Raw genomic sequence first — 229,522 nt, 5'->3', positions numbered from 1 at the left:
TTTTGGCTTTGATGTTACGGTCAGCGGAGCAAGACACGCCCATGCCCACCGGGCAGGATGCGCCGTGACGTGGCAGACGCACTACGCGGATATCGTGCGCGAAGTATTTACCGCCAAACTGCGCGCCCAAGCCCAGCTCCTGCGACGCTTTCAGCAACTCTTCTTCCAGCTGCACATCGCGGAAGGCCTGACCATGTTCGTTGCCTTCAGTCGGCAGTGAATCGTAGTAGTGGGTTGAAGCCAGCTTAACGGTTTTCAGTGTGCTTTCTGCGGAGGTGCCGCCGATGACAAAGGCGATGTGGTACGGCGGGCAGGCCGCGGTGCCCAGCGACATCATCTTATCTACCAGGTAGTTCTTCAGCTTAGCTGGCGTAATCAGCGCTTTGGTTTCCTGATACAGATAGGTTTTGTTAGCGGAACCGCCACCTTTAGCAATGCACAGGAATTTGTACTCGTCGCCATCCACGCTGTAGAGATCGATCTGCGCCGGCAGGTTGGTACCGGTATTCACCTCTTTATACATATCCAGCGCGGCGTTCTGTGAGTAGCGCAGGTTATCTTCAATAAAGGTGTTGTAGACGCCCTGTGACAGCGCGGCTTCATCGCCGCCGCCGGTCCAGACGCGCTGGCCTTTTTTACCCATGATGATGGCGGTGCCGGTGTCCTGACAGGTTGGCAGCACGCCTTTCGCGGCAATTTCGGAGTTACGCAGGAACTGCAGCGCGACATATTTATCGTTCTTGCTGGCTTCATCATCGGCAAGAATCGCGGCGACCTGCGCCTGGTGCGAAGCGCGCAGCATAAAGGACGCATCATGGAATGCCTGCTTCGCCAACAGCGTCAGCGCTTTAGGATCGACTTTCAGGACTTCTTCGCCATCGAAGTTGGCCACCGAGACGTAATCACGGCTCAGCAGATAGTATTCAGTATCATCTTTGGCGAGAGGAAACGGATTCTGGTAATAGAAGGGTTTGTTCGACATGTTGGCTCACTTAGCTTCGTGTTGCCCGCCAGCATGACGGGCGACAAATTAGGCAATCTGTTATTTGATTTTTCTCTCGCCAGCCCTCCGCAGGGGCTGACTGGCGAGCATCATAACATTTTCACGGTAATACGCGGCTCCGTTTTAACATCGAAGCAACATCATCAGAACATCATCACCATCCATGGATAGGCGACAACCATCAGCAGAACCAGGAACAACGCACCGAAGATGGTACCGAGACGCCAGTAATCTTTGGTTGGCAAATAGCCGCTGCCGTAGTAAATCGGGCTTGGGCCGGTGCCGTACGGGGTGATAATGCCCATCACGCCGAGAGAAACACACATCATCAAACAGAATACCGGCATGTTGATGCCCGGGATGGAGGCGGCAATGGTCAACATCGCTGGCAGCAGCGCCGTGGTGTGCGCCGTGGTACTGGCGAACAGGTAGTGCAGCAGATAGAAGGCGACTAACAGGACCACGGCAGAAACTTGCGGGTCATAGCCTTGTAGCAGCATCGCACCTTCTTTACCCAGCCAGGCGATGAAGCCAACGCGTGCTAAGCCATCGGCGAGGGCGACCAGCGTGGCGAACCAGGCAAAAGTGTTCCAGGCTGCTTTGTTGCTGGTGATGTCATTCCAATTCAGTACACCGGTCCACAGCATCAGCACGATAACCAACAGTGCGGCCATCGCCGGTTCAATCCACGCCGTGGCGAAGATCCACATCATCAGCGCAGCTACCACGAAGCCCAGCAGCAGGATTTCGTTGCGTTTCAGTTTGCCCAGTTTCGCCAGCTCAGCAGTCGCCCAGCGCGGCACTTCATCATTCACTTTCACTTCTGGCGGATAGAGCCAGTAGGCCAGCAGCGGCATGGTGAGAATCAGCAGCACACCCAGCGGCAGGAAGGCGAGGAACCACATGCCCCAGGAAATATCGAAGCCGACCACGCTTTTCACCAGCGCCAGCGCCAGCAGGTTAGGTGCCAGAGCCGAAAGGAACATTGAACTGGTGATACACGCGGCGGTGATCGCTACCCACATCAGGTAAGAACCAATCTTGCGTGCGCTCGGATCGTTAGGTTTTGAACCGTAGAGCGGCGGCAGGTTGGCGATAATCGGATAGATGGTACCGCCACTGCGTGCGGTGTTCGACGGCGTAAACGGCGCCAGCAGCAGGTCAGCGAAGGTAATCGCATAACCGAGCGTCAGGCTACGACGACCAAGATATTTCACCAGAATCAGCGCCAGGCGGCGACCAAACTGGGTTTTATCGTAGCCCGCAGCGAACATAAAGGCACCGAAGATCAGCCAGACCGTAGAGTTGCCGAAGCCGCTCACTGCCCATTTGAATGACTGCGCGGCGGTTTTGAACTTGGGATCGGCCAGTTCCGCTGGGCTAAACAGCACCCATTGGCTGAACAGCGCAATGATCACCACGCCGGTCAAGCCGATGACCGCGCCGGGTAGCGGCTCAAAAATCAATCCAACAATGACCCCGACAAAAATGGCAAAGAAGTGCCATGCGTAAGGCTCGAGTCCTGCCGGCGTCGGCACCAGCAGCAACAGCACAGCGACAACAATTGGCAGGCACAACATAATCAGGCGGTTCTTTTTCCCCGGTGCCGCAGGCGGCGCGGGTAGTGATTCACTCTGGGTGGTTTGTGTGTTCATAGTTTTGGTCTGCAAGTTATGGAGATGCGGTTATACGCCCCGAACTAAGTGGGTTTATTTAGTTACAAAACCCTTGTAGCAGATTAGTCGTGACATTTAAAACTGAGTTTTAATAAATCGCTATTTGCAAAATTCGATGCGCGAATTATCTATTGAATGTGAATATGATGCGATTAATTAAAATATCTATTTTGATCTAGATCAATAAAATTTATTCGTGTTTTTTTTGCATTAAGCGTGCGCCTGTTAATAAACGAACCATTAGGTGAAAATTAACTGTGTGAGGCAAACGAAACGCCACAAATCAAGCAAAAAACAGAGAGGGATGGTGATTTATCTTTATGATAAGGCTGGTTTTGTTTTAAATGTAAGGAAAAAGTTGATTTTTGTCAAGTCTTGGTTAAAACTTAGCGGAACGCAGCTTTCAGCAATGAGCATCAAATATTATTTTCATGCGTAAAACTTATATAACTAACGAATAAGGTTATGTAAGTAAATAAAATGGTATATTTATGGCATGAAGTCGGACCACTCAAATAAATATAAATTCCTCCGAACCGCCAAAGAATTGAATACAAAATTTCTTAATTCTGGAGTTGCTCATCATGAATACGCTCACCCCGATTCTTAATCCGCTTACGCTACCGAAAGGTGCGGTGCTCAAAAACCGTTTGGTTATGGCGCCGATGACCACCTGTACCGGTTACTTTGACGGCGGTGTTACCAGTGACCTTGTCGAATATTATCGCGTGCGTGCCGGCAGCATCGGCACCGTGATTGTTGAATGCTGTTTTGTTGATAACCGCGGCCCGGCGTTCCCTGGCGCACTCGGCATCGATAGCGATAACAAAATTCCCGGCCTGGCGAAAATTGCGCACGCCATCAAGTCTCAAGGCTCCAAAGCGATTCTGCAGATTTATCACGGCGGCCGTATGGTGGAACCTGCGCTGATCGGCGGTAAAACGCCGGTCGCGCCTAGCGCCATCGCCGCACCGCGTGAAGGCGCCACCACGCCACAAGCGCTGACGGCAGAAGAAGTCGACGTGATGATCACCAAGTTTGGTGATGCGGTGAACCGCGCCATCAAAGCCGGCTTTGACGGCGTGGAAATTCACGGCGCAAACACTTATCTGATCCAGCAGTTCTACTCGCCAAACTCGAATCAGCGCGATGATAAGTGGGGCGGCAGCCGCGATAATCGCGCCCGTTTCCCACTGGAAGTACTGGAGATCACCCACAAAATGGCCGACCGTTTTGCCGCGGCGGATTTCGTCATTGGTTATCGTTTCTCACCGGAAGAGCTGGAAGTCCCAGGTATCCGCTGGGATGACACGCTGTACCTGCTGGAAAAACTGGCCGAACGCGGCCTTGATTACGTGCATTTCTCCGTTGGCCAACTGCTGCGTCCGTCGATTGTCGATACCCAGGATCCAACGCCGCTGATCACCAAATACCTTGCCCAGCGCTCACCAAACCTGGCGAAAGTGCCGGTGATTGGCGTCGGCGGCATTGTGAATAAAGAAGATGCTGAGAATGCGCTGGAGCACGGTTTCGACTTGGTTGCGGTCGGTAAAGCCTGTATCGCCTATCCGGACTGGGCCGATCGCGCGATCAAAAATCAGCACATGGAGCTGTACATTGACAGCACCAAGCGCGAAGAGCTGACCATCCCGGAACCGCTGTGGCGCTTCTCGCTGGTGGATGCGATGATTCGCGACGTCAGCGATACCGGGCGTAAATACAAAGCCGGCGTTTATCAGGCCAAAGTCGAAGCCGAAGCGCTGAAGCTGAAAATCAACGTAACGCTGGATACCGACCGTATTACCGATATTTCACTGGTGCCGGATCCGAGCCTCGACGTCGACTTTACCAGCACCTTCGAGAGCCTGCGTGAACGCATTCTGGTGGCGAACAGCCCACACGTGGATGCCATCACCGGCGCCACCACGCAGAGTGAAGCGCTGAAAAAAGCGGTATCACGCGCCATGACCACCTCAAGCAAAGAGTATGTGATTGAGGAGGGCGGTAACCCTAACGCACCGGTTAATTACGATGTGGTGGTGGTGGGCACCGGCGGTGCCGGTCTGGCGGCAGCGATTCAGGCGCATGACGATGGCGCGCGTGTGGTAATCATCGAGAAGATGCCCACCATCGGCGGCAACACCATTAAAGCCTCAGTGGGTATGAACGCGGCTGAAACCCGTTATCAGAAGCTGAAAGGCATTGAAGACAGTAAAGAGCTGTTCTACGAAGAGACGCTGAAAGGCGGCAAATTCAAAAATAATCCGGTACTGCTGCGCGAATTTGTTGAGCAAGCACCTGAAGCGATTGAGTGGCTGGCGGCGAAAGAGATCGAGCTGTGCGACATCACTATCACCGGCGGTATGAGCATCGATCGTACGCATCGTCCGGAAGATCGTTCTGCGGTGGGTGGCTTCCTGATCAGCGGCCTGGTTAAAAATGTGAATCAGCGCAATATCGAAGTGCTGCTGGAAACCTCGGTGGCCGAAATCCTGGTGGAAAATGGCGCAGTCACCGGCGTTAAAGTGGTGGATGAGTACAACGATAGCCGTATCATCAACGCTAAAAGCGTGATTGTGGCCACCGGTGGCTTCAGTGCAAACCGCGAAATGGTGGTGAAATATCGCCCAGAGCTGGATGGTTTCGTGACCACCAACCACAAAGGCGCCACCGGCAGCGGCATTGCCATGTTGCAACACATCGGCGCGGATACGGTGGATATGGGCGAGATTCAGATTCACCCAACGGTTGAGCAAACCACCTCGTATCTGATTTCCGAAGCGATGCGCGGCGGCGGGGCAATCCTGGTCAGTCAGGCGGGCAAGCGTTTCTACAACGAAATGGAAACCCGCGACAAAGTTTCTGCCGAGATCATCGCCCTGCCTGAGAAGAGCGCGTGGATCATTTTTGATGAGCAGGTTCGTGCTAACAACAAAGCGGCTGACGAATACATCGCCAAAGGCTTCGTGATTAGTGCACCAACGCCACACGAGCTGGCAGTGAAACTCAATATGGATCAGGAAGCGCTGCAAACCACGCTGGGTCGTTACAATGAGTTCGTGGCGAAGCAGGACGACGAAGACTTTGGCCGTAAAACGGCGCTGCGTCATCCGCTGAACAAAGGTCCGTATTTTGCGATTCGTATCGCACCGGGCGTGCATCACACCATGGGCGGCGTGACCATCAACACCGATACCGCGGTGCTGGATGCGCAGAAAGCGGTGATTCCAGGTGCGTGGGCGGCAGGTGAAGTGGTCGGTGGCATCCACGGTGCTAACCGCATCGGCGGTAACGCGGTGGCCGATATCATCATCTTTGGTATCAAAGCCGGTCACAATGCCGCTAAACTGGCGCTAGGACACTAAGCTGTGAAGATGCCCGCCTTGTGCGGGCATCGTTTTCTTTAGAGGCATGCAATGACCGATGGCGTCTTCTCTTACTCTGCCGTACTCATGGGTTCGCCCATTCTGCTCAAACTCTTCGACGACAATCCCACGCTAGCTCGCCAGGTTTTCCAACTCATCAAGCAGCAAGAAAATCTGTTCACCGTTAATCGCGCTGAATCCGAAGTGATGTCGATCAATCAGGCCGCAGGCCGGAATCCGGTGGTGGTGAGTGAGCCGGTTTTCGCTTTGATTAGCGTGGCACACGCCGTGAGCTTGCTACCGGATAGCGCGTTTAATTTCACTATCGGGCCGGTGGTGAAGCGCTGGAAGATTGGATTTCAGGGGCGCGCGGTGCCGCCGGCAAACGAGATTGCTGCTCTGTTGAAGCTGACCGATCCGCATCAGGTGGTGCTTAATTCCGCCGATTGCTCGGTATTTCTGCTGCAGTCGGGCATGGAGATCGATCTCGGCGCCATCGCCAAAGGCTATATCGCCGATCGCGTACAGGCGTTTCTGCGTCAGCAGGGCGTGCAGCAGGCGCTGATTAATCTGGGCGGTAATGTGCAAACGCTGGGCTCGCCGCCGCATGAACCGCAAGGTTGGGGCATCGGTCTGAAAAAACCCTTTGGACGTGATGATGAGCTGTTAGGCGTGCTGCAAGTGCAGGGTAAATCGGTGGTGACGTCGGGCATTTACGAGCGCTATTTCGAACGGGATGGCCGCTGCTGGCACCATATTTTTGATCCGCAAAGCGGCTATCCGCTCGATAATGAACTGCTGAGCGTGACGGTGATTTCCGATCGCTCAATTGATGGCGATATCTACACCACGCTGCTATACGGTATGGGCGTAGAGCAAGGGCTGGCGTATCTCGCTGACCAGCCCGATATCGATGCGGTATTTGTCACGCGCGATCGGCAGATTATCTGCTCCTCGCCGCGCCACTTCCAATTCCAGCAGCGCGATTTCGCCTGGCAGCTCCGTTACTGACAATATTGCTGCAGCAGCGAATGGTATTCCGGCTGCAAGCGATAGCGATATACCGGGCGACCGGTGGCGCCATAGTGAATGCTGGTGAACAGGATATTAATCTGCGCCAGCCAAATCAGGTATTTACGGCAAGAGACGCGCGAAATATTCACCTCGGCCGCCAGCTCATCGGTCGAGAACTCATGACCCGGATGGGCGTCAATCCACTGACACAGCGTGCGTAGCGTCTGCGGCGTTAACCCTTTTGGCAGGCGCTTATTATCGTGTTGCGTTGCCGGGCTGCCGTGAATCAGCAAATCAACATCGGATTGCTGATAGTAATGCTGATTGTCCATCAGCGATTTCTTCTGCCGCCAGCCGGTCAGCGCCTCTTCAAAACGCGGGAACTGGAAGGGTTTGATCAGATAATCCACCACGCCGTAGTGCAGCGAAGTTTTGATATTCTCTGCATCCGCCGCTGACGAAATGATGATCACTTCCACCGCGCTTTGCGCCGTGCGCAATTCCGGTAACAGATCGAGACCATTCTCCTGCTGCATATAGATATCCAGCAGCACCAGATCGACTGCGGTATCGCTATTAAACAGGATCTCCTTCGCCTGCTTCAGCGTTGAGGCGGTGCCACAACAGTGAAAGCCCTGAATCTGGCCGATATAAGCGCGATTAAGCTCGGCGACCATGGCGTCATCATCGACCACTAACACATTGATCATGCGGATTGGTTTCCTCCATCCCAGGGAAGTTGGACTAAAAATTGGGTAAACACGCCGGGTTCTGACTCTACGCTTACGCTGCCACCGATATGCTCGGTTTGTTGCTGCAGCAAAAACAGCCCGACACCGCGGTTTTCACCTTTGGTGGAGAAGCCTTTTTCAAAAATCGTGGCGAGGCGATCGGCTTCAATGCCTGGGCCATCGTCACTCACTTCACAGGTTAACCAACCATTTTGGTAGTGCAGCATCACGTGAATCTCGCCTTCAACCTGCTCGCTCAGCGCATCCAGCGCGTTTTCAATTAGATTGCCGATCACCGTAATCAGCGCCGCCATCTGCTCTTCATTACCGCTGTCGGGCAGGAAGCTGGCATCGCTAATGGTCAGGCGATGGCCGCAATCCGAGGCGCGGTTGATTTTACTCAGCAAAAATCCGGCAATCACCGGCGATTTTATTTTGTCGAGCAGGAAACCAATCTCCGTCTGGTAATTATTGGCGGTCTTGAGAATATAGCTCTCTACCTGCGTGTAGTTTTTCATATGCAGCAGGCCAAGAATCACGTGCAGCTTATTCATAAACTCGTGCGAGCGTTCACGCAGCGCATCCACATAGTTTACCATGCCGGTCAGGCGCTGCATTAGCTGACTGATTTCCGTTTTATCCCTGAAGGTGCAAACCGCGCCGATAATCCGGCCCTGGTTGCGCACCGGCACGGTATTGCTCAGCAGCACGCGGCCATTAACATTCAGCTCCTGATCGCGCCGCGCCCGTCCGCTTTGCAGCACATCACGCAGATGATCGTTGATCACCGACGCATCATAGATGCGATCGCCGGTGATCGTGCCCATGGAATCATTGAGCAGCGCACGCGCCGCCTGATTGACCAGCGTAACCTGGGCCTGCTCGTCCATCGCCACCACGCCCTCTTTCAGCGAGTTTAAAATCGCCTGGCGCTGTTCAAACAGCGTGGAGATCTCGTAGGGTTCGAGTCCAAACAGAATGCGCTTCAGCACGCGTACCAGCACCAGGGTGCCAATCGCGCCCGCCAGCGTACCAATAAAGATGGTCCACAGAATGCTCCAGCGGCTTTCGTTGATCTGCACGCTGACCGCATCCAGTGAGATGCCTATCGCCACCACGCCAATTTGTTGGTGCTGTGCGTTGAAGACCGGTGTGAAGACGCGCAGCGCTTTCGCCAGCGAACCTTGGTTCACCGAGACATTTTCATGGCCGCGCAGCGCGGGTTCGAGATCGTCGCCGATGAAGTGTTTGCCAATCAGTTCGGGGTTGCGATGTGAATAGCGGATGCCGTCCATGTTGGTCACGGTAATGAACAGCAAATTATTGGTTTCCTCAACCGCTTTGGCGATTGGCTGGATGCGCGTGCCATCCGGCGGATAGGTCAGCGCACGCTGTATTTCAGGCGAGTCGGCCAGCGTGCGCGCCACGGCCATGGCTTTATCCTCCAGCTGCGCGCGGGTGGCCGCGCCAATCTGGAAAAAATAGAACATGTGCACACTGAGCAGCACCAGCACAATTACCGCGCTGAGCATCAGGGTGACCAGCGTATTGAGCTTCATCGGCTGCTTGCGCGCCGTTATTCCTTGCTGTGAAGAAGACATGATCGCTCTCGGCGGAGAAGAGGGCGGTTATTATGACGGATAAATGCGTGCAGGTCGCGCACCAGGTAAGGTTGCCATTCATGGCGTAATACCGATCAGTTAAGCGCTGAGCGACTTTCGTTCGCCATCGGCTGAGGCAGTTGCAGCTATGCCGTGCGGCGACCGAGCAGAGGACGCCTGGCCGCGCCCTCTGCACTCCCGGGCCCTGCGCCAGCCCATCCCGCCGCTTCGCGGTGCCTTCGCTCCCTCGCGATTCCTGACGGACCGGCGGCGATTCGCTCCTGCTCAGCGCCGCCTCTCGCCGCATCCCTGCGGCTCGCCCTGGAATCCCTCACTCGCTCAGCGGGCTGGGATGTCGCCTCAACACCCGCGCTGCAGCAGCAATGCCTATCCCTGAATTATCATCGCTGGAACGTCTGTCGGGTCGCCATTTATGGCGACCCGGTAACCCAAAATCTTCAGCCAGCAAAATTTCAAATCAGATGCGGTAATGGCAGGCGATGGTGTTGGGCGCTATCCGCAGCGCCGAGCGCAGAGTGACGGCCAGGATGAGCCGACAGGACGTCGGCGAAAGCGCGGCATGAGCCAGGGATGGCGAATCCGCGCGGTCCGTCAGGCCGGAGTGATAAGCGAGGGAACAGCGAGGACGGCGCAGGCGCGGATTGCTAAGGTCCGCGCCTTCGGACCTTAGCCCGGCCGCCGGCTTCACACATTCTGAAACTGCCATAGGCTTAGCGGGCGGAACCCCCACGGAGCCAGTGCGCTGCTTAACTGACGAGCATTACGCCATTCATGGCGACCTTAACGTTGACGGCGGCGAATTAACTCGATTTGACGCGGTTAGCAAAACTCTTACGCAGCTTCTGCAGTTTCGGTGGAATCACCGCCATGCAATAGCCGTTGCGCTGTCCGGCGCCTTCCCAATAATCCTGGTGATAACCTTCCGCCGCATACCACTCTTTCAGCGGCTCGATGGTGGTCACTACCGGATCGCTAAGGCCTTCCTGCGCGCGCGCAATGGCAGCAATCGCTTCAGCTTCCTGCTCAGGATTGGCCGGGAAAATCGCCGAACGATACTGGGTCCCAATATCGTTGCCCTGGCGGTTCAGCTGGGTAGGATCGTGGGTGGCAAAGCTGATGTCCAGAAGATCGCCGTAGCTCACCTGTGCCGGATCGAAACCGACGCGAATCGCTTCTGCATGCCCAGTGGCACCGCTGCACACCTGCTCGTAAGTCGGATTCGGACGAGCGCCGCCGGTATATCCGCTCTCGACTGACTCCACGCCAATCACATCTTTAAACACTGCTTCGGTACACCAGAAACAGCCACCGGCGATCACCGCATATTCGGTTGCCATTGTATTTACTCCTGTCAGGGCGAAAGCTTGAAAGTGGGGGTAAGCCTAGAGTAATTCAAGCAGTTAAATTAACATTTCTGGCTTAAAGTCACCGCGCTTGTCGAGCAGCAAATTGCTCATCACGCTAAAGCGTCCTTCGCCCGTGTAGTGCAGCGTAGGTGGAAACTCCGGCGTTGCGGCGACATGCGCTTTAACGATCTCGAAAATAAAGAAGTTGTAATTATCCACCATTGAATCGTCATACAACTGGCACTCAAAGCTGGCAAAGCATTCGTCAATTAACGGTGCATTCACCACGCTGGCGGGTTCGGGCGTCAGTGTAAAAGCATCGAACTTATCGAGACGATCGCCGTGGCTGTTGCCGATCGCCACGACGCTATCGACCAGATTGGCTGACGGTACGTTGATCACGCACTGGCCACTCTGGCGAATCAACTCATGGCTGTGGTTGCCGCCGGCGATCATGCAGCCTACCAGCGACGGCGAGAACTCCAGAATGGTGTGCCAGCCGAGCGTCATGATGTCGCGCTGATCCTCAAATTGCGAACTCAGCAATACCACCGGACCCGGCTCCAGATATTTCCGCGCTTTGCTCACCGGAAAGTCGATTTTATGCATCGCATTTCTCCTGCTGTAGGTAGAAGTCCTCTAAGTGTAGATCCTTTACGGGGCGGGCAAATCACGGCATGGTAGAGCGTCATCTTAGCGGGAGCCAAAACGTGAACACGATCCTTAGTCAGAGGTTAAATCTTACCTATCCGATCATTCAGGCACCGATGGCGGGTGTCTCCACGCCGCAGCTGGCGGCGGCGGTGAGTAATAGCGGGGGGCTGGGATCGATTGGCATTGGTGCCTCAACGCCAGAGCAGGCCGAGAAGATGATCCGGCAAACGCGTACGCTCACCGCTGGGCCAATCAACGTTAACGTCTTTTGTCATGCCGCCGCGCAGCGTAATCCGCAGCTGGAGCAGGCGTGGATTGCCCGTTTTCAACCACTATTTGATCGCTATGACGCGGCGATACCGACAGCGCTGGCTGAGATTTATCAAACTTTCCTTGAAAACCAGACAATGCTGGAGGTGTTGCTGGAAACCGCGCCGGCTGCGGTGAGTTTCCATTTTGGCCTGCCTTCAATAGCGTTTGTACAGCGCTTAAAGCGTCGCGGCATTATCACGCTGGCGACCGCCACCAGCCTGGCGGAGGCGCAGGCGATTGAGGCTGCGGGAGTCGACTTTATTGTCGCGCAGGGCATTGAGGCGGGTGGACATCGCGGGATATTCGATCCGGCAGGTGACGATCATCAGCTCAGCACCTTCACGCTGGTGCAGGCGATACAGCAGGTTTCCCGGGTGCCGGTGATCGCGGCGGGCGGCATTATGAATGGCGCAGGCATTGCGGCTATGCGCCAACTGGGGGTCGCAGGCGTGCAGCTGGGCACGGCGTTTATTCTATGCCCGGAGTCGGCGGCTAATCAGGCGTATCGCCAGGCGTTAAAAAGCCAACAGGCCATCAGCACGGTGATGACGTCGGCGATTTCCGGACGACCGGCAAGATGTATCACCAACGATTTTTGCCGCCTGGCGCGCGAGTTTAGCCACGACACCATTCCTCCCTATCCGCTGACCTATGCGCTTGGGAAAGCGCTGGCCGCCGCTGCCGCGGCTAAGGGTGCGCACGGCTTTGGCGCCCAGTGGGCTGGGCAGGGCGCAGCGCTGGCGCGAGAAATGCCGGCAGCTGAATTGATTACAACGCTGGTGGCGGAGTGGCAGGCGGCATAACGTGCGTCCTGTAATGATGGGACAGCTTGTAGGATTGAGGAGCATGTGATGGCAAAACCCCCTTATTTACATCCGGGAGAACAGGTGGTGCTGTATGACGGCCTATGCAAGCTCTGCAACGTGTGGGTGGTGTTTTTGCTTCGTCACGGTATTCCGCGCTCTATACGCTTTGCCGCGGTACAGAGTGAGCAAGGCAAAGCGCTATTACGTTTTGCCGGTTTACCGGATGACAATATCCGCACTATTGTTTTCATTCACGGTAACGATCGCTGGCTGCGCGCGCAGGCTATTTTTCGCATCATGCGCTTTTTGCCGTGGCCATGGCGCGCGCTCTCTCTCTTTAGGTTTATGCCTGACGTTATCAGCAATTATTGTTACGACCGCATTGCTTTAAATCGCTATCGACTATTTGGTCGCCACGACACGCATTACGTGATTAAGTCAGATTATAACGGACGGTTTTTAGATCAGTGAAGCAGGGCGTACTCGCGCCGTATTAATTTTCATAGCGGTACTCTGTCTCCATAATCGTTTTCGCCATCATGGATTTAACCCATTCGGTGGGTTCCCGTTTGCCACTGCGTTTGTGTGAATAGATTTTAACGGTGAACCTTGGCGCCGGAAAAGGCAGCCTGAAGGTGGTGACGTCCACGGCCTTATTGATTTTACCGGCCACGAAGGAGGGAATGGCCATGAGAAGTTCGCTTTCTGCGACAATAAATGGCGCACTCAGCATTGAAGGCGTTCTCATGGTAATGCGACGGTGCTGACCTATTTGAGCAAGATGAAAATCCAGCAGCCCCTGCTTTTCATTCCACGGCGTAACAACCAAATGTCCGGCTGCAAGATAAGACTCTAGATCAAGGCTGGTTCGTCGCGCATTGGCAATCACAATAAATTCATCACTGAACAGATCCATTTCGTCCAGGTCTGGATGGTTAACCTCTCCCGGCTCGCTAAAACTCAACGCTAAATCGATTTCACCGGCCAGTAGTTCAATCAGGGCCGGGTTATGCGGCAGATGGCACAGTTCAAAACTCAGGTTTGGTGCTTGTTCGGTGAGCGCATTCATCAGTCCAGGAAACACACAAAATGCGGTGTAATCGGTTACTGCGATTCTAAAACAGTCATTGCTGGTAAGAGGATCAAAGGGTTTAACCGGACAGAGATGCTTATTTAATCCTGTTAGCGTTTCGGCGATATAGGGCGCGAGCTGACAGGCATAGACGCTAGGACACATTTTGTGTCCTTCCCGATAAAAAAGGGGATCTTTGAAAAACTCGCGCAGTCGAGATAGCGCATGGCTCAGCGCCGAGGTACTGAGGCAAAGCTCGATGGCGGCCAATCTTACCGACCTATGCCTAAAGACTGCGTCGAAAACGGGGAGAAGATTTAAGTCGAGCCGACGCAGGACATGATGCATGAAATTCACCTGGCATTGATTTTATTGCACTTATTTCATCGAACAATACCCATTATGCTGGATGGCATCAATCTGATTCAGTAAGAAAATAATAAATGAACATGACTATTCGACAGGCTAATTCTGCAGACGCAGACGCTATCCACAGCATGATCGCCGAATTGTCGGTTTATGAGCAGGGATTGCAGGCGTCACTCACCACTGCAGAAGAGATCAGACAGGCGCTTTTTAGCCCCGACAGTAAGTTGGAAGCGTTTATCTGTGAGATTGACGGATCTGCTGCCGGTTATGCTGTGATTACCAGTAGCTACTCTGCCTGGCTGGGCCGCCGCGGAATTTATATGGAGGACATCTATTCCTCTCCGATTTACCGTGGTTTGGGTGTGGGCAAGGCACTGTTGCAATATGTCGCGCAGCACGCAGTGAAGCGTCAGTGTAACCGCATTGAATGGAGTGCTTTAGATTGGGACCAGTCAGCAAGAGATTTCTACCTGAGTATTGATGCGCTTCCCCTCAACGAGTGGATCCGTTATCGCCTTGACGGGGCAGCGTTAGAGAAGTTTGCTGCAGCCGATCCGCACTGAGGGTTCCGCCTCAACGTGTTCACCGCGCAATACAAAGACAAAAAAGGCCGCCTGACGGCAGCCCATTTTGGCAACTCCATTTGCGACCATGATTATTTGGTCAGGCGAGCAGTCATATGCACCTGGTTACCGGCATAGGCTTCAGTGATGCTGTAACCCATTCCTACCTGTTTTGCTTTTGCAGCGATCTGCGCTTCAGCACCATCCAGAGTTGAGGCCGTAGCCGTAATAGTCTGGGCAAAACTTGCTGATGACAGCAGTGAAAGGGCGATAATAGCAACGAAAGTTTTGATGGATTTCATGGTCATTTCCTCAGATTTTAAATTTGATATGAGGCGTTTTGCCTCGATGGAATGCATAGTAGACCTCTCCAGCTTGAGTAAGAATCCCTATTTCCTGTCTAAATTGATCAAAATAATTGAATGAAAGATATTTTTCTATTTGCCATTCGCCGCCGAAAAAAAAGCCAGCATTATTGTCAACTAATATGAGACTAACTTTGTCTTTATTCGTCATTGTTGATTGATTAGGTTTACGATAATTTTCTCCTATCGGAAGGGCATCAGCGCCTCTCCTCATTCAACCAGGAGAAAAAAATGATTGAACAACGTTTAGCTGACCAGCGCGGACTGGGCGATCACGGCTGGTTACGATCGCATCATACTTTTTCATTCGCTAACTATTGGGATCCCAAACAGACCGGATTCTCTGATCTGTTGGTCATCAATGATGATCAGGTGGCGCAAGGGCGCGGCTTCGGTGCCCATCCGCATAGCAATATGGAAATCATCTCTTATGTGCTGGATGGCGCGCTGGAGCATAAAGACTCGATGGGCACCGGTTCAGTGATTGTGCCGGGCGATGTACAGCTGATGAGCGCCGGAAGCGGCGTAACACACAGTGAGTTCAACCATTCAAAACAGGCAGGCGTGCATTTCCTGCAAATTTGGGTGGTGCCTGCGGAAAAAGGCGGCGAGCCGCGTTACCAGCAAACCCGCATAACGGAGCAGGAGAAACGGGGCAAATTCAAACTCATCATTTCACCGGATGGGGCAGAAGACTCACTGAAAATCAGACAGGATGTGCGCATTCACGCTGGGCTGTTTGCGGGAGATGAACAGCAGACGATGACGCTAGCAGAAGATCGCTATGCCTATATTCATGTAGCGCGAGGCAGTTTGATGGTTAATGGCGTTCTGTTCCGTGCCGGCGATGGTGCGCGAGTACGCAATGAACCGACGCTGGTGTTCAGCGGAGGAGAAGAGGCGGAGGTATTGTTGTTCGATCTGCGCCCCAATGAAGTTAATCATCCTGTGCGTTAAATAATGACCGGCCAAACTGGCCGGTCTAATGATTAACGTCAATTACAGCGATTGCAGGAAGGCCAGTAAATCGGCATTCAGCTGTTCGGTATGGGTAACCGCAAAGCCGTGCGGCGCGTTGTCATACACTTTCAATTGCGCCCCCCCGATCATTTCAGCAGCGACTTTCCCTGTGGTTTCGAAAGGCACGATTTGATCGTTGCTACCGTGGATGACCAGCGTAGGAACGTCGATTTTTGCCATATCTGGACGGAAATCCGTCTCGGAGAAGGCGGTAACACAATCAATGGTGCCTTTCAGGGAGGCCAGCAGCGCGATATTTAACGTCTGCGTCAACGCCCCTTGTGAAACCGTTTGACCGGCGTTGATACCATAAAATGGCGTTGCGAAATCACTGATGAACTGCGCACGATCTTTTCTCAAGCCCTGACGAATGCCTTCAAACACCGACAGATCCACTCCTGCAGGATAATCGGCGGCTTTGCCGAAAATCGGAGTCACCGCGCCCAGCAGTACTAAGCCATCCACGCGTGCAGTGCCATAATTATTAATATAGCGCGCCACATCGCCGCCACCCATCGAGAAACCGACCAGCGTGACATTTTGCAGATCGAGATGCGTGATCAGGTCATTTATATCAGCCGCAAAGGTATCGTAGTTATATCCTTCCCACGGCTGTTCGGAGCGACCAAAGCCACGGCGATCGAACGCGATAACGCGATAGCCATTCTCCGCCAGGAAGTTTAGCTGACTGTCCCACATATCACCGTCTAGCGGCCAGCCATGGCTGAACAGCACCGGCTTACCTGTACCCCAATCTTTAAAATAGATCTGCGTACCATCCTGAGTCTTTAATGTGCTCATGTTCCTGCCTTATACGATTTTGATGAAAGAGTGCGCCTTATTCAGGCGCCACGAGATAACGCACTGCCGGAAGTTCTGTGCCTTGATGGAATCCCAACACACGATCCTGAATCTTTTGATCGTTGATGGTGTAACGTTCGCGCTGGCGTAGATGTTCCATCCACGAACCGACGACGAAGTTCTCAACAAATATGCCGGGCTGCAGCATGTCTTCATAAAGGGACCAGTTCATCGCGCCGCCACGCCTTCGGACACGGCGCATATCCTGCATACAGACCGCAAAGCCATGTGCATCGCTGCGGTTGATCTGATAGTGATAGCTCACCATCACCGGGCCGCGGTCGTGTCTAATCTCCAGCTCAGGCAAGGGATCGCTAACCGTGCTGAGATCGAGATTCAGATCGGGATCCTGATCCAGCCGCCAGCGCATCACTGTCAGGCTCGCCAGTAACATGCCCAGGGTGGCCACGGTAAGAGAGAGTGAGATGCTGAAGTGGGAGGCCAGTTGCCCCCAGATGGCGCTGCCTAACGTCATTGAGCCAAAAAACACCGTGAGATAGACCGCCAGCGCCCGGGCTTTAAACCATTTTGCCGCGCTACGCTGTGCACCGAGGTTGAGCGTGGACAGAACTGCAATCCATGCAAAACCGGTGAAGAACTCGAAAGCGTTAAGCAGCCAGATGTGGCGGATGAACGCCAGCGCCAGCATAGTGATAGCAAACATGATGCTCGCCAGCACCATTAAGCGGTCAGGATTGAAGCGTTTACGCATACGCGGTAATAACAGCGCTCCGCAAATCGCCCCTACGCCGATACAACCCAGCATGATGCCGTAGCCGCCTGGTCCGAGGCCCAGCTCCCGCCGTGCCACCAGCGGCAATAACGCCCAACCGGCACTGCCAAAGACAAAGAAGGCGACGGTACGTACCAGCACATTACGCAGCACCGGTGCGGCATGAACATAACGTACGCCTGCTCGCACCGCCGGGAAGAAGTGTTCCGGTGGCAAACGTTGCACGCTGGGCTGCGCTTTCCATACGAACAGCACGATAAACACGCCGAGTACCGAGAGCGCATTGAGCAGAAATACCATCCACGGGCCGGCTAAAGACAGGATGAGGCCGCCTAGCGCCGGGCCAATCGCGCGACTGATATTGATACCAAGCGAGTTAAGCGCAATGGCGGGGCCGAGTTCTTCCTTGCTGACCAAATCCGGCACGATGGCCTGGAACGGCGGAGAGCTCATCGCCGCGCCGGTGCTCAACAGGAACGCGGCAATCAGCAGCACCATCGGTGTCACCAGCCCAGCCCAGGAGAGGAAGGTCAGGCCCGCCGCGGCGATAAACACCCAAATCTGCGAGAAAAGCAGGTATTTACGGCGATCAACAATATCTGCCATCACACCCGATGGCAGGGCAAACAGGAACATCGGCAGGCTACTGGCGGCCTGCACCAGCGCCACGGAAAGCGGGTCGGCACTTAGCGTCAGCATGGTCCAGTTGACGCCCACATCGTTCATCCACGAACCGATATTCGATACCACTGTCGCAATCCATAGCATGCGGAACACCCGCTGGCGCAGCGGCTGCCACGGCGAAACGGCCACCGCAACGGCAGGTACATCCGCATCAGGTGTATCGTGAACATCATTAATCTGCGCCACGTGACACCTCCGCTGATTCTGCGCTGAAGAGGCGCCAGCGTCCGGCGCCGGTCAGTGCAAGCGTGGTAAAGATGATCAGCAACAGCCAGCCAAACTGTCCTTCCGCCACGCTCCAGTCGGGATGGACGAACACCATCGCTACCAGTAATACGCCGATAATCGGCAGACAGGCGAGGCGGGTAAAGACGCCGAGCAGGATAAATAGCGGACAGACCACTTCGGCAAAAATCGCCGGAAGCAAACTCATGTAAGCACCGAGGCCAAAAGGATCCTCAATACGCGTCAGTTCTTCGCTGAAATGAAATATTTTCGGCAGGCCGTGTACGTGAAGCAACAGCAGGCAGGCCGTCAGACGCAGGAAGAACAGCCCCGCATCAATGCGGGGCGGCTGAGAGAGTGAATGTTTCATGGTTTAGAAGGCAAAGCAGCTGCAGCCAAGCGCGCCCCAGAAGGCGTTCTCTTCCGAAACAGGCAGGTTGGCGCCGCGCGCAATCTCATGCGAATGGGTATGTACGCCGCACGGGCCGCTGCAGTGATGGGCTTGCTGCATCATACCAACGCGAGTTGTTGTGGTGGGCGGTGCGCTGCGATAGTGGCCAGGCACCATGACGACGGGCGACCAATCGGGCAGGACCGGAATCGAAGGCGGTGCTTCCGCGCTAAAGGATCCTGCGGCATAGACGATATTCCCGTCCACCACGGTCAGCACCGATTCAATCCCTTTAATCTCCTCTTCCGGCACGCTGAAGTAGTCTTTGCTCAGTACCACCATGTCAGCCAGCTGACCGGATTTGATCTGCCCCTTTTTACCTTGCTCGCTGGAGAACCAGGCGCTTCCCTGCGTCCACAACATCAGCGCGGTGTCACGATCAAGGCGTGCGTTGATGTCGTACATCTGCATACCACCAACGGTTCGGCCAGACACCAGCCAGTAAAGTGCGGTCCATGGGTTATAGCTAGCGACACGGGTAGCATCGGTTCCCAAACCAACCGGCACGCCGGTTTCTAGCATACGCGCGACCGGCGGCGTGTGTCGGGTGGCTTCAATACCGTAACGCTCGGCGAAGTATTCGCCCTGGAAGGCCATGCGATGCTGCACGGCAATGCCTCCGCCTAACTCTTTAATACGATCAAGGTTACGTTGCGTTACGGTTTCGGCGTGGTCGAAGAACCAGTGCAGCCCGTTGAAGGGGATGTCGCGGTTTACTTTTTCAAACACATCCAGCATGCGACTGATGGATTCATCGTAAGTGGCATGCAGACGGAACGGCCAGCGGTGCTCCACCAGGTGACGCACTACGCGCTCCAGTTCATCTTCCATACCTGGCGCCAAATCCGGGCGTGGTTCGAGGAAGTCTTCGAAATCGGCCGCGGAAAATACCAGCATTTCACCGGCGCCGTTATGGCGGAAATAGTCGCTGCCCTGGCCCGGCGTCAGCATATCCGTCCACTTTTCGAAATCTTCCAGCTCATGGCCCGGACGTTGGGTAAACAGGTTGTAGGCGATACGCAGCGTCATCTGCTTTTTCTCATGCAGTTCAGCAATCACTTCGTAATCTTCCGGGTAATTCTGGAAGCCACCGCCGGCATCAATGGCGCTGGTCAGGCCCAGGCGGTTCAGTTCGCGCATAAACTGACGCGTTGAATTCACCTGCTGTTCCAGCGGCAGCTTGGGACCTTTCGCTAAGGTGGAGTAGAGGATCATCGCGTTCGGACGCGCAATCAGCATGCCGGTTGGGTTGCCATTGCTGTCGCGCTGGATCTCGCCACCCGGCGGATTCGGCGTGTCTTTGGTGTAACCGACCACTTTTAACGCTGCACGGTTGAGCAGGGCGCGGTCATAGAGATGCAGGATGAATACCGGTGTATCGGGCGCCGCTTCATTGATCTCATCCAGCGTCGGCATACGACGTTCGGCAAATTGGAACTCGGTCCAGCCGCCCACCACACGCACCCACTGGGGAGACGGTGTGCGCAGCGCCTGTTCCCGCAGCATGCGCAGTGCATCAGCAATGGAGGGCACGCCTTCCCAGCGTAATTCGAGGTTGTAATTGAGCCCACCGCGGATCAAATGAAGATGGGAGTCGTTCAGGCCGGGGATGGCGGTATGACCCTTAAGGTCAATCACTTTGGTGCCTTCGCAATGGTGTTGCATCACGTCGGCCAGACTGCCGACTTCAAGAAACTTACCGTCCCGAATGGCGACGGCGTCGGCAACGGGGTTGCCACGGTCGACGGTATGGAATCGACCATTCGTCAATATGATGTCTGCTTTACCTAAAGTAACCATAAAACCTCCTGAATGAGATGCCCGCAATAGCAAGAGTGGCCGCGGACAAAGAGATGTCCTGCCGATTTCGCAGGTTAAGGACGTGAGCGGATTATGTTCAGGAGGGCTGGAAAGCGTCTAGTTATACAAAAGGATAGGTATACCTTCGTATAGTTATACCTATAGATAATAGTTTGCCTGCTCAAAGCTTCTTAGACTGCGTCGAGACATTAACCTCAATGGGATAAAACAACATGACGACGAGCAAACTTGAAGTACTGACACCGCAAAACTGCCAGATCATCTTTATTGACCAGCAGCCACAAATGGCGTTTGGCGTGCAGTCAATTGACCGCCAGGTACTGAAAAACAACGTGGTTGCGCTGGCCAAAGCGGCCAAAGTTTTCAATATTCCTACCGTGCTGACTACCGTTGAGACCGAAAGCTTCTCAGGGAATACCTTCCCGGAGCTGCTGGATGTATTCCCTGGCCAGGATATTCTTGAGCGCACCTCAATGAACTCCTGGGATGATCAGAAAGTCCGTGACGCACTGGCGGCTAACGGTAAAAAGAAAGTTGTGGTTTCAGGTTTGTGGACTGAAGTCTGTAACAACTCTTTCGCGCTGTGCGCCATGCTGGAAGGTGATTATGAAATCTACATGGTGGCTGATGCGTCGGGCGGCACCACGAAAGAGGCCCACGACTATGCGATGCAGCGCATGATTCAGGCCGGTGTCATTCCGGTAACCTGGCAGCAGGTGATGCTGGAGTGGCAGCGCGACTGGGCGCACAAAGACACCTACAACGCGGTAATGGATATTGCCAAAGAGCATTCAGGGGCTTACGGCATTGGTGTGGATTACGCGTACACCATGGTTCATAAAGCGCCTTCACGTCAGAAGAGCGAGCATCGTACTCTGGCTCCGGTCCCTGCACCGATTCGCTAACTGCTCAGGCGGGCAGATCCGTTCTGGATTTGCCTGCCTCTTTTGACAGGAGGAACTGTGCATCCTTTACTCATTTCTCTGGCTGCTGGCGTGTTTATCGGCTTGCTTTATGCGCTGCTCAAGGTGCGCTCCCCGGCGCCGCCCGCCGTGGCGTTAGTTGGCTTGCTGGGTATGATCATCGGCAGTTCGCTAGGGGGAAAATTGACGCACCCCGTGGCCTCCGCCGCGCTAGACGATAAAAATCGGACTTTAACTGCAGCCGAAAGGCCGTCCCAACGCCTCGTTTTACACCCAAAACAGGAGGGATAATGATGTTGAAAACCTATGCGATTTCGTTATCCGTCGGCATTTTAGTTGGCATTATTTATGCCGTAATGGACGTCAACTCACCTGCGCCACCGGTGATTGCGCTGCTGGGGCTGTTTGGTATGCTGGTGGGCGAGCAGATTGTCCCGCTGTGTCAGCGGCTCATTAACCGTCAGCCGATCACTCTGGCCTGGTTTCGTCATGAATGTGTCCCTAAAATCAGTGGCACACCACCGCCTTCAGGCGACAAAACCTCTTAAAGAGGGATCTCAGGGAATGAATAATCATTAAGGAAAACAGCATGCAGCTGTCGCAGCGCATTGTCGTTGTTGATGATGAACGTTCTGTTCGCAGTGGCCTGACTAATCTGCTTCAGTCTGAAGGTTATGTAACCCAGGCGTTCGAGTCGGCAGAGGCGCTGTTAGCGGATGCGTCGGCGCTGAAGGACGCTGCGCTGTTCATTATTGATGTTGAACTCAAAGGGATGTCGGGCTTTGACTTGTTCAGGGAGCTGGTTCAGCGTCTTGAGAATCCACCCGGCATTATTATCTCCGGCAACGGTGATGAAAATATGCTCTGGTACGCTATCAATCTGGGCGCGATAACCTTTATGCGAAAACCTATAGATATCGACCTGCTGTTTGAACACATTCGATTGGCGTTTATGTCCCAGGCTATGCGCCCATGAGTACGCTGTTCCTGTCATTAAATATTGCAGACGACGCTGGCCTGGTGCTGTCCGACGACATCGTCTTCCGTCATCTCGCCCAGCAAGGGCTGGTGGAATGGCTTGAATGCCGGCACGAGATCTCCGGTGAAACCTTCGTTCTGGCGACGGCAGCAGGCGAAGAAGCGACTTTTCAGGTTACCCAGCTGTTGAAAAATGAGTATGCGCTGCGCGCGTCATTAGCAGAAAGTTGGGCGCTAAAACCGATCAGGCACACGTTATATCAAGGGCGCTACGCCCTGATTTACCCGCCTTTCAGCTACCAAACACTGGCCGATTACCTGCACATGCCCGCAGGAAAAATCCAGAAGTTCATTAGTCATGCGCTGCTTTTGTGCCACGCGGTTAGTAAGTTGCATCAGCAAGGTGTGGTTCATGGTGACATAAAACCCGCCAATTTTTTCTTTACGGACGACTGTGAGGTTGTCCTCGGCGGTTTTGGCCTGGCTTTTATGGAAAACGAAGCTCAGCAGCCGCTGGGCGCACCTATCGCCGGCGGAACGCTGGCCTACATGTCGCCTGAGCATACGTCACGCACGCCGCACCGCGTTAGTCGGGTCAGCGATCTCTACAGCCTGGGCATTGTGCTTTATGAGTTGCTCACCGGCAAACTTCCCTATGGCAGTGCCGATGGCGGCGAAGCGGAGTGGGTACACCATCACATTGCTTCCGAAGCGCTGCCGCCGCACATGCTGCGCAAAGATGTCCCACTGGTACTCTCCTCCATCATTTTACGCCTGCTGACCAAATCGCCAGAGCATCGCTATCAAACGGTTGAGGGAGTATTGGCCGATCTCAGGCGTTGCGAGTCAAATTTGATGCCTGGCGGCAGGGTAGAGTCTTTTGCCTTAGGCTTACAGGACATGCAGACCTCGATACTTTTATCCGACGAGCTGTACAGCGACCACGCCCAGGCCAGCGAGATGTTAGTAGCGTTTGATGAGGTATGCCGTAGCGGTAAACACTGCACGGTAGCCATTTCTGGATCTCCCGGCTCAGGCAAATCTTCCCTGATGGTCTCGGCGTTAAAAATCCTGCGTGAGAAAAATGCGCTACTGACGGTGACGAAAGCCGACCAGCATTCCCCTATTTTGCCCTATGCCGTATTTACCTCAGCGTTCCGCTCGCTGACGCTGCATTTACTGGGCCTTCCGGCTGAGGAGATGGCGCGCTGGAAAACCCATATTGGGCGGCTACTGGGTGACTATGCCGATTTGGCGGTCAACCTGGTGCCCGAATTGGGCATCCTGCTTAATCAAAAAGCCAGCGTACCAACCGATGCGCACTCGCTGGATGCGCGAAATCGTTTAAATCTGCTGGCCTGTAGCCTGGTCAAAGCGTTTACGGCACCCGGTCGACCGCTGATTTTATTAATTGATGATGTGCACTGGGCCGATCAGGCAACCTTGCAGCTGCTGGAAAATTTGTTACGTTCCAGTGAAGATATTCCCTTGTTACTGGTGATCTCTCACCGCGATTATGCCGCGTTGCCTTGTCCCGAGGTGTCCGCCAGCCTGCAGCGTCTCCGTGCGGCAGCTACCCGCATTGTGGATATCACGCCTGAGCCGCTGTCGCCCAAAAATATTGCCAACTGGCTGGCCGGACTTTTCCACGCGCGCAGCGCAGAGACGGCAGAACTTGCGCAGATTATCCATGAAAAAACCGCAGGTAATCCGCTCGCCACGCGTGAATTTTACCGTCAGGCGGTACGCGATCATCACATTACTCACTTCGCGTCTGATAAATGGACCTACCATCCGCAGGCACTCAAAAACTGCCATTACACCGCCAACGTCGCAGCCTGCGTATTACAACAGCTGCAATTACTCTCTTATCCCGTCCGCCAGCTTTTGGGCCAGCTAGCCTGTTTAGGCAGCGCGGATGATTTGCAGGTTTTGCGCCACATTCTGGGCATTGAGGTTAGCGCGATCCAGGCAACGCTGTTACCCGCAGTTGAAGCCCGGCTGATTGCGTTAACAGAGAGTCGCTATGCCTTTATGCATAACAGCATGCATGAAGCCGCCCTCAATTTGATTACGTCCGAAGTGAAAGACCATTTTCATCACGCTGCCGCTGAGTTCTACATGCGGGCAACCCGCGAGGATAGGTCGCATACGCTACTGTTCAGTGCCGCACATCACATCATAACCCTCAAAAATCATGAACTGCTCACGCCAGATGCTGCTGCCTTCTGCCAGCTGTTACTGCAAGCGGCGCGGCGAGCAAAAATGATGGGTGATTACGTTTCCGCGCTGCGTTTTTTACACTGTGCCCGCGCGCTTAGCGCTGTTTCAGGATTAGAAGAGCGTGGCGAATTTCTATTTGAGCAAGCCGAGTGCGAGTTTTTAAACGGTAATTTATCGGCCGCGCTGGCGTTGAGTTCCGAGATTCTGGCCACGCCAGGCGCTGTAACGGATAAAGCCGATGCGGCCACGCTGATTGCTGAGATTCATATGCGCCAGTCAGATAGCCAGTTAGCACTGGAGACAGCGCTTGCCTGGCTGGCGGTTTTTGGTATCCATCTTGACCGCTATCCCAATAAAGCGGAGTGCGATGCCGCAAGATTGTTATTGAAAGAGGATGTGGGGAAAAATCCCTATACGCGCTTCCGCTCTTTGCCGCTTCTTACCTGCCACAAGACCGAAGCCGTGATGAACCTGATGGCCAGTGCCAGCACGTTCGCGGCCTTTATCAGTCCGCGTCTGCAGTTCATCATCCTGTGTAAACTGCTTCACCTGACAATGGCCAAAGGCATCAGTGGTGCATCAACGTTGGCGCTCTCGTGGTACGGCGTGGTGTGTGGCGATCAGTATGATGAGTACAGCCGCGGATTTGCCAGCGCATTGCTGGCGCGTGAACTGGTGTATAAGCACGACTTTGTCAGCTACAAAGCTCGGACGCTGATGCCACTGGATCAGGTCAGTGTCTGGACCATGCCGCTGAATTACGCCATTGAGTGCGCTAAAGCGACATTTGATGTGGCGGTGGATATTGGCGATCGCACCTCAGCGTGTCTGGCGCTGCGTCATCTCACCATGAATTGCCTGGCGCGTGGTGACCATCTGGATGGGGTACATACCTCAATAACCCGCGGCATAGCGTATGTGCGCAAAGCACAGTATCGCGATGTGGAAGTGATTCTGGGTATGCAGCTGGATTACGTCATGTTCTTGCGTAAGCCTGGAGCAGAGACATTTTCAGGCGATCACTTTATCTCGCCCGTATTAGCGGTGGTGAAACCCGAGAACGCCATTGAACCACTCTTGCTGATGCAGTTCTGGGCTCGGCTGTATAAAGGTATGGCGCATTTTTTCGCCGGTGAATATGCTGCCGCTCATCGCCAGTTTACTGACGCGGCCCCTCTGACCGCGTTCATCCCCGGTCATGTGCATATGCTGGATTTTCATCTGTACAGCGCGCTCTCACTCTCTATACCGCTACAGCCGACTGAGTTTGATGTCACGATGCGGCAGCGACTGCAGCGCCATCTGGATAGAATCGTTACCTGGGCATCGGAAAACGCCGGAACTTTTGCCGACAAAGAAGCGCTGTTGCGCGCCGAACTGCTAAGGCTGGCGGGTGAAACCGGGGAGGCAATGGAGCATTATGAAAAGGCCATTGAGCTGTCGCGGAAAGGCCAGTTCCATCATATCAATGGGCTGGCGTGTGAGCTTGCCGGTCGTTTTGCTCATGCTCGCGGCATGACCTTTGCTGCAGATGGCTATATCAAAGGTGCCCACTTAGCATGGGATCGTTGGGGAGCGGGGGCCAAGGTACGTCAGCTTGAAGCACACTATCCTCATCTAACAGCCCTGCATCCACAGACGGCTTTAAACACCGTAACGTTCGAGCAAAGCGCGGCCATCAGCGACTTGCAAAGTATGGTGACCGCCATGCGCGCCTTAACCGAAGAGATAAACCTTGATCGGCTGATCCATATTTTGATGATGATGTTGGTGGAGCGGGCCGGGGCGCAGCACGCTATTTTGATCCGTTTAGTGGACGGCAGTGTGCCTGAAATTCAGGCAAGAGCATCGTCAACGGTGGACGGGGTCAGAGTTAAAATTGTCAATGAGCGACCGGTTGCCACCGATCTGCCGCTGTCGATCCTTTCAGCGGTGATCCGTACCGGACAAGAGATCCGCACCGGAAGACCGGAAGTGTTCAGCCCGTTCAGTCAGGATAATTATCTGGTTGCTTCCGGCGCGGCGGTAATGTGTGTGCCAATGTTCAGGCAGGCGCAAATGGTTGGGGTGCTGTATCTGGAGAATCGACTGATGCCGGATGTGTTCACTGCTGAACACTCGCGCATTGTCTCTATGCTCGGCGCCCAGGCCGCGGTTTCACTTGAAACCGCACGGCTGTATGCCGAACTGTTGGAAGAGAATATCCAGCGGCGGAAAATTGAAAAGCAGCTGCGCGCCAGCCAGACATCATTGATGCTCGGTGAAAAAATCAGTAACACCGGAACCTGGCACTGGCATCTGACACCGGATATCCAACTGATCTCGGATGAATATAAACGCATCATGGGACTGCCAGCCGAACAGCTAAGCACTTCAATGGTGGAGTTTCAGAGCCGGGTGCATCCTGATGATATTCATTGTCTGAAAGAGTTGATTGAAACCAGCGTCCTGAATGGCGTGAGTATGCAGGCAGAGTTCCGCATTATCCGTGATGACGGTGAATGTCGCTACATTAAAGGCATCGGTGAGCCAGTAGAAAATTGGCCGGAGGTCGCCGAATATTTCGGCACGCTTACGGATATCACCGCGCAACGCCATTCAGAAGATGCGGTGAGGATTGCGCAGGCTGAACTTGCGCGCGTCGCGCGCGCGACGACGGTGGGGCAGTTAACCTCATCTATCGCGCATGAAATCAATCAGCCGCTGATGTCGATTGTGGCGAATGCGGGTGCCAGCTTGCGCTGGTTGAAACGCGATCTGGTGCATCTGGCAAAGGCCACTGAAGGTATAGAAGAAATTATTAAAGAAGGTCGCCGGGCAGGTGAGATTATTCGCGGCTTACAATCCCTCACGCGGAATAATGTTTCTGAATATGGTCCGGCAAGAATGCATCTGCTGGCGCGCGATATTTTAACCTTGTCACGCCTGGAGCTTGAGCGTCGATCTGTTTCTCTGGAGTTAGAGATTAAAGCAGAGAGGGATGAGGTTTTTTGCGAGAGTGTACAAATTCAACAGGTGCTGCTTAACCTGGTCATCAATGCTATCGAAGCCATGGCCGATAATTCTGGCGCGCGAATCCTGCGGCTGGCCTCATCAAATCCTACGCCTGGTTTTATTCGTATTGAGGTCGCGGATAATGGTTCTGGCTTATCAGAAGATGTTATCGATAAAATCTTTGATTCTTTCTATACGACTAAAGCGGATGGTATGGGAATGGGGCTGACGATCAGTAACGAAATTATCAAGCGTCATGGTGGCGTGCTAAATGCAGAAAATCGCCAGAGTGGCGGGAGTTTATTCTGGTTTACCCTACCGGTGCATGGGGTAACCTAATTTTTAATGTCGTCCTCCCGCACTATTTTGCGGGAGGCGCGCTACGGCATAATAGTAATGAAATAGCGCGCTTATTCATCTTTTAATAAGTTTAGCTTTTCTGCTGCCCGTACTAGCTCTGAAATGGAACGCACCGACATTTTGTCCATTACTCTGCGCTTATGTACTTTTGCGGTAATTTCACTGATGCCCATCTCGGCGGCCATCTGCTTGTTCAATAAACCGCGAATGAGGAACTGCATCAGTTCCTTTTCACGCGGCGTCAAAGAGTGATAGCGACCGGTCAGCGCTCGTTTTTCCTCTGAGAGAGCCACGCTTTTTTCGGCTAACGCTAGCGCATCAGACACGACTTGTACCAGGTCATCAGGCATCACGGGTTTGGTCAGAAATTCAAACGCCCCCGCCTTCATTGCCCTGACCGTCAGCGGAATAGTGCCGAACCCAGTCAGAAAAATAGTCGGAATAGCGTATCCGCGTTCTGTGAGTTCATGCGAGACATCGAAGCCATCCATACCCGGCATGTTCAGGTCTACGATCAGACAGCTCGGCGTACTGAAGTGAGATTGCTGTAAAAATTGAGCAGGAGAAGTAAATGTTGAGATCAGGTAGCCTTCTGAGCTCAGAAGATTTTTCAGCGCGGTGATGACGGAGGGGTCATCGTCAACAATATAAATCGTTCTATCCATAAAAACTCATTGGGACTCTTACGAGTTCTATTCACTTTGTGCGAAGTAATATACCCGCAAAGTGGCGTGTTAGGAATGGCGAAAAACTTATATTTCAAATCGATTATTCATTGCGCAATTAAACTGGCTGGCCCGTAAAAAACACACGGGGAAATGCCTTTCAGCGCAAAGGAGACTGATCTGAACACCTTTATTACCTGACTCCTGATTGCGTACTGGAATAAAAAATTTGCTTGGGAAAAGAATTTGAACAATCCTTTAAGCCGTAGGCTAGATTGTAAGTAGAGTTGTGCTGCAGAAAATGATTCAGGTGAGAGGGATGAAAGTCCTCTCACCCGGCAAGTTTTACAGCGCTAATTCCAGGTAATCAAGGCTCATCAATACGCGATACCTTCAGCGTGGTTTGATCGCCACGTCCATAAACCTTTCCGCTGACGCGAACTTTATCGTCGGCCGAATAGGTTTTTTCTTTAAACGTAGACTTTTCTGCCTGAATGGTAATGGTTCCCGTATCATCGCGGAATCGATAATCATCGCCCTTCAACTTTTCAATGATATGACCTTCCAGCGTGACATAACCACCCTGACGGAAATCACGAATACGCGAAATAGGTGTCTGCCCGGTGTCTTCAGAGCCCTTGTAGCCGGCATCCTGATTATTTTGCGGGGGGGCCGTCTCTCCCGACTTGAATCCGCCTTCGGCGGCACCCGCGCCCAAACTCAATAACAGTAACGTTGAAGCTAAAAAAATACGTTTCATATACTCTCCATGAATTTATTCGCTTATCTGCTGCTAAGTCTGGCACAAATATTTATGCCTGCACGCCAGACAGTTATTTAATCCTTAATCGTTAAGCGTAGCGGTAATGAGCGATCACCTACCTCCGCCATTTTTTCCGGAATGATCTAAACTTAAACTCTAAACCAAGCCGGGAGTTTAAAATGACTGATTCAAAAAAACAGACAGATAAAAAAGACGTGAGTGAGGAAAACCATCCGGCGAAAGATAATCCGGCTGAGCATGGGGAAATACCGAGAACGCGCGATGATAGCGAGGATGATAAAAAGGATCCTTTTCGCGATGAATGAGGTGTTATTTCCGCAAAAGTTAAGCGTTACGTGGAATAAGGAACAGCATCAATAAAGGCAGGGCCGCGAACAGCAGTAACGCGGCCGGCGCGCCTGCAACGCTATACAGCTGGCCAAACATCAGTGAACCGATGACCTGACCGGCCGCTAACATGAAAAACAGCATGCCTACGCCAGTGGCGGGAGCTTGCTCTGTTGCCGCAGCGCCCCACACCAGCAGCACACCGGACAGCGTCACGTACGCCGCGCCCCCCAACGCCACGGCGGGAAATAGCCAACCTGACGCGTGATGACTGGCCGCCAGCACCAGTAACGGGATGGCCAGGCAGCACTGTGACAGCCGGTAAACCTGCGACATTCCCAGCCATTTTGCCATCGGGCCGGTCAGCGCCCCGACAATACCTGCCGCACCCGCGATGAGCCACAACAGGCTAACAATGTTGTCCTTGACGGCAATGCGCTGCAGCAGTTCTGGACCAAAGCTCCACCAGGCTGCGCTGGCAATCCCACTCACCAGGGCAATGACGATCAGCCACTGCAGGGATCGCTGGCGTAGGCTGTGATACCAGGATGGGTGACGAACGGTTTCTTTCTCTGCTGGCAGCTGGCGCCATAGCGGTACCATGCAGCACAGCGCCAGTAGCGCGAAGAGCGCACATGCTGCGCGCCAGCCGCCCGGTAACCAAAAGAGTATCGGTACGGAGAGCATAATGCCCATGCTGGTGCCGGCATTGATCAGCGTATTCATCTGCGGCTGTTGTTCAACGTCAACCCGTTGGCTCACCGCCGCCGCCAGCGCCGGAGAGGCGAGGCCAGCGCTCAGGCCAGCGATAAATAATCCTGCACCAAGCATCCAGGCCGAGCTGGCTAAAGCCAGTATCAGCATGCCGGCTGCCGCGCACAGCGCTGCTACGCTGGCGGGCATTCTTGCACCAGCACGGGCGGTCATCATCGGCGCGAGCATGACCGCCACGCAGTACGCGGCGAAGCTGCAGGCGGCAAGCACGCCGGAGATGCGCGGCGTAAACGGAATAGCGCGCATCACGTCCGGCATCATCAAACCCCAGGCAAAGCGCGCCATTCCGTAGGTGACGGCGATAAGCGCAAAGCCCGTCAGGCCCAATGCGCAGTTTTTCATGTTTTACCGCTTAACAGCTGCAGCGCTGCTGCTTTGCCGGTTGCACAGGCATCCGCCGCGCCCAACACTAACGCTGAGGTCAGCACCCCTTCAAACAGCAGCCAAACGGCATCCGCCAGCGCGCTGTTTTCCGGCGATGATTGCGGATTCACGCAGCGGGCAATGTAGGCGCGCATATGATGGCGATACGCCATCGCCTGTTGGGCCAACGCGATATCTTCGGCGGCGTACTCTCCCCATGCCTTGAGGAATAAGCAGCCATTGTTGCCGTACTCAAGCATCCATTCACGCATGACATCGAACATCTGGGCTACCGCATGCGGATGTTCTGGCTGGTGTAACGCGGCAAAAAAGCGTGCCTGACGCGCCTCCAGCACCGCCGCCGTTAACGCTTCGCGCGAGGGGAAATAGCGATAGAGGGTGCGCGTGGAGACCTGCGCCTCACTGCAGATGCGATCGGTGCTGGTGGCATGAAAGCCGTTGAGATAGAACAGCCGCTCTGCGGCCTGGATGATGTCCTGTTTCTTTTTCATCCTTAAAAAGTAAACCGATCGTTTTACTTTTGCAAGCCGGACATTTTCGCTCCGCCATGATGCCGAGGCGAAAAAAAGCCCGCGCTAAGCGGGCCTGGTAGATATCGCTACCGAATAATCTCGTATTGAACGCGTGCTGTGTATTGCAGCCACAGAGTGTGGTGGAGACATATTACATTAATATTTCGTTACTGGTCATAGGAGTTAACAATGGCAGCAATCTGGAGGCTTCTGTCGCATTTATCAGGACAGACTACTCTGATAGTTGACCCTAAACGGCTGACTTATCCGCCTTCGTCTCGCTATGCGGTTTTTACATGCTTAACTCTGTGGTGGGGTGAAAACAGAGGACAGAATGCAGTTAAACAGGAAAATGGATACCCGGGCCACTAACGATTCGGGTTTGCTTAAAAGCATTGTGCTGTCCGGTGTGTTGCTGATCGTCACGGTGGTGAGCATGAACATCTGGACCTTGCGCGAAGCCTGGCTGGGAACGGTGCGCCAGGCGCAAGAGTCTGCCATGAATCTGGCTTTGTCTCAGTCGCGTCAGGCTGAAGATACCTTCCTGCAAACGGAACTCTCGCTTCGCCAGATACAGCGCGATTTGCAATTGCAGCTGGCAACGAATATTCAGGGCGCTGACCTGAGTCATACCATGCGCGAGTTGCAACGCCGTCTGCCGCAGTTGCACGGGCTGTTTTATTACGATGCGGATGGCAAATGGATTGCCACCTCAGCCGCGCGCGTGCCTACCGATATCAATAATTCCGACCGCGAATATTTTAGCTATCAGCGCGTTAATCGCCGCAACAGCGTGCATATCGGCCCGGTGATCACCAGCCGCAGTACCGGCGATCGGGTGATTCCGGTTTCGCTGCGCGTGAGTGACGCCAGCGGCGGTTTTAAGGGGGTGTTGCTGGCGACCATTAAGGTGGATTATTTCCGCCGTTTCTACAGCTATTACGAACTGGGTAAACGTGACGTACTGGTTTTAATGCTGGCCGACAGCACCGTTCTCTATGCCCGGCCAATGCCGGACAGTTACATCGGTAAAAATCTCTCTGCCAGCCCGCTGTTTCAGGAGATGCTGGCCAGGATGGATCGCGGCAGCGGACAGTGGAAATCGGTGCTCGATGGCCAAGCCCGCATTTTTGGCTTTGCGCGTTCCGACCGCTATCCGATTATCGTCGCTGCCGGTTACAACAGTGACGATCTGTTCAGCACCTGGATTAATGGGCGAGGGCAGGACATTATTCTCAACCTGATTCTGCTGCTCACTATCATTTTGCTCGGCACAGTCCAGCTGCGTCATGCGCGGCGCGTGTTGCGCTATCAGCAGGAGCTGACCAGCCTGCGCGACGAATTGCATCACGCCAACCTCGCGCTGAATCAACTCGCCCATGTCGATGGTTTAACCGGTTTGGCGAATCGCCGTGAATTCGATCGTTTTCTGCAGGAGGCGCTGGCAAATGCCGCGGCCAGCGGTAAGCCACTTTCGCTGATCATGATGGATATTGATTTTTTCAAAGCTTACAACGACACCTACGGGCACATTGCGGGCGATAAGTGTTTAACAGTGATTGGCGGGGTTTTAGCGTCGGTGGCCCGGCGGCGTTCAGATATGGCGGCGCGCTATGGTGGTGAGGAGTTTGCGCTGATCCTGCCTGATACCTCATTCGATGAGGGCATGACCCTGGCGAAGCGGGTGGTCGAAGCGGTGCGGGTGTTGCATCAGCCCCACATCTCCTCGCCGAAGGGCCAGGTTACGCTCAGCGCCGGCTGTGCCACCACCGCTTCTCCGGCCTCAATCAGCGCAGTAAAACTGCTGGAGCACGCCGATCATGCCTTGTATCGGGCGAAGCGCGCAGGGCGTGATGGCGCACAGGGCGTGCAGGTGACGCCATCCGCTGAGGGTATGAGTGACGCACAGCGCTAAAGCGACGCGTTATTCCACAGCAGGCAGCTGATAGTTGATATATTGACGCAGCGCCTCGTGCATTTTGCTATTCATCTCGTCGTCTAAACCGCGCTCCTCATATTCTTTCGCCAGCTGAATAATCACCTCATCATATTTTCCTTTAAAGGTGATGTTATTTACCGCAACTTGCTTAATCATCAGCTCCCGCAAGGCGGCGACTTCTATTTCTAATCTATTGACGTTTTCTTCCAGCTCTTTCACGCGTTCTTCACTCGACATACGCTCTCCGGATGTTATTACGCTGTGGCGATGATAGGGCCTGAATATCGCATTGGCATGCGCGTAATTCAAGAGGGGGATAAACAACGTGAAACGAAATAAGTGATGTTATTAACACCTGGCATTGGCGGATAATAGCCATCATCAGTTATTACTGACCCTACGCGAATAAGCGCAGCGAGAGTCAGAATATGTCGACTATTTCGCCACAGGGAGATCCGCCAGTCGGGTGGTATACGCGGGTGATAGCATCTCGCGCTTCATCGACCAGGGCTTTTGAATCCCTTGCCCGGCAAACCATAACGCACCGCGCTGGTGGGCATTCATCTTGTCGATCAGCGCCATCAGTTGCTCACTATTATGACGCGGCTGATAATCGGCAAACAGGTCAAACTGCGCGACACCATCACTAAAGAAATCGCCCAGCATGACGCCGCCTTTCATATAACGTTTACCGGGGATCCAGATGCGATCTAAACAGTTGAGCGTTGCCTGAATAATGTCACGGCTGTCCGCGGTAGGTGTAATCAACGTCTGACTGGCCGCATTGGCGTAATAGGGATGATGCGGATCGTGCGGACTGGTGCGAATAAAGGTGCCAATATGCCGACAATATTGCCGCTCGCTGCGCAGTTTCTCTGCGGCTCGTGCAGCGTAATTAGCGATAGCTTCGCGCATGTCATGATATTCGGTGATGCGGTCACCAAAGGAGCGCGAGCACAGAATATTTTGGCGATTGGGAATCACCTCTTCAAACGCCAGGCAAGCTTCGCCACATAATTCACGCACCGTGCGCTCCAGCACCACACCGAAATGTTTGCGGATCAGCGGCGTGGGCGTTTCAGCGAGCTGCAGCGCGGTATTAATGCCCATCAGATTGAGCTTTTTTGATAAGCGTCGGCCAACGCCCCATACCTCTTCAACCTTGACCAGCTTCATCAACTCACGCTGGCGGTGCGGCAGGGAAAGATCCATCACATTCTCAGCTTTGGTCCAGCGCTTAGCGGCCCAGTTGGCCAGCTTGGCGAGCGTTTTCGTCGGTGCGATACCGACGCCCACGCGCAAGTGGGTGTCCTGATAGATGCGATCGCGAATGTCACGGCCTAACTGGTCAAACGTCATGCAAGCGTCGATGCCAGTGACATCGACAAAGGCCTCATCAATCGAGTACTCATCCACGCGCGTTGATATCAGCGCCAGCGTCTCCATCACGCGCCGCGACATATCGCCATACAGCGCATAATTCGATGAGAACACCACCACCTTGTGGCGCATTAACTCTTCGCGATGTTTAAAGTAGGGCGCACCCATTTTGATGCCGAGTGCTTTAGCTTCCCGGCTGAGGGATATAATGCAGCCGTCGTTGTTCGACAGCACCACAATCGGTTTACCACGCAGATCCGGGCGAAATACCGTTTCGCAGCTGGCGTAAAACGCGTTCACATCCACTAAGGCGAACATTAGCGGCCTATGGTTTTAATCACGTGTTTAACGATGCCGAAGACTTCGAACTCATCAGCGTCAGGAATAGCAATAATCGCATGGGCGGGATTCATCGGTTTGAGGTGCAGCTCAGGCTGCAACATCAGCTGTTTCACGGTGAATTCACCGGAAAGCGAGGCAACCACAATGTCACCGTGTTTGGGCTTAAGAGAGCTGTCCACAACCAGCATGTCACCTTCACTAATCCCTCCGTCGATCATCGAGTCACCGCTGACCCGAATGAAGTAGGTTGAGCTGGGATGCTCGACTAAGAAATTATTGAGATCGATGCGTTGTTCAACGTAGTCCTGCGCCGGCGACGGAAAGCCGCAGGGCACGCGGCTAATGAACAAGGGTAACGCTAAAATGGCGCGGATCTCCGCGGGCTGATAAAATTGCATGGCTGCGATCTCAAATTATTACTGTATGTGTATACAGTAATATCGATTAACGGGATTGATCAAGTCAGAAGCGGGCAGGATTTGTAAAGCGGTTGGCAGCAAAGGAAATTTATTTTGTAGGGAAGTCCACGACTTGCTCGTGCTGGCGCAAGTCGTGGGTGCAACATGCGGCTTAAATCATCATCCCCAGAATCTGCAGCGTGCTCTGCTGCGAGGCGGTGATAAACGGAATATCTTTGATGTGCTGCATGCCGAAGGCTTCATAGAATTTACGCGCGCGGACGTTATCGCCTAATACTTCCAGCCACAAATAGCCTTCACGCTTATCCCGCGCCTCATTGATGATACTCTCGAACATCCATCTGCCGTAGTTTTTGCCGGTCTCTTCGGGATTGAGATACAGCTTATTCAGCAGCGCGCCGCTCATGCCTGAATCGGGTACCGGCGTGTTCCAGGTGACTTTGGCAAAACCAATCGGCTTGTCCGTCTCGGCGATTAGCCAGCTCTCATTCGGGGCCGCGAGGCTGCTGTTGAGCTCCGCAAGGCCATACTCTTTATCGATAAAGGCATCCAGTTCTTCTGCGGAAACCCACATATGTTTAAAATGCGCGCTGTAGGTCATGCGGCCCAGCTGATGCAGCAGCTCTGCATCCTCTGCCTGCGCTTTGCGTATGGTGAACTCCATGCCCGATATCCTTGCTGAATTCTGGTTATTGACCACTGCATCGGCCGCCGCATAGGCAGCTGAAGGGCACTCACCATAGCGTGTTAGTAACAAAAACCCAAGATAACCAGCGATTTCTGTTAACAATTTCGCGCGGCGGCATGGCCGGTCTTTACCCTGGTTAGCAATCTATCGATAATGCACCGGGGTCGTTGCAGGCCGCGCGTGCCAAGGCGAACCGCCGATGATCTATAGTTAACACTGAGAACCAAGCGTAAGCCCATATTCTCAGGAGGTAGAGGATGTCAGATTCACAACCAAAAATTATCGGCGAAGCGGCCTATGCGCTGCTGGTGCGCCGTGAGGAAGTTAACGTCTCTTCACTGCTCACTGAAATCGCACGCATGGCTGAAAAAGCAAAAAACACGCAGCAACAGCAGCGTATCGCCAGCGCCCAACAGTGGTTGCTGACGCACCGCCAACCAGCAGGCAGCGATAATCGTGCCCATTCAGCGTTACGCGGACTGAGTCGTCAGGAAGGTAGCGTCAGAATGCCGTCAGCGGATGCAGACGATAGCTGATCAAACGTGGCTCATGCGTCGATGCCTTTCGGCGCTGAGCTCACGAATTTGGAAATAAAAGGTTTCCAATTATCCTAATTCGCGCCAGTTAGCACTTTTTGCAACAAATCCTACCGTATAAGTTCAGTAAGCTTTTTGTACAGCTTTAGATTTTCCTGTACAACTTTCCTTAGGTCGGGTGACCTAACATTTTACTTTATTGGGGTCAATTATGCGTCAGAACGGATACACGCCGAGTTCAGTCGAGGCCATTGCCAACTATTTCAGCAAAGCATCTCTGCCATCGCAGCAGGAAACACTGGGCCAGATCGTGGTTGAAATCTTACGCGAAGGACGTAATCTCAACCGTAAATCACTGTGCACCAAGCTGCTGCGCAGACTCGAATTGGCCGCCAATGCGGAAGAAGAGCATCACTATCATCAGCTGATCGGCTTGTTATTCGAACGCGAAAGCTGAGAGCAGGTTTAACGTCCAGGTTGTACAACTATAAGACTTTACTCTGATAACGCACTGCTTCATGCATGACCTGTGACGGGCTGTACTGCGCTACATTTCTCCGGTAGCGCATCCATTCTGCCGTTGTTCCCGGTCCGGGGCGAAGCGGCGTTCAGAGATTCGTTATGAATAATTCGTTATGAATAGAAGTGAACACCAGAAATTAATCGATGAGATTATTGGGGAAGCGGCATTGGTGCTGTTGCAGCAGGCGGGCCCCGTTAATACTCAGGCGTTGATCGACCAACTCATGCGCATGAAAGAGCAGAGTAGCGATAACGATCGGCGTGAGGCCATTATTGCCGCCATTACCGATGTGCGCGCCAGTATTTCGGCTGGCAAGAAACGGCGGGAAGAGCAGCCGGAAAGAGACAACGTTCTGCAGTTGTTTGGCAATAAAGAACAGTCTGGCAGCAATCGCAAACATTGACCGATTGTGGCTCGCGTTTAGTGAAGATAATTTGAATGTATCGCTATCAGTACGGGACTGGAATCATGCCGGAAAATCACGACCTCTATTCTGCGCTGCCTGACACCGAGTTGGCAGAGCATTTTCGCAATGCAGACAGCACGTTAAGAAACGAAGCTGCCGTATTGGACAAGGTTATCCGCCACGTGCTGGCAACGGAAGGACGCGTCAGTAATAAAGCCATTATTCTCTGCCTGATTATGGCGCTGGAAACCGCAGAGGGAAGTGCTGAGGCAGATATCCTACGCAGAACGTTGGAAATTGTGGTGGGCTATACGCCAGACGACGCCTGACAATTCATCGTGTCCCCCAGCTCATTTGGGGGGCACGTTAGTGCATCAAATCTGCCAGTAATCGCATCGCGGCATCGCAAAGATGTCGGAACTCCTCATCGTTAGTTCCCAACTTCATGACATGCAATGACAACGAAATATCGTGCGCCTTAAATACCCGCTCTTCCCTGATAAATTCCGCTACCGCGATACCAATTAGCGCATACAGATCCGATGTTGGACGGCTTTCATCTCTCACGTCACCTCCGATACTTGTATGTATATACAGTGTGACATGGCGAATAATCTGACGATATGTTTTTCGTGCGGTCGGCTTTATCCGCTGTAAATAAGCGAAGCGCAAAAGTGTCGATAGGTATTGATAAAGGTGAAGGTGAGTCGGCGATATTTAGCGCCAGCCGTTTACTCTTTTTCCGCACTCACCAGCATGCGTTTCGACCTGCCTAAATTAATTCTATGAAGCCACGTACGCAGCTGTTTAAGTTGCGCCTGCGGGGAAATATCATCGGCAACGCTGCAAATATAGAGCTGACTCTGGGTGTGATTATTTGTGCCAGTGGCGTAGATTTCGCTTTTATTATCACGCTGTTGTAGCGTTATTTCCGTGAAGTGCAGATCTTTCCACAGATGTAGAATGGCTTCGAACTTTTTAAAGTCCATAGAGGTGTCCTGATTATTTTATCGTGTTATGGCGTATTGCTGGCCTAATGCAACATACCGTCATCAAGGCATTAAGCCAGCATCTTTGGACGTGGTGATGGGTAAGTGTTTAATGCTCGTTGTCAGCGTATGACAGCGAATTCATTTAGGGATAGTCGCTTTTTGCCACGGACTTGCGAGTCCATTTGCGTTTATTCCCGCTTTGCTTACCCATCGCTAATGCGCTGGCGCTGGCGGGATCAAACAGCGACAAACTTTCAATCTGATGCACCATAATCACTTTACGAAACTCCAGGGCGCTTTTTGGCGTGGAGGAGAAATCAATATTGTGATTGTGGTACCACTGGCTGTAATTATGCTCAATCGCCAAATTCAGCGTGCGCGCATCGCGGTAGCCGCTCAACATCGGAATCAGCACGATATTGGCGGTGTTGGCATATTCAAATGTCGCTGCATGGATCATACCGATATAAATACGCTTAGATTTCAGCGTCACCCAGGCTAATTCGCCTTCCTCCATGCACTGCAGTAACAACTGCTCAATGCCATTCGAGCGCGAAAGACGCTGATAAAGTTCCTTACGGCCACCAGCGTTAAGCCGGGCGCTGACTGCCCAGTTGGAGCGATACATGCAGAATAGAATGGCAAAGGCCAGCATCATCACTACCGGCGCCTGGATACCTAAAAAACTCCAGGTCATGAAATCGACATTCCAGTGCACGTTCTCTGCGGAGGTCAGCGCAAACGCATTGTTCACACCTGATGCAATAAGCAAAATTAACCAGATGATGGCGGTGGTTAGCACGCCTTGCAGCACAAAAATACAGCCATATAAGGCAATAAGAAAATAGACATCCCAGCCAAAAGAGCGTTTGATTTTTAAACGACTCGACATGTCGCGGCTGGTATACCAATAGCCACACACCATCATCACCATAAATATCGCCGTGCCCATTTAAATATCCTTTAATGTGCTGACATGATGGGCAAAATCGCGCTGTACTTCAGGACTCAATGGATTAACCGAAGCGTTACCATCTTCGTCAATAATAATTCTGTCACCTTCCTGAATCGACTCCTGAATGTCCTGACGGGTCATCACTTGCAGTAATGCCTCCGGGCTGCCGAACAGAGAAGCTAAAAAACCAAACATATTGGGTGGGTCCTTTTTTATTTATACCAACGTAAACTATGGCACATCCCTGCAATATTCAGCCGCGTAACTGAAGCTGGCAGTCACTTTCCGGATTAATCTGCGAGGAATATGCGCACGAGGCAGAAATATTTTCCATGCGTTATTTTTAGAGGGTGCGGGGCGCCATTTATGGCGACCCACAGGTTTCAGCGTGGCGCATTACTGATTGGTCAACGGATGTTTACTGCCCGGTTCCGCGCCGGTAATCGGATTGACGTCGGGGTGTGAAGCGGTGCGCGCCGCCAGCGTGGCCAGATCGCTCTGCTGCTGCGCGGGCAAGGTAACGCTGGCGAGTCCATCGCCACCATCAACGGCCGGTTGCGGATCGGCAACGTAATCAAAGTTTTCATCCGAGTTCCAGCTGCCGCGAATATCGTCGCCCTCAGACATATTGTAATAAGTGTGCGCATACTTCTCGATCGGCGGCAGTTTGCCCGGCGGGAAATTATTGCGGATGGAGTAGAGCGCTTTTTCAAACGACAGCTGGTGCGCCACTTCACGCGTCATCAGGAATCCCAGCGCATCCTTAACGCCAACGTCATCGGTAAGGTTGATAAGACGCTCGTACAGAATCTTGGCGCGCGCTTCAGCGGCAACGTTTGAACGCAGATCCGCCGTCACTTCGCCGATGGTGTCGATATAGGCCGCGGTCCAGGGCACGCCAGCCGAGTTGGTCAGTGCCGGACCGCCGCCATACAGAATCGAGGTGAGATGGCTGTCATTACCCGCGCCGGTAATGGAACGATAGAGATCGCCTTGCTCTTCGCTGCCTTCTGCCAGCGCCCCTTTCGCACCTTTATTTAACATGCCAACCAGCGAGCCGATAATTTCCAGATGGCTCAACTCCTCGGTAGCGATATCCATCAACATCTCACGACGACCCGCGTCGTCATCACTTAACCCCTGGGTGAAATAACGCATTGCTGCGGCCAGTTCACCCTGTGGGCCGCCAAACTGTTCCAGTAATAAATTGGCCAGGCCGGGATTGGGTTGATTAACGCGGACGGTAAATTGCAACTGTTTTACGTGTCGAAACATAGCTCACCTCAAAAAAAGGAAAATACCAACAGAGAGAATAGATTTTGAATGTTTAAATTAATGACGATATGAAATGGAGGAGGGAAGGCGGGTAATGGACCTTTAACTCATCTACAGCGTGTCACATAATTAATACTACTCCGACCAGCCGTTCCTGCAAGCGCACCGGGTGGGCTTAATTTACTATCTGCCGTTAAAATGAATAATATTCCGCAAGACGAACTCCTGGCATAAATTAAATAAAAGGGGGGGCGTTGTTTTAATACAATATTTGACGGGTCACCATGGATGGCGACCCGATTTATGCCTGATTAATATAATTGGCGATAAAGTGACGTGATCGTCTCAATGCTGCACTCGCGCGGATTTCCGGCGGTACACACATCAGCATAAGCCGCGGCAGCTAATGCCGGCGCGTCCTGCGCCTGCATGCCGATGTCACGTAGCCGCAGCGGAATATCAATATCGCGGTTCAGCGTGTTGACCGCCTCGATGGCGAGTGCGCGCGCCTCGGTTAATGAACAGGCATAGGCGCCGCTAACGCCCAGCGCATGCGCAATATCGCGGTATTTTTCACCGGTGTGTTCAGCATTGAAAGCCATAATGTGTGGCAGCAAGACGGCATTGGCGATGCCGTGCGCGGTGCCATAAAAGGCACCCAGCGGATGCGCCATGCCGTGCACCAGGCCCAATCCGACATTCGAGAAGCCCATGCCGGCGATATATTGACCCAGCGCCATATCCGCCACACCAGCCGGCACACCTGTTACCGAATCTCGCAGCGACCGGCCAATAATCTCTATCGCTTTGAGGTGGAACATGTCGGTCATCTCCCATGCACCGCGCGTGATATAGCCTTCAATGGCGTGGGTGAGCGCATCAACGCCGGTTGCCGCTTTCAGGCTGGCGGGCATGCTGGCCATCATGTCAGGATCGATAATGGCGATAACGGGAATATCATGCGGATCGTAGCAGACGAACTTACGCTTCTTCTCCTCATCGGTGATGACGTAATTGATGGTCACTTCGGCAGCCGTACCCGCGGTGGTAGGCACCGCAATAATCGGTACAGAGGGGCGGCGCGTGGCGGCACCGCCCTCCAGCATGCGCACGTCGCTAAACTCGGGATTGGCAATCATCATGCCGATGGCTTTGCAAGTATCCTGCGGGGAACCCCCGCCGACGGCGATCAGGTAATCGGCGCCTGCACGACGAAAAGCCGCAACGCCGGCATGCACCACTTCTACCGTAGGATTGGGAATAACGTCGTCATAGAGGGCGAAACTGAGGTCGTGCTGCGTAAGCAGATCGGTGATGCGCGTGGCGACAGAAAACTTGATCAGGTCTTTGTCCGTCACCACTAATGCTTTGGTGAAACCGCGTTTGTTAATCTCATCGACCAGAGAATGGATGGCGCCGGAACCAAAGTAAGCGGTTTCGTTGAGGATCATTCTGTTAATCATGTTAATTACCTTCACGTAGATGCCAGATTTAAGTTTTTTCGATTAAATTCATCAAGATAAGATGTTTTAACCGTACCTAGATCTACGGGGTAACAGACATACAGATATTGCGTTTCCTCAAGTAAAGCGTGGTTTCCTGCTGGCTGGAATTGAGGAGGCAGATTTCCCCATCATGCGGGGAAGTCTGCCAATGCATTCATCAGAAGAGATAGCGTACGCCCAGCGTGAACTGGTTCTCGATCAGATGCGCTTTCATCTGCTCATCTTTCAAGCCACGGGCATTGACGAAGTTGTTATAGCCGCTCTCAATTTTACCCATATCCACATAGCGATAACCGACATCAACGCTAACGCGCTCAATCGGCGCATAGCTGACGCCCGCACCAATGCTGTAAGTCAGGTTATTTTGCGTGCTGGAAGCATACTCACGCGTAACCACGCCCTGCCAGCCGCCCGCCTGAATACGGCTGAAGCCAAGGCCAGCGGTACCGTACAGCGAGAAGTTGTAGCCGAGTTCATAATCGCGATACAGGTTGAACATCAGGCGCTGCACGTTGGTTTGCAGATGGTTATAGCTGGTGGCAAAGGTGGATGAACCGCTGGTGAACTCCGCGCCCTGACCAAAGGTGTATTCGCCCTCGGTGCGCCAGCCATTACCCCATTGATAACCGAGTGCCAAGGCAGCGTTAGCCTGGTGCGCGGTCTCATTACCCGCGACAAACTGACCTACGCCAGGACGGGCGCTGGTGTTCATCTCTTTGGCATTGATCTGGCTTTGCAGATATTTGGCTGAACCGTAATAGCCTTCGTCAGCATTTGCCGCAACCGCTGCACCTGCGATCATCATTAAAGGCAGTGCACCGCATAACATTTTCAGTTTCATTTGCATCCATTCTCTTCGTCAGTGGAAAGGGGGAACGTGGCTGTTCCGTGTGACGAATCATATGCAACACATTGAGGGGAAAAAATGCGGTTGAATACGCAGGAGAATAGGTAGAACTACGCAGCGAGCACGCCGGCGCACCGGCGCGCAACCCTCACGACCCTAAACGCATGCTCTCGGCGCGTTTAGCCGTGTCATAGACATATTGCAGCATCGGTTCGAGATCGGTATCGGGCCCGGAACTGATGATCTTGCCGCGCAGCCACTCGATCTCGCTGGTGATATCCGGCGGAAATATGGTGTTGTTCTGCGCGTTGCGCAGCCATTTGAGTAGAAAGTTGTTTTTACCGCGCACGCCGCCAGACTTCTTGTTCTTGGCGTTGATTTTCAGCGCGATCAGAATGCAGTAATAGAAGTGCACGCGTTGGCTGTAACTCTGCGGGATCATCTACGCTCACCCACCACAACAGTATGAAAATGTGAAGTCGATCGGTTTTCCATCTTGCGGATTCCTGCCTGAAGCGATCTCAAAGCGCTGATTTATGCTCTCAAGAGCCGTATCTCCACGCTGTAGCCGCGCGGTAAACGCACCATATGATAATCCGCGTGGCGGATGCAAGTCGGCTTAATCTGGGAAATTTCGCGCCGCATGGGCTGATTTTTGCCTGCCACTGGTGCAGGAAAAATAAGCGAAGCGTATGAAAAAGCGCGGAGGCAATCTTTTTGCTGCATAGCGGCTAAAACGGCCACTTATCCTATAGCGAAGCCGCGCGTATCTGGCAATATCGTGATCTACGTCTACACTTAAAGCTGACGATGTTCGCTGTCAGGTTGCCATGTGAGTCTAAATCATGTTTGTTTGTGGAGAGTTTGCTATCGAAATTCCGTGTTATCGTCAAAATCTCCTCGCACACAATTCTGCGGTTTTTTTCCGCTTCCATGATTCAGCCTGCCTCCGAACATCCTGTAATTTTAAAACCTACAACACAGGAGGAGAGTCGTGACCCCCGCGGTTAATCAGAACAGCACGTTGCCGTCGCTAAGCGGCGGACTTTATGCCTTCTTTTTTGATGTCGACGGCACGTTGGCAGCGATTCAGTCGCAGCCCGAGTCGGTTTCAATCCCCGCCTCGGTACGCCAGCTCCTGCAACAAATTTCTAATCTTAGCCACGGCGCACTGGCACTGGTGTCTGGCCGTCCAATCGTGCAACTCGATGCCTTAGTCGCGCCGCTTGAAGCGCCCGCGGCGGGCGTGCATGGCGCTGAACGTCGCGACGCCGCCGGTCGTGTGCATCGCCACAGCCTGCCGGGCGATATTGCGCAAACGCTGCAAATTGAACTGCAGCAGACGCTGGATCAGTGGCCCAACACGCTGCTGGAAGTGAAAGGCATGGCGTTTGCGCTGCACTATCGCAATGCGCCGCAGTATGAGAATGCCATCATGCAGCTGGCGGAAGACGCCGTCGCACGTTTCCCTGATTTGGCGCTGCAGCCCGGCAAGTGCGTGGTGGAGTTGAAGCCGCAGGGCATTGATAAAGGTGCCGCCGTGCGTGAATTTATGCAGGAAGCACCCTTTGCCGGACGCATTCCGGTATTTGTGGGAGACGACCTGACAGACGAAAAAGGATTTCTGGCGGTCAACGCCATGCAGGGGATTTCTGTCAAAGTCGGTGAAGGTGCCAGCCATGCACGCTATCGCCTGAACAGCGTTGAGGCCGTATGGCACTGGCTTGAACAACTATTATTACAACTAGAACATGACAATGTTGGTAAGGAGTTTAGGTTATGAGTCGTTTAGTCGTCGTATCTAACCGTATCGCGATTCCCGATGGTAGCAAGGCCAGCGCAGGCGGACTTGCTGTCGGTATTTTGGATGCACTGCGAGATACCGGAGGATTATGGTTTGGCTGGAACGGAGAGATCAGCGAATTCTCGGGTGAAGATGAGGATGAAGAGCTCACTCAGCTGGAAAAAGACGGAATTACCTACGCCTCGCTGCCGCTCAATCAAAACGATTACGATCAGTATTATCTGCAGTTTTCGAATACCGTGATTTGGCCCGCTTTCCACTATCGTCTCGATCTGGTGCAGTACCAGCGCGAAGCGTGGGATGGCTATTGCCGCGTGAATACGTTGTTGGCCCAGCGTCTTAAACCGCTGCTGAAGCCCGATGATGTATTGTGGATCCACGATTATCATCTGCTGCCGTTTGCTGCCGAGTTGCGCAAATTGGGCATCAACAACCGTATCGGCTTCTTCCTGCATATTCCGTTCCCGACGCCCGAAATCTTCAATGCGTTACCGCCTCATCAGGAGCTGCTGGAGATGCTGTGCGACTATGATCTGCTGGGCTTCCAGACAGAATCCGATCGCGTGGCCTTCCTCGATAGCTTAAGCCAGCTGACGCAGCTGCAGAATAAAGGTGAGAAAAAGCATCGCGCCTTTGGCAACACCTTTATGACCGAGGTGTATCCGATTGGTATTGAGCCTGACACCATCAAAGAGATGGCAGAAGGGCCGCTGCCGCCGAAAATGGCCGCGATGAAGCGCGACCTCGGCGATCTGCAGAACATCATCGCCTGCGAGCGCCTGGATTACTCGAAAGGTTTGCCGGAGCGTTTCCTCGCCTTTGAAGCCCTGCTGGAGAATTTCCCGCAGCATCGCGGCAAAATTCGCTACTCGCAGATTGCACCCACCTCGCGTGGCGATGTGCAGGCCTATCAGGACATTCGCCATCAGCTGGAAACGGAAGCGGGACGCATTAACGGCAAATACGGCACGCTGGGCTGGACGCCGCTCTACTATCTGAATCAGCACTTTGACCGCCGCCTGTTAATGAAGATCTTCCGCCTCACCAACGTTGGCCTGATTACGCCACTGCGCGATGGCATGAACCTGGTAGCGAAAGAGTATGTGGCGGCGCAGGACCCGGATAATCCTGGCGTACTGGTGCTGTCGCGCTTTGCCGGTGCCGCGAATGAACTGACCTCGGCGCTGATCGTCAATCCCTACGATCGGGATGAAGTGGCTGCTGCGCTGGATCGCGCCTTAACCATGCCGCGCACGGAACGTATTTCGCGTTATAACGACATGATGGCGGTGTTGCGCAAGCAGGATATTTCACATTGGCGTGAAAGTTTCCTGAAAGATTTAAATACGTTGCCGGTACGAAGCGATGATCACGGTACGGAAAATAAAGTCGCTACCTTTCCGAAATTAGCTTAAATAATAGGGTGCGCATTAATGCGCACCTTACAAACTTACCGTAGGGTCGCCATTTATGGCGACCACCTCGCACTTAACTTCCTGACTTAACGCCACCTTTCGCGACTTCACTCCCGCTGCGTTGCACAGCGTTTTCACGCACCACCCTAACTTCACGAAATCGATTTCATTTCGTTAAGCGCTAATCGGCTGACTCATCAGTAAAAATCGCACATTTTGGTTAAAAAGCGCGCACCCAACCCAGGAATCACGCTTTTTTTATCGCTGACCCTAAAGATTTACGGTGGCACGCCGATAGTTAGCGCGTAGCAAACCGTAAAATGGCCCATTCATTCATTTCTCTAATGTAACGCTCTGTTACATACCCTGCCGTGCGCTAAACACTCCCTACAATCTACTGACAGTTCCCAGGCGCTCTGCGTCCAGTCTTCACGCTTCGCTAGCGTCTCGCTTTAATCCTCCTCAGCAATATTCCCTGTAAGTGATTAATTTAGAAGCGAATAATTTCCGCTGTATTCAGAGTATTATGCTGCTTATATCTCATTATATAGCGCGTTATAGCCCGATAATCGCAACGGAACAGATAACTGATCGCGTGGTAATGGCAATCTGCCACAGAGGCTAAAATCCGCCGCAAATCAGCAAAATATTAACGAAATAATCCGATTTAGTACAAAAAACGCACAACAGAAAAGCGATGCTGAAGGTTTGCGAAAAAAATTTGCCTTAAAAGTGTGACGCAGATCACACTTTATCTAAAATTTCGCGCCACTCACGTTGTATGTCGAAATCAGACGATATAGATTTGCGTTGTTTTCGGATTAGTCTTAAAAACTGTAAGCAGACGTCACGGAAGATGGTTACAACTCAAGCAAAGAATGGCCTGGAGTTTTGATTACTACTGATCAGTGTCCTGACGGGAAGTGAAACAGTTAGGTACGCGTTGGCTCAAGCCTGATTATTTTTTGCCATCTTTAGATTTACCAACCAGCAGCCCGAACCATAGAACAATTTAATTCTGTGGCCGTATATGTGTCGCGTCTATCAGGATGGAAAAAAATGGGTACATCAGAATTACTAAAACATATATATGACATCAATCTGTCATATTTGCTTCTTGCTCAGCGTTTAATTAACCAGGAAAAAGCTTCAGCAATGTTTCGTTTAGGCATCGATGAATCGATGGCCGATGCATTGTCGCAATTAACCTTACCCGAGATGGTAAAATTAGCGGAAACCAATCAACTGGTTTGCCAGTTTCGTTTTACCGACCACAACCATATTAATCGCCTGACGCAAGAGTCACGTGTGGATGACTTGCAGCAAATCCATACCGGCATTTTATTATCCAGCCGCTTACTGCGGAATGCGTCGAAAGATGACATCTCTGCGAAGAAGAGGGCTGTTTAATGGCCGAAAAAAGTATTGTTCAGGAAGCGCGCGATATTCAGCTGGCAATGGAGCTGATTACGTTGGGCGCACGACTGCAAATGCTGGAAAGTGAAACCCAGCTGAGCCGTGGTCGCCTGATTAAACTGTATAAAGAGTTGCGCGGTGCACCACCACCGAAAGGCATGCTGCCATTCTCCACTGATTGGTTCATGACCTGGGAACAAAATATTCACTCCTCAATGTTCTGTAACGCCTGGCAGTTTCTGCTGAAAACCGGGTTGAGCAATGGCGTTGAAGCGGTGATCAAAGCTTACCGTTTGTATCTTGAGCAGTGTCCGCAATCGGACGAGGGCCCGCTGTTGGCGCTAACGCGTGCATGGACCCTGGTGCGATTCGTTGAAAGTGGCATGCTGGAATTGTCTGACTGCAAGTGCTGCGGTGGCAGCTTTATTAACCACGCGCATCAGCCAGTGGGCAGCTTTGTTTGCAGCCTGTGCCAGCCGCCATCACGTGCCGTAAAAAGACGTAAACTTTCTGCAGATTCTGCCGATACCTTTCCACAACTGCTGGATGAACAGGTTAAACGCGCCGTTTAAGTTTGTTCGCATCGTGGAAAACATCCAGCAGCGGTTAATACCGCTGCTTTTTTTTTGCCTGCGATAAACGAATAACACCTGCGGCTCTCTGGCTTAACTTCCATCAACACGTTACGGACGTAAGGATTTTTTGTGCTGATAATTCTGGGTTATATCGTGGTCGTCGGCTCCGTGTTGGGCGGCTACGCGATGGTCGGCGGACATTTAGGCGCGCTATATCAGCCGGCGGAGCTGATCATTATCGGCGGTGCCGGTATCGGTGCCTTTTTAGTCGGCAATAATGGCAAATCGATCAAGAAGACATTAAAAGCGTTGCCATTGTTAATGCGCGGCTCGAAATATAACAAAGCTGTATACATGGATTTAATGGCGCTGCTCTATCGCCTGATGGCGAAATCCCGTCAGCAAGGCATGCTGTCATTAGAACGTGATATTGAAGACCCAAGTCAGAGTGAAATTTTCGCTAACTATCCGCGTATTTTGTCCGATAAACAGTTGGTCGATTTTATTACCGACTATTTACGTTTAATGGTCAGCGGAAATATGAACGCCTTCGAAATTGAAGCCCTGATGGACGAAGAGATTGAAACCTACGAGCACGAGTGCGAAGTACCAGCGCAAAGTATATCGGCCGTGGGTGATGGCTTACCGGCTTTCGGCATCGTTGCCGCGGTAATGGGCGTGGTGCACGCACTGGCGTCGGCCGATCGTCCGGCCGCAGAGTTAGGTGCGCTGGTTGCCCATGCCATGGTCGGTACCTTCCTCGGGATTTTGCTGGCCTACGGCTTTATTTCGCCGCTGGCCTCGGTACTGCGACAGAAATGTGCCGAAACCACCAAGATGATGCAGTGCGTAAAGGTGACATTGCTCTCCAGCCTGAACGGCTACGCGCCGCAAATCGCGGTGGAGTTTGGACGTAAAACGCTCTATTCCGCTGAACGTCCGTCGTTCTCCGAGCTGGAAGAGCACGTGCGTAACGCCAAGAACCCGGCGAAACAAACTTCGGATGAGAATTCATGAAAGCTGGCAATCGCCCCATTGTGCTGGTTAAAAAGCGCAAACATAAAGGTCACCATGGCAGCCACGGTTCGTGGAAGATTGCCTATGCCGACTTTATGACGGCGATGATGGCGTTCTTTATGGTGATGTGGCTGCTCTCCATCTCCAGCCCGAAAGAGTTAGTACAAATTGCCGAATACTTCAAAACGCCGCTCAAAGTGGCGTTAACCGGCGGTCAGCGCAGCAGCGACAGTGAAAGTCCGATCCCGGGCGGCGGCGACGATCCGACGCAGCAGAAGGGCGAAGTGAAGAAAATTGTCGATATGGATGCGCAGAAGAAAAAGCTGGAGGAGATTCGCCTGAATCGCCTGCGTGAAAAGCTCGATCAGCTGATTGAAGCCGATCCGCGTCTGAAAGCGCTGCGTCCGCACCTGATTATCAACATGGTGGAAGAGGGGCTGCGCATTCAGATTATCGATAGCCAGAACCGCCCGATGTTTAAAACCGGTAGCGCAGACGTTGAGCCCTATATGCGCGACATTCTGCGCACCATTGCGCCGCTGCTGAATGATATTCCGAACAAAATTAGCCTGTCAGGCCACACCGACGATATCCAGTATGGCAATGGCGATCGCGGCTACAGCAACTGGGAGTTGTCGGCCGATCGTGCCAACGCCTCACGCCGTGAGCTGATGATCGGTGGGCTGGACGGCAGCAAAATGCTGCGTGTGGTCGGTATGGCCGACACCATGAAGCTGAAAAACCGTGGTGCTAATGATGCAGTCAACCGCCGCATTAGCCTGCTGGTGTTGAATCACGACACCGAAGCGGCGATTGAAAAAGAGAATGCCGAGAGCGATGCCGTACAGGTCAGCGACCCGGCGCAAATTATTCCCGACATTACCGCACCCGCCGTACCGGCTGCGCCGACTGCCCCAACAGGTTCCACTGCGACACCGGCTGCGCCGGCGGCTGCGACGGCACCTGCGGCAGCGGCGACGCCCGCGGTGAGCGTGGTGACACCAGACCAACCCTCACAGCCGAGGTGATCCCGTGAGCATGGACATCAGCGATTTTTACCAGACGTTTTTCGATGAAGCCGATGAGCTGTTAGCGGATATGGAGCAACACCTGTTGGGACTCGATCCCCAGGAGCCCGATTCCGAGCAGTTGAATGCCATCTTCCGCGCCGCCCACTCCATCAAGGGCGGAGCCGGTACGTTTGGCTTTACGGTTTTACAGGAAACCACCCACATCCTGGAAAACATTCTGGATGGTGCGCGCCGCGGCGAGATGCAGCTCAGCACCGATATCATCAACCTGTTTTTGGAAACCAAAGATATTATGCAAGAACAGCTCGATGCCTATAAAACGGCGCAGGAGCCCAACGCAGAAAGCTTTAAATACATCTGCGAAGCGCTGCGTCAGCTGGCACTGGAAGCGAAGGGCATCGCGCCTGAAGCGCCAAAAGTCGCCGAAGTGATTGACATCGCTGCACCGGTTGCCGCCGCAGGTCTGCGCCTGCAGCTGGTTGATCTGAAAGAGAAAGAGCCGGAGCTGATGCTGGAAGAGCTCGGCAATCTCGGCACGGTCAGCAACGTGGTAAAAGGCGCTAACTCGCTCGAAGTGACCATCGATGGCGTCGGCAAAGATGACATCGTCGCCGTGCTGTGCTTTGTGCTCGATGAAGCGCAGATCCACTTCCCGGCAGGCGCGGCGGCAGTGGCCGAAGCGCCGGTGGTGGACGTGGTCGCTGAAGCGGTGCAAACCGCCACCGTTACCGAGATTACGCCGGCAGCGAAACGTGAACCTAAGCGTGCAGCGGCACCGGCCAAGGGCAGTGAATCCAGCAGCATCCGCGTGGCAGTGGAGAAAGTGGACCAGCTGATTAACCTGGTGGGCGAGCTGGTGATCACCCAATCGATGCTGGCGCAGCGCTCCGGCGCGCTGGATCCGGTGGCGCACGGCGACCTGCTGAACAGCATGGGCCAGCTAGAGCGTAACGCCCGCGATCTGCAAGAGTCGGTGATGTCGATTCGTATGATGCCAATGGAGTATGTCTTCAGCCGCTTCCCGCGCCTGGTGCGCGATTTGGCCAGCAAGCTGGGCAAAGAGGTGGAACTGACGCTGCTTGGCAGCTCGACCGAACTGGATAAGAGCCTGATTGAACGCATCATCGATCCGTTAACGCACCTGGTGCGTAACAGCCTCGATCACGGTATCGAAACCCCGGAAAAACGTCTGGCTGCCAGCAAAACGGCAGTCGGTAACCTGACGCTGTCCGCGGAACATCAGGGCGGCAATATCTGCATCGAAGTGATCGATGACGGTGCCGGTCTGAACCGTGAACGTATCCTGGCTAAAGCGCTGTCGTCTGGCCTGCCGGTGAGCGACAGCATGAGCGATGAAGAAGTCGGCATGCTGATCTTCGCGCCGGGCTTCTCCACCGCCGAACAGGTCACTGACGTGTCGGGCCGTGGCGTGGGCATGGACGTGGTGAAACGTAACATTCAGGAGATGGGCGGCCACGTCGAAATCTCCTCGAAGCAGGGCAAAGGCACCACTATTCGCATCCTGCTGCCGCTGACGCTGGCGATCCTCGACGGCATGTCGGTGCGCGTGGCCAACGAAGTGTTCATTCTGCCGCTCAACGCGGTGATGGAATCGCTGCAGCCAACCGCTGAAGAGTTAAAACCGCTGGCCGGTGGCGAGCGCGTGCTGGAAGTGCGAGGCGAGTATCTGCCGCTGGTTGAGTTGTGGAATGTGTTTGAGGTGCAAAACGCCAAAACCGACGCCACGCAAGGCATTGTGGTGATTCTGCAAAGCGCAGGCCGTCGCTATGCGCTGCTGGTCGATCAGCTGATTGGTCAGCATCAGGTGGTAGTGAAAAACCTTGAAAGCAACTATCGCAAAGTGCCGGGGATTTCAGCCGCCACCATTCTGGGCGATGGTAGCGTAGCGCTGATTGTGGATGTCTCAGCACTGCAATCGTTGAACCGTGAAAAGCGTGTGGCCGGTGCCGCAGCGTAATAGATAACGAAAGGGTAAAAAAATGACTGACATGGCAACCGTGACCAAAATCGCTGGCGAAACCGTCGGCCAGGAGTTCTTAGTTTTCACACTGGGTGACGAAGAGTACGGCATCGACATTCTGAAAGTGCAGGAGATCCGCGGCTACGATCAGGTAACCCGCATCGCGAACACGCCAGAGTTCATCAAAGGCGTCACCAACCTGCGCGGCGTGATTGTGCCCATTATCGACCTGCGCGTGAAATTCTCGCAGCCGGACGTGGATTACAACGAGAACACCGTGGTGATCGTGCTGAATCTTGAGCAGCGCGTGGTGGGGATTGTGGTTGACGGCGTTTCTGACGTGCTGTCGCTGACTCAGGAGCAGATTCGTCCTTCTCCGGAATTTGCGGTCACCATGTCTACCGAGTACCTGACCGGTCTGGGTGCGCTGGGTGAACGTATGCTGATTCTGGTCGACATCGAAAAGCTGCTGAGCAGTGAAGAGATGGCGCTAGTGGATAACCTGCGTACCGCCTAATCACATCAACGGGCCGCGCCGCTGCGGCCCGTTATCATCACGCACGTTAATTAATTTGTTGTAAATCAACAACAAAACTGCAAAAACCCTGCTTTTCTCCTCAATATTCCCCGCCGTAAGTCGATAACTGCTCTGCACGATTTTTCTTCATTTTCCAGGGCAAACTATGTTTACAAGAATCCGCGTTGTCACCAGCTTATTGCTGGTGTTGTTGGTATTTGGTTTTCTGCAATTGGCATCCGGCTCGCTGTTTTTTAAAGCGCTAAGTGATGACAAAAACAGTTTCAACGTTTCACAACTGGCGAGCAAAAACACCGCCGCCATCAACGACGCCTACATGAGCCTCAATCAGAGCCGTGTGGTGTTAACCCGCATTCAGTTGCGCATGGCGACCAGCAAGCTCAGCGGCAGTGAAGCGGATGTGGCCGGTTTATATAACGACAGCAAAGCCTTCCAGAAAGAAGCCGCTGATAACTATCAGCTGTTTAAAGCCACGCCGGATACGCCGGGACAGGATGCAGCGCTTAACAAGCGTCTGGATGACACCTATTCTGCTTATGCCAGCGCGCTGGGCCAGATGCAGGATGCGCTGGTAGCACAAGATCTGGTGCAGGCCGCGAAAGTGCCGGTGGCGCCAAGCCAGAGTGCGTTCCTGAAAGAGTACCGCCAGTGGCGTGCCGATCAGGACCGTTTGACGGCGACCGGCGTCGCCGCCAACAGCTCTGCCTACGATCATATGATCTGGCTGCTGACTGCGGTGTTGGCGATCGTGGTGGCGGTAATTGTGCTGTGCTGGTTTGGCATGCGCAAAATTCTGATCACGCCGCTCAACCACAACATTCAGCATATTCAGCACATTGCGCAGGGCGATTTAACGCAGCACATTGCGGTTGTCGGGCGCAATGAAATGAGCCAGCTGGCGCAAAGCCTGCATGATATGCAGCAGTCGCTGGTACGCACGGTAAGTGATGTGCGTGACGGATCGGATGCCATCTTTACCGGAGCCAGTGAGATTTCGGCGGGCAATAACGATCTCTCGGCACGTACCGAAGAGCAGGCGGCCTCGCTGGAGCAGACCGCCGCCAGCATGGAACAGCTGACCGCCACCGTGAAGCAGAACGCGGAAAATGCGCGTCAGGCTTCGCAGCTGGCGCTGAGTGCCTCTGAAACCGCGCAGAAGGGCGGCGATGTGGTGCAAGGCGTGGTGCGTACCATGAGCGACATCGCCGGCAGCTCGAAGAAGATTGCTGACATCACCAGCGTCATCGACGGCATCGCCTTCCAGACCAACATTCTGGCGCTCAATGCGGCGGTAGAAGCGGCGCGTGCCGGTGAACAAGGCCGTGGATTTGCGGTGGTAGCAGGCGAAGTGCGAAATCTGGCGCAGCGCAGCGCACAGGCGGCCAAAGAGATCAAAGGGCTGATTGAAGACTCCGTCAGCCGCGTTAACAGCGGCTCAGCGCTGGTGGGTACCGCCGGTGAAACCATGAGCGATATCGTCAATGCGGTCACCCGCGTGACGGATATTATGGGCGAAATTGCCTCGGCATCGGATGAGCAGAGTCGTGGTATCGACCAGGTGGGTCAGGCGGTGACGGAGATGGATCGTGTGACGCAGCAGAACGCCTCGCTGGTAGAAGAGTCTGCCGCAGCGGCGGCCTCACTGGAAGAGCAGGCCAGCCGCTTGAGCCAGTCGGTGGCGGTGTTCCGCGTACCGCGCGCGGCACAAGCACAGCCGAAAGCCGGCGTGCGCCATCCACAGATTGCGCCGCCTACACTGGGCGCGCCGCGTAAAGCGGTGATCGCCGCTGTAGGCGACAGTAATTGGGAAACGTTTTAAGTTTCGGCGTCGTCGGTCCCTCACCCCGGCCCTCTCCCGCGAGCGGGAGAGGGAGACGCTGCCACATGCAAGCTCGATCGGTTCCCTCTCCCATTTGTGGGAGAGGGTTAGGGTGAGGGACAAACCGCACCTCACCCAATGCGCCTTTATCGCTCACCCGATAAAGGCGCATTTTTTTTACTGTTAATTTTTTTACTTATAAAACACTGCAATCATGCTAAAACGCAGAGTTTTAATTTGTAAAGTCGCTTAAGCGCCCTGAAAAATTCAGAATATTGGTCGATAACGGGGATAGCCGAAACGCATTTCTGGAGATCCCATGTTAAAACGAATCAATGTAGTGACCAGTTTAATCGCCGTATTGCTGGTATTTGGTGCTTTACAGTTACTTTCGGGTGGCCTGTTCTGGTCCGCCTTGCAAAAAGATAAAGAGGCGTTTGCCGTTGCGCAGATCTCAACCAACAACGTAGGGGCGATGTCCGACGCCTGGATTGAATTAAACCAAACCCGCACGGTACTCAATCGCGCGATGTTGCGCATGCAGGGCAGCATGGCCGCGCAGGCCAACGGCGGCCAGCTGGGGGCGTTAATTGCGCAAACGGAAAAACAGCTCGATGTCGCTGCCGGCCACTATCAACGCTACTACGACTTGCCCGCCACGCCGGGCTTGCCGGAAGCGCTGCGCGATAAGCTGGAAGCGAACTATGCCGCCTTCAACAACGGGCTGAAAGCGATGCTGGAGCGCCTGAAAGCCAACGATCTGCAAGGCATGTTTGCGCAGAATATCGAAGCGAAACAGGTGGCGATGAAAGCCACCTACGAAGAGTGGCGTACTGCGCAAAGCGAACTGGCAGCAGAAGGTGTGGCGCAGAATCAGCGTGCCTTCCATACCATGATGTGGCTGCTGGCATCAGTGATGCTCGTAGTGGTTGCGGTGATTATCGGCTGCTGGTTTGGTTTACGCAGCGTGCTGATTCAGCCACTGCATCAGTTGCTGGGCCATATTCGTCACATCGCCGCGGGCGATCTCACCCAAACCATCGTGGTTGAGGGGCGAAATGAGATGAGCCAGCTGGCGGGTAGCCTGCATGAAATGCAGCAGTCGCTGGTCAGCACGGTGGGCAATGTGCGCGATGGTTCCGATGCCATTTTCACCGGTGCCAGTGAAATTGCCGCCGGTAATAACGATCTTTCGGCGCGTACCGAAGAGCAAGCCTCGTCACTGGAACAGACCGCAGCCAGCATGGAGCAGTTAACCGCTACCGTGAAACAGAACGCCGAAAACGCCCGTCAGGCCTCGCAACTGGCGCTCAGTGCATCCGATACCGCGCGCAAAGGCGGTGAAGTGGTCGATGGCGTGGTGCGTACCATGCAGGATATTGCCGGTAGCTCGAAGAAGATCGCCGACATTATCAGCGTCATTGATGGAATTGCCTTCCAGACCAACATCCTGGCACTCAACGCTGCGGTGGAAGCGGCTCGTGCCGGTGAGCAGGGGCGTGGTTTTGCCGTAGTGGCAGGCGAGGTGCGCAATCTGGCACAGCGCAGTGCGCAGGCGGCGAAAGAGATCAAAGGCTTGATTGAAGACTCGGTGAATCGCGTCAACAACGGCTCGCAGCTGGTGGGGACCGCCGGTGAAACCATGAATGATATCGTCGGCGCCGTCACACGCGTCACCGATATCATGGGTGAGATCGCGTCGGCATCCGATGAACAGAGCCGCGGTATCGATCAGGTGGGACAAGCGGTGACCGAGATGGATCGCGTCACGCAGCAGAACGCCTCGCTGGTGGAGGAGTCCGCCGCCGCCGCCGCGTCACTGGAAGAGCAGGCCAGTCGCCTGAGCCAGTCGGTATCGGTATTCCGCATTCCGCGTGCCGCTCAGGTGCCACCCGCTAAAGCCACCCTCGCCCGTCAGATCGCCAGCGCACCGCGCAAAGCAGCGGCGGCGGCGAGTGAGGGTAACTGGGAGACGTTTTAAGTTTCGGCGTCGCTGCCCCTCACCGCGGCCCTCTCCCGCAAGCGGGAGAGGGAGACGCTGCCATATGTTAGCGCGATCGGTTCCCTCTCCCACTTGTGGGAGAGGGTTAGGGTTAGGGTGAGGGACAGCGAGCACATCCCCTATTTATCCTTACTCCTCCTTAATTCCCGCTGGTCCAACCCCTGCGAACACACATAAAGATCCCCTCGCGCACGCCGATAACAGGAGCGATCCGCCAACCAATGAGGTGTTTATGTTTAGTCGTATTCGTGTTGTTTCCGGCTTGCTGTGCGTGCTGGCGCTGTTTGCCTTACTGCAGCTGTTTTCCGGGGGAGTGTTCTATTCCACGGTGAAAGCCGATAAAGATAATTTTGCCTACAACCAGCGTCTCAGCACGCTGCAACGGGCGATGGGCACCTCATGGGTATCGCTGGTTCAGGCGCGTAACACGCTGAACCGTGCGGGGATCCGTTACCTGCTGGATAGTCAGCAGGCGGGCTCGGGTGCGACCGTGAAAGATCTGGTGGCACTGGCGAGTGAGGAGTTGAAGAACGCTGATGCAGGTTTCGCCGAATTTAACGCCAATTTGTCTGAAAAGGGCAAAACGGCGGAAAACGTGCTGACGCTGCAGGCCAACTACAACGCCTATCGGGGGGCATTGGGTGAGTTGATTGATTTCCTCGGTAGCGGAAATTTCAAAGGATTTGTCGATCAACCGACGCAGGGATTCCAGGATAAGTTTGCCAAAGATTACAACGCCTGGCTGGGCTACAACATCGAGCTGGCTAATAAGGGCGTCGAAGCCAATAACGCGGCCTATACCCAATCAATCATGCTGGTGGTCGGCACGCTGCTGGTGACCTTGCTGGTGATTGCATTGGTGTGGAGCGGCATGCGTTCCGTGCTGATCCGTCCGCTGAAGCAGAGCATTGAGCATATCCGCCACATCGCGCGGGGTGACTTAACCCAGCAGGTGGAGATCAACGTGCGCAATGAGATGGGCGAACTGCTCACGTCACTGCAGGAGATGCAGCAAGCGCTGGCGCGTACGGTGCGTACCGTGCGTGATGGTTCTGATGCCATCTACACCGGTGCCAGCGAAATCGCTATGGGCAACAACGATCTCTCTTCGCGTACCGAGCAGCAAGCGGCTTCGCTGGAAGAGACCGCCGCCAGCATGGAGCAGCTCACCGCCACCGTGAAGCAGAACGCCGAGAATGCCCGCCAGGCCTCACAGCTGGCGTTGACGGCGTCTGAAACCGCGCAACAGGGCGGCAAAGTGGTGGATGGCGTAGTCACCACCATGAAAGAGATTACCGGTAGCTCGAAGAAAATCGCTGACATCATCAGCGTGATCGACGGTATCGCCTTCCAGACCAACATCCTCGCACTGAACGCCGCAGTAGAAGCCGCGCGCGCCGGTGAGCAGGGCCGTGGTTTTGCCGTGGTAGCCGGTGAGGTGCGCAGTCTGGCACAGCGCAGTGCTCAGGCGGCGAAAGAGATTAAAGGATTGATCGAAGATTCGGTCAGCCGCGTCAACACCGGTTCCGTGCTGGTGGAGAGCGCCGGGGAAACCATGACCAACATCGTCAATGCGGTGACGCGCGTTACCGACATCATGGGCGAAATCGCCTCGGCGTCGGACGAGCAGAGCCGAGGTATCGATCAGGTCGGTCTGGCGGTCAACGAGATGGATCGCGTGACTCAGCAGAACGCCGCGCTGGTTGAAGAGTCGGCGACTGCGGCAGCGGCGCTGGAAGATCAGGCCAGCCGACTGAAACAGTCGGTTGCGGTGTTCAATATTGGTAAAGAATTTGTCGTTCAGGCCGTTAACGTATCTACAGCGGCAAAAAATTTGCGTTCGGGAGCGCCAAAAGCCTTGGCACAACCGGCAGGCGCACGTAGCACAGACGATAACTGGGAAACCTTTTAATCCTTGTGGCCGCCGCAAGGCGGCCCATAAGCATGGCGCGACTGGCAGCACAGTAGCAACCGCAGTATCACAATTTAAACAGTTTGTTGCCGGGTGACCTGAAATGAAGAAATCGACGTTATTAGATCAAAGTGAAGCGACCACGCTGCTCTCGCAAATGGTGCAGCGCTTGCCGCTCTCAGATACTCATTTTCGTCGTATCAGCCAGCTGATTTATCAGCGAGCGGGCATTGTGCTGGCCGACCATAAGCGCGAGATGGTTTACAACCGTTTAGTGCGTCGTCTGCGCATGCTGAATATTGATGACTTTGGCCGCTATCTGGCGCTGCTGGAGCAGGACCAGAACAGTGCCGAGTGGCAGGCGTTTATTAACGCGTTGACCACCAACCTGACCTCTTTCTTCCGCGAGGCGCATCACTTTCCGATCCTCGCGGATCATGCGCGTAAGCGCACGGGTAATTACAGCGTCTGGAGCACCGCCGCCTCAACCGGCGAAGAGCCGTACTCCATCGCCATGACGCTGGCAGAAACGCTGGGTACCGGTCCGGGTAAGTTCCAGGTGCACGCCAGCGATATTGATACGCAGGTGCTTGAGAAAGCCGTGGCAGGCGTCTATCGCCAGGAAGAGCTGCGCACCTTGTCGCAGTCACAGCTGCAGCGCTTTTTCCTGCGCGGCACTGGCCCGCACGAAGGCATGGTGCGGGTGCGTTCTGACCTCGCCAACATGGTGAACTATTCGCAACTGAATTTACTGGCCAACGACTGGGCGTTGCCGGGTCCGTTCGACGCAATTTTTTGTCGCAACGTGATGATCTATTTCGATAAAGAGACGCAGGAACAGATTCTGCGCCGTTTCGTGCCCCTGCTGAAGCCCGGCGGCCTGCTGTTTGCCGGACACTCAGAGAACTTTAGTCAGATCAGCAAAGAGTTCTGGCTGCGTGGACAGACAGTCTATGGACTGAGCAAGGAAAGACGATGAGCAAAATCACCGTGATGTGCGTGGATGACTCTGCGCTAATGCGACAGTTGATGACGGAAATCATCAACAGCCATCCCGATATGGAGATGGTCGCGAGTGCGCCAGATCCGCTGGTGGCGCGGGATTTAATCAAACAGTACAACCCGCAGGTGTTGACGCTGGATGTGGAAATGCCGCGCATGGATGGCCTCGATTTCCTCGAGAAACTGATGCGCCTGCGTCCAATGCCGGTGGTGATGGTGTCATCGCTGACCGGTAAAGGATCCGAAGTGACGCTGCGCGCGCTGGAGCTGGGCGCGGTGGATTTTGTCACCAAGCCGCAGCTCGGCATTCGTGAAGGCATGCTGGCCTATAGCCAGATGATTGCCGACAAGATTCGCGCCGCAGCGCGCGCCAAACTGCATGCGCGTGCGGCCATGCCGATGCCGGTAACCTTGAAAGCCGGTCCGCTGTTGAGTAGTGAAAAGCTGATAGCCATTGGCTCATCCACCGGCGGCACCGAGGCGATTCGCCATGTGCTGCAGCCGCTGCCGGCCACCAGTCCGGCGCTGCTGATTACGCAACATATGCCGCCAGGCTTTACCCGCTCGTTTGCTGAGCGACTGAACAAGCTGTGCCAGATCACCGTAAAAGAGGCGGAAGACGGCGAGCGTATTCTGCCGGGCCATGCCTATATCGCGCCGGGCGCGATGCACATGGAGCTGGCGCGTAGCGGGGCGAACTACGTAGTGAAACTGAATGACGGTCCGCCGGTGAATCGACACAAGCCATCGGTTGATGTGCTGTTCCGTTCGGTGGCGGTCCATGCAGGACGAAATGCGGTGGGTGTGATCCTGACCGGGATGGGGAACGACGGCGCCGCCGGGATGCTGGAAATGCATCGCGCGGGCGCCTGGACCATCGCGCAGGATGAAGCCAGCTGTGTGGTATTTGGCATGCCGCGCGAAGCGATTGCGATGGGCGGCACCAGTGAAGTGGTCGATTTGGGCCACATCAGTCAGCACATGCTGGCGAAAATTAGCGCCGGACAGGCATTGCGAATTTAACGAGCCCGTCCTGCTGGACGAGACAACACAGGAGTAGATATGGCTGATAAAAATATGCGCTTTTTGGTGGTGGATGACTTCAATACGATGCGTCGTATCGTCCGTAACTTGCTGAAAGAGCTGGGATTCAATAACGTCGAAGAGGCAGAAGACGGCGTTGATGCGCTGACTAAACTGCGTGCGGGCGGCTTTGATTTCGTGGTGTCGGACTGGAACATGCCCAACATGGACGGTCTGGAACTGCTGCAGACCATTCGTGCTGATGCGGCGCTGAGTAAACTGCCGGTGCTGATGGTCACGGCGGAAGCGAAGAAAGAGAACATCATCGCGGCCGCGCAGGCGGGTGCCAGCGGCTACGTAGTGAAACCGTTCACTGCTGCCACGCTGGAAGAGAAGTTAGGCAAAATATTCGAAAAACTGGGTATGTAAGGAGATGTGATGAGCGACCTTCCGAAATCAACCGAAGAAGCCTCGGCACACGACATTATTACCCGCATCGGCTCACTGACGCGCATGCTGCGTGACAGTTTGCGTGAGCTGGGGTTAGACCAGGCGATTGCTGAAGCAGCGGAAGCGATTCCTGACGCGCGTGATCGTTTGGATTATGTTGTGCAAATGACGGCGCAAGCGGCTGAACGTGCGTTGAACTGCGTTGAAGCAGCGCAGCCACACCAGGACCAAATGGAAGCCAACGCCAACCAGCTGAAAGGCCGCTGGGACGCATGGTTTGAAAATCCGATTGAACTGACAGATGCGCGCGAGTTGGTTTCGGATACGCGCCAGTTCCTGACTGACGTTCCGGGACACACGTCGTACACCAATAAGCAGTTGCTCGAAATCATGATGGCGCAGGATTTCCAGGACCTTACCGGTCAGGTGATCAAGCGCATGATGGATGTGATCCAGGAGATCGAGCGTCAGTTGCTGATGGTGCTGCTGGAGAATATGCCAGAAGCGAACGCGGCAGCCCGTAAGGAAGCGACCAGCCTGTTAAATGGTCCGCAGATCCATGCCAATGCACCGGGCGTGGTGGCGAACCAGGATCAGGTTGATGACCTGCTGGATAGTTTAGGGTTTTAAGTACGCTGGCCCTCACCCTAACCCTCTCCCACAGGTGGGAGAGGGAACCGATCGAGCCTGCATGTGGGAGAGTAATTCGACTGAGCCTGCATGTGGCAGCGTCTCCCTCTCCCGCTTGCGGGTGAGGGACAACGCGCACGGCACCCATCCGTGCCAAACCTCACACAGCACGCCTGTGCGCCACCAACACCTGCACCCCCAACGCTTCAAACGCCGCGACCTGCGCCGGTGAAATCCCGCTATCGGTAATCAGATAGTGAATATGGCTCCAGTCGCACGGCAGGGCGAACATCGACACCTTATCAATCTTGCTGGAATCCGCTACCACGTAAACGGTGCTGGCCGATTTGATCATCGCCATCTTCACTTTGATATCGGTCTCGCTGGGAAAGCTCAGCCCCAAACGCGGCGAAATACAGGCGGTGGCGAGAAACAGCTTCTCCGCCAATACGTTTTCGAAAAAAGATGCCGCTTTCTCACCCGAGGTCGATAGCGTCGGGAACTTGAAGGTGCCGCCGGTCAGCAAAATATTAATCCCCGGTTCGCCGCCCAGCTTTAGCGCAATATTAACGGCAGTGGTAATCACTGACAGACGCCGAATATGACTAATCGCCTCGGCGATTGCCGTGGTAGTGGTGCCGGAATCGAAAATCACCGTATCGCCATTCTCAACATGCTGCGCGGCAAGGCGTCCAATCGCCTGTTTTTCGTCGAGATGCGTCTGGCGCTCCAGCAGCATTGCACCGCTATTTTGCTTACCGGTCATCAGCGTGGCGCCGCCGTGATAACGCTGCACATGACCCTCTTGCTGCAACATGCGCAGGTCGGTGCGGATGGTGGCTTCGGTCAGGCCAAAGGTATCGGTTAACGCTTTTACCGTGACGGTGCCGTCTTCGCGGATCATCTCCAGAATCTTCTCACGGCGAAGCTGCATATCAGCCAGCTGCTCAGTTTTGCTTTTCAATCGAAACGCTCCCTCTTTCCAATCACGGTCTGGTTTCGCCAATAAGGAAACCCGAGCTGATTTTACTCTGCGTTTTTGGTATTTGCGAGGCAGCTCGCAAGCTCGTAGATTTTCGAATGAAAATGAATGTTTGCTATGCGATTGATTTTGCACTAAGCCACTAGCAGCTCTCTCCATGCCTGGAAATACGGGATGCGGACATTATCAATGAAATCATAGTGATGTATTTTATTGCTGCGATTTGTATGAAATTTGATCTGCCCCACAAACCATTATTAATCGATAGCTTATATTTTTGTTCGAAAACCAATATTACTAAAACGATAACCCGGCCAGCGATAATCATCGCCGCAGCGTAATGATGAAAGGAGTAAGTGGATGAGTGGGGAATATGACGTCAACCTGCGCTACGGCGTGAACATTGAGCAGGACTTAAGCGGCAAAGTGGCGGTGGTCACCGGCGGCCTGGGCGGTATTGCCATGGCCAGTAACGCCATGCTGCTGGAGAAAGGGGCGCGGCTGGCGCTGCTCTATCCTCCATTCGAACGTGACAAAGTGGCTGATGTGCAGACGCAGTTTGCCGCCGATCGCGTGCTGCTGGTGTGCTGCGATGTCACCGATCCCGGCTCGGTGGATGCTGCCTTCAACCAGGTCGAACAGCATTATGGCCAGATTGATATCCTGGTGAACTGCGCCGGCTACGTGATGTTACAAGCGGTACTGGAGACCGATTTCGCCGAGTGGCAGAAACAGATCGCCGTGAATCTTACCGGCCCCTTTCTCTGCTCGCAGGCTGCCGGTAAACGCATGGTGCGTGCCGGCAACGGCGGCAAAATTATCAATATCGCCTCGCAGGCCGCCTCTATCGCCATCGATAACCACGTGGCTTACACCTCGGCCAAAGCGGGTCTGCTGGGCATGACCAAGGTGATGGCCAAAGAGTTTGCGCCGCATCGCATCAACGTAAATACCCTGTCGCCCACCGTAGTGCTGACGCCGATGGGGGAAAAAGCCTGGCGCGGAGAGAAGGGTGAAGAGATGAAAAAACTGATCCCACTCGGGCGCTTTGCCTATACCGACGAAATCGCCGCCGCGGTGCTGTTCTTCGCCAGTAACGGCAGCGACATGATCACCGGCGCAGATTTGATGATCGACGGTGGCTTTACCATCTGGTAAGGCCACGCCAACACCAGAACGGCTGACCCTGCACCTACAACAAAGAGAAAATCACCATGAAAAAACCCATCCTGCTGTTGACCGCTATTGCCAGTTGTCTGATCGCGCACGCCAGTTTGGCTGCCGAAAAAGGCACCATCATGATTCTGGTGAACTCACTGGATAACCCGTATTACGCCTCCGAAGCCAAAGGCGCCAACCTCAAAGCGCAGGAACTCGGCTACAAAACCAGCGTGCTGTCGCATGGCGAAGATGTGAAAAAGCAAAGTGAACTGATTGATGCCGCGATTGGCAAGAAAGTACAGGGCATCGTGCTGGATAACGCGGACTCCACCGCCAGCGTCGCCGCAATCAAAAAAGCCAAAGATGCCGGCATCCCGGTGGTACTGATCAACCGCGAGATCCCGGTGGATGACGTGGCGCTGGCGCAAATCACCCACAACAACTTCCAGGCCGGTTCCGATGTGGCCAACGTGTTTGTCGAGAAGATGGGCGAAAAGGGCAGCTACGCCGAACTCACCTGTAATCTCGCCGATAACAACTGCGTCACGCGTTCCAAATCCTTCCACCAGGTGCTCGATCAATACTCCGACATGAAAAGCGTCGCGCGTCAGGATGCCAAAGGCACGCTGATTGATGGTAAACGCATCATGGACAGCATCCTGCAGGCGCATCCGGATGTGAAAGGGGTGATCTGCGGCAACGGCCCGGTTGCGCTGGGGGCGATTGCGGCGCTGAAAGCGGCGGGTCGTAACGATGTCATCGTGGTCGGTATTGACGGCAGTAATGATGAGCGCGATGCGGTCGAGAAAGGCGATCTGAAAGCCACGGTGATGTTGCAGGCGCAAGCTATTGCCGCCCAGGGCGTAACCGATCTCGACAACTTTATTCAGAAAGGCACTAAACCTGAGAAGCAGCGCGTGATGTTCCGCGGCATTCTCATCACCCCAGATAACGCGAAAGGCGTGCAGGACTTTAACTTCAAGTCGTAATCAACGCGGTGCGCCCGTTCATCGGGCGCTCAGGAGAATGTGATGCACAGACGACTCTGGTTACTGCTACCTGTCGTGATCCTTAGCGGTTGCCGCATTGTGTCGCAGCAGGAGCTGGCCGACCTGAAAAATCCCCCCAATGCCAACATGGCCAACATCGCGCAGATGTGGCAGCAGAAGCTGGTGCCGCAGGTCGCTCATGAAGCCAGGCCGCTGGCAGAACTGATGAAGTCGCTGCAGTCGGCCAAAGATTTCGACAGTGCCTGTAAAAGCTACGGCTATCGCAGCCAGGATGAGAATCCCTGTGTATTTAGCGTCAGCCTGAGCGGAGAAGTGACGGCGCTGAATACCACCTCGCGCAGCGGCAAAATGACGGTGAAAGAGGTCTCGGGTGCCAGCGTCACGGTGCAAACCGGGCCGATAATTCGCGGCACCGCGCTGCGTGACGTGTATAAAGGCGCCAGCTATCAGGATTTCAACGATCAGGTGCTGTTTGGCGATTTCAATCGCGCTATCAATCAGCAGGCATCCGACATGATGCAGACGTTTAAGCCGAAAGTGGGCGACAAAGTGGCGATCGTCGGGGTGTTCAGCAGCTGGGATATTCCACAGCAGGCGCCTGACATTACACCGGCGCAAATCACCCGGCAATAAGGAGGGGCTATGTCGCAAATTCCGCCCGACGGGCCGCTGGATGTGATTATCGAGACGCGTAATGTGTCGCGACTCTATCCCGGCGTCACAGCGCTGGACCAGGTCAATTACCGCGTCTATCGCAACAAAGTCAACGTGTTGATTGGCGAAAACGGTGCGGGTAAATCCACCATGATGAAAATGCTGGCGGGCGTAGAGATCCCGTCCTCCGGCGACATTCTGCTGGACGGCGAGGTGGTATCGCTCAACTCCACGCATCAGGCAGAGAAACAGGGCATCAGCATTATCTTTCAGGAGCTAAACCTGTTTCCCAATATGAATGTGATGGACAACATTTTCATGGCCAATGAGTTTTTCCAGCGTGGCGTCATCAATGAGAAGTACCAGTATGAGCTGGCCAAAGCGCTGCTGCAGCGGCTGGAGCTGGATGTCGATCCCTATGCGCCACTGGCTGAGCTGGGTATCGGCCATCAGCAACTGGTGGAGATCGCGCGGGCGCTGTCCAAAGACACGCGCGTCCTGATTATGGATGAACCGACCAGCGCACTCAGCCAGTCTGAGGTGAAAGTGCTGTTTAACGTGATTGAGCAGCTCAAGCGGCGCGGCGTCACCATCATCTATATCTCGCACCGGCTGGAAGAGCTGATGGAAATTGGCGATCACATCACCATCTTCCGCGACGGACGCTTTATCAGCGAGCGTGAGGTGCGTGATGCTTCAATTCCCTGGATCATCGAGCAGATGGTGGGCGATAAGAAAAAGCATTTCGACTACCAACCGGCGGCGCAGGGTGCCACCGTCCTCAAGGTAAATGGGCTGACCGCGCTGCATCAAAACGGTGGCTACAAGCTTAATGATGTCTCATTTTCCCTGCGCAAAGGTGAGGTGATTGGCATCTACGGTTTGCTGGGCGCCGGGCGCACCGAGTTGTTTAAAGGGCTGATTGGCATGATGCATTGTCAATCGGGCAGTGTCAGCCTCAACGGGGAAGCGCTGGAGAAGCGCAGCTTTCAGCAGCGATTGAAAAAAGGGATTGCGCTGGTGCCGGAAGATCGCCAAACCGAAGGCGTGGTGCAGCTGATGTCGATCACCGCCAACATGACGCTCAGCGATCTCAGCCTGCGCGGGTTCCGCCGCGCGTGGCAGAGGCTCAATCCGCATAAAGAGCAGCGTCGCGTGGACGAAATGATTGGTCATCTGGCGATCAAAGTCAGCGATCCGGAGCTGCCGATCACGTCACTCAGCGGCGGTAATCAGCAAAAGGTGGTGTTGGGAAAAGCGCTGATGACCGGTCCACAAGTGGTGCTGCTCGATGAGCCTACGCGCGGCATCGACGTTGGGGCAAAAACGGATGTCTATCACCTGATTGGTCATCTGGCACAGCAGGGGCTGGCCGTGATGTTCTCATCTTCGGAACTGGATGAAGTGATGGCGCTGGCGGACCGCATTCTGGTGATGGCCGATGGCCGCATTACCGCTGATTTACCGCGCGCGGCGGCCACGCGTGAAGCCTTGATTAGCGCCTCAACGCCACATGACTGAGCCCGCTGGAGAGTGAAACGATGAATCAAAAATACCTAATCTACATGTACCTGTTGAAGGCGCGCACCTTTATTGCGTTATTAATCGTGGTGAGCTTCTTCAGCTTGATGGTGCCTAACTTTCTCACGACCTCAAACCTGCTGATCATGACGCAGCATGTGGCGATCACCGGGTTGCTGGCGATTGGTATGACGCTGGTGATTCTTACCGGCGGCATTGATCTTTCGGTGGGCGCGGTAGCGGGTATTTGCGGCATGGTGGCGGGTGCACTGCTCACCAATGGCGTACCGCTGTGGGGCGGCAATGTGCTGTTTTTTAATGTGCCTGAAGTGATTCTGGTGGTGGCGCTGTTCGGCGTTGCGCTGGGACTGATTAATGGTGCGGTGGTGACACGACTTGGCGTGGCGCCCTTTATCTGTACGCTCGGCATGATGTACATCGCGCGCGGTGCGGCGCTGCTGTTCAACGACGGCAGCACTTACGCCAACCTCGTCGGCACACCGGCGTTGGGCAATACCGGCTTTGCCTTGCTTGGTTCGGGTTCGGTGCTGGGCGTGTATATCCCGATTTGGCTGATGCTGGGTTTTCTGCTGCTGGGCTTATACCTGACGCGTAAAACGCCGCTCGGTCGTTATATCTACGCCACCGGCGGCAACGAATCGGCGGCGCGGCTGGCTGGCGTGCCAATCATCAAGGTTAAAGTGTTTGTCTATGCCTTTTCCGGCTTGTGTGCCGCGCTGGTCGGCTTGATCGTGGCGTCGCAGCTGCAAACCGCCCACCCGATGACCGGCAACATGTTCGAGATGGACGCTATCGGTGCCACGGTATTAGGCGGCACGGCGCTGGCGGGCGGCCGTGGTCGGGTGTCCGGCTCGATTATCGGCGCTTTCGTCATCGTGTTCCTCGCCGATGGCATGGTGATGATGGGCGTCAGTGATTTCTGGCAGATGGTGATTAAAGGCCTGGTGATAGTTACTGCGGTGGTGATCGACCAGTTCCAGCAAAAATTACAAAGTAAGGTGGTGCTGCTGCGCAGACATGAAAAAAAGCAGCAATCGGCCGCCCTGCCTGAAGCGATACATGGATAACAGGAGGCAATATGACACGCGATTTTAGTGGTAAGACGGTGGTGATTACCGGAGCATGCCGCGGCATTGGGGCGGGCATTGCGGCTCGCTTCGCCCGCGACGGTGCGAGGTTGGTGATGGTGTCAAATGCTGAACGCGTCTTTACTACCGCGCAGGCCATCGAACAGCAGTTTGGCAGTGAGATTCTGGCGCTGCAGGTGGATGTCACCAATGAGACTGAGGTACAGCAGCTCTATCAGCAGGCTGCGGAGCGCTTTGGCAGCATTGATGTGTCGATTCAAAATGCCGGCGTGATCACCATCGATCGCTTTGATTCGATGCCGAAAAGCGATTTCGATAAGATCCTGGCGGTGAATACCACCGGCGTCTGGCTGTGCTGTCGCGAAGCGGCAAAATATATGGTGAAGCAGGGCAGCGGTAGCCTGATTAACACCTCTTCGGGTCAGGGACGTCAGGGCTTTATCTATACGCCTCACTACGCCGCCAGCAAGATGGGGGTAATTGGTATTACGCAGAGCCTGGCGCTGGAGTTGGCGCCGTGGCACATCACGGTGAATGCCTTCTGTCCCGGCATTATCGAGAGTGAAATGTGGGACTATAACGATCGCGTATGGGGTGAGATTCTCAGTAGCGATAAAAAGCAGTATGGCAAAGGCGAGTTGATGGCGGAGTGGGTGGAGAACATCCCGCTGAAGCGCGCGGGTCAGCCGGAAGATGTTGCCGGTTTAGTGGCGTTTCTCGCCTCGGATGATGCGCGATACATCACCGGGCAGACCATTAACGTGGACGGCGGGTTGATCTTTTCCTGATGTTTTCCCCAAGTGCGCATCAATGCGCACCCTACTAAACCGCGGTCGATTCGGTATTGTCTTAAACAAAACAAGACATTGCCTGCACACAGGTCAGAATGTGCTAGGGTAAACTTATGCAGTTTTGTGAGCTACCTCTAATTCTGAGTCGGGTTGATCCCTTTTTTGCTATGTTGCCTACTTTGTTTTCACCTAAATCCTTGCGGTATGTCTCCGGTATTTCCGCACTCGCCGTCGCTGCGCCAGCGCTGGCGTTGATCTCTGATACTAAACTCTCCGATGCGCCGTTTAGCGATCCCGCACGTTTCCAGAAAATGGCCGATCAGTTACCGGCATTGGGTTATCAGGACGAGACCGAGACGTTTAACAAAAAGCTGGCGACCATTGCGAAAAGCATCGGTGAAGCCAGTCAGAATAGCACCGACGAAAATTCGTTAGGTCAGCAGGCGGGTCTTTGGGCCTTCAATCATTTCCGCGATGAAGTGGGGAATCGACTGGTTAATGAAGGCCAGTCGCTGCTTTCACCGTACGGCAACGCACAGATCGACTTCAACGTGGATATCGACGGTAACTTTAACGGCAGCGGTGCCTCGCTGTTGACGCCGTGGGCGGATAACTACCGCTATCTGACCTTTAGTCAGATGGGGTTTCATCAAACCGATGATGGGCTGGTGGGCAATTTTGGCCTTGGTCAGCGCTGGGTGACAGGTAAATGGCTGCTGGGCTATAACGGCTTTGTTGATCGTATGTTCAGTAGCGGACAGCAACGCGCTTCGCTCGGTACCGAAGCCTGGGGCGATTACCTGCGTTTTTCCGCCAATTATTACACGCCGTTATCTGGCTGGCAGGATCGCGATCCGTTCCAGCAGCAACGCCTGGCGCGCGGCTACGATTTCACTACGCAAGGCTATCTGCCGCAGTATCGTCAACTGGGTGCTTCGGTAAGCTGGCAGCAATATCTCGGCGATTACGTTGATCTGTTTAGCTCCGGCAATCGCTACCACAATCCGTCGGCGCTGACCTTTGGCGTGACCTATACGCCAGTGCCGTTGGTGACGCTGTCGGCCAGTCATAAAACCAGCGATAGCGGAGAGAGCCAGGATCAGCTGGGTCTGCGCCTCAACTATCGCTTCGGCGTAGCGCTCAGCCAGCAGTTAAGTCCGGACAACGTGGCGGCGGCGCACTCGCTGCGCGGCAGTCGCTACGATAACGTGACGCGCACCAATACGCCGGTGCTGGAATTCCGCCAGCGTAAGACGCTGTCGGTATTCCTCGCTACGCCGCCGTGGCAGTTGAAGGGTGGGGAAAGCTTGCCGCTGAAACTGCAGATTCGCAGTACTAATCCGATCGCCAAAGTGATGTGGCAGGGTGATACCCAGGCGCTGAGCCTGACGCCGGGCGCCAACCCGAACGATCCACAAGGCTGGAGTGTTATCTTGCCGGCCTGGGACAGTTCACCCGGTGCTCGCAACAGTTATCGCTTGTCGGTGCAGTTAGAAGACAGTAAACAGAATCATGTGACTTCGAATGAGATTGTTCTGCAGCTGCAACCGCCGTTCTCGCTGGATCAGGGTGATGACGAGCGTTTCAATTTGATGGCGCCGTAAGCGCAATAAAAAGGGCAGCTTACGCTGCCCTTTGCTCATCTTCAGCCGACACTAGCCGAAGATGCAATGAGGGAACTGCAACTTAGAACTGGTACACCAGACCGACAGCCACAACATCATCTTTCGGAATGGCTAAAGCATTGTCATCTTTCAGCAGGTTGATTTTGTATTCGCTGTAGACCGACATGTTTTTGTTGAAGTAGTAGGTTCCGCCAACACCAATGTATTTAACGATATCAACATCGCCAATACCTTCCACGTCTTTGGCTTTAGAGGATACGTAGCCGATAGAAGGGCGCAGGCCGTTCAGGAACTGATACTGTGCAACCGCTTCAAAGTTGACGGCTTTGTTAGCAAAACCACCGGTGATTGGCGTGGCGTTCTGCGTTTCACCGTAGATGGTTGCCAGATAAATCTGGTTGGCGTCATATTTCACACCGGCAGTCCAGTGCTGCGCTTTCTCGCCGTCGCCGCGCGCGGCCAGGTTCTGCGCATTGGTACGATCCAGGCTGGCGTATGCACCCAGCAGGCTCAGACCGAAATCGAAATCATAGGAAGTAGAGAGCGCGTAACCATCGCCATTTGAACGACGTACTGCAACACTCGCATCGCTACGATCGTTTTTACCTTCATACTGCGCCGCAACGTTCCAGCCTTTCACCAGACCGAAGAAATCTTTGTTGCGCCATGTCAGCACGCCACCTGAGCGGCCAGACAGGAACGCATCGGTATAACCGGAATCACCGCCGAAGAATGGCAGCATATCGGTAACACCCAGCACGTCATAAATCAGGCCGTAGTTACGACCGTAATCAATCGAGCCAAATTGACCAAACTTCAAGCCTGCAAAGCCCAGACGGGTTTTGTTACCGGTGTTAGCATCGCTGCCTTCTGAGTTGCTCAGGCTGTACTGATACTGCCATTGACCATAGCCAGTCAGTTGGTCACTGATTTTGGTTTCGCCTTTAAAGCCCAGACGGGTGTAAGACGAGTTGTCGCCATTTGCCGCATCGTTATCAGAGAACAAATGCGAGACGTTAATTTTGCCGGTCAGATCCAGCTTGTTACCATCTTTATTGTAGATTTCGGCGGCCTGAGCCGAAGAAATTCCCAGCAGTAAAGGCATCACTGCTGCCAGTAAGGAGCGCTTCATCATTTAATTTTTACCCTGTGATATTTTTTAATTTTATCCCCAAGGTTGGGGTGAAAAGAAAATGACACAAAAGGTTCAAGATCTATAGTGCAATATATGTAACTAAATATTTCCAGTTGGCTTTTTGTGTGATTTTTAATCTTTAATTCCATTATGTGGAATCTTATATTGGTTAAACTTATCTATTAATGGTTGAGGTAATTGATGAACTTAATATGCAGGAGGTTGATTAATAAGCGTTTTATGAAATTAAAAGAAGCGTAAACATTGTGGCTATCATGTTCCTGAAATAGCACAAGCCTATGCATTATTGTTCAATAGCAAATATCTGAATCCAGCTAATCATTAGCAGGGTAATTACTTGGTACATGGCTTTGTGTCTGGTTATTTCCATTCTGATAATAACCTTGGTCACGAAATGTTATTTAGCCTTAATTTAAGATTTGTTCCTGGTTAAATAATATCCAGTGGCGTTATTGAGATGTTAAAACGAATGTAAGACGCCCCCGCACAAAGCTGCACACTTTGGGCACTTCACTGCACCAATCCGGTTCATAACGCCCCAAAAAAGGGCTTTCAAAGCGCTATTTTGGCGAATTATTTCCTGCGCGATCACAAAAGCAATATTTCATTTTGTAGATGCATAAATCCGCTAAATAAATTGCTGCGACAGCGTCGGCATCAGACATTTATTCACTTTTTATGCATTAAGTGTGAATAGTGATAGCGGTTAAGTTGTTGATATTCCGTTGTGGTAAGACGTTTATGCATTTTAACCGCTGGCTGGCACGCTAACTGCAATATACATTAGAGCGGTCACTTAACATTTTTAACAAATTTAAAACAAAGGCTTCGCGGGTTGTGAAGCAGGAGAAAGGGCTATGTCACTGCAGGTTTCACGTCAAAATTTTGATCAATGGATGATGCCAGTTTATGCACCCGCAGCGTTTGTTCCGGTGCGTGCCGAAGGTTCAACGCTCTGGGATCAGCAGGGGAAAGAGTATATCGACTTCGCCGGTGGCATTGCGGTTAACGCCTTAGGTCATGCCCATCCCGCTTTACAGCAGGCCCTGACTGAACAAGCGGGCAAATTGTGGCATACCGGTAATGGCTACACCAATGAGCCTATTCTACGCCTTGCCAAACAGCTGATTGATGCCACGTTTGCCGATCGCGTGTTCTTCTGTAACTCCGGCGCCGAAGCGAATGAAGCGGCGTTGAAGCTGGCGCGTAAAACCGCACACGATCGTTTCGGTGCGGAGAAAAATGGCATCGTGGCTTTTAAAAATGCGTTCCACGGCCGCACGCTGTTTACCGTGACAGCGGGCGGGCAGCCGGCCTATTCACGTGATTTTTCCCCACTGCCTCCGGCCATTGACCATGCGGTGTTCAACGATCTGGCCTCGGCAGCGGCGCTGATTAATGACCAAACCTGCGCGGTGATCGTTGAGCCGATTCAAGGTGAAGGCGGCGTGCTGCCTGCCGATCCCTCTTTCCTGCGCGGCCTGCGTGAACTTTGCGATAAACATCATGCCGTGCTGATTTTTGATGAAGTGCAGAGCGGCGTGGGTCGTACCGGTTCGCTGTATGCCTACATGCATTACGGCGTGACGCCCGATGTGCTGACTACGGCAAAAGCGCTGGGCGGCGGCTTCCCCATTGGCGCGATGCTAACGCGGGAAGATTTAGCCCAGATTATGGGCGTGGGCACCCACGGCACCACCTACGGCGGCAATCCGCTGGCGGGCGCCGTGGCGGGCAAAGTGATGGAGCTGATTAACCAGCCGGACTTCATGGCGGGCGTTGCCGAGCGTCATCAGTGGTTTGTTGCCGCGTTGCAAGAGCTGAACCAGCGTCTGCCGGTGTTTAAAGAAGTGCGCGGACTCGGGCTGCTGATTGGGGCGGTACTGAACGACGACTTCGCCGGTAAAGCCAAACAGTTCAACCTCACCGCCGCTGAAGAGGGCGTGATGGTGCTGATTGCCGGTGCGAACGTAGTGCGATTTGCGCCGGCGCTCAACATCAGCGAACGCGAAGTGAAAGAGGGTCTGGCGCGCTTCGAACGTGCCTGTGAACGCGTGCTCAAAGGAGCCACATCATGATGGTGATTCGCCCCGTCGAACGTGACGATCTTGCGCAGTTGTTGTCGCTGGCGGGCAAAACCGGGGGCGGCTTAACCTCGCTGCCCGCGGATAGCGATACGCTCAAAGCGCGTATTGAGCGTTCGCTGCTCACCTGGCAAGGTGCGCTGCCGCGCGCCGAACAAGGCTATGTATTTGTATTGGCTGATAGCGAGGACAATCGCGCCGTCGGTATCTGCGCCATTGAAGTCGCGGTTGGCTTACAGGATCCCTGGTATAACTTCCGCGTCGGCACCCAGGTACACGCGTCGAAAGAGCTTAACGTCTATGCCAGCTTGCCCACGCTGTCACTGTGCAACGACCATACCGGCAGTAGCGAGATGTGCACGCTGTTTCTCGATCCTGACTACCGCGATGGCAAAAATGGCTATCTGTTGTCGAAATCGCGCTTTCTGTTTATGGCCAACTTCCGCGATCGCTTTATGAAACGTGTGGTGGCGGAAATGCGTGGCGTCAGCGATGACAACGGACACTCGCCATTCTGGGACAGCGTGGGCAGCCGCTTCTTCTCTATGGAGTTCAGCAAGGCGGATTTCCTCAGCGGCACCGGCCAGAAAGCCTTTATCGCCGAGCTGATGCCGAAACATCCGCTCTACATTGACTATCTGTCCGAGGCGGCGCAGAAGGTGATTGGCGAAGTGCATCCGAAAACGGCGCCAGCGCGCGCGGTGCTTGAGGCAGAAGGCTTCCGCTATCTCAACTACATCGACATCTTCGACGGCGGCCCAACGCTGGAGTGCGAGATCGATCGCATTCGTGCGATTCGTAAAAGTCGACTGCTGACCGCGCAACCGGGTTCAGCGGATGAAAAGTGGCCGCTATGTCTGGTGGCGAATGCCGATTACCAACATTTTCGCGTGGCGCTGCTGCCGGTCGACATGGCTTCCGGCATTGTGTGCCTCAATGAGAGCCAGCGCGCGGCGCTGCAGTGTAAACATGGCGATGAACTGCGTGTGGTCACGCTGTGTCGCGAGGAGAAAAAAGCATGACGCATTTTATTCAGGGTCAATGGTTGACCGGCGGCGCGGACGCCTTTAGCAAACAAAATCCGGTAACCGGTGAAACGCTATGGCAGGGTAAGGCAGCCTCGGGATCGCAAGTGGCTGCGGCCTGTGAAGCGGCGCGCGCGGCATTTCCGCTGTGGGCGAGAAAGCCCTTTGCAGAACGTCAGGCGCTGGTAGAGGGTTTTGCGCGTCTGCTTGAAAGCCATAAAACGGCACTGGCAGAAACTATCGCTCAGGAAACCGGCAAGCCGCGCTGGGAAACGCTGACCGAAGTGCAGGCGATGATCAATAAAATCGCCATTTCAATTAAGGCTTATCACAGCCGCACCGGCGAACAGGCCGACGGCGAGAGCTCATTACGCCATCGGCCGCACGGCGTGCTGGCGGTGTTTGGCCCCTACAATTTCCCTGGGCATCTGCCGAATGGTCATATCGTCCCGGCGTTGCTGGCCGGTAACTGCGTGGTGTTTAAACCGAGCGAACTGACGCCGATGACGGCGCAGAAAACCGTTGAGCTGTGGGAACAGGCGGGCTTGCCGGCGGGTGTCATCGCGCTGGTGCAGGGCGGTCGCGAAACCGGCCAGGCGTTGGCGAATGAGCCGCAGATTGATGGCCTGCTGTTTACCGGTAGCGCGGCCACCGGCTATCACCTGCATCGCCAGTTTGCCGGTCAGCCAGATAAGATGCTGGCGCTGGAGATGGGCGGTAACAATGCGCTGATTGTGGAGGAGCCTTCTGACGTGGAGGGTGCGGTGCATATCGCCATTCAGTCGGCGTTTATTACCGCCGGACAGCGCTGCACCTGCGCGCGTCGTCTGCTGGTGAAACGCGGCGCGGCGGGGGATGCGTTCCTGCAGCGTTTGATTGAGGTGACGGCGCGCCTGCAGCCGGGCGCGTGGAACGCCGAGCCACAACCCTTTATGGGCAGCGTGATTTCGCCAACAGCCGCTGGACATATTTTTGCCGCCTGGCAGCAGCAGGTTGAACAGGGCGGAAAAGTGCTGCTGGGTATGCACTGGCCGGATCGTGACAGCGCCATTATTACCCCGGGCATCATTGACGTTACCGAGATCAATGACTTAGCGGATGAAGAAGTGTTTGGCCCGCTGCTGCAGGTGATTCGCTACGACCGCTTCGAGCAGGCGATCGCCATCGCCAATAACACCCGCTATGGCCTGTCGTGTGGTTTGATCTCACCGCAGCGCGCGCAGTTCGATCAGCTGCTGCTGGAAGCGCGCGCCGGTATCGTTAACTGGAATAAACCGCTCACCGGCGCTGCCAGTACCGCACCGTTTGGCGGCATTGGCGCTTCGGGTAACCATCGTGCCAGCGCCTGGTACGCCGCCGATTACTGCGCATGGCCCATGGCATCGCTTGAAAGTCCCGCTATGGCGCTGCCGGGCAGCTTATCGCCGGGCCTCGATTTCTCGCCGCAGGGAGCCAAATAATGAAAGCCTTTGAAGCCAATTTTGATGGGCTGGTCGGCCTGACGCACCATTACGCTGGGTTGTCGTTTGGCAATGAAGCTTCGACGCGCAATCAGCTGCAGCCTTCCAACCCGCGCCTGGCGGCGAAACAGGGCTTATTGAAGATGAAAGCGCTGGCGGATATGGGCTACGTGCAGGGCGTGATTCCACCGCATGAACGGCCCAATCTGCCGCTGCTGCGCCAGCTGGGCTTCAGCGGTAGCGATGAGCAGGTGTTGGCGCAAGCGGCGCAACACGCGCCGCAGCTGTTATCGGCGGCCAGTTCGGCCTCGGCCATGTGGGTAGCGAATGCGGCGACGGTTTCTCCGTCGGCCGACAGCGGCGATGGGCGCGTGCATTTTACCGTCGCTAACCTCAATAACAAATTCCACCGGGCGATTGAAGCGCCAGAAACCGCCGATCTGCTGCGCGCCATCTTCCGCAATCCTCAGCACTTTAGCGTGCACGACGCGCTGCCGCAGGTGGCGCAGTTTGGCGATGAGGGCGCGGCAAATCACAATCGCTTCGGCAGCGATTACGGCGATGCCGGGGTGCAGCTGTTTATCTACGGTCGCGACGGCCAGCAGCAGGGTGCGACACCGGCACGTTATCCGGCACGACAAACGCGCGAAGCCAGCGAAGCGGTGGCGCGTTTACATCAGCTTCAAGGCGATCGCACGCTGTTCGCTCAGCAGAATCCTGCGGTGATCGATCAGGGCGTGTTTCATAACGACGTGATTGCGGTGAGCAATCAGCAGGTGTTGTTCTGCCATCAGGATGCGTTTGTTAATCAACCGCAGCTGCTGAACGATCTCGCCGCGCGCGTCAGCGGTTTTCAGCCGATTGAGGTGCCACGAGATAAAGTGTCGGTCACCGATGCAGTGAACACTTATCTGTTTAACAGCCAGTTATTGCAACGTGCAGAGGGCGGCATGCTGCTGGTGTTACCGGAGGAGTCGCGTCAGCATCCTGGCGTGTGGCGCTACCTTACAGAGCTGGTAGAGAGCGGCGGACCGATTCGGGAACTTAAGGTATTTGACCTGCGTGAAAGCATGTTCAACGGCGGCGGACCGGCCTGCTTACGTTTGCGCGTGGTATTGACCGAAACCGAGCGTCAGGCGCTGAATCCGGCGGTGCTGATGAACGATCGCCTGTTTACTACCCTTAACCATTGGGTTGATCGGCACTATCGCGATCGCTTAACCCAGGCCGATTTAGCCGATCCGCAACTGCTGCGTGAAGGGCGCACCGCGCTGGATGAGCTGACGCAGCTGCTAGACTTAGGCAGTGTCTACGCGTTTCAGCGTTAACGCCGGGGCGAGAGGTTCGCCCCACGTCGTTAAAAAGGAGTGAACATGCAGGATTTTTTACAGCAGACCTTGTCTGGTGAACCGCCACAGCAGCGAGAAGGGAGCAATGACCATCTCAGTTGGCAATGGCACAACGAGGGGCTGATGTCCCTCACGCCGCATACTCCAACGCAGCAGGCGCTGGTGCTTTCTGCGGGGATTCACGGTAATGAAACTGCGCCAGTCGAAATTCTCAATCTGTTACTGACGCCGCTACTCAAGGGCGAAAAGCCGCTGGCAGTGCGCTTGCTGGTTATTTTGGGCAATCCCGCAGCGTTACGCAGCGGCAAGCGCTATCAGCAGCACGATATCAATCGTCTGTTTGGCGGCCGCTGGCAGCAGGTGGCCGATGTCCCCGAAGCGCAGCGCGTGCTGCAGCTGGAGCAAGAGCTGGAGAGTTTCTGGCGCGCCTGTCTCGACCATGAAGTGCGCTGGCATCTCGATCTGCATACCGCGATTCGTGGTTCGTATCATGCGCGATTTGGCGTGATGCCCCTGAATCCCAATCCGTGGCCTGAGGACTTTATGCACTGGCTGGCGGCGGCAGAAATGGAAGCGCTGGTGTTCCATCGTTCACCGGGCGGGACCTTTACCCATTACAGCTGCGAACATCACGATGCGGCGAGCTGCACGCTGGAACTTGGCAAAGCGCTGCCGTTTGGTGAAAACGATCTTAGCCAGTTTAGCGGGGTGCAGCAGGCGCTGGCAGCCTTGCTGTATGGCGATGTCTTGCCGGAGGTCCGCGAACAACCGCGCCATTATCGCGTGTCGCAGCAACTCACCCGGCACGGTGATAAGTTTGTCCTGCATATGGGACCGGAAACCTTGAACTTCACCGCTTTCCCGCAGGGAACGTTACTGGCGGAAGAGGGGGAGCGGCGTTACTTCGTGCAGCAAGCGCGGGAGTATGTATTGTTTCCCAATCCCAACGTGGCGCCGGGATTACGCGCCGGATTGATGCTGGTGGAAGAGAATGAACAGACGCAGGCGCTGGCGCTCTGATTTGCCCTCACCCCAGCCCTCTCCCGCAAGCGGGCGAGGGAGCCGAACGTGCGGTCTGAAGATCCATCCGTCGCTCCACCTAATCATTCCCTCTCCCGCTTGCGGGAGAGGGTTAGGGTGAGGGAAAGTAGTACTAACGATCCTGTGCATATTCCGCTATCTGAAAACCGACAATACCGTTACACTCCTCCTTAATTCCTGCGTTTTTCCTTTGATTGTCATAAACTTTTTCAATTCTTCACGCATTTCTTCTCTTTCCCTCCATGATTGCCTGAACTCTGTCTTTTATGCTTTCAGGGCTTTACTCAGCCTCTGAGTAGTTGACGTTCAGCGTCGTATGCTTGTTTCCGAAGACGCGACACAGGCTGTCGTCATTAAACTGATAAATAAGGACAATATTATGCGTAAATTAACTTCTGTGTTCCTGGCTACCGCAATGGCACTGGGTGCCGCCAATATCGTCCATGCAGCGGCAGACAACCTGACTCCGCCACCCGCGGGCAGTGAAAAACCGATGCATAAGCCGCCGATGCGCCATCACGGCATGGAGATGATGTTCAAAGGCCTTAACCTGACTGATGCGCAGAAAGCGCAGATCAAAACCATCCTGCGTGATGGCCATAAAGATATGAAGCGTCCGTCGCTGGAAGAGCGTCGCGCTGACCACAGCATCATCGCTTCAGATACCTTTGACCGGGCCAAAGCTGAGGCGCAGGCCGAGAAGATGACCGCGAATGCGAAAGATCGCGCTCTGCAGATGATGGAGACTCAGAACAAAATTTATAACGTGCTGACACCTGAACAGAAGAAACAGTACAACGCGAACTTTGAGAAGCGCTTAACCGAGAAAGGTCCGCACGATGGCAAAACGCCGCCACCGCCGGCTGATGCTGAATAAGTTCTTTCGCTAACTGAATAGAGACCGCCGACGTTGTCCACTGCTTTCGATTTTGCATCGATACTTTGGGCAACGTCGGCGGTTTTGTTTTACAGCTCAATCAGCGGGAACACGCCCGATAGCAGCGGGCGACAAAGGATTTTATAGCCGTCATGATCGAAGCCGTGCGAGGCGCGCTGCAGCTGGCGTGCTTCGGCTTCGCTGCTCACCGACCCCAGCCAAAACCAGTGATCGATCACATGGATCTGCGTGATATCTGCACCGCGTTCAACCATGCCAACCGGGCCTTGCCATGGCCAACACATGATGCGCATCTGCTCTAACGCGGCATGCAAACGCTGCTGATGCTCAGCGACCGACTCCCGGCCACAGCAGGCACCCGCGCAGCGCTTAAGGGCGGCACGAAAACAGCCGCGCCCTGGACGCAAAGACTCCAGCCCCAGCAAACCGTGACACAGGCGTTGCTCATCGGCGATGGTTTTCAGCTTCTCCAGCGCGGCAAACCGACTGCGAAACAGGCCGTACAGATTGGGTGAACGCGAGAAGTCGAGATCTTTGGCATACACCACCTGCGGTGTACCCTCGCCTAACTGCAGCGAGCAGAGCTGACGATTTTTGCGCAGACGCTTGTTGAACAGCGGCTGCTGGGTTTTGATCATCTGCGCTTCCAGCAACTGCGCGCCCACATCGCCGGCGGTGGGGATCCAGCTAACGCGCCGCGCCTGACGCAGCATGCTGGCTTCATCTGGCGTGCGAAAATGCGCCATTACCCGACTACGCAGGTTGACGCTTTTGCCGATATACAGCGGCAGATTTTCGCTTTCACCGTGAAAGGTATACACGCCCGGCTGATTGGGTAAGCCTTCCAGCCACTGACGTAGATGTTCAGGATATTGATAGATTGCTGCCGCATCGAAATCGAGGCGGTGGCTGGCTGCACGTCTGACCAAAGCACACTCCGATTACTGGTTGTCCATCCAGTGTATCAAACTGTGCTTTTTCTCGCCAGTCAGCGGTTAGGAGAAAGTTTCCCGCACCGACGGCGGGAAACGGGGCGCGCTTACTTCTTCCAGAAGTCGTCGAACACGGTGATCGGCGGGCGACGTTTATGCTCGGTTTTCAGATACCAGCCTTCAATGGTTTTGGCCGCTGCGGCATCAATGGTTTTGCCTTCCAGATAAGCATCAATTTGCTGATAGGTGACGCCAAGCGCCACTTCATCCTGCAAGCCTGGGCGATCGTCTTCCAGATCGGCGGTAGGATGCTTGAGATAAAGGTGCTCCGGGCAACCCAGCGTTTTTAGCAGCTGTTTGCCCTGGCCTTTGTGCAAGCGGAAAATGGGATTGATATCGCTGCCGCCGTCACCGTATTTGGTGAAGAAACCGGTGATGGCTTCCGCCGCATGGTCAGTGCCGACCACCACGCCTTTGGTCATGCCGGCGATGCTGTACTGGGCTTTCATACGTTCACGGGCTTTTTCATTACCACGTACGAAATCCGACACGCTAATACCGGCCTCTTTCAATGCGCGCTCGCTGGCCAGAATCGCTTCTTTGATATTTACCACCAGCGTGCGATCTGGCTGGATAAAGGCTAGCGCGTCCTGACAATCCTGCTCATCGGCCTGCACGCCATAGGGCAAGCGGACAGCGATAAAGGTGTAATCGTTATCGCCGCTCTCTTCGCGCAGCTCACGAATCGCGGTTTGCGACAGGATGCCGGTGAGAGTGGAATCCTGTCCGCCGCTGATACCGAGCACCAGCGTTTTCAAAAAGGGATGGGCTTTCAGGTAAGACTTCAGAAAATCAACGCTGACGCGGATCTCCTGCTGCGGGTCGATAACGGGCTTAACCCCAAGGGCTTCAATGATTTCCTGTTGCAAAGACATGAATCTCTCCTCAAGTCAGTAGCCTGACGGCACAATGCGAATCATCTGCTAAAGCTAACGCCTCTGTCGGCAAACAACAAGCCGCACGGTTTGTTGTGCGGATTATTTGCTGGTAAATCAGACGTTTTTTGACTTCTGTACTAACAAATTGAACGACACAATCGCCAGCATAAAGCAGCCAAAAATAGTGCCCGTCATGCTCACCACCGACGTGCCACCAAGGCCAGTGATCGGTACGCTGATGGCGCCAAAGGTGAACATGCCCACGCCAATTACGGCGGAAGCACTTCCCGCGCGTTGCCCCTGGCTCTGCATCGCCAACGATGAGGCGGTAGTGGCAATAACACCATTACTGGCAATGGTGAAGAACAGGGCGACCAACAGAATCGGCAGCGCCGCTCCCGTTAGTCCCGCCAGCAGTAAGCAGCTGGATGCGACGAAGGCCAGCGTCAGACCGCCTTTCAATACGCGATATTCGCCCCACAGCGGACACAGGCGCGCACTGGTTTGTGATGCAATAATCAGGCCGAGGCCGTTGGCAGCGAAACAGAAGCTGAAGGCCTGCGGTGTCAGACCATACAGTTGTTGCAGCACAAACGGCGAAGCGCCGATGTAAGCGAACATGCCGGACATCATAAAACCCTGCGTCAGGCAGAAGCCCATGAACTGACGGTGCGTCACCACCTGGCCAAGTGCTGCCCATGCGGAAAAAATCGAGCCTTGGCTGCGGCGTTCGGCGGGTAAGGTTTCATGCAATTTCCAGCGCGCGAGGAAAATCAACACCACGGCGATACAGCCCAGCACCACAAAGATGCCGCGCCAGTTTAGTACGGTCATTAACGCGCCGCCCAGTACCGGTGCACCAATCGGTGCCAATCCGTTGACCAACATCAGTAGCGCAAAGAAACGCGTTAATTCATGGCCGCTGTACATGTCACGTGCAATCGCGCGCGACAGTACCGCGCCGCCTGCGCCCGCCAATCCTTCAAACAGACGCGCTATCAGCAACGCATTGATGTCTTTGGCCAACGCACAGCCAATTGAGGCAATAAACAGCAGCACCAGCGATAACAGCAGCGGCCGGATGCGGCCAAATTTATCACTCATCGGCCCAAACAGCAGCTGGCCCGCGCCAAGACCGAGCAGGCCGGCGGTCAAACTCAGTTGCGCGGTGGCGGTTTCCGTTTGCAAATCACGCGCCAGTTCCGGCAGGGCAGGCAGGTAAAGATCGATACAAAGTGGCCCGAGCGCAGCGAGCAGGCCAAGCGTAATGGCATAAGCCAGGCGGTTAGAAGGTGCAGGTGTCATTTATCCTCTGTCTTAATTCATCACTATCGGTATTTTTTCGCGGGGGATTATACGAAGCGTAGCGCGCCAACACAGCATTTTTACGAAAACCTAACGCTTCGGATTTTGGTGAAATTTATCCCATAAAGTTGATAAATCTGGATTTATGTTCCAGGCTTATCTCACATGGACAAAAAAACGAGGAACAACAACATGAATAAAGTGATGGGATGTATCGCTGCCGCTATGACTCTGGCAGCCCTGTCGGGTTGTACGACTTATGACAAAGCTGAAAGCTACGTGACCAAGCCAGTAGTGAAAGATGTGAAGAAAGGGATGACGCGTGATCAGGTGCGCCAGATTGCCGGTCCAGCCTCCACGGAGATCACCATGGTTCACGCGCGTGGTACTTGCCAGACTTATGTCATTGGCGAGCGCGATGGCAAACCTCAGACCTACTTCGTGAGCTATAACGATACCGGTCGCGTGATGAATTATGGCTTCCAGAGCTGTAAAGATTACGATACCGATCCGCAAGCGGCTCAGTAAGCGCAGCAGTAGAATTATAAACGGCCCGTCATTGACGGGCCGTTTTTCGTTGTCGCGCTTATAAACCGTAAGGGCGTGGCACTTCGACATAATCGCCGCCAATCTCGCGCTGGTAGTAATGACCTTCCTGCACGTAGTAGCGCTTGCCGTTGAAATCCAGCACGCGCATCCCGCCGCCGGGCGGCGCTTCAGGCGGCTGGACCACCACGTAGGTGTCGCCCTGACGCTGATAGTAGTTGCCGTTTAGCACGTAATAGGTCAGTCCCCCCAGTAGCACGGCGGTTGCCGCTTCCGGTAAGAAGCGCAACGGGCCCGGGCCGCCCCAATGCGGGCCTCCACCCCAATGTGGACCTGGGCCGGGACCCCAACCGCCGGGATGAGCGAAACTGATAGCTGGCGTTAATAAGGTTAACGCCAGCAGCGAGGCGATAACTTTTTTCATCGGTGATTCTCCTGCTGTGATGAGCAGCAGAATTGGCCTTCCTGAGGGAAAACTCAAGCGAAAAGCCGTCGATTTTTCCTCTGTTTACCACGCTTAACGCTTTCCTGACGCTGGCACCATGATTGGGGCGAATTCGACAGAAAAAGGCAAAAAAAAACGGCAGACCTTGCGGCCTGCCGTTATCGGAATCATAAGACGTTAGCGATGCGCCAGTTCGGCGTGCTCGTCGCTCTCCAGCACTTGCTTGTCGGTCATACCGAGCCAGCGACTGGTCAGTGAACCGGCGGTCATTGAGCCGTTAACGTTGAGCGCGGTACGGCCCATATCGATCAGCGGCTCGATGGAGATCAGCAGTGCGACCAGCGTCACTGGCAGGCCCATCGCGGGCAGCACAATCAGCGCGGCGAAAGTTGCACCGCCACCGACGCCCGCAACACCCGCAGAGCTCAGCGTGACAATCCCCACCAGCGTGGCAATCCACATCGGATCAAACGGGTTGATACCCACCGTAGGCGCAACCATCACCGCCAGCATGGTGGGATAGAGACCCGCACAACCGTTCTGACCAATAGTGGCACCGAACGAGGCTGAGAAGCTGGCGATAGATTCCGGCACACCAAGACGACGCGTTTGCGTTTCCACGTTCAGTGGAATACTCGCGGCGCTGGAGCGGCTGGTGAAAGCGAAGGTAATCACTGGCCACACTTTACGGAAGAAGCGCATTGGGTTGATGCCGTTGACCGACAGCAGCAGCGCGTGCACAGCAAACATGATCGCCAGGCCGAGGTAAGACGCCACCACGAAACCACCTAACTTGATGATGTCCTGCAGGTTAGAACCCGCCACGACTTTGGTCATCAGCGCCAGCACACCGTACGGCGTCAACTTCATGATCAAGCGCACCAGCTTCATCACCCACGATTGCAGGGTATCGATCGCCACCAGTACGCGCTCGCCCTTAGCCTTGTCATCTTTCAGCAGTTGCAGCGCTGCCACACCGAGGAAGGCAGCAAAAATGACCACGCTAATGATCGAGGTTGGATTGGCACCGGCCATATCGGCAAACGGGTTTTTCGGGATGAATGACAGCAGCAGCTGTGGCGTGCTGAGGTCGGCCACTTTGCCCACATAGTTGCTTTGAATCGCACTCAGACGCGCGGTTTCCTGCACGCCTTGTACCAAACCTTCAGCACTCAGGCCAAACAAGCCGGTCACCATTACGCCGACCAGCGCAGAAATCGCTGTGGTGAACAACAGCACGCCAATGGTCAGTACGCTGATTTTGCCCAACGACGATGCATTATGCAGACGCGCTACCGCACTCAGGATAGAGGCGAACACCAGCGGCATCACAATCATTTGCAGCAGTTGAACGTAGCCGTTACCGACGATGTTGAACCAGCCAATCGATGCTTTTACCGTGGCGCTGTTTTCGCCGTAAATGGTTTGCAGCGCCAGACCGAAAGCCACGCCCAATACCAAACCGGTCAATACGCGCTTTGACAGGCTCCAGCTTTGATTACCAATGCGATTCAGTAGAATCAGCAGCGCGACAAACGCCACGATGTTAATAATTAGGGGAATATCCATGCTCAACTCCAGAAGGTGCTGCGCCATCAGATTATGATGGCGCAGAAAACAGTAAGTCCCCGTTAGGGAATATTGGGAATGTTATCAGTTCAGTGCGGAGCGGGCTTATACCCAAAAAGAATGTTTTATAACTTTATCGCTTGAATTGTCGGGTTATTGACCGTTTTGACCATTAACCAGCCGACCGACGCCATTTTGTAGCGTATTAAACAGCTGTTCCGGCCAACCATTAGCACCAAAAGAGGGCAGCCCGGGTGGGAACCACAGGGCATAACCGACTAATGCCAGGCAAAGCGCACGCTCAAATTGGTTACCTTTCTGGCTATTCAGTATCGGTAAACGGAAGCGCCAGCGGCAGGGCCATAACAAAGGTACGCCCGCTGGCGTTAGCATGTCGGCGACGATATGGCTGAGATAACCCAGCGTCATCCCCTGCAGCACATCGGCGGGGAGAAACCAGTCGGCGGGCACATTGATCTGAAATAGCCATAAGCTGAGCGCCACGGCCAGCAAACTGTGGGTAAAACCGCGATGGCCAAAAGCGCGGGCAATCGGATGCGATAGCCACCTCAGCCGCTGGCCTAATACGGATTTCGGGTGATCGATATCGGGCAGCAGGCAGGTGAGAAGCGCCGCAGGCACTAAATGCCACCAATCGGCGCTGGCCATCACTGGCGTCAGTTCCGCGCGCTTGGCAAAAATGGCGCTGGCAATGGCAAAGATGATATGGCCTTCGGCCGTCATGATAAAACCTGGCTGCATAAAACTGTCGATGCATCCAGTATAGGGATTTATCCAGTGAATGAGAATGGTGACGCTGTAACGAAGCGTTAATAATTTTGGCATTCCCGCGCCACAATGACGCGGGAAAAGAACGGGTTAGCTTAGCGTGCTAACCATCCGCCATCGACGGCTAAAGTGTAACCCTGGACATAATCCGAGGCGCTGGAGGCGAGAAACACGATGGGACCCATCATATCGTCCGGCATGCCCCAGCGACCTGATGGAATGCGGCCGAGAATCTCCTCGTTGCGCGATTCGTCACTGCGCAGCTGTTCGGTGTTGTTAGTTGCCATGTAGCCCGGCGCGATGGCATTGACGTTAATGCCGTGTTTCGCCCACTCGTTGGCCATCAGGCGGGTTAATCCCATGACCGCACTTTTCGAGGCGGTATAAGACGGCACGCGAATCCCGCCCTGGAACGAGAGCATGGAGGCGATATTGATGATCTTGCCGCCGTTGCCTTGCGCGATAAACTGCCGCGCCACCTGCTGCGACAAGAAGAACAGGCTTTTGCTGTTGATGTTCATCACATCGTCCCAATCCTGCTCACTGAAGTTAAGTGCGTCTTCGCGGCGAATAATGCCGGCATTATTGACCAGAATGTCGATACGCCCGGCCTGTGCGACAGCCTGTTGCACAATCTGTGGCACGACGGCGGGTTTAGTGAGATCGGCCTGAATTGACCAGAAGCGACGGCCTAACGCCTCGACTTTGGCCTGGGTATCATCTGGCCCCGCGCGATTGACGCCAATGATGTCACAGCCCGCTTGCGCCAGCCCGAGTGCCATGCCCTGGCCTAATCCGGTATTACAGCCAGTCACCAGCGCGATTTTGCCTTCAAGATTAAATGCGTTGAGTATCATGTTTCGCTCCTTGTTAGCGCAGCGCGCTGATGTTGACGTGATCCATGTCATCGAACACCTGGTTTTCACCCACCATGCCCCAGATAAAGGTATAGCGTTGCGTTCCAACGCCAGCATGAATTGACCAGCTGGGTGAAATCACCGCCTGTTCGTTGTGTACTAATAAATGACGCGTCTCCTGCGGCTGGCCCATCATATGAAACACGGCGCTGTCATCGGCCATATCAAAGTAGAAATAGACCTCCATGCGCCGCTCGTGGGTGTGGCACGGCATGGTATTCCACAGATTGCCGTCATCGAGACGCGTTAGTCCCATTGTCAGTTGGCAGGTCGGCAGCACGTCCGGCACGATGAATTTATTGATGGTGCGACGATTGGAGGTGGCGGCATCGCCTAAGGTGGCTTTTACGGCCTCGTCGAGGGTGATTTTCTTGTCTGGAAAGTGAGTATGTGCTGGCGCGCTGTTGTAGTAAAACTTCGCAGGCTGATGGGCATCGCTACTGCGGAAAATCACGCTCTGTGCTCCTTGTCCCACGTACAGCGCTTCCTGCTGGCCAATCTCCCAGGCTTTGCCGTCTACCTCAATTACACCTGGCCCACCAATATTGATGACACCCAGTTCGCGGCGCTCCAGGAAGTAGCTGACGCCCAACTGTTTACCCACTTCATGACCGATGGTCACCGCTTTATGCACCGGCATTACGCCGCCGATGATGATGCGATCGATATGGCTGTAAGTCAGGGTGTAGTTATCGGCGTCGAAAATTTTTTCGATCAGAAACTCGCGGCGTAAGCCGGTGGTATCCAGGGATTTGGCATGATCGCTGTGAATGCTTTGACGTACGTCCATCTCAGGCCTCTCAAGAGTCAAAGGAATGGTCCCGATGCGGGTCTTCGGGCATCTTAGGCAGGATGAGACATGAATTCAATAAAAATGAAACGATGTTTTATTTATTTGCGTGATCGATCAACTTGCATAAAAAAGCCCGCGTTGAGCGGGCTGCGATTAACCGTGCAGATGTTCAGGTCTGAGTTGAGTAAGATCCGTAAGAATGACGTTGGCCAGTGACCAGCGCGCATCGTCACGATGCTCGGGCGCGGGCACCACAATCGAACGCATCCGTGCGGCTTTGGTCGCAATCATGCCGTTGAAAGAGTCTTCCAGCGTGACGCAGTTGAGCGGATCAATACCTAATTTGGCTGCGGCGTCGAGATAGACCTGCGGATGCGGCTTGCTGTAGGGCAACGCTTCGGCGGAGGCCAGCACATCAAAGTATTTCCGCAAGTCGAACATCGCCAACACGCGTTCCAGCATGTGCAACGGTGAGGCGGAGGCAAGGCCAATTTTCAAACCTTGCTGCTGGCACAATTGCAGCGCCTGTTCCACGCCGGGCAGCAGTGGCCGCGTCTCTTCCACCAGCGCCAGCGCGCGGGCGATAATGCGATTGGTCACTTCCTGCTGATCCGGCCCCTGCCACGGCAACGCTTCGAACCACATACGCACAGTTTGATCGATGCGCAGGCCTAACGTATCCGGCAATTCGTGGCGGCGGGTGATATCCACACCGAGGCTGGCGAAAATATCCAACTCTGCCCGATCCCATAGCGGTTCGGAGTCGATCAGCAATCCGTCCATATCAAAAATGGCGGCCAATACAGGACGACGATATGACATACAACAGCTCCCTTTGAAATTTGGTTTACCTTAGCATGAGACCTGCAGAAAGCCGACTGACGGCAGGCCACGCATTTTTCAGGAAAAATGGCGTTAGTGCAGGTAGACTTAGGCAAACTATTTTTGGTTCAGGGAGACACCATGACTTACCAACAGGCTGGCCGCATCGCCATCCTTAAGCGTGTGGCTGGCTGGGTGATTTTCATACCGGCACTGCTATCCACCATCATTTCGCTACTGGGCTATATGTTTAAGCACAGTGAAAAGCAACCTGGCATTGATGCGGTGATGCTCGATTTTGTCCATGTCATGGTCGATATGGTGAAGTTCAATACACCGTTTCTCAATGTATTCTGGCAAAACTCACCGGTGCCGGAATTTAATGGCGGCGCGAATATCGGATTCTGGCTGATCTACATCCTGATTTTTGTCGGCATCGCCTTACAGGCATCAGGTGCTCGGATGTGGCGTCAGTCGCGCCATATTAAAGAGGGAATTGAGGATCAGCTGATCCTGGAACAGGCTAAAGGCAGTGAAGGGCGCACGCGTATGCAGCTGGAAGAGAAAATTCACATTCCACGCCACACCATTTTTTTGCAGATTTTCCCGCTTTATATCTTGCCTATCGTTATCGCTATCGCCGGGTATTTCGTGCTTAAGCTGCTCGGTATGCTGTAAAACGTCAGGCCGGTTTGGCCTGACGAGCTCCCAATACATCTTCATCTAACAACTGGCCGATGGCGAACTGGGCTTCGCCCGTCCAGTTGCCGCCGAACACGTTAGCGCGATTGAGCAAGTAATAGAGCTGATAAACCGGCTGACGCTGTGAGAAACCCTCTGCCAGCGGCCAAACAGCATGGTAGCCATCATATATCTGGCGTGGTAGGTCAGCGTAATAACTCAGCATGGCCAGATCGCATTCACGATCGCCCCAGTAACAGGCGGGATCGAACAGCCATGGGCCGTTGACGCTACCTGCACAGTTGGCTGGCCAAAGATCGCCGTGTAGTAAAGAGGGCTGCGGATGATGGTTGGCTAAAGCGCGCTGTACGCAATCGACAATCAGCTCGGTATTGCCATAATGCACGCCCTTCTCAGCGGCCAGCTGGAGCTGCCAGCCGATGCGTTGCTCAGCAAAGAACACCGACCAGCGACGTAACCAGCTATTCGGCTGCGGCGAGGTGGTGATGTTGTTGTCGTAATCGAGACCAAATTGCGGTTGCTCGCTCCATTGATGCAGGTACGCGAGTTGCTGACCGAGCTGGAAGGCGCTCTTGTCGTTTAAGGGTTCGGGCGCAATATACTCCAGGAGCAGGAAGCTGGTATCGCGATCGTTGCCGACGCCATACACTTTTGGCACGCGCACAGTTTGCGTGCGTGCCAGCAAATCAAGTTGATCCGCTTCCCAACTAAACAGCGTGAGCATGTCGCGAGTATTACATTTGACGAACACCTCCAATTCTCCGTAACGGATACGCCACGCAGGGTGAACGTCGCCGCCGGGAAGTTCCTGGCGTTCAGTAATTTCGGCATCGCCGGCGTATTCGCTTAACAGACGACTAATGGTTGACCACATCGGGTAATCCTCTTTATTCGCTGCGTAAGTTCGATTGTAACGCGCAAAACTTCAGCAAACCTGACGTCGATGCGGTTTTTTGCAATGCGTCAGGATTGATTTTTCAGAAATGCTTCCAGCGTAGTGACTTCAACCTCGGGTTTATGGTCCAGCGCAATTTGGGCATATCCCGCCGCTTGCTCAGCAACGTCATGTTCCTCTAAGGCGCTGACGATACCAAAGCTGTTGGTGCCAAGTTCATGCGGATGGCCGTCATTATCGTTTAATGAGGTGCTATATCCGCCATTAATCATGGCGCTGTTAACGGACTGCAAGTCACCCAGGCCATTTTCCTGGTATTTCAACGTGACAATGTAACGTTTTAGGTCAAGGTCACTCATTATTCACCTCATTGTTATCGAACAGATTTCAGCGTAGACCAGCAGGCTGAATAGAGCGAATTTCGAGCAATTTATTGCTTTGCGTGAGACGTAAATCTGCGTCAAGAGAGTTAAGAGAATTCTTGTTTTTTTTTGGCTGCTATTTGGTTATCTGCCCCCTATAATGCGCAACGAAAATGGGAGAAATCCCATTAAATGAGCGCTCCAGCGGCTTTCCTGGCTTTTTTTGTGAGTACATGCTTTTTTACAAAACTTACGCTAAATTGCATTGCTTGGCCGGAGAAACGCTTCAAACTCTTCGTTTTTTAAACTGTCGTACGGATTACTTTTAATGAAAGCCTTCAACAAGCTGTCCGCTATTTTATTGCTCTCTGCTGGAGCATTTTGTCACCAGGCATTGGCAGATAACGCCGTTTTCACCTCAATGGATGACCCTTCCACGGCGAAAAAACCGTTTGAAGGCTCTGCGTCAGCGGGTTATCTGGCTCAAACCGGTAACACCACCAGCTCTTCGCTGAGTGCTGCTACCAATATGACGTGGTACCAAACCAACACCGCATTGAGTCTCTGGGGCAATGCTTCAAACAACTCATCTAACGATGAGCGTTCATCTGAGACCTATAACATCGGTGGTCGTAGCCGTTACAACCTTAATAGCGCTGATTACCTGTTTGGTCAGGCGAGCTGGTTAAGCGATCGTTTCAACGGTTATGATTCACGCGACGTGCTGACAGCCGGTTACGGTCGTCAGATCCTCAACGGTCCGGTTCACTCACTGCGTGCTGAATTCGGTCCGGGTGTACGTTACGATGATTTCCGCGAAGGCGGTCATGAAACCAAAGCGCTGGGTTATGGCGCAGTGAGCTACCAGTGGCAGCTGACGGATACCACCAAGTTTATTCAGGGTGTATCTGTGCTGAGCAGCTTCGGTGAAGACACCACGCTGAACTCAGAAACCGCGTTACAGGTGGCTATCAATGATCACTTCGCACTGAAACTGGGTTATAACGTGACCTGGAATAACAACCCACCAGAATCTGCGCCCGATCGTACCGATACTAAAACCACGATCCAGCTCTCATACGCGATGTAAGCGAGCCGTGTGTGAATCACCGCTGCCAGGCCTGCGCCTCGCGGCGGTTTTTTTTATTTCTCTTTAGCTTAGCGAATCTCCGCACGGGTTTTGATCGGCGGCGAAAGCTGCTATTATCATCGCCGCTTTACATTCCTGGCGTCATTCCGACAACGTGGGTCTGACATCACGCCGGGTTACACACTACGAAACTCAGTTTTGCATGTAGGCTTTCGTGTGGCTTACCACTGCATTTAAGGATATGAAATGCCAGTAATTACTCTTCCTGATGGCAGCCAGCGCAGCTTTGACCGTCCCGTTAGCGTGATGGATATCGCTCTGGATATTGGTCCGGGTTTGGCGAAAGCCTGTATCGCCGGTCGCGTGAATGGCGAGTTGGTTGATGCGGTTGATCCCATCACCGAAGATGCTCAGGTAGCGATTATTACCGCTAAAGACGACGCCGGTTTAGAAATCATTCGTCACTCGTGTGCACACCTGTTAGGGCATGCGATTAAGCAGCTGTGGCCAAACACCAAGATGGCTATCGGCCCGGTGATTGATAACGGTTTCTATTATGACGTCGATCTGGAACATACGTTAACTCAGGAAGATCTTGAGCTGCTGGAAAAACGTATGCACCAGCTGGCTGAAAGCAATTATGATGTTGTTAAGAAGAAGGTGAGCTGGCAGGAAGCACGTGACGTGTTTGCCGAGCGTGGCGAAAGCTATAAAACCACTATTCTTGACGAGAACATCAGCCATGACGACCGTCCTGGCCTGTATCACCATGAAGAATACATCGACATGTGCCGCGGTCCGCACGTGCCGAATATGCGTTTCTGCCATCACTTCAAACTGCAGAAAATCTCCGGAGCTTACTGGCGCGGCAACAGCGATAACAAAATGCTGCAGCGCATCTACGGTACGGCCTGGGCGGATAAAAAACAGTTGGCTGCCTATTTGCAGCGCCTGGAAGAAGCGGCGAAACGCGATCACCGTAAAATCGGTAAGCAGCTTGATCTGTACCACATGCAGGAAGAAGCACCGGGCATGGTGTTCTGGCACAATGACGGCTGGACCATCTTCCGCGAGCTGGAAGTGTTTGTGCGTACCAAGCTGAAAGAGTACGACTATCAGGAAGTAAAGGGTCCGTTCATGATGGACCGTGTGCTGTGGGAAAAAACCGGTCACTGGGAAAACTACAAAGAAGCGATGTTCACCACCTCTTCAGAGAACCGTGAATATTGCATCAAACCCATGAACTGCCCAGGCCACGTGCAGATCTTTAACCAGGGTCTGAAATCCTACCGCGACCTGCCGCTGCGTATGGCGGAGTTTGGTAGCTGCCATCGTAACGAACCTTCAGGTGCGTTACATGGTCTGATGCGTGTACGCGGCTTTACTCAGGATGATGCTCACGTCTTCTGTACCGAAGATCAGGTACGTGATGAGGTGAACAGCTGTATCCGCATGGTATACGACATGTACAGCACCTTCGGTTTTGAAAAAATCGTGGTGAAACTGTCGACCCGTCCGGAAAAACGTATCGGTACCGACGAAATGTGGGATCGTGCGGAAGTGGATTTGGCAGAAGCGCTGAAAGAGAATGACATTCCATTCGAATATCAGCCAGGAGAAGGTGCCTTCTACGGCCCTAAAATTGAGTTTACCCTGTACGATTGTCTCGACCGCGCCTGGCAGTGTGGCACCGTTCAGCTAGACTTCTCCCTGCCAAAGCGTCTGGACGCTACTTTTGTCGGCGAAAACAACGATCGCCAGACACCGGTAATGATTCACCGCGCAATTCTCGGTTCGATGGAGCGCTTTATCGGCATCCTGACCGAAGAGTTCGCTGGATTCTTCCCGAGTTGGTTGGCGCCGGTGCAGGCTGTAGTGATGAATATCACCGACAGTCAGTCAGAATATGTCAGTGAACTGACAAAGAAATTGCAGAATGCGGGCATTCGTGTCAAAGCAGACTTGAGAAACGAGAAGATAGGCTTTAAAATCCGCGAGCACACATTACGTCGCGTCCCTTATATGCTGGTTTGCGGTGACAAAGAGGTGGAAGCAGGCAAAGTTGCCGTGCGCACCCGCCGTGGTAAAGACCTTGGGAGCATGGACATAGATGTGTTTGTTGAGAAGCTGCAACAAGAGATTCGCAGCCGACATCTTCACCAATTAGAGGAAACAGGTTATTAAAGGCGGAAAACGAGTACAACCGACACGTCCGAACCGTATCAACGGCGAAATCCGAGCCACCGAAGTGCGCTTAACTGGCGTAGACGGTGAGCAACTTGGCATTGTCACCTTGCGTGAAGCCATTGAGAAAGCTGAAGAAGCTGGCGTAGATTTAGTTGAAATCAGCCCGAACGCCGAACCGCCGGTTTGCCGTATTATGGATTACGGCAAGTTCCTTTATGAAAAGAGTAAGTCTTCTAAGGAACAGAAGAAGAAGCAGAAAGTTATCCAGGTTAAGGAAATCAAATTCCGTCCTGGTACCGATGATGGCGACTATCAGGTCAAACTACGCAACCTGATTCGCTTTCTGGAAGAGGGCGATAAAGCCAAAATCACGCTGCGTTTCCGCGGTCGTGAGATGGCGCACCAGCAGATCGGTATGGAAGTGCTTAACCGCGTCCGTAAAGATCTGTGTGAAGACATGGATCTGGCGATTGTCGAATCCTTCCCTTCGAAGATCGAAGGTCGTCAGATGATCATGGTGCTCGCTCCTAAGAAGAAACAGTAGGCCTTCAAGTAATAATGCCGCGCAGCGCTTGCGTTGCGCGGATTTTTATTCGCCTATCTGATTCATTTTATTAACAATGCGAAGTGGATATTTGTAAAAATGCCAAAGATTAAAACTGTACGTGGCGCCGCTAAGCGCTTCAAGAAGACCGCTTCTGGTGGCTTCAAGCGTAAGCACGCAAACCTGCGTCATATTCTGACTAAAAAGTCTACTAAGCGTAAACGTCACCTGCGTCCGAAAGGCATGGTGTCTAAAGGCGATCTGGGTCTGGTTATTGCCTGCCTGCCGTACGCATAAGTAAACTTTTTATAAATTTGCCTGAAAACGTTGCGTAACGGCCATTGGCTTGCAGGGTATAAGGCGTCACAGAATATGATAAAGGAGAGCTCACATGGCTCGCGTTAAACGTGGTGTAATTGCTCGCGCACGTCACAAGAAAATCTTAAAACAAGCTAAAGGCTACTACGGTGCACGTTCACGTGTATACCGCGTTGCCTTCCAGGCTGTTATCAAAGCTGGTCAGTATGCTTACCGTGACCGTCGTCAACGTAAGCGTCAGTTCCGTCAACTGTGGATCGCGCGTATCAACGCTGCGGCTCGTCAGAACGGTATCTCTTACAGCCGCTTCATCAATGGCCTGAAAAAAGCCTCTATTGAAATCGACCGTAAGATTCTGGCTGACATCGCTGTATTCGACAAAGTGACATTTACTGCACTTGTTGAAAAAGCAAAATCAGCTCTGGCGTAAGTCAGTTGAAAAAGGGAGCTTGCTCCCTTTTTTATTACCCGCAACTCACGCAAAAGATTGACATTTTGGCCGCTGCGCATTTCAATAGTGCGGTTTCTAACATGACAAGGTAACGCAAGCATGAATGCTGCTATTTTCCGTTTCTTTTTTTACTTTAGCGCCTGAACATCAGGGGCTTTTGCGCATAAGAAAAGAAACGAAAAATCGCGCTGAAAGCCTCCCTCGTGGAGGCTTTTTTATTTCTGGCGACACTTAATCGGATCACACGATCCCAACGAGAACTGACCAGCCCGGCTGGAAGAAGAGGAAATCATGTCCCAACTCGCAGACCTGGTGGCCCGTGCCACGGCCGCCATCGACGAGGCGGCGGATATCGCTGCTCTGGACGCCGTGCGCGTCGAATTTTTGGGTAAGAAAGGGCACCTGACGCTGCAAATGACCACTCTGCGCGAATTGCCAGCGGAAGAGCGTCCAGCAGCCGGTGCGGTTATCAACGATGCCAAGCAGCAAGTGCAGGATCGCCTTACCGCGCGCAAAGAGACGCTGGAAAGCGCTGAGCTGAACGCGCGTCTGGCGGCAGAAACCATCGATGTGTCGCTGCCAGGTCGTCGCGTTGAGAATGGCGGTTTGCATCCGGTCACTCGTACCATCGATCGTATCGAAAACTTCTTCGGCGAGCTCGGTTTTGCGGTAGTGACCGGTCCGGAAATTGAAGATGATTACCATAACTTTGATGCGCTGAATATTCCGGGGCATCACCCGGCGCGTGCCGACCACGACACCTTCTGGTTTGATGCCACGCGTTTGCTGCGTACCCAAACTTCAGGCGTGCAGATTCGCACTATGAAAAATCAGCAGCCGCCAATCCGCATCATCGCGCCAGGCCGCGTTTATCGTAACGACTACGATCAGACGCACACACCGATGTTCCATCAGATGGAAGGTTTGATTGTCGATAAAGACATTAGCTTCACCAATCTGAAAGGCACGCTGCACGATTTCCTGAACAACTTCTTCGAAGAGAACCTGCAAATCCGCTTCCGTCCTTCTTACTTCCCGTTTACCGAACCGTCTGCGGAAGTAGATGTGATGGGTAAAAACGGCAAATGGCTGGAAGTACTGGGTTGCGGCATGGTGCACCCGAACGTACTGCGCAACGTGGGCATCGATCCGGAAGTGTATTCAGGCTTTGCCTTTGGCATGGGAATGGAGCGTCTCACCATGCTGCGCTACGGTGTGACCGATCTGCGCGCCTTCTTCGAAAATGATTTACGTTTCCTCAAACAATTTAAATAAGGGCAGGTTATCCAATGAAATTCAGTGAACTCTGGTTACGCGAATGGGTAAATCCAGCCCTGGACAGCGCTGCGCTGTCTGAGCAAATCACCATGGCCGGCCTCGAAGTGGATGGCGTCGATCCGGTTGCCGGTGCTTTCACCGGTGTTGTCGTGGGTGAAGTGGTTGAGTGCGGCCAGCATCCGAATGCCGACAAACTGCGCGTTACCAAAATCAACCTTGGCGGCGATCGCCTGCTGGATATCGTTTGCGGCGCGCCAAACTGCCGTCAGGGCCTGAAAGTGGCGGTGGCCACCGTGGGTGCGGTATTGCCGGGCGATTTCAAAATCAAAGCGGCAAAACTGCGCGGCGAGCCGTCTGAAGGCATGCTGTGCTCATTCTCAGAACTGGGCATTTCCGACGATCACAGCGGCATCATTGAGCTGCCTGCTGATGCGCCGATTGGTACCGATATCCGCAGCTATCTGCAGCTGGACGATAACACCATTGAAATCAGCGTCACGCCAAACCGCGCCGATTGCCTCGGCATCATCGGTATTGCGCGTGATGTGGCGGTACTAAACGGTTTACCGCTGACCGCGCCTGCCATTCAGCCGGTCAACGCGACGATTAGCGATACGTTCCCGATTCGCGTTGATGCAAGCGCAGCGTGCCCGCGCTACCTTGGCCGCGTAGTAAAAGGGGTGAATGTGAAAGCAGCCACGCCGTTGTGGATGCGTGAAAAATTGCGTCGCTGCGGTATTCGCTCAATCGATCCGGTCGTCGATATCACCAACTTTGTGCTGCTGGAGCTTGGCCAGCCAATGCACGCCTTTGATCTCGACCGCATCGACGGTGGCATTGTAGTGCGCATGGCGAAAGAGGGCGAAGTGCTCACGCTGCTGGATGGTACCGAAGCCAAACTGAGCAGTGATACGCTGGTGATCGCCGATCACCACAAAGCGCTGGCGATGGGCGGCATCTTTGGTGGCGAGCATTCGGGCGTAAATGAAGAGACGCAAAACATCCTGTTTGAGTGTGCCTATTTTGATCCGCTGGCGATTACCGGTCGTGCACGTCGTCAGGGCCTGCATACCGACGCATCGCATCGCTACGAGCGTGGTGTCGATCCCGCGCTGCAGCACAAGGCGATTGAGCGTGCTACGCAGCTGCTGCTGGATATCTGTGGCGGCGAAGCCGGCCCGGTTATCGATCAAACTGACGCAAATGCGTTGCCGCCGCGCGCCACCATCACGCTGCGTCGTGAAAAGCTTGACCGTTTAATTGGCCACGTCATTGCCGACGATCAGGTGACCGATATCCTGACGCGTCTCGGTTGCGAAGTGACGGTGGGTAGCGGTGAATGGCAAGCCGTAGCGCCAAGCTGGCGCTTCGATATGGCTATCGAAGAAGACCTGGTGGAAGAAGTGGCTCGCGTGTACGGCTACAACAACATCCCCGATGTGCCGGTAAAAGCCAGCCTGATCATGACGCAGCATCGCGAAGCCGATCTGTCGCTGAAACGCGCGAAAAATCTGTTGGTTGATAAAGGCTATCAGGAAGCGATTACTTATAGCTTCGTTGATCCAAAACTGCAGCAGCTGCTGCATCCAGGTGAAGAAGCCCTGATTCTGCCAAGCCCGATCTCAAGCGATATGTCGGCGATGCGCCTATCGTTGTGGACCGGTTTGCTGGGGGCGGTGGTGTACAACCAAAACCGTCAGCAGGGCCGCGTGCGCCTGTTTGAGAGTGGTTTGCGCTTTGTACCTGATACACAGGCCGATCTGGGCATTCGCCAGGATCTTATGCTGGCCGGTGTTTTAAGCGGTAATCGCTACGAAGAGCATTGGGATCTGGCGCGTCAGACGGTTGACTTCTATGATTTGAAAGGCGATTTAGAATCGCTGCTGGATTTGACCGGTAAACTCGATGAGATTTCCTTCCGTGCGGAAGCCAATCCGGCGCTGCACCCAGGACAAAGCGCCGCAATTTATTTACACGGTGAACGAATCGGATTTATCGGTGTGGTTCATCCAGAGCTGGAACGTAAGCTGGATCTTAATGGTCGCACCTTAGTGTTTGAACTGCTTTGGAATAAGGTCGCAGACCGCGTCCTGCCTGATGCGCGCGAGATTTCACGCTTCCCGGCAAACCGTCGCGATATCGCTGTGGTGGTGGCTGAAAACGTGCCAGCAGCAGATATCATTGCGGAGTGTAAGAAAGTTGGCGTAAATCAGGTAGTTGGCGTAAACTTGTTTGACGTGTACCGTGGTAAGGGCGTAAACGAAGGTGAAAAGAGCCTTGCGATTAGCCTGATTTTGCAGGATACCAGCCGGACACTCGAAGAAGAGGAGATTGCCGCGACCGTTGCCAAATGCGTTGCGGCATTAAAAGAGCGATTCCAGGCAACCTTGAGGGATTGAACCTATGGCGCTTACAAAAGCTGAAATGTCAGAGTACCTGTTTGAAAAACTCGGGTTGAGCAAACGTGATGCCAAAGAGTTGGTTGAACTTTTTTTTGAAGAGGTTCGCCGCGCGTTGGAAAACGGAGAACAGGTAAAACTGTCCGGATTTGGTAATTTTGATCTGCGTGACAAAAACCAGCGTCCGGGCCGTAACCCGAAGACGGGGGAAGATATTCCTATCACCGCGCGCCGAGTGGTGACATTCCGTCCGGGACAGAAGTTGAAAAGTCGCGTTGAGAACGCGACACCCAAGGATGCTGACTAATTTCAGTACGACAAAAAGGCCGCTTAGCGGCCTTTTTTTTTGCCTGAAAACTGGCCGTTCTGCACGATGTATTCACGATGTAAGGATTGCGTAAGCATCCGGAAAATAGGGTGAAAATCGGTCCGCGCCGATAGTGACTGCGGCAACGCTTTTGTTATAACAGCGCCATCACACAGCAACTGGTTTGAATAATGAAAAAGACCGCACTTTTATTAAGCATCCTGTTAGGCATGCCGCTGTTGGCTAGCGCCAATGTTTCCGTCAACATCAACACGCCAGGTGTTTCTATTCATATTGGCGATCAAGATAAGCGTGGCTACTATTGGGATGGGTACGACTGGCGTGCGCCAACCTGGTGGAAGCAGCATCATAACCAGCGTATTGGCACCAAAGGCCCGCACGGTTACTGGAACGGGAACGGCTGGCAGGCTCAGCATCCAGGCAATGGTGCGCACCGGGATAACCCACGTCAGCCACATCAGCAGCCGCAGCATCACGATCAGCGTGATAAGCAGCAGAAGCATGATAATCACGGCCAGCCGATTCCTCCGCATCAGTAATACACGTCCAGCGGCGCCTTCACAGCGCCGCTTTCTTTTTGCTGTAATCCCTCTACAATCAAATCTCTGTTTTCTCAGCCAATCTTATCTATGACTCTGCTGGATCAGCTTGCCCGTCAGGCAAATCGCCGCAGCCAGCGCTGGCTTATCGCACTCAGCGTGCTGTTAGTGCTGTTGATTGGACTTAGCCTGTGTGCCGGTGACAGCTGGATTTCCCCCACCCAATGGTTTTCGGCCAATGGCGATCTGTTCGTCTGGCAACTGCGCATGCCGCGTACGCTGGCAGTGGTGCTGGTTGGCGCGGCGCTGGCGGTATGTGGTGTGGTGATGCAGGCACTGTTCAACAATCCGCTAGCGGAACCGGGCTTGCTTGGCGTGTCTAATGGCGCTGGCATTGGTTTGGTGATGGGCGTGATGCTCGGTAACGGCTCGTTATGGAGCTTAGCGCTGGCGGCGATGGCTGGCGCACTACTGATTACGCTTCTTCTGCTGCATTTCGCGCGCCAACAGTTATCGGTGAGCCGTTTACTGCTAACCGGCGTAGCGCTGGGCATTATCTGTAGCGCGATCATGACGTGGGCGGTGTACTTTAGCACCAGCCTCGATCTGCGCCAGCTCATGTACTGGATGATGGGCGGTTTTAGCGGCATTGACTGGCGCTATGGCTGGATGATGCTGGCGCTGTTGCCGGTCACGCTGCTGCTAATTGCTACCGCGCGTACGCTTAACTTACTGGCGCTGGGTGAAATCTCAGCGCGTCAGCTGGGTTTGCCGCTGCTGCTGTGGCGCAATTTGCTGGTACTGGCTATGGGTTGGTTAGTCGGCGTTAGCGTGGCGATGGCCGGCGCAATTGGCTTTGTTGGCCTGGTCATTCCGCATCTATTACGCCTCAGTGGTTTAAGCGATCACCGCTATTTGCTTCCGGCGGCAGCGTTGGCGGGTGCGGCGGTACTGCTCGGCGCAGATATTATTGCTCGCCTGGTTTTAACCTCGGCCGAACTGCCGATCGGTGTGGTAACCGCCACGCTCGGCGCACCGCTGTTTATCGTGTTATTAGTGAAGTCTTCGCGCTAGCTTTGGCTGGCAACGTGTTATCAACAACAGGAATCGACTATGAGCATTTATCAAACTGAACTGGTCACGCTGGATGGAGAGAAAACCACGCTGGCAGCATATGAAGGAAAAGTATTGCTGGTGGTGAATGTGGCCTCAAAATGTGGCCTGACGGCGCAGTATGAGCAGCTGGAATCGTTGCAAAAAGCCTGGCAGGATAAAAATTTCAGCGTGCTCGGTTTCCCGTGCAATCAATTCCTCGAGCAAGAGCCGGGCAGTAACGAAGAGATCAAAACCTTCTGCAGCACCACTTACGGCGTTACCTTCCCCATGTTTGATAAAACCGATGTCAACGGTGAACAGCGTCATCCGCTGTATGCGCAGCTGACGGCGGCACAACCGGTTGCGCAGCGTCCGGAAGGCAGCGGGTTCCTCGAACGTATGGAGAGTAAAGGCCGTGCACCTAAAGCGCCGGGCGATATTCTGTGGAACTTCGAGAAATTCCTCATCAATAAGCAGGGCCAGGTGATTGCACGCTTCTCACCGGATATGACGCCGGATGACCCGATCATTCTGAAACGTGTTGAGCAGGCGCTGGCAGAGTAAATGGTGCTGCAGTGCCACGGAGCCAGCGTCTCAGGGCGACTGGCTCCGGTCGAACTTTGCGTCAACGCCGGTGAACTGGTGCACCTGGTTGGGCCGAACGGTGCCGGCAAAAGTACGCTGCTGGCGATGCTGTCAGGCTTGTTGCCGAGCCAGGGCAGCATGCTGATCGGCGGTACAGCGCTGGCGGCGCTTAGCGGGGCGGCGTTGGCGCAGCTGCGTGGCTGGCTGCCTCAGCAGCAGATGGCGCCGGGACAGATGCCGGTGTGGCACTATCTGCGTATGCACATCGCGCTGCTCACGGCTGAAACCGACGTTGTTTTCCAAGACGTACTGGCTCAACTGGGGCTACAAGACAAGCTGACCCGCAGTGTGACGCAGCTTTCCGGCGGAGAGTGGCAACGGGTGCGTCTGGCTGCCGTGGTGCTACAGGTCCATCCGGCGCTTAATCCACGCGGCAAGCTGCTGCTATTAGATGAACCAATGAGTGCGCTGGATGTGGCGCAGCAGCGGGCAGTCGATAAGCTGCTGGCTGAGCTGTGCCGTAGCGGTCTGGCAATCGTCGCCAGCGGCCACGACCTTAATCACAGCCTGCGCCATGCCGACCGCGTGTGGTTGATGCATCGGGGCGAGGTGGTTAAACAGGGCAGGGCCAGCGCGGTGTTAACTGCGGCACAATTAGCGCCACTCTATCAAACTCCGTTTGAACAAATCGATACCGCACAAGGTCCGCTGCTGTTTATTCCCTGACAGAGGATTGCGTGCCGTAGCGCTTTGCCGCTAAAGTGTCAGCCGGACAAGGAATGAAGGAAAACGCTGATGCGGCTGACGATTTTTATTTTGGCACTGTTGCTGGCCGGTTGTAGCCATCATGCACCGCCGCCCAATGGTCGTCTGTCCGATTCCATCACCGTAATTGCCCAGCTCAACGAGCAGCTTAGCCGCTGGCGTGGCACGCCCTATCGCTACGGCGGTTTAAGTCGGGGTGGTGTCGATTGCTCGGGTTTTGTCTATCTCACTTTCCGCGATAAATTCGACATGCAGCTACCGCGTTCGACTATCGATCAAACCGACATTGGTACCCGTATCAATAAAGACGATCTGCTGCCTGGCGATCTGGTGTTCTTCAAAACCGGTAGTGGAGAAAATGGTTTGCATGTGGGTATTTATGATACCGACAACACCTTTATTCACGCCTCTACCAGTCAGGGTGTGATTCGCTCCTCGCTGGACAATGTTTACTGGCGCAAAGTATTTTGGCAGGCGCGTCGCATCTAAACGTGGATCTGTTTGAGCAATAAAAGCGCGAAAAAATAAGGGTTATTCACCCTGAATTAAATCCGAATTGTGCCGATATTTAACTATCATTTAAAATGGCACTTTACCCGCCATTGATTTAATACTAAAAATAAAGCGTAATTTTATTTAATTGGTATGGACATTAACCCCGGCTTATTTGGCTTAAGTATTATTTGCGGCTTAAACCGACGTAATAAGACTGAAAACGGCATCTCTTCAAACGTTTGGTCCTATTGCCTGGTTGTTTTCGTTGATATACGATGCGCCAATTGCCATTGCTTCTGGCTTGTAAAATGAAAGTCCATCTGTCTGCCGACTATCAGTCGGAAACCTGGTTTTATCCAGTTTATTCTCTGACGGGCCAGCTGACTGCGGTCGAGCTGGTTACGCAATTTGTCCACGACAGCGCACCTATTACGCTGCCGCAGGATTTGCTGTTGCCGCAGCTGGATGATGCGCAGCAATTACGTCTGTTACAGAGCCAACTTTCATTGCTGGAAAAGTACCGCGACTTTTTTGAGCTCAATCAAATTATCGCTTTGGTTCGTATTGATGATTCTATGGCAAATACACTTTTAGCCAGCGAGTTTCTGTTAAGAAAATTCAAACAAATTCCTTTTATTGTTTTGGATATCAGCGAAACGTTTCCGCAATTGGCATTGGGTAAATCCCATCCTCTGTTAGCGGCGTTGCAACACGAATTTCGTTTATCGCTTTCACAATTTGGCGCAGGAAAAGCACCGGCAAATGCGGTGTACGATAATCTGTTTAGCGTCCTGAAACTGGATAAAGCCTTTATTCAGGGGTTGGCTAAGCGCGCTTCCTTTACGCCATTTATTCAAACGGTTATCGATACTTTCTCTGATTTTGCAGAGCAGATCATTATTTGCGGTGTCGACGATAATCAAATGATGGAAAAGATGAACACGCTTAGCGGTGCGCAGCTGCAGGGCAGCCTGTTCCCGGTGGTTAAGGCCGAACGCTTGAACGATCTGATTTATTCCGACCTTGATTTACCCACGCCTTCGCAGCAGTAATCCTTTCGCCTGTCTTCCGCGCCGCGTCGGCGTTACACTCTGCTTTATCTTAAAACTCAATGCTGGTGCCTTGTTAAAGTGCACCTTCAGGAGTATCGATGCAATTTACCAATAGCTGGCAGCAAGAATTACCCGGATTCTACACCGCGCTGCCGCCGACGCCGCTGGCGGGTGGACGGCTGTTTTATCACAATGCACCGCTGGCGCAAGAGATGGGGGTAGACGATGCGCTCTTTGCCGGCAACGGCCACGGCGTATGGTCAGGACGTGAGCTGCTGCCCGGCATGTCGCCGCTGGCACAGGTTTACAGCGGCCACCAGTTTGGCGTTTGGGCCGGACAGCTGGGCGACGGACGCGGCATTTTGCTCGGTGAACAGCAGCTGTCCAGGGGTGGCAAGCTGGACTGGCACCTGAAAGGAGCAGGATTAACGCCCTATTCGCGAATGGGCGATGGCCGCGCGGTGATCCGTTCCAGCGTGCGTGAATTCCTCGCTTCCGAAGCGCTGCACCATCTGGGAATTCCCACTACGCGCGCGCTGGCGTTAGCGATTGGTGATGAGCCGGTACTGCGCGAAACGCAGGAGCGCGGCGCGATGTTGATGCGCATTGCGGAAAGCCATCTGCGATTCGGCCATTTTGAACACGTCTATTATGCGGGTGAGCAAGACAAAGTGCGTATGCTGGCGGATTACGCTATTTGCCATCACTGGCCGCAACTGCAGGATGAAGCGGATCGTTATCAGCTGTGGTTCACCGATATCGTGAAACGAACCGCCAGCCTGATCGCGCATTGGCAAAGCGTTGGCTTTGCGCACGGCGTGATGAACACCGATAACATGTCGATTCTGGGATTGACGCTGGATTACGGTCCGTACGGTTTCCTTGACGACTATCAGCCGAACTATATCTGCAATCACAGTGATTATCAGGGGCGCTACGCCTTTGAAAATCAGCCGATGATTGGCCTGTGGAACCTGAATCGACTGGCACATGCCTTATCCGGTTTGCTGAGTACCGAACAGCTTAAGCAGGCGCTCGGCCAGTATGAAAATGAGTTGATGCGCGTTTGGGGTGAGAAGATGCGCGCTAAGCTTGGTTTGCTGACAGCAGATGCCAATGACAACACTATTCTCACCGGCTTGCTGTCACTGATGACCGCAGAACACAGCGATTACACGCTGACCTTCCGCATGCTAAGCGACACCCAACAGCAGGAAACCCGTTCGCCACTGCGTGATGAGTTTATCGATCGCGCCGCCTTTGATCGCTGGTACAGCGACTATCGCCAGCGCCTGTTACAAGACCAGGCCAACGATGAGCAGCGTCAGGCGGTAATGAAAGCAGCCAATCCGGCACTGGTGTTGCGCAACTATCTGGCACAGCAGGTGATTGAAGAGGTTGAGAAAGGCGAGACGACGGCGTTAGCCAGGCTGCATAACGCGTTACAGCAGCCGTTTAGCGATGCGGCCGTTAGCGCTGAGTTGCGCCAACGGCCGCCAGAGTGGGGCAAAACGCTGGAAGTCAGCTGCTCCAGCTAAGCGTTAGTTGAAACGGCTGTCGACTGCGGCAGCCAGTTTCGCCAGCACCTCGGCGCTGTCTTCCCAGCCGAGGCACGGATCGGTGATCGATTGGCCATAGGTTAACGCTTCACCGCTCACCACTTTTTGATTCCCTTCCTGCAGGAAACTCTCAATCATCACGCCGGCAACCGCACGTGAACCCGCGCGGATTTGTGCGGCCACATCATCGGCAACGTCACGCTGACGACCATGCTGCTTCAGGCAATTGCCGTGGCTAAAGTCGATCACCAATTGCTCAGGCAGATTGAAATCGCGCAAATTCGCTGCCGCCGCTGCCACATCTCCAGCGTGATAGTTGGGCTGACGGCCGCCGCGCAGGATCACATGACCATGCGGGTTGCCGCTGGTTTGATAAATGGTCATCTGACCGTTTTTATCGGGTGACAGGAACATATGGCTGGCACGCGCGGCGCGAATCGCATCTACCGCGATCTGTACGTTGCCGTCGGTGCCATTTTTAAAGCCCACCGGACAGGAGAGCGCCGAGGCCATTTCACGGTGAATTTGGCTTTCGGTGGTACGTGCGCCAATCGCCCCCCAGCTGATCAGGTCGGCAATAAATTGGCCGATCACCATATCAAGAAATTCGGTGGCGGTCGGCATGCCCAGCGCATTGATATCCAGCAGCAATTTGCGGGCAATAGCAATGCCGCGATTCACATCGTAACTGCCATCCAGATCGGGATCGGAAATCAGGCCTTTCCAGCCCACGACGGTGCGGGGTTTTTCGAAGTAGGCACGCATCACAATTTCCAGGCGATCCTGATGGCGCTCGCGCAGCACATTCAGACGCTGGGCATATTCCATCGCCGCTTTGGGATCGTGCAGTGAGCATGGGCCGATAATCACCAGCAGACGTGGATCTTCACCGTTTAGAATACGTGCAATGCGTTGGCGTGCCGCGGTGACGTTGGCGGCAATGTCCGCCGAAATGGGGTGTTCATGCGCGAGTGCAGCCGGAGTCAGCAGGCTACCGATGCGCGCGGTGCGCAGTTCATCAGTCTTGTTCATTGAGATTCTCAAAAATGGTTCTTCGCAGCGGTGAAATACCGGGAAGTGATGGTGGTCACAATAAACTAATAGTCTGCGAATTCAACCTGCTAAAAACAAAGGGCATAAAACAAGACGGAAGCCAGGCTTTACGCCCTAAATACAGGTGGATTCTCAGCCCATGAGGTCGCCAAAGTTGGCGACACAACAGAAGGCTGTTAATACATGCTGCGGCTCAGGCCCATGATATCGAGGATTTTGGTGGCGATCTCTTCCACCGAATAGTTGGTACTGTTGAGGTAACGAATCTGGTTAGTGCGGAACAGCGCTTCCACTTCGCCCACTTCCAGGCGGCATTGGCGCAGCGACGCATAGCGGGTATTTTCCGCGCGCTCCTGTCGAATCGCCGCCAGACGCTCCGGATCGATGGTCAGGCCGAACAGCTTATGCTGATGCGCACGCAGCGCCGGCGGCAGCTTCAGGTTATCCATGTCATCCGCGATGAAGGGATAGTTGGCGGCACGCACGCCAAATTGCATTGCCAGGTAGAGGCTGGTGGGGGTTTTACCGCAGCGCGATACGCCGAGCAAAATCACCTGCGCATCCTCCAGGCCACGTAACGAAATACCGTCATCATGTGCGAGGGTGTAATCGATCGCCGCAATACGCGCGTCGTATTTACCCAGATTGCTGGCGGTTAATCCGTGCGTTCGGTGCGCTACCGGCATCGATGCGACGCCCAGTTCGCTCTGCAACGGTGCCACCAGCGCCTGCACGATGTCCTGACAAAAGCCTTCGCTCTCCAGAATAATTTCGCGCACGTCGGGGGTGACAATGGAAAAAAACACCACTGGACGTAGGCCGCTCTGCTGATACAACGCGTTGATCTGTGCTTTAACCGCCTGCGCGCGCTGCACATTCTCCACAAACGGCAGCGTCACGCTATGGGTCATCACCGGGAACTGTGACAGCACCGCATGCCCGAGCACTTCGGCGGTAATGGCGGTACCATCAGAAATGTAAAAGACGCTGCGTTCAGTATTCATAGTGCGAATAATCCTCTTGCGTACCCATGACCAAATTAACAATGACAATATTTCATTTTAAATAATAGTAAAATGAAATATCCATATTGTCCGCTAATGCGCTCACAAAGATGAATAAGCGAATAATCAATTTTAGATGAAATGCTGTTTTGAAAAGCGCTATTTTCGCGCATTTTCCTTTTCGCGCATGAAATAAAGTGTGCAGGCGTTGCGCAACAAAAATCAATCGCTAACCCTCTGAAAAGGGGAAAAATATCGCCACAGCAATCAATTAACCTGAAATAGCCCGGTTGCGCAACTCTGTTAATTCTAAGTACTAATCCTATTTTACCGCTCTTTTCCTGCTTTAACGATTCAACACTTAGTCTTTATTAATCGGTTGTGCCAGGCTGTTTTGGCGAACAGCAAAATGTTCCATGTGTATTCACATCATTTAAAAGGATAATCTCAATGTCCAATCAAGACCAACAGTCGCTAGTGCTCTGGTACAACCAGCTTGGCATGCATGATGTTGATCGGGTGGGAGGTAAAAATGCCTCCCTCGGAGAAATGATTACTAATTTGTCGTCGCTGGGCGTTTCCGTGCCAAATGGCTACGCGACCACATCTTACGCGTTTAATCTGTTTCTCGATCAAAGCGGACTGAACCAGCGTATTTATGATTTGCTGGATAAAACGGATGTTGATGATGTTGCTGAACTCGCGCAAGCGGGTAAACAAATTCGTCAATGGGTGGTCGATACGCCATTCCAACCTGAGCTGGAGGCGGCGATTCGCAGCGCCTACGAACAACTCTCTGCGGATGATGCTGAGGCCTCCTTCGCGGTGCGCTCATCAGCCACCGCCGAGGATATGCCCGACGCCTCGTTTGCTGGCCAGCAAGAAACGTTCCTAAACGTGCAGGGCTATGACGCGGTGATTATCGCAGTCAAACACGTTTACGCTTCCTTATTTAACGATCGTGCCATCTCTTATCGTGTGCACCAGGGCTACGATCATCGTGGCGTCGCGCTGTCAGCCGGTATTCAGCGCATGGTGCGATCGGACCTCGCTTCGTCTGGCGTAATGTTCACCATTGATACCGAATCGGGCTTTGATCAGGTGGTGTTTATCACCTCGGCGTACGGTTTGGGTGAAATGGTGGTGCAGGGCGCGGTTAACCCCGATGAGTTCTACGTGCACAAACCGACGCTGGCAGCCAATCGCCCGGCGATTGTGCGCCGCACCATGGGCTCGAAAAAGCTGCGCATGGTGTATGCCGATTCGCAGGAGCATGGCGAGCAGGTGCGCATTGAAGATGTTGAGCAGGAGCAGCGCGATCGCTTCAGTTTAACCGATGACGAAGTGCAGGCGCTGGCGCGTCAGGCGGTGCTGATTGAGCAGCACTATAAGCGTCCGATGGACATTGAGTGGGCGAAAGATGGCCACACCGGCAAACTGTTTATCGTGCAGGCACGTCCGGAAACGGTACGCTCTAATGGCCAGGTCATGGAGCGCTATACGCTGCAGGGTAAAGGCAAGGTGGTGGTTGAAGGCCGCGCCATTGGTCATCGCATTGGCGCTGGCGAAGTGAAGGTCATTCACGATATTAGCGAGATGCACCGCATTGAAAAAGGCGATGTGCTGGTAACCGATATGACCGATCCCGATTGGGAACCGATCATGAAGAAAGCGTCGGCCATTGTCACCAATCGCGGCGGTCGTACCTGCCACGCGGCGATCATCGCGCGTGAACTGGGTATTCCCGCGGTGGTGGGCTGTGGTGATGCTACCGATCACCTCAAAGATGGTCATAAAGTCACGGTTTCCTGCGCCGAAGGCGATACCGGTTATGTGTATGGCGAGCTACTGGATTTTGAAGTGACCAGCTCGCAGGTCGATACCATGCCGGATCTGCCGCTGAAAATTATGATGAACATCGGTAACCCGGATCGGGCCTTTGACTTCGCCTGCTTGCCAAACGAAGGGGTGGGCCTGGCGCGTCTCGAATTCATCATTAACCGTATGATTGGCGTGCATCCGAAAGCGCTGCTGGAGTTTGATCAGCAAACGCCGGAGCTGCAACAGCAGATTCGTCAGATGATGAAAGGTTTTGACGACCCCATTGAGTTCTACATCGGCCGTCTGACCGAAGGGATTGCTACGCTGGGCGCGGCGTTTGCACCGAAGCGCGTGATCGTCCGCCTCTCTGATTTCAAAACTAACGAATACGCCAACCTGGTAGGCGGCGAGCGTTATGAGCCGGAGGAAGAGAACCCGATGCTCGGCTTCCGCGGTGCCGGTCGTTACGTGGCCGACAATTTCCGCGACTGCTTCAAGCTGGAGTGTGAAGCAGTGAAACGCGTACGTAACGAGATGGGCCTGACCAACGTCGAGATCATGATCCCGTTTGTGCGCACCGTCGATCAAGCCGAAGCGGTGGTGGCGGAATTAGCAAAAAATGGCCTGAAGCGCGGCGAGAACGGTCTCAAGGTGATCATGATGTGTGAGATTCCGTCAAATGCCTTGCTGGCGGAACAGTTCCTTGAGCACTTTGATGGCTTCTCTATCGGTTCTAACGATATGACGCAGCTGGCGCTGGGGCTCGATCGCGATTCCGGCGTGGTGTCGGCTCTGTTTGATGAGCGCAATGATGCGGTGAAAGCGCTACTGTCGATGGCCATCAAGGCAGCGAAAAAACAGGGTAAATACGTTGGTATTTGTGGGCAAGGACCGTCCGATCATCAGGACTTTGCCGCATGGCTGATGGAGCAGGGCATTGATAGCCTGTCGCTCAATCCGGATACCGTAGTGGAAACCTGGTTAGGTTTAGCTGAGCTGAACGCCGCGAAACATTAACCAAACGGTAATTTTGACGTATCGGGCATGAATCTGATGCGTTGAGGTTAAAATCATTAAGGTCAGCACTGCTGGCCTTATTTTTTGCATTAATAACAGACAAAAAAAAGCCCATCACAGGGGATGGGCAAAGACTACACACAGCAATTCTTCACTTTACTCAGGGGAATAAGGTTGTTTAAAAATCAGTAGCTTGATTCCAAACATAGGAAACATGTTATTGATCAGGCTCGCTGGCGTCTTTAAGAATCCTCTTATTAGTTTAAAGCTGATAACCTTTCATGGAGATTTTCTGAGGTTTTCGCGCCTGATTCAGTTTGAAAAATAATCATTCGATTAACGAATCCCGCCTAAAGCAGCGAAAACTGCGTTTTATCTTAAAAATCGCTTATGGAAAAAAATTATTGTTTCACTGAAATGAACGGGGGCATTAGGCGGGTTAAAGTAAGGCCAGTGTAAAACGGAGTATTGGCAGCGGAAAGTTTGGTGCGCACGGGGGCGCACCTGACAAAATTCATCTCAGCAACTCTGTCACCTTAAGGATGCTCGTCTTCGTGCTCGGCGAGGGCTTCAATGGCGGTTTGCATATCATCATCCGGTTCGGGCGCTTCATGCATCCACACCGAAACCAGTCGATAAGAGACGGCCAGTACCACCGGACCGATAAACAGACCGATCATACCAAAGGCAATTAAACCGCCAATGACGCCGGAGAGAATCAGGATCATCGGCAAATCTGCACCCATGCGAATCAGTACCGGGCGCAACACGCTATCCAGCGTACCTACCACACAACTCCACACCAGCAGCACCGTGCCCCAGGTGGTATCGCCGCTCCAGTAAAGCCAGATAATGGCCGGAACCAGCACCACCAGCGGACCGAGCTGCACCAGGCAGGTCAGAATCATCAGCACGGTCAGCAATGTGGCATAAGGAATGCCGGAAATCGCCAGCCCAATGCCGCCTAGCACGCCTTGCACTAGCGCGGTGACCACCACACCCAGCGCCACGGCCCGAATGGCTTGACCCGCTAACAGCACTGCGGCATCGCCGCGGCGTCCGCTCATGCGATAAGCAAAATGACGAATGCCGTGCCCAACCTGTTCGCCGCGCCAGTAGAGCAGCACGCTGAACAGCAGCATCACGATGAGATGCATCATAAAACGACCAAAGTGCCCGGCCTGCGCGACGAAGAAGCCTGTCGTCCGACCAATATAAGGCTGCACCTGGCTCAGTATCGCCGAGCCACCGCCATCGACTAACTTGTGATAGCTGGAGTAGAGTTTTCTGCCCGCATAAGGAATCTCGCGTAGCCAGGCGAAATCAGGCATCACCAGATGGCGCTGCGTCGCCCAGGTAATTACCGGCGCACTGTTATCAATCAGGCTGCTGACCAGCAGAGCAATAGGAATAATAAACAGCAGTAATAGCAAAATAGTCATGGCGATCACCGCCAGCGAGCGTCGTCCCCACAGCAGATGTTGCAGATGAATCATTAAAGGCCAGGTAGCAATCACCACCATGCTGGCCCAGGCGAAGCCCAGAATAAACGGCTGCACCACCCACAGACAGGCGATGATCATGATCAGAATGAACATCAGCGAAAACAGCATTTGCGGTAAGTCCATACCGCGTTGCAGGCTTTTCATCACAACGGTTAACCTCGATTGAATCCTTCAGAGTGGGGCTGAACAGCCCTGATTAATGATGATCTATTTCCCGAAAATTAAACAGGAAAAGCAGCGGAAGCGGCACGCATTCCTGAAAAAACAGCAGCCAGCAAAAAAATATGATAAAACCAAGGGCTGAAAAAAATGACGACGCAAACGTTTACAACATCTCGGTCACTCAATAATGATCCCACAGATTTCTCAGGCACCGGGCCTCGTTCAACTGGTGCTGACATTCCTGCAGTCCCTAAAAGAGCAAGGTTTTACCGGCGATACCGCCACCAGCTATGCCGATCGCCTCTCGCTCTCCACCGATAACAGCATTTATCAACTGCTGCCTGATGCGGCGCTGTTTCCACGCTCCACGGCCGATGTGGCGCTGATTGCGCGTCTGGCCGGTGAAGACCGCTTCACTAGCCTGGTGTTTACTCCCCGCGGCGGCGGTACCGGCACCAACGGGCAGTCGCTGAATCAGGGCATCGTGGTGGACATGTCGCGCTACATGAACCGCATCCTGGAGATCAATACCGAACAAGGTTGGGTGCGTGTTGAAGCGGGCGTGGTGAAGGATCAACTCAATGCGTGGCTGAAGCCGTATGGCTTTTTCTTCTCACCGGAACTCTCTACCAGTAATCGCGCCACCTTAGGCGGCATGATCAATACCGATGCTTCCGGACAGGGATCGTTGGTGTATGGCAAAACCTCCGATCACGTCGAAGGTCTGCGCGCGGTGCTGCTGGGCGGCGATATCCTTGATACGCGCGCCATGCCTACCGAACTGGCGGAACAGCTGGCGAGCACGCCTACCGCTGAAGGCCGCATCTATCAGCAGGTGTTAACCCGCTGCCGCGAACAGCGCGATCTGATTCTGGAAAAATTCCCCAAGCTCAATCGTTTCCTGACCGGTTACGACCTGCGCCACGTGTTCAGCGACGATTTGCAAACCTTCGATCTAACGCGTCTGCTGTGCGGTGCGGAGGGCACGTTGGCGTTTATCACCGAGGCGCGCCTTGATATCACGCCCATTCCTAAAGTGCGTCGTCTGGTAAACATCAAGTACGATTCGTTCGACTCAGCGCTGCGTAATGCGCCTTTTATGGTGGAAGCAAAAGCGCTGTCGGTAGAAACCGTCGATTCCAAAGTACTCAACCTGGCACGTGAAGATATTGTCTGGCACTCGGTTAACGAATTGATTACCGATGTACCCGATAAAGAGATGCTGGGCCTGAATATCGTCGAATTTGCCGGAGACGATGGCGAGCTGATTGAACAGCAGATCGCTATGTTGTGTCAGCGGCTGGATGAGCTGATGCGGCAGCAATCCGGCGGCGTCATCGGCTACCAGCTGTGTGACGATTTGAGCGGCATTGAGCGCATCTATAATATGCGCAAAAAAGCGGTGGGCCTGTTGGGGAACGCCAAAGGACGTGCCAAACCGATTCCGTTTGTCGAGGATACCGCGGTGCCACCTGAACATCTCGCCGATTACATCGTCGAGTTTCGCGCACTGCTGGACAGCCACGGCCTGAGCTATGGCATGTTTGGCCACGTCGATGCTGGCGTGCTGCACGTACGTCCCGCGCTGGATATGTGCGATCCGCAGCAGGAGCTGCTGATGAAGCAGATCTCTGATGAAGTAGTGGCGCTGACTGCGCGTTATGGCGGTCTGCTGTGGGGTGAACACGGTAAAGGCTTCCGCGCGCAGTACAGTCCTGAATTCTTTGGCGAAACGCTGTTCAATGAACTGCGGCGTATCAAAGCCGCCTTCGATCCCGATAATCGCCTGAATCCAGGCAAGATCTGTACACCATTAGGCAGTAACGAAGCGATGATGCAGGTCGATGCCGTGAAGCGCGGCACTTACGATCGACAGATTCCCGTCACGGTGCGTAATGAGTGGCGCGGTGCGATGGAGTGTAACGGTAACGGTTTATGCTTTAATTTCGACGCGCGCAGCCTGATGTGCCCATCGATGAAAATCACCCGTAGTCGCATTCACTCGCCGAAAGGGCGCGCTACCTTAACGCGTGAATGGCTGCGCTTGCTCTCCGAACAGGGTGTGGATCCCAACCAGCTGGAAAAGGCGCTTCCTCATCAGGGCGCTAGCCTGCGCAGCTTAATTCAGCGCACGCGTAACACCTGGCACGCGAAGCAGGGCGAATATGATTTTTCGCACGAAGTGAAAGAGGCCATGTCGGGCTGTCTGGCGTGTAAAGCCTGTTCGACACAATGCCCGATTAAGATTGATGTGCCGAATTTCCGTTCGCGCTTCCTGCAGCTGTATCACACCCGTTATCTACGCCCGATGAGCGATCATCTGGTGGCCAGCGTTGAGAGTTATGCACCGTTAATGGCCAAGGCGCCCAACGTGTTTAACTTCTTCCTGAAGCAGCCGTGGATGCGTGAACTCAGTCAAACTCACATCGGCATGGTCGATCTGCCGCTATTGTCGTCACCGAGCCTGAAGCAGCAGCTGAGCGGTCATCCGGCGATGAACCTGACGTTAGAACAGCTGGAGGCGCTCGACAGTACGCAACGTGAAAACTGCGTGCTGGTGGTGCAGGATCCCTTCACCAGCTATTACGAAGCGCAACTGGTTACTGATTTCGTCAAACTGATTGAGAAGCTCGGATATCGCCCGGTGCTGCTGCCGTTTTCGCCGAATGGCAAAGCGCAGCATGTGAAAGGTTTCCTGCAACGCTTTGCGCGCACTGCCAGCAAAACCGCAGACTTCCTGAATCGTGTGGCGAAGCTCGGCATGCCGATGGTCGGCGTTGATCCGGCAACCGTGCTCTGTTATCGCGATGAGTACCAGCAGGTGCTTGGTGAGCAGCGCGGAGAGTTTAACGTTCAGCTGGTGCACGAGTGGCTGCACAGTGCGCTGGCGGAGCGCGCGGTACAAACCGCCAGCGGTGAAGCCTGGTATCTGTTTGCGCACTGCACCGAAGTGACGGCACTGCCGTCCACGCCAAATCAGTGGCAGGGTATCTTTGCGCGCTTTGGCGCGAAGCTGGAGAATGTCAACGTGGGCTGTTGCGGCATGGCGGGCACTTACGGACATGAAAGTAAAAATCTGGAGAATTCGCTGGGGATTTACGAGCTGTCATGGCATCCGCAGCTGCAAAAGCTGCCGCGTCAGCGCTGCCTGGCAACCGGTTTTTCCTGTCGCAGCCAGGTTAAACGCGCCGAAGGCAATGGCATGCGCCATCCGCTGCAAGCACTATTGGAAATGATGTAAACAAATTGTAGGAGACGTCACAAAGCTGGATTAGAATATCCAGCCTGCGTGGCGGACGAAATCACTCTGCAGGCGGGTGGCTTGATCCCACTCGCCGCTGAGCGCCAGTTGATGACACAGACGTGTCAACGATAGGCGCGCCAGTTGATAAGCCTGGATGCGAAACAAACGGTCACGATCGGCGTTGCCCATCTCCTGCACTAAGCGGTGATGCAGCTTGCCCATGGCATGCAGAAAACTGTGATCGTCGCCATTCAGTTCGCAGATTTCTGCCATATCGAGACAGGTGTCGTTAAAGCGACGCAGTTGTTCGAGGGTGCAATCGGTGCGGTTGAGCTTTGCCTGAGCCATGTAGAAGTCAACGGTGATATCGCGTACCGAGAACTTATATTCGTCGATTTTATGTTGTAACCAGGCTGAGACGGTAAGCGTCATATCGCCACCTTAATTGGTTAATGATAATCATTATCATATTCAACCGCGTCAGGAATGCAATTCCCGCTGTGAAATTTTATTGATTCCTTCTGCCTGTTAGTAAAATCGGCAATAACAATTTATTTACATAGTAGAAAGGCGTAACCTATCAATCAGGAATGAAACGTAAAATTGATTTTGGAAATTTTACGCCAATTTAACGGGTTACGTAGACAGGGTGCGCACGGGAAGGCCGCCGTCAATCTGCCCGGAAGCGACTATGCTTAATAAAGCAGCAGTAAAAAATAGCACGAGATGATTATCCCTGCAAAACAAGAGGTTGAAGTGATATCTGATATCACTACCATAGGGGGATAGCCTGAAAAGGCCCAGACATACGAGGTAGCACAATGTCATCAGTAAATGCCGACTCTTTTTCACCCGAAGATTTCGTCTGGAAAGGGCTCACGCTGACCGAATCGGCAGCAAAACAGATTCTTAACCTGGTAGAACAAGACCCTGAAGTCAAGGGATTGAAACTGGGTGTGAAAACGTCCGGCTGTGCCGGTTTTGGGTACGTTATGGACCTGGTGAAAGATCCTGCCGATGACGACCTGCAGTTTGAGCAATTCGGCGCAAAACTGTTTGTGCCACTTCAGGCGATGCCGTTTGTTGACGGTACCGAGCTGGATTACGTCCGCGAAGGTCTGAACCAGATTTTTAAATTCAACAACCCTAAAGCTCAACACGCCTGTGGGTGTGGTGAAAGCTTTGGCGTCGAGTAAGTGAAATATGTCACGACACAGCGAAGCATCTGACGATGTACAAATGTGGGAAGGTAAGCTCAATTATAAAGAGGGCTTCTTTACCCAGTTACAAACCGACGAATTTGCCCACGGCATCAATGAAGATGTGGTGCGCGCGATTTCGGCTAAGCGTAACGAACCTGAATGGATGCTTGAATTCCGTCTGAAGGCGTTCCGCGCCTGGGAACAGATGGAAGAGCCGCACTGGCTGAAAGCGCACTACGAAAAACTGGATTATCAGGATTACAGCTACTACTCCGCGCCGTCCTGCGGCAACTGCGATGACAGCTGTGCTTCTGAACCCGGCGCTACCCAAACCTCAGGCAGCGTCGCGTCAAGCGATTACCTGACGCAGGAAGTGGAAGAGGCGTTTAATCAGTTAGGTGTTCCGGTGCGTGAAGGTCGTGAAGTTGCGGTGGATGCGATTTTCGACTCCGTCTCCGTTTCGACCACCTATCGCGACAAGCTGGCCAAGCAGGGCATCATTTTCTGCTCCTTCGGCGAAGCGATTCACGATCATCCCGAGCTGGTGCAGAAGTATCTCGGCACTGTGGTGCCGCCAAACGATAACTTCTTTGCCGCGCTGAACTCGGCAGTGGCTTCCGACGGTACCTTCGTTTACATCCCGAAAGGCGTACGTTGCCCGATGGAGCTGTCGACCTATTTCCGTATCAATGCGGCTAAAACCGGTCAGTTCGAGCGCACCATTTTGATCGCCGACGAAGACAGTTACGTTAGCTATATCGAAGGGTGCTCCGCGCCCGTGCGTGACACCTATCAGCTGCACGCAGCCGTGGTAGAAGTGATCATCCACAAAAACGCGGAAGTAAAATATTCCACCGTGCAGAACTGGTTCCCGGGCGGTGAAGGCGAGGGCGGTATCCTCAACTTCGTCACCAAGCGTGCGCTGTGCGAAGGCGATCACAGCAAGATGTCCTGGACGCAGTCCGAGACCGGCTCTGCGATCACCTGGAAATACCCAAGCTGCATTCTGCGTGGCGATTACTCGATTGGTGAGTTCTACTCTGTGGCGTTGACCGCAGGCCGTCAGCAGGCCGATACCGGCACCAAGATGATTCACATTGGTAAAAACACCAAGTCGACCATCATCTCGAAAGGTATCTCTGCGGGTAAGAGCCAGAACACCTATCGCGGTCTGGTGAAAATCATGCCAACCGCCACCAACGCGCGTAACTTCACCCAGTGTGATTCGATGCTGATTGGTGCCGAGTGCGGTGCGCACACCTTCCCGTATGTGGAAACGCGTAACAACACGGCGCATCTGGAGCACGAAGCTACCACTTCGCGCATCGGTGAAGATCAGATGTTCTACTGCCTGCAGCGTGGCATCAGCGAAGAAGATGCGATTTCAATGATCGTTAACGGCTTCTGCAAAGACGTTTTCTCCGAGCTGCCACTGGAATTCGCTGTAGAAGCGCAAAAATTGTTAGCTATCAGCCTTGAGCACAGTGTGGGCTGATGCCCGTTGCCGGAAGCAATGTGAAGGAAAGAGTATGTTAAGCATTAAAGATTTGCAGGTTAGCGTTGAAGACAAAGAGATTTTGCGCGGTCTGAACCTTGAAGTGAAGCCGGGCGAAGTCCACGCCATCATGGGACCGAACGGTTCAGGTAAAAGTACCCTGTCTGCAACGCTGGCGGGTCGTGAAGATTACGAAGTCACTGGCGGTTCGGTCACGTTTAAAGGTAAAGACCTGCTGGAACTTGAGCCTGAAGAGCGTGCCGGTGAAGGCATCTTCATGGCGTTCCAGTATCCGGTAGAGATCCCGGGCGTCAGCAACCAGTTCTTCCTGCAGACTTCAGTCAACGCAGTACGTAAATACCGTGAGCAGGATCCTCTGGATCGTTTCGACTTCCAGGACTTTATCGAAGATAAAATCCAGCTGCTGAAGATGCCGGAAGATCTGCTGACCCGTTCAGTCAACGTCGGTTTCTCTGGCGGTGAGAAGAAGCGTAATGACATCCTGCAGATGGCGGCGCTGGAACCTGAGCTGTGTATCCTCGACGAAACTGACTCCGGTCTGGATATCGATGCGCTGAAAATCGTGGCAGAAGGCGTTAACAGCCTGCGCGACGGTAAGCGTTCATTCATTATTGTTACGCATTACCAGCGCATTCTGGATTACATCAAGCCAGACCACGTGCACGTGCTGTATCAGGGCAAGATCGTTAAGTCTGGCGATTTCTCACTGGTGAAACAGTTGGAGGAGCAAGGCTATGGCTGGCTTACCGACCAAGAGTGATAACGCCCTGCAGCAGTGGCACCACCTGTTTGAATCGCGTGGTGACGTGCGTTCGTTACAGGCGCAGCAGCACTGGCAGCAACTGATGCGTGTCGGCTTGCCGACGCGTAAGCACGAGAACTGGAAATACACGCCGCTTGATGGTCTGCTGGCGCAGCAGTTTGTTCTGCCGCAGCCGCAGGAAGTGAGCGCTGAGCAGGTTGATGCGCTGGCATTGCCGATTGATGCAGTGCGCTTGGTGTTCGTTGATGGTCGCTTCCAGGCCGAGTTAAGCAGCCGCGATACTGGCCTGTTTGACATTCAACATGCGCAAGCTTCTGAGCGTCGTCCGCTGCCGGCACCGATTCAGCCGGAAGTGTTCCTGCATCTGACCGAAAGTTTGGCGGAAGAAGCCACAACCATTCGTCTGGCGCGTGGTAAATCAGCCGCTAAGCCACTTTACCTGCTGCACATTACCAGCGGGCAGGATGCAGGCACCAATACCGTGCATCATCGTCACCATCTGCAGCTGGAAGCCAGCGCAGAAGCGGAAGTGATTGAGCACTACGTGACGTTGAATGATGTGGCGCACTTTACTGGCGCACGCTTCACGTTCGACGTCGCGGATAATGCCAAACTGCAGCACATCAAACTGTCATTTGAGAGCGAAAAGTCATATCACTTTGCGCACAATGATGTGGTGATGGGCCGTGACGCAAATGTGAGCACCACCAGCTTCCTGTTGGGTGCTGGCTTATCGCGTCACAATACCAGTGCACAGCTGAATGGCGAAAATACCAATCTGGCGATCAACAGCCTGTCTTTACCGGTGAATCAGGAAGTGTGCGATACCCGCAGCTATCTTGAGCACAATAAAGGCCACTGCATTAGCCGTCAGATGCACAAAGTCATCGCGCGCGACAAAGGCCGTGCGGTGTTTAACGGTATGATCAAAGTGGCACCTCACGCGCTGAAAACCGACGGCCAAATGACCAACAACAACCTGTTGCTGGGCCGTTTGGCGGAAGTGGACACCAAGCCGCAGCTGGAAATCTATGCTGATGACGTTAAGTGCAGCCACGGTGCGACCATTGGTCGTATTGATGAAGAGCAGATGTTCTATCTGCGCTCGCGCGGCATCGATGAGACCGCCGCACAGCGTATGATCATCCATGCATTTGCCGCTGAACTCACCGAAACGCTGGAGAATCCGGTACTGCGTCAGGTGGTGCTGCAGCGCATTGCCGCGCGTATCCCGGGAGTTGAGTCATGAGTTTCGATCTCGAACGCATCAGAGCGGAATTTCCGATTCTGAAACGTGAGGTCAACGGACATCCGCTGGCCTACCTTGATAGCGCGGCCAGCGCACAGCGCCCGCTCGCGGTCATCAATGCGGAAAGTTATTTCTATCAGCACGGCTATGCAGCCGTGCACCGCGGTATCCATTCGTTGAGCGCCCAGGCGACCACCGACATGGAGAACGTGCGTCATCAAGCGGCGCGTTTTCTTAATGCGGCAACGCCTGAAGAGATCATCTTCGTCAAAGGCACCACTGAAGCCATCAATCTGGTGGCGAACAGCTGGGGTGGCAGTCAGCTGCAGCCGGGCGATAACATCATCGTCACCGAGATGGAGCATCACGCTAACATCGTGCCGTGGCAGATGGTGGCACAGCGTACCGGCGCAGAGATTCGCGTACTGCCGCTTAACGCGCAGGGTGAACTGGCGCTGGAGCAGCTCAGCGGCTTAATCGACAGTCGTACCCGTTTGCTGGCGGTGACCCACGTTTCTAACGTGCTCGGCACGGTCAACCCGGTGAAAGCGATCGTTGCGCAGGCCAAAGCGGCCGGCGTGGTTACGCTGGTGGACGGCGCGCAGGCGGTGATGCATCACGCGGTGGATGTGCAGGATATCGACTGCGACTTCTACGCGTTCTCCGGCCATAAAATCTACGGTCCGACCGGTATTGGTGTGCTGTACGCGCGTAAAGCGCTGCAGGAGATCATGCCACCGTGGGAAGGCGGCGGTTCGATGATTTCTGAAGTTGTGTTGCCAACCGGCACAACCTGGAACACCACGCCGTGGCGCTTTGAAGCGGGTACGCCAAACACTGGCGGCATTATTGGTCTCGGCGCGGCGCTGACGTGGATTACTGAGTTAGGTTTGGATGCGATTCATCAGCGCGAGTCAATGCTGATGCGTTATGCGCTGGATAAACTGGCGTCAGTCCCGGATCTGGTGATTTATGGTCCGGAAAGTCGCAGTGGTGTGGTGGCCTTTAATCTCGGCAAGCATCATGCGTTTGATGTCGGCAGTTTCCTTGATCAATACGGTATTGCGATCCGCACCGGCCATCATTGCGCGATGCCGCTGATGCGTCATTACGCGGTGCCAGCCATGTGTCGTGCCTCCTTCGCGCTCTACAACACCGAAGAAGAAGCCGATCGCCTGGCCGCAGGTTTGACCCGTATTCATCGTCTGCTGGGCGGTTGAGCAGATTTCAGGAGTGATCCATGGCGAATTTGCCAGATAAAGAGAGACTGGTACGTAACTTTAACCGTTGCGCTAACTGGGAAGAGAAGTACCTCTACATCATTGAGCTCGGTGGGAAATTACCAGAATCCTCCGAAAGCTTACAGCAGCCCGAACACGTGATTTCAGGTTGTCAAAGCCAGGTGTGGATACGCATGACCCCGCAGGCTGATGGCACCATCGCCTTAGAAGGTGACAGCGATGCCGCCATCGTTAAGGGGTTGATTGCAGTGGTATTTAGCCTGTATCAAGGGCTTAAGGCGCCAGAGATTCTCGATCTCGATGTGCGTCACTGGTTCGGCGAATTAGCGCTGACCTCACACCTCACTCCCTCGCGTTCGCAGGGGCTTGAAGCAATGATCCGCGCGATCCGGCATAACGCTCAGACCCTCAGCTAAGTTACACTCTGCAGACCCCGGCTTGACCGGGGTCTGTTCTATCCGACAAAGAGAAAATTGCATGAAACCTGCCTTACGTTTAGCCGGTGCATTGCTGTTGTCCTGTTGCGGACTGTCTGCACCTGCATTTGCCACAGAATATCCCCTGCCAGCCGATAACAGCCGTTTAATTGGTGAAAATACCCTGACCCTTGTGCCGGATGACAAACGGCCGCTAGAAAGCATTGCAGCGCGTTATAAGATAGGCATGCTTGGCATGCTGGAAGCGAATCCCGGTGTTGACCCGTGGCTACCGAAAGCAGGTACGCAATTAACCGTACCGCTGCAGATGCTGCTACCCGATGCGCCGCGTGAAGGCATCGTGATTAACCTTGCTGAACTGCGTCTCTACTACTATCCCAAAGATGAAGATCGTGTCGTTGTCTATCCGATAGGAATTGGCCAGTTAGGTGCAATGACACCCACCATGGTGACCAGCATCAGCCAGAAAATCCCTAATCCCACCTGGACGCCAACCACCAATATCCGCAAGCGTTATGCCAAAGAGGGCATTACGTTGCCGGGCGTAGTACCGGCAGGGCCAGATAACCCAATGGGGCTGTTCGCCATGCGTCTGGCACGCGGAACGGGCCAGTATTTGATTCATGGCACCAACGCCGATTTTGGTATCGGCATGCGCGTGAGCTCCGGCTGCATTCGCCTGCGTCCTGATGACATTGAAGCCCTGTTCAACAGCGTGCCGAAAGGTACTCGCGTGCAGGTGATCAATCAGCCAGTCAAATACGCGATTGAGCCGGACGGAAAGCGTTACGTTGAAGTGCATCAGCCATTGTCACGTAATGACAAAGACGATCCGCAAACCATGCCCATAGCGCAGTCTGCGCAGCTTAAAGCTTTCACTCACAGCGCTAAGAGCGATACGGCGTTGATTAAGGAGGCGATAGTACGACGTTCAGGCATGCCGGTGTTAGTGAGCAGCGGAGAACCGGTAACGGATGAGAGTACATTGCCAGCGGAGCAGGGGAAGCGTGCTGAGCAAGCCAGCATTGATGAAGTGAAAGGTGCGGAAGCTCAACCCTGAATTCGGACCAGTGCAACGCAGAATCAGGACAAAAAAAATGGTGCCACAAAGGCACCATTTTTCAAACCAGAACTCTTACTTACGGTAAGAGTGAGCCTGGTTGTCCAGACGCTGGTTAGCACGAGCTGCGTCATCTTTAGCAGCCTGAACGTCAGAACGGATTGCGTTCACGTCGTTGCTCAGCTGATCAACTTTAGCGTTCAGAGTCTGAACGTCTGAAGACAGTTGGTCAATTTTAGCGTTGCTTGAGCAACCAGCCAGCATAGTTGAAGCCAGGATTACCGCGCCCAGTACCAGTTTAGTACGATTCATTCTTTATACCCTCTAGATTGAGTTAATCTCCATGTAGCGTTACAAGTATTACACAAAGCTTTTTGAGTTGAGAATAAATTTTTGATGAGAACATGCTTAAATTTGATCGTTCGCTCAAAGAAACAGCATTTCGCAGAAGATGATGAAAATAATTAGCTAAAACAGAGAGATTTAATCGGACTAACCTTAATCATACGAGATTTTGAATAGTTAATTTCGATTGGAAATTTCCGATATTTGTATTACCCGATCAATAAAAAAAGCGCCAGGAAAAGGCGCTTTTTAAATAAAAATTCAGTTGCTAATCAGATGACATGTACGGATGCGGTATTTGTCGTTCCGCTTGGTACTAATGCACCTGAAACCATTACCACAACATCGCCTTTCTGCGCATATCCGCTTTCCAGCGCCATTTCTTTACCAATGCGGTAGAAATCATCAGTTGAAGCAATTTCTTTCACCAGATGGGTTTCGATACCTTTGCTCAGAATCAGCTGGCGTGCAGTGGTTTCGTTGGTAGTCAGTGCCAAAATGGTGGCATCCGGGAAATATTTACGGATGGCTTTAGCTGATTTACCGCCTTCGGTAGCTACAACAATCAGTGGTGCTTCCAGTTTTTCTGCAGTCTCTACCGCACCGCGGCACACAGCTTCAGTGATGCGCAGTTTACGGGAATCCTGCAGTGAATCGATGCGAGATTTCATCACGCGATCGGTACGCTCACAGATGGTCGCCATGATGGTGACCGACTCCAGTGGATAACGGCCTTTTGCACTCTCACCAGACAACATCACCGCATCGGTGCCATCAAGGATGGCGTTGGCTACGTCGCCGGCTTCTGCGCGGGTAGGGCGTGGGTTCTTGATCATGGAATCCAGCATCTGCGTAGCGGTGATAACTACTTTGCGTGCTTTATTACACTTCTTAATCATCATCTTCTGCGCGAAGATCACTTCTTCTACCGGGATCTCAACGCCGAGGTCACCACGAGCAACCATGATGCCGTCAGATGCTTCGAGAATTTCGTCGAAGTTGTTCAGGCCTTCCTGATTCTCGATTTTTGAGATGATCTGGATGTGCTCGCCGCCGTTTGCCTTCAAATGCTCACGAATTTCCAGCACGTCAGAACGCTTACGGATAAAGGAGGCCGCGACGAAATCAACATTTTGCTCGCAACCAAAGATCAGGTCACGCTTGTCTTTTTCTGCCAGAGCAGGCAGCTGAATGGAGACGCCTGGCAGGTTGACGCCTTTGTTCTCGCCCAGGTCGCCGTTGTTCAGCACGTTACATACTACGGTGTTTTCAGTCACTTCAGTGACCTGCATACCAATCAAACCATCGTCGACCAGTACGGTATTACCAATTTTCAAATCTTCAGTAAAACCGGCGTAGGTCACGGCAACGCGTTCGCTGTTACCAATCACGGATTGGTCGGTGGTGAACGTGAAGGTTTGTCCGGCTTTCAACGAAACATCGTTGCCGCCTTCCAGTTTCATGGTGCGAATTTCCGGACCTTTAGTGTCCAGCAGAATAGCGGCCTGACGACCGGTTTTTTCCATAACGGCACGCATATTCGTGATGCGTTGACCATGTTCAGCATAATCCCCGTGCGAGAAGTTCAGGCGCATTACGTTCATGCCTGCTTCCAACAGTTGGGTCAGCATCTCTTCAGATTCGGTTTTTGGACCGATAGTACAAACGATTTTGGTCTTTTTCATGTCAGGTTTTCTATAAGTTGTGATGGATGATAAAGGTCGGGATTCGATGCACAGGGCACCGAAGTGAGAATATTTATGGTGTTGGAACGGATTTCACAGAAATAAGAATAGGAGACGAAAGCAAAGCGTGCAGAGAAGTTATGCAGTACGCGAGGGAACTGACCGAGCAGTGTTGCGCAAATCATTGGAGTTGTTTGCATAGGCACGTTAGCGCTGAAACCTTTCAGGTGGAACAACGCGGCATAGTATAGTCGCTAAGTATGCGAAAACCAATATAAAAGCGGCGTAAGAAAGACGATGCAGATCAAGAAAAGGATGTTGCGCAAGGAGATAAAACAGAGTGGTGCGCTCTAATGGACTCGAACCATCGACCCCCACCATGTCAAGGTGGTGCTCTAACCAACTGAGCTAAGAGCGCATTCAGGAAATTCAATAATTGGTGCGTCCGAGTGGACTCGAACCACCGACCCCCACCATGTCAAGGTGGTGCTCTAACCAACTGAGCTACGGACGCACTTGGTGCGCTCTAATGGACTCGAACCATCGACCCCCACCATGTCAAGGTGGTGCTCTAACCAACTGAGCTAAGAGCGCAACATGCTGTCAGGGCGACAGCGGGGACGAATATTAACGGCAGGCCGTGAAGCTGGCAAGGGGAAAAAGTGTTTTTCCCCTACGACTGACCAGCAACTGTGCTATGCGTCGTTTTTTTAGCCGTTGCCTGCCAATTAATGTGCGTTCAGTCACTTAGCGCGCGGCGCGCGCCAGGATCACCTGAGCGGGTAAGCGCTGCAAGCGTCGGATACGCCAAATCATCATTACGGCCGCCGAGGTCAGGCCGATAATAAAGCCGCACCAGAAACCAGCGGGACCGAGCTTTGGCAGCACCCAATCGGTCATCGCCAGCACATAGCCCACCGGCAAACCCAATACCCAGTAGGCAATAAAGGTAATAAAGAAGATCGATCGCGTATCTTTATAGCCACGTAAAATACCGCTGCCAATCACCTGAATCGAATCCGAGAACTGATAGATCGCGGCCAGCAGCATCAGTTGCGCAGCCAGAGTTATCACTTCCGGATTAGCGGTATAGAGTCCGGCGATATCATGACGGAAAATCACGGTAAACAGCGCGGTGATCGCCGCCATACTGATGCCAACCCCTTGTCCAGTCCACGCGGCGACGCGCGCCTGTTCGGCCGAACCCTGGCCGAGTCGATAGCCAACGCGAATGGTGGTCGCCACACCAAGCGACAGCGGCAACACAAACATCAGAGAGCTAAAGTTGAGCGCAATCTGGTGTCCAGCCACCTTCACAATGCCGAGCGGTGATACCAGCAGTGCTACCACAGCAAACAGCGTAACCTCGAAGAACAGCGCTAAAGCCACCGGCAATCCCAGCGTGAACAGCCGGGATAAAATGGCGCGAGAGGGTGGGGACCAGCGAGTTTTCATGCGAATATCGCGCATGCTTGCCATGCGTTTCACCCAGAAGCGCATCACAAGGAACATCACCCAATAGACTGAAGCCGTTGCCACACCGCAGCCCACGCCGCCTAAAGCCGGCATACCAAAATGGCCGTAAATGAACACATAGTTGAGCGGAATGTTCACCATCAGGCCGAGGAAACCCAACAGCATCGCCGGTTTAGTTTTCGATAGCCCTTCACACTGGTTGCGCATCACCTGGAACAGCAGGTAACCCGGCGCGCCCCACAGCAACGCATGCAGATATCCTTCAGCTTTGGCGGCCAATTCAGGATCGATATCATGCATGGTGTTAATCAGATAACCGGCGTTCCACAGCACCACCATGATTAATAGCGCGACACCCATTGCCATCCAGTATCCCTGGCGCACTTGTTCCGCGATACGCTCGCGTCGTCCCGATCCGTTGAGTTGCGCAACGGTAGGCGTCAAAGCCAGTAGAAGACCATGACCAAACAGAATGGCGGGAAGCCAGATAGAGGTGCCGACAGCAACGGCGGCCATATCCGTGGCGCTTACCGCACCGGCCATAACAGTATCTACGAAACCCATCGCGGTCTGTGCCACCTGAGCAAGGATGACCGGGATCGCGAGGGCCAGCAATTGACGCGCTTCTGTAAAATACTTCTGCACGTAACACCTGCTTAATTAAAGAAGAGAGTGGGAGAAATCCCCATAGAATGCGCGGCATAGTGTAGCGGCAGCGTTGGCATCCGCCAAACGTTGATCGCATTTTGTTTAGCAATTTGTGTAAAGTTTGAACTCCGCCAAATTAAGCTGTGGCCGGTAAGCTGTGATAAACTGACGCAAACTTTGCAGAGGCTGAGATTATGTTTACTGGAATTGTGCAAGGCACGGCTGAAATTGTCGGCATTGAAGAAAAAGATCTGTTTCGTACGCATATTGTACGTTTGCCGGAAGAACTGTTACCCGGCCTGGCGTTGGGCGCATCGGTGGCGCACAACGGCTGCTGCCTGACGGTGACAGCGATTGATGGCGATCGTGTGAGTTTCGATCTGATCAAAGAAACGTTGCGCATTACCAACCTGGGCGAATTAAAGGTTGGTGACGTAGTCAATATTGAACGTGCGGCAAAGTTTAGTGATGAAATTGGCGGTCATTTAATGTCTGGTCATATTATGACCACGGCGGAAATCTGCAAAATTATTCAGTCAGAAAATAATCGCGAAATTTGGTTTAAATTACAGGACGCCACGCAGATCAAATATATTCTGCATAAAGGCTTTGTCGGCATCGATGGAATAAGTCTGACGGTGGGCGACGTCACTAAAAGCAAATTCTGTGTCCATCTGATTCCGGAAACGCTGGAGCGTACCACTCTGGGTGCGAAGAAGTTCGGTCAGAAGGTCAATATTGAAATTGATCCTCATACTCAGGCAATTGTGGAAACGGTTGAGCGTGTGCTGGCACAGCGTGAAGTGGCGGCTCTGGCGCAGGCTGATAACGCAGAATAGCGGTGATAAAAAAGGCGCCGAGCGGCGCCTTGATTGACTTAATAATCTTTATTAACGCGCAACGCGTAATCCGCCATCCTTGCCACGACTAAAGACTACCTGCCACAGCTGTATATCCCGCGCGCGAAACGCACCCGCGCAGGCATTGAGATAATAGTCGAACATCCGTTTGAAACGTTCGCCATAGTTCTCGGCTAACTGCGGCCATGCTGTCTGAAAACGTTCATACCAGGCCATTAACGTTGTATCGTAATCCGCGCCAAAATTATGCCAATCTTCCATAACAAAATGTGGCTCACTGGCATCGGCAATTTGCCGCACCGACGGCAGGCAACCATTCGGGAATATATATTTATCAATCCATGGATCGACGTTCATATCCGTGGTGAGGGCACCAATGGTGTGCAGTAAAAATATGCCGTCTGGCTTGAGATTGCGATCGGCAACATCAAAATAAGTGGCATAGTTTTTCGGCCCGACGTGTTCAAACATCCCGACGGAAACAATACGATCATATTGATTATTGAGGTCGCGATAATCCTGCAACAAGATAGTGACATCTAACCCTTCGCAGCGTTGTTGTGCCAGTTTTTGCTGCTCGGCGGATATAGTGACACCCTGCACGGTTACGCCGTAATGGCGTGCCGCATATTCTGCCAGACCACCCCAACCACAGCCGATATCCAACAACGTCATGCCTGGTTCAAGTTGCAACTTGCGACAAATCATATCCAGTTTTGCCTGCTGCGCGTTTTCCAGGGTGTCAGCCTCTTTCCAGTAGCCACATGAATATTGCATGTAGGGATCAAGCATCAATGTGAAGAGATCATTACCGAGATCGTAATGTTCTTTACCGACAATCCAGGCTCGTTTCTTTGACTGCAAATTAGTGAGACGCGCTGCTGCAATACGCAACGTATCTTTAAAATGCCGTGGTAATTGTTTATCCAGATGGTGTTTTAATACGCGGTGGAAGAACATATCGAGTTGTTCGCACTCCCACCAACCATCCATGTAACTTTCACCTAAACCGAGCGATCCTTCCTCAAGTACGCGTTTAAAAAAATCTGGATGCTTTACCTGAATATCCCAGGGACGAGTGCCATTAACTGCAATATCAGCGCGCTCTAGCAGTTCATTGACGATCCGAAACCAGTGGTTTTCTTCAAGGCTCACTTCTTCTATAACAGATGAACTCATAGCTTCTCCATCACCTTCCGATCTGAACCTGAGAAAAAGAATAGCCAATTTCCCAAGACCTGTGAGAGAACTCACGGAAAATCCGTGCGCCAGAAATCCGACGTTTTACAGAGGTATGAATTTGATGAGAAAACGTTGACGCAACACTGGAGTATCGTGCAGACGCCATCCCGCGACAGAGTCGCTAAAGGTATTACATTTATATTATTGATTTATAGCAGAAATACGGACCCACAGAGTATATGCTCACGTGGGTCAATATTCAACGGGTTATCGTTAGTTTGCTAACGATAATCGTTGCCTTACTGATTATCTTCGCAGGGACGGGAAGTGTGGGCAATATCACTTTGTGCGCTTATTGCGCGTTGGCAGATGAAGCCGACCCATGCCAAAACGACCGTTGCCACCATTACTAACGTGGTGTTGAACAGCGCCTTCTCCAGCCCGGCTGATACCAACAGGCTGGCGGCGAAGCATAAACCTAACTGGAAAAGATTCTGCAAACCCGCGGCTTTGCCGGTGGCGTGCGGGAAGGGCGCTAATGCGCTGGCGACAACAATCGGGTAGATGGCGCCATTGGCCAATGCCATACCGCAGAAGGGCATTAACAACACAAACAGCGGGGCTGATGGCATCAGGGCAATCACAAATAGGCTCAGGATGCTCAGGCTATACACCACCAGCAACCACGGCAGTAGTTGTGCCCCCTGATAACGATTTAACATCGCCCGGCAGCCAAAGCCACCGATAAGGAAAGCAATGGTTTGAGGGATGTAACTCAGGCCAATATCGCCCGGCGTTAAACCCGCAGCGGCGAGAATAAAGGGCGAACCTGTCAACCAGGCAAAGAAACTCGCTGAACAAGCGGAATAAATTAATACATTGCCGCTGTAAACGCGGGTGCCCAGCAAGGTTAACCAGCCAGGTTGTTGGCCACTGGTGACTTTTTCGCGTTTCACTGTCGTTAACTGCAGCGTACCAACCAGTAATAGCAGCGCGATCAGCGTAAGCGCGATGAAAATACTGCGCCAGTGGAAGTGGCTGATTAGCCACGCACCTAACAGCGGTGCCAGCGCTGGGGAGAGCGCAACCAGCGGCATAATGGTGGCAAAGACTTTGTTCGCTTTAGCTTTAGGATAGTGGTCCACCACCAGCGCTTGCCAGCTCACGGCTGCGGCGCAAACGCCAATCGCCTGTACAAAGCGCAGCGCCAGCATCAGGCGCACGTCAGTAACCCACAGCATCCCCAAACAACCGAGCGCGAAAATGGCCAGGCCGGCAAGAAGAATGGGCTTGCGGCCGTAACGATCCGACAACGGACCCCAAAAAACCTGCGCGCAAGCAAAGCCGCCGAGAAACAGGCTCAGGCTGGCGCTGATGGTGCCCGGTGCGGTAGCAAAATCACGCTGCATATCGCCAAAAGCAGGTAAATACATATCCGTGGCAAGAAAGCCGAGCATACTGAGCACGGCAAGGTAAGGCATAAATGCTTTAGACGACAACATGTTGATTCTCTTTTGGGCAGGGTGAACGGCGGGGAGTGTAAAAGGATGCAGCGCGCTTTGTGAAACGCTAATATTTGCACAGTGCTGTTAAAATTTTTGAAGGCAAAATTATGTGGTCAGAATATGCACTTGAAGTGGTCGATGCCGTGGCGCGCACCGGTAGTTTTAGCGCAGCGGCGCAGGAGCTCCATCGCGTGCCCTCTGCCGTCAGCTATACGGTACGTCAGCTTGAAACCTGGCTGGCGGTGCCGCTGTTCGAACGTCAACATCGCGAGGTGGTAATGACGCCGGCCGGCGAACATTTTGTGCGGGAGGGGCGGTCTGTTATCAAAAAAATGCTGGCAACGCGCAGGCAGTGCCAGCAGCTGGCCAATGGCTGGCGCGGTGAGTTAAGCATAGCCGTTGACTGCATTGTAAAACCGCAGCGCACGCGACAACTGGTAAAGGATTTCTATCGTCATTTTCCAGATATGGAGTTGATCATCAGCTTTGAGGTGTTCAATGGCGTGTGGGATGCCCTGGCTGACGGACGTGTTGATGTGGCGATTGGTGCCACTCAGGCGATCCCGGTCGGCGGGCGCTTTGCTTTTCAGGATATGGGCGCGCTTAACTGGCGCTGCGTGGTGAGCCCCGATCATCCTTTGGTCAACAGTGAACTGCTGGATGATGAAACGCTGCGTGTGTGGCCATCCCTGGTGCTGGAAGACACCTCGCGTGCGCTGCCGCGTCGTATGACATGGACGCTGGATAATCAGCGGCGGCTGGTGGTGCCGGATTGGGAAACCGGGCTGGAGTGCCTGCAGGCGGGATTGTGCATCGGAATGGTGCCGGGTCATCTGGCGCGGCCGCTGCTGAATAATCACCGGTTGGTAGAATTGCCGTTGCCGCAAGCCTTTCCGGATAGTCCGTGTTGCGTCAGCTGGGCTGAACAACGTGCGTCACCGGCACTGGAATGGTTACTGGTATATCTCGGGGATGCTGAAACGCTGAACCACGAATGGCTCAGCGAAGTCTCGGTTTAGCGGCGATAGTCGCGGAACGGGCCATCCGCCACTGAGCGACGCTCAATCAGCGTTGGCTGCACCTCGATGGTTTGCGGATCTTCGCGTTTGCTGGTGATGCGATCCAATAGCATTTCCAGCGCTTTTTCACCCAGTTCGGCTTTCGGCTGGTGCACGGTCGTCAGGGCTGGAGTGAAATAGCGCGCGTTGCGCACGTTGTCGTAACCAATTACCGAGATATCCTGTGGCACACGTAAACCCATCTCATCGGCGGCACAAATCGCGCCCATGGCCATGATGTCGCCCCCGCAGAATACGGCGGTTGGCCGCTGTTTCTGGTTTAAAATCTGCTGCATCGCCTGGTAACCTGATTCAGGTTCAAAATCGCCCTGAACCACCCATTCTGAACGTACCGCAATGCCCGCCTCGTTCATCGCCTGCAGGAAACCCGCGTGACGTCCGCCGCCGGTGTTGCGCTCCATCTGGCCGGGAATCGCGCCAATGTCGCGATGACCGCGTTCAATCAGATAACGCCCCGCGAGATAGCCACCCTGAAACGCGTTGTCCTGCACGGTATCGGTAAAATCACCGCGTGATGCGCCCCAATCCATCACCACCATCGGGATATTGCGGTTCTCTTCCAGCATTTGCAGCAGATCGTCCGGATACTCAGAACACATCACCAGCAAACCATCGACGCGTTTTTGCGCCATCATTGACAGATAAGCGCGCTGTTTCTGCAAATCGTTGTGCGCGTTGCCGAGAATCAGCGTATAGCCGCGATCGAAGCAGTGATTTTCTACCGCTTCAATAATTTCGGCAAAGTAGGGCGCTTCGCTCGACGTTGCCAATAGGCCCAGAGTTTTGGTGTGATTCACTTTCAGACTACGCGCCACGGCACTTGGCGAGTAGTGCAATTCTTTGATCGCTTCCCATACGGCGTTACGCGTCTCTTCCGCAACGAAACGCGTTTTGTTGATGACATGCGAAACCGTGGTGGTTGAAACACCGGCGCGCTTCGCGACATCTTTAATTGTTGCCATGAAAATGGTACTCCTGGGATTATCGCAACTTACTGATAAGTATATTGTTAAACGTTTGCGTCTGCTAATGCTTTTACAGCCCAAAAAGCGGGCGAAATGGGGGTGTTTAGCAGGCGAAATCACTTCATCATGCTGTAAATACAGCAGGCGCGAAATCTGTTGCGCAACGAAAGGCGGCGATTCTAGCAAGCTAGCGCGGATAACACGAGATTTTTGCCCACTGCTGTGCGAAAATCGCTTTAACCCTAAAGATTGTGTGACTAAGGAGGCGTGATGAATACTGATTTGAAGCTGGCGCTAATGACGACGGTTGGCGCACTGTTAATGATTATCGCATTCAGCTTTACCGCGATCATGCATTAACAAAAAAGCCGGAGCTGTTAACAGCATCCGGCTTTTTTATTGGCGTTGCGCAACCGCTAGCGAATGGTTTTTGGCGTCATCATACGACGCGCGCCTACATAGTGTTTCTGCCAGTAATCCTCACCTAATGCGCTAATCTGAATATCTTTACCCGTGCGCGGTGACTGAATGAATTTGCCATTGCCGAGATAAACACCGACATGATCGGCGGTGCCGCGATTGTTGATGCGGAAGAACACCAGATCCCCTTTCTCCAGCATTTCGCGCTTTATCGGTGCCGCATCGCGCAGGTGATACATTTCATTGGCGGTGCGTGGGAATTTGAACTTTACCAGGTCTTTATAGGCGTACCACACCAGGCCGCTGCAATCGAAGCCGGTATGAGGTGAGGTACCGCCCCACTGATAGGGTTTGCCAAGCTGGCCCATTAATTTGGTCATCGCCGTCTCACGCGCTTTTTGATAGCGCTGACGATGTGCTTTGCTCATTTTGATGCCGGTAAGCGCTAAGGCTTCATCATCAACTTCAATTGCAGATGACTTTTTCGCCAGGCGTTGATGACCGTATTTCTTACCGGAGAGTTTCAGCGAGGATTTTTTGCTGGTGGTTTTGTGCAGCGCGGTTTCTGTCGGTGTCTGTTTTTTGAGTTTGAATTTTTGGACGGCAGTCAGGCGCGATTTTTTAGTTGTGGTTTTCACCGGACGTCGTTTGCGGCGCTCGTCTTCACGTGCGCTCTTTTTCTCTGCTTTTAACGTACTGGCGTTAACGGGCGCATGCGGAGATGCAGCGGCCACATTAAAGAACAGTTGGGCTAAAGCCAGTATGAAAAGCGTAATCAGTAGACGCATAATCCGGTTACAGGTTAAGCAGGCTGAATGAAAACAGACTGCGGCAAAGTGAGAGAAATCTGATCAAGTGACCAGCGCCGAGGCAATTCTAATCCACTTTTTTTGCAAAAGGTAAGGCCTTTTTCCATTAATATGTTACCAGATTGATTCTGTAGCAAAAATGAGCTATTTCAGCTGCTTAACGCAGCGAAACTATTGCTAATTATTAATTTATTAATGCCAATTAATGATATGAAAATGTTATTTGTTATGCATGAACTTAACAAACATGGCGATTAACCCGCGCAAACACAAAATCCCGTTTTCAGTACGGGAGCGAAATCGCTACAATAAACAAACACGAAGTGAAGGATTAAGGAAGGCAATAATGAGTACTGTTGAAAAAATTCAGCGTCAGATCGCAGAAAACCCGATCTTGCTGTACATGAAAGGTTCTCCAAAGCTGCCAAGCTGCGGCTTCTCGGCGCAAGCGGTGCAGGCGCTGTCAGCCTGTGGCGAGCGTTTCGCGTACGTGGACATCCTGCAAAACCCCGATATCCGCGCTGAAATGCCAAAGTACGCTAACTGGCCGACCTTCCCGCAGTTGTGGGTTGACGGTGAACTGGTTGGCGGCTGCGACATCATCGTTGAGATGTTCCAGCGCGGCGAACTTCAGCCGCTGCTGAAAGAGACCGCAGAGAAGTATAAAGAAGCGGAATAATGCAGAAGGCCGACAACGTTGTCGGCCTTTTCTTTGACTATTCAGCAGACGCGTCGTCTGCAGATTCCTCACTGAAGGCCAGCGGCCAGCCGCCGAGACGCTTCCAGCGGTTTACCAGCTCACAGAACAGCGTGGCCGTCTGTTCGGTGTCATACAGCGCCGAATGCGCTTGCGTACTGTCAAAATCCATCCCCGCCGCTTTACACGCCTTCGCCAACACCGTTTGTCCCAGCACTAAGCCGCTTAATGCCGCGGTATCAAAAGTGGCAAAAGGGTGGAACGGATTGCGCTTCAGGCTGGCACGTTCAGCAGCCGCCATGACGAAGTTGAGATCGAAGGTGGCATTGTGCGCCACGATAATCGCGCGATTGCAGCCGCTGTCTTTAGTGCCTTTGCGCACCATTTTAAAAATTGCATGCAGGGCTTCATATTCGCTGACCGCGCCGCGCAGCGGATTGGTCGGATCGATCCCAGTAAACGCCAGTGCCGCAGGATTAAGAATGGCACCTTCAAACGGTTCTACGTGGAAATGCAGCGTTTCATCACGATGTAACCAGCCGTCTTCGTCCATTTTTAGCGTTGTGGCGGCAATCTCTAGCAAGGCATCGGTTTGCGCGTTAAAACCGGCTGTTTCGACGTCGATCACGACAGGATAAAAACCACGGAAGCGTTGGTGGAGAGCGTTTAAAGCGTTCGATTCAGACATCAGGATCTCATGGCAATAAATAGGGCAGCGCGCATTATGGCAAAAATTGCAGGAGGGTGCAGCAGGAGAGGGAAGTCAGCCCGCAAATAAGCAGGCTGACAATCGGCATTAGTTGCCGAGGCCGTGACCGGCATGTTTGTTTTCGATCAGTTCAATTTTGTAGCCGTCTGGATCTTCAACAAAAGCAATAATAGTGGAACCCCCTTTCACCGGGCCCGCTTCACGCGTGACGTTGCCGCCCGCGCTGCGGATGCGCTCGCAGGTGTCCGCTACATTGTCCACGCCCAGCGCGATATGACCGTAAGCATTGCCAAGATCGTATTTGTCCACGCCCCAGTTGTAGGTCAGCTCAATCACCGCGCCTTCACTCTCTTCGGTGTAGCCCACGAAAGCCAGGGTGTATTTGTATTCGGTGTTTTCGCTCTGACGCAGCACGCGCATGCCCAGCACACGGGTGTAAAAATCGATGGAACGTTGCAAATCGCCAACGCGTAACATGGTGTGAAGTAAACGCATAACATCCTCTTTTTCAAAACGTCATCAGGGAATGACAAGACCACTAAGTATATACCCTGATGAAAAAACACTGCCGGACATTCTGCCCGGCAGTCTCGGTCTTACAGGGTTGGATAATCGGTATAACCTTCCGCGCCGCCACCATAGAAGCTTTCCGGACGCTGCGGATTAAGTGGCGCATCTTGTTGCAGACGTGCCACCAGATCCGGGTTAGCGATAAAGTCGCGACCAAACGCCACGGCATCAATCAGGCCGCGCGCAATCAGATCGTCGGCCTTTTCGACGGTATAAGCGCCGGCGCCAACGATCACGCCAGGGAACAGCGCGCGCACTTTCTCACGGAAGGTATCGCTATAAGGCTGTCCACCCGCCCAGTCAGGCTCCGACAAGTGCAGATACGCCAGGCCACGTTTGCCCAATTCGGCGATATACCACAGCGCGGCTTTCTCTTCTTCCGGGCCATTTTCCAGATTCTGGAAGGCCCCGATTGGCGAAATGCGGATACCAATACGATCGGCAGACCAGTTGGCAATCGCCGCATCCACCACTTCGAGCGCGAAACGGCCACGCTTCTCAATCGAACCGCCGTACTCATCGCTACGCTGGTTTGATCCTGGCGCGAGGAACTGATGCATCAGATAACCGTGCGCGGAGTGCAGCTCAAGCAGGTCAAAGTCCGCTTCACGCGCATTGAAAGCCGCCTGACCGAAATCTTTCACAATCTGCTGGATTTCGGCCACTGACAGCTCGCGAGGCAGCGAGGTGTCTTCACGATAGACGCTACCGTCTGCCGCACGCAGAGACGTACGCGAGCCGGCGGCCAGCGCAGTTGGCGCCACCGGGGCTTTGCCTTCGGGCTGTACGCTGTTATGTGAAATACGGCCGGTATGCCACAGCTGCACGGCGCTATGACCGTTTGCGGCATGAATGCCTTCGTTAATCACTTTCCAGGCGGCAATTTGCTGCTGAGTGTGCAGACCCGGCGCACCGGCATAACCTTTCGCCTGGAAAGAGATTTGGGTGGCTTCGGTGATGATCAAACCGGCGCTGGCACGCTGCTGATAATACTCCGCCATCAGCGGAGTAGGGATATCACCCGGCTCAATGCTGCGCAGGCGAGTCAACGGGGCCATGAAAATGCGGTTAGGTACGGTAATCGCGCCCACTTTAAGGGGAGAGAATAACTTTTTGCTCGCCATGTAATTTGCTCCAGGAAGACCGGTCGTCTAGCGACTGCGGTTTAAAAAAATCAGTGATTTACAAGCCACTGTTCGATGGTTTCAAGCGCCAGACTGATTGGGCCAGGCTCTCGGGAAATCTTGCTCTGCAAACTGGCGCCTAACCACAGCAAATAACAGCGCTGCGCCAGCTGATGCGGCGTTTGATTGAACGGCAACGGCTGTTCAGCCGCGGCCTCGCTCAAGCAGCGTGTATAGGCTGCGATGATGGCATTGGCGCTGTGCTGCAAAGCTTCGCGCATGGGCTCAGAGAGATCGCACACTTCAGCCGACAGCTTGACGCCAAGGCAGCCAACAATATGACCTTGCTCGATAAACAGCGTTTCGCCATGGCGAAAATGCTGTAACAGACGTTCTCTCGGTGTTAGCCCGGGCTGGTTGAGCTGCTGCTCGATCTGCTGCAAGAAGTTGGCAAAGTAGCGCTCGATTAGCGCAACGCCAAATGCCTCTTTCGAACCGAAGTAGTGATAGAAAGAGCCTTTGGTGACTTCCGCCAGCGTCAGCATCTCATTCAGGCCCATGCCGGTAAAACCACGCTGCAAACAAACCTGCTCACCAATGGCGAGCAGATGTTCACGAGTATCATTGCGTTGCAGCGTCTTAGTCATGGGTCGCAGGTTATTAGACCAGTCAGTCTAACGCAACCCTTCAGCGGAGTTTTGGCACGATCTGATCATGTCCAACTGCGGCTGGTACGCTTGCGTCTGGATATTGAACATGCCCAAAACGGTATGGAAAAGATTGTCTTGCGAGACCTTATTATCGGCAGCTTGCTGGCGTAAACAGTTTTCATTGATGTGATTAGCTGCGGCGTAACCCGGCGACATCCACATCAGCAGTGGAATATGCGTTTGTTGCGAGGGGGCAAACAGATAGGGCGCCCCGTGCAGATACATACCGCGCTCGCCAAGCGATTCGCCATGGTCGGAGAGATAAACCAGCGCCACGTTAAAGCGATCGCTCAGACCTTTCAGCTTATCAATGGCACGGCTCAGCATATCGTCGGTATACAACAGCGAATTATCATAAGTATTTACCAGCGCCTGATGATCACAATCCTGGATCTGATTGCTATCACACGTTGGCGTAAAGCGGCGGAATTCAGCCGGATAGCGCTGATAGTAAGCGGGACCGTGGCTGCCCATCTGATGCAGCACGATAATGCCGTCGTTATGCAGACTCGCAACGTAGTTATCCAAACGATGCAGCAGCACATCATCCTGACAGAAACCATCGTGGCAATATTGCGGCAAATTCCACTGTGTCATATCGCTGTGCGGCACCCGGTCACAGGCACCTTTGCAGCCACCATCGTTCTCGCGCCACAGTACGCTCACGCCAGCATGGGCAAGGATGTCGAGCACGCCTTCCTGATGATGCGCCAGATTGGCGTCATAGTGTACGCGCGGCATATTCGAGAACATGCAGGGCACTGAAATAGCGGTTTCTGTGCCGCACGAGGTGGCATTGGGATAATAGATGACCTGCTGTTTTTTCAGCTCCGGGTTAGTTTCGCGCGTGTAACCGCCAAGGGAGAAATTCTCTGCGCGCGCGGTTTCACCCACCACCAGCACCACCAGCGTTTTCTTTTGGGCGGCGCTAATGAGCGGGCCTTTACGCGCATCCTGACCTATTTTGATTAACGTCTGATTACCCAGTAGATAGCGCTGATCGACATAGTGACCGCCGCCACTGAGGATATTGGCGGGCGTGACCATTTTTATCAGGCCTTTATTGTTGCGAATCAAGGAGGCGTAATCTTTATAAAACAGCACCGCCATCAGCAGGATCAACAAGATTGCGCCCAATGCACCGACCAGGCGCTGCACCAGATTCCACCACCAACGTTGTCCCTTACTAATCCGCACGATACACAGCAATGCTGCCGGAACCAGGCCCATGACCAACATCCATACTAAATAGTGAACGCTGATTAACGCCCCAGCCTCCTGCCGATCGGACTCAAACACGTTTTGCATCATATTGGTGTCAATCACCGTACCAAAACTGTGCATAAAGTAGTTGGCGGCAGCGCTGATGATCACCAGCACAATCAATAACGGCTTGCGGATATAAGGCCAGGCAACAAGGGAGAGGATCATATAGAAAGCCGCAGTCAGCACCAGCGGGATACTGGCGGCGAACAGATACGCATGCGGGCGATCGTAGACGATCATCTCCCAGGCGTGGAGCAGAAACAGGGCGTTCAAAACTAAGGCGAAGAACAGCGCAGCAATAAGATTAAATCCGCTGGTGCTGCACTGGAATATGTTCCTGAATTTCATGAAAACTCAACGGTAAGTTGTAATGTGACAATCGTATGAAGACATTATGAGGAAAACCTTAACCACAGCTAAACAGACTTATTTTAGACCTTTTGTAGGTTGGCTATTTGGTAAACAGCGGTTACCGGCTGCGGCTGGCGTATTGATTATGCGCAATTAGCGTTTACTCTTTGTACTATGTCATTAAGCTGTTATCACTGTGCTGCAAGTTGTTAATCCCGGAGTTGATGTGGCTGAGCAATTAGAGTTCTTCCCCGTTCCCAGCCCGTGTCGTGGCGTTTGCCAAAGTGACGCGCGTGGCTATTGTCGTGGCTGTTTGCGCAGCCGGGAAGAGCGCTTTAACTGGATGAAGTTCAGCGACGCACAAAAACGCGATGTGCTGCGGCTATGCCGACAACGCTGGTTACGATTGCAGCGTCAGCAGAAAGTGGATGAAGATCATGATCCGCAACAACCAGAGCTGTTTTAAGAAACCGATATTTTTCCTTTCCGTTATACTCCCGCCTTCGTCATCTGGATTCGTATTTGAGGGAGTTTAACCATGTTGAAACCGCAAGCTATTGCACCGCAGGGACCGTCCTTTTCACCGCTGATTGCGGGATACTGGCGCTTGATGGAGTGGGGCATGACGTCACAGCAGCTGGTGCAGTTTATTGAGCACCACCTTGCACTGGGCATCACCACCGTTGATCACGCCGACATTTACGGTGATTACCAATGCGAAGCCGCCTTCGGGGCCGCGCTGCGTCTTGCACCGGGATTACGCGAGAAGCTGCAAATTGTCACCAAATGCGGCATCGCGACGCGCGCTAAGCCAGAACATCACATCGGTCATTACAATACGGATGCCAGCCATATTTTGCACAGTGCGGAAAATTCGCTGCGCCATTTCAATACGGATTATCTCGATTTATTACTGATTCACCGCCCGGATCCGCTGATGGATGCCGATGAAGTTGCAGAAGCCTTTATCGCCCTGCATCAGAGTGGCAAAGTGCGCCATTTCGGCGTGTCCAACTTCACTGCCTCGCAGTTCACGCTGCTGCAATCGCGTTTACCGTTCAGTCTGGTCACCAACCAGCTGGAGATTTCACCGCTGGAACAAACGCCGCTGCTGGACGGTTCGCTCGATCAGTGTCAGCAGAATCGCATCCGACCGATGGCATGGTCTTGCCTCGGCGGCGGTCGACTGTTTAACGATCCCCATTATCAGCCGCTGCGCGATGAGCTGGAGCAGGTTAAGCAGGAAATTGGCGCCAGTAATATCGAGCAGGTGGTGTACGCGTGGGTGATGAAATTGCCAAGCCGTCCGTTACCGATTATTGGCTCAGGCAAAAGTGAACGCGTCAGCGAAGCGGTTGCGGCGTGGCAGCTGACGCTTGATCGTCAGCAGTGGTTCCGCATTCGTAAAGCCGCGATCGGTTATGATGTGCCCTAAAGCGTAAAGCTGCGTCAAATTACGGCAGCCTGGCTGAAAGCAGTCCAGGCTTACAGAGCATCTAACCGTAAGGAGACGTTATGAAGAAAACCCTCATTGTTATGCTGACCCTGGCCTGCGCCGCTGGCGCGCAGGCTGCTTCAGAAGACGTCACGCTGCATGAAACCACGGCGCAAGGTATTGGCGCAGCGATTGGCAAAGTCACCATTAGCGAAACACCGTATGGCCTGCAATTTACTCCGGCGTTAACCGGCCTCAAACCGGGTATTCATGGCTTTCATGTCCATGCTAAAGGCAGCTGTGAGCCGGGCGAATCCGATGGCAAAACGGTGGCGGCCGGTGCGGCTGGTGGTCATCTCGATCCGCAAAACACCGGCAAGCACCTCGGGCCCTATGCCGATGGTCATCTGGGCGACTTACCCGCGCTATTCGTAACGGAGGATGGCAAAGCGGATTATCCTGTCGTTGCTCCGCGTATTAAATCCCTCAGCGAAATCAAAGGTAAAGCCTTAATGGTGCACGTGGGCGGTGATAATCATGCCGACCATCCACAGCCGCTTGGTGGCGGTGGCGCACGTTTTGCCTGCGGCGTCATCTAACCTCACGGGCGGCAATGGATATGTTGTCGCCCTGATTGTTCCGTTTGTAAAAAGTTGACCCATTTTCCCGCTACACTCCGCGTTTTTTCCGTCCTATGATATTGATTCAGGAATAAAACGCTCAGGGGCAGGAATGAAAACGCGTGGGATGATGCTGTTATGTTTATTGTTGGTGGGATGTGATCAACCAAATGACACACAGCTGCGTCTGGAGGCCGGTCGGCAATTACAGTGGACGGTAGACACCAATCCACTTCGGGCCAGCTGTGAAGATATTGCCCGTGGTCGTGAATGGTTAACGCATCGCACACTTCAACGTCTGGAAGCCAAAGGGTGTCAGAATGTATTGCGCAGTGCCAGCGAGACCAATTTCATCAATACCGCCATTTATCGTCACGGCATAACAGTGGTATGCGGTGGTATCAGCGGCAAGAGTTTTACTGGCACGCTGTTAAATCGTCGTTTTATCTACTCTTCAGAAGAGAAGGCGTTGGTGCTGGAACCGAAGTTCGATCAGGATAAAACCCGGTTTGAAGGGCAAAAATCACTGCAACAACTGCAGGAAGATTTTGAGCGCCAAACCACGCAATATTGCCAGTAATTAATCAGGTACAGCCTGCGCCAGCTGGCCCAGCGAACAGCGTAATCGCCACAAAATGCCGGCTAAGGTATTTGCTTCGTTTTCCGGCTGCTGCTGCAGTTGATCAATCATGTTGTCCAGTTCATCTAACGTGGCCTGTAGCGCGGTGTGATGGACACCACGCAGGCTCATAATACGTTGTAAATCTTGCAGGCTGCTGTCGCGCATGTGCGCCAGGGTGTGCGATGTCGGCTGCCATTCGCGCAGTTGCCAGACAATATGCGAACAGTTGAGCAGCACCACGCCCCAGCGCAGCAGCCAAACGCGCGCCTTTTCATCACGGCTATTACTCAGCTGGCTAATGTGATGATAAATTTGCGATTCAAAATGGCTCTCACTTAGGCGCGGATGGCGACGTAGCTGATCGAGAAAGGCATGTCGCAAGGCACGAATATGGCGACGGCTGCGGCGGGCATCAGAACTGGGGCGCAATACCTGAAACGCCACCCAGGCCAGCAGCACGCCACATACCTTCGCTATATTGTCATTGAGAAAGCTTTGATAATCCCAGTCCGGGGGATTGGTGACGGCAATAAACGATCCCATAAAGACAATGAATTGACCCCACATACCCGCGCGCTTTTTCTGCTGCAATTTAAATAGCTGCAGGGTGATAAGCAGCGGGAACAGCACCAGTAAAAACTGCCAGAGCGCGCTGATTTGCACCATCAAGCCAAATTGCAGCACAAAACTAAACACCGACAGCCACAGTAAGGTTTTTAGCAGCAGCGATACGCTGCCGCTAGGTGAAGGTGCGGAAGAGTAAAGTACGCAGGCGATGGCGGTTAGCGTCAGGGCGGCGGCGCCGGAATCCCATTGCGTGGTGATCCAAAATGCGCAGCCCAACATGATAACGCTAAAGGTGCGCAGCGCGCTCCAGCCCGCTTCGGCGCTGTCGCTTTCACGCGCCAGTGAAGGCGCGTAGGGCGGCTGAAAACGCGTGTCTGCGTCGGCGCGCTCAATCAGACGAATCCAGCGATTAACATTGAGGTACACCCAGCAGAAATAGCGCAGGCGCTGAACAAACGCACGTTGGCGAAAATCACCACTCGCGGAAGGCGTGATTCCGCGCAGAATCAGGGCTAGCCGATATTTGTCACATTGTGGGTGTGCCAGCTCGTGCAGCAGTTGCGTTATGGCGTTGTAGAGTTCAGGCGGTGCATCCGGCCAGTTAAGCAGCATGCGGCGCAGGCTGGAGAGCACGCTGGTAAGGCGCAGCTGCTGATGCAGCACATAGTTCAACACGTTGTTCTGGCGGCGGAAGCGATAGTGGCTCCAGAATGCCTGAATGCGCAGCAGGTTCATGGTGAGAATCTGGCTGATGACGTTCTCATGTGCGGTGCGCACGTTATCGGTACTGCCCTGCTGTAGTAGTAGCACCGCATGATCCAGCAAGCGTGCGTGCATCTGACGAAGCGAGCTCATCAATGCATTGCCATCGGAGGTGCTGGGAAGAATCATCATCATTAATCCGGCGCACAGAATGCCGGAGATCACCTCGCAGACGCGCGCCTGGGCGATATCCCATAACTTAGTGACGTCGGTGATGTTCACGCTGCTAAACGCAATAATGGCGGCGGTGTAACCCGCCAGCGAGAATGCGTAAGCCACGTTGTTTTGATAGTGATTGGCGATTCCAGTGCAGAACGCCAGCCAACCGGCCATAAAAAAGGCGAACAGCCAGGGCTCATTCAGCGTATGTCCGGCAATTAGCAGCGCAGCGCTGGCACCGAGTAAACTACCCACAATACGGCCCAAACTTTTACTGATTGCGCCACCCACGGTGGGAAAACTGATCACCGCCGCCGACGTCATCGCCCAATAAGGTTCATCGAGTTGCAGCGCATAAGCGAGGGTTAATGCCAGACACATCGCGATGCCATTGCGCAGCGCATAGCGCCATTCGCCACCGGTTGCTTTTATCCACGGCAAATTTTGCCATGCCAGCCACTGAAAATTCATGGAGGCCTCAGTGGACGATAGAGATGGTGCAGGTGGTGCCCGCTACCAGCGGCACGCCATCCGGCAGTGCATCTAAGCGAATGCGCACCGGCACGCGCTGCGCCAGGCGTACCCAGGGAACGTTGGGTTTGATATCTGGCACCAGTCCGCCATCGCTGGTCACGCTTTGGTCGTAAATGGCACGCCCGATGCTCTCCACTTTGCCCTGCAATCTGGCGCCGTTGCTGTACAACACAATGTGCGCGACCGCGCCGGGCTGAATATGGCGCAGCTTGGTCTCTTCGAAATACCCCATCACGTAATAAGAGTGGCTATCCACCAGTGCAAACAGCGGCGTGCCGGCGGTAGCATAGTTGCCGGTGCGCAGCGTCAGGTTGCTGATCCATCCATCGGTCGGGGCGGTCACGCTGGTTTGATCAAGATTCCAGCGCGCCTGATCGAGGCTGGCCTGGGCCGCTTTTGCGGTCGCCGTGGCGGCATTAGCGGTTAAACGTGCAGCATCCATATCTTCGGCAGAAATGACATTACGCGGCAGGCTGGCACGGCGATTGGCTTCATGCTGGGCTTTGGCGAGATCGGCCTGCGCTTTGGCTAATTGCGCTTCAGCGTTGGCGACAGCAATTTGCCAGGGCACCGGATCAAGCTCGAGCAAGGTGTCACCTTTATGCACAAACTGATTGTCGCTGACGTTCAGCGCAATGATGCGTCCTGACACTTCCGGCGTAATATCGACCAGTTCGGCGCGTACTTTGCCGTCACGCGTCCAGGGCGATTGCATATAGTAATTCCACATCCACCATCCCGCGAGTAGGGCCAGAGCAAAGATCACTACGGTTGAAAAATACTTAAAAGGGTTGAATTTCATAGTGATTTATCCGAGGCTCAGTAACCACAATGCGCCAGCGACGCAAAGTACAAACAGGGAAAGATCCATTAACGTGGGATGCCAGACATCGCCGGAGTAGATCCAGCCGCGCAGCAGCGGGTGGATGAGTAGCCAAAAGAAGAAACCGAGCAGCACCGCTTTAAACAACGGTGGAAAAAACAGCGAGGCGCCGAATACCAGATCGGTAAGCGGTGCGCTGGGGGAAAAAGCGGTTAGGGACACGTGTCATCATCCTTTTTGACCGGGATTCATCTAAATAGAGTCTAGACAGCAAGCGAATGCGCTGGCCTGATATTTGTAATTTGCCAGGTAAACTCGCAGAATAGTGTAAAATCTGGCTTAATAGCTAGCAAGCTAATTATAAGGAGATGCAATGGATACGCCCTTGGGAACCGATCTGTCTCGCCTGGTGCGCATTTGGCGCGCTTTAATTGATCAACGTTTGAAACCGCTTGAGCTGACACAAACACACTGGGTGACGCTACACAACATTCATCAACTCCCGCCAGAGCAGTCACAGATTCAGCTGGCAAAGGCGATTGGCATTGAGCAGCCTTCATTGGTGCGCACGCTGGATCAGCTGGAAGAGAAGGGCTTAATCACCCGCGCTACCTGCGCTAACGATCGTCGTGCTAAGCGCATTAAGCTGACCAAGCAGGCTGAGCCGATTATTGAGCAGGTTGAAAATGTGATTGATGCTACGCGCGATGACATTCTATCCGGCATCAGCCTGGAAGAGATCAATCAGATGGTGACGCTGATTGCGCGACTGGAAAAAAACATTCTGGAGTTTCACAACCGCGAGAAATAAAAAAACCGACGCCCGGCGTCGGTTTTTTTTATCAGCATGCTTATCGCGGTGAAACGGTCACCTGGCTGCCGTTTGACGCCATGACGACGCGCTGGCCAACCGAGTAACGTGTGGCAGCTTGTTTCTGCACCACCATAATCGTGTTGCCATCATCCTTACGGATTTCCAGCTCTACACCATCAGACTTATTAACCGCACCCTGCACGCCCTGACCGGCTACGCCACCGAGCACGGCACCGCCAGCAGTGGCCAGGCTACGTCCGCTGCCGCCGCCAATGGTGTTACCGAGGAAACCACCCAGTACTGCACCACCAATCGCGCCAATCACGTTGTTTTCATCACCGCCCTGGATTTTAACCGGACGAACCGATACCAGCGTACCGTAAGAAACACTTTGTACTTGTTTAGCTTCGTTGGCGCTATAAACGTCACCGGAAAGGGTGCTGTCGTTGGCACAACCTGCCAGAGTTAAGCCGGTCAACGCCACGGCTACAAAACGCTTAATCATCAGAACGCTCCTTAATGCATAAAAACGCCATATATCTCATCCTGTACTGCAAACAGTATAAGACAGAAAACTGGCAATTGACTCAAAGTCCGTATAAAACGCGGCTGGGGCGAAGCATAGACCATTCCGCCTCAACAAAAATTCAATTACGTGACGAAAATATTTCTCAGCTGGAATGCACTGCGCAGCAGCGCTGAAAAGCGGAATTTTATCATAGAATTAGCCCCGGTAATTTGCCAGGCTTAAGCCAGATGATATTAAGGGAGTGAATCGCGATGAAATCAGGGCGCTATATAGGCGTGATGTCCGGCACCAGCCTTGACGGTGTAGATGTAGTGCTGGCGGCGATTGATGGACAGATGGTGGCGCAGCAGGCCAGCTATTGCCACCCGATCCCGCAGGAACTACGTCAGCAGGTGCTGGCGATCTGTCAGGGACAAACGCTAACTTTATCGCAGCTCGGTCAGCTGGATACGCGGCTGGGCAAGCTGTTTGCTGAAGCGGTATTAACCTTAATGCACCAGCAATCGCTGGAGGCCAGCGATATCATGGCGATTGGCTGTCACGGGCAAACGGTGTGGCACGAGCCACAAAGTGATGCGCCCAATACGCTACAAATTGGTGATAACAATCAGATTGCCGCCGCAACGGGCGTCACCGTTATCGGTGATTTTCGCCGCCGCGATATGGCGCTGGGCGGTCAGGGTGCGCCGCTGGTCCCCGCCTTCCATCAGGCGTTGCTAATGGACAGCGTCGAACGTCGCATGGTGCTCAACATCGGTGGCATCGCCAATTTGTCACTGCTGATACCGGGCCAGCCCGTGCGCGGCTTTGACACCGGCCCCGGCAATATGCTGATTGATGCCTGGATTTGGCGTAATAAAGCGTTGCCTTACGATAAAGATGCCGCCTGGGCACGCAGTGGCAACGTGGTGCCGGCGCTGCTGGAGTTGATGCTCAACGATCCCTGGTTTGCGCTGCCGCCACCGAAAAGTACCGGGCGTGAATACTTCAATCTCAGTTGGGTAGAACAACAGCTGCAGCGTTTCCCTGCGCTGGCACCGCAAGACGTTCAGGCCACGCTCAGCGAGCTGACGGCCTTGACGATAGCGCAGCAGGTACAGCTCAACGACGGTTGCGATCGACTGCTAGTGTGCGGCGGGGGCAGCCGCAATCCGCTACTGATGGCGCGCCTGGCGACCCATCTGCCGGGTACCGAAGTCGGCACCACCGACGCAGCCGGCATCAGTGGTGATGATATGGAAGCACTGGCCTTTGCCTGGCTGGCATTTCGCACCTTGAACGGTTTAGCGGGCAACTTGCCTGCAGTAACCGGTGCGCGAGAAATGAGTGTCCTGGGCGCCATTTATCCCGCCAATCCCCGCCCCCTTCGTTAAGAGGTAAACATGAAGAAAATCGTCATTCTGTTGAGTAGCGTCGCGCTATTAAGCGGTTGCGGCATGCTGCATAAACAGGAACAAACACCGCAGCAGCTGCATTATCAGTGCGGCACCTTACCGTTAACGGTTACGCAGGATAATGCGAAGCAGCAGGTGAGTTTTATTCTGGATGGCAAACCGCTGACGCTGACGCAAACCGTTTCGGCATCTGGCGCGCGCTATAGCGATGGTAATTACGTCTTCTGGTCAAAAGGCAATGGCGCTTTTGTTGAACGTAATAACAAAATCGTGATTAATGATTGTGAACTGCAGAGCGCGGATATCTCCGTCAAGTAAACGTTAGGGAACAAGAAACAGCATGAGCGACAGTGACAGCTTGCAAAACATTGCCCATTTGCGTCGTGAATACACCCGCGGCGGGCTACGGCGTAAAGATCTGCCAGATAATCCTCTGGCGCTGTTTGAACAGTGGTTGCAGCAGGCCTGCACCGCACAGTTGCCCGATCCCACGGCAATGACGGTAGCCACCGTTGATAGTAGCGGACAGCCGTATCAGCGCATCGTCTTGCTCAAGCATTACGACGAGCAAGGCATGGTGTTTTACACCAATCTTGGCAGCCGTAAAGCCCTGCAACTGGCCGAGAATCCGCGCATTTCACTGCACTTCCCGTGGCATTTTCTCGAGCGTCAGGTGATGGTGCTGGGTGAAGTTGAGAAGCTATCCCCGCTCGAAGTGCTGAAGTACTTTAGCAGCCGCCCGCGCGACAGCCAGATTGGAGCCTGGGTTTCAAAGCAGTCGAGTCGTATTTCTGCACGCGGTGTGCTGGAAGGTAAGTTCCTCGAGCTAAAGCAGAAGTTCCAGCAGGGTGAGGTGCCGCTGCCCAGTTTCTGGGGCGGTTACCGTGTTAAATTCCACAGCGTGGAGTTCTGGCAGGGTGGTGAACATCGCCTGCATGATCGCTTCCTCTACCAGCGCGCGGACAATGGCTGGACGATTGACCGTTTAGCCCCGTAAAACTGCGTTTTATCCCCTTTCAACGCTGGCGCAGTTGGCGCCAGCGCTTTATGCTATAGCCCTCTTTTTTTTCGTCTCCGCACGTCAGCGGAAAGCTGTGTACCAGCCTAGGTGCAGTCTGATCAATTTGGAGTCAGTGATGACCAGCAGTAACCTGATACAACAATTGCAAGAAAGGGGCTTAGTCGCCCAGGTAACGGATGAAGAAGCGTTAGCAGAGCGACTGGCGCAAGGGCCAATTGCACTCTATTGCGGCTTCGATCCTACCGCTGATAGCTTGCATTTGGGCCATCTGGTGCCGCTGCTCTGCCTGAAACGTTTTCAGGATGCCGGACACAAGCCGGTCGCGCTGGTGGGTGGTGCCACTGGTCTGATTGGCGATCCCAGCTTTAAAGCAGCAGAACGTAAACTTAACACCGCTGAAACCGTGGGCGAATGGGTCGACAAGATCCGCAACCAGGTCGCGCCATTCCTCAGCTTTGACTGTGGCGATAACAGCGCCATTGCTGCCAATAACTATGACTGGTTTGGCGGCATGAATGTGCTGACTTTCCTGCGCGACATCGGTAAGCACTTCTCGGTAAATCAGATGATCAACCGCGAAGCGGTGAAACAGCGTCTGAACCGTGAAGATCAGGGCATCTCATACACTGAGTTCTCCTACAACCTGCTGCAGGGTTATGACTTTGCCGAACTGAATAAGCGTCACGATGTGGTGCTGCAGATTGGCGGTTCCGATCAGTGGGGCAACATCACCTCAGGTATCGATCTGACGCGTCGTCTGCATCAGCAGCAGGCGTGGGGATTAACCGTACCGTTGATTACCAAATCAGACGGCACCAAATTCGGCAAAACCGAAGGTGGCGCGGTATGGCTCGATGCGAAGAAAACCAGTCCGTATAAGTTCTACCAGTTTTGGATCAATACGGCGGATGCGGACGTGTATCGCTTCCTGAAATTCTTTACCTTCATGAGCATTGAAGAGATCAATGCGCTGGAAGAAGAGGACAAAAACAGCGGCAAAGCGCCACGCGCGCAGTACGTGCTAGCTGAGCAGGTGACGCGTCTGGTGCACGGCGAGAGCGGCTTGACAGCAGCAAAACGCATCACCGAAAGTCTGTTCTCCGGCAGCCTGAGTGCCATGACCGAAGCTGACTTCGAGCAGCTGGCGCAGGATGGTATGCCAACCATTACGCTGACGGCAGCAGACGATCTGCAGCAGGCGCTGGTCGCTGCTGAACTGGTGCCATCGCGCGGCCAGGCACGCACCATGATCGGCTCTAACGCGGTAGCACTGAATGGTGAAAAGCAGTCAGACGCCGAGTACCGTTTTAGCGAAAGCGATAAACTGTTTGGACGCTTCACGTTGTTGCGTCGCGGTAAAAAACATTACTGCCTGATAAACTGGCAGTAAGCGTTCAGGGCCGGCATCCGGCCCTTTTTTATGGCAAGGCAGTACAGGGCAAAATGAAAAATATTCTCGCAATTCAATCTCACGTTGTTTACGGACACGCGGGTAACAGCGCCGCCGAATTCCCGATGCGCCGCATGGGCGCAAACGTTTGGCCGCTGAATACCGTGCAATTTTCAAATCATACACAGTACGGTCACTGGACCGGCACCGTGATGCCCGCCACGCATTTAACTGACATTGTTAAAGGTATTGCGGCGGTTGACCGCCTGAAGACCTGTGATGCGGTGCTGAGCGGCTATTTAGGTTCAGCGGAGCAGGGCGAACAGATTCTGGAGATCGTGCGTCTGGTTAAAGAAGCCAACCCGAATGCGTGGTTCTTCTGCGATCCGGTGATGGGCCACCCGGAAAAAGGCTGCATCGTGGCGCCGGGCGTGGCGGAGTTCCACTGCAAAATGGCGCTTCCCGCCAGTGACATCATCGCGCCGAATCTGCTGGAGCTGGAAATGCTCAGCGGGCATGAAGTTGCTAACGTCGAGCAGGCGGTAGTCGCGGCCCGTGAACTGATCGGCAAAGGGCCTAAAGTAGTGCTGGTGAAGCATCTGGCACGTGCCGGGCGCCGCAGCGATCGTTTCGAGATGCTGCTGGTGACCGCCGAAGAGTGCTGGCACATCAGTCGTCCGCTGGTGGACTTTGGCGTCCGTCAGCCGGTGGGCGTTGGCGATCTCACCAGCGGCCTGCTGCTGGTCGATCTGCTGCACGGTAAATCGCTGCAGGATGCGCTCGAGCACATCACCGCAGCGGTATATGAAGTGATGCTGAAGACCCACGAAATGGGCGAGTACGAATTACAGCTGGTAGCAGCGCAGGATGCGATTGCTAAACCTACGCAGCACTTCGCGGCTGAAAAGCTGTAACCCTCTTCAGGCCGGTTTTACACCGGCCTTACTCGGTTAAACCAAACCTTCCGCCTGCAACGCTGCCTGCACTGCCGGGCGCTCTGCGACGCGACTGAACCAGGCTTCCAGTGCATCCAGTCCAGCCAAATCCAGCTTGATGGCTTTAGCCCAGCGGGTCACCACAAACAGGTAAACGTCGGCGACGGTAAAGCGTAATCCCAGCAGCCACTGCTTATCCTGCAATGCCTCATTCACCGCCTGATACTTCTTCTCCAGCTGCGCGCGCACGATGGCTTTGTACTCTTCTGGTGTATCCGCACGGAACAGCGGGCTAAAGCTTTTATGCAATTCACTGCTCACGAAGCTAAGCCATTCCAGCGTGTGATAACGCGTCAGGCTGCCGGTGGGCGCCAGCAGATTACGATCCGGCTTGAGGTCGGCCAGATATTGCACAATTGCGACACCTTCGGTCAGGATGCTGCCGTCATCAAACTGCAACGCCGGAACTTGTCCTTTCGGGTTAATTTGCCAGTAATCCTCTCCCTGCTCGGTAACCTTCTTCTGCAGATCGACGTTCACCTGAGTGAAATCCAGTCCACATTCAAGCGCGACAATATGCGGCGACAGTGAACAGGCGCCGGGCTTGCAATAGAGTTTCATCATGGCTTCTCCTTGAGTGTTGTAGTGATCGAAGCAGCATAAATCTGCCAGTCATTTTTACCAGTGACAGCGATCAGGATTTGCGGTCACCCTTGAGGTTTTGTTCAGCAAAGCATGGCAGTAAAGGCAGTTTTTCGAGCGCAAAATTCCAAAATTGCCTCACCTTGGGTGTCATATTCTTTACGCGTTGCGTCACCAACTGTACGGGAAGCGGGGCCGGTTCCCATTCAGGGAGTAAACGCTGAAGTGTGCCACGGTGGATATCATCGATAACCTGATACGACAACAGGCGTCCAATTCCGTGAGCATTACGCAGCGCTTCCCGCTGGCTCTCCACGTCGTTGACGCGCAGGCGCGGGTTAATGCGGACACGCAGATCCTGCGCAAAACGCCATTCGCGCGTATGCAGCAAACTCGCCACTAACGCATGCTGAGCGAGTTCAGCGGGATGGGTGGGGATGCCGGCTAGCGTTAGATAATCGGGGCTGGCAACCAGCGTTGAGCGTACGCTACCAACCTGACGCGCCACCATGGAGGAGTCCTGCAATTCGCCAATGCGCAAGGCGATATCCAGGCCGTTTTCAATCAGGTCTTGATAGCTATCACTCAGCACCACTTCAATCTGCATCTCGGCATGCTGCTGTAAGAAGCTGCTCACCAGCGGCATAACATGATGGCGACCAAACTGCACCGGCGCAGTGATGCGCAATAGCCCATGCAGGCCACTATGGTGAGCGCTATCCAGCGCGCGCTGATAGTCGCTCAGCAGGCGTTGCGCCTGTTCAAACAGCTGCCAGCCTGCTTCAGTAGGCGCCAGCTGACGCGTAGTGCGTTCAATCAACGTGGTGGCCAGACGGGCTTCCAGCGTGTTAAGGGTGCGGGTGATCACCGGCGGCGAGCGCTGGAGCAGACGTGCGGCACCGGCCAGGCTACCTTGCTGAATCACCGCGACAAACACCTGTAGCTCATCGAACCTGTCCATGATTATTCCACTCTGATTAACAGTGACGGGTCATGATGAAGTTAAGTGAGCAAAAAGCGAAGTGTGTTAGACGGAAAAGCGTAAAGAAAAGAGCAAAGAGAGTGGAATAGCGAGGGCAAGAAAAAGCCGGGACTCGCCCGGCTATTCATTTACTGATTCGCGTTCGCGCGTTTCAGTTCAGTCTGCGTATCATCCTGCGTCATGCGGTTCAGCAGTGGGGCGGTGAACAACATCACCAGCGCAATCACGCCTGTTGCGATACCAATCTGCTGGAACACCTGGCTGTACACTGCCAGTGAAGCATGCGGATCGGTAACATCGCTGGGTACGGCCATTAGATTCGCCACTTTACCGGCAATCATTGCCGCACCGGCGGTGGTCAGGAACCATGATCCCATGATGAAGCCCATCAAGCGCTGCGGAACCAGCTGGGCAACCATCGCCAGACCCAAGCCAGAGATCATCAGCTCGCCGATACTCTGCAGCGCATAGCTAAGGATCAGCCAGTTAACCGAAACGATGCCGGCTTCGTTGGCAAATTTGGCACCAAACGGCAGCACCAGGAAGGCTGCAGAACACAGCACCATACCGAAGGCAAATTTGTGCGGCATCGGCATTTTGTCGCCGAGTTTGTTATACACCGCGGCCAGAATCGGGCTCGCCAGCATAATCCAGAACGGGTTCAACGCCTGGAACTGCTCCGGCTCAAAGGTGATGCCCAGAATCGCGTGCTCAACGTTACGAATAGCGAAGAAGTTAAGTGAAGTCGGCATCTGCATGTAGAGCACGAAGAACACAATCGCTTCGACCATCAGCAGGAAGGCAACAATCATCTTACGGCGCGCTGCGCCCTTCAATGCGAAGGCTTCTTTAGCAAAGATCAACACAATACCTGCCGCGATCACACCCAACGTCATACGCGCGATGCTTTGGTGATGCAGCAACCACGCCGCCAGCGCCACCAGCGCCACCACGCCAACCAGCGTCATCAGCAGTTTGCCGACCTGCAGCGGGGCGAAATCCGGCTTGGAGCCGTAGTTTTTCACCAGACGCTGGCAGAACATGAAGTTCAGTAGCGTAATGACCAGGCCCACCACCGACAGCGAGAACGCCGCGCCCCAGCCATATTTCGCAGCCAGCCACGGTGTCAGCATCATTGAGAACAGCGAACCAATATTGATCGACATGTAGAACATGGTGAAGGCACCGTCGAGGCGCGCGTCATCTTTCTCATAACAGGTCGAAAGCAGGGAAGAGGGGTTGGCTTTAAATAAGCCGCTACCGACGGCGATGGTCGCCATGCCGATATAGACCATTGAAGTATCGTGGCCAGAGAAGGCAATTAGCGCGTAACCCAGCGCCAGCACAATCACCCCAAGCACAATCACGCGTTTGGTACCCAGTACTTTATCGCCAAGCCAGCCGCCGATAGCGACTAAACCATAAACCAGGGCGCTAAACGAGGTGAACAGCGTAATGGAATCCGCTTCGGACATTCCCAGCTGTTTAACCAGGTAAACCGCCATGATGGCTTGCAGACCGTAGTAACCAAAACGTTCCCATAGCTCGATGGAGAAGATCAGATAGAACGCTTTCGGTTGCTTAAAAGCGTTGAGGCTTGGCGCCCCGTCAGTGTGTTTGTTTGCAGTTGACACTTGTACCTCAGTTTTAACATAGCCTGTTTTGTGACAGGAATTAAGTCTGCGTCGGGCTGGGTAATCCCGCGCAACATTGTTATTAGAAAGGAAAAACGGCGACTAATTTGGCTGAATCACGCCATCAGGGCAAGCATTTTTTGCACGCTGAAATACTTGTCATAGGTAGGGTTAATGCCGTTATATAAAGTTGTAAATCAGTGTTAAATCTTGCTGTGTGGCATTATATCAGGATAAAGATGCTAAATGCAGATCTGGAAGATCATTTTCCTGATATAAACTGCTCAGGCAGGCTTTATTAGAATATATCGCTGAAGGTTATGATTTATACAGATAATATTATTATCTCTGTTCATAATGTAAGCATAATAGCTTGATTGGTGAGCGTAATAAGCAGTCAAAAGATTCCAGAACGCTAATTTGTTGATCCTGCGCACAAAACCGCGAATTAATTAAAAGGGTAAAAGAAGTAAACGTTTGCCTGGCTGACAAGTGACGAATAATCGCGCGATTGATGCTGCGTTTTGCCAGATAAATAAGCAGTAATAAGTGCAATCGTCAGCAACGTTGTCAGCATAAATCGCCATTTTTGGCCCTTAGACAGCCCGGCCGCTTTGCTGTAACCTCGTTTTTTCCCTGAAAGGACGTAGTCATGACGAAGTCGATTCGTGTCGCCCTGATTGGCGATTATCGTGCCAGTGCCGTAGCGCATCAGGCGATTCCTCCTGCCGTACAACTCGCTGCAAACACCCTCTCCCTTGATGTCAGCGCCGACTGGATTGCCACGCCTGAGCTCGATCAGCACCATCTCGCCGATTACAAGGCGATCTGGCTGGTGCCGGGCAGCCCTTATTTGAATGATGAAGGCGTGTTTGCTGCGTTGCGCTGGGCGCGTGAAAGCGCTAAGCCGTTTTTGGGCTCGTGCGGCGGATTTCAGTACGCCATCGTTGAATACGCGCGCAATGTCTTGGGTTGGGAAGATGCCACCCATGCCGAAACCGATCCTGGCGGTCGTTGGGTGATTGCGCCGCTGGCCTGTTCGCTGGTGGAACAGCGCGGAACCGTCACCTTTGCGCCGGGATCGCGTATCGCCCAGGCTTACGGTGCCTTGCAGAGTGATGAAGGTTACCACTGTAACTTTGGCGTCAATGCCGAATTCAGTGAGGCGCTGGCAACGCAAAATCTGCGCATCACTTCGTGGGATTTGGCGGGCGACGTGCGCGGCATTGAACTGATCGATCATCCGTTCTTTGTCGCGACGCTGTTCCAGTCTGAGCGCGCAGCGCTGCAAAATCGGTTATCGCCGCTGGTGGTTGCCTGGCTGCAGGCGGCCGCAGGCTAAACCTGCACCTGACGACAATCGCGTAAAATACCCGTAGGGTCGCCATTCATGGCGACCGCTATTACAAGAGCTGCAACAACGGCTTACGATCCCGCCCTGATTGGTGATAGCAGTGGAGCGCCTCGCGCCACTGCTCCAGCGGGAAAATCGCTACCTCACCGCAATGACTGGTGCGTAACAGTGGCCAAAGCGTGCAAAACAGCTGTTGCCAATCCTGCTGCGCTAATCCTTCAAGCGTATGCCGCACGTGGAACCAGTGCAGCGCCGGGCGGGGCGCATTCACCCGCACCGGCTTGCCGCTCAGCACGCCGTAGGCAACAAATTGTGCCTCGGCGGGCAGGGCGTGCCAAATCAACTGACCGATCTCGCCACCTGCTGCATCAAACACCACATCGCACTGCTGTGCGACGGCGGCGATCGCTTCACGCTGGGTTTCGCGCAGTGATGTGATACCTAACGCCTGCAAACGCGAAGCATGTTGCGGCGCACGGTGCACCACGGTGATAGCGGCCGCGCCCCATTGGCGGGCCCACTGCGCAAGTAATAAAGCACAGGCGGAACCGCCCGCGGTGATCAGCACGCGTTTAGCCGTAGGCGGCCATTGCTGCAGCATCAACAGCGCCGCCAGCGGATTGATATAGGCACGCGCAGCCAACGCACTGTCGATGTCACAAGGTACCGGCACGGCCATGTGTGGGTCACAATCAATATAACATTGCCAGGTGCCGGTGCTACGCAGCGGCAGCACGCGCTGGCCGAGTAAAGAGGTGAAAGCTGCGGGCGCCTCAATGACTGTGCCCACGCCTTCATACCCGGCGACCTGCGGCGGTATAACGCGATGGCGATAAGCACCGGTAACCGGAATCAGGTCGGACGCATTGATGGGAGCAAATTGCATCGCGACGCGCAGCAGACCCGCAGCGCGAGGCGGTAAAGGGGCGGATTCAAGGGTGAGGACGCGGGCGGGATCGCCAAACTGCCGATAAACCAGCGCAAGATTGCCCGTGGTTATCGGCAGTGAGTCAGAGTTCGGTTTTGGCGTCGAACTCACACAAATCTTCAATCAGGCAGGAGCCGCAGCGCGGCTTGCGCGCCACGCAGGTGTAACGGCCATGCAGAATCAGCCAGTGATGGCAATCGACCTTGAACGCCGAGGGCACCACTTTCAGTAGCTTATCTTCCACTTCTTCCACATTTTTACCTGGCGCAAAACGGGTGCGATTACTGACGCGGAAAATATGGGTGTCGACGGCGATAGTCGGCCAGCCGAAAGCGGTGTTCAGCACCACGTTAGCGGTTTTGCGGCCCACGCCAGGCAGCGCTTCCAGTGCCGCACGATCTTCCGGCACTTCGCCACCGTGCTGTTCCAGCAGGATGCGGCAGGTCTTGATGACGTTTTCGGCTTTGCTATTAAACAGGCCGATGGTTTTGATGTACTCCTTTACGCCATCAACGCCCAGCGCCAGTATCGTTGCCGGCGTGTTTGCCACCGGATAGAGCTTCGCGGTGGCTTTATTAACGCTAACGTCTGTCGCCTGAGCCGATAGCAACACCGCAATCAGCAACTCAAACGGCGAGCTGAAGTGTAATTCCGTAGTGGGATGCGGATTTTCATCACGCAGGCGCGTGAGGATCTGCGCGCGTTTCTCTTTATTCACACCGCTTTCCCGGTTGCGCCTTGCGGCTCGGCTTCAGGAGCGGCGGCGCGAGTAGCGGCGCGCTGTTTCATCTTCTGGTCAATCAGGTATTTGGCCGCCAGCAGCATGCCGAGACCAATAAAGGCGCCCGGTGGCAACATCGCCAGCAGCATTGGCGAATCAAAGTGCACCACTTCAATGCGCAGCGCTTTGGCCCAAGGGCCAAGCAGCTGATCCGCGCCGTTGAACAGCGTGCCGCTGCCAATCAGTTCGCGAATCGAACCCAGCGTTACCATCGCGCAGGTCGCGCCCATGCCGATGGCAAAACCATCCAGCGCAGAGAGCGGAATGCTGCTCTTTGAGGCGACTGCCTCAGCGCGACCCACCACGATGCAGTTGGTGACGATCAGCGGAATAAAGATGCCGAGTGACTGGTACAACCCATAGGCATAGGCGTTGATCAGCATTTGCACACAGCTCACCACTGAGGCGATGATCATCACGTAAATCGGGATACGGATTTCCGCGGGCACCCAACGGCGCGAGGCGGAAATCGAGCTGTTGGTGATGGTGAGCACCAGCGTGGTCGCCAGGCCTAAACCGAGGGCGTTAGTGGCGGTAGAGGTGACCGCCAGCAGCGGACACAGGCCAAGCAGCTGGACCAGCGCGGAGTTATTTTTCCACAGGCCGCCGACCAGTAAATTCTTCGCTTCACTCATTTGCATCTCCACATTCAGGCAGCGAAGCGAGCTTCGCGGGCAGTGTTTCAATTAGCAGCGCGGTACGCTTAGTGGCATTTACCACGGCGCGCGGCGTAATGGTTGCGCCGGTAAATTGGTCGAATTCACCGCCGTCTTTTTTCACCGCAAAATTTTTGTCATCAGCGCCATGGATCACTTTGCCATTAAAGCTGTTGATCCAGTCTGAAATACGCAGTTCGATTTTATCGCCGAGGCCTGGCGTTTCATGATGCTCAACCACACGCACGCCCAACACTTTACCGTGGAAATCGGCCCCGACTAACATCTGAATCGCACCAGAATAGCCGTCTGGCGCGGTGGTCTCAAGCGCTGCAGCGACGGGCTGATCGCCTTTGCGCGCTAAATAGAGATGATGTGGCCGGTCATTCCCCAGCGCAGCGGCATCCGTTACCAGAAAACACTCCTGCTGAATGTGATTGTCGTACAGATCGGTTGGCACCACCTGATCTAACAGATTTTTCTGTTGCAGCGCAGTTTGATGCTCCACCGTGGGCTTGGTGACATAGTTGACCACCGCCGTTACCCCGGTGGTGATCACCGCGAAGGCTGCCAGCGTTACCGCATTTTTACGAATAGCGTCGATCATCTTCAATCCTTGCGATGGCCGTAAACGCGCGGCTGGGTGTAGTAATCAATCAGCGGCACACAAATGTTCGCCAGCAGCACCGCGAAGGCGACGCCATCCGGATAGCCGCCAAAGCTACGAATCAGCCACACCAGTAAACCAATCAGCGCGCCGTAAATCAGACGTCCACGATTGGTGGTAGAGGCGGTTACCGGATCGGTGGCAATAAAGAACGCACCGAGCATGGTGGCACCGGAGAACAGGTGAATCAGTGGTGAATTCAGCGACTCCGGCGAGAACAGCCAGCCTAGCGTGGCGCAGAATGCCAGCGAGACGAGGAAACTGACCGGAATGTGCCAGCGAATGGCATTTTTCGCCAGCAGCACTACGCCGCCCAGCAGATAACCGAGGTTAACCCATTGCCAACCCAACCCGGCTAACACGCCGCTGTAAATCGGCTCAGCCAGCAACTGATCTGCGCTGTGTCCGGCGCGCAGACCGGTTTTAAAGGTATCCAGCGGCGTCGCCTGGCTGACGCCATCCACGCCAAGCTGCAGCTGCTGCATGGTTTCCCCCGCCAGGGTGTGGTGGGTAAAGATCATGCTGAGCGAATCCATCAGGCCGGGTTTAATCGCCTGCAAGCTATCAGGCGGCAGCCAGCTGGTCATCTGCACCGGGAAGGAGATCAGCAGTACCACGTAACCCACCATCGCCGGGTTAAACGGGTTTTGCCCCAAACCGCCGTACAGCTGCTTGGCAATCACGATGGCGAAAATCGTCCCCAACACCACCAACCACCAGGGCGCGAGCGGCGGCAGACTAATGCCGAGCAGCAGCGCGGTGAGCAGGGCGGAATTATCAGACAGCGTTGGCACCACCGGCGTTTTGCGCAGGCGCAGTATGGCGCCTTCGGTTGCCCATGCGGTCGCCGTTGCCAGCAACACCTGAATCAGAAAGCCGACGCCAAAGAAATACCACTGTGCGGCCATGCCCGGCAACGCCGCCAGCACCACCAACAGCATGATATTGCCGGTACTGCGGCGGTTGTGGGTATAGGGAGAACTTGCAATACGAAAAGCCATTTATTCCTCAGTCGTCGAAGGCTGCTGCTGCGCTTTACGCGCTTTGGCACGGGCGACCGCAGCGGCAATTGCCGCTTTGCGTGGGTCGGCGGAGTCAGGAGAGGCAGCAGCCTCCACTTCAGGAGAAGATGTTTCAGTCTGCTGCGCGGCGGCAGCGGCGGCTTTTTTCGCTTTTGCACGCGCAATCGCTGCTTCAACGGCGGCTTTACGCGGATCAACCTCAGCGGCAGGCGCAGCGGCTTCTGGCTCAGCAGGCGCAGTGTCAGCAGCTGGCGCGGCAGCGGCGGCTTTTTTGGCTTTTGCACGCGCAATTGCTGCTTCCACGGCGGCTTTACGCGGATCGACCTCAGCGGCAGGCACAGCGGCTTCGGGCTCAGCCGGCGCAGTGTCAGCAGCAGGCGCGGCAGCGGCGGCTTTTTTGGCTTTCGCACGTGCAATTGCTGCTTCAACGGCGGCTTTGCGCGGATCGACCTCAGCGGCAGGCGCAGCGCTTTCCGGTGCAGCCGGCGTGGTTTCAGCCGCGGGTGCGGCAGCTTTCTTCGCCTTAGCGCGAGCAATCGCCGCTTCCACCGCCGCTTTACGCGGATCGCCTGACTGGCGGCTCAGCGCCTGGGTTTCAGCTTGTTTCTCGGCCTGCTGCGCCAGAGCTTGTGCGTGACGCGCTGCGCGCTCTGCCGTTGCTTGCTCGGGTGTTTTTTCCTGACGCGCTTTCACACGCGCCACGGCGGCATCACGTTCACCCTGATCGCTACGCGCCACGCGCTGCTTGGCCTGTTCATGACGCGCTTCACGCGCCTGTTTTTCACGCTCTAAACGTGCCAGACGGGCTTCAAAGCGGGCTTTAGCTTCGGCGGTACGTTGCGCTTCAAGGTCGATGGCGCGCAGTTCGGCCTTCTCCTGGCGATAATATTGCACCAGCGGAATATTGCTGGGGCAGACATAGGCGCAGGCGCCGCACTCAATACAGTCATCGATATTATGCGCGCGTGCTTTGTCGTGATCGCCGCCCTGGCTGTACCAGAACAGCTGCTGCGGCAGCAGCTTCGCCGGGCAGGCATCCGCACAGGCGCTGCAGCGAATGCAGGATTGTTCTTCCTGATCGTTGCCCATCTCGCTGGCGGAAGGCGCCAGAATGCAGTTGGATATTTTCACCAGCGGAACATTCAGCGATGGCAGGGTAAAGCCCATCAGCGGACCGCCCATGATCACCATTTGGCGTGAACCCGGAGTGAAACCGGCATGTTGTAGCAGATGGCTCACCGGCGTGCCGAGACGTCCCCAGACGTTGCGCGGGCGGGCCAGCGCTTCACCGGTCAGCGTCACTACGCGTTCGGTAATCGGTTCACCGTCAACGATGGCGCGTTTCACCGCCCACGCGGTGCCGACGTTTTGCATCAGCACGCCAATATCGGTGGATCGTCCACCGTGTGGCACTTCAAGGCCGGTGAGAATCTGAGTGAGCTGTTTGGCCCCGCCAGAAGGATACTTGGTAGGGATAACGCGAATCTGCAACTCACGATCGCCGCCCAGCGCCTGCTTAAGTGCGGCAATCGCTTCAGGCTTGTTATCTTCAATGCCAATCAACACGCGTTCGGCCTGTAGCACCCACGCCAGAATGCGGCAGCCTTCCAGCACTTCGGCGGCGCAATCCTGCATTAAGCGGTCATCGGCGGTGATATAAGGCTCGCACTCGGCAGCATTAATGATCAGCGTTTTAACGCCGCGCAGGCCGCCGCGCAATTTGGTGGCGGTCGGAAATCCTGCGCCGCCTAAACCGGCGATGCCGGCATTGTGGATGCGTTTAACGGCATCTTCACGGGAGAGCGCGCGGTAATCGGGCTGTGGATCAAGCGTGGTCCAGCGATCTTCACCGTCGGCACGCAGAAAAATGCACAGCTCAGATAAACCAGAAGGGTGCGCCGTCATGTGCGGCGCAATCTCTTCAATGGTACCGGAGGTGGGCGCGTGCACCGGCAGCATGCGTCCGCCGCCAAACGTCAGCGGCTGACCGCGCAGCACCTTGTCACCGGGTGCAACACAAATCTCGCCTTCATGACCGATGTGCTGTTTTAACGGAATGATGAAGCGATCGGGCAGCGGTAGCTGACTGAGCGGCGTACCGTTTGACTGGGTTTTCATTTCCGGCGGATGAATGCCGCCCTGAAAATCCCACAGCTTCTCTTTGCGGAACAGGTTTAACAAATTAAGCATGGGTTTCTACCGGGATCACCCGTACAGGAATGGTGTCGAGATTCCACTTCCAGTTCGCCGTAGTGGTGGCCACTGGGCGCATCTCAATACAGTCGGTTGGGCAAGGCGCAACACAGAGATCGCAGCCGGTGCAAACGTCGCTCAGCACGGTATGCATGGCGCGCGTGGCACCCACAATCGCATCAACCGGACAGGCCTGAATACATTTGGTGCAGCCGATGCAGTTGGCTTCATCGATCCAGGCAACAGTACGAATCGGTTCCAATACGTCTGCGCCGCCGTCCAGCGGTTGCGGTTCAACGTTGAGCAGCGATGCCAGCTTGAGCATGGTTTGCTCGCCGCCCGGCGCGCATTTATTGATCGCTTCACCGTTGTTACCCACCGCATCCGCGTAAGGACGGCAGCCGGGATAGCCGCATTGTCCACATTGGCTCTGCGGTAAAATGGCATCGATTTGCTCAACAATCGGGTCTTCTTCCACCTCGAAGCGACGCGAGGCGTAACCGAGCAGGGCGCCAAACACCAGGCTCAGCGCAGCGAGTACCGCAATAGCAATCCAAATCGCAGTCATTAGAATTTCACCAGCCCGGTGAAGCCCATGAATGCCAGCGCCATCAGACCTGCGGTAATCAGTGCGATCGAGTTGCCTTTAAAGGGCGCGGGCACATTAGCCAGCACCAGACGTTCGCGCATGCCGGCGAACAGCACCATCACCAGCGAGAAGCCGAGTGAAGCACTGAAGCCATACAGCGCAGCTTGCAGGAACGTGTGATTCAGGTTGACGCTCAGCAACGGCACGCCCAGCACCGCACAGTTGGTGGTGATCAGCGGCAGGAAGATGCCGAGCAGGCGATACAGTGACGGACTGGTTTTGCGCACCACCATTTCGGTGAACTGAACCACGACTGCGATCACCAGGATGTAGGCCATGGTGCGCAGATAAACCAGATCGAGCGGCACCAGAATCAGGTGATTGACCAGCCAGGCGCAGATCGCCGCCAGCGTAATCACGAAAGTGGTGGCAAGTCCCATGCCAATGGCCGTTTCCAATTTTTTTGACACGCCCATAAAGGGGCAGAGGCCGAGGAATTTGACCAACACGAAGTTGTTCACCAGCACGGTGCCAATAAAGAGAAGTAAGTAATCGGTCATTTTTTAACCTGGGAAGCCGAAAGGCGTCTATTATCCGGAATTGAGAGCTGCATCTCAACCTTCACGCGGTTTGTGTGGGGGTTGAGAGCACTCAGAATTAAATTGCTGACGAAACTCCCGCCATTACGACTGGATAAACGTCTGTTTAACCCGCTGTGAGCGTTTGAAATAGGGGACAAACACCGCAGCGGCCAGCAGTGACAGCAGTAACGTCTGAATCGCTTTACCATCCGCAACCGGGGTGAAAGCGAAGGTTTTTAGCGCCAGCAAAACCGTCATCAACAGCCACAGGATGTAGTGGCGCGGTAAACGGCGTGAGCGTTTACAGAAAATCCAGCAAACCCAAATACTGTAGGCCCAAACGACGGCGGCGGTGAGCAGCGACACTGACCATTGCGTCAGCAGCGTGCCGTGTGAAAACAGCGTGGGGCGCAATTCGGGGTTGAACAACGGGCTCAGATACATTGCTACCACAAGGGCACTGGTTAACATCGTCATAATCAGCCACGCCAGCGGCAGCAACAGCCAGCCAGCGATACGTGGCGGGAAAACCTGTTCGGTCATCGAGAAGATCCTGTTTACAGAAAAGAGGGCGATGCAGAGCGTATCATGTCCAAACGGGGCACGCCCGACCTGGACAACGCAAAAGCGCAGATAAAGCGGGGATAAATCAATTAGATCACGTAACGCCAGACAGTTTTTGGCACCCGGCCAAGATCGTACAGACGTCCGCCGGAGACCAATTCAGCACGTCGATGGTCGGCAGCGCGATACATATTGATGATCTCGTTATCATCAGTCAGGGAATAATTAAGATGGTCGTAGAGTTTTTCCAGACTATCGAGATTATTCACTTTACGAAATTTCATCAGGTAATCTAACGCAGTCATGATTGCCATTTAAAAATAAAGTACTCGGAAGTGCCCAAGTATAGGGAGCACGCAGCCAGAGTCCATACGCTGGACTTAAAAAAATACAAAATTCAGACAACATGCGCTAATTCGCTCATGAAACGACACTTTTTTGGCTTTTTAGTCATTTAAACGCGCATTTAAAGGGCAATTTAAGCCACTTTTAGGCCCGTCAGCGGTGGGGTTGTTAGAAAATCTCACAGCGTTTATGCGTTATTAATATGGCCGCTGTTTATCCGTCTCTATAATAGTATTTCACGACCGTAATGCGGCTGAATCCATTATTTATTCCTGACTGGTCAGCAAATTTATGTACACGCCATGAAACACCAAATCACAATGTGTGCGAATAATCACAAAACTAATAATTGTTGTTGTGCTCAGGCAGTAACCATTCTTTACGCATCTGCTGTAATCGTTTCCAATGGTGTGATGCATAAGCGATTCTGTTTATTACATTTATTTAACCACCTCCGCTTTGATCTGCAGGCATTTTGTCCATAAGCCTGCTGCCACCTATGCATTGCTCGTTGCCGTAACTCCTTTAATTCACTCTGATTTGTGAAGTATGTCGCGCTTGTTTACGCGCTTTTCAGCCAGGCTTAATTCGCGTTTTGTACCCCTACAACACACTCCCTTCAGAGGAATGAAATCATGTGGAAACGTTTACTCTTGACTGCCATGGTGAGCTCGGCACTCAGTACATCGGTGCTGGCTGCGGATATGACCGTGGGCTTCTCACAGGTTGGCTCGGAATCTGGCTGGCGTTCAGCGGAAACCAACGTGGCGAAAAGTGAAGCGCAGAAGCGCGGTATTACCCTGAAAATCGCCGATGGTCAGCAGAAACAGGAGAACCAAATCAAAGCGGTACGCTCCTTCATTGCGCAGGGCGTTGACGCAATCTTCATTGCGCCAGTGGTGCAAACGGGTTGGGAACCGGTGCTGGAAGAAGCCAAAGACGCCAAAATCCCGGTGTTCCTGTTAGACCGTGCCATCGTGGTAAAAGATAAATCCCTGTACATGGCGGTGGTCACCGCGGACAACGTGCTGGAAGGCAAGTTGATTGGTGACTGGCTGGTGAAAACCGTCGCGGACAAAAAATGTAACGTGGTAGAGCTGCAAGGCACGGTTGGCGCCAGCGTGGCGATTGATCGTAAGAAAGGCTTCGCCGAGGCCATCGCCGGCCACGACAACATCAAAGTGATTCGCTCGCAGTCCGGTGACTTTACCCGCAGTAAAGGTAAAGAGGTGATGGAGAGCTTTATCAAGGCGGAAAACAATGGCAAGAACATCTGCATGGTTTACGCGCACAACGATGATATGGCGATCGGTGCCATCCAGGCGATTAAGGAAGCTGGCCTCAAGCCAGGCAAAGATATCCTCACCGGTTCGATTGACGGTGTACCGGATATCTACAAAGCGATGCTGGCCGGTGAAGCCAATGCCAACGTGGAGCTAACGCCAAACATGGCCGGTCCAGCCTTCGACGCGTTGGAGAAATTCAAAAAAGACGGCACGCTGCCGCCAAAAATCATCAAAACAGAATCGAAACTGTATCTGCCAGATTCCGCGCAGGCGCAGCTCGATACCAAAAAAGGCATGGGTTACTGATCCCCGCGACCGCCCTTCGGGGCGGTTTTTGATGACGTAAGGCGAGGTAGAACCTGATGAGCACCTCCGATGAAGCCGCACTGCTGACTATTAGCGGCGTCAGCAAAGGTTTTCCTGGCGTAAAGGCGCTGGATAATGTCTCGTTCAGCATCCGCAAGGGCGAGATTATGGCGCTGCTGGGCGAAAACGGCGCGGGTAAATCCACGCTGATCAAAGTGCTGACCGGCGTTTACACCCGGGATGCCGGCACAGTTACGCTGAATGGCAAGGCGATTACGCCACACAATACCGCTGATGCGCAGGAGATGGGCATTGGCACGGTTTATCAGGAAGTGAATCTGCTGCCGAACATGTCGGTGGCGGATAATTTGTACATTGGCCGCGAACCGCGGCGCTTCGGCATGATTGATCGTAAACGCATGGTGCGCGATGCCGACCTCTTGATGCGTAATTACGGCTTTGTGCTGGATGTGACGCGCCCGCTTGGTCACTTCTCGGTGGCCATGCAGCAGATTATTGCGATTTGCCGCGCGGTGGATCTCTCGGCGCAGGTGCTGATTCTGGATGAACCGACTGCCAGCCTCGATGCCAACGAAGTCGAGATGCTGTTTACCCTGATGGCGCAGTTAAAAGCCAAAGGGATGAGCCTGATTTTTGTCACCCATTTTCTCGACCAGGTTTATCGCATTACCGATCGTATAACCGTGCTGCGCAACGGCCAATTTATTGCCACGCGCGATACCGCCACGCTGCCGCAGATTGAATTGATCAAACTGATGCTGGGGCGTGAGCTGCTGGAAACCGCCTTACAGCGGCAGGGCAGCACGCTACGCAGCAATCAGCCGGTGGTGTCGTTTGAGGATTACGGTAAAAAGGGCACCATTGAGCCGTTCAACCTACAGGTGCGACCGGGCGAAGTGGTGGGTCTGGCGGGCTTGCTGGGATCTGGCCGGACGGAAACCGCTGAAGTGCTGTTTGGCATTCGCCGCGCCGATCGCGGCACCGCGACCATTAAAGGCAAGGTGCAAAACATTCGCACACCGGCGAAAGCATCGCGCCTCGGCATGGGCTTCTGTCCGGAAGATCGTAAAACTGACGGCATTATCGGCGCTGCTTCGGTACGCGAAAACATCATTCTGGCGTTGCAGGCGCAGCGCGGCTGGCTGCGACCGATTAAGCGCCGTGAGCAGCAGGAGATTGCTGAACGCTTTATCAAAAGTCTCGGTATTCGCACGCCGCATGCCGATCAACCGGTCGAGCTGTTGTCCGGCGGTAATCAGCAGAAGGTGCTGCTATCGCGCTGGCTGGTGACCAAACCCCAATTCCTGATCCTCGACGAGCCGACGCGCGGCATTGATGTGGGCGCGCACGCTGAGATCATTCGCTTAATTGAGACCTTATGCGCCGACGGACTGGCGCTGCTGGTTATCTCCTCTGAACTCGAAGAGCTGGTGGGCTACGCCGATCGCGTATTGATCATGCGCGATTTGAAGCAGGTGGCGGAAATCCCGCTGGAGCAGCTGTCGGTGGCTTCAATCGTCAACGCCATCGCCGATGGAGGAGCACAACATGCTTGAATCGCCTATGACACATGATAAACCCGAACGGCGTAAGCCGAAGCTGCCGCCCGGTATGCCGCAAATTGTGGCGCTGATTCTGGTGCTGCTGGTAGATAGCCTGGTGGCGAATAACTTTTTCGCCATTCACATTCAGGATGGGCGCCTGTTCGGCAGCCCGATTGATATCCTAAATCGTGCTGCGCCGGTCGCTCTCCTGGCCATCGGCATGACGCTGGTGATTGCCACCGGCGGCATCGACCTGTCAGTGGGCGCGGTAATGGCGATTGCCGGCGCCACGGCCGCCACCTTAACCGTAGCCGGACATAGCTTGCCGTTCATTATTCTGGTGACGCTCGGCACCGGCCTGGCCTGCGGTTTGTGGAATGGCGTGCTGGTGGCGCTGTTAAAAATTCAGCCATTTGTCGCCACCTTAATCCTGATGGTCGCCGGGCGCGGTGTGGCGCAGCTCATTACCCAGGGACAGATCGTCACCTTCAATAGCGACAGCCTGGCGTGGTTTGGCAGTGGTTCACTGTGGCTGCTGCCGGTGCCGGTGTGGATTACGCTGCTGGTGGCGTTAGTGGTGTGGCTATTGACGCGCAAAACCGCCCTCGGGCTGTTTATCGAAGCGGTGGGCATTAATCTGCGCGCGGCGCGTAATGCCGGCGTTAACGGTTGGCTGGTGGTGATGTCGACCTATGTGATCAGCGGCATGTGTGCGGCGGTGGCGGGCATGATCGTCGCGGCGGACATTCGCGGTGCCGATGCCAATAACGCCGGTTTGTGGTTAGAGCTGGATGCGATTCTGGCTGTGGTGATTGGCGGCGCCTCGCTGATGGGCGGACGTTTCAATCTGGTGCTGTCACTGATTGGCGCGCTGATTATTCAGTCGATGAATACCGGTATTTTGCTGTCCGGCTTCCAGCCTGAACTCAATCAGGTGGTGAAAGCGGTGGTGGTGATGTGCGTACTGCTGCTGCAGTCGCCTCGCTTTATTGCCATGTTGAAACGGAGACGCCCGAAATGATTAAACGTCATCTGCCCTTGATGATTACGCTGCTGGTGTTTGTGGCGGGTTATCTATTTTGCCTGAGTCAGTTTCCCGGCTTCGCTTCAACGCGCGTGATCTGCAATATTCTGACCGATAATGCCTTCCTTGGGATTATCGCCGTGGGGATGACCTTCGTGATTTTGTCCGGCGGCATTGATCTGTCGGTGGGTGCGGTGATTGCCTTTAGCGGGGTGTTCCTGGCGCGGGTGATTGGTGATTATCACCTCGATCCGCTGCTGGCATTTGCACTGGTATTAGCGATGGGCGCGCTGTTTGGCGCGATGATGGGCTGGCTGATCGATGCGCTGAAAATCCCAGCCTTTATCATTACGCTGGCGGGGATGTTTTTCCTGCGCGGCTGTAGCTATCTGGTGTCAGAGAATTCGATTCCCATCGACCATCCGCTCTATAGCACGCTGTCGAGCCTGGCGTGGAAGATACCGGGCGGTGGTCGCCTCAGTTTACTGGCGGTTATTATGCTGGTGGTGGTGATCGGCGGCATTATTCTGGCGCATCGCACGCGCTTTGGTAATCAGGTGTACGCAATTGGCGGCAGCCTGGCCTCGGCGCAGCTGATGGGCATTTCAACCCGCGCGACCACCATCAAGATTTATATGTTATCGACCACGCTGGCGACGCTGGCAGGCATTGTGTTTTCGATTTACACCTCGGCGGGCTATGCGTTAGCGGGATTGGGCGTAGAGCTGGATGCCATTGCCTCAGTGGTGATCGGCGGCACCTTGCTGTCTGGCGGCGTGGGCACGGTCCTGGGCACGCTGTTCGGTGTGTTAATTCAGGGATTGATTCAAACCTGGATTAATTTCGACGGCACCCTGAGTTCGTGGTGGACCAAGATCGCCATCGGGATTCTGCTGTTTGCCTTTATCGCGCTGCAACGCCTGCTGACCGTGATGTGGGATCGCCAGCAGAACGCGCCGGTTAAGCGTTTAACCTCGTAATTTCTTCTCCCTGAGATTGAAAGTGCATCGGGTGGCCATTTATGGCCACCTGGTTTGCCTTGTGGCTGCGGGATTGGGTGCTCCGGCCAGGAAAGGCCAGCCCGATCGCAAAGAAACCCTGCATCCATGCAGATCGGCCTCGCCCTCCTGGCTCGGACGCTTTGCTCTTCGGGCTGGCCTTTCCTGACCTCGTGGATAATTTCATCGCTGCTTAATAAAGCGGCTACCTACTTCCATTAAGGAGGAAATGGTGGGAGTGGAGTAAAGCGTCCGCCGCAAGGATGCGGCGGCCGAGGCTACAGGGATGTATTTACGCCGTCTTTACGCAACTCCCACCTTTTCCGACTGATCAGCACTAATTCCTTCAGCCAACAAAAAGGCCGCGAATCATCGCGGCCTTGGTTAACCCCTGCAACTTCAACGCGCTAAGCGGTAATAGGCTTCATTCCAGCGCAGCGCATCTTTAAATGCCGGTAAGCGCGTCTCCTCATCAATCACCAGCACTTCAATGCCATTTAGCTCGCCGTAAAGATACATATCATCTAAATCCAGCGCCTGGCTGAACACCGTATGGTGCGCACCGCCGGCCAGAATCCAGGCTTCAGAGGCGGTGGCCAGCGACGGCTGCGCACGCCACAGCGCACGCGCCACCGGCAGTTTTGGCAACGGTTTTGGCTGCTCGATGGCATCCACCACATTCACCAGCAGACGGAAACGATCGCCAAGGTCAATCACGCTGGCATTCACCGCGCGTCCAGCAGGCGTGGAGAAGATCATGCGCGCCGGATCGGCTTTATCACCAATGCCGAGGAACTGCACATCAATCAGCGGCTTCTCCTCTTTGGCGATGGACGGGCACACTTCCAGCATGTGCGAGCCCAACACCAAATCGTTGCCGGGTGAGAAGTGATAGGTGTAATCCTCCATAAATGAGGTCCCGCCCGCCCGTGCGCCCGCTTGTACCTTGAGGATGTGCAGCAGCGCGGCAGTTTTCCAGTCACCTTCACCGGCGAAGCCGTAACCCTGGCCCATCAAGCGCTGCACCGCCAAACCAGGCAGCTGCGTCATGCCGTGTAAGGTCTGGAAGTTGGTCGTGAAAGCTTTGCATCCTTCGGCTTCAAGGAAGCGCTTCAGCCCCAGTTCGATACGCGCCGCATCCAGCACGTTTTGCCGCTTGTCACCGTTTACCGCGGCAGCATCGGTAAAGCGATATTGGCTCTCATATTCGTCGATTAGCGCGTTGACGTCGCCGTCGCTGACGCTATTAACCACCTCGACCAAATCACCGACGCCCCAGCCGTTCACCGAATAGCCGAACTGAATCTGCGCCGCCACTTTATCGCCTTCGGTCACCGCCACTTCACGCATATTGTCGCCGAAGCGGGCCACTTTCAGCTGCTGGCTAGCCTGTTTGGCCAATGCCGCATTGATCCAGCGACCAATGCGCTGCTGGCTGGTTTTATCCTGCCAGTGGCCGGTCACCACACTGTGTTGCAGTCCCATGCGCGCGCCAATAAAGCCGAATTCGCGGCCGCCGTGCGCGGTTTGGTTAAGGTTCATAAAGTCCATATCCATACTGTCCCACGGAATCTCCGCGTTGAACTGGGTATGGAATTGCAGCAGCGGTTTATTCAGGATGCTCAACCCGCCGATCCACATCTTGGCCGGAGAAAAGGTGTGTAGCCAGGTAATGATGCCGACGCACTGATTGTCGTGGTTGGCGTCACGGCACAAGGCCAGCGCTTCGTCCGGTGACTTAACGAGCGGTTTTAGCACCAGTTGCGTCGGCAAGGTCCCGGCCTGGTTCAATCCGTCCATCACCTGGCGAGCGTGCTGCTCCACCTGACGCAAGGTTTCCGCGCCGTAAAGGTGCTGCGTGCCAATAACAAACCACACCTGTTGTGCGTTGTGCTGTCCCATAAAATCTCTCCTTTACTGAGCGGATGCGGTGCGTGCGGCATACTGCGGTTCAGCGGCCTGGCACCAGTGTTGATAACGTTGATAAAGCTGCTGATAAACCACAACGCGCTCGGCGTTGGGTTGCAGCGTCACATCAATCGGACTTGCCATCACCTGCTGAGCGTCAGGCACGTCGGCATACACGCCCGCCGCTACGGCGGCAAAAATGGCGGCACCCAGCGCGCAACATTCGTCAGAGGCGACGATATCCAGCGGACGGTTCATTACATCGCAGCAAGCTTGCATGATGGCGGGGGATTTGCGTGCAATGCCGCCGAGCGTCAGGATGCTCTGCACCGGAATCTGCTGCTGCTCGAAACACTCCATAATGGCGCGCGCGCCAAAGGCGGTGGCGGCGATGAGGCCACCAAACAGCGCAGGCGCATCGGTACCGAGATTGAGGTCGGTAATCACCCCTTTTAAGCGCTGATTAGCATCCGGCGTGCGGCGGCCGTTGAACCAGTCCAGCACCACCGGTAGATGATCAAGCTGTGGATTGGCGGCCCAGGCTTCAGTGAGATTGCGGATCAGATCTTTTTGCAGCGCGGCCAGCTGCGGCTTGAGTTCAGGATGCTGCTGCGCGGCCTGTTGCAACGGCCAGCCCAGCAGGCGGCTGAACCAGGCATAAATATCACCAAACGCCGATTGTCCAGCTTCACAGCCGATCGCGCCCGGCACCACGCTGCCATCAACCTGGCCGCAAATGCCTTTAATGGCGCGGTCGCCGACGGTGTCGCTGTCGGCAATCAAGATGTCGCAGGTTGAGGTACCAATCACCTTCACCAGCGTATAAGGCTGTGCGCCAGCACCAACGGCACCCATATGGCAGTCAAAGGCGCCGCCCGACAAGACCACCTGTTCGGATAAGCCGAGGCGCTGCGCCCACTCGCTGCTCAGCGTGCCGACCGGGATATCGGCGGTCCAGGTTTCAGTAAAGAGTGGGGAGTCGAGCTTTTCGCTCAGGATCGGATCGAGCGCGTTGAAGAAGTCAGCCGGCGGCAGGCCTTGCCATTCCGGATGCCACAATGATTTATGTCCGGCAGCGCAGCGCCCACGGCGCAGTTGCGCGGGGGCGGTGGTGCCGCTGAGTAACGCCGGCACCCAATCGCACAGTTCCACCCAAGACACTGCCGCGTCACGTACCGCAGCATCTGCGCGTGACACGTGCAGTATCTTGGCCCAGAACCACTCCGACGAATACACGCCGCCAATATAGCGGGTGTAATCGTTGAAACGACCGCTACGACACAGCTGATTGATCTCTTCGGCTTCCTCAATCGCGGTGTGATCTTTCCACAGCACAAACATCGCATTCGGATTGCTGGCGAACTCAGGACGTAGCGCCAGCACGTTGCCATCGCGATCGATAGGCGCCGGTGTGGATCCGGTGGAATCGACGCCGATGCCGACAACGGCAGCGCGCTGCTCCGGTGTTAACGCATTCACCACCGCCACAATCGCCTGTTCCAGCGCATCAATGTAGTCCTGCGGATGATGGCGAAAGCGGTTGCTATGGGGATCGCAGAATTCCCCATTGGCCCAGCGCGCGTAGTTCACCACCGCTTTTTCCAGCTCTTTACCACTGTGGCAGTCCACGGCCAGCGCGCGCACCGAGTCACTGCCAAAATCCAGCCCAATTGTTATGGTGCCAGCACCCATTGGGATTCTCCTGTGTGAGTTATCTGGCTCTATCCTGGAAGGGTGGCGCATAAGCGGTTAGTCATCAGCGGCTGAGAATATGCACTTTTCTGCCATCGGCGACGTTGTGTGATCCATAGCAAAAGTTAATGGCCGGTTAAATTCGCTGTATATATGGAGAAATTTGTCATCGTTTTAGGATGTGATACCGCTCTACATTTTTCCCCGTCATTCCCGCTACAACTAGCCCAGCGTTTGCACAGCCTTTGCACAACCGCTGCGCTAACGCACTGATTTTCAGCCTTACCCTATGAATAAATTTGATTGGTAGCGTTTACACCGATTGGTTAATAACAGCCAAAAACATCATTGTGCCGGAGAGCATCATGCATAAATTCACTAAAGCGCTGGCGGCGGTTAGTCTCGCCGCGGTTATGTCACAATCCGCTATCGCCGAGACCATGAAACTCGGTTTCCTCGTTAAACAACCGGAGGAGCCCTGGTTCCAGACAGAATGGAAATTCGCGGATAAAGCGGGCAAGGATCTCGGTTTTGAAGTGATCAAAATTGCGGTACCTGACGGCGAGAAAACCCTTAATGCCATCGATAGCCTGGCCGCCAGCGGCGCCAAAGGTTTCGTCATCTGTACACCGGATCCCAAGCTCGGTTCGGCGATTGTCGCCAAAGCGCGCGGCTACGGTCTGAAAGTAATCGCGGTAGATGACCAATTCGTTACTGCCAAAGGCAAGCCGATGGATACCGTGCCCCTGGTGATGATGGCGGCGACCAAAATTGGTGAGCGTCAGGGACAAGAGCTCTATAAAGAGATGCAGAAACGCGGCTGGGATGCGAAAGAGACCGGCGTAATGGCGATCACGGCTAACGAGCTCGACACCGCACGTCGTCGTACCAGCGGTTCAATGGACGCCCTGAAAGCGGCCGGATTCCCGGAGAAACAGATCTACCAGGTGCCGACCAAATCCAACGATATCCCTGGCGCATTTGACGCCGGTAACTCGCTGCTGGTGCAGCATCCGGAAGTGAAACACTGGCTGATTCTTGGCATGAACGATAACACCGTGCTGGGCGGCGTGCGCGCCACCGAAGGCCAGGGCTTTAAAGCACCGGACGTCATCGGTATCGGCATCAACGGCGTGGATGCGGTGAGTGAGCTGTCGAAAGGTTCCGCTACCGGTTTCTACGGCTCGCTGCTGCCAAGTCCGGATGTGCACGGTTATAAGAGCAGCGAGATGCTCTACAACTGGGTCACTAAAGATCAGGAACCGCCGAAGTTCACCGAAGTCACCGATGTGGTGCTAATCACCCGCGATAACTTCAAAGCCGAACTGGATAAGAAAGGGCTGAAGTAATCCCATCTCTCCCAAAACAAGACTAACAGGTAGCCAAAATAATTCGCGTTGCAGCAAGGCGGCAAGCGCGCTCAGCCCCAGGAGCTTACCGAGGTAAGTGACTGGGGTGAGTGGGCGCAGCCAACGCTGCTGCGGCGCGAAGTATGAAGGCTTAGAGGAGTTACCATGAACACTGATCAAGCCTTTCTGTCGTTTCATGGCATTAGCAAGACCTTCCCTGGCGTGAAAGCGCTGCAGGACATCTCATTCAGCTGCCGTGCCGGTGAAGTTCATGCGCTGATGGGGGAAAACGGTGCCGGTAAATCGACACTGTTGAAGATCCTCAGCGGCAGCTATCAGCCGAGCGGCGGTGAGATTCGCATCAAAGGCCAGCCGAAGAGCTTCAACAATACGGTGGACGCGCTGGATGCCGGCGTGGCCATCATTTATCAGGAGCTGCATCTGGTGCCGGAAATGAGCGTGGCTGAGAACATCTATCTCGGCCAGCTGCCGCACAAGCGTGGGCTGGTGAATCGCAAACTGCTGCGCTACGAGGCAGGTTTACAGCTGCAAAATCTGGGGATGAATATCGATCCGGATATGCCGCTGAAATATCTGTCGCTGGGCCAGTGGCAGATGGTGGAGATCGCCAAAGCGCTGGCGCGTAATGCGCGCATTATCGCCTTTGATGAACCCACCAGTTCGCTCTCGGCGCGCGAGATCGACCATCTGTTCCGCGTTATTCGCCAGCTGCGCGAGCAGGGCCGCACCGTGCTGTACGTGTCGCATCGCATGGAGGAAATTTTTGCGCTCAGTGATGCCATTACCGTGTTCAAAGATGGCCGCTATGTGCGCACCTTCACCGACATGAAAAACACCCATCATGACGATTTAGTGCAGGCGATGGTGGGGCGCAATCTGGGGGATATTTACGGTTACGCGCCACGTGAATTGGGCCCGGTGCGTCTGCAGCTGGACGCGGTGGAAGCGAAAGGCGTGCGAATGCCGATTTCACTGACGGTGCGTGCCGGTGAGATCGTCGGCCTGTTTGGGCTGGTCGGCGCGGGGCGCAGCGAACTGATGAAAGGGCTGTTCGGTGCCACCAAACTGCGTGGCGGCACCGTGACGCTGGATGGCAAAAAGCTCAACATTCGCCAGCCGATTGATGCGATTCGCGCTGGCATCATGCTGTGTCCGGAAGATCGTAAATCCGAGGGCATCATTCCGGTGCATTCGGTGCGCGATAACATCAACATCAGCGCGCGCCGTCACAATCTCACCGCGGGTTGCCTGATTAAACCGAGCTGGGAGGCGAAAAACGCGGATATCCATATTCGTTCGCTCAACATCAAAACGCCCGGTCCGCAGCAGCTGATCATGAACCTGTCGGGTGGCAACCAGCAGAAAGCGATTCTCGGTCGCTGGCTGTCGGAAGAGATGAACGTGATTCTGCTGGATGAGCCAACGCGTGGCATTGACGTCGGCGCCAAACATGAAATCTACAACCTGATTTACCAGCTGGCGAAGAAGGGAATTGCGGTGCTGTTTGCCTCCAGCGATCTACCGGAAGTGATGGGTTTAGCCGACCGCATTCTGGTGATGCGCGAAGGTGAGATCGCCGGTGAACTGCCCCACGATACGGCCACAGAGCAGCTGACGCTCAGCCTGGCGATGCCAAAAACCACTCAAGCGGCCGCCGTGGCCTGATGTAAAGGAGATCCATAATGGCTTCATCTACCACTTCCAACACGCCACCGGCGCAGCGCAATGGGCTGCAGCTGGGGCGGATTTGGGACAACTTCGGCATGCTGGTGGTGTTCGCGCTGCTGTTTATCGTCTGTGCCATTTTCGTGCCGAACTTTGGTTCGATCATCAACATGAAAGGTCTCGGCCTGGCGATGTCGATGTCCGGCATGGTGGCGTGCGGCATGCTGTTCTGCCTGGCTTCCGGTGATTTTGACCTCTCGGTAGCCTCGGTGATTGCCTGCGCCGGCGTCGTGACCGCGGTGGTGATCAACATGACCGAAAGCCTGTGGATTGGCGTGGCAGCAGGTTTGCTGCTCGGCATGGCCACCGGCTTTATAAACGGTTTTGTTATCGCCCGACTGAAAATCAACGCCTTGATCACCACGCTGGCGACCATGCAGATTGTGCGCGGCCTGGCTTACATCTTCTCCGACGGTAAAGCGGTGGGCATTGAAGACGAGCGCTTCTTTACCCTCGGTTACGCCAACTGGCTGGGCGTGCCTGCGCCTATCTGGCTGACCATTGCGACCATGGTGCTGTTCGGTTTCCTGCTGAACAAAACCACCTTTGGCCGCAACACGCTGGCGATTGGTGGCAATGAAGAAGCCGCGCGCCTCGCCGGCGTGCCGGTGGTGCGCACCCGTATCATCATCTTTATCTTGTCCGGTTTAGTCTCAGCGGCGGCAGGCATTATTCTGGCTTCGCGCATGACCAGCGGCCAGCCGATGACCTCACTCGGTTACGAGCTGATTGTGATTTCGGCTTGCGTGCTGGGTGGCGTCTCACTCAAAGGCGGCATCGGCAAAATCTCCTACGTGGTGGCGGGGGTGTTGATTCTCGGTACGGTTGAGAATGCGATGAATTTATTGAATATCTCGCCGTTCTCACAGTATGTGGTGCGCGGTTTGATACTGTTAGCGGCGGTGATTTTTGACCGCTACAAACAGAAAAATAAAGCCGCCTGATAACCCCGGCTGAGCGCGCCTGATCAAGGGCGCGCTCAGCGCATTTCACGCGAAAAGTGAGGGCACTATGTACCACCGTGAACCCCCGAGTGAGCAGCAGAACCCCTTATTGCCGGGTTATCCCTTTAACGCCTGGCTGGTGGCGGGGTTGACGCCGATTAACGCCAACGACGCGCTGGATTTCTTTATTGACCGCCCGCACGGCATGAAAGGCTACATCCTCAATTTGACCATTAAAGGTCAGGGGCGCGTGTTTGATGGCGAATCTGCCTTCGACTGCGAGCCGGGCGATTTGCTGCTGTTTCAACCGAAAACTCCGCACTATTATGGCCGCGCGCCCGATAGCCCGTGCTGGTTCCACCGCTGGGTCTATTTCCGTCCGCGTGCCTACTGGACCGACTGGTTGCAGTGGCAGGATGAAAGCCAGGGCGTTGGCCGTTTGCGCCTCACCGAAGCGCAGCGTGCCGAGTTTGATCGCCTGTTCGCCAGCATTGAGCAAACGCATAATTCCGGACGCCGTTTCGCCGAAGAGCTGGCGATGAACCTGTTGGAACGTCTGCTGTTGCGCGCAGTGGAAGAAGATCCGCGTAGCCATCAGCAGATTCGCGATCCGCGCGTAATTGAAGCCTGCCAGTACGTCACCAATCATCTGGCGGGTGAAGTGAAGATTGAAGAGGTGGCGCGCCATGTTTGTTTGTCGCCGTCTCGCCTGGCGCATCTGTTCCGCGAGCAGATGGGCATAAATCTGCTGCGCTGGCGGGAAGACCAGCGGGTGATCCGTGCCAAACTGCTGCTGCAAACCACTCAGGAACCGATCGCGTCGGTTGGCCGCGAAGTGGGTTACGATGACCAGCTCTATTTCTCGCGCGTGTTCCGCAAGCGGGTGGGCGTAAGCCCCAGCGACTTCCGCCGCCGCAGCCAGGATGCGCAGGATGCCTTGGTGGCGCATGAGAGCTGGCAATCCGCACGGAGTGCTATTTCCTGAGTTTTCAGGTGATTCCGCCTTGTTCTTACAGACCGATTCGTCTTAAATCAGTCAGGTAACGAACAAGAGGAATGAGAATGAGCGATAAACTACGTGTCGGCCTAATCGGCTACGGTTTTGCCAGCAAAACCTTCCATGCACCCTTGATCGCCGGTACGCCGGATGTTGAGCTGGCGGCGATCTCAAGCAGCGATGCCAGCAAAGTCCATGCTGACTGGCCGTCAGTGCAGGTGGTTTCCGATCCACAAGCGCTGCTGGACGACCCGACACTGCAACTGATTGTTATTCCGACCCCGAATGACACCCATTTCCCCTTAGCCAAAGCGGCACTGAACGCCGGTAAACACGTGGTGGTTGATAAACCGTTTACCGTGACGTTGTCACAAGCGCGTGAGCTGGATGCATTGGCAAAAGCCAAAGGTTTGCTGCTGTCGGTGTTCCATAACCGTCGCTGGGACAGTGATTTCCTGACGCTGAAAAATCTGCTCAACGAAGGAACGCTGGGCGAAGTACGCTACTTTGAATCGCACTTTGATCGCTTCCGTCCGGAAGTGCGCCAGCGCTGGCGTGAGATGAAAGGCGCGGGCAGCGGTATCTGGTTCGATCTTGGACCGCACGTGCTGGACCAGGCGCTGCAGCTGTTTGGCACGCCAGTCGCCATCAACGTGGATATGGCCGAACTGCGTCCGGGCGCGCAAACCACCGATTACTTCCATGCGGTGCTGACCTATCCAACGCGTCGCGTGGTGCTGCATGCCAGCATGCTGGTGGCGGCGGAATCAGCACGCTTTGTGGTGCACGGCACCCGCGGCAGCTACGTCAAATACGGTCTGGATCCGCAGGAAGATCGGCTGAAAGCGGGTGAGCGTCCACCACAGGAAGATTGGGGCTATGACATGCGCAACGGCACGCTGACGCTGGCGGAAGGCGATGTGATGGTGGAGAAAGAGTTGCTGACATTGCCGGGTAATTATCCGGCGTACTATGCCGGCATTCGCGATGCCATTGCCGGTACGGGTGCGAATCCGGTACACGCGGAAGAGGCGATTCAGGTGATGGAGTTGATCGAGCTGGGCTTGCAGTCCGCCGAAAAACGCCAGACGATGTCGTTGCGGTAATCGCTTACTACCTTTCCGTTGGGAGCGCTGATACTCGCTTTACTCCCTCTCCCGCATGCGGGAGAGGGAATGTTTTAGCCCGCTACGCGTGCGCGCAGCGCTGCTTTCTCTGCATCATTCAGAAACGCGATGGTCACGCCATTATCCTGTGCCTGACGCATCTCTTCAGCGCTCAATCCCGCCTGTGGCGCCGCCACTTCGTATTCATGAGCCAGTTCAACGCCCTGAACCGCCGGATCGTCAGTGTTGATGGTCGCCAGAATGCCGTGTTGCAGGAAGGTTTTCAGTGGATGATTGCTCAGCGACGACACGGTGCTGGTCTGAATATTCGAGGTCAGGCAAGATTCAATCCCTATACGCTGCTCGGCGAGGAAATCCATGAGCGCGCGATCTTCAATCGCCTTGACGCCGTGACCGATACGCTCAGCGCCCAGTTCACGAATCGCTTGCCAGATACTTTCCGGACCCGCCGCTTCACCGGCGTGGACGGTAATGCGGAAGCCCGCATCGCGTGCACGATTAAAGTGGCTCAGGAATTCGCTGCCCGGGAAGCCTAACTCATCGCCGGCCAGATCGACCGCAGTGATGCCATCGCGATGCGCCAGTAAGCCTTCCAGCTCACGCAGGCAGGCTTCCTCGCCAAAAGTACGGCTCATGATGCCCGTCAGGCGAACATCGACGCCGTATTGCGCAATACCGGCACGCACGCCGTCAATCACCGCTTCAACCACGCCAGCAATCGGCAGGTTGTGGGTCATCGCCATATAACCTGGTGAGAAGCGCAACTCCGCATAATGGATACCGGCACGCGCCGCATCCTCGACGTTTTCCAGCGCAATGCGACGGCAGGCATCAAGATCGCCCAGCACTTTCACGCCCCAATCCAGTTTCTGCAGGAAGCTCACCAGATCCGGCTCGTTGGCGGTGACCTGCACATGCGGACGCAATGCATCGAGCGAATCGGCGGGCAGCGCGAGATTATATTGGCGACCTAAATCGAGAATGGTTTGTGCGCGAATATTGCCATCAAGGTGGCGGTGGATATCGGTGAGGGGGAGTTTAAGATCAATCATGGCGCACTCGCTTCAGTTTCATAAAGTGCAGAGGATTATAAAAACATCTTGCGCAACAGCGCCAGCGATTTGCGCAAACAGTAAAACGGATGCTGAATTAATCAGCATCCGTCGCATTTTAGAACGATTTTAACCCGGCGATCAGACGATCCAGCCCGTCATCCAGTTTGCTACGCGGGCAACCGGCGTTGAGACGCAGATAACCCCGACTCGCCGCACCGTAGGTTGAACCGGGCATGATCGCCACTTTGTATTGATGTATCAGACGCTGTTGTAGCGCCTGTTCGTCCATGCCAAGTGGATTGAGATCGATCCACGCCAGATAGGTGGCGGCCGGTGGCTGCCAGTTGAGCGGCGGACACGCGGCATTCAGGCGCTGCGCGATGTGCTGCATATTGCCGCGCAGATAATGACGCAATGCATCCAGCCACGGCGCGCCATCGCGATAAGCGGCAATGGTCGCGGCAACCGCCATAACCGCCGGTGAGGACAAGCCATCCTGCTGCTTCAAGGCGCGGAACCACGCCTGACGATCGCGCTCGTCAGGAATGATGCCCCAGGCACCGGTTAGCGCCGGAATGTTGAAGCTCTTGGAGGCCGAGGTAAATAGCACCCAATCAGATGCGGCAACCTTGCTCCACGGCGTATGACGCACATCATCCAGCACCATATCCATATGAATTTCATCGCTGATAACCTTGACGCCGTGCCGCTCGCACAGCATCGCCATCTGCTGCAACTCCTGCAATTGCCACACTTTTCCTGTTGGGTTATGTGGACTGCAAAGCAGCATCACTTTGCAGCGCGGCCGTGCCAGTAACGTCTCCAGCTTTGCCATATCACAAACCCATTCGTTACCGTGACGCTGCAGCGGCAGCTCCAGTACGCTACGTTGATTGCCATTGATGGTGTGGTAGAACGCATCGTAGGCGGGCGTGTGGATCAGCACTTCATCGTCAGGCTGCGTCCAGTGGCGCAACAGCTGCGCCACCATATAAATCACTGACGGGCCATAAACCAATGATTCTGCCGGGACTTCAGTATTAAATCGGCTGCGCATCCAGTGCTGCAGTGCGGCGAGAAAATCATCATGCTGCCAGCGGCTGTAACCGAAAACACCGTGGTCGAGTCGCTGCTGTAGCGCCTCGATGATGCAAGGCGCGGTGGCGAAATCCATATCGGAGATGGTGAAGGGCAGTAAGTCCGCCACGCCGAAGCGGTCGGCGACAAAATCCCACTGCGTGCACCAGCTGCCGTGGCGATCGACCACGCGATTGAAAGCGAAATCCTGCATCATTACACCGTTGCGCTCATCAGGTGCGCCATCTCATCTTTCACCGACTGTACCTGCGGCCCCATCACCACTTGCAGATTGGTGGCATTGACATGGACTACGCCAATCGCGCCGTTGGCTTTCAGTGTAGCATCATCCACCTTGCTCATATCGACCACGGTAATACGCAGACGCGTCAGGCAGTTATCCAGCGAAGCGATGTTTTCAACGCCGCCCAGTGCCGACAGAATTGCTGGCGTATTAAAGCCTGATTTCCCCACGCTGGCACGGCTGACCTGCTGAGCCACGCTGTTGGTCTCGATTTCGCGGCCCGGCGTTTTGATATTGAAGTGACTGATAGCAAAGCGGAAGATGGCGTAATAGCCCACGAACCACACTGCAGCAATCACCGGCACCCAGTACCATTTGGTCGAGAGGCCGTGCAGTACGCCGAACACGAAGAAGTCGATGACGTTGCCGTCGGTGTTACCGATGGTCACGCCAAGCATCGCCATCACGGTAAAGCCTAAACCGGTCAACAGCGCGTGGATGAGATACAGCACCGGCGCGACGAACAGGAACAGGAACTCCAGCGGTTCAGTGGTGCCGCCTACTACGCAGGCCACCACGCCAGAAATCAGCAGCCCTTTAATTTTATGACGATTTTCCGGACGGGCGCAGTGATACATGGCTAAAGCCGCACCGGGCAAACCACCGAGGAAGGCCGGCATTTTACCCTGCGACAGGAAACGCGTGGCGCTCTCGGCAAAGCCGTGCGTATCCGCACAGGCCAGCTGCGCCTGGAAAATGGTTAACGCGCCGCTGACGCTTTTCCCGCACACATCCAGCGTGCCGCCAGCATCGGTAAAGCGAATGATCGCCACCAGAATGTGCTGTAAACCAAACGGCAGCAGCAAACGTTCACCGGTACCGAAGATCATCGGGCCAAATTCACCGGCGCTGTTGATTACCCAGCCAAGACCGGTAATCGCGCGGGCGAAGAAAGGCCAAATCAGCGGAACCACTAAGCCCAGCACGCCCATTGCCATTGCCGTGACGATCGGCACAAAACGCGTACCGCCGAAGAAGGCCAGCGCATCCGGTAGGCGAATGTTGTGGAAACGCTCGTGCAGCCAGAACACCACGACGCCGACGATCACCGCGCCGAGAATCCCGGTGTCAATCGATTGAATGCCGAGGATATTTTGCACGTTGTTGGCTTTCAGCATCGCCGCATCGGTGGTCGGCAGAATGCCATTGATATTGAGCCAGAAGTTAATACTCAGGTTCAGCACCGCATAACCGACAAAACCGGCAAACGCCGCTACGCCTTTATTCTCGCGCGCCATACCGAGTGGAATGGCAATCGCAAACATTACCGGTAGATAGCTGAAAGCAAATGACCCGATTTTCGCCAGCCAGATAAACAGGTATTGCAGGAAAGGCTGATCGAGCAGAGGAATCAGCGTCAGAACGTCGTGGCTGCTGAGCGAACTGCCGATCCCCAGCAAAATGCCGCAAAACGACAGCAGCGCAACGGGCAACATAAAGGTTTTACCCAGACTTTGGAAAAACTCCCAAAGTGACATTTTCGGGCGGGTGGCGGACATAGGATCTCCTGGCAAAAAAGTGAAAGGCTTCAATGGGGTCAAGGATGATAAAACGTTTTACCACTTATTTTTGTGGCTATAATCACAAAGAGTGACTAATCGCAGACTTTATTTTTGATGAAATCAGTGTAACGTTTTATCTCTTTGTTTTTGCTCGTCGGTAACGGAACACTATGTCCCAGCAGAAAACCACTATTCATGATGTGGCATTGGTCGCCGGGGTTTCGGTCTCTACCGTGTCGTTGGTGTTATCAGGAAAAGGGCGCATCTCGCCCGCCACCGCCACACGCGTCAATCAAGCGATTGAGCAGCTTGGCTATGTACGAAATCGCTCTGCATCCATCTTGCGCGGCGGAGAAAGTGGCGTCATCGGCTTGATTGTGCGCGATCTTAGCCAGCCCTTTTATGCCGCAATGACCGCCGGACTTAGCGAAATACTGGAGCAGCAGGGCAAAGTGCTGGTGCTGACACAAAGCGGTCAGCATGGACAGCATCTTAAACGCTGTTTTGACACGCTGGTGGCGCAGGGCGCGGAGGGCATTGTGCTGGGCGGCGCGGTGGCGCAGGCGGAAACGCTGGTACCGCTAGCACAAGAGCAGAACATTGCCTTGGTCTGCGCCGCGCGCGCCAGCAGTTTGGACAATGTCGATTCGTTACGTCCCGACAACAGCCAGGCGGCACGCATCGCCACCGAATATCTGATTCGCCAGGGTCATCAGCGTATCGCCTGGATGGGCGGATTAGGATCGTCACTGACGCGAGCGGAGCGGATTGGCGGCTATTGCGCTACCTTGCTGCAATATGGCTTGCCGTTTCGATCCGACTGGATCATTGAGTGCGACGATCGCCAGCAAAGCGTGTCGGCGTTGACGCTGGCATTGCTGCGCCAGCATCCCGGCATCACCGCAATTCTGGCGCATAACGGCAGCACCGCGCTCGGCTGTTACTTCGGGGCGTTACGCTGTGGGCGAACCTTTGGCGAAGGCGCGGTAGACAGTTATTACACCCAGCAGCTGGCGCTGGTGGGCTTCAACGACGATCCGCAGCGCGAATTACACGATCCCACCATGACTTTTGTCAGTAGCGAAGCGCGGGATGTGGGGCGTCGTGCAGCGGAGAGAATGTTGCAAAGGCTGCTGCAGCCAGAGGCGGAAATTCAGAGTTTGATCGTACCGCCGCAATTGATGCGCGGGGAAGCGTAAGGGCGGCCAGGCGGCCGCCCACAAGAGATTACTCCGGCATACCTTCGCTGGTTGGCGCACCCAGCATATAGCGTGACAAGAACTGCTCCAGCGTCATCTTGTCGCCATTCATTGTGACCTGACCGTTGCCGTACTGCAGACTGGTGACGATGTTGTCATCCTGCTGCTGTGTCAGACGGAACATCTGACCCATCGCGGCTAAGCCTTTCACCTGCTGATCCGCCAGCTTCTGCGCATCATCGCCCTGATATCCCTCCGCCAGACCGACATGACGCATGGTTTCCGTGGCCATCGGCATATTGATGGTCAGTTTACCGTCGAGGTTTTTCAACACGCGATCTACCGCGGCACCCAAACTCTGCGCTTCACCGGTCACGGTGGCCGGATCGTTAAAGCCCAGGTTCAGATTGAAGCTGCTCTCGCCCTTGTCATTTTTCCAGCTCAGCGGCGCAATGCTTAAGGTTGGCGAGCCTTTTAACAGCGTTGGCAGGTTGTTACGCAGGATGGTTTGCACGCTGGCCTGATAGCGAATCGGATCTTCCGCTACACCCGGCTGGCTTAGCAGATCTTGCATCTGGGCGTTGTAGGTATCGGAGAAGGCTTTCACTGCCTGCGCATCGAATTGCGCGAAGGTCATCGCCAGTTTGGCTTCACCAAATGGCTGCTTCTGCAGGGTGATTTTGTCAACGTTCACGTCCAGCTTGCCGCCAATCTTGCCCTCTTTATTATCAAAGGAAGAGGTGGTTTTCAGCTTCTCCAGCGAGAGACCTTCCTGGCCGTTGATGCTGGCATTCAGCTTATCCAGAGAGATGGATTGATCGCCAACGCGCACGCCTTCCGGGCTGAGATGCGTATCGCCGCTGAGTTTCAGGCCATTCAAGGTGAACAGCACCGGCATGTCGACTTGATTTTTACTGGTCACCGCGATGCTGGAGAAGTCGCCGTCCAGACTAACCTTATCGCCTTTGCTATCGGCGCTGATATTCAGCGAACCGCCGTTGGTCGCCAGACGATCGCCCGTTTGCGCATTGTTGTAATCCACCGCCAGCAGCGTGAGATCGGTATCGGTCGCGCCACTGTAGCCCACGCGCGTATCGGCATTAACCAGCGATTTACCGTTGGTCAATTCAAACAGTTTCTTCACCGCATCGGTGTTTTCCAGTTCGGTATGCACTGATGCCATACTTGGGATCAGGCTGCCACGTTTGAGCTGGGCGAACGGGAAAGGACCGTGATCGATGGTCTCGTTCAGCACGATGCTTTGACCAGGCTTCAACAGCGGATTGTCATTGGTTTGTGAGCTGGCCTGCACCACCAGTTTGGTCTTGCTGCTGAACACGCCACGCTGATAATCCTGATAGCTCAGCGTCAAACGGCTATTGGGCGCGTAAGCATTCAGCTGCGCATTGGCATTCTGCAACATCTCATCCATGTGGCTTTCCAGTTGTTTACCGGTAAACCATGAAGCACCAGTCCAAATCACGCCGAGCGCCACAATCACACCTACGGCAACCTTGGTCTTTTTCATCGCTGTGTCGTCCTTATCCTTGCGTCCGCACGCCGCTGGTCGGTGCGCGACGGGTGAAGAAAAACGCCCGCAGGCGTTTTAAATTAATAGTTTGAAAGAATAGCAGTTAATGCTGCAAGCGTCAGCCGGATCAGTCCAGCGTATTAAACACGCGCGCCAGTCGTCCGGTACCTGCTGCGCTCACCGGTGACTCGTCGGCGGCGACAAAACAGGATTCACCCGGCTTCAGCACCAGCTGTTGACCAGACTTCTCAATCACCGCCTGGCCTTCGATACAGAACAGCAGGGCAGCACTGTTTTGCGCCAGGGCCTGCGGCGCAGCTGACAGCGCATGGATAGCGAAGGCAAAATCCTCCACTGGAATCGGGAAGTTCAGCGTTTCGCCGTCGCGCTGCGGTTGCGTCAGCAGCGTCGCCGCCGGTTTTGCGTGGAATTTCAGGTTAGCCAGCAGTTCCGGGATATCAATAAACTTCGGCGTCAGACCGGCGCGTAGCACGTTATCGGAGTTCGCCATCACTTCCAGCGCCACGCCTTTTAAATAGGCGTGTGGCGTTTCGGCGAACAGGAACATCGCTTCGCCCGGCTGCAGCGTGATCACATTCAGCAGCAGCGGGGAAAACAGGCCGCTATCATCGGGATAATCGGCGGCAATGGATTTGATGGTTTGCCACGGTTCGCCTTCACGGGAATTGAGCGCCGATTTCAACACGCCAATGGCGCGTGATTTAGCCTCATCTTTCAACGACAGCAGGGTGGCGAACAGTTTTGCCAGATTGGCTTCGTTGGCATTCTCCAGGAAGTGGGCGATTTGCGGATGCGCGCCAGCGACCGGTTCCAGCAGCGAGACAGTCTCATGCAGCTCGCGGAAACCGTTCATCGCCTGGAAGGGCGTCAATGCATACACCAGCTCCGGCTTATGATTGGCATCTTTATAGTTACGTTCGGCGGCGCTCAGTGGAATGCCGGCGGCATTTTCTCGCGCAAAGCCCTGCTCGGCGGCGGCTTTACTTGGATGCACCTGAATCGACAGCGGCTGATCGGCGCACAGCACTTTAAACAGGAACGGCAGCTCGCCAAAACGTTCAGCGACGGCTTTGCCCAGCGTGGCCACTTTATCCGCATCGATCACATCGCGCAGCGAACGCGCTTCACCGTTTACGTCAACGGTGGAAGGACTTTTTGGGTGCGCGCCCATCCACAGCTCGGCCATTGGCAACCCCTGCGGATTTTCGATGCCGTAAAGTTCGGTCAGCGCAGTTTTGCTGCCCCAGGCGTAATTTTGCAGCGAATTGTTCAATTTTTGCATCGTTTACCCTTAATAACCGTAAGTAAATAAGCGTATTAAAGCAGAAAGTGCCATAGAAAATACACGAACAAGTGCAATAAACGCGATAGGCTCGCATAATGTTAAATTCTTGTATGTGACAATCTTGCTCGCTCAACGGCGTCGCGGGAAGGCGTTTAGAGCGGAAACCTCAAAATCTGAGCTAAGGAGACGTAGTCATGGCAGCCAATCGCATTGAAAAAGACTCAATGGGACCGATCGAAGTACCGGCAGATAAGTTGTGGGGCGCACAAACCCAGCGTTCGCTGGAACATTTCAAAATCTCAACCGAGAAAATGCCGGTGGCATTGGTGCACGCGCTGGCGCTGACCAAGCGCGCCGCCGCGCAGGTTAACCAGGATCTCGGCTTGCTACCGGCCGATCGTGCTCAGGCGATTCTCAAAGCCGCCGACGAAGTGCTGGCTGATAAGCACAGCGACGAATTCCCGCTGGCGATTTGGCAGACCGGCTCCGGCACGCAAACCAACATGAACATGAACGAAGTGCTGGCCAACCGTGCCAGTGAAATTCTCGGCGGCGAGCGTGGCATGTCGCGTCTGGTGCATCCGAATGATGACGTGAATAAAAGCCAAAGCTCCAATGATGTGTTCCCCACCGCCATGCACGTGGCCGCGGTCATTGCCGTGCGGGAGCAGCTGATTCCGCAGATTCACGTGTTGAAAAAGACGCTGAGTGAGAAATCCGACGCGTTCAAAGATATTGTCAAGATTGGTCGTACCCATCTGCAGGATGCGACACCGTTAACGCTCGGTCAGGAGATCTCCGGCTGGGTAGCGATGCTGGAGCACAATCTTAAGCACATCGAAAACAGCATTCCGCACGTGGCGGAGCTGGCGCTGGGCGGTACCGCGGTCGGCACCGGCCTGAACACCCATCCGGAGTACGCGGTGCGCGTGGCAAAAGCGCTGGCCGATCTGACCAAACAGCCGTTTGTAACCGCACCAAACAAGTTTGAAGCGCTGGCAACCTGCGATGCACTGGTGCATGCGCACGGCGCGCTAAAAGGCCTGGCGGCTTCGCTGATGAAAATTGCCAATGACGTGCGCTGGCTGGCCTCTGGTCCACGTTGCGGCATTGGTGAACTGGCGATCCCGGAAAACGAGCCAGGCAGCTCGATCATGCCCGGCAAAGTGAACCCGACGCAGTGCGAAGCGCTCACCATGCTGTGTTGCCAGGTGATGGGTAACGATGTGGCGGTGAACATTGGCGGTGCGTCCGGCAACTTTGAGCTCAACGTGTTCCGTCCGATGGTGATCCACAACTTCCTGCAATCGGTGCGCCTGCTGGCCGACGGTATGGACAGCTTCAATCACCACTGCGCGATTGGTATTGAGCCGGTGCGCGAGCGTATCGATCAGTTGCTGAACGAGTCGCTGATGCTGGTTACCGCGCTCAACACCCATATCGGTTACGACAAAGCGGCGGAAATCGCCAAGAAAGCCCATAAAGAGGGCCTGACGCTGAAAGGCTCGGCGCTGAAATTGGGTTATCTCACTGAAGAGCAGTTCGACGAGTGGGTACGTCCGGAGGAGATGGTTGGCAGCATGAAGCAGTAATCTGCCGCTAACTGTTATGAAGGCCGTTCATCTGAACGGCCTTTTTTATGCTATAGCTGCCCGCTGTACAACACCGGACCGGTTGGCTGGCCAGTTGGCGAGCCACCGCGCGGCTCAAGGCTGATGGCAATCATGTCGGAACGCACGAGATTGCGATTTTTCAGCGCGATCTCCGTGGCATTTTGGCTATCCAGCAAACCTAGCGAAATCGGCGCTTTACCGGCCGGAATCAACCACAGTTCGAGGCTGTTACTGGCGGTTAGAGTGGCCGGATGTAACGGCGTCAGGCTCAGCTGTGCCAGCTTACTGTCGGCGCTGACTACCCACTGTTCACGGTGCTGCGCGTCGCTTAACACGGTTAACGGCTTTAATGTCGGTGGCTGCAGCAAGAGGGTAGCAATCAGGGCGATAGCCGCGATGCTGGCGACCAACATCCAGCCCACATAGCGGCGTTGAGGTGGCTGCTCCCTTTTCTCTGGCAAGCTGAGCGCAATCTTTATCCACACTTTTTCCGGCGGTGTGATGGGCCCAAGCTGGCTATCCAACCCCGCCAGCATGGCTTGCCAGCGCGCGACGTTAGCCGCGAGTGTTGGCTCAGCGCGCAGCCGGGTTGCAAAGCGTAAACGTGCAAGGCCGCTTAAGGTACCCAGCGCATATTCCGCCGATAACGCGTCATCGCGTTGTTGTTGATTGTTCATAGGCCCACACACTCCCGCAGATGCTCCAGCGCGCGGCGAATCCAGCTTTTTACCGAGCCCACCGGCTGTTGTAGCCAGGCGGCAATATCACTGTGGGACATCCCCTGATAGTAAGCCAGCGAGATACTTTGCCGCTGTTCGCTGCTCAGGTGGTCAATGCAGTGTCGCAGGCGATCGGCTTGTGCCGCATCGTGCCAGTTATTGTCATCGTGTTCAGCGTTTGCCAGCAGCCGATCGTCAAACGTTTCAGCATCCTGCATCATGCGTGCTTGTCCGCTGCGTAATCCGTCAATGCAGCGATTACGTACAATGTGCGTCATCCATGTCATCGGCGCGCTAAGAGTTGCGTCGTAGGCGTTTGCCCGGTTCCAGATGGTGAGATAACAATCGTGCAGCACCTCTTCCGCCCAGCCTTGCTGATGTAACATGCGCAGGGCCAAGGCGAAAAGGTGCGGCGAAGTGAGTCGATACAGTTGCTCAAAAGCACGGCGATCGCCATTGGCGACCGCCTGCAACAATCTAACTTGCTGTTCTGTCAGCCTGTTATCCATGGAGTTCTCGCCAAACTGTAATCCTAAAGCGAGTATAGACAATTACTTAGGCATCAAGACGGTATCAACTACATCAATCACCCCATTTTTCTGATTGACGTCATAGGTGCTGATATTCGCCACATTGCCTTGACCATCTTTCAGCTGAATGTTGTGCGGACCATTGTTCATGATCCACAGCGGCTGGCCGTTTACGGTTTTCAGTTCGGCATGTCCACCACCTTGCTTAATTTTCTTCTCCAGCGCTTTCATGTCGAATTTGCCCGCCACCACATGGTAGGTGAGGATACTGGTCAGCTTGGCTTTGTTTTCCGGTTTCAACAGATTATCAACGGTGCCCGCCGGCAGTTTGGCGAAGGCGGCATTGGTGGGCGCGAATACGGTAAACGGGCCTTTGCCCTCAAGGGTTTCTACCAGGCCAGCGGCTTTTACCGCAGCGACCAGGGTGGTGTGATCTTTTGAGTTCAGCGCATTTTCCACGATGTTTTTTTGTGGATACATCGCTGCGCCGCCAACCATCACAGCGTCATTGTCCATGGCGGCGTAGGCGCCTGCGGTAAACAGTAACGTGCCGGATACGACTGCAATGCTCATAAGCTTTTTCATCATAAATCCTCGTAGTAGGGAGCGAAGGAGTTGCTCACACTCGGATATACGAGGGTTGATGGCGAATTGGATGCAGCGATTTGAAAATAAATTTACGCCAGTCGATCGCTCCACAAATGCAGGCGTGGAATGATCAAATGCAGCGGTTCGGCCAGCGGTTTGTGGCGATACGCGACGTTATCTGCATCATAATTCAGCAGCTCGCCCAAAATGGGTACCTGCGTCTTATCGCGGCACAGCACCAGCAGCGGGGAAGGGCAGGCAAGTTGTACCTGCTTCTTCTCGCTGGCGCGCCACACGCGGGCAATCGGTTGTACCTTCACCGGACGTTTGATTTTCAGCTTCGCTCCCGCAGGCAGCGCGAGAATCGCTTCCAGCTCCTGCTGCACTTTTTCCGCCCACTGCTCACGCGTCCACGGCGCCTGAGCGCGATTGGCTTTCAGACTGCGCTCCAGCTGCTCAACCACCGCATCACGCGTCACGTTTTTGATGATGTTTTTATTTGCCCAGCCAAAACGCAAACTGTCTGGCGAATTAAGCAGCGTCACGCTGCGGTAGGCGTTTAGGGTGATTAAGCCGCGCAGATGCTGGTGGACAAACTCAAAGCGCGCCTCGCTCGGCAAGCCCGACTCCACGGTAATGAGCTGTTCCAGCCGCTGCTTCAACGTGTTGATCTCGGCCACCTGCTGCGTGATTTGCGCATGCATTTCCCCCTCAGCCTGGATGCAGATCGCGCCCGGCAATCGCACCGCAGCTTTAGTGCTGAGCTTTTCCGATTGATGCTGCATAAACAGGCGGCAGTAGTGCGCCAATGCCATTTCGCGCGCGGTTTTACCGAGATGCTGCGTTACGGCGATGCGTTCAATTTCATCGTGCTCACGCCCTTTTTCAATTTCCGGCAGGCTGAAAACCCGTGCAATCAGCAGTGGTTGCTGTTCAATCTGCTGACGTAAGGCACTCAACGCCGCTTCCAGCGCGTTCACGCATTCATGTAGATCGGCAACCAAATCATAACGGGCCATAAAATGCCTCCATAGTTACAACATACTTTTAGTGTACTGACTCGGGTGCTAATCTGCCAGCGCAGCGCAAGGATTTCGCTAAGCAGGGGAAGAGAGGATTTTTCCTGCTGGATTAACGTGTTATAACAATGCTTTGCCTGCTAATGGATAATTGTCGTGCAGCCTCTGCCAAAGCCACCTGTTCCCGCCATTATTACGCTTGGATTAGTGCAAATCCTCTCATGGGGCGGATCGTTCTATTTAATGGCGGTGATGGCCAATCCGATCGTGGCGGAAACCGGCTGGTCGCAGCAGTGGGTGTATGGCGCGCTGTCGCTCGGTATGTTGATTTCGGGTTTGCTGGCCCCGCTAAGCGGCCGACTGATTTCTCGCTCTTATGGTCGCGTATTGCTGGCAGCGAGCGGGGCGGTGATGGCGATCGGTCTGGTGATCATGGGCCTCAGCCATCATCTGCTGCTGTTTCTGTTTGCCTGGCTGATTATCGGCATTGGCATGGCGATGGGCTTATACGATGCGCTGTTCGCCACGCTCGGCACGCTGTACGGCGGGCAGGCGCGCGGCGCGATTACCGGCATCACGCTGATCTCCGGTTTTTGTACCACCCTGGTTTGGCCGGGCACCGCGCTGCTGATCCACTGGCTGGAGTGGCGCGGCGCCTGTTTTGCCATCGCCGGAGTATTGTGTCTTTCCGTGTTGCCCGCCTACCTTTACGCACTGCCTGCGCCCGCAGCGAAAATCGCTACCAGCAAGCCGACATCAGCCGCGCACGGCGATAAACTTGCCCCGGCGCTGTTCTGGTTGCTGTGCAGTATTTTCACCCTCGCATCGGTGATCATGACGGCGATTTCGGTGCAACTGATTACCTTGCTGCAAGCCAGCGGGCATACGCTGGCGTCGGCTTTAGCGATCAGCGCCATTCTTGGTCCCTGTCAGGTGGGCTCGCGCATTGTCGACATCGCCTTCAAGCGCGGACATCCCATCTGGACCACTTTCTTCTCGGTGGGATTGGTGGCGCTGGGCCTGCTGCTGCTGGCGTGTTATCCGCAGTTTGCCGTGCTGAGCATGGTGCTGTACGGCGCCGGAAATGGGCTGCGGGCGATAGTGCGGGGAACTTTACCGCTGGTAATGGTCAAACCAGAGGCTTACGCGATTGTGGTTGGGCGCATGGCGCGTCCCGCGTTGATTGGCCAGGCATTAACGCCGCTGGTTGGCGGCTATGTCTTTGAGCACCTTGGCGCCAATGCCACGCTGTGGCTATTGTGTCTGTTGGCGTTTATCAACGTGCTGCTGGTGATGGTGTTGAAGCAGAAATTGCCACACGCCAGCCCACAGTCGGAAAGGGGAGCGATAAATTAAGCAGCCTGTGCGCTTCTACCCGCTTAAATGGGGAATACGTGCCTGGATCACGGGCGCTGGCTTCTAAAAAGCAACAGTGTTTGTTATATTTATTGCTCATTGATTACTCACTGTCGCGGCATAAAAACAACAAGATAACCGCAACTCAGGATATTGAAATGCTTGATTACCGCTTCCCGACAGCTTTGCAGATGGTTTTGAGCGTAGCGATGGCGGAGCAACTGGGCAAACGCTCGACCAGTGCCATATTGGCGTATGGTCTTGAAGCGAACCCCAGTTTCATTCGAAAACTCATGGTTCCGCTCACGCGCGACGGCATCATCGTCTCGACGCTTGGCCGCACCGGCTCAATTCACCTGGGTCGTCCGGCTGCTGAGATCACGCTGCGCGACATCTACACTTCGGTGATTGAAGATAAAAAGCTCTGGGCTTCGCGTCCGGATGTCGCTCCGCGTTGTCTGGTCAGTGCTAACCTGTGTTGGTACTTTAAATCGATTGCGGAAGAGGCTGAAGAAGCGTCGCTGAAAGTGCTGGAAACCCGCACCGTGGCAGATGCGCTGGCCGAGCTGAAGCATAACGACACCAGCAACTGTGAAGAGCTGCCTGATGTCGAACTCGCCGACCTGTGTAAGAAAGGCCGCTAAAACCGCACCCATCCCGTAGGGTCGCCATTCATGGTGACCTTTTTTTATTGCTCCGAGCGCCACACATAAAAAAATCCGGGCACATCGGCCCGGATTGTTCATCACACATTTAACTGTTACGCGGTCTGCACTTCCGCTTGCGGCTGCTTGCGTGTCACCAGCTTACGCAGCGTCACATAAAACACTGGCGTCAGGAACAGCCCAAACAGCGTCACGCCCAGCATCCCCGAGAACACGGTAATCCCGGTCACGCCGCGCACTTCCGCACCTGCACCTTCACCCAGAATCAGCGGAATGGTACCGGCGATAAAGGCAATCGAGGTCATGACGATGGGACGCAGACGCAGACGACAGGCTTCCAGCGCCGCATCGACAATGCTCTTGCCCTGCATCTCCAGCTCGCGCGCAAACTCAACGATCAGAATCGCGTTCTTACACGCCAGCCCCATCAATACCACCAACCCAACCTGCACAAACACGTTGTTATCGCCGCCGGTTAGCCACACGCCAACCAGGGCAGACAGCATGGTCACCGGTACAATCAGGATCACCGCCAGCGGCAGCGTCCAGCTTTCATACAAGGCCGCCAGCACCAGGAACGCCAGCAGAACGGCCACCGGGAACACAATCAGCGCAGTGTTGCCTTGCGTGGATTGCTGATAGCTCAGATCGGTCCATTCAATGTTCATGCCGTTCGGCAGCACCTGAGTGGACATCGCTTCCAGCTTCTGCATTGCCTGCGCCGACGAGAGCACGCGCGGATCGGCATCACCAATCAGGTCCGCCGCCGGATAGCCGTTGTAGCGAATCACCGGATCGGGGCCGTACGTAGTGGTGATATTGACCATGCTGCCAATCGGCACCATTTCGCCGCGATCGTTGCGGGTGCGCAAATTGCCGATATCCTGCACGCTATCGCGGAAATCACCGTCTGCCTGCGCCATCACGCGCCAGGTGCGACCAAACTTATTGAAATCGTTAACGTACGACGATCCCAGATAGGTTTGCAGCGTGCTAAACAGCTCGGTCAACGACACGCCTTGCGCTTTGGCCTTGTCGCGGTCGACCTGCACATCCAGCTGTGGCACGTTGGCCTGGTAGGATGAAATCGGGAACATCATGCCCGGCGTCTGCAGCACTGCACCGGTCAGGGTATTGATGGCGTTCTGCAGCGCACCGTAACCCAAACCTGCACGATCCTGCACATACAGCGAATAACCAGAGCCTTGTCCCAGACCCAAAATCGGCGGTGGCATAATCGAGAAGCCAAAGCCTTGCTGGATTTTGGATATCTTGGCGTTGATCTCAGCATTAATTTCCGCCGCGCTGCGCGTCCGTTCGCTGAACGGCTTCAGGCCAAAGAACACCGTGCCGGTATTTGGCGTGTTGGTGAACTGCAACGCATTAAGCCCGGGGAACGCGACCGAATAGGCCACGCCTTCGGTGTTCATCCCGATTTCGCTCATCTTGCGAATCACTTCATCGGTGCGCGCCAGCGATGAACCTTCTGGCATTTTTACGCCGCCGATCAGATACAACTTATCCTGGGTCGGAATAAAGCCGCCTGGCACGGTATGGAACATAAAGCCCGCGCCCGCCAGCAGCAGCACATAGACGCCGAACACCGCGCCACGTCGACGCAGCGTTTTCCCTACCAGCGATTCGTAGCCATCCGAGCTGCGCTGGAAGAAGCGGTTGAACGGGCGGAACAGCCAGCCGAGCAGGCGATCGATAATGCGCGTCGGCATATCTTTCGCCGCGTTGTGCGGTTTCAGCAGCAGCGCCGCCAGCGCCGGAGAGAGCGTCAGCGAGTTGATAGCCGAGATCACCGTGGAGATGGCAATCGTCACGGCAAACTGCTTATAGAACTGACCGGTCACGCCCGATAGGAAGGCCATCGGTACGAACACCGCACACAGCACCAGCGCGATAGCGATAATCGGTCCTGATACTTCGCGCATCGCCTGATGCGCCGCCGCGGTGGGTGACAAACCCTGTTCGATATTACGCTCAACGTTCTCCACCACCACGATGGCGTCATCCACCACGATACCGATCGCCAATACCAGGCCAAACAAACTCAAGGTATTGAGCGAGAAGCCCAGCAGGTAGAGGATGCTGAAGGTACCGACCACCGAAACCGGCACCGCCAGCAGCGGAATGATTGAGGCGCGCCAGGTTTGCAGGAACAGAATCACCACCAGCACCACCAGTACAATCGCTTCAAACAGCGTTTGCACCACGGCACGAATCGAATCACGCACAAACACGGTCGGATCGTAAGGCGCGGCCCACTGCACATCGTCCGGGAAGCGGGTGGCCAGCTCGGCCATTTTATCGCGCACCGCATTGGAGAGATCGATGGCGTTGGCGCCCGGTGCCTGGAAGATACCAATCCCGACCGCATCTTTGTTGTTCAGCTGCGAACGTAACGCATAGCTGCCGGAACCCATCTCGATACGCGCCACGTCACGCAGGCGCACCAGCGTGCCGTCGTCGGCGGTTTTCAGGATGATATTGCCAAACTGCTCTTCGCTTTCCAGCCGGCCCTGCGTGTTAATCGACAGCAGGAAGTCACTCTGTTTCTTCAGCGGTTCCGCACCAAGCTGCCCGGCAGAAACCTGCACGTTCTGCTCCTGCATGGCGCTAACCACATCGGAAGCGGTCAAGCCACGCGCCGCCACCTTATTGGGGTCGAGCCAGACGCGCATCGCGTACTCACCGGCACCGAAGATCTGAATCTGTCCGACGCCCGGCAGGCGTGCCAGCTCATCTTTCACCTTCAGCGTGGCGTAGTTACGCAAATAGAGTGAATCGTACTTGCCGTGCGGCGAGAACATATGCACCACCAGCGTCAGCGTCGGCGACATCTTCTGCGTGGTGAGGCCCAGTTGTCGCACCTCTTCCGGTAGACGCGCTTCGGCCTGCGCCACGCGGTTCTGCACCTGCACCTGCGCCTGATCCGGATCGGTGCCTGGACGGAAGGTCACGGTGGTCACCAGCACGCCATCGGAACCGGCCACCGACTTCATGTACATCATGTTTTCCACCCCGTTGATGGCTTCTTCCAGCGGCGTCGCCACGGAATCAGCAATCACTTTGGGGTTGGCGCCTGGGTACTCGGCGCGCACCTGCACGCTGGGTGGCACCACGTTGGGATATTCACTGATCGGCAGCAGCGGAATGGCGATCAGTCCGGTGGTAAAGATCAAAATCGACAGCACCGCGGCGAATATCGGGCGGTCGATAAAAAAGCGGGAGAAATCCATAAAAGGCAGTCTCGAAGGTTATTGAGCGGAGCGCATCGCCACCGGTTGGGCGGTCACCGGCATGCCAGGCATAAAGACTTTCTGTAAGCCATTGACGATCACTTTGTCGCCGGGCTTCAGACCCTGCTGCACAATGCGCAGGCCATCGGCTAACTCACCGGCCTGAATATCGCGGCGCTGAGCTTTGCCCTGGGCATCGACCACGTAAACGTACTTGCGATCCTGATCGGTCAGCACCGCTTTATCGTCAATTAACAACGCGGTGAAATCAGCACTACCTGGCAGGCGCACGCGCGCAAACAAGCCCGGCGTGAACTGGCGCTGCTGGTTATCCAGTGAGGCGCGCATGCGGATGGTACCGGTGCTGGCGGTCAGCTGGTTATCGAGAAAATCGACGGTGCCGCGATGCGGGAAACCCTCTTCGCCGGTCAGCGCCACTTCCACCGGCAGCGATCCGCGATTTTCGCCTTTACGCGCCATTGCCTGATAGTGCAGATAGGTGGCTTCATCCACGTCGAAGTAGACGTACATGCGATCCTGCGACACTAAGGTTGTCAGCACGCTGGCGCTGTCGCCGGCGGTCACCAGGTTGCCGGTGGTGATCATCGCGCGGCTGGCGCGACCTTCAATCGGCGCGGTCACGCGGGTGAAATCAAGATTCAACTGCGCCATATCCACCGCTGCCTGCGCTGACAGCACGCTGGCCTGCGCCTGATTGGCCGCCGAGCGACGCTGTTCCCACTCTTCACGTGACACGACATTGGTGCCGATCAGCTTATCGGTACGCGCCGATTCACTGCGCGCTAGCGTGGCCTGGCTACGTGCGTTGGCGAGTTCCGCCTGCGCCTGCTCTAGCGTGGCGCGATAGGTGCGGTCATCGATGGTGAACAGCACCTGACCTTTTTTCACTTCATCGCCTTCGCGATAATTCACCTGATCGATATAGCCAGAGACGCGTGGGCGCAGCTGCACGCTCTGCACCGCTTCGAAGCGGCCGTTGAAGCTATCCCATTGGCTGACTTTCTGCTCAACCACCTGCGCGACACTCACTTCGGGCGGCGGCGGCGGGGCGTTTTGCGCCACACCGCGATCGCAACCGGCCAGCAGGCTTCCCAGCAACATCACTCCTGACAGGCTTACTGCCCGACGAACCCCATATGTTTGCAGATGCATTGTTGTTATTCCGCTTAGGTGAAAAAGAAAGGAGACGTACGAAAAATCTGCAACTTTGAAGATTGCATTAAAACGCGATGAGTGTAGGCTTGTGCAAACTGCAACTGCAAGAATATCTGATACACTTTATGTGCGGTTTTGATCATTGCGTTGCAAAGTGATCAAAGCCCCTACGCGCTGTGCGGCATTTAATGCAATAATAAAACTTGCATTAAATGGCATCATCAGTCACCCTTAAAGTGTAATTGCAACTGATACTGATACTGTTCGCAGAGGCGACGGGAGAGAATGGGATGATGAGCGACGCATTTATTCACGATCTGATCGACTGGATTGATAACAACATTGAAGCACGTCTGGATCTGGACACCGTAGCGGGGCGCGCCGGTTATTCGAAGTGGCACCTGCAGCGTATGTTCAAAGAGCACACCGGCTATCCGCTGGGTGAATACATTCGTAACAAAAAATTGAAAAAATCGGCTGATCGACTGACCACCAGCAATGAGCCGATTCTCAATGTGGCGATCTCACTCGGTTTCGACTCGCAGCAGTCGTTTAACCGCAGCTTCAAACGTCAATATGGCGTAGCGCCGGGAGCATGGCGTCGTCACGCCGCGCCAACCGCCAGCGCGATGCAGTAACACCCCGCCAGGGCCAGCCTTGCTGGCCCGCGTTACTCTCCGTTATAAATTCTGCGTTTTAAATCTGCTACTATTGTCGTCCTGTCTTTCAGGATGTCACCATGTCAAAAAAACTCTGGATTGCCTTAATTCTGATCCTCGCCGCGCTGTGGCTTGGGTTAAAACCGCATTTGTCCGACAAATGGGCCAACAGCCACCCCGATATTTCGCAGCTCACCGATGCCAACACCGTGGCGCGCTGGGTGCAGCAGCACCAGCGATTGCCCGATCTCTATCTCACTAAAAACGAGGCGCGTCGTCAGGGCTGGAACCCGAGCAAAGGCAATTTATGTGAGGTGTTACCGGGTCGCGCGATTGGCGGCGATCGCTTCAGCAACCGTGAAAGAAGGCTGCCGATGCAGGCGGGCAGGCAGTGGTATGAAGCCGATGTGAATTACGATTGCGGTCACCGCGATGCCGATCGTCTGCTTTACTCATCCGATGGCCTGATTTTCCTCACCACCGATCACTATCGCAGCTTTAAACAGGTGCCTTAACCATGTTGACGCTCCATTTTGACTTTCAAAGCTTGCCGGATCGCCAGGCGTTTTACCGCGCGCTGGTGCAGCAAAGCGCCTGCCCGATGGATTTCGGCAACAACCTTGATGCGCTGTGGGATTGGCTGACCGGCGGCATGGCGCTGCCGGCGACCCTCTATTTAACGCATGCCGATCACGCCAGCCACAGCGCCGAATTCGCGCCGTTGCTGGCGCTACTGGAAGAGGCGCAGCAGCAGTTAGCGGGCGAGCTGCACCTGATACGTGAGGCGTAGATTACGCATGCAGCGGCAGCAGCAAAATTGCCAGCATCTGTCGCGCATTCGCCGGCAGATCGCCGCCGCCGGTATAACCGTTGTTCTCGACAATCACCGAATTTAACCCCACCAGCCAGTCATAGATGTAGTAAGCCGTATGATTAGCAGGGGCGGCTGACAGCCGCGTTAAACGCTGTCCCGGCGAGAAGCTGACGCTCGGTGCCGGCGGACGGGCGAAAATTGTCTGACCGCGATTGACGCGACTCTCCGGACGCTCACTCTCTGGACGCTGCAAAAAGCCCAGCCAGGCGACAAAATCACCCAGCACCGTCATGGCGCGTGAAACCTGACGATCGGTACGCGCTTCGTGCGCGCTGGCCTGCGCATCGGGTTCATTGAGCGCCGTTTGCAGCTTGCTGAGCATTTTCAGACGGAAGCTGGCGGTGATCAGCTCCTCTATCAGCATCTCCAGCGTGGGTTTATCGACGTTGAGCAGCGCCAGCAGGCTGCGGCTCTCCGGCAGCTGACGCAAATGCTCCAGCCACAAAGCAAATACCTGCTGTGGGAACTGCTGATCGCGCTGGCCACCCGCACTGCGCGGCTCAGCGGCGGCGACCGGTTCATCTTTGAACAGATCAAACTCGAAGCCGATACCAAAATAGCTCTGCTCGGCGGCAGCAGTTTTGCTGCTGTGCTGGCTAACGTTGCTGCTGCTCTGGCTCAGCCACAGCTGACGCACCGCTTCGCGTGACGGCTGCAAACGCTCCAGCAGTTCGCCGTGTAAACCGGTGCGATGTTGCAAACATTTCAGCAGCGTATCGGAGATCGCCTGCTTGCGTGCCGCCTGTTCCGGCGTAGCGCTGGATTCGGTCCACGGCTGTAAACGCTCCACCAGCTTCTGCTGCAGGGCGCTAAGCTGCTGAGCCAGGCGATCGCGGCGCGCCTCCGGCTGCATCTCATCCTGCAGCCAGCTGCCCATGCGATCGACACCGGCACGATCCAGCGCCAGCATTGAGCCCCAGCTCTGTCCCGGCTGACCAATCTGCCGTTGTACCGCTTCATCCACGTTAATCTGCTGCTGCTGATAACGCGCGTCATGCGGCGTGATCGCCCAAATCAGACGCGGTTTCTCGCCGCTGGCCGCGACGGTTTGATGCATGTGCCACTCGCGCAGCGCGCTGGCGGCGAGATCGGTGTCCTGACGCTGGCTGGCTGCGGTACAAATCAGCATAAGATCGATGCCCTGACGCGCGGCGTACAGGCCTGGCAGCAGCGCGCGTTTCTGTTCCAGCAGGGCGGCGCGCAGCGGATCGCGCTGGCGCAGCTGCGCCAGCTCTTCCTGCTGGGCACGGTCGGCTGGCGTGCCCGGCGCGGGCAGCTCCAGCATATCGGCGTCATCGTACAGCGCCTGGCGCGGCGTGGAGCTGAGCGGCAGAGTGATTTCCAATGTCAACAGCGCGAGTAAACCTAACGGCACCTGCTGCGCTTTACCCACGCGATTGGCGACCATCGGGCACACTTCGATCATCTCTTGCCCATCGGCATCATGACTGATCAGTTTCTCTGCCGGTAGCGCGGCGTCATCGACCAGCAGGCTGAGCGGCGCTAACACGCGCGGCGCGTGACGCAGTTGATGACGCAAATGCATCAGGCTGCGCAGGCTTTCATTCAGGGCGTTTTGGCCTGGCCACAGCAACGCAAACAGCTGCACGCGGTCGTCAACGTTGAGCCACGGCGCCAGCGCCACGGCCTGCGGCCAGAAGTGACGATCGAGTATTTCAGCATGACGATGGTGGCGACGGCTCCACGCCCACAGCGTAATCAGCGCATCACTGTCCAGACCGGGCTGCGCCTCATCCTGACGATGGCGCTGCAAACGCTGCAGCGCGGCGTCGATGTGCGCGCTATCAGGTTGATCTTCCGTTTTGGCGCTGGCCAGCATCAAACGAATCAGCTCCACTTCGCTCAGCAGCGTCATCTCCAGCGGCCAGGCGTTGGATTGCGTTTCACGCTGGTGGCTGAAGCGGGTGGCAATGGCGAAATCGAGATTGCCCGGATTAATGTGCTGGAAATAGTTCAGGACTTTATCGCCGAGGCGCGCAATCAACTGACCCTGCGCATCGCCAACCATTTCACTCAGCAGCCAGGCTTTGCCCGCCTGCGATTGGCCAAACAGCGCCAGCGTGACCGGGCGCGCCAGTTGACGCGCCAGCGCATGGCTTTCCACACGTGCGCGGCGCAGTTGCAGCGTCAGCGTCTCGGCTTCCATCGCCAGTCGTGGCGCATGCGCCTGATGGGTTTCCACCCAATTCAGCGCACCGTCCAGCGTTTCCTGCATCAGGCTGAGACGTTTGGCGGGCGTAACCGGCGTAGCTTTTTTGGCAGTTCTCATCGTTTACAGACGCTCCCGCTGTCGATCCAATATTGCGCATTTGCGTTACCGGTGGCCGAAAGCGTATTCAGTTTCAGACTCAGCTGTTCCAGCGGCACGCGCGTGCCGTCATCCATCCGCGCATCGCTTAGCACTAAGCGTTCCGGCCCCAGATTATCTGGGCCAGGCTGCACCGCCAGCTTAATGCGCAGCACGCTTTCCCCGGCCACCTGACGCGCCAGCGTCGGGTCGACAATGCTCAGGCTGTAGAGCGGCGAGGCCGGCCAGCGATCGTTCTCCAGCTGGCGAAAGCCGAGGCAGACGTTGCCGCGGATGCGGAAGCTGCTCTTGCGATCCAGCGCAAAACTGCTGCTGTCGAGATCGATTTCGCTGTAGCACAGGTTGTCGTCGCTCAGCGCAGTGGTTTCATCCAGCACGCCGAGATAGCGGATGGTGGAGTAAGGTTCGAAATCACCGGCGCGGAACCAGAAGCTGCTCAGGCGCAGATCGAGCGCCAGCAGGCATAACATTGCACCGACGGCGGCGGTCGATTTCGGGTTATCAATGCGGCCCTGTTTATTAAACGGATACCAATCGCTGGTGTGATAGCCCTCCAGCGACAAAATACGGCTGCCCGGCAGCGGTTGCAGATGGCGCACCAGCGCCTGAATGCCCGGGAAGCGTGACGGACGACCAGTCAGCAGCAGCACATCGCACTGGTACAGCGACACCACTTCGCACATTGCGCGCAGCGCCGGAATGATCGCCATACGGTGCTGCAGGAACTCGCCGTGCAGCTGCGTCATGCTTACCACCAGCGGCACCTCCAGCAGATCGAAACGGCTGTCGCCGCCGAGGGTGCGCTGAATTTCTCCATTCACAAACGCCAGCACGCTGCTGGCCGGTTTTTGCGGCACCAGCTCGCCGAACAACGCATTGATTTCGCTGTGGCTGTCGAGCGGATCCCAGTTCTCGTACTGCTCCAGCACCGCCTGCGCCAGCGGGATAAACAGCTGCAGCGTCACCTGCTGACGCAGCGTGGCCTGACCGTCCATGCGGCTGTCGTGGCCGAACAGCTTGTTCATCAGCGGCTCAGCCAGGGTCAAACCGGCTTTCTGCAAACTGTGCTGCAGTGCAGGCAGAATCCACAGCTGAATCACATCCAGCAGGATGTCGTCGCCCGCCACTTTAAAACCTTCACGGAATAGTAAGCGCGGAGTGATTTTGACGTTGTTGCCCTGGCCGTCATCAAGACGATATTGGGTAATGGCGAGATCGGTGGTGCCGCCGCCGATATCAATCGACGCGATACGCAGGCTCTTGCCCGGGACTTCATCGGCTTCACGCGGGCGATCCGGACGCGCCATGCTGCTGAAGAAATCCTCCGCGCGACCGGCAAAGTTGACCTGGGTTTCGTTGAACAGCCAAACCATTTGACCGCAGGTGGCTTCGTCCCACTCCATCTGTACATCCGGCACCGGGCGCAGGCTTTTTGCCTGGCTGGCGGCCGAGAAATCCTCCTCTGCCGGATGCCAGCCTTCGGCCTTCCATACCAGCGCGATGGCTTCCTGCATGCGGCGGCGGAAAATTTCCCGCTCCGGCTTCGGCATGGCGGATGGCAGCGTCAAAATCACGTGACGCAGCTGGCGCGGCGCCTGGCTTTGCGGCATGCGCTGACGCTGCGCCACGCTGTTCATCTGCATCATCGCCTGCGCCAACAACTCGCACAGCATAAAGGTCATCAATGAACTGCGGCTGTAGCTGGCCGAGAATACCGGCAGACGTTCGTCTTCCGCCAGCGCGTGCAGCGGCTGGCCTTCATCATTGATCAACAGGGTAAACGGCAGCGCGGTGGCCTGCGGCTCATCGCTGCTGCCGTTAGCGTTGAAGCGCCAACCGGGCTGATAGCGCGCTTCATCCCATAGATAGCGGCGCGGGCTGGATAAGCCGGTGCTGCCTTCGGTACCGGCACGCAGCAGCGCCAGTCGGCTGGCTTCACGTCCGACGCGCGTCAGTGACGGCCACATAAAAGCGTTTTCACGGCCGCTCTCCAGTGAGAAGTTGGCCTTGCCGAAACGGGTTTCAGCAAACTCCAGGCGGCTGTCGAACAGTTCGTTGTAAACCTGATGCGGTTCGGAGAGATCGCGCAGCTGCAGCTCATAGGTCTGGCGCAGGCCGCTGCTCTCTTCGGCATGATCTTCCACCAGAATGCCGCAGGTGTGCGAGTTGCCCACATCAAGAATGATGTCGACGTTAACCGCCGGAGTTTGGTGGGACGCCGCCTGAATGGTGATTTCGGCCAGATCGAGCTGTTCGCCCAGCAGCTCCAGCAGATTGAGGTAGTGCGCCTGATATTCGAATTCGCGCAGCGCCTGATTCAGCTCCTGCTCGCGGCGTGACTCCAGCGCATGCACCTGCTGACTAAAGGTCTCACGCAGCCAGCCATCAACCCAGGTATGATCGAGAAATTCACCCAGTTCATAATTGTGCCAGGCGAGGGCGAAACTGACGCCGTTCTGCGCATCGGCCTTGCTTAAACCGTGCTGCTCGCCGCCATCCTGTTCGGAAACAATGCGGGTATCGAAGGCGAGGGTGATGCGATGGGTGTTGCCGGCCGCATCGGGTTGGCTCAGCGCGGCCAGATGCAGACGCGCCCAGTTGTCTGGGCCGCCAATAAAACGGCGTCCGCTGGTGCAGCGCAGCACCGGCAGCGGCAGCCACTGCTGGGCCAGCAGTTTCAGTGAGTCGGCCAGCGCAATATCCGACTCCGGACGCACCACTTCTGCCGCGCCGCCATCTTCCGGATAAAGCAGGAACTTACCGCTGTTGCCATCGACATTCAGGCGCAGCAGCGGGCCATTAGCCGTCTGACGCACGAACTGACGGCGCGCCTGTAACGCAGGCAAACGCAAACCGAAATCAAGAAACTGTACACCGCTATCTTCAATCAGCGTGATTTTCTGTTTGTCATCGATGAGGGGAGCCAACATGTTTACTTACTCTCACGCTTAATCGTCAACGGGAACACCTGATCTGCGCCATATTGCGCAGTACAGCTGGCAATGCCATCACCGGCTTTACACACCAATTCCGGCATGCGGTAACGCGATTTATCGCTGCAGCTGGCAGTATAGCGGCTGCGTACTTCCATGATGCCGGAGGTGGTCATCGCGGCGGTGACATCGGCTTTGCAGCGGATGTTATCGCCCTGGGTAATGGTGGCGGTGCCTTTGCCATTGCGGATCTGATAGCGCAGGCTCGGCGGCTTGCCGGTTGGCAGATTGGTCTGACGCAAGGTGACGCGCCAGGTGCCATTGATAAACTTCACGGAGCCGACGCGCGCATCTTCGGTGGTCATCACCAGATCGTCGGCTTTTGCCGGTTCGGTATGTTCTGCTACCACTTCAGGCGCTGCGGCAGGGGCCACGACCGGCGCAGCGGCGATCACGCTGGCCGCAGTTTGCGGCAGCGTGGCGGCGAGTTTTTCGGCTTTCACTATCACCGCAGGCGTCTTCATGACCGGCACTGGAGCATCAGCAACGCTGGCCGCTGCCGGTTTGGCTGGCTCAGGCGCGCTGTGCAGCCAGAAGGCGACACCCGCGGCGACCACCGCCGCAACGGGTAACAGCAGCATTAGCGGACGCACGGCAAAGGCGCGACGTGGTGGCGCGACAGGTTCGGGTGCGGGTTCAGGTGCTGGCTCAGGAATGACTTCAGCCGGCGGTGGTTCGATTTCAGGTTCAGGCGCGAGCACCGGTTCGGCAGCAGCAGGCGGTACGTCGATCAGCGGCGCAATCACCGGTGCCACCACCAGCGGTGCGGCAGGCGGTTCCGGCAACAGCGGCGGCAACGCTTCTTCCAGCGTCTCGCGCAGGCAGGCCAGCGCGTCATCACGCGAACGCGCCTGCGGATCGACAAAGCCCCAGAAGGTGATCACCGGTTTGCCATCCACCAGATAAACGTACTGCTGGTCCGGGAACTGCAGGGTTTTGCTCAGCAACGCACCAAACAGCCGCATGGCAGGATTATCCGCATCGCGCGCGCGCAGGCTCAGTGCCTGGAGATCCTGCTGGTTCAAGGTCAGCAGCTCCAGCGCCTGACGGCGTTCGTGGTCGCTGGCGCCAAGCCAGGATTTCACTTTGCCATTAAACGGGGCGTACCAGTCGAGGCGATCACCGCGCTCATTGGCCTGCGGAATCGCCAGGCAGTTGGCCAGCGTAGTTTGGCGGCGCAGACGCAAGGTTTCGCGGATTTGCAAGGCGGAACTCCAGACCGGCTGGCCGTTTTCACCCAGTGCCAGTACCGTGTCCAGATTGCCGCTGCGCAGAAAAGTTTTTGCCACTCGTTGGGCCCTTATCGGTGGTTGTCTGAGGCAGAACAGTGTGTGTTGATGGCGATGGTAGTGATCTTAAGCCAAATACCGGCAAATCAAACGGCTGATAAAGGGGGAAAAACAGGGCGTTTTTCCCGGCTGCGGGGTCAGGTTGGTGAAATTTTAAGCGCGGCTGCGTGGGGACAGAATCAAAAACGTCAGCATGCCGCCGAGCAAGCCCCAAAACGCGGAGCCAATGCCCAGCAGCGAAATGCCGCTGGCGGTGATCAGAAACGCCACGATGGCGCTATCGCGCTGCGCCGGTTCTGCCAGCGCGCGTTGCAAACTGCCCGCAAGCGTGCCAAGCAGCGCCAGGCCGGCCAGCGTAGCGATAAATACCGGCGGCAGCGCGCTCAGCAGCACGGCAATCAATCCGCCGGTAAAGCCGGTCAGGAGATAGAATACGCCCGCCAGCGCAGAGGCCATCCAGCGTCGCGCCGGATTGGCATCAACCTCCTCACCCATACAGATGGCGGCGGTAATCGCGGCAATGCACACCGAAAATCCGCCAAACGGCGACAGTATCAGGGCGATAAATCCGGTCCAGCCGGTCAGCGCGGAAATCGGTGGTTGATAGCCATGCGCCTGTAGAGTCGCGATACCGGGCGCGTTTTGTGAAGCCATCGTCACCAGAAAATAGGGTAAACCGACGCCAATCATCGCGGCCAGATTGAATTGCGGCATGATAAATTCTGGCCGACTGATGGCCAGCGCATGTGGCGGTAAATGAAGGGTTTGCTGGTAGAACGCTACCAGCACGCCTGCGATGAGCGCCAGAATGATGGCGTAGCGCGGCAGCCAGCGGCGGCTAATCAGCCATACCAGACACATGCTGCCGCACAGGGCGAAATGGCTTTGCAAACCGCTAAAGGTGCCGATACCAAACCGCAGCAGAATGCCGGCCAGCATCGCCGCCGCCAGCGACTGGGGAATGTGATTCATCAGTCTGGCAAACAGACCGGTGACGCCGCAAAGCACAATCAACAGGTTGGTGGCGACAAACACGCCGACCACTTCATTGAGCGTTAATCCCTGCACGCTGGTGGCGAGCAACGCGGCGCCGGGCGTGGACCATGCTGCAAGGATGGGCATACGTGTCCACAGCGACAGACCCAATGATGCCAGCCCCATACCGATGCCCAGCATGGAAAGCCAGCCGCCAATCTGCTCCGGCGATGCGCCCGCCGCTTGTGCCGCCTGAAAGATCAGTGCCGCTGAGCTGCTGTAGCCGATCAGCACGGCGACAAAGCCCGATATCAGCATGGGAAAAGAGAAAGCGCTGCGCGTGGTGGCGGTCATCATCTGGTCACATCCCGTTGTGCGTTATAGCGCACATTGTTGCATGGGACGCTATAGCGCACAAGTGCTACACTGCGCGCGAGCTTTCGGGAGAACACATGGAAAATCTGCATCAACATTTGAGCCTGGCGCTGAAGCAATTGCGGCAGGCCAACGGCTGGAGTTTGACGCTGGCGGCGGAACGCACCGGCGTGAGCAAAGCGATGCTTGGCCAGATCGAGCGCGGCGAATCGAGCCCAACAGTGGCGACGCTGTGGAAAATCGCTACCGGCTTTAACGTGCCATTTTCCTTCTTTGTGCAGGGCAGCGATCACCCGCCGGGCAGCGTGGCGACTTTCAGCCAGCCGAACGCGCAGATGCAGGTCAAACCGCTGCTGCCATACGATGCCAGGCTGCGGTTTGATCTGCTGGAGGTGACGTTGGCGGGCGGCGCGCAGAGCGACTCATCCGCACATGAAAGCGGGGTGATTGAGCAAGTGGTGGTGCTGGACGGTGAATTACTGTTGGGCGTGGAAGGGACCTGGCGGCGCTTGCTGCAGGGCGAGGCCAGCCAGTTCGCCGCCGATACACCGCACAGTTACCGCAATCCCCTCAGCAAGCCGCTGCGCTTTCATAGCTTGATTCATTATTTGCAGCGGGATTAGCTGACAATTACAAAATGATACGAAGGTAAACTACACAGTTTGCCTTCGTATTTATATACTCGCGGCTCATCAGTAAGGGAGACGGTGCCATGAGCGATCTCAACAGCGCGGCGGCGATACTGCGCAGTATCAATGGCAAACTGGCGCGTCGCTTGCGCGAATCAGCGCCACCGGGCGATCTCACCTGGTCGCAGGTCTCGGTGCTGGGTTATCTGGTGCGGAATGGCGCGATGACGGTCACCGAACTCGCTGCGCGGGAAGCGGTGCGCACCCAATCGATGGGCGCCACGATTGCCAGCTTACAGGCGCTGGGCATGGTAAAGGGCGAGGCCGATCCGCTGGATGGCCGTAAAACCCGCTATCATCCCACTGATGCCTGCCTGCACCTGATTGCCGCTAACCGCGCGCAGCGTGATGACTGGCTCGTCAACAGCATCGCCACGCAATTGAGTTTGCAGGAACAGCAAACGCTGCTGGCGGCTATTCCCTTACTGCAACGACTTGCCGACCAATAATCCTGAGAGGACACAACATGGCTTTAACTACCCTTGACGACAACACCGCGCTGATTGTGATTGACCTGCAGAACGGCATTGTCGCGCTGCCTGTGGCACCGTTAGAGGCTAACGAGGTAATTGAGCGCTCAGCGCGTTTGGCCGATGCCTTCCGTGGCCAAAAGCGCCCGGTGGTGCTGGTTAATGTGGCTGGTGGCGCACCGGGCCGCAATGAGCAGCCTAAGCACGGCGGCGATCTGCCTGCCGATTGGGCGACGTTAGTGCCGGATCTGGCGCAGCAGCGTGGCGACATCGCCATCACTAAGAAAACCTGGGGCGCATTCCACAATACTGACCTGCATGAACAACTGCAGCAGCGCGGCATCACTCAGGTGGTCATCTGTGGCATCGCCACCAGCATTGGCGTGGAATCGACGGCGCGTCAGGCGTATGAGTTAGGTTACAACGTGACGCTGGCCACCGATGCCATGACCTGTCTGAATGCCGAAACGCACAAAAACAGCGTTGAACGCATCTTCCCGCGCCTGGGTGAAACCGGCACAACGGAAGACGTGCTGGCGTTGTTGAAGTAAGTATTATTGTCAGGTGCCTGTTTGTGTGCACCTGGCACCTTACAATGCCCGCCACGGATTCAGCAGCATTACGCCGGTAGTCTCAAAATCCCGTACATTTCGCGTAACCAGAATGAGATCGTGATAAAGCGCTGTCGCAGCGATTAACGCATCGGTATGTGGGCGTTCATCAGGAATGTGCAGTTGGGCACAAAGACGGGCCACACCACTATCAACAGAGAGTGTACGCCAGGCAAATTCAGTCAGAACCTGCTCTTGATACCAGCGCTGTAAATGGTGGGCTTGCTGAGGATCTTTACGGGCGAATTTGAGGATGCCTTTTTCAATTTCCATCAACGTCAATGCTGAAATAAACATCTCTTCCGCATCAATGGATTTCGCCCAGGCTATCACCTGAGGATGAGCTTTAGGCGTCCCTGCCTTGCGTAATTCTGAAATAACATTGGTATCCAGCAAATAGCGCATTAGAACTCCACATCCCTGTTGATAATGGTTGCACGTTCAGGCTCAAAATCGATGTCAACGCCTTCCGGCATGGCCAGAGAGTCTACGATGCTTCGGTTTGACCCCGTTAATTTCTTATACGCCTCAAACGTCAGTAAAACATGTGCAGGATTGCCACGGTCAGTAATATATACCGGGCCTTCTTCTGCGGCTTTCTTAGCCCGTGATACTTCCTGATTAAAGGCTCGACTGCTTATTCTGGTCACTGTCATCACGACCTCCATAATATGTAGAGATGTTGCTACATCACTATAAGGCATGATGCCGTAATGGACAATATTTATCCAATAAAAAGCCCTGCAATTGTCTTGCAGGGCTTTTACATCATCTTCTACAACGCGTTTATTTACTGAAACGCATAACTCACCGTCAGACCCACGCTGTAGTTGCGGCCCGGCGCCGGTTCGTAATAACGACCGTTGCTTTCGTTGACGATCACCGAGCCGATGTAGTTACGGTCAAACAGGTTATCGACGCGGCCAAACAGATCCAGCGTCCAGTTCTGCACCAGCCACTTATAACCGCTGTTGACGCCAACCACGGTGTAAGAGGGCGCTTTCACATCGTTCTCATCATCCGCGGCGATATCGCTCAGGTAACGCACATCGGTTCCGGCATACCAGCCCTGATCGGGCGCGTAGGCCAGACCGGCATAAGCCATATTGCGGGCAATGCCGGGAATACGGTTGCCGTCGCAGCTTTCGGTGCCGCAGGCGTTAGAGCGATAGCGCGCATCCAGCAGGGTCCATGCGGCTTTGAAACGCCAGCTTTCACCAAACTGCTGATCGAGACCCAGCTCTAAACCGCGACGACGCGTTTCACCGGCGTTTTTGTAACTGGAGCGGCCTTCAAAGCTGCTGTCGGAAACGATCTCGTTTTTGGTATCTGTCTGGAACACGGCAGCAGTCAGGAGTCCATTGCCGATACGTTTTTTGCTGCCCAGTTCCACCGTCTCGCTGGTGGCGGGTTGCAGATTCAGGTTAAGACCGGCCTGATCGGCTGAGCGATATGACAACTCATTCAGCGTTGGCGTTTCGAAACCGCGACCGGCAGAAACGTAGGCGTTCCAGCTGTTATCAATCGCGTAGTTCAGTGCCGCCGCCGGCAGCCAGCGATGGTAGCGACGGTTGCCGCTATCATCTGGATCGCTGGCGGTCACGTAGTAGTCGTTGGAGTCGAAATTCACCGTGCTAAAACGCACGCCGGCATCCAGCGACAGTTTGTCGGTTAGCTGCCACGCGGTTTGCAGATAGGGATCGAGATTCCACATCAGATTGCGTTCGTTACGACGCATATCGCCCTGCACGCCCAACTCGTTGGCGGTAAAGTTTTGATAACCCTTACGCTTCTCGGTCATGGTTTCATAGTCGAGGCCACCGGTGAAAGTTACCGGAATGGTGAACAGTGCGTCGCGGTGCGTCCAGCGCGTATCAATGCCCTGATAATGACGCGACAGCGAAATCACGCCGCCGGGATAACCGGGATTTAATTGGGTGGCTCTCGGAATCGATTGATACTGGGTGGTTTCACGTTCACCGGCGTACATCATCACGCTCAGGTCGTCGTTTTCACTCATCTGGCGCTGATAGTGCAGGCCGGCCTGCGTCTGGTCGACGGTTTTACGCGCATCGTACAGCGTGACGTTGTTGGCCACCTGGCGCGGATTATCTTTCCACTGTGTGGCGGTCAACCCGCCCGGATCCTGCGCTTCAACGTGCACGCTGTTAAACAGCAGCGTCAGGGTGCTGACATCATCAATACGCACGCCGAGTTTGGCATTACCCAGATTCTTCTGCGCCGAGCTGTGATCGCGATAGCCGTGTGTGGTAAAGCGTGAAGCGGAAACCGTGTAGTTGACGTCACCGGCCTGAGTGCCGTCGCCGGTTGCGCCGCTGGCTTTCACGCTGTTGCGCCAGCTGCCGTAACTGCCGTACCAGCTGCTGGCTTCCAGCGTGGTTGGCTGCTGGCCGGTTTCGGTTTCAACGTTAATCACGCCGCCGGATGAGTTGCCATACAGCGCCGAGAACGGGCCGCGCAGCACGTCGATATGGTCAATCGATCCGATATCAATATTAGAGGTTTGTCCCTGACCATCAGGCATGGTCGCTGGGATCCCGTCGACATACAGGCGGATGCCGCGCAGGCCGAACGTGGAGCGCGAACCAAAGCCGCGCACCGAAATCTGCAAATCCTGCGCATAGTTCTGCCTATTTTGAATCTGCAAACCGGGCACGCTGGCGAGATTTTCTGACAAATTCACGCGCGGTGCCGCGTGACGCATATCGTCGCCGGAGACCACGCTGACCGCCGCTGGCGTATCCAGTTCGGAAAGGCCGGACGCGGACGGCGCGGCACTCACCACCATGGTATTGCTGGCAGCGCCTGCCGCCAGCGCCGAGACCGGTAACATCGCAGGCAGCATCAACAGCGAAGCCTGGCGCAGTAAAGCTATTTTCATTATGAAAGACCGTAAAAAGGGCGTGGAATGAACCGATTGGAACATTAATGGCGCGTATGTTAATCGTTTTTTCATTTGTTTGAAAAGCGTTAATAGTATGACGGATTATTACTGTTTGCGGTGTTGAAAATGTTTTTTCATCGCATCTCTCGCCTGGCTGCGTGGGGAAAATTCTGTCAGTCTGGCGGTTTTGTCTGAAGGCACAAAAGAGAGGGAATATGAGTCAACAACCTGTGGTAGCGGTACTGGGATTGGGTGCAATGGGCCATGCGTTTGCCGCCAACCTGCTGAAAAAAGGCTTCAGGGTACGCGGCTGGAACCGCACGCGTGCCAAAGGCGAAGATCTGCTGAGCGCAGGCATCCACCTGAGCGACAGCGCGGCGCAAGCCGTTGAGGGCGCGGACGTAGTGATCGCTATGTTGGCGGATGGCGCCACCACGCGTCAGGCGCTGAACGACGCCAGCAGCGCGCTCAAGCAGGGCGCAACCCTTTGCCAGATGGGCACCATCGGTGTGGAAGCCACCGATCAACTGATCGCCGAATTCAAACGCGCGCGTCCGGATGTGGTGTTTATCGACGCGCCGGTTTCCGGTACTAAAGCGCCGGCAGAAAATGCACAAATCCTGGTGATGGCGAGCGGCGACCAAAGTAAAGCCCAGGCCGCCGAGCAGGTGTTTGCCGCGATTGGTAAAGGCACGCAGTGGCTGGGTGCAGCGGGTGCCAGTTCGCGCATGAAGCTGGTGGTGAATAGCTGGTTGATTGGTTTGATGCAGAGCCTGGCGGAAAGTACCCGTTTGGCGGAAGCGTTCGGTTTTAGCACCGACGATCTGTGGAAAGTGCTGGATGGCGGTCCACTGGCTGCACCCTATGCCAAAATGAAGCTGGGCATGATTGCCAGCGGCGATTTCACCCCGCAGATGCATCTGGTGTGGGCGTTGAAAGACGCCAAACTGGCGCTGGACGCGGCGGGCGACAGCAAACTGCCCGCGCTGGAAAACATTGTGGATGTCTGGCAGCAAGCGGTGGACGCCGGTTACGGTGAGCAGGATCTGGCGGCGGTTTATCAGTATCTGAAACGCTAATATGAGCGCGCGGCTCAACTTCGATTTTGCCCATCGTCCGCTGGTGCCGTATGCGCACGATTACGCGCATGGTGACGCCGAGCCGTGGCATTACCACGATTGCGCACAGCTGATCCACACGCTGAGTGGCGTGGTGAAAGTCGAAACCCAGCAGGGCAGCTGGATTGTGCCGCCCAGCCGCGGCGTCTGGCTGCCTGCCGGAACGCGCCACGCATTACATATCGTTGGTGCGGTGGCGGCGCGTACGCTGTTTGTTGATCCGCTGGCGCGCGCCGATCTGCCTGCCAGTTGTCAGGTGGTGCAGATTTCGCCGCTGCTGCGCGAGTTGATCGTCAGCGCGCTGGCGTTGCCAGAGCAGTACGGCTCCGGCAGCCGCGCAGAGCGCATTTATGAGCTGATATTGGATGAAATCCGCGTGATGGATGTGCTGCCGTTTGGCCTGCCGCTGCCGGAAAGCGAGCGGCTGCTGAGTTTATGTCAGCACATTCAGCACGCGCCGGGTGAAAACTGGACGCTGGCCCGTGCCGCCGCTGAGCTTTGCGTGGCCGAGCGCACGCTGGCGCGCCATTTCAGTCGCGAAACCGGTTTGCAGTTTAGCGACTGGGTACGACGCGCGCGGCTCAGCGTGGCGCTCACTCGTTTAGCGCAGGGCGAAAGCGTGTTAACGGTGGCACTCGATCTCGGTTACGACAGCCCGAGCGCTTTCAGCGCCATGTTCCGCCGCGTGCTCGGCGTTACGCCAGCGAACTACTTTCCTGCGGCAGAAAAGCGTGCGCTGCGTTAAGCAGAGCCTGCAGTGAGGCGCGCGCCACATCGTTATCAATTCCCACTCCCCACGCACGTTCACCGCGGGCATTAACGCAGCTGATGTAGGTCACGGAGCGGCTGTCGCTACGTTTTCCCAGCGTATGTTCATGATAATCCTCGATGGTGATGGCTAAATCGTAGCGCTGACGCAGCGCTGCAACCGCGGCAGACAGTAATCCGTTGCCTCTGGCCTCCAGCGTCACCTGCTGCACACCTTGTTGTAATCGCGCTTTGAAACGCGTTTCGCCTTTGTCATCGCTGTGGCTTTCCGCTTCCAGCAAACGCCGCGCCGGCTGAGTTAAGCCGTAATGCTGACAGAACAACTGCCACAGCGCGTGGTGCGTCATCTCCTGACCATGTTGATCCGTTTGCTGCTGCACGAGGCGGCTGAAATCCTGCTGCAAACCGCGCGGCAGCTGCAGGCCGTGATTTTGCTCGAGCAGCCACGCTGCACCGCCTTTACCGGATTGGCTATTGACGCGGATCACCGCTTCATAGCTGCAGCCAATATCCAGCGGGTCGAGCGACAGATACGGCATTTGCCAAATCGCTTCTTCACGTTCGGCACGCTCGGCAAAGCCTTTGCGAATCGCATCCTGATGTGAACCGGAGAACGCGGTAAACACCAGCTCGCCGGCGTAAGGATGGCGGGGATGCACCGGCAGCTGATTGCAGCGCGTCACGACTTCCAGCACCTGCTGGATATCGCTGAAATCGAGCTGTGGCGCCACGCCCTGGGTGTAGAGATTGAGCGCCAGCGTGATGAGATCCACGTTGCCGGTGCGTTCACCGTTACCAAACAAACAGCCTTCCACGCGATCGGCGCCCGCCAGCATCGCCAGCTCGGCACAGGCAATGCCGGTACCGCGATCGTTATGCGGATGCACGCTGATCGCCACGTGCGATCGCTGACTGAAGTGGCGACAGAAATACTCAATCTGATCGGCATACACGTTTGGCGTGTTCACCTCAACGGTAGCCGGCAGGTTGATGATCATCGGGCGCGTGGGGCCCGGTTGCCAAATCGCCGCCACCGCTTCGCAAATTTCCAGCGCAAACTCGGGCTCGGTAAAGCAGAAGGTTTCCGGGGAATATTCGAAGGTCCACGCGGTATCGGTTTGTTCCGCACAGCGGGTGCGAATCTGGCGCGCACCCGCGCAGGCCAGCTCAATAATTTCAGCTTTGCTCTGACGGAACACGCGCTCGCGGAACAGCGGCGCGGTGGCGTTGTACATGTGGATGATCGCCTTCGGTGCGCCACGCAGCGCCTCAAAGGTACGATCGATCAGATCGCTGCGCGCCTGGGTGAGCACCTGGATCGCCACGTCATCAGGAATGTGGTGCTGCTCGATTAACAGGCGCACAAAATCAAAGTCGGTTTGCGAGGCCGCCGGAAAGGCCACCTCAATCTCTTTAAAGCCGCAGCGCAGCAGCAGTTGCCAGAACTCCAGCTTGCGCGCGCTGTCCATCGGCGTGGCCAAGGCCTGATTACCGTCGCGCAGGTCGGTGGAGAGCCAGCGCGGCGCCTGTGTCAGCTGACGCGATGGCCACTGGCGGTCGGGTAAATCAATCACCGGAAACGCACGGTATTTTGTCGCGGGTTGAGTGAGCATAACCATCTCCTTGTTGTGTTGGGTGTAGTCTCGCCTGGCAGCGCGTGCCTCGGCTCGCCCATTGCTGACAACCACACGCGCATAACTGACAACCTATATGCGCCAGGCGGCATTTCACATGCGAAATCGGCATCGGTCATTTGACGCGCGCGGGTTAGGCTGGGGTTTTGCACGACGAGATAAAACACAATGAAAAGAGCAGCTTTGGCACTATTGATCGTGGCAGCCAGCGGGGCGGCAACGGCTGAAACCGTAACGCTGCGTATTGCCGATCAAAAGGGAAATATGCACGCCGAAATGGAAGCGGCACAGCAGTTAAACCACCTCAATTATAAAATCGAGTGGGCCGAGTTCCCGGCGGCGGCGCCGCTGGCGGAAGCGCTGAATGCCGGTGCGGTAGATGCCGGTATTATCGGCGATGCGCCGCTGCTGTTCTCGCTGGCGGCCGGTTCGCAGGTGAAAGCGGTGGCGGTGAGTAAGTCGGTGCCTGAAGGATTGGCGGTGCTGGTCAGCCCGGATTCAGCGATCAAAACGGTTGCCGAACTCAAGGGCAAAAACATCGCCACCGGACGCGGATCGATTGGTCATTTTGAAGCGCTGAAAGCGCTGGAGCAGGCGGGTATCAGCGATAAAGATGTCAAATGGCGCTTCTTAACTCCGGCGGATGCACGCATCGCGCTGGCCAACGGCTCGGTGGATGCCTGGGCAACCTGGGATCCTTACACCGCGCTGGCGGAAGTGACCGACACCGGTCGCGTGCTGGTCAATGGCGTAGGGCTGTCCAGCGGCAACAGTTTCCTCGCCGCCACCGATGCGGCGCTGCAAGACGATGGCAAACGTGCTGCGCTGCAGGATTACGTCAATCGTTTAGCCGCGGCCGATCGTTGGGCCAACAGCCATGTTAATGAGTATTCCGCCACGCTGGCGAAGATCATCGGCTTCCCGCAAGAGGCCGCAGCGAAATCGTTCTCCCGCCGGAAATCACATTGGCAGAGCATTGATGACGCCACCATCGCCCAGCAGCAGGAGACCGCCGATTTCTACCAAAAATACGGTTTAATCCAGCAGCATCTTGATGTGAAACCGACGTTTTATCATGGCTTAAAGGTTGCGCAGAACTAACCCTTTGTGCGCCCGCATTTGGCGAAACAGTAGCGCGCGCGTAGCATGGCGGCATGTTGTTTCGTCAAAGATCTCCCCATGCTAAAAACCTTCGACGGTCATAATGACCTACTGCTTAATCTGTGGCTGCATCATCGCGATGATCCCGCCCAAGCCTTTTTCCATGGCATTGAAAAGGGCCATCTCGATTTTCCTCGTATGCAGCAGGGCGGTTTTGCCGGTGGTCTGTTCGCCCTGTTTGTGCCGCCGCCGCGCTATGTACAAGAGGTCGCCCCGCAGCGCGCGCAGGAAAATCTGCAGCCGCTGGAGATTCTCTGGCAGCAGCTCGATATTCTGAAAGCGCTGGCGGCGCAATCCGCCGGGCGCGCGCGTTTGTGCCTCAGCGCCGCGGATATTGCCGCTTGCCGCGCCGAGGATGTGCTGGCGCTGGTGGCGCATATCGAAGGGGCGGACGGATTTGATGCCGACGGCGCAGCGCTCGACGCTTTTTATCAGGCCGGCGTGCGCAGCATCGGCCCGTTCTGGAATCTGCCTAATCGCTTTGGCGAGGGCGTCAGCGGTGCGTTTCCCCATTCGCCGGACACCGGGCCAGGCTTAACCGCCGCCGGCGAGCAGCTGATTGCCGCAGCCAATCACCATCGTATGCTGATTGACCTGTCGCACATGAACGAGAAAGCTTTTTGGGACACCGCGCGTCTGTCAACCGCGCCGCTGGTGGCGACGCACTCCAACGCCCACGCGCTGTGCGCACAGCCGCGCAATCTCACCGACGATCAATTGCGCGCCATTCGCGACAGCGGCGGCGTGGTGGGTGTGAATTTTGGTAACGCGTTTTTACGCAGCGATGGCAAACGCGATAACGACACGCCATTGATCGAAATTGTTAAACATGTTGAGCACTTGATCGCGATAATGGGCAGCGATCATGTGGCGCTGGGGTCCGATTTTGATGGCATCAGCGTGCCCGAAGCGTTGAAAGATGTCTCAGGATTGCCGCGCCTGTATGCGTTGTTGCGCTCACTGGGCTACGATCAAACGGCACTCGAGCAGCTCGCCTGGGGCAACTGGCAGCGCGTGTTGCACCAGATTTGGCGGGATTAGCACAATTCCCTTACCTAATCAGGGTTGATCTGCTCGCTACATTGGCGCAACATCTGCGCGCGTCATGATTGCAATGTGATCTACGTCACAGCTGCAATTATCTCCAGCAGAGAGTTCTCTGCATTTTGACTGAAGAAGAGGAAGAAAATTATGTGGAAAAAACCTGCGTTTATTGACCTGCGTCTGGGCCTGGAAGTGACTCTGTACATCTCCAACCGCTAAGACTTCTGCCCGCCGTTCGTGCGGGCATTTTGTTTTCTCTCTCTGGTCAACATTCATGTTTATTAAAGTCCTCGGTTCAGCGGCTGGCGGCGGCTTCCCGCAGTGGAACTGTAACTGCGCCAACTGCAGCGGCCTGCGTAACGGCACTATTCAGGCGCAGGCGCGCACGCAATCCTCCATCATTGTCAGCGACAACGGTGAAGATTGGGTGCTGTGTAATGCCTCGCCGGACATCAGCCAGCAAATTGCCCACACCCCAGAATTGATAAAAAAGGGCGTGCTGCGCGGCACCGCCATTGGCAGCATTATTCTCACCGACAGCCAAATCGATCACACCACCGGCTTGCTCAGCCTGCGTGAAGGTTGCCCGCATCAGGTATGGTGCACGCCAGAAGTGCATGCCGATCTCACCAGCGGCTTCCCGATTTTCACCATGTTGCAGCACTGGAACGGCGGTTTGCAGCATCATGCGTTAACGCCGCTGGAGCCGTTCCGCGTTGATGTGTGCCACAGCCTGCAATTCACCGCCATTCCTATCCTCAGCAACGCGCCGCCCTATTCGCCGTATCGCGATCGCCCGCTACCGGGACACAACGTGGCGCTGTTTATTGAAAACACCGCCAACGGCCAAACGCTGCTGTACGCCCCGGGACTCGGTGAGCCCGATGCGGTGATCATGCCGTGGCTGCAAAAAGCCGATTGCCTGCTGATTGACGGTACGGTGTGGCAGGACGATGAGCTGCTGACCACCGGCGTCGGCAAAAATACCGGCAAGGCGATGGGGCATTTAGCGCTGGCCGAAGAACAAGGTTTGATGGCGTTGCTGGCTTCGATGCCGGCCAAACGCAAAATTTTGATTCACATTAACAACACCAATCCGATCCTTAACGAGCAGTCGCCGCAGCGTGAATTTTTGACGCAGCAGGGCATTGAAGTGAGTTGGGATGGCATGGCGATTCATCTGCAGGAGTTTGCATCGTGATCATTACCGAAGCACTCGCGCCCGCCGCCTTTGAGCAGGCGCTGCGCGACAAAGGCGCGTTCTACCACATTCATCATCCGTACCACATTGCAATGCACAATGGTGCCGCGACGCGCGAGCAGATTCAGGGCTGGGTGGCGAACCGCTTCTATTATCAGACCAATATTCCGCTGAAAGACGCGGCGATCATGGCCAACTGCCCGGATGCGGCGACGCGTCGTAAGTGGGTGCAGCGCATTCTCGATCACGACGGCAGCAACGGCCATGAAGGCGGTATTGAAGCCTGGCTGCAGCTGGGGGAAGCGGTGGGTTTGGATCGCGACGTGTTGCTGTCAGAGAAGCTGGTGCTGCCGGGTGTGCGCTTTGCAGTGGATGCCTACGTTAACTTTGCCCGTCGGGCCAACTGGCAGGAAGCGGCGTGCAGTTCGCTGACCGAGCTGTTCGCGCCGCAGATTCACCAGTCGCGCCTCGATAGTTGGCCGCAGCACTATCCATGGATCAAAGAGGAAGGTTATTTCTACTTCCGCAGCCGCCTGAGCCAGGCGAATCGCGATGTGGAACACGGCCTGGCGCTGGCGCTTGAGGTGTTCACCACCGCCGAGCAGCAGAACCGCATGCTGGAGATTCTACAGTTTAAGCTCGATATTCTCTGGACCATGCTGGATGCCATGACCATGGCGTATGCACTGCAGCGTCCGCCTTATCATACGGTCACCGATCAGGTGTCCTGGCACAGTACAAGATTGGTATAAAAATATGAAAGATAATGTGATTCCTGCTTTCCGTCGCGGTTACCGCATGCAGTGGGAAGCGGCGCAGGAGAGCCACGTCGTGCTCTATCCGGAAGGCATGGCCAAGCTAAACGAAACCGCCACGGCGATCCTCGAACTGGTGGATGGCAAACAGGATGTGGCCGCGATCACCGCTACGCTGGATGCGCGTTTCCCGGAAGCGGGCGGCGTGGGCGATGACGTAAAAGAGTTTCTGCAATCTGCCATCGAACAAAAATGGATACTCTGTCGTGAACCCGAGTAAAGCCGTTACGCCGCCGCTGTGGCTGCTGGCAGAACTGACCTATCGCTGCCCGCTGCAGTGCCCGTATTGCTCTAATCCGCTGGATTTCTCCCAGCAGGAGAAAGAGCTGACCACCGAACAGTGGATTGAGGTGTTCCGCCAGGCGCGCGCCATGGGCAGCGTGCAGCTCGGTTTTTCCGGCGGCGAACCGCTAACGCGTAAAGATTTGCCAGAGCTGATCCGCGCCGCGCGCGATCTCGGTTTCTACACCAACCTGATCACGTCGGGCATCGGCCTGACGGCGAAAAAACTCGACGCCTTTGCTGATGCCGGGCTCGATCACATCCAGATCAGCTTCCAGGCCAGCGATGAAACGTTAAACGCTGCACTGGCGGGTTCGAAAAAGGCTTTCCAGCAGAAGCTGGAGATGGCGAAAGCGGTGAAAGCGCACGGCTATCCGATGGTGCTGAACTTTGTGCTGCATCGCCACAATATCGACCAGATCGACAAAATCATCGATCTCTGTATCGAGCTGGAGGCCGATGATGTCGAACTGGCAACCTGTCAATTCTATGGCTGGGCGCAGCTTAACCGTGAAGGATTACTGCCGACGCGCGAACAGATCGCCAATGCCGAAGCAGTGGTGGCCGATTATCGTCAGCGCATGAGCGCCAGCGGCAATCTGACCAATCTGCTGTTCGTCACGCCGGATTACTATGAAGAGCGGCCAAAACCCTGCATGGGCGGTTGGGGATCGATCTTCCTTAGCGTCACGCCCGACGGCACCGCGCTGCCGTGCCACAGTGCGCGTCAGCTGCCGGTCGAGTTCCCGTCGGTGCTGGAACGCACGCTGGATGACATCTGGTACAACTCGTTTGGCTTTAACCGCTATCGTGGTTTTGACTGGATGCCGGAACCGTGCCGCTCCTGCGATGAGAAAGAGAAGGACTTTGGCGGCTGTCGCTGCCAGGCGTTTATGCTGACCGGCGATGCGGACAATACCGATCCGGTGTGCAGCAAGTCGCCGCATCACGGTAAAATCCTCGAAGCGCGGCGTCAGGCTAATTGCAGTGATATCAAAATCCAGCAGCTGCAGTTCCGCAATCGTAGCAACTCCGAACTGATCTTTAAGCTGCGCGTCACCTGATGAACGCGCGCCAGATCACGCTCGCCAACGGCCTGCGCTGTTATCTGCACCATCAACCCGGCGCACGCGATGCGGCGGCGTTAATGCGCGTGCAGGCGGGCAGCCTGGATGAGCCGGATCGTTGGCCAGGCCTGGCGCATTTGCTTGAGCATCTGCTGTTTTGCGGCAGTGAAAACTTCAGCGACGACAACCGCCTGATGCCGTGGGTGCAGCAGCAGGGTGGCCAGGTGAATGCCACCACGCAGCTGAGCCGCAGCGCCTTTTTCTGCCAGCTGCCGGCAGCGGCGTTATCAGCCGGCGTGCAGCGGCTGTGCGATATGCTCGCGGCACCGCTGCTCACCTCGCAGGCTATCCAGCACGAAGTGGCGGTGATTGATGCTGAGTATCAGCTGCTGCAAAGCCATGCTGAGACGTTGAGTGAAGCGGCGCTGCTTGATGCGCTGCAAGGCCGTTTTCAACGCTTTCGCGTGGGCAGTCGCGCGGCATTTGGTGACAACGTCACTGATTTGCGTGCAGCGTTACAGGCATTTCATCAGCATTGGTATCACGCTGAAAACATGCAGCTTTGGCTGCAAGGTCCGCAATCGCTCGATGAACTGGCGCAGCTGGCGTCGCAGTTTGGCAGCAGATTATTAACGGGTGGTGCAACCCCAGCGGCAATCGAACCTCTACTGTTGCCAGGTGATGGTTTGCTGCAACTGGCGGGTGAAGAGAGCTTCTGGCTGGCGCTGCTGATTGACGGCGATGAGCCCACCATTCGTGACAATGTCACCTTGCTAAATACCTTTTGGCAAGACGAAGCACCCGGCAGCTTAATGGCGCTACTGCGCCGTGAAGGGCTATGTCAGTCCTTTAACGCCCAGTGGTTGTGGCAGGATACGCAACACGCGTTGCTGGCGCTGCGTTTTAGCGCTGTGCAGCTTGCTCCTGCGCAGGCGCAACGTATTGAACACTACTTCTGGCAGCATCTCACCGCGTTAAGAGGGGCGCATGCGCGGCAGCATCAGCACTACGCGCAGCTTGCCCAGCAGGATTTCGCCGCCGCGTCCGCGCTGGAGCAGCTACGCGGCAGGGCGCTCGGCTTCGCGCCTGGCTTAACCGTTCCCGCTAATTTGACGGACTTTGCCTCTGCGTTGCCTCATTGCCCACGCAGGCGTTTGCTCACGCAGCAACAGCTGAAGGGTATACCGCAGCAGAAACAGGGATTTACGCTGCCACTGGCTGAATGGTTGACCCAACCGTGGGTCGCCATCGAACCTGCGACGTTTCACTTTTATCCGGCGTCAGCACAGCTAAGTTTGCCTCGCTTACCGCCAGTGGCGCAGCCGCTGCCGGTGATTGCGCCCGTGCAATCGGTTGAGACGCTGCTGCTGCGCCCGGCCTTTTATCAGCTGTTGCGCGATGAGGAAGCGCAGGCGCGGCAACGCTTATTGCGTCCGGTGCTGGCTGAGTTGCGTCACGCCGGTGGCAACGGCAGCTGGCAGCAAAAACAGGGTAGCTGGCAGCTGGTGCTTAATTTGCCTGCTTGCGCCGATCGCGCTTTGCTTTGCGTGCATCAGGCATTACATGCGCTCAACGCACCGGCGCAGGATCAACGCGTCACGACAACGCACTCTATCGTTATTCGTCAGCTGCTGGCCGCTTTGCCTGGCAAGCTGATCCCGCCGCAGGCAACACCACCATGGTTGGTCGCGTGGTGCGGCACAGAAGGTGCGTTAAGCCAGCGCGTGGCTCATCTGCTCAGCGATTTCTCCCCCGAACTGGCGCGCGATGCGCCACCTGCCATGCTGCATCGCGGCGTGATGCCGGTTGCCTGTGACGGGAGCGATCAGGCGCTGTTACTGTTTATGCCGCTGCCGCACGCAGATAACGCCAGCCTCGCGGCGTTACGCACGCTGGCGCTGATGCTGGAAACGCGTTTCTTCCAGCAGCTGCGGGTGGAGAAGCAAATTGGCTATGTGGTGTCGGCGCGCTATCAGCGAGTTGCGGATGTCGATGGTTTACTGTTGGCGCTGCAGTCGCCGAATATCCCGTGGCGCACGCTGCTTGGCCACTGCAAACGCTTTATGCGGGACATGCTCGCTGAAATCGCCGCTATTCCTGCAGCCAATCTCGCGGCCTGGCAGGCCAACTTAGCGATGCAGTGCGTAAACCAGGACAACAGCGAGCGTGCGCAAGAAGCGCTGCGCCAGCAGTTTGGCTTACCCATTCTTAACCGCGCCGCCATCCAGTCGCTGACGCTACAGCAGCTACAGCACCTTCACTATCGCCTGCTGCGTGAAAGGCATCGCTGGTTGATTTTGTTCGCAAATAAAATGGAATGAAACCTTCGCAGTCTGTAATTGTTTCCATTTGATATTTTTGAATATATTTGACAGTCACCAGCAAATCTCTTCACTGGTTAGTTAGCGGGTAAAGGGCGACACTCACTGCATTATCCCGATCTAAAAGGAACTGCGAGTGAAAAACGTTACCCGTCTTGCGCTGCCACTGTTGGCGGCGGCTACGCTTTATGCCCCCTTGTCACAGGCTGCAGCGATGCACTATGCCCTCGATCCGGCGCACACCTCGGTCATCGTGACCTGGACGCACTTTGGTTTCTCTCACCCGACGGCCGATATCCCGAATAGCAAAGGGTCAATCGTATTTGATAAGGATCAGCCGCAGCAGTCGCGCGTTGATGTCACGCTGCCGATTACGCAAATTGATACCCACGTACCTGCATTGACCAAAGAGTTTCTCGGTGCTGAGTATTTCGATACCGCAAAATATCCTTCAGCGGTATTCCACAGCACTAAAGTGGAAGCCAAGGGTGATAACAAATTCGACGTGGAAGGTAACCTGACGTTGAAAGGGATTACCAAGCCGGTCACCTTGCATGCCACGCTGAATCAGCAGGGCATGCATCCGATGGTGAAAAAAGAGGCGATTGGTTTTGATGCCACTGGCGTGATTAAGCGTTCGGATTTCAAGCTGGATAAGTATGTGCCAGCGGTAGGCGATGACGTGACGTTGACCATCTCAACCGAAGCATACGCGAAATAATCGCATCGATGTTTGCTGAGTCATAATCGCTAAGGATGCACCTTGATGGTGACCAGGTGCGCATGAATGCGCACCCTACGAAATCCCGCTAAATAACCGTAGGGTCGCCATTTATGGCGTAATGCCGATCAGCTAAGCGCTGAGCGGCTTTCGTTCGCCATCGGCTGAGGCAGTTTCAGCTATGCCGTGCGGCGACCGAGCAGAGGACGCCTGGCCGCGCCCTCTGCACTCCCGGGCCCTGCGCCAGCCCATCCCGCCGCTTCGCGGTGCCTTCACTCCCTCACGATTCCTGACGGACCGGCGGCGATTCGCTCCTGCTCAGCGCCGCCTCTCGCCGCATCCCTGCGGCTCGCCCTGGAATCCCTCACTCGCTCAGCGGGCTGGGATGTCGCCTCCACACCCGCGCTGTAGCATCAATGCCTATTCCTGAATCATCATTGCTGTAACGCCTGTAGGGTCGCCATTCATGGCGACCAGGTAGCCCTAAATCTTCAGCCAGCAAAATTTCAAATCAGATACGGTAATGACAGGCGATGGTGTTGAGCGCTATCCGCAGCGCCGAGCGCAGAGTGACGGCCAGGATGAGCCGACACGACGTCGGCGAAAGCGCGGCATGAGCCAGGGATGGCGAATCCGCGCGGTCCGTCAGGCCGGAGTGATAAGCGAGGGAACAGCGAGGACGGCGCAGGCGCGGATTGCTAAGGTCCGCGCCTTCGGACCTTAGCCCGGCCGCCTGCTTCACACATTCTGAAACTGCCATACGCTTAGCGGACGGAACCCCCGCGGAGCCAGTGCGCTGCTTAACTGACGAGCATTACGCCATTTATGGCGACCTGGCTGCTGAAGCTACATTTATCGCCAAAACTTCTTCTTACTGGTTTTGCCAATCCCCGGATTGCAGCTATTGGTAGGATCGAGCTGCTTCCAGTGCTCCACGTGCTCGCATGAAGCCTCATACAGATGTCCGACATTGTGCTCGGCGGGATATTTAGCCCCGCGCTGCTCCAGATACCGCTTCACCTCTTCCTTAAACACTTTGGCGTCGTAGCCCGGTTTCAGCACGTAATCCTGGTGATTCACAAAACAGAAGAAGTGCCCACAGCATGAATCGACCTGCACCTGCATCGCCAGGTGATCCGGCAGCGTCAGGCGCCACGCATCATCATTTCGCCGTAGCGCCACGTCGAAGGCCACCAGCCGCTCGTTGGGGTTGTAGCCTAGCGCATCACAGTAGGAGATGGTGCAGCCGCCCACGCCAAAACGCACCAGAAACGCATCCGCCGCTTCACGCGCATCGCAGTGGAAAAAGCCGCCCGCGTGTTCTGCAAAGAATGACTGCAACAGCGCTTGCAGTTCAGCGGTTTGCTGCGACTCGACTTTAATCATCAAATGGTGTTGATACTCGCTGCGGTAAGCCATGATGCGCGGCGCGATAAAGCTCGGCGTCAGTTGGTTAAAGCATTGCAGCATCCGATCAACAAAATTACGTGGCAGGAACTTCAGGTGACTGACGCGCACATCCCATTTGGCTTTCTTTGCCATCATCTGTGGAATCGCCTGCGGACCGAGTTTGCGGATCGCCAGATACATATGCTTGGCGTAGCGCACCGTCAAATCAAAGGCGTTGCGATGGATATATTCCGCCTGCAGAGGTAACTCGCTCATGCGGGTTAACAGATAACGCCGCAGTTCAACCAGCACGCTTTCATCATCGGTGCCGATATAAAAGGTATCGCTGCCGGCACTGGCTTCGAAGGTGGGCAAGCGCACGGCAAACACCACCACTTTTCCTGCACTGCCGGCGCTGTCGTGCAGGTAGCGCAGGTCACCGTTAAAGCGTGCCGGAGAGTCTGCCGCGACGTCACGCAGGCGATCGGCGTAATCATCAGCCCAGATTTTCCCCTGCCAGTCGGGCTGCTCGCCGGTTTGATAGCGCTGCTGCATCAGCGCGTCCAGCATTGCCTCCGGCGTCTCGCCCAATGCAATACCCAGGTGATTGACCAGCTCTAATCGGCCATCGTCATGAATTCGCGCGAACAGCGACTTCTCGGTAAAGGCCGGGCCGCGGCGAATCAGCGAACCGCCGGAATTATTACAGATGCCGCCCACCACTGACGCGCCGATGCAGGACGAGCCAATCACCGAATGCGGCTCGCGGCCCAGTGGCTGCAAGGTGTGCTCCAGTTCGGTGAGGGTGGTACCGGGAAACGCAATCACCTGACGCGCCTGATCGATCACCTGCACACCTTGAAGCTGGCGGGTGCTGATGATCACCACATCGCGATCGTAATCGTTGCCGTCGGGCGTGGAGCCACCGGTGACGCCGGTATTCGAGGCCTGCATCAGTACGATGACGTCGTGCGTCACACACACCTGTAACGTTTGCCACAGCTGCAATAAGCTTTGCGGTAACACCACCGCCAGCGCTTCGCCACGTCCGACGCGGAATCCTTTTATATACCAGGCTTTATCATCAGCATGGGTTAATAACTGCTTGTCACCCACCACGTCAGCCAACTCACGCAACATTTCCTTCTGCATGCTCATCTTCTCTCTTATTTATTCTTTATCCGCCACGGTATTGGACAAGCGCAGCCGCATTGAGTCAATCATTGACTGGCACTGACAGGGAAATAACGCACGCAATCATTATCCCTTTATCTTTTACGGAATAAACGTCAGGGAACGATAAAAATGCGCGGGAAATCACAAAATAGATCGAAAGAAAACGAGCGTTAGCGGCGTTAATTATACCGGTAAGTTTAGCTGCCTGATTTAAATATAACAGTATGATTTTGGTAGATATTGTTATCAAAAGCCTGAAATGTGGATGTGATTTAAATCACAAAATTAAGTCATCAATAAGCGCTGTCAACGATCTCAACATGGAAATTCATGGCAAAAGTGTGACATCCGTTGCAAATAACAAGTCGGTTAATCGGAAGAATGAATATCAGACGCACAGCATGAAGGGTGATGACAATGAGAATTGGCATGGTGATCAGCGGTGGCGATGTCACCGGGATTAATAACTTTGTGTACCAAATATCGCGCTTAACGCAGGCGGAAATGGTGTTATTTAATGGCGGTATACCGGGTCTGCTGGAAAATAATCACCAGGAAATATCCCAGCGCGATTTAGTGGATTATGCCATTGCCGCTATTCCGGTAATGCAGTCGGGACGCACCAGCAAAAAATTAATTCGGCCCGAATATGAAAGCATTGCTAAACATCTTAAGTCGCTGCGTATTGATGTGTTAATTATGGCCGGCGGCGATGGTTCATTGCAATTCCTGCATACGCTAAGCGAATTTGGCGTCAACTGTTTCGGCGTTGGCATGACCATCGATAATGACGTATTTGGTAGTGATTACAGTATTGGATTCTCCACCGCCTGCGAGCAGGTATTAAAAGAGGTGGCGAAATTACGCAATACCGGGCGTGCGTTAACCGGTCGCGTATTTATGGTGGAGCTGCTCGGTGGCTATTGCGGCGAATTAACCCTGCAGTCGGCGATCAAGTCTAATGCGGATTTCGCGCTGATCCCCGAATGCCAGATTGCGCCGCAGGAGCTGGCTGAGCGTATCACGCAGCGGCTGGCCGCGCAGAACAGCGTGATTATTTTGTGCTCGGAAGGCTATACCCGTGAATATTCACCGGGCTTCCAGGGTGCTATCGACACCTTAATTAAACAAATTGAACCGTTAATCGGTGTCCGTATTCGTAAAACCATTATCGGTTACGGCCTGCGTAATGGCGACCCTACCTGTGAAGAGATTTACCAGGGCACCATTATGGCCAGTGAAGTCGCGCGTTGTATTCAGTCGGGAATGCGCAATAAAGCGGTGATTATTAATGGCAGTAATCGACCGATTCCGATTGATTTAATAAGCATGAAAAAACGCCTGGTCGATACTGAAGGGCATCATTATAAACTCGCTAAACAACTGCAAATTCTGTGAGGAAATAGCCATGCTGAAAATATTATGTGTCTGTGGATGTGGTCTGGGTTCTAGCTTTGCGATTGAGATGAGCGCCAAGTCGGTATTAAAGAAACTCGAAATCGATGCTGATATCGATCACACCACCATTTCTGAAGCCAACGCCTTTAAATCCGACATGATTTTAACCCAGAAAGCCTTCGCTGATGTGTTAAATGCCGATGCCAGCCCGGAACAAATTAAGCGGGTGATTATTCTCAATAAGCTCACTGATAAAGCGGAAATTGAAGAAAAAATCGTGGCATTTATGAAAGAACGTAACTTAAAGGTTGCTAATCATGAATAGTGTGATCGACTTCCTGGTAAAAGATCTATTAGGGCAGGCATCAATATTGATCGCCTTTATTGCCCTGATTGGTCTGCTACTGCAAAAAAAATCGGCGGGAAAGGTGGTGGAAGGCACCTTTAAAACCCTGCTCGGTTTCTTAATTATGATGGCCGGTATCAACATTATTGTTGGCACGCTGACCTTCCTCAACACCATTTTTACCCACGGTTTTGGCATGCAGGGTTATATCACCGACGTTGCCGCCATCGCCGGGTTAGCGAACCGCGAGCTGGGTTCAGAAGTGGCGCTGACGCTGTTGGTGATCTTTATCGTCAATATCATCATTGCGCGTCTGACACCGTTCAAATACATCTTCCTGACCGGTCAGGCGCTGCTGTGGATGGCGACAATCGGTGCGGTGATTGGCTATAAAGCGGGGCTGACAGGTTTACCTCTGATCCTTACCGGCGGCATCTTCGGCGGCATTATGGCGGTGGTGATGCCCGCGCTGGCACAACCGGTGGTGCGCCGCATTACGGACTCCGATGACGTGGCGCTCGGCCACTTCTGCACCATCGGCTACCTGCTGACGGCGGCGGTAGCGAAGGTGGTGGGCAAAGGCTCGCGTTCTACTGAAGATCTCAAACTGCCCGACAACTTTAAATTCCTGCAGGACACCTATCTGTCGATGGCGGTGGTGATGGTACCGATGTACCTGATTCCCGCTGTGGCAGCCGGTCCGGAATTTATCGGCCAGTACAGCAACGGCATGAACTATTTGATGTATGCCTTTATGCAGTCAATTCAGTTCGTGTGCGGCGTGTTCGTGCTGTACAGCGGCGTGCGCCTACTGCTGAACGAATTGGTGCCAGCCTTCCGCGGTATTGCCATGCGTCTGGTGCCCGATGCTAAACCGGCGCTCGACTGCCCGGTGATGTTCCCCTATGCCCCGAACGCGGTGATTGTCGGCTTCCTCGCCACCACCCTGGGTTCGGTAGTCGGCATGCTGGTGTTCCCGATGTTTGGTCTGGCGATGATTCTGCCTGGCCTGCTGACCAACTTCTTTGCCGGTGGTACCGCAGGCGTATTTGGTAATGCGCTCGGCGGACGTCGCGGTGCGATGATCGGTGGGTTCGTTCACGGTCTGTTCATCACCTTCCTGCCGGCGATTCTGGTGCCGATGCTGGAAAGCTACGGTTTTACCGGCGTCACCTTCAGTGATTCGGATGTGATCAGTACCGGTCTGGTGCTCGGCCACGCATTCCAGAATAACTGGCTATTCGTTGCGCTGTTTATTG

216 protein-coding genes, 3 tRNA genes, 1 other RNA gene and 1 other annotated feature (2 of these 221 running past the window's edge) are annotated in these 229,522 nt (G+C 54.8%); of the genes, 120 read left to right on the top strand and 100 right to left on the bottom strand.

Translation table 11 applies throughout. From position 1 onward, the window contains the following. Together fumA and WFL93_RS01360 are read right to left on the bottom strand one after the other, a co-directional pair. Positions 1 to 982, bottom strand: partial view of a class I fumarate hydratase FumA gene (gene fumA, locus WFL93_RS01365; protein WP_007891584.1) — the 5' portion only. 662 nt of this gene lie to the left of the window's left edge; the window shows 982 of its 1,644 coding nt (coding positions 1-982); its start codon is at positions 980 to 982; its stop codon lies beyond the left edge, outside the window. Between the two features lie 164 nt (positions 983 to 1,146). Continuing rightward, the gene (locus WFL93_RS01360) at positions 1,147 to 2,658 is read right to left on the bottom strand and encodes an anion permease (protein ID WP_007891586.1); all 1,512 of its coding nucleotides are present in this window, start codon (positions 2,656 to 2,658) and stop codon (positions 1,147 to 1,149) included. A 605-nt stretch (positions 2,659 to 3,263) separates the two neighbouring features. Here WFL93_RS01360 and WFL93_RS01355 point away from each other — a divergent pair. Further along, positions 3,264 to 6,044, top strand: a complete 2,781-nt coding sequence (locus WFL93_RS01355; protein WP_180823451.1) for a flavocytochrome c — start codon at positions 3,264 to 3,266, stop codon at positions 6,042 to 6,044. Between the two features lie 51 nt (positions 6,045 to 6,095). Continuing rightward, on the top strand, positions 6,096 to 7,055 hold the full coding sequence (locus WFL93_RS01350; RefSeq protein WP_336777107.1) for an FAD:protein FMN transferase: 960 nt from the start codon (positions 6,096 to 6,098) through the stop codon (positions 7,053 to 7,055). Here the strand turns inward: WFL93_RS01350 and dcuR are convergent. From dcuR to WFL93_RS01330, 4 genes are all read right to left on the bottom strand, one after another. Continuing rightward, positions 7,049 to 7,768 (bottom strand): two-component system response regulator DcuR, encoded by a 720-nt coding sequence (gene dcuR, locus WFL93_RS01345; RefSeq protein ID WP_007891598.1) that lies wholly within the window; start codon positions 7,766 to 7,768, stop codon positions 7,049 to 7,051. The genes WFL93_RS01350 and dcuR overlap by 7 nt on opposite strands. After that, on the bottom strand, positions 7,765 to 9,390 hold the full coding sequence (locus WFL93_RS01340) for a sensor histidine kinase (protein ID WP_336777106.1): 1,626 nt from the start codon (positions 9,388 to 9,390) through the stop codon (positions 7,765 to 7,767). Before WFL93_RS01340 ends, dcuR begins: the two co-directional genes overlap by 4 nt. A gap of 821 nt (positions 9,391 to 10,211) precedes the next feature. Beyond that, positions 10,212 to 10,748, bottom strand: a complete 537-nt coding sequence (gene msrA / locus WFL93_RS01335) for a peptide-methionine (S)-S-oxide reductase MsrA (protein ID WP_007891162.1) — start codon at positions 10,746 to 10,748, stop codon at positions 10,212 to 10,214. A 63-nt stretch (positions 10,749 to 10,811) separates the two neighbouring features. Then, a complete protein-coding gene (locus tag WFL93_RS01330) occupies positions 10,812 to 11,366 on the bottom strand; it encodes a flavin reductase family protein (RefSeq protein ID WP_007891160.1) in 555 nt (184 codons plus the stop codon). Positions 11,367 to 11,467: 101 nt separating this feature from the next. Here WFL93_RS01330 and WFL93_RS01325 point away from each other — a divergent pair, with 101 nt between their 5' ends. Together WFL93_RS01325 and WFL93_RS01320 are read left to right on the top strand one after the other, a co-directional pair. Beyond that, positions 11,468 to 12,526 (top strand): NAD(P)H-dependent flavin oxidoreductase, encoded by a 1,059-nt coding sequence (locus WFL93_RS01325; protein ID WP_336777105.1) that lies wholly within the window; start codon positions 11,468 to 11,470, stop codon positions 12,524 to 12,526. Positions 12,527 to 12,574: 48 nt separating this feature from the next. Then, complete coding sequence (locus tag WFL93_RS01320) at positions 12,575 to 13,000, top strand: thiol-disulfide oxidoreductase DCC family protein (RefSeq protein WP_336777104.1); 426 nt, start codon at positions 12,575 to 12,577, stop codon at positions 12,998 to 13,000. 22 nt (positions 13,001 to 13,022) lie between these two features. On the opposite strand, the gene WFL93_RS01315 is transcribed toward WFL93_RS01320, so the two are convergent. Beyond that, complete coding sequence (locus WFL93_RS01315; protein ID WP_036621699.1) at positions 13,023 to 13,949, bottom strand: LysR family transcriptional regulator; 927 nt, start codon at positions 13,947 to 13,949, stop codon at positions 13,023 to 13,025. Positions 13,950 to 14,044: 95 nt separating this feature from the next. On the opposite strand from WFL93_RS01315, the gene WFL93_RS01310 reads away from it, so the two are divergent. Then, entirely contained in the window at positions 14,045 to 14,533 is a 489-nt protein-coding gene (locus WFL93_RS01310; protein ID WP_007891155.1) for a GNAT family N-acetyltransferase, read from the top strand. Positions 14,534 to 14,625: 92 nt separating this feature from the next. On the opposite strand, the gene WFL93_RS01305 is transcribed toward WFL93_RS01310, so the two are convergent. Next, entirely contained in the window at positions 14,626 to 14,835 is a 210-nt protein-coding gene (locus WFL93_RS01305; protein ID WP_036621697.1) for a DUF1471 domain-containing protein, read from the bottom strand. Between the two features lie 294 nt (positions 14,836 to 15,129). Here WFL93_RS01305 and WFL93_RS01300 point away from each other — a divergent pair, with 294 nt between their 5' ends. After that, a complete protein-coding gene (locus WFL93_RS01300) occupies positions 15,130 to 15,855 on the top strand; it encodes a pirin family protein (protein ID WP_180823456.1) in 726 nt (241 codons plus the stop codon). A 42-nt stretch (positions 15,856 to 15,897) separates the two neighbouring features. On the opposite strand, the gene WFL93_RS01295 is transcribed toward WFL93_RS01300, so the two are convergent. From WFL93_RS01295 to WFL93_RS01280, 4 genes are read right to left on the bottom strand one after another with little or no spacing between them, the layout of a single operon-like run. After that, positions 15,898 to 16,719, bottom strand: a complete 822-nt coding sequence (locus WFL93_RS01295) for an alpha/beta fold hydrolase (protein ID WP_007891147.1) — start codon at positions 16,717 to 16,719, stop codon at positions 15,898 to 15,900. Between the two features lie 37 nt (positions 16,720 to 16,756). After that, positions 16,757 to 18,382, bottom strand: coding sequence for an MFS transporter (locus WFL93_RS01290; protein WP_336777103.1), 1,626 nt, complete (start codon positions 18,380 to 18,382; stop codon positions 16,757 to 16,759). Continuing rightward, complete coding sequence (locus WFL93_RS01285) at positions 18,369 to 18,791, bottom strand: DoxX family protein (protein ID WP_007891145.1); 423 nt, start codon at positions 18,789 to 18,791, stop codon at positions 18,369 to 18,371. Before WFL93_RS01285 ends, WFL93_RS01290 begins: the two co-directional genes overlap by 14 nt. Before the next feature lie 3 nt (positions 18,792 to 18,794). After that, positions 18,795 to 20,672: an amidohydrolase gene (locus WFL93_RS01280; RefSeq protein ID WP_180823458.1), complete on the bottom strand. Its 1,878-nt coding sequence runs from the start codon at positions 20,670 to 20,672 to the stop codon at positions 18,795 to 18,797. Positions 20,673 to 20,905: 233 nt separating this feature from the next. On the opposite strand from WFL93_RS01280, the gene WFL93_RS01275 reads away from it, so the two are divergent. From WFL93_RS01275 to WFL93_RS01255, 5 genes are read left to right on the top strand one after another with little or no spacing between them, the layout of a single operon-like run. Next, complete coding sequence (locus tag WFL93_RS01275) at positions 20,906 to 21,598, top strand: hydrolase (RefSeq protein ID WP_007891143.1); 693 nt, start codon at positions 20,906 to 20,908, stop codon at positions 21,596 to 21,598. A 57-nt stretch (positions 21,599 to 21,655) separates the two neighbouring features. Beyond that, a complete protein-coding gene (locus WFL93_RS01270; protein ID WP_180823459.1) occupies positions 21,656 to 21,907 on the top strand; it encodes a DUF1427 family protein in 252 nt (83 codons plus the stop codon). 2 nt (positions 21,908 to 21,909) lie between these two features. Next, a complete protein-coding gene (locus WFL93_RS01265; RefSeq protein ID WP_036621728.1) occupies positions 21,910 to 22,164 on the top strand; it encodes a XapX domain-containing protein in 255 nt (84 codons plus the stop codon). Positions 22,165 to 22,205: 41 nt separating this feature from the next. Beyond that, entirely contained in the window at positions 22,206 to 22,592 is a 387-nt protein-coding gene (locus WFL93_RS01260) for a response regulator (RefSeq protein ID WP_007891139.1), read from the top strand. Then, positions 22,589 to 28,150 carry an AAA family ATPase gene (locus tag WFL93_RS01255; RefSeq protein ID WP_336777102.1) on the top strand — a complete coding sequence of 1,854 codons (5,562 nt, stop codon included), beginning with the start codon at positions 22,589 to 22,591 and terminating at the stop codon, positions 28,148 to 28,150. Before WFL93_RS01260 ends, WFL93_RS01255 begins: the two co-directional genes overlap by 4 nt. Positions 28,151 to 28,221: 71 nt before the next feature. Here the strand turns inward: WFL93_RS01255 and WFL93_RS01250 are convergent, their stop codons facing one another. Together WFL93_RS01250 and WFL93_RS01245 are read right to left on the bottom strand one after the other, a co-directional pair. Further along, entirely contained in the window at positions 28,222 to 28,836 is a 615-nt protein-coding gene (locus tag WFL93_RS01250) for a response regulator transcription factor (RefSeq protein ID WP_007891134.1), read from the bottom strand. 367 nt (positions 28,837 to 29,203) lie between these two features. Beyond that, a complete protein-coding gene (locus WFL93_RS01245) occupies positions 29,204 to 29,596 on the bottom strand; it encodes a YgiW/YdeI family stress tolerance OB fold protein (protein ID WP_336777101.1) in 393 nt (130 codons plus the stop codon). A gap of 182 nt (positions 29,597 to 29,778) precedes the next feature. Between WFL93_RS01245 and WFL93_RS01240 the strand changes: the two genes are divergently transcribed. Then, positions 29,779 to 29,925: a hypothetical protein gene (locus WFL93_RS01240; RefSeq protein WP_336777100.1), complete on the top strand. Its 147-nt coding sequence runs from the start codon at positions 29,779 to 29,781 to the stop codon at positions 29,923 to 29,925. Between the two features lie 19 nt (positions 29,926 to 29,944). On the opposite strand, the gene WFL93_RS01235 is transcribed toward WFL93_RS01240, so the two are convergent. Continuing rightward, entirely contained in the window at positions 29,945 to 31,063 is a 1,119-nt protein-coding gene (locus WFL93_RS01235) for an MFS transporter (protein ID WP_336777099.1), read from the bottom strand. Then, positions 31,060 to 31,596 carry a TetR/AcrR family transcriptional regulator gene (locus WFL93_RS01230; RefSeq protein ID WP_049851862.1) on the bottom strand — a complete coding sequence of 179 codons (537 nt, stop codon included), beginning with the start codon at positions 31,594 to 31,596 and terminating at the stop codon, positions 31,060 to 31,062. The genes WFL93_RS01235 and WFL93_RS01230 overlap by 4 nt, the downstream gene beginning before the upstream one ends. Before the next feature lie 355 nt (positions 31,597 to 31,951). Here WFL93_RS01230 and WFL93_RS01225 point away from each other — a divergent pair, with 355 nt between their 5' ends. Beyond that, entirely contained in the window at positions 31,952 to 33,532 is a 1,581-nt protein-coding gene (locus tag WFL93_RS01225) for a sensor domain-containing diguanylate cyclase (RefSeq protein WP_336777098.1), read from the top strand. A gap of 9 nt (positions 33,533 to 33,541) precedes the next feature. Here WFL93_RS01225 and WFL93_RS01220 read toward each other — a convergent pair whose 3' ends face one another. From WFL93_RS01220 to WFL93_RS01205, 4 genes are all read right to left on the bottom strand, one after another. Then, entirely contained in the window at positions 33,542 to 33,793 is a 252-nt protein-coding gene (locus WFL93_RS01220) for a hypothetical protein (protein WP_007891122.1), read from the bottom strand. A gap of 198 nt (positions 33,794 to 33,991) precedes the next feature. Further along, positions 33,992 to 35,254, bottom strand: a complete 1,263-nt coding sequence (gene umuC, locus WFL93_RS01215) for a translesion error-prone DNA polymerase V subunit UmuC (RefSeq protein ID WP_336777097.1) — start codon at positions 35,252 to 35,254, stop codon at positions 33,992 to 33,994. Continuing rightward, on the bottom strand, positions 35,254 to 35,676 hold the full coding sequence (gene umuD / locus WFL93_RS01210; RefSeq protein WP_336777096.1) for a translesion error-prone DNA polymerase V autoproteolytic subunit: 423 nt from the start codon (positions 35,674 to 35,676) through the stop codon (positions 35,254 to 35,256). The genes umuC and umuD overlap by 1 nt, the downstream gene beginning before the upstream one ends. A 172-nt stretch (positions 35,677 to 35,848) precedes the next feature. After that, positions 35,849 to 36,361 carry a GNAT family N-acetyltransferase gene (locus WFL93_RS01205; RefSeq protein ID WP_007891095.1) on the bottom strand — a complete coding sequence of 171 codons (513 nt, stop codon included), beginning with the start codon at positions 36,359 to 36,361 and terminating at the stop codon, positions 35,849 to 35,851. Between the two features lie 281 nt (positions 36,362 to 36,642). On the opposite strand from WFL93_RS01205, the gene WFL93_RS01200 reads away from it, so the two are divergent. The 4 genes from WFL93_RS01200 to WFL93_RS01185 all read left to right on the top strand — a co-directional run bounded on the left by WFL93_RS01200 (position 36,643) and on the right by WFL93_RS01185 (position 38,179). Beyond that, positions 36,643 to 36,921 carry a hypothetical protein gene (locus WFL93_RS01200; RefSeq protein WP_336777095.1) on the top strand — a complete coding sequence of 93 codons (279 nt, stop codon included), beginning with the start codon at positions 36,643 to 36,645 and terminating at the stop codon, positions 36,919 to 36,921. A gap of 211 nt (positions 36,922 to 37,132) precedes the next feature. Beyond that, positions 37,133 to 37,378 carry a regulatory protein YcgZ gene (gene ycgZ, locus WFL93_RS01195; protein WP_007891089.1) on the top strand — a complete coding sequence of 82 codons (246 nt, stop codon included), beginning with the start codon at positions 37,133 to 37,135 and terminating at the stop codon, positions 37,376 to 37,378. Between the two features lie 178 nt (positions 37,379 to 37,556). Further along, positions 37,557 to 37,847 (top strand): hypothetical protein, encoded by a 291-nt coding sequence (locus WFL93_RS01190; protein ID WP_336777094.1) that lies wholly within the window; start codon positions 37,557 to 37,559, stop codon positions 37,845 to 37,847. Positions 37,848 to 37,912: 65 nt separating this feature from the next. Continuing rightward, on the top strand, positions 37,913 to 38,179 hold the full coding sequence (locus WFL93_RS01185) for a biofilm development regulator YmgB/AriR family protein (RefSeq protein WP_007891082.1): 267 nt from the start codon (positions 37,913 to 37,915) through the stop codon (positions 38,177 to 38,179). Positions 38,180 to 38,216: 37 nt separating this feature from the next. Here WFL93_RS01185 and WFL93_RS01180 read toward each other — a convergent pair whose 3' ends face one another. The 8 genes from WFL93_RS01180 to WFL93_RS01145 form a co-directional block, all read right to left on the bottom strand. Next, positions 38,217 to 38,417: a hypothetical protein gene (locus WFL93_RS01180; RefSeq protein WP_007891079.1), complete on the bottom strand. Its 201-nt coding sequence runs from the start codon at positions 38,415 to 38,417 to the stop codon at positions 38,217 to 38,219. A 164-nt stretch (positions 38,418 to 38,581) separates the two neighbouring features. Beyond that, a complete protein-coding gene (locus WFL93_RS01175) occupies positions 38,582 to 38,839 on the bottom strand; it encodes a hypothetical protein (protein ID WP_007891077.1) in 258 nt (85 codons plus the stop codon). A gap of 145 nt (positions 38,840 to 38,984) precedes the next feature. Next, a complete protein-coding gene (locus WFL93_RS01170) occupies positions 38,985 to 39,794 on the bottom strand; it encodes a hypothetical protein (RefSeq protein WP_007891075.1) in 810 nt (269 codons plus the stop codon). Next, positions 39,795 to 39,992 carry a hypothetical protein gene (locus WFL93_RS01165; protein ID WP_007891073.1) on the bottom strand — a complete coding sequence of 66 codons (198 nt, stop codon included), beginning with the start codon at positions 39,990 to 39,992 and terminating at the stop codon, positions 39,795 to 39,797. A 201-nt stretch (positions 39,993 to 40,193) separates the two neighbouring features. Next, entirely contained in the window at positions 40,194 to 41,072 is an 879-nt protein-coding gene (locus WFL93_RS01160; protein ID WP_007891070.1) for a manganese catalase family protein, read from the bottom strand. Positions 41,073 to 41,383: 311 nt separating this feature from the next. Continuing rightward, the gene (gene fucO, locus WFL93_RS01155) at positions 41,384 to 42,535 is read right to left on the bottom strand and encodes a lactaldehyde reductase (protein WP_336777093.1); all 1,152 of its coding nucleotides are present in this window, start codon (positions 42,533 to 42,535) and stop codon (positions 41,384 to 41,386) included. 199 nt (positions 42,536 to 42,734) lie between these two features. After that, positions 42,735 to 43,418: an outer membrane protein gene (locus WFL93_RS01150; protein WP_036621691.1), complete on the bottom strand. Its 684-nt coding sequence runs from the start codon at positions 43,416 to 43,418 to the stop codon at positions 42,735 to 42,737. Between the two features lie 154 nt (positions 43,419 to 43,572). After that, complete coding sequence (locus tag WFL93_RS01145; RefSeq protein WP_007891064.1) at positions 43,573 to 43,866, bottom strand: hypothetical protein; 294 nt, start codon at positions 43,864 to 43,866, stop codon at positions 43,573 to 43,575. A 552-nt stretch (positions 43,867 to 44,418) separates the two neighbouring features. Here WFL93_RS01145 and otsB point away from each other — a divergent pair. The 15 genes from otsB to cheZ all read left to right on the top strand — a co-directional run bounded on the left by otsB (position 44,419) and on the right by cheZ (position 62,039). After that, positions 44,419 to 45,207, top strand: a complete 789-nt coding sequence (gene otsB, locus WFL93_RS01140) for a trehalose-phosphatase (protein ID WP_336777092.1) — start codon at positions 44,419 to 44,421, stop codon at positions 45,205 to 45,207. Then, the gene (otsA, locus tag WFL93_RS01135; RefSeq protein WP_180823470.1) at positions 45,204 to 46,643 is read left to right on the top strand and encodes an alpha,alpha-trehalose-phosphate synthase; all 1,440 of its coding nucleotides are present in this window, start codon (positions 45,204 to 45,206) and stop codon (positions 46,641 to 46,643) included. The genes otsB and otsA overlap by 4 nt, the downstream gene beginning before the upstream one ends. 1,059 nt (positions 46,644 to 47,702) lie before the next feature. Then, positions 47,703 to 48,053: a flagellar transcriptional regulator FlhD gene (flhD, locus tag WFL93_RS01130; protein WP_007891053.1), complete on the top strand. Its 351-nt coding sequence runs from the start codon at positions 47,703 to 47,705 to the stop codon at positions 48,051 to 48,053. Further along, the gene (flhC, locus tag WFL93_RS01125) at positions 48,053 to 48,631 is read left to right on the top strand and encodes a flagellar transcriptional regulator FlhC (RefSeq protein WP_007891050.1); all 579 of its coding nucleotides are present in this window, start codon (positions 48,053 to 48,055) and stop codon (positions 48,629 to 48,631) included. Before flhD ends, flhC begins: the two co-directional genes overlap by 1 nt. A gap of 132 nt (positions 48,632 to 48,763) precedes the next feature. Further along, positions 48,764 to 49,651 (top strand): flagellar motor stator protein MotA, encoded by an 888-nt coding sequence (motA, locus tag WFL93_RS01120; protein ID WP_007891047.1) that lies wholly within the window; start codon positions 48,764 to 48,766, stop codon positions 49,649 to 49,651. Further along, positions 49,648 to 50,679 (top strand): flagellar motor protein MotB, encoded by a 1,032-nt coding sequence (gene motB, locus WFL93_RS01115; RefSeq protein WP_049851853.1) that lies wholly within the window; start codon positions 49,648 to 49,650, stop codon positions 50,677 to 50,679. The genes motA and motB overlap by 4 nt, the downstream gene beginning before the upstream one ends. Positions 50,680 to 50,689: 10 nt before the next feature. Then, a complete protein-coding gene (cheA, locus tag WFL93_RS01110; protein ID WP_180823742.1) occupies positions 50,690 to 52,660 on the top strand; it encodes a chemotaxis protein CheA in 1,971 nt (656 codons plus the stop codon). Positions 52,661 to 52,682: 22 nt separating this feature from the next. Next, positions 52,683 to 53,180, top strand: a complete 498-nt coding sequence (gene cheW, locus WFL93_RS01105) for a chemotaxis protein CheW (RefSeq protein ID WP_007892553.1) — start codon at positions 52,683 to 52,685, stop codon at positions 53,178 to 53,180. Positions 53,181 to 53,346: 166 nt separating this feature from the next. Then, a complete protein-coding gene (locus WFL93_RS01100) occupies positions 53,347 to 55,020 on the top strand; it encodes a methyl-accepting chemotaxis protein (RefSeq protein WP_336777091.1) in 1,674 nt (557 codons plus the stop codon). Between the two features lie 319 nt (positions 55,021 to 55,339). Continuing rightward, complete coding sequence (locus WFL93_RS01095) at positions 55,340 to 57,001, top strand: methyl-accepting chemotaxis protein (RefSeq protein WP_336777090.1); 1,662 nt, start codon at positions 55,340 to 55,342, stop codon at positions 56,999 to 57,001. A 253-nt stretch (positions 57,002 to 57,254) separates the two neighbouring features. Continuing rightward, the gene (locus WFL93_RS01090; RefSeq protein ID WP_049851852.1) at positions 57,255 to 58,934 is read left to right on the top strand and encodes a methyl-accepting chemotaxis protein; all 1,680 of its coding nucleotides are present in this window, start codon (positions 57,255 to 57,257) and stop codon (positions 58,932 to 58,934) included. Between the two features lie 103 nt (positions 58,935 to 59,037). After that, positions 59,038 to 59,913, top strand: a complete 876-nt coding sequence (cheR, locus tag WFL93_RS01085; protein WP_007892559.1) for a protein-glutamate O-methyltransferase CheR — start codon at positions 59,038 to 59,040, stop codon at positions 59,911 to 59,913. Beyond that, positions 59,910 to 60,959 (top strand): protein-glutamate methylesterase/protein-glutamine glutaminase, encoded by a 1,050-nt coding sequence (locus WFL93_RS01080; protein WP_049851851.1) that lies wholly within the window; start codon positions 59,910 to 59,912, stop codon positions 60,957 to 60,959. The genes cheR and WFL93_RS01080 overlap by 4 nt, the downstream gene beginning before the upstream one ends. Positions 60,960 to 60,998: 39 nt before the next feature. Then, positions 60,999 to 61,388: a chemotaxis response regulator CheY gene (gene cheY / locus WFL93_RS01075; protein WP_007892562.1), complete on the top strand. Its 390-nt coding sequence runs from the start codon at positions 60,999 to 61,001 to the stop codon at positions 61,386 to 61,388. A gap of 9 nt (positions 61,389 to 61,397) precedes the next feature. Next, the gene (gene cheZ, locus WFL93_RS01070; RefSeq protein ID WP_336777089.1) at positions 61,398 to 62,039 is read left to right on the top strand and encodes a protein phosphatase CheZ; all 642 of its coding nucleotides are present in this window, start codon (positions 61,398 to 61,400) and stop codon (positions 62,037 to 62,039) included. A 160-nt stretch (positions 62,040 to 62,199) separates the two neighbouring features. On the opposite strand, the gene WFL93_RS01065 is transcribed toward cheZ, so the two are convergent. Beyond that, positions 62,200 to 63,003 (bottom strand): DeoR/GlpR family DNA-binding transcription regulator, encoded by an 804-nt coding sequence (locus tag WFL93_RS01065; protein ID WP_007892568.1) that lies wholly within the window; start codon positions 63,001 to 63,003, stop codon positions 62,200 to 62,202. Positions 63,004 to 63,381: 378 nt separating this feature from the next. Between WFL93_RS01065 and WFL93_RS01060 the strand changes: the two genes are divergently transcribed. The 7 genes from WFL93_RS01060 (at position 63,382) to WFL93_RS01030 (ending at position 70,871) form a co-directional block, all read left to right on the top strand. Then, the gene (locus WFL93_RS01060; RefSeq protein WP_007892569.1) at positions 63,382 to 64,179 is read left to right on the top strand and encodes a GolD/DthD family dehydrogenase; all 798 of its coding nucleotides are present in this window, start codon (positions 63,382 to 63,384) and stop codon (positions 64,177 to 64,179) included. A 56-nt stretch (positions 64,180 to 64,235) separates the two neighbouring features. Continuing rightward, a complete protein-coding gene (locus WFL93_RS01055; protein WP_007892571.1) occupies positions 64,236 to 65,171 on the top strand; it encodes a D-ribose ABC transporter substrate-binding protein in 936 nt (311 codons plus the stop codon). Positions 65,172 to 65,213: 42 nt separating this feature from the next. After that, on the top strand, positions 65,214 to 65,825 hold the full coding sequence (locus tag WFL93_RS01050; RefSeq protein ID WP_007892572.1) for a DUF2291 family protein: 612 nt from the start codon (positions 65,214 to 65,216) through the stop codon (positions 65,823 to 65,825). A 9-nt stretch (positions 65,826 to 65,834) separates the two neighbouring features. Continuing rightward, positions 65,835 to 67,367 (top strand): sugar ABC transporter ATP-binding protein, encoded by a 1,533-nt coding sequence (locus tag WFL93_RS01045; RefSeq protein ID WP_007892575.1) that lies wholly within the window; start codon positions 65,835 to 65,837, stop codon positions 67,365 to 67,367. A 20-nt stretch (positions 67,368 to 67,387) separates the two neighbouring features. Continuing rightward, the gene (locus WFL93_RS01040) at positions 67,388 to 68,455 is read left to right on the top strand and encodes an ABC transporter permease (protein WP_336777088.1); all 1,068 of its coding nucleotides are present in this window, start codon (positions 67,388 to 67,390) and stop codon (positions 68,453 to 68,455) included. An 11-nt stretch (positions 68,456 to 68,466) separates the two neighbouring features. Further along, positions 68,467 to 69,264 carry a glucose 1-dehydrogenase gene (locus tag WFL93_RS01035; RefSeq protein WP_007892580.1) on the top strand — a complete coding sequence of 266 codons (798 nt, stop codon included), beginning with the start codon at positions 68,467 to 68,469 and terminating at the stop codon, positions 69,262 to 69,264. A 170-nt stretch (positions 69,265 to 69,434) separates the two neighbouring features. After that, the gene (locus WFL93_RS01030) at positions 69,435 to 70,871 is read left to right on the top strand and encodes a YchO/YchP family invasin (protein ID WP_336777087.1); all 1,437 of its coding nucleotides are present in this window, start codon (positions 69,435 to 69,437) and stop codon (positions 70,869 to 70,871) included. A gap of 82 nt (positions 70,872 to 70,953) precedes the next feature. Here WFL93_RS01030 and WFL93_RS01025 read toward each other — a convergent pair whose 3' ends face one another. Beyond that, positions 70,954 to 72,027 (bottom strand): porin OmpC, encoded by a 1,074-nt coding sequence (locus tag WFL93_RS01025; protein WP_007892586.1) that lies wholly within the window; start codon positions 72,025 to 72,027, stop codon positions 70,954 to 70,956. 878 nt (positions 72,028 to 72,905) lie between these two features. Between WFL93_RS01025 and WFL93_RS01020 the strand changes: the two genes are divergently transcribed. The 6 genes from WFL93_RS01020 (at position 72,906) to spy (ending at position 79,884) form a co-directional block, all read left to right on the top strand. Continuing rightward, complete coding sequence (locus WFL93_RS01020; protein WP_180823475.1) at positions 72,906 to 74,126, top strand: aspartate aminotransferase family protein; 1,221 nt, start codon at positions 72,906 to 72,908, stop codon at positions 74,124 to 74,126. Then, entirely contained in the window at positions 74,123 to 75,154 is a 1,032-nt protein-coding gene (gene astA / locus WFL93_RS01015; RefSeq protein WP_049851847.1) for an arginine N-succinyltransferase, read from the top strand. The genes WFL93_RS01020 and astA overlap by 4 nt, the downstream gene beginning before the upstream one ends. After that, positions 75,151 to 76,617: a succinylglutamate-semialdehyde dehydrogenase gene (astD, locus tag WFL93_RS01010; RefSeq protein WP_007892595.1), complete on the top strand. Its 1,467-nt coding sequence runs from the start codon at positions 75,151 to 75,153 to the stop codon at positions 76,615 to 76,617. Before astA ends, astD begins: the two co-directional genes overlap by 4 nt. Beyond that, a complete protein-coding gene (gene astB, locus WFL93_RS01005) occupies positions 76,617 to 77,945 on the top strand; it encodes an N-succinylarginine dihydrolase (RefSeq protein WP_336777086.1) in 1,329 nt (442 codons plus the stop codon). The genes astD and astB overlap by 1 nt, the downstream gene beginning before the upstream one ends. Positions 77,946 to 77,990: 45 nt before the next feature. Then, positions 77,991 to 78,986, top strand: a complete 996-nt coding sequence (gene astE / locus WFL93_RS01000) for a succinylglutamate desuccinylase (protein ID WP_180823477.1) — start codon at positions 77,991 to 77,993, stop codon at positions 78,984 to 78,986. Between the two features lie 400 nt (positions 78,987 to 79,386). After that, positions 79,387 to 79,884: an ATP-independent periplasmic protein-refolding chaperone Spy gene (gene spy / locus WFL93_RS00995; protein WP_049851843.1), complete on the top strand. Its 498-nt coding sequence runs from the start codon at positions 79,387 to 79,389 to the stop codon at positions 79,882 to 79,884. 89 nt (positions 79,885 to 79,973) lie between these two features. Here the strand turns inward: spy and cho are convergent, their stop codons facing one another. From cho to WFL93_RS00980, 3 genes are all read right to left on the bottom strand, one after another. Next, positions 79,974 to 80,834: an excinuclease Cho gene (cho, locus tag WFL93_RS00990; RefSeq protein ID WP_336777085.1), complete on the bottom strand. Its 861-nt coding sequence runs from the start codon at positions 80,832 to 80,834 to the stop codon at positions 79,974 to 79,976. A gap of 110 nt (positions 80,835 to 80,944) precedes the next feature. Continuing rightward, positions 80,945 to 81,772 carry an ammonia-dependent NAD(+) synthetase gene (gene nadE / locus WFL93_RS00985; protein ID WP_007892610.1) on the bottom strand — a complete coding sequence of 276 codons (828 nt, stop codon included), beginning with the start codon at positions 81,770 to 81,772 and terminating at the stop codon, positions 80,945 to 80,947. A 117-nt stretch (positions 81,773 to 81,889) separates the two neighbouring features. Further along, a complete protein-coding gene (locus WFL93_RS00980) occupies positions 81,890 to 83,080 on the bottom strand; it encodes a multidrug effflux MFS transporter (protein ID WP_007892611.1) in 1,191 nt (396 codons plus the stop codon). Positions 83,081 to 83,272: 192 nt separating this feature from the next. Here WFL93_RS00980 and osmE point away from each other — a divergent pair, with 192 nt between their 5' ends. After that, positions 83,273 to 83,608, top strand: a complete 336-nt coding sequence (gene osmE, locus WFL93_RS00975; RefSeq protein ID WP_007892614.1) for an osmotically-inducible lipoprotein OsmE — start codon at positions 83,273 to 83,275, stop codon at positions 83,606 to 83,608. Between the two features lie 58 nt (positions 83,609 to 83,666). On the opposite strand, the gene WFL93_RS00970 is transcribed toward osmE, so the two are convergent. From WFL93_RS00970 to hxpB, 6 genes are all read right to left on the bottom strand, one after another. Further along, positions 83,667 to 84,050 carry a DUF6515 family protein gene (locus WFL93_RS00970; protein ID WP_049851840.1) on the bottom strand — a complete coding sequence of 128 codons (384 nt, stop codon included), beginning with the start codon at positions 84,048 to 84,050 and terminating at the stop codon, positions 83,667 to 83,669. Positions 84,051 to 84,248: 198 nt separating this feature from the next. Continuing rightward, positions 84,249 to 85,640, bottom strand: a complete 1,392-nt coding sequence (locus WFL93_RS00965) for an L-cystine transporter (RefSeq protein WP_336777084.1) — start codon at positions 85,638 to 85,640, stop codon at positions 84,249 to 84,251. 153 nt (positions 85,641 to 85,793) lie between these two features. Beyond that, a complete protein-coding gene (locus tag WFL93_RS00960) occupies positions 85,794 to 86,384 on the bottom strand; it encodes a metal-dependent hydrolase (RefSeq protein ID WP_049851874.1) in 591 nt (196 codons plus the stop codon). A 140-nt stretch (positions 86,385 to 86,524) separates the two neighbouring features. Continuing rightward, positions 86,525 to 87,286, bottom strand: coding sequence for a 2-dehydro-3-deoxy-D-gluconate 5-dehydrogenase KduD (gene kduD / locus WFL93_RS00955; RefSeq protein ID WP_049851838.1), 762 nt, complete (start codon positions 87,284 to 87,286; stop codon positions 86,525 to 86,527). Between the two features lie 13 nt (positions 87,287 to 87,299). Further along, on the bottom strand, positions 87,300 to 88,136 hold the full coding sequence (kduI, locus tag WFL93_RS00950) for a 5-dehydro-4-deoxy-D-glucuronate isomerase (RefSeq protein WP_336777083.1): 837 nt from the start codon (positions 88,134 to 88,136) through the stop codon (positions 87,300 to 87,302). A gap of 156 nt (positions 88,137 to 88,292) precedes the next feature. Continuing rightward, a complete protein-coding gene (gene hxpB / locus WFL93_RS00945) occupies positions 88,293 to 88,961 on the bottom strand; it encodes a hexitol phosphatase HxpB (protein ID WP_336777082.1) in 669 nt (222 codons plus the stop codon). A 141-nt stretch (positions 88,962 to 89,102) separates the two neighbouring features. On the opposite strand from hxpB, the gene WFL93_RS00940 reads away from it, so the two are divergent. Then, a complete protein-coding gene (locus WFL93_RS00940) occupies positions 89,103 to 89,639 on the top strand; it encodes a YniB family protein (RefSeq protein WP_180823485.1) in 537 nt (178 codons plus the stop codon). Positions 89,640 to 89,643: 4 nt separating this feature from the next. On the opposite strand, the gene WFL93_RS00935 is transcribed toward WFL93_RS00940, so the two are convergent. Beyond that, positions 89,644 to 90,537 (bottom strand): fructosamine kinase family protein, encoded by an 894-nt coding sequence (locus WFL93_RS00935; protein ID WP_336777081.1) that lies wholly within the window; start codon positions 90,535 to 90,537, stop codon positions 89,644 to 89,646. An 89-nt stretch (positions 90,538 to 90,626) separates the two neighbouring features. Further along, on the bottom strand, positions 90,627 to 90,917 hold the full coding sequence (gene ghoS, locus WFL93_RS00930; RefSeq protein WP_336777080.1) for a type V toxin-antitoxin system endoribonuclease antitoxin GhoS: 291 nt from the start codon (positions 90,915 to 90,917) through the stop codon (positions 90,627 to 90,629). Between the two features lie 331 nt (positions 90,918 to 91,248). Here ghoS and WFL93_RS00925 point away from each other — a divergent pair, with 331 nt between their 5' ends. The 16 genes from WFL93_RS00925 (at position 91,249) to WFL93_RS00850 (ending at position 105,584) form a co-directional block, all read left to right on the top strand. Next, positions 91,249 to 92,010, top strand: a complete 762-nt coding sequence (locus tag WFL93_RS00925; protein WP_336777079.1) for a DUF481 domain-containing protein — start codon at positions 91,249 to 91,251, stop codon at positions 92,008 to 92,010. Positions 92,011 to 92,256: 246 nt separating this feature from the next. Then, positions 92,257 to 94,194, top strand: a complete 1,938-nt coding sequence (gene thrS, locus WFL93_RS00920) for a threonine--tRNA ligase (protein ID WP_336777078.1) — start codon at positions 92,257 to 92,259, stop codon at positions 94,192 to 94,194. Next, complete coding sequence (gene infC / locus WFL93_RS00915) at positions 94,190 to 94,741, top strand: translation initiation factor IF-3 (RefSeq protein WP_036621995.1); 552 nt, start codon at positions 94,190 to 94,192, stop codon at positions 94,739 to 94,741. Before thrS ends, infC begins: the two co-directional genes overlap by 5 nt. Positions 94,742 to 94,840: 99 nt before the next feature. After that, a complete protein-coding gene (gene rpmI / locus WFL93_RS00910) occupies positions 94,841 to 95,038 on the top strand; it encodes a 50S ribosomal protein L35 (protein WP_004157374.1) in 198 nt (65 codons plus the stop codon). Positions 95,039 to 95,132: 94 nt separating this feature from the next. Next, positions 95,133 to 95,489 carry a 50S ribosomal protein L20 gene (rplT, locus tag WFL93_RS00905; RefSeq protein WP_007892678.1) on the top strand — a complete coding sequence of 119 codons (357 nt, stop codon included), beginning with the start codon at positions 95,133 to 95,135 and terminating at the stop codon, positions 95,487 to 95,489. Positions 95,490 to 95,604: 115 nt separating this feature from the next. Next, positions 95,605 to 95,730, top strand: a sequence feature (Phe leader region). Beyond that, positions 95,610 to 95,654 (top strand): pheST operon leader peptide PheM, encoded by a 45-nt coding sequence (gene pheM / locus WFL93_RS00900; protein ID WP_106120997.1) that lies wholly within the window; start codon positions 95,610 to 95,612, stop codon positions 95,652 to 95,654. Its footprint overlaps the feature before it by 45 nt. A 71-nt stretch (positions 95,731 to 95,801) precedes the next feature. Beyond that, the gene (gene pheS, locus WFL93_RS00895; protein WP_007892680.1) at positions 95,802 to 96,785 is read left to right on the top strand and encodes a phenylalanine--tRNA ligase subunit alpha; all 984 of its coding nucleotides are present in this window, start codon (positions 95,802 to 95,804) and stop codon (positions 96,783 to 96,785) included. Positions 96,786 to 96,799: 14 nt separating this feature from the next. After that, positions 96,800 to 99,187, top strand: a complete 2,388-nt coding sequence (gene pheT / locus WFL93_RS00890) for a phenylalanine--tRNA ligase subunit beta (protein ID WP_336777077.1) — start codon at positions 96,800 to 96,802, stop codon at positions 99,185 to 99,187. Between the two features lie 4 nt (positions 99,188 to 99,191). After that, entirely contained in the window at positions 99,192 to 99,494 is a 303-nt protein-coding gene (gene ihfA, locus WFL93_RS00885) for an integration host factor subunit alpha (protein ID WP_007892687.1), read from the top strand. 191 nt (positions 99,495 to 99,685) lie between these two features. Then, positions 99,686 to 100,054 carry a DUF2502 domain-containing protein gene (locus WFL93_RS00880; protein ID WP_180823488.1) on the top strand — a complete coding sequence of 123 codons (369 nt, stop codon included), beginning with the start codon at positions 99,686 to 99,688 and terminating at the stop codon, positions 100,052 to 100,054. A 90-nt stretch (positions 100,055 to 100,144) separates the two neighbouring features. Beyond that, the gene (gene btuC / locus WFL93_RS00875; protein ID WP_336777076.1) at positions 100,145 to 101,128 is read left to right on the top strand and encodes a vitamin B12 ABC transporter permease BtuC; all 984 of its coding nucleotides are present in this window, start codon (positions 100,145 to 100,147) and stop codon (positions 101,126 to 101,128) included. A 39-nt stretch (positions 101,129 to 101,167) separates the two neighbouring features. Next, positions 101,168 to 101,713, top strand: coding sequence for a glutathione peroxidase (locus WFL93_RS00870; protein WP_180823490.1), 546 nt, complete (start codon positions 101,168 to 101,170; stop codon positions 101,711 to 101,713). Further along, a complete protein-coding gene (btuD, locus tag WFL93_RS00865; RefSeq protein ID WP_336777075.1) occupies positions 101,714 to 102,460 on the top strand; it encodes a vitamin B12 ABC transporter ATP-binding protein BtuD in 747 nt (248 codons plus the stop codon). Between the two features lie 69 nt (positions 102,461 to 102,529). Beyond that, positions 102,530 to 102,988: an NlpC/P60 family protein gene (locus WFL93_RS00860; protein WP_007892697.1), complete on the top strand. Its 459-nt coding sequence runs from the start codon at positions 102,530 to 102,532 to the stop codon at positions 102,986 to 102,988. A gap of 314 nt (positions 102,989 to 103,302) precedes the next feature. Beyond that, positions 103,303 to 104,046: an EAL domain-containing protein gene (locus WFL93_RS00855; RefSeq protein WP_007892699.1), complete on the top strand. Its 744-nt coding sequence runs from the start codon at positions 103,303 to 103,305 to the stop codon at positions 104,044 to 104,046. Positions 104,047 to 104,144: 98 nt separating this feature from the next. Then, positions 104,145 to 105,584: a protein adenylyltransferase SelO gene (locus tag WFL93_RS00850; protein ID WP_336777074.1), complete on the top strand. Its 1,440-nt coding sequence runs from the start codon at positions 104,145 to 104,147 to the stop codon at positions 105,582 to 105,584. 3 nt (positions 105,585 to 105,587) lie between these two features. Here the strand turns inward: WFL93_RS00850 and WFL93_RS00845 are convergent, their stop codons facing one another. Further along, positions 105,588 to 106,637: a 3-deoxy-7-phosphoheptulonate synthase gene (locus WFL93_RS00845; protein WP_336777073.1), complete on the bottom strand. Its 1,050-nt coding sequence runs from the start codon at positions 106,635 to 106,637 to the stop codon at positions 105,588 to 105,590. Positions 106,638 to 106,834: 197 nt separating this feature from the next. After that, a complete protein-coding gene (gene ppsR / locus WFL93_RS00840; protein ID WP_007892708.1) occupies positions 106,835 to 107,662 on the bottom strand; it encodes a posphoenolpyruvate synthetase regulatory kinase/phosphorylase PpsR in 828 nt (275 codons plus the stop codon). 450 nt (positions 107,663 to 108,112) lie between these two features. Between ppsR and ppsA the strand changes: the two genes are divergently transcribed. Continuing rightward, positions 108,113 to 110,500 carry a phosphoenolpyruvate synthase gene (gene ppsA / locus WFL93_RS00835; RefSeq protein ID WP_049851827.1) on the top strand — a complete coding sequence of 796 codons (2,388 nt, stop codon included), beginning with the start codon at positions 108,113 to 108,115 and terminating at the stop codon, positions 110,498 to 110,500. Between the two features lie 99 nt (positions 110,501 to 110,599). Here the strand turns inward: ppsA and rprA are convergent. Together rprA and ydiK are read right to left on the bottom strand one after the other, a co-directional pair. Beyond that, positions 110,600 to 110,707, bottom strand: an RNA gene (gene rprA / locus WFL93_RS00830) — antisense sRNA RprA. Between the two features lie 329 nt (positions 110,708 to 111,036). Further along, on the bottom strand, positions 111,037 to 112,149 hold the full coding sequence (gene ydiK, locus WFL93_RS00825) for an AI-2E family transporter YdiK (protein WP_336777391.1): 1,113 nt from the start codon (positions 112,147 to 112,149) through the stop codon (positions 111,037 to 111,039). Between the two features lie 205 nt (positions 112,150 to 112,354). Between ydiK and ydiJ the strand changes: the two genes are divergently transcribed. Further along, positions 112,355 to 115,408: a D-2-hydroxyglutarate dehydrogenase YdiJ gene (gene ydiJ, locus WFL93_RS00820; protein WP_336777072.1), complete on the top strand. Its 3,054-nt coding sequence runs from the start codon at positions 112,355 to 112,357 to the stop codon at positions 115,406 to 115,408. A gap of 30 nt (positions 115,409 to 115,438) precedes the next feature. On the opposite strand, the gene WFL93_RS00815 is transcribed toward ydiJ, so the two are convergent. Next, positions 115,439 to 115,843, bottom strand: coding sequence for a hypothetical protein (locus WFL93_RS00815; RefSeq protein WP_007892715.1), 405 nt, complete (start codon positions 115,841 to 115,843; stop codon positions 115,439 to 115,441). Positions 115,844 to 116,232: 389 nt separating this feature from the next. Here WFL93_RS00815 and sufA point away from each other — a divergent pair, with 389 nt between their 5' ends. From sufA to WFL93_RS00780, 7 genes are all read left to right on the top strand, one after another. Beyond that, positions 116,233 to 116,607, top strand: a complete 375-nt coding sequence (gene sufA, locus WFL93_RS00810; RefSeq protein ID WP_007892717.1) for a Fe-S cluster assembly scaffold SufA — start codon at positions 116,233 to 116,235, stop codon at positions 116,605 to 116,607. A 7-nt stretch (positions 116,608 to 116,614) separates the two neighbouring features. Then, positions 116,615 to 118,108, top strand: coding sequence for a Fe-S cluster assembly protein SufB (sufB, locus tag WFL93_RS00805; protein WP_007892719.1), 1,494 nt, complete (start codon positions 116,615 to 116,617; stop codon positions 118,106 to 118,108). Positions 118,109 to 118,142: 34 nt separating this feature from the next. After that, the gene (gene sufC / locus WFL93_RS00800) at positions 118,143 to 118,889 is read left to right on the top strand and encodes a Fe-S cluster assembly ATPase SufC (RefSeq protein ID WP_049851824.1); all 747 of its coding nucleotides are present in this window, start codon (positions 118,143 to 118,145) and stop codon (positions 118,887 to 118,889) included. Beyond that, entirely contained in the window at positions 118,864 to 120,141 is a 1,278-nt protein-coding gene (sufD, locus tag WFL93_RS00795; protein ID WP_180823497.1) for a Fe-S cluster assembly protein SufD, read from the top strand. Before sufC ends, sufD begins: the two co-directional genes overlap by 26 nt. After that, a complete protein-coding gene (gene sufS, locus WFL93_RS00790; RefSeq protein WP_049851822.1) occupies positions 120,138 to 121,361 on the top strand; it encodes a cysteine desulfurase SufS in 1,224 nt (407 codons plus the stop codon). The genes sufD and sufS overlap by 4 nt, the downstream gene beginning before the upstream one ends. A gap of 20 nt (positions 121,362 to 121,381) precedes the next feature. Beyond that, positions 121,382 to 121,798, top strand: a complete 417-nt coding sequence (gene sufE / locus WFL93_RS00785; RefSeq protein WP_007892732.1) for a cysteine desulfuration protein SufE — start codon at positions 121,382 to 121,384, stop codon at positions 121,796 to 121,798. A 61-nt stretch (positions 121,799 to 121,859) separates the two neighbouring features. Beyond that, positions 121,860 to 122,879, top strand: coding sequence for a L,D-transpeptidase family protein (locus WFL93_RS00780; RefSeq protein WP_180823498.1), 1,020 nt, complete (start codon positions 121,860 to 121,862; stop codon positions 122,877 to 122,879). 75 nt (positions 122,880 to 122,954) lie between these two features. Here the strand turns inward: WFL93_RS00780 and WFL93_RS00775 are convergent, their stop codons facing one another. The 6 genes from WFL93_RS00775 to WFL93_RS00750 form a co-directional block, all read right to left on the bottom strand. Then, complete coding sequence (locus tag WFL93_RS00775; protein WP_007892735.1) at positions 122,955 to 123,191, bottom strand: major outer membrane lipoprotein; 237 nt, start codon at positions 123,189 to 123,191, stop codon at positions 122,955 to 122,957. Between the two features lie 305 nt (positions 123,192 to 123,496). Then, positions 123,497 to 124,909, bottom strand: a complete 1,413-nt coding sequence (gene pykF, locus WFL93_RS00770) for a pyruvate kinase PykF (RefSeq protein WP_007892737.1) — start codon at positions 124,907 to 124,909, stop codon at positions 123,497 to 123,499. Positions 124,910 to 125,250: 341 nt separating this feature from the next. Beyond that, positions 125,251 to 125,327 (bottom strand) — tRNA-Val (locus tag WFL93_RS00765). Positions 125,328 to 125,346: 19 nt separating this feature from the next. Then, positions 125,347 to 125,423, bottom strand: a tRNA-Val gene (locus WFL93_RS00760). A gap of 3 nt (positions 125,424 to 125,426) precedes the next feature. Beyond that, positions 125,427 to 125,503, bottom strand: a tRNA-Val gene (locus tag WFL93_RS00755). Positions 125,504 to 125,656: 153 nt separating this feature from the next. Beyond that, complete coding sequence (locus WFL93_RS00750) at positions 125,657 to 127,030, bottom strand: MATE family efflux transporter (RefSeq protein WP_007892739.1); 1,374 nt, start codon at positions 127,028 to 127,030, stop codon at positions 125,657 to 125,659. A gap of 197 nt (positions 127,031 to 127,227) precedes the next feature. Between WFL93_RS00750 and WFL93_RS00745 the strand changes: the two genes are divergently transcribed. After that, positions 127,228 to 127,872 (top strand): riboflavin synthase, encoded by a 645-nt coding sequence (locus WFL93_RS00745; protein ID WP_007892747.1) that lies wholly within the window; start codon positions 127,228 to 127,230, stop codon positions 127,870 to 127,872. Between the two features lie 51 nt (positions 127,873 to 127,923). Here WFL93_RS00745 and cfa read toward each other — a convergent pair whose 3' ends face one another. Then, the gene (cfa, locus tag WFL93_RS00740) at positions 127,924 to 129,072 is read right to left on the bottom strand and encodes a cyclopropane fatty acyl phospholipid synthase (RefSeq protein WP_049851818.1); all 1,149 of its coding nucleotides are present in this window, start codon (positions 129,070 to 129,072) and stop codon (positions 127,924 to 127,926) included. A gap of 302 nt (positions 129,073 to 129,374) precedes the next feature. Next, a complete protein-coding gene (punC, locus tag WFL93_RS00735; RefSeq protein WP_336777071.1) occupies positions 129,375 to 130,577 on the bottom strand; it encodes a purine nucleoside transporter PunC in 1,203 nt (400 codons plus the stop codon). A gap of 110 nt (positions 130,578 to 130,687) precedes the next feature. Here punC and punR point away from each other — a divergent pair, with 110 nt between their 5' ends. Further along, a complete protein-coding gene (punR, locus tag WFL93_RS00730; protein WP_336777070.1) occupies positions 130,688 to 131,599 on the top strand; it encodes a DNA-binding transcriptional activator PunR in 912 nt (303 codons plus the stop codon). On the opposite strand, the gene purR is transcribed toward punR, so the two are convergent. Continuing rightward, the gene (gene purR, locus WFL93_RS00725) at positions 131,596 to 132,621 is read right to left on the bottom strand and encodes an HTH-type transcriptional repressor PurR (RefSeq protein WP_180823502.1); all 1,026 of its coding nucleotides are present in this window, start codon (positions 132,619 to 132,621) and stop codon (positions 131,596 to 131,598) included. The genes punR and purR overlap by 4 nt on opposite strands. 273 nt (positions 132,622 to 132,894) lie before the next feature. On the opposite strand from purR, the gene cydH reads away from it, so the two are divergent. After that, on the top strand, positions 132,895 to 132,984 hold the full coding sequence (cydH, locus tag WFL93_RS00720; protein ID WP_007892756.1) for a cytochrome bd-I oxidase subunit CydH: 90 nt from the start codon (positions 132,895 to 132,897) through the stop codon (positions 132,982 to 132,984). Between the two features lie 56 nt (positions 132,985 to 133,040). Here cydH and WFL93_RS00715 read toward each other — a convergent pair whose 3' ends face one another. Beyond that, entirely contained in the window at positions 133,041 to 133,832 is a 792-nt protein-coding gene (locus WFL93_RS00715; RefSeq protein ID WP_336777069.1) for a C40 family peptidase, read from the bottom strand. A 364-nt stretch (positions 133,833 to 134,196) separates the two neighbouring features. On the opposite strand from WFL93_RS00715, the gene WFL93_RS00710 reads away from it, so the two are divergent. Next, positions 134,197 to 134,532 (top strand): Grx4 family monothiol glutaredoxin, encoded by a 336-nt coding sequence (locus WFL93_RS00710; protein ID WP_175501675.1) that lies wholly within the window; start codon positions 134,197 to 134,199, stop codon positions 134,530 to 134,532. 37 nt (positions 134,533 to 134,569) lie between these two features. On the opposite strand, the gene rnt is transcribed toward WFL93_RS00710, so the two are convergent. From rnt to eptA, 5 genes are all read right to left on the bottom strand, one after another. Continuing rightward, positions 134,570 to 135,238 carry a ribonuclease T gene (gene rnt / locus WFL93_RS00705; RefSeq protein WP_049851815.1) on the bottom strand — a complete coding sequence of 223 codons (669 nt, stop codon included), beginning with the start codon at positions 135,236 to 135,238 and terminating at the stop codon, positions 134,570 to 134,572. Between the two features lie 108 nt (positions 135,239 to 135,346). Next, the gene (gloA, locus tag WFL93_RS00700) at positions 135,347 to 135,754 is read right to left on the bottom strand and encodes a lactoylglutathione lyase (protein ID WP_007892766.1); all 408 of its coding nucleotides are present in this window, start codon (positions 135,752 to 135,754) and stop codon (positions 135,347 to 135,349) included. Between the two features lie 101 nt (positions 135,755 to 135,855). Further along, a complete protein-coding gene (locus tag WFL93_RS00695) occupies positions 135,856 to 136,953 on the bottom strand; it encodes an alkene reductase (RefSeq protein ID WP_336777068.1) in 1,098 nt (365 codons plus the stop codon). 50 nt (positions 136,954 to 137,003) lie between these two features. Then, the gene (locus tag WFL93_RS00690; RefSeq protein ID WP_336777067.1) at positions 137,004 to 137,600 is read right to left on the bottom strand and encodes a TetR/AcrR family transcriptional regulator; all 597 of its coding nucleotides are present in this window, start codon (positions 137,598 to 137,600) and stop codon (positions 137,004 to 137,006) included. A gap of 27 nt (positions 137,601 to 137,627) precedes the next feature. Continuing rightward, positions 137,628 to 139,277 carry a phosphoethanolamine transferase EptA gene (eptA, locus tag WFL93_RS00685; protein WP_336777066.1) on the bottom strand — a complete coding sequence of 550 codons (1,650 nt, stop codon included), beginning with the start codon at positions 139,275 to 139,277 and terminating at the stop codon, positions 137,628 to 137,630. 229 nt (positions 139,278 to 139,506) lie between these two features. On the opposite strand from eptA, the gene WFL93_RS00680 reads away from it, so the two are divergent. The 4 genes from WFL93_RS00680 to WFL93_RS00665 all read left to right on the top strand — a co-directional run bounded on the left by WFL93_RS00680 (position 139,507) and on the right by WFL93_RS00665 (position 141,915). Then, the gene (locus tag WFL93_RS00680; RefSeq protein WP_036621998.1) at positions 139,507 to 139,746 is read left to right on the top strand and encodes a DUF1289 domain-containing protein; all 240 of its coding nucleotides are present in this window, start codon (positions 139,507 to 139,509) and stop codon (positions 139,744 to 139,746) included. Positions 139,747 to 139,818: 72 nt separating this feature from the next. Further along, positions 139,819 to 140,715, top strand: coding sequence for an aldo/keto reductase (locus tag WFL93_RS00675; protein WP_336777065.1), 897 nt, complete (start codon positions 139,819 to 139,821; stop codon positions 140,713 to 140,715). A gap of 80 nt (positions 140,716 to 140,795) precedes the next feature. After that, complete coding sequence (sodC, locus tag WFL93_RS00670; protein WP_049851810.1) at positions 140,796 to 141,314, top strand: superoxide dismutase family protein; 519 nt, start codon at positions 140,796 to 140,798, stop codon at positions 141,312 to 141,314. 133 nt (positions 141,315 to 141,447) lie between these two features. After that, positions 141,448 to 141,915 (top strand): hypothetical protein, encoded by a 468-nt coding sequence (locus WFL93_RS00665; RefSeq protein ID WP_049851809.1) that lies wholly within the window; start codon positions 141,448 to 141,450, stop codon positions 141,913 to 141,915. Here the strand turns inward: WFL93_RS00665 and WFL93_RS00660 are convergent, their stop codons facing one another. The 3 genes from WFL93_RS00660 to WFL93_RS00650 are packed head-to-tail and all read right to left on the bottom strand — an operon-like array spanning position 141,916 to position 145,024. Continuing rightward, the gene (locus tag WFL93_RS00660) at positions 141,916 to 143,916 is read right to left on the bottom strand and encodes an FUSC family protein (RefSeq protein WP_336777064.1); all 2,001 of its coding nucleotides are present in this window, start codon (positions 143,914 to 143,916) and stop codon (positions 141,916 to 141,918) included. It abuts the gene before it with no gap. A gap of 7 nt (positions 143,917 to 143,923) precedes the next feature. Beyond that, positions 143,924 to 144,781: an HlyD family secretion protein gene (locus tag WFL93_RS00655; protein WP_336777063.1), complete on the bottom strand. Its 858-nt coding sequence runs from the start codon at positions 144,779 to 144,781 to the stop codon at positions 143,924 to 143,926. Positions 144,782 to 144,787: 6 nt separating this feature from the next. After that, positions 144,788 to 145,024 (bottom strand): DUF1656 domain-containing protein, encoded by a 237-nt coding sequence (locus WFL93_RS00650; protein ID WP_007892782.1) that lies wholly within the window; start codon positions 145,022 to 145,024, stop codon positions 144,788 to 144,790. 151 nt (positions 145,025 to 145,175) lie between these two features. Between WFL93_RS00650 and slyA the strand changes: the two genes are divergently transcribed. Then, positions 145,176 to 145,613: a transcriptional regulator SlyA gene (slyA, locus tag WFL93_RS00645; protein ID WP_007892783.1), complete on the top strand. Its 438-nt coding sequence runs from the start codon at positions 145,176 to 145,178 to the stop codon at positions 145,611 to 145,613. Positions 145,614 to 145,653: 40 nt separating this feature from the next. On the opposite strand, the gene slyB is transcribed toward slyA, so the two are convergent. Beyond that, positions 145,654 to 146,121, bottom strand: coding sequence for an outer membrane lipoprotein SlyB (slyB, locus tag WFL93_RS00640; protein WP_007892784.1), 468 nt, complete (start codon positions 146,119 to 146,121; stop codon positions 145,654 to 145,656). A 275-nt stretch (positions 146,122 to 146,396) separates the two neighbouring features. Here slyB and anmK point away from each other — a divergent pair, with 275 nt between their 5' ends. From anmK to pdxY, 5 genes are all read left to right on the top strand, one after another. Further along, positions 146,397 to 147,518 (top strand): anhydro-N-acetylmuramic acid kinase, encoded by a 1,122-nt coding sequence (anmK, locus tag WFL93_RS00635; protein ID WP_007892787.1) that lies wholly within the window; start codon positions 146,397 to 146,399, stop codon positions 147,516 to 147,518. 9 nt (positions 147,519 to 147,527) lie between these two features. Continuing rightward, positions 147,528 to 147,857, top strand: a complete 330-nt coding sequence (locus WFL93_RS00630; protein WP_180823510.1) for an MliC family protein — start codon at positions 147,528 to 147,530, stop codon at positions 147,855 to 147,857. Positions 147,858 to 147,879: 22 nt separating this feature from the next. Then, complete coding sequence (pdxH, locus tag WFL93_RS00625) at positions 147,880 to 148,536, top strand: pyridoxamine 5'-phosphate oxidase (protein ID WP_336777062.1); 657 nt, start codon at positions 147,880 to 147,882, stop codon at positions 148,534 to 148,536. Positions 148,537 to 148,675: 139 nt separating this feature from the next. Then, entirely contained in the window at positions 148,676 to 149,950 is a 1,275-nt protein-coding gene (gene tyrS, locus WFL93_RS00620) for a tyrosine--tRNA ligase (protein ID WP_007892793.1), read from the top strand. 53 nt (positions 149,951 to 150,003) lie between these two features. After that, on the top strand, positions 150,004 to 150,864 hold the full coding sequence (pdxY, locus tag WFL93_RS00615; RefSeq protein WP_007892795.1) for a pyridoxal kinase PdxY: 861 nt from the start codon (positions 150,004 to 150,006) through the stop codon (positions 150,862 to 150,864). A gap of 36 nt (positions 150,865 to 150,900) precedes the next feature. Here pdxY and gstA read toward each other — a convergent pair whose 3' ends face one another. The 3 genes from gstA to dtpA form a co-directional block, all read right to left on the bottom strand. Next, a complete protein-coding gene (gstA, locus tag WFL93_RS00610) occupies positions 150,901 to 151,506 on the bottom strand; it encodes a glutathione transferase GstA (protein ID WP_180823743.1) in 606 nt (201 codons plus the stop codon). 73 nt (positions 151,507 to 151,579) lie between these two features. After that, positions 151,580 to 152,488, bottom strand: coding sequence for a LysR family transcriptional regulator (locus WFL93_RS00605; protein ID WP_049851804.1), 909 nt, complete (start codon positions 152,486 to 152,488; stop codon positions 151,580 to 151,582). Positions 152,489 to 152,637: 149 nt separating this feature from the next. Beyond that, positions 152,638 to 154,143 carry a dipeptide/tripeptide permease DtpA gene (gene dtpA / locus WFL93_RS00600; RefSeq protein WP_007892800.1) on the bottom strand — a complete coding sequence of 502 codons (1,506 nt, stop codon included), beginning with the start codon at positions 154,141 to 154,143 and terminating at the stop codon, positions 152,638 to 152,640. A 652-nt stretch (positions 154,144 to 154,795) separates the two neighbouring features. On the opposite strand from dtpA, the gene WFL93_RS00595 reads away from it, so the two are divergent. Next, positions 154,796 to 155,485 carry a CTP synthase C-terminal region-related (seleno)protein gene (locus tag WFL93_RS00595; RefSeq protein WP_336777061.1) on the top strand — a complete coding sequence of 230 codons (690 nt, stop codon included), beginning with the start codon at positions 154,796 to 154,798 and terminating at the stop codon, positions 155,483 to 155,485. Between the two features lie 61 nt (positions 155,486 to 155,546). On the opposite strand, the gene WFL93_RS00590 is transcribed toward WFL93_RS00595, so the two are convergent. The 10 genes from WFL93_RS00590 to ydgT form a co-directional block, all read right to left on the bottom strand. Further along, a complete protein-coding gene (locus WFL93_RS00590) occupies positions 155,547 to 156,536 on the bottom strand; it encodes a zinc-dependent alcohol dehydrogenase family protein (RefSeq protein ID WP_442955874.1) in 990 nt (329 codons plus the stop codon). Then, positions 156,508 to 157,143, bottom strand: a complete 636-nt coding sequence (gene nth, locus WFL93_RS00585) for an endonuclease III (RefSeq protein ID WP_007892804.1) — start codon at positions 157,141 to 157,143, stop codon at positions 156,508 to 156,510. Before nth ends, WFL93_RS00590 begins: the two co-directional genes overlap by 29 nt. Further along, a complete protein-coding gene (locus tag WFL93_RS00580; protein WP_007892805.1) occupies positions 157,140 to 157,841 on the bottom strand; it encodes an electron transport complex subunit E in 702 nt (233 codons plus the stop codon). Before WFL93_RS00580 ends, nth begins: the two co-directional genes overlap by 4 nt. Continuing rightward, entirely contained in the window at positions 157,834 to 158,469 is a 636-nt protein-coding gene (rsxG, locus tag WFL93_RS00575; protein ID WP_180823515.1) for an electron transport complex subunit RsxG, read from the bottom strand. The genes WFL93_RS00580 and rsxG overlap by 8 nt, the downstream gene beginning before the upstream one ends. 2 nt (positions 158,470 to 158,471) lie before the next feature. After that, the gene (rsxD, locus tag WFL93_RS00570; RefSeq protein WP_336777060.1) at positions 158,472 to 159,530 is read right to left on the bottom strand and encodes an electron transport complex subunit RsxD; all 1,059 of its coding nucleotides are present in this window, start codon (positions 159,528 to 159,530) and stop codon (positions 158,472 to 158,474) included. Further along, positions 159,531 to 161,741: an electron transport complex subunit RsxC gene (rsxC, locus tag WFL93_RS00565; protein ID WP_336777059.1), complete on the bottom strand. Its 2,211-nt coding sequence runs from the start codon at positions 161,739 to 161,741 to the stop codon at positions 159,531 to 159,533. After that, complete coding sequence (gene rsxB, locus WFL93_RS00560) at positions 161,734 to 162,312, bottom strand: electron transport complex subunit RsxB (protein ID WP_007893772.1); 579 nt, start codon at positions 162,310 to 162,312, stop codon at positions 161,734 to 161,736. The genes rsxC and rsxB overlap by 8 nt, the downstream gene beginning before the upstream one ends. Further along, the gene (gene rsxA, locus WFL93_RS00555) at positions 162,312 to 162,893 is read right to left on the bottom strand and encodes an electron transport complex subunit RsxA (RefSeq protein ID WP_007893776.1); all 582 of its coding nucleotides are present in this window, start codon (positions 162,891 to 162,893) and stop codon (positions 162,312 to 162,314) included. Before rsxA ends, rsxB begins: the two co-directional genes overlap by 1 nt. 123 nt (positions 162,894 to 163,016) lie before the next feature. Further along, entirely contained in the window at positions 163,017 to 163,457 is a 441-nt protein-coding gene (locus WFL93_RS00550) for a DUF2569 domain-containing protein (RefSeq protein ID WP_007893779.1), read from the bottom strand. 110 nt (positions 163,458 to 163,567) lie between these two features. Further along, positions 163,568 to 163,783, bottom strand: a complete 216-nt coding sequence (ydgT, locus tag WFL93_RS00545; protein WP_036622212.1) for a transcription modulator YdgT — start codon at positions 163,781 to 163,783, stop codon at positions 163,568 to 163,570. A 675-nt stretch (positions 163,784 to 164,458) separates the two neighbouring features. On the opposite strand from ydgT, the gene ytfQ reads away from it, so the two are divergent. From ytfQ to yjfF, 4 genes are read left to right on the top strand one after another with little or no spacing between them, the layout of a single operon-like run. Beyond that, positions 164,459 to 165,415: a galactofuranose ABC transporter, galactofuranose-binding protein YtfQ gene (gene ytfQ, locus WFL93_RS00540; protein ID WP_007893793.1), complete on the top strand. Its 957-nt coding sequence runs from the start codon at positions 164,459 to 164,461 to the stop codon at positions 165,413 to 165,415. 56 nt (positions 165,416 to 165,471) lie between these two features. Continuing rightward, entirely contained in the window at positions 165,472 to 166,992 is a 1,521-nt protein-coding gene (locus WFL93_RS00535) for a sugar ABC transporter ATP-binding protein (protein WP_180823517.1), read from the top strand. Continuing rightward, entirely contained in the window at positions 166,985 to 168,001 is a 1,017-nt protein-coding gene (ytfT, locus tag WFL93_RS00530; RefSeq protein ID WP_007893797.1) for a galactofuranose ABC transporter, ATP-binding protein YtfT, read from the top strand. Before WFL93_RS00535 ends, ytfT begins: the two co-directional genes overlap by 8 nt. Continuing rightward, positions 167,998 to 168,984, top strand: a complete 987-nt coding sequence (gene yjfF / locus WFL93_RS00525) for a galactofuranose ABC transporter, permease protein YjfF (protein ID WP_007893799.1) — start codon at positions 167,998 to 168,000, stop codon at positions 168,982 to 168,984. Before ytfT ends, yjfF begins: the two co-directional genes overlap by 4 nt. Positions 168,985 to 169,401: 417 nt before the next feature. On the opposite strand, the gene araA is transcribed toward yjfF, so the two are convergent. Both araA and WFL93_RS00515 read right to left on the bottom strand, forming a co-directional pair. After that, the gene (gene araA / locus WFL93_RS00520) at positions 169,402 to 170,904 is read right to left on the bottom strand and encodes an L-arabinose isomerase (protein WP_336777058.1); all 1,503 of its coding nucleotides are present in this window, start codon (positions 170,902 to 170,904) and stop codon (positions 169,402 to 169,404) included. Between the two features lie 12 nt (positions 170,905 to 170,916). Continuing rightward, positions 170,917 to 172,602, bottom strand: a complete 1,686-nt coding sequence (locus WFL93_RS00515) for a ribulokinase (RefSeq protein ID WP_336777057.1) — start codon at positions 172,600 to 172,602, stop codon at positions 170,917 to 170,919. 365 nt (positions 172,603 to 172,967) lie between these two features. Between WFL93_RS00515 and WFL93_RS00510 the strand changes: the two genes are divergently transcribed. The 5 genes from WFL93_RS00510 to WFL93_RS00490 all read left to right on the top strand — a co-directional run bounded on the left by WFL93_RS00510 (position 172,968) and on the right by WFL93_RS00490 (position 178,744). Further along, entirely contained in the window at positions 172,968 to 173,951 is a 984-nt protein-coding gene (locus WFL93_RS00510) for an arabinose ABC transporter substrate-binding protein (RefSeq protein WP_007893809.1), read from the top strand. Positions 173,952 to 174,116: 165 nt separating this feature from the next. Beyond that, complete coding sequence (gene araG / locus WFL93_RS00505; protein WP_180823519.1) at positions 174,117 to 175,637, top strand: L-arabinose ABC transporter ATP-binding protein AraG; 1,521 nt, start codon at positions 174,117 to 174,119, stop codon at positions 175,635 to 175,637. A 17-nt stretch (positions 175,638 to 175,654) separates the two neighbouring features. Then, positions 175,655 to 176,641, top strand: coding sequence for an L-arabinose ABC transporter permease AraH (gene araH, locus WFL93_RS00500; protein ID WP_007893814.1), 987 nt, complete (start codon positions 175,655 to 175,657; stop codon positions 176,639 to 176,641). A 67-nt stretch (positions 176,642 to 176,708) separates the two neighbouring features. Continuing rightward, a complete protein-coding gene (araC, locus tag WFL93_RS00495) occupies positions 176,709 to 177,626 on the top strand; it encodes an arabinose operon transcriptional regulator AraC (protein ID WP_007893815.1) in 918 nt (305 codons plus the stop codon). 77 nt (positions 177,627 to 177,703) lie between these two features. Next, positions 177,704 to 178,744 (top strand): oxidoreductase, encoded by a 1,041-nt coding sequence (locus tag WFL93_RS00490; protein WP_007893818.1) that lies wholly within the window; start codon positions 177,704 to 177,706, stop codon positions 178,742 to 178,744. Positions 178,745 to 178,818: 74 nt separating this feature from the next. Here WFL93_RS00490 and add read toward each other — a convergent pair whose 3' ends face one another. The 3 genes from add to malX form a co-directional block, all read right to left on the bottom strand. Further along, positions 178,819 to 179,817, bottom strand: coding sequence for an adenosine deaminase (add, locus tag WFL93_RS00485; RefSeq protein WP_007893822.1), 999 nt, complete (start codon positions 179,815 to 179,817; stop codon positions 178,819 to 178,821). A 118-nt stretch (positions 179,818 to 179,935) separates the two neighbouring features. After that, entirely contained in the window at positions 179,936 to 181,114 is a 1,179-nt protein-coding gene (locus WFL93_RS00480; RefSeq protein ID WP_336777056.1) for a MalY/PatB family protein, read from the bottom strand. Then, the gene (malX, locus tag WFL93_RS00475; RefSeq protein ID WP_336777055.1) at positions 181,114 to 182,700 is read right to left on the bottom strand and encodes a maltose/glucose-specific PTS transporter subunit IIBC; all 1,587 of its coding nucleotides are present in this window, start codon (positions 182,698 to 182,700) and stop codon (positions 181,114 to 181,116) included. The genes WFL93_RS00480 and malX overlap by 1 nt, the downstream gene beginning before the upstream one ends. A gap of 173 nt (positions 182,701 to 182,873) precedes the next feature. On the opposite strand from malX, the gene malI reads away from it, so the two are divergent. Beyond that, entirely contained in the window at positions 182,874 to 183,902 is a 1,029-nt protein-coding gene (gene malI, locus WFL93_RS00470) for a Mal regulon transcriptional regulator MalI (RefSeq protein WP_007893832.1), read from the top strand. Between the two features lie 28 nt (positions 183,903 to 183,930). Here malI and WFL93_RS00465 read toward each other — a convergent pair whose 3' ends face one another. Together WFL93_RS00465 and manA are read right to left on the bottom strand one after the other, a co-directional pair. Next, positions 183,931 to 185,430, bottom strand: coding sequence for a YdgA family protein (locus WFL93_RS00465; protein WP_007893834.1), 1,500 nt, complete (start codon positions 185,428 to 185,430; stop codon positions 183,931 to 183,933). 130 nt (positions 185,431 to 185,560) lie between these two features. Further along, positions 185,561 to 186,736: a mannose-6-phosphate isomerase gene (gene manA, locus WFL93_RS00460; RefSeq protein ID WP_336777054.1), complete on the bottom strand. Its 1,176-nt coding sequence runs from the start codon at positions 186,734 to 186,736 to the stop codon at positions 185,561 to 185,563. A gap of 197 nt (positions 186,737 to 186,933) precedes the next feature. Between manA and fumC the strand changes: the two genes are divergently transcribed. Then, entirely contained in the window at positions 186,934 to 188,331 is a 1,398-nt protein-coding gene (gene fumC / locus WFL93_RS00455) for a class II fumarate hydratase (RefSeq protein ID WP_154152367.1), read from the top strand. Between the two features lie 50 nt (positions 188,332 to 188,381). Here the strand turns inward: fumC and WFL93_RS00450 are convergent, their stop codons facing one another. The 4 genes from WFL93_RS00450 to tus form a co-directional block, all read right to left on the bottom strand. Then, complete coding sequence (locus WFL93_RS00450; protein ID WP_336777053.1) at positions 188,382 to 189,029, bottom strand: anti-sigma factor; 648 nt, start codon at positions 189,027 to 189,029, stop codon at positions 188,382 to 188,384. After that, positions 189,026 to 189,580 carry a sigma-70 family RNA polymerase sigma factor gene (locus WFL93_RS00445; RefSeq protein WP_049851786.1) on the bottom strand — a complete coding sequence of 185 codons (555 nt, stop codon included), beginning with the start codon at positions 189,578 to 189,580 and terminating at the stop codon, positions 189,026 to 189,028. Before WFL93_RS00445 ends, WFL93_RS00450 begins: the two co-directional genes overlap by 4 nt. A 42-nt stretch (positions 189,581 to 189,622) precedes the next feature. Continuing rightward, entirely contained in the window at positions 189,623 to 190,186 is a 564-nt protein-coding gene (locus tag WFL93_RS00440; protein WP_049851785.1) for a fasciclin domain-containing protein, read from the bottom strand. Between the two features lie 92 nt (positions 190,187 to 190,278). Beyond that, entirely contained in the window at positions 190,279 to 191,208 is a 930-nt protein-coding gene (gene tus, locus WFL93_RS00435; RefSeq protein WP_180823527.1) for a DNA replication terminus site-binding protein, read from the bottom strand. A 156-nt stretch (positions 191,209 to 191,364) separates the two neighbouring features. Here tus and WFL93_RS00430 point away from each other — a divergent pair, with 156 nt between their 5' ends. Then, entirely contained in the window at positions 191,365 to 192,564 is a 1,200-nt protein-coding gene (locus WFL93_RS00430) for an MFS transporter (protein ID WP_336777052.1), read from the top strand. A gap of 158 nt (positions 192,565 to 192,722) precedes the next feature. Further along, positions 192,723 to 193,208 carry an RrF2 family transcriptional regulator gene (locus tag WFL93_RS00425; RefSeq protein WP_007893848.1) on the top strand — a complete coding sequence of 162 codons (486 nt, stop codon included), beginning with the start codon at positions 192,723 to 192,725 and terminating at the stop codon, positions 193,206 to 193,208. A gap of 116 nt (positions 193,209 to 193,324) precedes the next feature. Here WFL93_RS00425 and oqxB read toward each other — a convergent pair whose 3' ends face one another. Further along, positions 193,325 to 196,477: a multidrug efflux RND transporter permease subunit OqxB gene (gene oqxB, locus WFL93_RS00420; RefSeq protein WP_049851782.1), complete on the bottom strand. Its 3,153-nt coding sequence runs from the start codon at positions 196,475 to 196,477 to the stop codon at positions 193,325 to 193,327. 18 nt (positions 196,478 to 196,495) lie between these two features. Beyond that, on the bottom strand, positions 196,496 to 197,650 hold the full coding sequence (locus WFL93_RS00415; protein WP_180823529.1) for an efflux RND transporter periplasmic adaptor subunit: 1,155 nt from the start codon (positions 197,648 to 197,650) through the stop codon (positions 196,496 to 196,498). A gap of 293 nt (positions 197,651 to 197,943) precedes the next feature. Between WFL93_RS00415 and WFL93_RS00410 the strand changes: the two genes are divergently transcribed. From WFL93_RS00410 to WFL93_RS00400, 3 genes are all read left to right on the top strand, one after another. Beyond that, positions 197,944 to 198,291 (top strand): helix-turn-helix domain-containing protein, encoded by a 348-nt coding sequence (locus tag WFL93_RS00410; RefSeq protein WP_007891342.1) that lies wholly within the window; start codon positions 197,944 to 197,946, stop codon positions 198,289 to 198,291. A 101-nt stretch (positions 198,292 to 198,392) separates the two neighbouring features. Beyond that, the gene (locus WFL93_RS00405) at positions 198,393 to 198,827 is read left to right on the top strand and encodes a ribonuclease domain-containing protein (protein ID WP_007891340.1); all 435 of its coding nucleotides are present in this window, start codon (positions 198,393 to 198,395) and stop codon (positions 198,825 to 198,827) included. Between the two features lie 2 nt (positions 198,828 to 198,829). Further along, the gene (locus WFL93_RS00400; protein WP_007891335.1) at positions 198,830 to 199,102 is read left to right on the top strand and encodes a barstar family protein; all 273 of its coding nucleotides are present in this window, start codon (positions 198,830 to 198,832) and stop codon (positions 199,100 to 199,102) included. Position 199,103: 1 nt separating this feature from the next. On the opposite strand, the gene WFL93_RS00395 is transcribed toward WFL93_RS00400, so the two are convergent. From WFL93_RS00395 to WFL93_RS00380, 4 genes are all read right to left on the bottom strand, one after another. Then, the gene (locus tag WFL93_RS00395) at positions 199,104 to 201,476 is read right to left on the bottom strand and encodes a virulence factor SrfC family protein (RefSeq protein ID WP_336777051.1); all 2,373 of its coding nucleotides are present in this window, start codon (positions 201,474 to 201,476) and stop codon (positions 199,104 to 199,106) included. Then, positions 201,473 to 204,445, bottom strand: a complete 2,973-nt coding sequence (locus WFL93_RS00390; protein WP_049851779.1) for a virulence factor SrfB — start codon at positions 204,443 to 204,445, stop codon at positions 201,473 to 201,475. Before WFL93_RS00390 ends, WFL93_RS00395 begins: the two co-directional genes overlap by 4 nt. 2 nt (positions 204,446 to 204,447) lie before the next feature. Beyond that, positions 204,448 to 205,797 (bottom strand): SrfA family protein, encoded by a 1,350-nt coding sequence (locus WFL93_RS00385; RefSeq protein WP_336777050.1) that lies wholly within the window; start codon positions 205,795 to 205,797, stop codon positions 204,448 to 204,450. Positions 205,798 to 205,950: 153 nt separating this feature from the next. Continuing rightward, positions 205,951 to 207,129, bottom strand: a complete 1,179-nt coding sequence (locus WFL93_RS00380; RefSeq protein WP_336777049.1) for a benzoate/H(+) symporter BenE family transporter — start codon at positions 207,127 to 207,129, stop codon at positions 205,951 to 205,953. 95 nt (positions 207,130 to 207,224) lie between these two features. Here WFL93_RS00380 and WFL93_RS00375 point away from each other — a divergent pair, with 95 nt between their 5' ends. The 3 genes from WFL93_RS00375 (at position 207,225) to WFL93_RS00365 (ending at position 208,857) form a co-directional block, all read left to right on the top strand. After that, positions 207,225 to 207,770: a helix-turn-helix domain-containing protein gene (locus WFL93_RS00375; protein WP_336777048.1), complete on the top strand. Its 546-nt coding sequence runs from the start codon at positions 207,225 to 207,227 to the stop codon at positions 207,768 to 207,770. 89 nt (positions 207,771 to 207,859) lie between these two features. Beyond that, complete coding sequence (locus tag WFL93_RS00370; protein WP_336777047.1) at positions 207,860 to 208,285, top strand: MarR family winged helix-turn-helix transcriptional regulator; 426 nt, start codon at positions 207,860 to 207,862, stop codon at positions 208,283 to 208,285. A gap of 17 nt (positions 208,286 to 208,302) precedes the next feature. Continuing rightward, positions 208,303 to 208,857 carry an isochorismatase family protein gene (locus WFL93_RS00365; RefSeq protein WP_007891795.1) on the top strand — a complete coding sequence of 185 codons (555 nt, stop codon included), beginning with the start codon at positions 208,303 to 208,305 and terminating at the stop codon, positions 208,855 to 208,857. 39 nt (positions 208,858 to 208,896) lie between these two features. Here the strand turns inward: WFL93_RS00365 and WFL93_RS00360 are convergent, their stop codons facing one another. The 3 genes from WFL93_RS00360 to pqqU all read right to left on the bottom strand — a co-directional run bounded on the left by WFL93_RS00360 (position 208,897) and on the right by pqqU (position 211,819). Continuing rightward, positions 208,897 to 209,322 carry a type II toxin-antitoxin system VapC family toxin gene (locus WFL93_RS00360; RefSeq protein WP_336777046.1) on the bottom strand — a complete coding sequence of 142 codons (426 nt, stop codon included), beginning with the start codon at positions 209,320 to 209,322 and terminating at the stop codon, positions 208,897 to 208,899. Continuing rightward, positions 209,322 to 209,573: a type II toxin-antitoxin system prevent-host-death family antitoxin gene (locus tag WFL93_RS00355; RefSeq protein ID WP_336777045.1), complete on the bottom strand. Its 252-nt coding sequence runs from the start codon at positions 209,571 to 209,573 to the stop codon at positions 209,322 to 209,324. Before WFL93_RS00355 ends, WFL93_RS00360 begins: the two co-directional genes overlap by 1 nt. A 134-nt stretch (positions 209,574 to 209,707) precedes the next feature. Continuing rightward, positions 209,708 to 211,819, bottom strand: a complete 2,112-nt coding sequence (pqqU, locus tag WFL93_RS00350) for a TonB-dependent receptor PqqU (protein WP_336777044.1) — start codon at positions 211,817 to 211,819, stop codon at positions 209,708 to 209,710. Between the two features lie 194 nt (positions 211,820 to 212,013). Between pqqU and WFL93_RS00345 the strand changes: the two genes are divergently transcribed. After that, positions 212,014 to 212,901 (top strand): NAD(P)-dependent oxidoreductase, encoded by an 888-nt coding sequence (locus tag WFL93_RS00345; protein ID WP_255348774.1) that lies wholly within the window; start codon positions 212,014 to 212,016, stop codon positions 212,899 to 212,901. Position 212,902: 1 nt separating this feature from the next. Continuing rightward, complete coding sequence (locus WFL93_RS00340) at positions 212,903 to 213,685, top strand: AraC family transcriptional regulator (protein WP_007891798.1); 783 nt, start codon at positions 212,903 to 212,905, stop codon at positions 213,683 to 213,685. Here WFL93_RS00340 and leuA read toward each other — a convergent pair. Beyond that, positions 213,636 to 215,321 carry a 2-isopropylmalate synthase gene (gene leuA, locus WFL93_RS00335; RefSeq protein WP_336777043.1) on the bottom strand — a complete coding sequence of 562 codons (1,686 nt, stop codon included), beginning with the start codon at positions 215,319 to 215,321 and terminating at the stop codon, positions 213,636 to 213,638. The genes WFL93_RS00340 and leuA overlap by 50 nt on opposite strands. 189 nt (positions 215,322 to 215,510) lie before the next feature. Between leuA and WFL93_RS00330 the strand changes: the two genes are divergently transcribed. From WFL93_RS00330 to WFL93_RS00290, 9 genes are all read left to right on the top strand, one after another. After that, on the top strand, positions 215,511 to 216,443 hold the full coding sequence (locus WFL93_RS00330) for an ABC transporter substrate-binding protein (RefSeq protein WP_336777042.1): 933 nt from the start codon (positions 215,511 to 215,513) through the stop codon (positions 216,441 to 216,443). Between the two features lie 78 nt (positions 216,444 to 216,521). Beyond that, positions 216,522 to 217,544, top strand: a complete 1,023-nt coding sequence (locus WFL93_RS00325) for a dipeptidase (RefSeq protein WP_336777041.1) — start codon at positions 216,522 to 216,524, stop codon at positions 217,542 to 217,544. 150 nt (positions 217,545 to 217,694) lie between these two features. Beyond that, positions 217,695 to 217,766, top strand: a complete 72-nt coding sequence (pqqA, locus tag WFL93_RS00320) for a pyrroloquinoline quinone precursor peptide PqqA (RefSeq protein ID WP_002905689.1) — start codon at positions 217,695 to 217,697, stop codon at positions 217,764 to 217,766. A 55-nt stretch (positions 217,767 to 217,821) separates the two neighbouring features. Next, positions 217,822 to 218,748: a pyrroloquinoline quinone biosynthesis protein PqqB gene (gene pqqB, locus WFL93_RS00315; RefSeq protein ID WP_336777040.1), complete on the top strand. Its 927-nt coding sequence runs from the start codon at positions 217,822 to 217,824 to the stop codon at positions 218,746 to 218,748. Next, positions 218,745 to 219,500, top strand: a complete 756-nt coding sequence (gene pqqC, locus WFL93_RS00310; protein WP_007891806.1) for a pyrroloquinoline-quinone synthase PqqC — start codon at positions 218,745 to 218,747, stop codon at positions 219,498 to 219,500. The genes pqqB and pqqC overlap by 4 nt, the downstream gene beginning before the upstream one ends. Before the next feature lie 4 nt (positions 219,501 to 219,504). Then, positions 219,505 to 219,783, top strand: a complete 279-nt coding sequence (pqqD, locus tag WFL93_RS00305) for a pyrroloquinoline quinone biosynthesis peptide chaperone PqqD (RefSeq protein WP_049851772.1) — start codon at positions 219,505 to 219,507, stop codon at positions 219,781 to 219,783. Further along, positions 219,770 to 220,909: a pyrroloquinoline quinone biosynthesis protein PqqE gene (gene pqqE, locus WFL93_RS00300; protein ID WP_336777039.1), complete on the top strand. Its 1,140-nt coding sequence runs from the start codon at positions 219,770 to 219,772 to the stop codon at positions 220,907 to 220,909. The genes pqqD and pqqE overlap by 14 nt, the downstream gene beginning before the upstream one ends. Beyond that, the gene (gene pqqF / locus WFL93_RS00295; protein WP_336777038.1) at positions 220,909 to 223,233 is read left to right on the top strand and encodes a pyrroloquinoline quinone biosynthesis protein PqqF; all 2,325 of its coding nucleotides are present in this window, start codon (positions 220,909 to 220,911) and stop codon (positions 223,231 to 223,233) included. Before pqqE ends, pqqF begins: the two co-directional genes overlap by 1 nt. Before the next feature lie 136 nt (positions 223,234 to 223,369). Then, the gene (locus WFL93_RS00290; RefSeq protein ID WP_007891816.1) at positions 223,370 to 223,954 is read left to right on the top strand and encodes a YceI family protein; all 585 of its coding nucleotides are present in this window, start codon (positions 223,370 to 223,372) and stop codon (positions 223,952 to 223,954) included. 852 nt (positions 223,955 to 224,806) lie between these two features. Here WFL93_RS00290 and dld read toward each other — a convergent pair. Then, complete coding sequence (dld, locus tag WFL93_RS00285; RefSeq protein WP_336777037.1) at positions 224,807 to 226,501, bottom strand: D-lactate dehydrogenase; 1,695 nt, start codon at positions 226,499 to 226,501, stop codon at positions 224,807 to 224,809. 435 nt (positions 226,502 to 226,936) lie between these two features. On the opposite strand from dld, the gene WFL93_RS00280 reads away from it, so the two are divergent. The 3 genes in view from WFL93_RS00280 to WFL93_RS00270 are tightly spaced (at most 10 nt apart) and all read left to right on the top strand, a layout consistent with a single transcriptional unit that may run on beyond the window. Further along, the gene (locus WFL93_RS00280; protein ID WP_049851768.1) at positions 226,937 to 227,917 is read left to right on the top strand and encodes a 6-phosphofructokinase; all 981 of its coding nucleotides are present in this window, start codon (positions 226,937 to 226,939) and stop codon (positions 227,915 to 227,917) included. A 10-nt stretch (positions 227,918 to 227,927) separates the two neighbouring features. After that, positions 227,928 to 228,242: a PTS sugar transporter subunit IIB gene (locus tag WFL93_RS00275; protein ID WP_008110086.1), complete on the top strand. Its 315-nt coding sequence runs from the start codon at positions 227,928 to 227,930 to the stop codon at positions 228,240 to 228,242. Continuing rightward, positions 228,235 to 229,522, top strand: the 5' portion of a protein-coding gene (locus tag WFL93_RS00270) for a PTS sugar transporter subunit IIC (RefSeq protein ID WP_008110085.1). 86 nt of this gene lie beyond the right edge of the window; 1,288 of the gene's 1,374 nt are visible here — the first part of the coding sequence; its start codon is at positions 228,235 to 228,237; the stop codon falls past the right edge of the window. The genes WFL93_RS00275 and WFL93_RS00270 overlap by 8 nt, the downstream gene beginning before the upstream one ends.

This window comes from Pantoea sp. USHLN256 (genome assembly GCF_037149875.1).
Taxonomy (GTDB): domain Bacteria; phylum Pseudomonadota; class Gammaproteobacteria; order Enterobacterales; family Enterobacteriaceae; genus Pantoea; species Pantoea nemavictus.
Note: the sequence above shows the minus strand (reverse complement) of the source record. Positions and strands in the feature narration are given on the sequence as shown.

What these genes read in the sequence shown, in the direction of transcription:
- WFL93_RS00855 (WP_007892699.1), top strand. Translation starts at nt 103,303, where the DNA reads ATGAAAGTCCATCTGTCTGCCGACTATCAGTCGGAAACCTGGTTTTAT.
- fucO (WP_336777093.1), bottom strand. Translation starts at nt 42,535, where the DNA reads ATGATTAACAGAATGATCCTCAACGAAACCGCTTACTTTGGTTCCGGC.
- WFL93_RS00815 (WP_007892715.1), bottom strand. Translation starts at nt 115,843, where the DNA reads ATGACGCTTACCGTCTCAGCCTGGTTACAACATAAAATCGACGAATAT.
- cydH (WP_007892756.1), top strand. Translation starts at nt 132,895, where the DNA reads ATGAATACTGATTTGAAGCTGGCGCTAATGACGACGGTTGGCGCACTG.
- umuD (WP_336777096.1), bottom strand. Translation starts at nt 35,676, where the DNA reads ATGCAATTTTATCAGCCCGCGGAGATCCGCGCCATTTTAGCGTTACCC.
- pqqU (WP_336777044.1), bottom strand. Translation starts at nt 211,819, where the DNA reads ATGAAAATAGCTTTACTGCGCCAGGCTTCGCTGTTGATGCTGCCTGCG.
- WFL93_RS00980 (WP_007892611.1), bottom strand. Translation starts at nt 83,080, where the DNA reads ATGACACCTGCACCTTCTAACCGCCTGGCTTATGCCATTACGCTTGGC.
- flhC (WP_007891050.1), top strand. Translation starts at nt 48,053, where the DNA reads ATGGCCGAAAAAAGTATTGTTCAGGAAGCGCGCGATATTCAGCTGGCA.
- osmE (WP_007892614.1), top strand. Translation starts at nt 83,273, where the DNA reads ATGAATAAAGTGATGGGATGTATCGCTGCCGCTATGACTCTGGCAGCC.
- WFL93_RS01300 (WP_180823456.1), top strand. Translation starts at nt 15,130, where the DNA reads ATGATTGAACAACGTTTAGCTGACCAGCGCGGACTGGGCGATCACGGC.
- WFL93_RS01330 (WP_007891160.1), bottom strand. Translation starts at nt 11,366, where the DNA reads ATGCATAAAATCGACTTTCCGGTGAGCAAAGCGCGGAAATATCTGGAG.
- manA (WP_336777054.1), bottom strand. Translation starts at nt 186,736, where the DNA reads ATGCAAAAATTGAACAATTCGCTGCAAAATTACGCCTGGGGCAGCAAA.
- WFL93_RS01205 (WP_007891095.1), bottom strand. Translation starts at nt 36,361, where the DNA reads ATGGAGTTCACCATACGCAAAGCGCAGGCAGAGGATGCAGAGCTGCTG.
- tus (WP_180823527.1), bottom strand. Translation starts at nt 191,208, where the DNA reads ATGGCCCGTTATGATTTGGTTGCCGATCTACATGAATGCGTGAACGCG.
- ycgZ (WP_007891089.1), top strand. Translation starts at nt 37,133, where the DNA reads ATGCGTCAGAACGGATACACGCCGAGTTCAGTCGAGGCCATTGCCAAC.
- sufE (WP_007892732.1), top strand. Translation starts at nt 121,382, where the DNA reads ATGGCGAATTTGCCAGATAAAGAGAGACTGGTACGTAACTTTAACCGT.
- WFL93_RS00375 (WP_336777048.1), top strand. Translation starts at nt 207,225, where the DNA reads ATGGAAAATCTGCATCAACATTTGAGCCTGGCGCTGAAGCAATTGCGG.
- gloA (WP_007892766.1), bottom strand. Translation starts at nt 135,754, where the DNA reads ATGCGTTTACTTCACACCATGTTACGCGTTGGCGATTTGCAACGTTCC.
- WFL93_RS01265 (WP_036621728.1), top strand. Translation starts at nt 21,910, where the DNA reads ATGTTGAAAACCTATGCGATTTCGTTATCCGTCGGCATTTTAGTTGGC.
- pqqF (WP_336777038.1), top strand. Translation starts at nt 220,909, where the DNA reads ATGAACGCGCGCCAGATCACGCTCGCCAACGGCCTGCGCTGTTATCTG.
- rsxC (WP_336777059.1), bottom strand. Translation starts at nt 161,741, where the DNA reads ATGCTTAATTTGTTAAACCTGTTCCGCAAAGAGAAGCTGTGGGATTTT.
- WFL93_RS01235 (WP_336777099.1), bottom strand. Translation starts at nt 31,063, where the DNA reads ATGAAAAACTGCGCATTGGGCCTGACGGGCTTTGCGCTTATCGCCGTC.
- WFL93_RS00580 (WP_007892805.1), bottom strand. Translation starts at nt 157,841, where the DNA reads ATGAGTGAAGCGAAGAATTTACTGGTCGGCGGCCTGTGGAAAAATAAC.
- WFL93_RS00410 (WP_007891342.1), top strand. Translation starts at nt 197,944, where the DNA reads ATGATGAGCGACGCATTTATTCACGATCTGATCGACTGGATTGATAAC.
- WFL93_RS01035 (WP_007892580.1), top strand. Translation starts at nt 68,467, where the DNA reads ATGACACGCGATTTTAGTGGTAAGACGGTGGTGATTACCGGAGCATGC.
- tyrS (WP_007892793.1), top strand. Translation starts at nt 148,676, where the DNA reads ATGACCAGCAGTAACCTGATACAACAATTGCAAGAAAGGGGCTTAGTC.
- WFL93_RS01095 (WP_336777090.1), top strand. Translation starts at nt 55,340, where the DNA reads ATGTTAAAACGAATCAATGTAGTGACCAGTTTAATCGCCGTATTGCTG.
- WFL93_RS01310 (WP_007891155.1), top strand. Translation starts at nt 14,045, where the DNA reads ATGAACATGACTATTCGACAGGCTAATTCTGCAGACGCAGACGCTATC.
- WFL93_RS00935 (WP_336777081.1), bottom strand. Translation starts at nt 90,537, where the DNA reads ATGTGGTCAACCATTAGTCGTCTGTTAAGCGAATACGCCGGCGATGCC.
- WFL93_RS01315 (WP_036621699.1), bottom strand. Translation starts at nt 13,949, where the DNA reads ATGCATCATGTCCTGCGTCGGCTCGACTTAAATCTTCTCCCCGTTTTC.
- WFL93_RS00850 (WP_336777074.1), top strand. Translation starts at nt 104,145, where the DNA reads ATGCAATTTACCAATAGCTGGCAGCAAGAATTACCCGGATTCTACACC.
- WFL93_RS00395 (WP_336777051.1), bottom strand. Translation starts at nt 201,476, where the DNA reads ATGAGAACTGCCAAAAAAGCTACGCCGGTTACGCCCGCCAAACGTCTC.
- WFL93_RS01360 (WP_007891586.1), bottom strand. Translation starts at nt 2,658, where the DNA reads ATGAACACACAAACCACCCAGAGTGAATCACTACCCGCGCCGCCTGCG.
- btuC (WP_336777076.1), top strand. Translation starts at nt 100,145, where the DNA reads ATGACTCTGCTGGATCAGCTTGCCCGTCAGGCAAATCGCCGCAGCCAG.
- eptA (WP_336777066.1), bottom strand. Translation starts at nt 139,277, where the DNA reads ATGAAATTCAGGAACATATTCCAGTGCAGCACCAGCGGATTTAATCTT.
- WFL93_RS01150 (WP_036621691.1), bottom strand. Translation starts at nt 43,418, where the DNA reads ATGAAACTGAAAATGTTATGCGGTGCACTGCCTTTAATGATGATCGCA.
- WFL93_RS00360 (WP_336777046.1), bottom strand. Translation starts at nt 209,322, where the DNA reads ATGCGCTATTTGCTGGATACCAATGTTATTTCAGAATTACGCAAGGCA.
- WFL93_RS01250 (WP_007891134.1), bottom strand. Translation starts at nt 28,836, where the DNA reads ATGGATAGAACGATTTATATTGTTGACGATGACCCCTCCGTCATCACC.
- WFL93_RS00595 (WP_336777061.1), top strand. Translation starts at nt 154,796, where the DNA reads ATGACGAAGTCGATTCGTGTCGCCCTGATTGGCGATTATCGTGCCAGT.
- WFL93_RS01080 (WP_049851851.1), top strand. Translation starts at nt 59,910, where the DNA reads ATGAGCAAAATCACCGTGATGTGCGTGGATGACTCTGCGCTAATGCGA.
- rsxA (WP_007893776.1), bottom strand. Translation starts at nt 162,893, where the DNA reads ATGACCGATTACTTACTTCTCTTTATTGGCACCGTGCTGGTGAACAAC.
- WFL93_RS00365 (WP_007891795.1), top strand. Translation starts at nt 208,303, where the DNA reads ATGGCTTTAACTACCCTTGACGACAACACCGCGCTGATTGTGATTGAC.
- WFL93_RS00780 (WP_180823498.1), top strand. Translation starts at nt 121,860, where the DNA reads ATGAAACCTGCCTTACGTTTAGCCGGTGCATTGCTGTTGTCCTGTTGC.
- WFL93_RS00860 (WP_007892697.1), top strand. Translation starts at nt 102,530, where the DNA reads ATGCGGCTGACGATTTTTATTTTGGCACTGTTGCTGGCCGGTTGTAGC.
- WFL93_RS00775 (WP_007892735.1), bottom strand. Translation starts at nt 123,191, where the DNA reads ATGAATCGTACTAAACTGGTACTGGGCGCGGTAATCCTGGCTTCAACT.
- malI (WP_007893832.1), top strand. Translation starts at nt 182,874, where the DNA reads ATGTCCCAGCAGAAAACCACTATTCATGATGTGGCATTGGTCGCCGGG.
- add (WP_007893822.1), bottom strand. Translation starts at nt 179,817, where the DNA reads ATGATTGATCTTAAACTCCCCCTCACCGATATCCACCGCCACCTTGAT.
- spy (WP_049851843.1), top strand. Translation starts at nt 79,387, where the DNA reads ATGCGTAAATTAACTTCTGTGTTCCTGGCTACCGCAATGGCACTGGGT.
- rsxG (WP_180823515.1), bottom strand. Translation starts at nt 158,469, where the DNA reads ATGATCGACGCTATTCGTAAAAATGCGGTAACGCTGGCAGCCTTCGCG.
- WFL93_RS01355 (WP_180823451.1), top strand. Translation starts at nt 3,264, where the DNA reads ATGAATACGCTCACCCCGATTCTTAATCCGCTTACGCTACCGAAAGGT.
- WFL93_RS00480 (WP_336777056.1), bottom strand. Translation starts at nt 181,114, where the DNA reads ATGATGCAGGATTTCGCTTTCAATCGCGTGGTCGATCGCCACGGCAGC.
- WFL93_RS00380 (WP_336777049.1), bottom strand. Translation starts at nt 207,129, where the DNA reads ATGATGACCGCCACCACGCGCAGCGCTTTCTCTTTTCCCATGCTGATA.
- pdxY (WP_007892795.1), top strand. Translation starts at nt 150,004, where the DNA reads ATGAAAAATATTCTCGCAATTCAATCTCACGTTGTTTACGGACACGCG.
- umuC (WP_336777097.1), bottom strand. Translation starts at nt 35,254, where the DNA reads ATGTTCGCCTTAGTGGATGTGAACGCGTTTTACGCCAGCTGCGAAACG.
- pheT (WP_336777077.1), top strand. Translation starts at nt 96,800, where the DNA reads ATGAAATTCAGTGAACTCTGGTTACGCGAATGGGTAAATCCAGCCCTG.
- WFL93_RS00340 (WP_007891798.1), top strand. Translation starts at nt 212,903, where the DNA reads ATGAGCGCGCGGCTCAACTTCGATTTTGCCCATCGTCCGCTGGTGCCG.
- cfa (WP_049851818.1), bottom strand. Translation starts at nt 129,072, where the DNA reads ATGAGTTCATCTGTTATAGAAGAAGTGAGCCTTGAAGAAAACCACTGG.
- yjfF (WP_007893799.1), top strand. Translation starts at nt 167,998, where the DNA reads ATGATTAAACGTCATCTGCCCTTGATGATTACGCTGCTGGTGTTTGTG.
- cheZ (WP_336777089.1), top strand. Translation starts at nt 61,398, where the DNA reads ATGAGCGACCTTCCGAAATCAACCGAAGAAGCCTCGGCACACGACATT.
- WFL93_RS01220 (WP_007891122.1), bottom strand. Translation starts at nt 33,793, where the DNA reads ATGTCGAGTGAAGAACGCGTGAAAGAGCTGGAAGAAAACGTCAATAGA.
- sufC (WP_049851824.1), top strand. Translation starts at nt 118,143, where the DNA reads ATGTTAAGCATTAAAGATTTGCAGGTTAGCGTTGAAGACAAAGAGATT.
- dld (WP_336777037.1), bottom strand. Translation starts at nt 226,501, where the DNA reads ATGAGCATGCAGAAGGAAATGTTGCGTGAGTTGGCTGACGTGGTGGGT.
- WFL93_RS00660 (WP_336777064.1), bottom strand. Translation starts at nt 143,916, where the DNA reads ATGAATTTTCAGTGGCTGGCATGGCAAAATTTGCCGTGGATAAAAGCA.
- WFL93_RS01040 (WP_336777088.1), top strand. Translation starts at nt 67,388, where the DNA reads ATGAATCAAAAATACCTAATCTACATGTACCTGTTGAAGGCGCGCACC.
- WFL93_RS00400 (WP_007891335.1), top strand. Translation starts at nt 198,830, where the DNA reads ATGTTGACGCTCCATTTTGACTTTCAAAGCTTGCCGGATCGCCAGGCG.
- WFL93_RS00275 (WP_008110086.1), top strand. Translation starts at nt 227,928, where the DNA reads ATGCTGAAAATATTATGTGTCTGTGGATGTGGTCTGGGTTCTAGCTTT.
- WFL93_RS00325 (WP_336777041.1), top strand. Translation starts at nt 216,522, where the DNA reads ATGCTAAAAACCTTCGACGGTCATAATGACCTACTGCTTAATCTGTGG.
- slyB (WP_007892784.1), bottom strand. Translation starts at nt 146,121, where the DNA reads ATGATTAAGCGTTTTGTAGCCGTGGCGTTGACCGGCTTAACTCTGGCA.
- WFL93_RS00925 (WP_336777079.1), top strand. Translation starts at nt 91,249, where the DNA reads ATGAAAGCCTTCAACAAGCTGTCCGCTATTTTATTGCTCTCTGCTGGA.
- WFL93_RS01190 (WP_336777094.1), top strand. Translation starts at nt 37,557, where the DNA reads ATGAATAGAAGTGAACACCAGAAATTAATCGATGAGATTATTGGGGAA.
- WFL93_RS00695 (WP_336777068.1), bottom strand. Translation starts at nt 136,953, where the DNA reads ATGGCGAGCAAAAAGTTATTCTCTCCCCTTAAAGTGGGCGCGATTACC.
- WFL93_RS00330 (WP_336777042.1), top strand. Translation starts at nt 215,511, where the DNA reads ATGAAAAGAGCAGCTTTGGCACTATTGATCGTGGCAGCCAGCGGGGCG.
- WFL93_RS00960 (WP_049851874.1), bottom strand. Translation starts at nt 86,384, where the DNA reads ATGACGGCCGAAGGCCATATCATCTTTGCCATTGCCAGCGCCATTTTT.
- WFL93_RS00440 (WP_049851785.1), bottom strand. Translation starts at nt 190,186, where the DNA reads ATGAAAAAGCTTATGAGCATTGCAGTCGTATCCGGCACGTTACTGTTT.
- WFL93_RS01020 (WP_180823475.1), top strand. Translation starts at nt 72,906, where the DNA reads ATGTCACTGCAGGTTTCACGTCAAAATTTTGATCAATGGATGATGCCA.
- WFL93_RS01305 (WP_036621697.1), bottom strand. Translation starts at nt 14,835, where the DNA reads ATGAAATCCATCAAAACTTTCGTTGCTATTATCGCCCTTTCACTGCTG.
- purR (WP_180823502.1), bottom strand. Translation starts at nt 132,621, where the DNA reads ATGGCAACAATTAAAGATGTCGCGAAGCGCGCCGGTGTTTCAACCACC.
- WFL93_RS01030 (WP_336777087.1), top strand. Translation starts at nt 69,435, where the DNA reads ATGTTGCCTACTTTGTTTTCACCTAAATCCTTGCGGTATGTCTCCGGT.
- WFL93_RS00445 (WP_049851786.1), bottom strand. Translation starts at nt 189,580, where the DNA reads ATGGATAACAGGCTGACAGAACAGCAAGTTAGATTGTTGCAGGCGGTC.
- WFL93_RS00280 (WP_049851768.1), top strand. Translation starts at nt 226,937, where the DNA reads ATGAGAATTGGCATGGTGATCAGCGGTGGCGATGTCACCGGGATTAAT.
- ytfQ (WP_007893793.1), top strand. Translation starts at nt 164,459, where the DNA reads ATGTGGAAACGTTTACTCTTGACTGCCATGGTGAGCTCGGCACTCAGT.
- WFL93_RS00390 (WP_049851779.1), bottom strand. Translation starts at nt 204,445, where the DNA reads ATGTTGGCTCCCCTCATCGATGACAAACAGAAAATCACGCTGATTGAA.
- cheW (WP_007892553.1), top strand. Translation starts at nt 52,683, where the DNA reads ATGACTGACATGGCAACCGTGACCAAAATCGCTGGCGAAACCGTCGGC.
- araC (WP_007893815.1), top strand. Translation starts at nt 176,709, where the DNA reads ATGTACCACCGTGAACCCCCGAGTGAGCAGCAGAACCCCTTATTGCCG.
- WFL93_RS00715 (WP_336777069.1), bottom strand. Translation starts at nt 133,832, where the DNA reads ATGCGTCTACTGATTACGCTTTTCATACTGGCTTTAGCCCAACTGTTC.
- sufB (WP_007892719.1), top strand. Translation starts at nt 116,615, where the DNA reads ATGTCACGACACAGCGAAGCATCTGACGATGTACAAATGTGGGAAGGT.
- araA (WP_336777058.1), bottom strand. Translation starts at nt 170,904, where the DNA reads ATGGGACAGCACAACGCACAACAGGTGTGGTTTGTTATTGGCACGCAG.
- sufS (WP_049851822.1), top strand. Translation starts at nt 120,138, where the DNA reads ATGAGTTTCGATCTCGAACGCATCAGAGCGGAATTTCCGATTCTGAAA.
- WFL93_RS00605 (WP_049851804.1), bottom strand. Translation starts at nt 152,488, where the DNA reads ATGGACAGGTTCGATGAGCTACAGGTGTTTGTCGCGGTGATTCAGCAA.
- WFL93_RS00675 (WP_336777065.1), top strand. Translation starts at nt 139,819, where the DNA reads ATGTTGAAACCGCAAGCTATTGCACCGCAGGGACCGTCCTTTTCACCG.
- malX (WP_336777055.1), bottom strand. Translation starts at nt 182,700, where the DNA reads ATGTCCGCCACCCGCCCGAAAATGTCACTTTGGGAGTTTTTCCAAAGT.
- WFL93_RS01200 (WP_336777095.1), top strand. Translation starts at nt 36,643, where the DNA reads ATGTCAGATTCACAACCAAAAATTATCGGCGAAGCGGCCTATGCGCTG.
- araG (WP_180823519.1), top strand. Translation starts at nt 174,117, where the DNA reads ATGAACACTGATCAAGCCTTTCTGTCGTTTCATGGCATTAGCAAGACC.
- WFL93_RS00535 (WP_180823517.1), top strand. Translation starts at nt 165,472, where the DNA reads ATGAGCACCTCCGATGAAGCCGCACTGCTGACTATTAGCGGCGTCAGC.
- WFL93_RS01260 (WP_007891139.1), top strand. Translation starts at nt 22,206, where the DNA reads ATGCAGCTGTCGCAGCGCATTGTCGTTGTTGATGATGAACGTTCTGTT.
- cheR (WP_007892559.1), top strand. Translation starts at nt 59,038, where the DNA reads ATGAAGAAATCGACGTTATTAGATCAAAGTGAAGCGACCACGCTGCTC.
- leuA (WP_336777043.1), bottom strand. Translation starts at nt 215,321, where the DNA reads ATGCTCACTCAACCCGCGACAAAATACCGTGCGTTTCCGGTGATTGAT.
- WFL93_RS00515 (WP_336777057.1), bottom strand. Translation starts at nt 172,602, where the DNA reads ATGGGTGCTGGCACCATAACAATTGGGCTGGATTTTGGCAGTGACTCG.
- WFL93_RS00845 (WP_336777073.1), bottom strand. Translation starts at nt 106,637, where the DNA reads ATGAACAAGACTGATGAACTGCGCACCGCGCGCATCGGTAGCCTGCTG.
- WFL93_RS00550 (WP_007893779.1), bottom strand. Translation starts at nt 163,457, where the DNA reads ATGACCGAACAGGTTTTCCCGCCACGTATCGCTGGCTGGCTGTTGCTG.
- WFL93_RS00655 (WP_336777063.1), bottom strand. Translation starts at nt 144,781, where the DNA reads ATGAAATTCAACCCTTTTAAGTATTTTTCAACCGTAGTGATCTTTGCT.
- kduD (WP_049851838.1), bottom strand. Translation starts at nt 87,286, where the DNA reads ATGATACTCAACGCATTTAATCTTGAAGGCAAAATCGCGCTGGTGACT.
- WFL93_RS00405 (WP_007891340.1), top strand. Translation starts at nt 198,393, where the DNA reads ATGTCAAAAAAACTCTGGATTGCCTTAATTCTGATCCTCGCCGCGCTG.
- rsxB (WP_007893772.1), bottom strand. Translation starts at nt 162,312, where the DNA reads ATGACTGCGATTTGGATTGCTATTGCGGTACTCGCTGCGCTGAGCCTG.
- otsA (WP_180823470.1), top strand. Translation starts at nt 45,204, where the DNA reads ATGAGTCGTTTAGTCGTCGTATCTAACCGTATCGCGATTCCCGATGGT.
- ghoS (WP_336777080.1), bottom strand. Translation starts at nt 90,917, where the DNA reads ATGAGTGACCTTGACCTAAAACGTTACATTGTCACGTTGAAATACCAG.
- thrS (WP_336777078.1), top strand. Translation starts at nt 92,257, where the DNA reads ATGCCAGTAATTACTCTTCCTGATGGCAGCCAGCGCAGCTTTGACCGT.
- WFL93_RS01185 (WP_007891082.1), top strand. Translation starts at nt 37,913, where the DNA reads ATGCCGGAAAATCACGACCTCTATTCTGCGCTGCCTGACACCGAGTTG.
- WFL93_RS01350 (WP_336777107.1), top strand. Translation starts at nt 6,096, where the DNA reads ATGACCGATGGCGTCTTCTCTTACTCTGCCGTACTCATGGGTTCGCCC.
- gstA (WP_180823743.1), bottom strand. Translation starts at nt 151,506, where the DNA reads ATGAAACTCTATTGCAAGCCCGGCGCCTGTTCACTGTCGCCGCATATT.
- WFL93_RS01240 (WP_336777100.1), top strand. Translation starts at nt 29,779, where the DNA reads ATGACTGATTCAAAAAAACAGACAGATAAAAAAGACGTGAGTGAGGAA.
- WFL93_RS01275 (WP_007891143.1), top strand. Translation starts at nt 20,906, where the DNA reads ATGACGACGAGCAAACTTGAAGTACTGACACCGCAAAACTGCCAGATC.
- WFL93_RS00970 (WP_049851840.1), bottom strand. Translation starts at nt 84,050, where the DNA reads ATGAAAAAAGTTATCGCCTCGCTGCTGGCGTTAACCTTATTAACGCCA.
- araH (WP_007893814.1), top strand. Translation starts at nt 175,655, where the DNA reads ATGGCTTCATCTACCACTTCCAACACGCCACCGGCGCAGCGCAATGGG.
- rnt (WP_049851815.1), bottom strand. Translation starts at nt 135,238, where the DNA reads ATGTCTGAATCGAACGCTTTAAACGCTCTCCACCAACGCTTCCGTGGT.
- WFL93_RS00425 (WP_007893848.1), top strand. Translation starts at nt 192,723, where the DNA reads ATGCTTGATTACCGCTTCCCGACAGCTTTGCAGATGGTTTTGAGCGTA.
- WFL93_RS00690 (WP_336777067.1), bottom strand. Translation starts at nt 137,600, where the DNA reads ATGACTAAGACGCTGCAACGCAATGATACTCGTGAACATCTGCTCGCC.
- msrA (WP_007891162.1), bottom strand. Translation starts at nt 10,748, where the DNA reads ATGGCAACCGAATATGCGGTGATCGCCGGTGGCTGTTTCTGGTGTACC.
- pheS (WP_007892680.1), top strand. Translation starts at nt 95,802, where the DNA reads ATGTCCCAACTCGCAGACCTGGTGGCCCGTGCCACGGCCGCCATCGAC.
- ppsR (WP_007892708.1), bottom strand. Translation starts at nt 107,662, where the DNA reads ATGAATACTGAACGCAGCGTCTTTTACATTTCTGATGGTACCGCCATT.
- btuD (WP_336777075.1), top strand. Translation starts at nt 101,714, where the DNA reads ATGGTGCTGCAGTGCCACGGAGCCAGCGTCTCAGGGCGACTGGCTCCG.
- rsxD (WP_336777060.1), bottom strand. Translation starts at nt 159,530, where the DNA reads ATGGCTTTTCGTATTGCAAGTTCTCCCTATACCCACAACCGCCGCAGT.
- WFL93_RS00870 (WP_180823490.1), top strand. Translation starts at nt 101,168, where the DNA reads ATGAGCATTTATCAAACTGAACTGGTCACGCTGGATGGAGAGAAAACC.
- WFL93_RS01045 (WP_007892575.1), top strand. Translation starts at nt 65,835, where the DNA reads ATGTCGCAAATTCCGCCCGACGGGCCGCTGGATGTGATTATCGAGACG.
- slyA (WP_007892783.1), top strand. Translation starts at nt 145,176, where the DNA reads ATGGATACGCCCTTGGGAACCGATCTGTCTCGCCTGGTGCGCATTTGG.
- sufD (WP_180823497.1), top strand. Translation starts at nt 118,864, where the DNA reads ATGGCTGGCTTACCGACCAAGAGTGATAACGCCCTGCAGCAGTGGCAC.
- WFL93_RS01025 (WP_007892586.1), bottom strand. Translation starts at nt 72,027, where the DNA reads ATGATGAAGCGCTCCTTACTGGCAGCAGTGATGCCTTTACTGCTGGGA.
- hxpB (WP_336777082.1), bottom strand. Translation starts at nt 88,961, where the DNA reads ATGTCATATCGTCGTCCTGTATTGGCCGCCATTTTTGATATGGACGGA.
- astB (WP_336777086.1), top strand. Translation starts at nt 76,617, where the DNA reads ATGAAAGCCTTTGAAGCCAATTTTGATGGGCTGGTCGGCCTGACGCAC.
- WFL93_RS01100 (WP_336777091.1), top strand. Translation starts at nt 53,347, where the DNA reads ATGTTTACAAGAATCCGCGTTGTCACCAGCTTATTGCTGGTGTTGTTG.
- cheY (WP_007892562.1), top strand. Translation starts at nt 60,999, where the DNA reads ATGGCTGATAAAAATATGCGCTTTTTGGTGGTGGATGACTTCAATACG.
- pqqD (WP_049851772.1), top strand. Translation starts at nt 219,505, where the DNA reads ATGAAAGATAATGTGATTCCTGCTTTCCGTCGCGGTTACCGCATGCAG.
- WFL93_RS00465 (WP_007893834.1), bottom strand. Translation starts at nt 185,430, where the DNA reads ATGAAAAAGACCAAGGTTGCCGTAGGTGTGATTGTGGCGCTCGGCGTG.
- WFL93_RS00880 (WP_180823488.1), top strand. Translation starts at nt 99,686, where the DNA reads ATGAAAAAGACCGCACTTTTATTAAGCATCCTGTTAGGCATGCCGCTG.
- WFL93_RS01160 (WP_007891070.1), bottom strand. Translation starts at nt 41,072, where the DNA reads ATGTTTCGACACGTAAAACAGTTGCAATTTACCGTCCGCGTTAATCAA.
- WFL93_RS00665 (WP_049851809.1), top strand. Translation starts at nt 141,448, where the DNA reads ATGAAAACGCGTGGGATGATGCTGTTATGTTTATTGTTGGTGGGATGT.
- nadE (WP_007892610.1), bottom strand. Translation starts at nt 81,772, where the DNA reads ATGTCTTTGCAACAGGAAATCATTGAAGCCCTTGGGGTTAAGCCCGTT.
- pykF (WP_007892737.1), bottom strand. Translation starts at nt 124,909, where the DNA reads ATGAAAAAGACCAAAATCGTTTGTACTATCGGTCCAAAAACCGAATCT.
- anmK (WP_007892787.1), top strand. Translation starts at nt 146,397, where the DNA reads ATGAAATCAGGGCGCTATATAGGCGTGATGTCCGGCACCAGCCTTGAC.
- flhD (WP_007891053.1), top strand. Translation starts at nt 47,703, where the DNA reads ATGGGTACATCAGAATTACTAAAACATATATATGACATCAATCTGTCA.
- ytfT (WP_007893797.1), top strand. Translation starts at nt 166,985, where the DNA reads ATGCTTGAATCGCCTATGACACATGATAAACCCGAACGGCGTAAGCCG.
- WFL93_RS00630 (WP_180823510.1), top strand. Translation starts at nt 147,528, where the DNA reads ATGAAGAAAATCGTCATTCTGTTGAGTAGCGTCGCGCTATTAAGCGGT.
- WFL93_RS00415 (WP_180823529.1), bottom strand. Translation starts at nt 197,650, where the DNA reads ATGCATCTGCAAACATATGGGGTTCGTCGGGCAGTAAGCCTGTCAGGA.
- sufA (WP_007892717.1), top strand. Translation starts at nt 116,233, where the DNA reads ATGTCATCAGTAAATGCCGACTCTTTTTCACCCGAAGATTTCGTCTGG.
- punC (WP_336777071.1), bottom strand. Translation starts at nt 130,577, where the DNA reads ATGTTGTCGTCTAAAGCATTTATGCCTTACCTTGCCGTGCTCAGTATG.
- ppsA (WP_049851827.1), top strand. Translation starts at nt 108,113, where the DNA reads ATGTCCAATCAAGACCAACAGTCGCTAGTGCTCTGGTACAACCAGCTT.
- WFL93_RS01060 (WP_007892569.1), top strand. Translation starts at nt 63,382, where the DNA reads ATGAGTGGGGAATATGACGTCAACCTGCGCTACGGCGTGAACATTGAG.
- WFL93_RS01225 (WP_336777098.1), top strand. Translation starts at nt 31,952, where the DNA reads ATGCAGTTAAACAGGAAAATGGATACCCGGGCCACTAACGATTCGGGT.
- ydiJ (WP_336777072.1), top strand. Translation starts at nt 112,355, where the DNA reads ATGATCCCACAGATTTCTCAGGCACCGGGCCTCGTTCAACTGGTGCTG.
- WFL93_RS00355 (WP_336777045.1), bottom strand. Translation starts at nt 209,573, where the DNA reads ATGACAGTGACCAGAATAAGCAGTCGAGCCTTTAATCAGGAAGTATCA.
- astE (WP_180823477.1), top strand. Translation starts at nt 77,991, where the DNA reads ATGCAGGATTTTTTACAGCAGACCTTGTCTGGTGAACCGCCACAGCAG.
- WFL93_RS01170 (WP_007891075.1), bottom strand. Translation starts at nt 39,794, where the DNA reads ATGGGCACGGCGATATTTATGGTGATGATGGTGTGTGGCTATTGGTAT.
- WFL93_RS01145 (WP_007891064.1), bottom strand. Translation starts at nt 43,866, where the DNA reads ATGATCCCGCAGAGTTACAGCCAACGCGTGCACTTCTATTACTGCATT.
- ydiK (WP_336777391.1), bottom strand. Translation starts at nt 112,149, where the DNA reads ATGAAAAGCCTGCAACGCGGTATGGACTTACCGCAAATGCTGTTTTCG.
- oqxB (WP_049851782.1), bottom strand. Translation starts at nt 196,477, where the DNA reads ATGGATTTCTCCCGCTTTTTTATCGACCGCCCGATATTCGCCGCGGTG.
- kduI (WP_336777083.1), bottom strand. Translation starts at nt 88,136, where the DNA reads ATGGACGTACGTCAAAGCATTCACAGCGATCATGCCAAATCCCTGGAT.
- WFL93_RS00450 (WP_336777053.1), bottom strand. Translation starts at nt 189,029, where the DNA reads ATGAACAATCAACAACAACGCGATGACGCGTTATCGGCGGAATATGCG.
- WFL93_RS01090 (WP_049851852.1), top strand. Translation starts at nt 57,255, where the DNA reads ATGTTTAGTCGTATTCGTGTTGTTTCCGGCTTGCTGTGCGTGCTGGCG.
- WFL93_RS01055 (WP_007892571.1), top strand. Translation starts at nt 64,236, where the DNA reads ATGAAAAAACCCATCCTGCTGTTGACCGCTATTGCCAGTTGTCTGATC.
- WFL93_RS01340 (WP_336777106.1), bottom strand. Translation starts at nt 9,390, where the DNA reads ATGTCTTCTTCACAGCAAGGAATAACGGCGCGCAAGCAGCCGATGAAG.
- WFL93_RS01230 (WP_049851862.1), bottom strand. Translation starts at nt 31,596, where the DNA reads ATGAAAAAGAAACAGGACATCATCCAGGCCGCAGAGCGGCTGTTCTAT.
- pdxH (WP_336777062.1), top strand. Translation starts at nt 147,880, where the DNA reads ATGAGCGACAGTGACAGCTTGCAAAACATTGCCCATTTGCGTCGTGAA.
- WFL93_RS00510 (WP_007893809.1), top strand. Translation starts at nt 172,968, where the DNA reads ATGCATAAATTCACTAAAGCGCTGGCGGCGGTTAGTCTCGCCGCGGTT.
- rpmI (WP_004157374.1), top strand. Translation starts at nt 94,841, where the DNA reads ATGCCAAAGATTAAAACTGTACGTGGCGCCGCTAAGCGCTTCAAGAAG.
- WFL93_RS01255 (WP_336777102.1), top strand. Translation starts at nt 22,589, where the DNA reads ATGAGTACGCTGTTCCTGTCATTAAATATTGCAGACGACGCTGGCCTG.
- fumC (WP_154152367.1), top strand. Translation starts at nt 186,934, where the DNA reads ATGGCAGCCAATCGCATTGAAAAAGACTCAATGGGACCGATCGAAGTA.
- WFL93_RS01285 (WP_007891145.1), bottom strand. Translation starts at nt 18,791, where the DNA reads ATGAAACATTCACTCTCTCAGCCGCCCCGCATTGATGCGGGGCTGTTC.
- ihfA (WP_007892687.1), top strand. Translation starts at nt 99,192, where the DNA reads ATGGCGCTTACAAAAGCTGAAATGTCAGAGTACCTGTTTGAAAAACTC.
- pqqB (WP_336777040.1), top strand. Translation starts at nt 217,822, where the DNA reads ATGTTTATTAAAGTCCTCGGTTCAGCGGCTGGCGGCGGCTTCCCGCAG.
- motB (WP_049851853.1), top strand. Translation starts at nt 49,648, where the DNA reads ATGAAAGCTGGCAATCGCCCCATTGTGCTGGTTAAAAAGCGCAAACAT.
- ydgT (WP_036622212.1), bottom strand. Translation starts at nt 163,783, where the DNA reads ATGACTGCGTTAGATTACCTGATGAAATTTCGTAAAGTGAATAATCTC.
- cheA (WP_180823742.1), top strand. Translation starts at nt 50,690, where the DNA reads ATGGACATCAGCGATTTTTACCAGACGTTTTTCGATGAAGCCGATGAG.
- astA (WP_049851847.1), top strand. Translation starts at nt 74,123, where the DNA reads ATGATGGTGATTCGCCCCGTCGAACGTGACGATCTTGCGCAGTTGTTG.
- astD (WP_007892595.1), top strand. Translation starts at nt 75,151, where the DNA reads ATGACGCATTTTATTCAGGGTCAATGGTTGACCGGCGGCGCGGACGCC.
- WFL93_RS01050 (WP_007892572.1), top strand. Translation starts at nt 65,214, where the DNA reads ATGCACAGACGACTCTGGTTACTGCTACCTGTCGTGATCCTTAGCGGT.
- WFL93_RS01165 (WP_007891073.1), bottom strand. Translation starts at nt 39,992, where the DNA reads ATGTTTGGTTTTTTAGCTTCTCTGTTCGGCAGCCCGGAGGCATTACTG.
- sodC (WP_049851810.1), top strand. Translation starts at nt 140,796, where the DNA reads ATGAAGAAAACCCTCATTGTTATGCTGACCCTGGCCTGCGCCGCTGGC.
- WFL93_RS01280 (WP_180823458.1), bottom strand. Translation starts at nt 20,672, where the DNA reads ATGGTTACTTTAGGTAAAGCAGACATCATATTGACGAATGGTCGATTC.
- WFL93_RS00940 (WP_180823485.1), top strand. Translation starts at nt 89,103, where the DNA reads ATGACTTACCAACAGGCTGGCCGCATCGCCATCCTTAAGCGTGTGGCT.
- WFL93_RS01245 (WP_336777101.1), bottom strand. Translation starts at nt 29,596, where the DNA reads ATGAAACGTATTTTTTTAGCTTCAACGTTACTGTTATTGAGTTTGGGC.
- WFL93_RS00490 (WP_007893818.1), top strand. Translation starts at nt 177,704, where the DNA reads ATGAGCGATAAACTACGTGTCGGCCTAATCGGCTACGGTTTTGCCAGC.
- WFL93_RS00745 (WP_007892747.1), top strand. Translation starts at nt 127,228, where the DNA reads ATGTTTACTGGAATTGTGCAAGGCACGGCTGAAATTGTCGGCATTGAA.
- WFL93_RS01320 (WP_336777104.1), top strand. Translation starts at nt 12,575, where the DNA reads ATGGCAAAACCCCCTTATTTACATCCGGGAGAACAGGTGGTGCTGTAT.
- WFL93_RS00370 (WP_336777047.1), top strand. Translation starts at nt 207,860, where the DNA reads ATGAGCGATCTCAACAGCGCGGCGGCGATACTGCGCAGTATCAATGGC.
- rplT (WP_007892678.1), top strand. Translation starts at nt 95,133, where the DNA reads ATGGCTCGCGTTAAACGTGGTGTAATTGCTCGCGCACGTCACAAGAAA.
- dcuR (WP_007891598.1), bottom strand. Translation starts at nt 7,768, where the DNA reads ATGATCAATGTGTTAGTGGTCGATGATGACGCCATGGTCGCCGAGCTT.
- WFL93_RS01295 (WP_007891147.1), bottom strand. Translation starts at nt 16,719, where the DNA reads ATGAGCACATTAAAGACTCAGGATGGTACGCAGATCTATTTTAAAGAT.
- punR (WP_336777070.1), top strand. Translation starts at nt 130,688, where the DNA reads ATGTGGTCAGAATATGCACTTGAAGTGGTCGATGCCGTGGCGCGCACC.
- WFL93_RS00965 (WP_336777084.1), bottom strand. Translation starts at nt 85,640, where the DNA reads ATGGATATTCCCCTAATTATTAACATCGTGGCGTTTGTCGCGCTGCTG.
- WFL93_RS01175 (WP_007891077.1), bottom strand. Translation starts at nt 38,839, where the DNA reads ATGGACTTTAAAAAGTTCGAAGCCATTCTACATCTGTGGAAAGATCTG.